The sequence below is a fragment of the Brachybacterium sp. JB7 genome (genome assembly GCF_003335205.1).
Lineage (GTDB): Bacteria > Actinomycetota > Actinomycetes > Actinomycetales > Dermabacteraceae > Brachybacterium > Brachybacterium alimentarium.
In genome coordinates this window covers 342,669-529,929 of sequence record NZ_QPGN01000001.1, presented here as the reverse complement: position 1 = coordinate 529,929, position 187,261 = coordinate 342,669, and the positions used below count along the sequence as shown (strand labels likewise).

The window sequence follows — 187,261 nt, the reverse complement described above, 5'->3', positions numbered from 1 at the left end:
GGGGGGGGGGGGGGGGGGGAGCGCACCAGGGGATCAGGTCCAGCCGGGCAGCCACATCCGGTAGCGCCACTGCTCCAGATCGATGACCTCGCCGGTCCACAGCGGCCAGAAGAAGGCCGAGACCAGCACGATGAGCACGAGCAGCGAGCCGGCGAAGAGCCCGCCCGCCAGACGGCGCTCCGAGTCGGCGCCGCGGGGTCCGATCACCAGCCCGAGCACGTAGGCGAGGCACAGGATCAGCCAGGGCTCGAACACGACGGCATAGAAGGTGAAGATCGTGCGGTCCATGTAGAGCAGCCACGGCAGGTAGCCGCCGATGATGCCGGCCAGCGCGGCCCAGGCCCGGCCGTCGAAGCGCAGGATCGCCAGGAGCAGGGTGACGATCACGGCGATGCTGCCCAGCCACCAGATCAGCGGGTTGCCCACGTCCAGGATGTGCGAGGCGCACTTGGCGACCTCGCAGCCGTTCTCCCCGTACTCGTAGGAGCGGTAGTAGAAGTTGGTGGGCCGCAGCATCAGCGGCCAGCCCAACGGGTTCGCCTGATAGGGGTGCTCGGAGTCCAGTCCGACATGGAAGTCGTACGCCTGGCGGTGGTACAGCCACAGCGAGACCAGCGAGTCGATGACCCCGTTGCCCGTGCCCGCTCCGTCGCGCTCGGCCAGGTGCCGGTTGTAGCCCACCGAAGAGGCGAACCACCCCGACCATGACAGCACGTAGACCACCACCGCGGTGCCCACGGTCGCGAAGAAAGCGGGGATCGCATCCTTGACCAGGCCGCCCAGCAGCCAGCGGCGCTGGGCGATCGTGCGTCGTGCCCACCAGTCCCACAGCACCGTCATGATGCCGAACACCGCGATCATGTACAGCCCGGACCACTTCACCGAGCAGGCCATCCCGAGCAGCACCCCGGCGGCGAGACGCCAGGGGCGCAGGCCCCCGGAGATCCCGAGGGTCGGCGCGAGCGCGGCGCTCGCGTGCAGGCGGGCGGTCTCCCGGGCGAGCCGTTCGCGGAATCGGTCGCGATCGATGAGCAGTGCTCCGAACGCGGCCAGCGCGAAGAACATCAGGAACGGGTCCAGCAGGCTCGTGCGGGAGTGGACGATGTGCATGCCGTCGATCGCGAGCAGCAGCCCGGCGATCAGGCCGACGGTGGTCGAGCGGAACAGCCTGCGGCCGATGAAGGTCAGCATGAGCACTGCGGCCGAGCCCATCAGCGCGCTCGAGATCCGCCAGCCGGCGGGGGAGTCGGGCCCCATCAGCGACATGCCGAGGCCGATCAGCCACTTGCCCAGCGGCGGATGGACCACGTACGAGCCGGTGTCCTCGTAGGTGTCCACGTCGCCGGACTCGAACACGGCGTCGTGCTCGTCGGGCCAGGACATCTCGACGCCCTCCTGGGTGAGGGCGTAGCCGTCCTTGACGTAGTACGTCTCGTCGAAGATCAGCTCGTCCACGGTGCCCAGGCCCCACAGCCGCAGCACGAGCGCGAGCCCGAACAGGGCCATCGCACCGGCCCAGGCCACGCGCGAGACGGGGAGATCGAACGTCTTCAGCCGGCGACGGTAGGAGGCGAGCAGCTCATCGGGCTCTCCCTCGACGTCTGCGCGATGGGTCGCGACCTCCTCCGTGTGCACCCGCACATGCTAGGACATCCGTCTCCTCCGCCCCGAACCCCGGACTGCGCGCGGCGCACCGACGACCGACGAGCGGGATGACCGGCGATGACTGGCGATGACTGGCGATGACTGGCGATGACTCACGACGACTGACGACGACTAGCATGGCCGGATGCTCGAACCCGGAGTCCTCACCCTCGCCGCGACCCCCATCGGCAACCCGCTGGACGCCTCCGTGCGCCTCATGCGCGCGCTCGAGCAGGCCGACCTGATCGCCGCCGAGGACACGCGACGGCTGGCACGGCTCGTCGGCGCCCTCGAGGTGGAGACCACCGGAAGGATCCTTTCGTACCACGAGCACAACGAGGCCGAGCGCACGAGCGTCCTGCTCGACGCCCTCGCGGCCGGGGACCGGGTCCTGATCGTCACCGATGCCGGCATGCCTGTGGTCTCCGATCCCGGTTTCCGCGCCGTGCGCGCCGCGGCCGACGCCGGCGTCCGGGTCACCGTCATCCCTGGCCCCTCCGCGGTGCTCACGGCGCTCGCGGCGTCGGGGATCGCCCCTGACCGCTTCACCTTCGAGGGCTTCCCACCGCGCCGCGAGGGTCGACGCACCAGCGCGCTCGAGCCCCTCGCCGCCGAGCAGCGCACGATGGTGTTCTTCGAGTCGCCTCGCCGCACGGCCGCCACCCTCGCCTCGATGGCCGAGGCGTTCGGGCCGCAGCGGCCGGCTGCGCTCGCGCGCGAGCTGACCAAGACCTATGAGGAGATCGTGCGGGGCACCCTCGGGGAGCTCGCCGAGAGGGCCCGGGAGACCGAGGTGCTCGGCGAGGTCGTGATCGTGGTCTCCGGTGCGGAACCGGTGGCTGCGAGCGCCGAGGACCTGGTCGAGCAGGTCCTGGCCCGCGTCGCGGCGGGGGAGCGCCTCAAGGACGTCACCAAGGACGTGGCCAAGGCGCACGACGGCATCAGTGCGAGCGAGCTCTACGATCTGGCGCTGAGCCGGAAGCGCTGAGTGACTGGCTCGGCAGCGCTGACCTTGGCGGCCTTCGGGCAGCACGAAGCCCCCGGCACCGAGTGCCAGGGGCTTCGTCGACGATCAGCAGCGGGTCGGAGGACCCGAGGAGGATCAGTCCTCGATCTCGAGGAGACCGCGCTGGTAGGCCTTGGCCAGGCGACGCGGGACGGACGCGGTACGGCCACGGACCGTCACCTGCACGAGGTCGGCGTTGTTCGCCTTCCACTGCGAGCGACGGGAGTGCGTACGAGCGCGGGACATCTTGAACTTGGGCACTGCCATGAGGACGCTCCTTGACGGTCCGGAGATGAACTGGCGTTGGCGTCCGTCCCGAGCAGCGACCCGAACCCGGTCCTGCTGAAATCGGGGCGCTCGGGTGCACGATGGGACGCACAACGACGACCCATCTTGTCACACAGGCTCAGTTCGCGTCCTCCTGGAGGCTCGTGACGTATCCCACCGCACATCGATGTGGAGTGGCCAGAGCGTCGGCAGGCCGTCACCACCCGTCGGCCGTGCCGACGGGGATCCTGATCCGTCGTCGGGCCTCGTCCCGCGCAGGCGCCCGGTGGACGGCCGGTGGACGGCCGGCCCGCCTGATCCTTCTACCATGGTCGCATGCCGTCATCGCCTGAGACCGAGTCCCGCCCTGGCGCCGGATCCGCTCCGACCCCGGCCGCGCCGCCCCCGGTGCGCAGCCGCGAGGACATCGACCCGCGAGGCAGGTCTCGAGACCGCTCGTGGCCGCCGCAACCCGAGCCGCTGCCGTTCCCGGTGATCGACAACCACTGCCATCTCGACTTCGCCGACGGCGACCAGGCGCTCAACGTGCACGACCACGTCGCGCGCGCCGCGGCGGTGGGTGTCGATGCACAGATCACGATCGGCTCGGACGTGGAGGCCGTGCGCTGGACCGCCGAGCTGCTCGCCTCGGAGTCCTGCCCGCCGTCCCTTCGCGGCGGCGTCGCCGTCCACCCGAATGAGGCGGCCCTGCATGCGCGCGGCGCCGATCATGAGGGCAGCCCGCTGATCGGCCTCGACGAGGCGATCGCCGAGGTCTCCACCCTCCTGCGCGGCCCCGGCATGGTCGTGGTGGGCGAGACCGGACTGGACTGGTTCCGCACGTCGAGGGACGACGAGACGGCGCGCACAGCCCAGATCGACGCGTTCCGCGCGCACATCGCCCTGGCCAAGGAGCTGGGTCTGCCGATGCAGATCCATGACCGCGATGCCCATCGCGACGTGCTCGACGTGCTCGAGGCCGACGGGGCGCCGGAGCGCACTGTCTTCCACTGCTTCTCGGGCGACGCGGAGTTCGCTCGTGCCTGCGCTGATCGCGGCTACTACCTCTCCTTCGCCGGCAACGTGACCTTCAAGAACGCCGGATACCTCCGCGAGGCCCTGGCCGAGGTGGGCCTCGGTCAGGTCATGGTCGAGACCGACGCGCCGTTCCTGACCCCGGTCCCGCACCGCGGGCGCCCGAACTCGTCGTACCTGATCCCGCTGACCATGGCGACGATCGCCGACGTCACCGGCACCGAGCTGGAGCAGGCATGCCGCACGATCCGCGCCACCACCCAGCAGGTCTACGGGTGGCCGGAAGCGGTGGCGGCATGAGCGGGCAGGTGCCCGGGCCCGCGAGCGGGGCCGGATCCGAGACTGGGTCCGAGAGCGGGCTGCTGCTGACCGGACGCGATATCCGCGAACTGGCCGCGGCGGCGGGCATCCGGCCCTCGAAGCAGCGCGGGCAGAACTTCGTCATGGATCCCAACACGGTCCGCACGATCGTCGGCCGCGCGGGGATCACCCCGGGCCAGGCCGTGCTCGAGGTCGGGCCCGGTCTCGGCTCCCTGACCCTCGGACTGCTCGAGGCCGGAGCCGATGTGGCCGCGATCGAGCTGGACCGCGGACTCGCCGAGCTGCTCCCGATGACGCTGCGCGCACGCGGCGTGGACGACTCCCGCCATCGTCTCGTCCATGCGGACGCGCTGCAGGTCCGGGAGCTGCCCTCGCCGCCGAGCGGGCAGGCGCCGACCGCCCTGGTCGCGAACCTCCCGTACAACGTCGCCACCCCGATCCTGCTGACCGTCCTCGAGCGCTTCGACTCCGTCCGCACCGCCTTGGTGATGGTGCAGTCCGAGGTCGTGGACCGGCTCACCGCCGGACCGGGCAGCCGCATCTACGGGGGCCCCAGCGTCAAGACCGCCTGGTACGGCCGGGCCGTGCACGCCGGCCGCATCTCCCGACAGATCTTCTGGCCGGTGCCCAATGTCGACTCCGCTCTGGTCGAGCTGATCCGCCATGACGAGCCCCTGGGCACGCCCGCTGAACGGGACCAGGTGTTCGCGGTGGTCGACGCCGCCTTCGCCCAGCGCCGCAAGACGCTGCGTGCCGCTCTGGCCGCCTGGGCCGGGAGCGCGGACCGCTCCGAGCGGATCCTGCGCGCCGCCGGTGTCGACCCGACCGCGCGAGGCGAGACCCTGGAGATCGAGCAGTTCCGGGCGATCGCCCGGGCGAGCGGAGAGATCACCTGATGGTGGAGGGCCTCGGCCGCGTCGTGGTGCGCGCCCCCGGCAAGATCAACCTGTCCCTGGTGGTCGGAGCCGTGGACGAACGCGGGTACCACCGCCTCGCCACCGTCTTCCAGGCCGTGGACGTCTACGAGACGGTGACCGCGACCCGGCTCGAGGGCGCAGGCTCGGCGCTGACCCTCCAGGTCGACTCCGACGTGCCGGGCGAGATCCCGCTGGACGGCACGAATCTCGCTCTGCGTGCGGCGGAGATGCTCCGCACCGAGTACGGCGTGACCGAGGGTGCCGCTCTCCATGTCCACAAGCAGGTGCCGGTGGCCGGCGGTATGGGCGGGGGATCGGCCGACGCTGCGGCAGTCCTGGTCGCCCTGGACAGGTTATGGGGGCTCGACCTGGCGCCGGGCGAGCTGCGCACCCTCGGTGCCCGCCTCGGTGCCGACGTCCCCTTCTCGACGCTCGGGCACACCGCCCTCGGCCGCGGGACCGGAGCCGACCTCACCACCGTGCTCACGCATGGCGAGTGGACCTGGCTGCTGGCGTTCCCCGGCGGTCACCTGTCCACCCCTGAGGTGTATCGCCGGCACGACGAGATCGCACGTGCGGTGGGCCGCGCCCTGCCGGAGCAACCCGAGATCGAGGAGCTGCAGTTCCAGGCACTGAGCTCTGGCGGTGCGGCGATGCTGGGGGAGACGCTCCACAACGACCTGCAGGCCGCCGCGTTCGCGCTGGACCCCCGGCTCGAGCCCGTCGTGGAGCTCGCAGAGCGGTCGGGGGCCTTCGGAGCCATAGTCTCCGGGTCCGGGCCGACCGTCGCCGCCCTCGTCGAGGACGACCAGCACGCTCATGAGATCGGTGCGCGGATGCGCCAGGAGCAGCTCGTGGAGTCCTACCTCGTGGCCCGCGGATCCGCCCCCGGCGCGAGCATCCTCGAAGAGTCCTGAGCTCTGAGCTCTGAGCTCTGAGCTCTGAGTCCTGACGCCTGGGTCCTGAGTCCTGACGCCTGGGTCCTGGTGTCATCAGGCTTCCGCTCCTGGGGCCGCAGGTCGAGAATGCCGGTTCGGAAGATCGGATGCGCCTCGTTGCGGGACGATCCACAATTCTCGGTGGATAGTTGACTGGATACGGGGACCGAGGTATTCCGACGTATTTCATGTCGATGGCGTCGGGCGTGCGGTGAGGTAGTGCGGCAATGCGGACGGCGCGGGTAGGTAGTGCTGGCCGTGCACGGCAGCCGACGTGGACAGCGGCGCTGCATGTACCTTGTGTGCGTTTGTGTGTAGATCGACAGAGGCGCGCCATGAGGGGTCGGTCCGCGCCTGTGCGGCATCCTTGCCCGGAACGTTCCTGTGCCAGCCTCACCTGCAGCATCGGCAGTATCTGGTGCGCCTGGCGCGCCTGCCTGGGCTGCCTTTATGCTGCATCGACTGCCCAGGTACTGTGTTTGCGATGCAGCAGCGACTGCTCCTGCGGTGCTCTCAAGGTGGTGTCGTCGAGGGTGCGCTCCGCCGTGCCGTGACGCTCCTGTGTGGGCCGCAATGCGGATCGGCAGACCTCTGACCTTTCCTCCACAGGACCTTTTTGTCCACATTGGTGTCCACGTTTCCGGTCGTACGTGCGGAGATTCCGGAATAACCCTACGGTAACTCGAATGTGCGTGCGATAATGGTGGGTATGGATCAGGGTGCGGCAGGTGAGATGCGGGGAGACGAGGGAGCCGACGGAGGTTCCTTCGAGGGCGCGGGTGCGTCCTCCTCCTCCTCCTCCTCCTCCTCCTCCTCGTCCTCGTCCTCGTCCTCGTCCTCGTCCTCGTCCTCGTCCTCGCCGGACTCGGCGCTGGTGCCCGCCGAGGGCGGTGGCGAGACGGCCGCCCGGCGAGGCATCGCGATCGTGGCGGGGGAGGGCGAGCTCCGGCTCGGCGATGTCGACCTGTCGGCGGCGAGGTCAGTTCTCGCCAGTCTCGGCGCTGACGGGGCGGAATCCCTGGCGCATCTCTCGACCTCGGACACGATCGAACTCCTCGCCGGCCTGAACGGGATCTCCGCAGCGATAGCCGCGGTGCAGGCGCGAGCGCTGCTCCGACTCGAGACTGCCACGAAGGAGGATTGCCTCGCTCGTGGCGCGAAGCCACGAGTCGCTCTGAGGACGGCGCGCGCCGAGGCCGCTTTCGCTCTGCATGCCGCACCGGCAGCAGCAGGTCAGAGCATGTCGAGCTCGCGACGTCTCGTGCAGTCGATGCCCGGGATGCTCTCTGCTCTCGCTGGCGGCAAGGTGTCCCCGGCGGCCGCGCACCGCGTCGGCCGCGTCGTCGGCCCGGCCTCCCCGCGCCTGCGCACCCAGGTCGACGACGTGCTCACCGAGCACCTGCCGTACCTCGAGGGCTGCGGCGTGCAGGAATGGGGGAGTGAGGCGGAGAAGATCATGCAGACTCTCGACCCGGACGGTGCAGCCGCCCGTCATGTGCGCGCCACGCAGAGCCGGGGCGTCACCGTGCGCAGGTCGGAGAACGGGATGAGCCGCGTGACCGCGACGCTCACAGCGCTCGACGGGGCCAGGATCCGCAAGGGTCTCTCGCTCGCCGCCGAGAAGGCTCGTGCGCACGGGGATCGTCGCGGGCACAGCCAGATCATGGCCGATCTGTTCGCGGACACCCTGATCGGGCGCGGCACCGGCGATGCGCCCACCACCATGGAGATCGGAGTGATCATCACGGATCGCTCGCTCTTCGCTCCGGCGCACGCGGACCCTGCCGTCATCGAGGGCCTCGGGCCCGTCCCCTATGAGCACATCCGCGAGGAGATGCGGTGCGCGATGGGCACCGGTGATGACGATCCCGACCTCCGGCTCGCCCTGCGGAATCTGTACATCGATCCCGAGGACGGTCAGCTCGTCGCAGTCGAATCCCGCTCCCGAGCGTTTCCTCCAGCGCTGTCGAGATTCCTCCGATGGAGCCACCTCACCTGTCGAGCGCCCTACTGCGATGCCCCGATCCGTCAGAACGACCACATCACGCCGTATGCAGAGGGTGGCTCCACCTCGGTGGACAACGGGAACGGCCTTTGCGCCCTGGACAATCAGAAGGAAGAGGCCGGTGTCCGGGCTCGAGTCGTGCGCGACGCCGACGGGACACGACGCGCCGTGGAGTGGACGACACGTTATGGCCAGAAGGCCCGGAGGAGAGGCACCAACTTCGACCCCGTCGGCACTGCCTGGCGGACCCTCCGCGGCCGGAACCCTCACGCTGATCAGGGCACCAGTGCGTCGCCATCCCGAAATGACGACGCGGAGCAGCGCGACGTGGAGCAGCGTCCCGTCGCGGAGGTCCCGACGCACGACGGAGACTTCCTGGAGGGGTGGACAGCGCGGACCCTCGATGACGTCGCCCGGAAGTGGGAGCGCGAGGCACCGGAGCCCTCATCGCATGCCAGCACCCATCGCGGACTGCATCGAATCGCGCTGGCCGGTTTCACCGCTCACCACCGCCGTGACTCGCTGAATCGACAGCGGCTCACGCTCCAAGCTCGCTGTGACTACGTGTTCGACGCCGCCGCTGCGCTCGAAGCGGGCCGATGGCGGTCGGTCGACGGCTGAGGCCGCTCAGCCGATGATCTCGGAGAGCTCCAGCCACCGCTCCTCGAGCGTCTCGATCTCCAATTCGATGTCACGCAGCTCATCGGTGATCGACTGCAGCCCCTGGTAGTCCGACTGGTCGTGAGCCGCGAGCTTCTCGTGCAGCTTCTTGGTCTGCCCGGTGAGCTTCTCCATGCGACGCTCGGCCGCGCTCAACTCCTTGCGAGCGGCATGGGCCTGCGCACCGGAGATTCCGGCCGACGCTCCCGACGCCGCCGATCCGTCGGACCCCTCAGAGCCGGCAGCTCCGGCAGCTCCGGCAGCTCCGCCGGAGGACTCCTGACTCGATGAGGAGCCCTTGGCCGGCGCGAAGCCGGACGCCCGGCTGGCCTGACCGGCTGTCGTCGCCTCGGACTCGGACCGCAGCTTCAGGTACTGCTCCACGCCACCGGGCACGTGCCGAACGGTCCCGTCGAGCACCGCGTACTGGATATCCGTGATGCGCTCGAGCAGGTACCGGTCGTGGGAGACCACGATCAGCGGGCCGGGCCAGGTGTCCAGCAGATCCTCCATGGCCGCGAGCATGTCGGTGTCCATGTCGTTCGTCGGCTCGTCCAGGACCAGCACGTTCGGCTCCTCGAGGAGCGTGAGCAGCAGGTCCAGCCGCCGCTGCTGACCACCGGAGAGTGCCTTGACGAGGACCTTCTGGTGTGCAGCGGTGAAGCCGAGGCGCTCCAGCAGCTGCCCGGGGGAGACTTCGTCCTTCCCTGCCTTGAACGTGGTGCGGTACCTGCCCACCACATCGCTGACCCGGGAGTCCAGATGGTCCTGCAGGCCCTCGAGCCGCTGCGTGACCTGACGGACCGTGACCGTCTTGCCCCGCTTGACGCGACCGGCCTGCGGTTCGAGGTCGCCGGTGAACAGGGCGAGCAGTGTCGACTTGCCGGCGCCGTTGGGGCCGAGGACGCCGATCCGGTCTGCGGGGCCGATGTGGAGCGTCACGTCGTTCAGCACGCGGACGTCGCCGTAGCCCGCGTCCACGTCCAGCACGTCGAGCACGTCCCTGCCCAGTCGCGAGGTCGCGAGCTGCGTCAGCTCCACCGTGTCGCGCACGGGCGGTTCGCCGGAGATCAGCTCATTGGCCGCGTCGATCCGGAACTTGGGCTTCGACGTGCGGGCGGGAGCGCCCCGGCGCAGCCAGGCGAGCTCCTTGCGCATGAGGTTCTGTCGCTTGGACTCGATCGTCGCGGCCTGGCGGTCGCGCTCCACGCGCTGCAGCACATAGGCGGCGTAGCCGCCCTCGAACGGCTCGACCATCCCGTCATGCACCTCCCACATGCGAGTGCACACGGCATCGAGGAACCAGCGGTCGTGGGTGACGACCACGAGGCCGCCGTCCCGTCCGCTCCAGCGGCGACGCAGGTGCTCGGCCAGCCAGGCGATGCCCTCGACGTCGAGATGGTTGGTGGGTTCGTCCAGCAGCAGCACGTCCCAGTCACCCACCAGGAGCTCGGCGAGGTGCACGCGGCGCAGCTGCCCGCCGGAGAGATCGGCGAGGTTCGACTCGAGGTCGACCTCGTCCAGGAGGCCGGCCAGGACGTCTCGGATGCGGGGATCGGAGGCCCACTCGTATTCGGGGCGGTCGCCGACCACGCGCTCGCGCACGGTCGTGTTCGCCGTGGCGTCGTCCTGCTGGTCCAGCACGCCGACGCGCACGTCGCCGCGCACCGTGACGCGCCCGGAATCGGGACCCTGCCTCCGGGAGAGCATCCGCAGCAGCGTCGACTTGCCGTCGCCGTTGCGTCCGACGACGCCGATGCGGTCCCCCTCGTCGATCCCGATCGTGACGTCGTCGAGCAGCACGCGATCAGGGAGGGAGACGTGGAGGGACTGGGTGCCGAGCATATGAGCCATGGGGTGGTGCGTCCTTCACAGATGGAGCGGAGCCGACGTGGTGGAGAGCCGGTGGGCTGGCGGTCCGGAGAGGCGGCGGGCCTGGGAGCCGACGAGCCGGAAAGCTGGCGGGCCGGAAAGCTGGTGGGCCGGAGAGCCGGCGGGCCGAACGGCTGGCGCCGCGGGAGCACGGTCCCGAGAGCAGCGCGAGAAGCCCGACCTGCCCGACCAGCTCGACCTGCCTGACCAGCTCGACCAGCTAGAGCACGGGCGGCGGGAGATCAGGAGGGATAGAGCGCGGGCGGCGACAGGCCGACGGCCTCGAGGTCGCACGCGTGGCGCCCACGGATACTGCACGGTCCGGCGCGAGAGCGGACGCCGAAGCGATCAGCGGGCTCACGACTCGTCCGCCTCGAAGGTCAGCAGCAGCGAGCGCAGCGTGCTGGCGAGGGCGGACTGGCCCTGCGCGCTGAGCGGCTGCAGCAGCCGGCGCTCCGCGGAGAGCAGGCTCTCCATCGCCGTGTCGACCCGGGAGACCCCGTCGGGCTGCAGGCGCACCTCGACGGCGCGGCCGTCGCGCGGGCTGCGGTTCTTGCTGACCAGGCCCCGGGCGACGAGCTTGTCGATGCGCGTGGTCATGGTGCCGCTGGTCACGAGGGTCTGATGCATGAGCGCACCGGGGGAGAGGGCGTCGTCGCCGCTGCGCCGAAGGGCGGAGAGCATGTCGAACTCCCAGCCTTCGAGACCGGCGGCGGCGAAGGACTCGCGGCGTGCGGTCTCGAGGTAGCGGGCCAGTCGCGAGATGCGGGAGAACACGGCTAGCGGTTCGATGTCGAGGTCCGAGCGCGCCCGTTCCCAGCCCTGGATGATCCGGTCGACCTCGTCGAGGCACGGCGCGGCGGCGTCATCAGCAGTCGTGGGCATGGGCCGAGTCTAGGGTCGGGACGATCGGACAGACAGGATGCCCCGGCCCCGGGTGGTGCGTGCCACGGTCTGGAGCGGCGGAGAGCGGTGGAGAGCGAAGGGGACCTGCGGGCCCCGGGCGTCGTTCCCGGAAGAGCGCACCGGAAGAGCGCATCGGATCAGACGCTCCGCCAGGACGCCCGCACCGGATCAGCCGCGGGCGTCCTGGCGGAGCGTCGGCTCCTTCTGGAGAGCGACCAGTCCGTACCAGGAGAGGTTCACCATCCGCGCGGCGACGACCTCCTTGGTCGGAGTGCGGGTCTCGACCCACCACTGACCGGTGTACGCCACCATGCCGACGAGCATCTGCGCGTACAGCGTGGCGTCACGCGTGGGGTAGCTGTGCATCTTCAGCTGCGCGGCGAGGATGTCCTCGACCCGTCGGGCGACGTCGGTCAGCAGCGAGGAGAACGTGCCGCCGGCCTGGCTCACGGGGGAGTCGCGCACGAGGATCCGGAAGCCGGCCTCGTTCTCGTCGATGTAGGACAGGAAGGCCAGCGCGGCCCGCTCCATGAGCAGACGGGGATGGGCGCGCTGATCGCTGAGGGAGCGCTCGAGATCCGCCAGGAGAGTGCTCACCTCGCGGTCCACGACCACCGCGTACAGGCCCTCCTTGCCCCCGAAGTGCTCGTAGACGATCGGCTTGGAGACCGTCGCGCGGGCGGCGATCTCCTCGACGCTGGACATGTCGAAGCCCTTCTCGGCGAAGACCTGTCGGCCCACCGCCACGAGCTGCTCGCGCCGCTCGCGCCCTGTCATCCGGGTCGACCGACCTCGGGAAGCACCCTTCTCCGCCATGGCGAGAGTGTCGCACAGGCGTGGCCAGGAGCACCCCGGGGCGTCGCTGGCAGCGGCCCGGACAGGACGTTCCGGAGGATAGGATCGGTCCCGCGCTCACGGCGCCGGTCCCTCACGTCCGCATGCTCCGCGGCGGGCGCTGCGCCGAGGGCCCCGGCTCCCTGCAGCACGGTCCGCCATGGTGTAATCGGCAACACCTCAGATTTTGGTTCTGAAGTTTCAGGTTCGAGTCCTGATGGCGGAACGACCATCGTCCTGGCGACGATGCCGCCGCACACCACCCGTCGATTCCGAGGAGCTGCCGACGTGGATTCCCCCGCACCCGTCGCTGTCATCGTTCTGGCCGCCGGTGCCGGGACTCGCATGAAGTCCCGCACACCGAAGGTCCTGCATGAGATCGGGGGCAGGTCGCTCCTCGTCCACGCGGTCACCGCCGCGGAGGGGACCAGTCCCTCCGAGCTCGTGGTCGTCCTGCGCCATGAGCGCGACCTGGTCGCCGAGCATCTCGCCGAGCACGCCTCCGAGGTCTCCGTCGCCGACCAGGACGAGGTCCCCGGCACCGGCCGCGCCGTGCAGTGCGGCCTCGAGCAGGTCTCCGCCTCCGAGGGAACGGTCCTGGTGACCTACGGCGATGTGCCGCTGCTGGACCCTGCCACCCTGCGCGAGCTGGTCGGGGCGCATGAGAGCGCCGGGGCGGCCGCGACCGTGCTCACCGCGCGCGTGGCCGACCCCACGGGCTACGGCCGCATCCTGCGCAGCCCGGACGGCTCCGAGGTGCTCGGCATCGTCGAGCACAAGGACGCCACCGAGGCGCAGCGCGGGATCGACGAGATCAACTCTGGCATCTACGCCTTCGACCTCGCCGTGCTGCGCGATGCGCTGGCCCGCATCGGGACCGACAACGCCCAGGGCGAGATGTACCTCACCGACGTGCTCTCCATCGCGCGCACCGACGGCCGCTCCGTGCACGCCCTCGTCACCGACGACGTGATGATGGTCGAGGGCGTCAACGACCGTGTCCAGCTCGCCCAGCTCGGCGCCGAGATGAACCGTCGCACCCTCGAGCGCCACATGCGCGCCGGGGTCACGATCGTCGATCCCTCGACCACCTGGATCGATGCGGAGGTGTCGATCGGCCAGGACGCGACCATCCTCCCGGGCGTGCAGCTCCTCGGCGCGACCGACATCGGCGAGCAGGCCCTCGTCGGCCCTGACTCCACGCTGCGCGACACCGAGGTCGCCGAGGGCGCCGAGGTGGTGCGCTCGCACACGGTCCTCGCCGTGATCGGCGCGCATGCCTCCGTCGGCCCCTTCTCCTACCTGCGGCCCGGCACGGACCTCGGCGCGAAGGGCAAGATCGGCGGTTTCGTCGAGACCAAGAACGCCACGATCGGCGAGGACGCCAAGGTCCCTCACCTCAGCTATGTGGGCGATGCCGAGATCGGCGAGGGCACGAACATCGGCGCGGCCACGATCTTCGCCAACTACGACGGCGTCGAGAAGCACCGCACCACGGTCGGCAGGCATGTGCGCGTCGGCTCGGACAACGTGCTCGTCGCCCCCGTCACCATCGGCGACGGCGCGGCGACCGGTGCCGGGACCACGGTGCGCAAGGACGTGCCCGCGGGCGCGCTGGCCGTCAGCGCGGTCTCGCAGCGGAACATGGAAGGATGGACCCTGCGACGCCGTGCGGGGACCGCGGCCGAGGCGGCAGCACGTGCCGCACTCGGCTCATCAGACAGGTCCGCTGCCGATGCGCCTGCCACACCAGTCGCCGATGAGCACAAGGAGCACGAGCAGCGATGAGCGGAATCGTCACCACGGGGGAGAAGCGCCTGGTTCTCGCCTCCGGCAGGGCCCACCCGGTCCTCGCCCAGGAGGTCGCCGACGAGCTCGGCGTCGAGATCCTCCCGATGGACGCCTGGGACTTCGCCAACGGGGAGATCTACGTGCGCTACGGCGAGTCCGTGCGCGGCACCGATGTCTTCGTCCTGCAGTCCCACCCCGCGCCGATCAACACGTGGGTCATGGAGCACCTGATCATGATCGATGCGCTCAAGCGCGCATCGGCCAAGCGGATCACCGCCGTGGCCCCGAGCTTCCCCTATGCCCGCCAGGACAAGAAGCATCGCGGCCGCGAGCCGATCTCCGCCCGTCTGATGGCGGATCTCTACGAGACCTCCGGCGTGGACCGCATGATCTCCGTCGACCTCCATGCTCCGCAGGTGCAGGGCTACTTCAACCGCCCGCTCGACCACCTGATGGCGCTGCCGATCCTCGCGGAGTACATCCAGGACAAGTACGGCGATGAGGACATCGCCGTGGTCTCGCCCGACGCCGGCCGCATCCGCGTCGCTGAGCAGTGGGCGAAGAAGCTCGGCGGCGTGAACCTCGCGTTCATCCACAAGTCGCGTGATCCCGAGCGCCCGAACCAGGCCGTCGCCAAGCGCGTGATCGGCGAGGTCACCGGGAAGACCTGCATCCTCGTCGACGACATGATCGACACCGCCGGCACCATCGTGCAGGCGTCGGACGCCCTGATCGCCAACGGTGCGGCCAGCGTCGTGATCGCCACCACGCATCCGATCCTGTCCGATCCCGCGACCGAGCGCCTGAAGGCCAGCTCGGTGCGCGAGGTCGTGTGCACGAACACGCTGCCGGTGCCGCCGGAGAAGCAGTTCGACCGCCTCACGCAGCTGTCGATCGCGCCGCTGCTGGCCCGCGCCATCCGCGCCGTCTTCGACGACGGGTCCGTCACCAGCCTGTTCGACGGTGAGGTCTGAGAGCTCCGAGGAGCCTCCAGCGCGCTCGTGCCTTCTGAAGGGCCCGCCTCCTCCGGGAGGCGGGTCCTTCGCGTTCCCGCCGCAGCGGCGACGGGCGTCACGTCCGTGCGGCCACGGTGCCTGCTGCGTGCTAATCTCACCGGGTCACTTCGGCGAGGGAGCGGGCACTGGCCCCTCCGTGATCGACGCGGTGCGGTGAACGGGAGGACTCCTCCTGTGCCCCGTGGCGTCGCTCATCGTCGAGCAACCGCATCACGAGGAGCACCACCATGGCTGAGAAGCTGAACGTCGAACAGCGCGAGGACTTCGGCAAGGGCGCTGCCCGCCGCCTGCGCGTCGAGGGCCGTGTCCCGGCCGTCCTGTACGGCCACGGCGAGGCCCCGATCCACCTCTCCCTCCCGGGCCACGAGACCGCGCTGATCGCGCGCAACCCCAACGCCCTGCTCGAGCTCGCGCTGCCCGAGGGCAAGAAGCAGCTGGCGCTGATCAAGGAGATCCAGCGTCACCCGCTCAAGCGCAACCTGAACCACCTCGACCTGATCACCGTCCGCAAGGGCGAGAAGGTCGAGGTCGAGATCCCCGTCGTCCTGCACGGCGAGCCCGTCGCCCCGGCCGACGCCTACGTCGACCTGCAGCACCTGACCCTCCTGGTCGACGCCCTGAACGTTCCCGAGCAGGTCGATGTCGACGTCGACGGCTCCGAGGACGGCTTCCAGGTCTTCGCCGGCGATGTCACGCTGCCCGAGGGCACCGAGCTCGTCACCGACGTGGAGATCCTCGTCGCCAGCGTCGCCCTGCCCCGCGTGGAGGAGGAGACCGACGAGACCGAGGAGGCCGAGGAGGGCGCCGAGCCCACCGAGGAGTCCGCCGAGGAGGAGTGACCCGCACGAGCGGAGACCTGCGTCGCCCCGCGACGTGGACCGCCCGCTCGATTGCTCACACCTTCAGCACCGGGGCGTCGCGCACTGCGCGGCGCCCCGGTACTGTGTTCGAGGCCCTGTCGGGCGCGCGAGGTGCTGCGCCGCGGGCCATCAGGCCGTACCGGGCAGGAGCGAGTCCCGGATCCGGCGTCGACGCTGCAGCGAGGAGCAGGCCATGACCGTGAGCGATCGCCGCGCCGGACCGTACCTGGTGGTGGGGCTGGGCAATCCCGGGGCGAAGTACGCCGCGACCCGGCACAACATCGGTCAGATGGTGCTGGACCACATCGCCGGTGCCGCGGGCGGCCGCTTCGCCGCAGCGCGCCGCGCGCAGGCTGTGGTGCTGGAGGGACGCCTGGGCACTCCCGGCTCCGATGCGCGTGTCATCCTCGCCAAGACGACCACCTACATGAATATCTCCGGCGGCCCGGTGAAGGCGCTCGCGGCCTACTACGACGTCCCTCCGGAGCGGGTGGTCGCGGTCCATGACGAGGTCGACATCCCGTTCGACGCCGTACGGCTCAAGCTCGGCGGCGGCGAGGGCGGCCACAACGGCCTGCGCGACATCACCAGGGCCCTGGGCACCAAGGACTACCTGCGGGTGCGGGTCGGCGTCGGCCGTCCGGTCGGAGGCCGGGACACGGCCGACCATGTGCTCGCCCCGTTCAGCACCACCGAGCGCAGGTCGTTGGACCTGCTGATCTCGGACGCAGCAGATGCTGTCGAGTCCGTGGTCCTCGAGGGACTCACCGCGGCCCAGCAGCGATTCCACTCCCGAGAGGCACGATGACCACCACCTCCGCCACCGCCCCGACGCAGACCCCGCTGCACCCGCTCCTCCCGCTGCTGGACCAGCTGGCCGCTGGTCGGGATCTGACCGCCCTGCGCACTCTCGTCCAGGACGGCGAGAGCTCCGGCGAGGACGGCAGCATCGTCGCGCCCACCGGTCTGTTCCCCTTCGCCGTCGCCGACCTCGCGCGAGAGGCGAGCGCCGAGCGCCCGCTGATCGTGGTCACCCCCACCACCAGGGCGCTCGAGGACCTGCGGGCGGCGCTGTCCGCCCTGATCGGCACCGACCACGTCGCCGAGCTTCCCGCCTGGGAGACGCTGCCGCACGAGCGGCTGTCCCCGCGCGCTGACACGGTGGCCAAGCGCCTGGCCACCCTGCGTCGCATCGCGCACCCGGAGACGGAGACGCCCGTCCACGTGCTGCTGATGCCCGTGCGCTCGCTGCTCCAGCCGATCGCGAAGGGTCTGGGCGATCTGCGCCCGCTGCGCGCGGACGTGGGGGACACCTACCCCCTCGACGAGATCGTGCGCGACCTCGTCGACGCCGCCTACGTGCGGGTGGACATGGTCGAGAAGCGCGGGGAGTTCGCCGTGCGCGGAGGCATCCTCGACGTCTTCCCGCCCACCGAGCCGCATCCGCTGCGCGTGGATCTCTTCGGGGACGAGATCGACGAGGTGCGGTACTTCTCGATCGCCGATCAGCGCTCGCTGGACCCGGCGCCGGGAGGGCTCGACGCCCCGCCCTGCCGCGAGATCCTGCTGACCCCCCAGGTGCGCGATCGCGCCCGGGCGATGGCCGAGGAGCTCCCCGGCGCCCGTGACCTGCTGCTGCGCATCGCGAACGGGATCGCGGCCGACGGCATGGAGTCCCTCAGCCCCGTGCTGGTCGACGGCATGGAGCAGGTCGCCGACGTCCTGCCCGAGAACGCCCGCTTCCTCGTCCTGGATCCCGAGAAGACCCGCTCGCGCGCGGAGGAGCTGGTCGCGACCACCGAGGAGTTCCTCGCCGCGGCCTGGTCCAGCGCCGCCGCCGGGGGAGGCCTGCCGATCGACGTGGGCGATGCGAGCTTCGTCCCGCTCTCGGAGGCCAAGGGCCACGCCCGCGAGGGCGGCCGCGCCTGGTTCACCCTGGCCCCCTTCGGCCTCGACCCCGATCTCGATCTCACCTCCACCTCCCACACCCACCCCGGGTACTCCGGCAAGCCCGGCGACGCGGCGAAGGATCTCGAGCGCCGACGGCAGGACGGGTGGAGCGTCGTCGCCACGATGGTGGGCCCCGGAGGTGCCCGGCACGTGACGGAGAACCTCCGCGCGGAGGGCATGCCGGCGGTGTTCTCCCACGATCTCGAGGGCCATGTCGCGCCCGGCGAGGCCGTCGTGACCGTCGGCCCGTTCCCCGACGGGCTCATCGTCGATGACCTGCGCCTGATCCTCGCCTCGGAGCGGGACCTCACCGGCAAGTCCGGAGCGCGTCGCGCCGAGGATCGCAAGATGCCCTCGCGGCGGCGCAACGTCGTCGATCCGCTGCAGCTGCGTCCCGGCGACCACGTCGTCCATGCCCATCACGGGGTGGGCCGATTCGTGGAGATGACCAGCCGCACCGTGGGCACCGGGGCGAAGCGCACCACGCGCGAGTACCTGGTCATCGAGTACGCGGCCTCGAAGAAGGGGCAGCCCGGCGACCGGCTGTACGTCCCCAGCGATCAGCTGGACCAGGTCACGAAGTACGTGGGCGGCGAGGAGCCCAGCGTCAACCGCATGGGCGGCTCGGACTGGGCCAAGACCAAGTCCCGCGCCCGCAAGGCGATCCGGGAGATCGCCGACGAGCTGGTGCGCCTGTACTCGGCCCGGCAGTCCGCCCCCGGCCATGCCTTCGGGCCGGACACGCCGTGGCAGCGTGAGCTCGAGGACGCCTTCGAGTTCGTCGAGACCCCCGATCAGCTGGTCACCATCGAGGACGTCAAGTCCGACATGCAGAAGACCGTCCCGATGGACCGTCTGATCCTCGGTGACGTCGGCTACGGCAAGACGGAGATCGCGGTGCGAGCGGCGTTCAAGGCCGTCCAGGACGGCAAGCAGGTCGCCCTGCTGGCTCCGACCACGCTGCTCGCTCAGCAGCATCTGGACACCTTCGCCGAGCGGTACACGGGCTTCCCCGTCACCGTGCGCGGCCTCTCGCGCTTCCAGAGCGCAGCGGATTCGCAGCAGACCATCGAGGGCGTCGCCGACGGCAGCGTCGACATCGTCATCGGGACCCACCGTCTGCTCACCGGGCAGGTGCGGTTCAAGGACCTGGGCCTGCTGATCATCGACGAGGAGCAGCGCTTCGGCGTCGAGCACAAGGAGACCCTCAAGGCGCTGCGCACCGACGTGGACGTGCTGGCGATGTCCGCCACCCCGATCCCGCGCACGCTCGAGATGGCCGTCACCGGGATCCGCGAGATGTCGATCCTGGCCACCCCGCCCGAGGAGCGCCATCCCGTCCTGACCTACGTCGGCGCCCAGGAGGACAAGCAGGTCGCCGCCGCGATCCGTCGCGAACTCCTGCGCGAGGGCCAGGTCTTCTATATCCACAACCGCGTCGAGGACATCGACCGGGTCGCCGCGCACCTGCGCGAGCTGGTGCCCGATGCCCGAGTGCAGGTCGCCCACGGCAAGATGAACGAGACCCAGCTCGAGCGGGTCATCATCGACTTCTGGGAGCGCGACTTCGACGTGCTGGTGTGCACCACGATCGTCGAGACCGGTCTGGACATCGCCAACGCGAACACCCTGATCGTGGAGAACGCCGACAAGTTCGGCCTCTCCCAGCTGCACCAGCTGCGCGGACGCGTGGGCCGCTCGAGCGAGCGCGCCTACTCGTACTTCCTCTACAACGGGTCCAAGCCGCTCACGGAGACCGCGCACGATCGCCTCACCACGCTCGCGACCAACACGGATCTCGGTGCCGGCATGCAGGTGGCGATGAAGGATCTCGAGATCCGCGGCGCCGGCAACCTGCTGGGCGGCGAGCAGTCCGGGCACATCGCCGGGGTCGGCTTCGACCTGTACGTGAGGATGGTGGGGGAGGCCGTGGCGGCGTTCCGCGGTGAATCCTCCGCTCCCGAGAAGGAGATCCGGGTCGAGCTCCCGCTGGATGCGCACGTCCCGCACGACTACATCGGCTCCGAGCGGCTCCGCCTGGAGGCCTACTCGAAGCTGTCCGCGGTGCGGGAGATGTCCGAGATCGAGCAGATCCGCGCCGAGCTCACCGACCGCTACGGCACGCCGCCGGCGCCCGTGGAGGTGCTCCTGGACGTCGCGCGCTTCCGGATCGATGCCCGCAGCGCCGGGATCGACGAGGTGCAGGCACAGGGCAAGATGATCCGCTTCGCCCACCTCGAGGTCCCGGATTCCGCCGCGATGCGCATGAAGCGCCTCTACCCGGGCACGATGCTGAAGCCCGCCACCCGCCAGGTGCTCGTGCCCCGGCCCATGACCTCACGGTTCGGGGGCACGGAGCTGCGTGACCACGAGCTGCTGGAATGGGCGCGCGAGGTGATGCGCACGCTGATCCCCTCGGCGGCCGACTCGATCTCCCGGCCGACGGTGCAGGGCGAGGCGAAGTAGCCTCGCTCCCGTGACCGATCCGCAGCAGCCTCCCGCGACCGCTCCCGACGATGCAGCGCGTGCAGTCCATGGCACGCGTCGCGCTCACGCCGCCGACGCAGCAGGTGCCGCAGGCGCCGGGGAGGCCCCCGCGCCGCGCGGGAGCGCCCTGCTGCGTGCGGTCGAGGTGATGGAGGCGCTCCGGGCCGCCGACGGGGACGCGTGGACCCATCAGCAGAGCCACGCCTCGTTGGCCCGGTACCTGCTCGAGGAGACCTACGAGGTCCTCGAGGTGATCGACGATCCCGGGGCCCATGGACCGCAGGCGCTGCGCGACGAGCTCGGCGACCTCCTGTTCCAGATCCTCTTCCATGCTCGCGTGGGGGAGGAGGCCGATCCGGCGTGGGACATCGACGATGTGGCGCGCGCGTTCACGGCGAAGATGGAGCGGCGCAATCCCCATATCTTCGGCGAGCGGCGGGACCGCGCCCTCGAGGACCGCGGGGACGTCGGGCAGATCGTCGCTCAGTGGCACGCCGTGAAGGCCGCCGAGCGCGAGGCGGCCGGAGCGATCGCTGCCCAGGGCCCGGTCTGGTTCGAGGGCATCCCCGTGGACCTGCCCTCGCTGCAGACCGCGGCGAAGGTCGTGCACCGTGCCCGCTCCGAGGGCCGGCTCGACGAGCTCCTCGCCGCCGCTGACGAGGCCGCAGCCGCGGCCGACGGCGCCGACTGGGGCGCCGACCTGGGCCGTGACCTGCTCGATCTCGCGGTGCGTGCCGAGGCGCGGGACGACGATCCCGAGACCGCTCTGCGTGCCCTGCTCGCCCGCACCCGCAGCATGATCGAGGCCGGTCCCGACTCGCACTGACGTCCCTGGCACCCGTCGGACGCCCCCGGGCACCGCACCCGCGAGGAACCAGGGAGAGTGCCAGGAAGAGCGGCGGGGAGAGCAGCAGGTCGGGCGTCGGCGGCGTTCCGGCCCAGAACCGCCTAGGATGGTCGGCGGACGGTCAGCGCCGACCGGACGTGACCGAACTTCTCCTGAAGGAAGGAACAGCCCATGGCAGCTCTGATCGATGCCGTTCACGCCCGCGAGATCCTCGATTCCCGCGGCAACCCCACCGTCGAGGTGGAGGTCCTCCTCTCCGACGACACCGTGGCTCGCGCCGCAGTGCCCTCCGGCGCCTCCACCGGCGCCTTTGAGGCCGTCGAGCGTCGCGATGGCGACTCGTCCCGTTACCTCGGCAAGGGTGTCGAAGAGGCCGTCTCCGCGGTCATCACCGACATCCAGCCCAAGATCCTGGGCATGGACGTCCAGGAGCAGCGCGCGATCGACCAGGTCATGCTCGAGGCCGATGGCACCACGAACAAGGGCGCGATCGGCGCGAACGCCATCCTCGGCGTCTCCCTCGCCGTGGCCCGTGCCGCCGCGGATTCGGCCGGCGTGCCGCTGTACCAGTACGTGGGCGGCCCGAACGCCCACATCCTGCCCGTCCCGATGATGAACATCCTCAACGGCGGGTCCCACGCGGACTCCAACGTCGACATCCAGGAGTTCATGATCGCGCCGATCGGTGCGGAGACCTTCAGCGAGGCGCTGCGCGTCGGCGCCGAGGTCTACCACGCGCTGAAGTCCGTGCTCAAGGAGCGCGGACTGGCCACCGGACTCGGCGACGAGGGCGGCTTCGCCCCGAACCTCGAGTCCAACCGCGCCGCGCTCGACCTGATCGTGGAGGCCATCGGCAAGGCGGGCTACGAGGCCGGAAAGGACGTGGCCCTCGCGCTCGACGTCGCCGCCTCCGAGTTCTTCGAGGACGGCTCGTACCTCTTCGAGGGCGAGAAGAAGACCTCGACCGAGCTGATCGACTACTACGCCGAGCTCGTGGACGCCTACCCGCTGGTCTCCATCGAGGACCCGCTGGACGAGGACGACTGGGAGGGCTGGAACGCCATGACCGAGCGCGTCGGCGCCCGGGTCCAGCTCGTCGGCGACGACCTGTTCGTGACCAACCCGGAGCGTCTGGGCCGCGGCATCGCCGAGGGCTCCGCGAACGCGCTGCTGGTGAAGGTCAACCAGATCGGCACGCTCTCCGAGACCCTCGACGCCGTGGACCTCGCGCACCGCGCGGGCTTCAAGGCGATGATGTCCCACCGCTCCGGTGAGACCGAGGACACCACCATCGCCGACCTCGCCGTGGCCACGAACTGCGGTCAGATCAAGTCGGGCGCTCCCGCCCGCGGCGAGCGAGTGGCGAAGTACAACCAGCTGCTGCGCATCGAGGAGGAGCTGGACGACGCCGCGCGCTACGCCGGCGCCTCCGCGTTCCCGCGCTTCTCCGCCTGAGAGCTCACAAGAGTTCGGGAGAGTCCAGCAGGACGTTGTAGCCTCTCAGCATGAGCAGCAGACGACCGGGTGCCCCGCGATCAGCGAGGCGCCCGGTCGCTGCGTCCGGGGCCCGTCGCCCCGGAGCACGACCGGCCGCAGGACCGGGAGCCCGGTCCGCCTCCGCCTCCTCGCGCCACGGCACCAAGAACGCCGCGGGCTCGCGTGGTCGAGGCCCGGCGTCGGCCTCCCGGCCCCGCAGCACGGCGCCGCGCGGCCCCGAGCAGGACGGCCCCGGCGTGACCATCACCCGGCGCACCCTGGCCCTGGTGGCACTGGTGGTGATCGCCCTCGCCGCGCTCGTTCCCACCGTGAACTCCTATGTGGCCCAGCGCCAGCAGCTCTCCGAGCTCCAGACCCAGGTCGGGAACCAGGAGAAGGACGTGGAGACCCTGCGCGAGCAGGTCGCCCGCTGGGAGGATCCCGCGTTCGTCGCCACCCGCGCCCGCGAGCGGCTGCTGTTCGCGATGCCGGGGGAGACCCAGTACCGGCTCACCGACACCTCCGGGCACGACGTCCCGCAGACCGAGGCCGAGCAGGCCGCGGAGCAGGCCCAGGAGGGCGAGTGGTTCTCGACGCTCTGGAAGAGCGTCGAGGGTTCCAGCAGATTGACCCCCGAGGACATCCCCGACGAGACCGGCTCGACCGACGACGACGTCTCCGACGAGGATCCCGCCGACGATTCGACCGATCAGGACGCCGACCAGTGACTGCACTCCCGCCCCTTCCCTACGAGACTCCCGCGACAGAGCACGATCTCGAGGTGATGAGGGGTCAGCTGGGCCGGGACATGCGCGGGGTGGTCTCGATCGCCCGACGCTGCGGCTGCGGCCGCCCGGCCGTGGTGCGCACGTCCCCGCGGCTCGAGGACGGCACTCCGTTCCCCACCTCGCTCTACCTCACGCTGCCCTGGCTCACGCTGGACATCTCCCGCATCGAGGCCACCGGCACGATGGCCGACCTGACCGAGCGGCTCGCCGCCGACGAGGAGCTGGCCGCCGGATACCAGCGGGCGCACGAGCGCTATCTCGCCCGGCGGGCCGAGATCGGTGACGCCGAGGAGGTCCGCCACGTGAGCGCCGGCGGGATGCCCACCCGCGTGAAGTGCCTGCACGCCGTGGCCGGGCAGGCCCTCGCCGAGGGGCCTGGCATCAACCCGGTGGCCGACGAGGTCCTCGCGACGATCGACGGAGTGCTTCCGGAGCTGGTGTGCCGGTGCGATGCGGACGTCGACGGGACCGCAGAGCTGCACGCAACGACGCAGGAGACGGCAGGAACGGGGGAGGGCCGATGAGCGCGCCCGTCGCAGCGATCGACTGCGGGACGAATTCGATCCGACTGCTGATCGTCCGTCAGGACGAGAGCACCGGCGAGGTCGTCGAGCTCGAGCGACGCCTGGAGATGGTGCGCCTGGGACTCGGGGTGGACCGCACCGGACGCTTCGACCCGGTCGCGATCGAGCGCACCCTGGAGGCCGCACGCGGCTACCGGCGCCTGATCGATCAGCACGGCGTGGCACCCGGCGCGGTGCGCTTCGTGGCGACGTCCGCGACGCGCGACGCCTCGAACCGCGACGAGTTCATCGAGGGGATCCGCGAGATCCTCGGCGTCACGCCGGAGGTGATCAGCGGCGCGGAGGAAGCTGCGCTCTCCTTCCTGGGAGCGGTCAGCACCCTCCCGGACCTGCCCGACGAGGGAGCGCGGCTGGTGGTGGACATCGGCGGCGGCTCGACCGAGCTGGTGCTCGGCACCACCACTCCGACCCACCGCATCAGCCTCGACATGGGCTCGGTCCGGCTGACCGAGCGCCACCTGGTCAGCGATCCGCCGTCGGCCGAGCAGATCGCGTCCGCGACTGCGGACATCGACGAGCTCCTGGATCTCGCCGCCGCCGAGGTCCCCCTGGACCGGGCGACCGTGCTCATCGGTGTCGCCGGGACCGTGACGACCGTCACTGCCGTCGCCCAGGGCCACGAGGAATACCGACCCGACCTCACACACGGGGCGGCCCTCGCCGTCGAGGACGTCACCCGCCTCTGTCACGAGCTGCTGGGCATGACCCGCGAGCAGCGTTCCGCGCACCGCATCATCCACCCCGGGCGCATCGACGTGATCGGCGCGGGCGCTCTGATCTGGGCGCGGATCGTCCAGCGGGTCTCTGCGGCGGCCGGCATCACCCGGACCCGCACCAGCGAGCACGACATCCTCGACGGGATCGCGCGGGACCTGCTGGACCGCCAGCCCTGATACCGGGCCGCCGCCTCCCCGGAGCAGAGCCCGCCGGGACCGTCGCAGAAGTGTCCACGGAGCGCGTCCACGGAGCGCGTCGTTTTTGTCAGCAGGGCTCCTCGGTTCTAGGCTGTGGTCCATGAACACCACTTTCGGCGGTAAGCCCCATGTCCTGATCCTCGGCGGCGGTTCCGTCGGCCTGACGACTGCGTCCGATCTGCGCAAGACGCTCGGCACGGAGGTCGCGATCACGGTCGTCGACCCGCGCCCGTACATGACCTACGCGCCCTTCCTCCCCGAGGTCGGCGCGGGCAGCATCGATCCTCGCAACGTCCTCGCGCCCCTGCGCAAGGTGCTCGCGGGCGCCAAGGTCGTCACCGGTGCTGTCTCGCAGATCCGCAGTGCGGAGAACACCGTCGTGGTGACCATCGAGGAGGACGTGCAGCTCGAGATCTCCTACGACTACCTCGTCGTCGGTCTCGGCTCCGTCCCGCGCCTGCTGCCCATCCCGGGCCTCGCGGAGAACGCGATCGGCTTCAAGCAGGTCGAGGAGGCGATCACCGTTCGCGATCGCATCCTCGCGAACCTCGCCGAGGCCGCCTCCACCAAGGATCCGAAGATCCGCAAGCGTCTGCTCACCTTCACGTTCATCGGCGGCGGCTTCGCCGGTGGCGAGGCGATCGCAGAGACCGAGGACATGGTGCGCGATGCACTGCGCTACTACCCCGATCTGCACGCGTCGGACATCCGCTTCGTGCTCATCGACGCGGCGCCCTTCGTGTTCCCCGAGCTCACCGAGGACCAGCGCGCGTACGTGCTGAACCAGCTGCGCGAGCGCGGCATCGAGGTCAAGCTCGAGACCTTCCTCAACTCGGCCGAGGACGGTCTCATCAAGACCAGCGACGGCGACGAGTTCGAGACCGGTCTGCTGGTCTGGAACGCCGGCGTGAAGCCCAACCCGGTGCTCTCCGACGACGAGTCCTCCGATCTGCCGGTCATCACCGAGCGCGGCCCCATGATGGGCAAGCTCGAGGCGCTGGCCGATCTGCGGGTCAACGGCGCCGACGGCCCGCTCGAGAACGTCTTCGTCGGTGGCGACTGCGCCGCCGTCCCGGACCTGGCGTCCGGCGAGGGCAAGTTCTGCCCGCCCAATGCCCAGCACGCCGTGCGGCAGGGCAAGCGCGTCGCCGACAACATCGCCCGTTCTGTGCAGGGCCGGCCGCTGGTGGACTACTACCACAAGAACCTCGGTGTCATGGCGACCCTGGGCATGTACAAGGGCGTCGGCCGCCTCAACGTGGCCGACAAGGAGCTCGACATCCGCGGGCTCCCGGCCTGGGCGATGGCGCGCGCCTACCACGTCTACGCGATGCCGACGCTGGGCCGGAAGGCCGCCGTCATCGCCGGGTGGGCGAGCAACCTGATCTCGCGTCGGGACATCGTGGGCATCCCGCAGTCCTCGACCCCTCGCGCAGCGTTCGAGTACGCCGCGAACTCCGGCAAGAAGAAGTGATCCGGCCGGGAGGCGCGGACTGATCGCCTCCTCCCGCCCGCAGGCACCACGAAGCACCGTCACGCGAGGCGTGGCGGTGCTTCGTCGTGGCAGTGCTTCGTCATGCGGTGCTCGTGGCTGACGCGGGCGCGCTCATCGCGAATGACCGAGTATGATCGTTCCTGGCATTGAACGAGCAGGGTCGACCATCCGCAGGCGGAAACATCCCGCGCGGAGGGATACGGCCGGAAGGGCAGGACCGCATGGAGATCCATATCGTCGCCGACGCCTCCGAGGGCGCGAAGGCGGTCGCTGACGCCATCGAGAGCACCCTGCGCGGGGCCGCGGGGTCCGGCGCCGTGCTCGGCCTGGCCACAGGCTCCTCGCCGGTCCCGGCGTACACGGAGCTGATCCGTCGCCATCGTGAGGAGGGGCTCTCCTTCGCCGGCAGCCGGGCCTTCCTGCTCGATGAGTACGTGGGCCTGGCCGCCGGGCACGAGCAGAGCTACCACCGTTTCATCCGCGAGAACTTCACGTCGCACATCGACATCGACGACGCCGCCGTTGTCTCGCCGGACGGCAGCGCCGAGGACCCCGCGGCCGAGGCCGCGGCCTACGACGAGAAGATCCGCGAGGCCGGCGGCGTGGATCTGCAGATCCTCGGCATCGGCTCCAACGGCCACATCGCCTTCAACGAGCCCGGCAGCTCGCTCGCCTCCCGCACGCATGTCGTGGGCCTGACCCAGGGGACCATCCAGGACAACGCCCGTTTCTTCGGTGACGTCTCCGAGGTGCCCGTGCGCGCGCTGAGCCAGGGCCTGGGCACGATCAGGGATGCCCGGCGCATCGTGCTCACGGCGTCCGGGGAGGGCAAGGCCGCGGCGGTCGCGCAGCTCGTCGAGGGAGCGATCAGCGCCCGCTGGCCGGCCACCAGCCTCCAGCTGCATCCGGAGGTCCTCGTCGTGATCGACGAGGCGGCCGCCTCGCAGCTCGAGCTCAGCGACTACTACCGGTTCCAGCACTCGCTCGCGGCACAGAACCCGGTCGTACCTCACAGCTGACGGGAGGAGCAGGGAGGGGCCGCGCCGCGACCGGGCGGATACGATCATTCCCATGCAGAAGGCAGACTCCTCCTCGTCTCCGTCCCCCGTCGCGACAGCGGCGCCCCGCAACGGTCTCGACCGCTTCTTCAAGATCTCCGAACGCGGCTCGAGCGTGGCCCGCGAGATCCGTGGTGGCCTGGTCACGTTCTTCTCGATGTGCTACATCGTGGTGCTGAACCCGCTGATCATCGGCACCGTGCCGGACTCGACGGGCAGGTTCCTCGGAGGAGGGGAGGAGCCCAACCTCGCCGCGGTCGCTGCGGGCACCGCCCTGATCGCCGGGCTGCTGAGCATCTTCATGGGCACATGGGCGAAGTTCCCACTCGCCCTGGCGACCGGACTGGGGCTGAACGCCTACGTGGCCTACTCGGTGGTGCCGCTGCCCGGCATGACCTGGGGCGGGGCCATGGGTCTGGTGCTCCTCGAGGGCGTCGTCATCCTCGGGCTCGTGCTCACCGGTTTCCGCAAAGCCGTCTTCAGCGCCGTGCCCCCGTTCCTCAAGACCGCGATCGCCGTCGGCATCGGCCTGTTCATCGCGTTCCTGGGCCTGTTCAACGCGAAGTTCGTGACCACCGCGTCGGGCACCCCGGTGCAGCTGGGCAACGACGGCTCGCTCACCGGCTGGCCGACGCTGGTGTTCGTGGTGGGCCTGCTGCTGATGTTCGTGCTGTGGGTGCGCAAGGTGCCCGGCTCGATCCTCCTGGCCATCGTCGTGGCGACCGTGCTCGCGATCGTCCTCGAGCGGGTCCTGCACCTGGGCGGATTCTCCCCGGCCGATGAGTCCGGTGCCGGTGGCAATCCGGGCGGCTGGGCGATGAACGTCCCCGCTCTCACCGAGTTCCCGATCAAGGCCCCCGACTTCGCCACGCTGTTCACCGTCGACCCGATCGGCGGCGTGACCGCAGCCGGTGGCATCGGCGCGATCGTCATCGTCTTCTCCCTGCTGCTGGCGGACTTCTTCGACACCATGGGCACGATGGTCGCCGTGGCGTCCGGTGCCGACCTCGTCGACGAGGACGGTGAGATCGAGGGCTCCCAGAAGATCCTCGTGGTCGACTCGATCGCGGCGATCGCCGGCGGTGTCGGCGGCGTCTCCTCGAACACCAGCTTCGTCGAATCGACCTCGGGAGTCGCCGAGGGAGCGCGCACCGGTCTCGCCTCCGTGGTCGTGGGCATCGCCTTCCTCGCGACCACCTTCCTGTCCCCGCTCGTGGCGCTCGTGCCCTACGAGGCCGCCACGCCCGCACTGGTGATGGTCGGCTTCCTCATGATGACCCAGGTGACGGACATCGACTTCACCGATGTCGAGGTCGCGATCCCGGCGTTCCTCACGATCATCCTGATGCCCTTCGCGTACTCCATCACCGTGGGCATGGGAGCAGGGTTCCTCATGTACGTGCTCATCCGGGTGGTGCGCGGCAAGGCCCGCCAGGTGCACTGGCTGATGTACGTGATCGCTGCCCTCTTCATCGCCTACTTCCTGCGGGGCGCGATCGAGGGACTCCTGCTGTGAGCCCCGGGAGGCGGCAGGACCCGGTCGACGCAGCGCCGCCTCCGAGCGCTGCCGAGGAGACGGCGCAGGAGGAGGTCGCCGAGCTCGCGGCCGATCTGCGCCGGGTCCTGCTGGTCTCCTCACGGGTCCTGCGTGCGCGCACGGCATCCGACGACGTCTCCGCCTCCCAGTACTCCGTGCTCGCCTATCTGCAGCGCACGGGTCCGTCGACGCCCGGCACCCTGGCGGACTTCGAACACGTCAGTCCACCGGTGATGACACGACTCCTGGGGCGGCTCCAAGCAGCCGGCTTCGTGGACCGCGTGGCGCATCCGGGCGACGGCCGGCAGGTGCAGGTGACCCTCACGACGATCGGCGAGGAGGTCGTGGTGCGCGGCCGTGCCGAGCGCGATGCCTGGCTCCGCTCCCGGATCGAAGCGGCCGGACCTGCCCAGCAGGAATCGTTGCGGGCAGCGACCGAACTGCTGCGCGACACCCTCTTCTCGTCACCGGACTGAGCACACCCTCAGGCCCGCCGGTGCTGTCCCGGTCGAGCGGACCACCGGTGCACCGACCGACCGCCGGCTGCCTGCACGAGGGCCGGACCACCGCGGAGGTGGTCCGGCCCTCGTGCTCGTGCCCTTCGCCCGCAGGCCGCACTGCATGTACTGCATGCACTGCGGTCAGGAGGAGGTCAGGCGCTCTGGTCCAGCAGGTGATCCAGGACGGCGATCAGCGCGGCCACGTCCTCCTCGCCCACGGCGGGGAAGGTCGCGATGCGCAGCTGGTTGCGGCCCAGCTTGCGGTACGGCTCCACGTCCACGACGCCGTGCTGTCGCAGCACTGTCGTGAGGGCCGTCGCGTCGATCTCGTCGTCGACGTCCAGGGTGGTCACGACCTGCGAGCGCGCACCGGGGTCGGTGACGAACGGCGTGACCTCGTCGCGGCGGGCGGCCCAGTCCTGCAGCATGCCGCTGGTGGTGCGGGTGCGGGAGTCCGCCCACGTCAGGCCGCCCTGCTCCAGCATCCACTCGATCTGCTCAGCCATCAGCACGAGGGTCGCGACGGCCGGGGTGTTGAGAGTCTGGTCCTTGCGCGAGTTGTCGATCGCGCTGGTGAGGGAGAGGAACGAGGGGATCCACCGCGAAGTGTCGGCGGCGAGGCGCTCGGCACGCTCGATCGCGGCGGGGGAGAGGATGCTCAGCCACAGCCCGCCGTCGGAGGCGAATGCCTTCTGCGGGGCGAAATAGTACGCGTCGGTCTGGGTGATGTCGACCATCGCGCCGCCGGCGGCCGAGGTGGCGTCGACCAGCACGAGCTGATCGGGCCGGGCGCCCTCGGGGCGCTGCACGGGGACCATCACACCCGTCGAGGTCTCGTTGTGCGGCCACGCGTAGGCATCGACGTCGTCCCGGGCGACAGGCACCGGGAGCGCGCCGGGCGTCGCGGCGACGACTTCCGGCTCCCGGAGGTGCGGAGCGGCGGTGAGCTCGGTGGCGAACTTCTGCGAGAACTCCCCGAGCACCAGGTTCTGAGCGCGCTGCTCGACCAGGCCGCAGGCGGCGACGCCCCAGAAGGCCGTGGAACCGCCGTTGCCGAGAACGACCTCGTAGCCCTCGGGCAGCGAGAAGAGTTCGCGCAGCCCGGCACGGATGCGGCCGACGTACTGCTTGACGGGCGCCTGCCGGTGCGACGTCCCCATGACCGTGCGGGAGACCGAGCTCAGGGCTTCCATCTGAGCGTCGCGGATGCGGGACGGACCGGAACCGAAGCGACCGTCCCCGGGAAGCATCTCCTGGGGTATCGACAGGCCGCGGATCGTATCGGCTCGAGCGGTGCGGGCATCGGACATCGGTAACTCCTCGTGATGCGTGGACCGGTGCCGACGGCGAATCCGCCGGCCCCGCCTCATATCCTGCCAGGGGAGCGGCCGTCCCTCGAGAACGGTCCGTCGTGGGACGGTGCACATGGCAGGATCGGAGCATGACCCGAGCAGATCTCGACAAGCAGCCGTACGACGTCGCCGGGATGTTCGACAGCATCGCGACGCGCTACGACCTCGTCAACGACGTCGCCGCACTGGGCCAGGTACGACTGTGGCGGAGCGCCATGGTCGACGCGCTCGACATCCAGCCGGGGGACGAGGTCCTCGATCTCGCCGCCGGCACCGGGACCTCGTCGACGGCGATCGCGCGGGCGGGTGCTCGGGTGGTCGCCGCGGACTTCTCCCTGGGGATGATGACCGAGGGCAGACGCCGCGGGGCGCCGGTGCCGTTCATCGGAGCGGACGCCCAGAGCCTGCCCTTCGCTGACGGCTCCTTCGACGCAGCCGTCATCTCCTTCGGACTGCGCAACGTGCAGACCCCGGAGCGAGCGCTGGCCGAGATGGTCCGTGCGGTCCGGCCCGGAGGGCGGGTCGTGGTCTGCGAGTTCTCCACTCCCACATCGCGCGTCGGGCGCAAGGCGTACGAGAAGTACCTGCTGCGCGCGCTCCCGGCCATGGCACGACGGGTGGTCCCGAGCGCAGAGGCCTACGACTACCTTGCGGAGTCGATCCTCGAATGGCCGGACCAGGAGACCCTGCGCCGCCGTATGGAGGCCATCGGACTGGCGCGGACCCAGTTCCAAAACCTCACCGGGGGGATCGTCGCCCTCCACCGAGGAGTCGTGCCCCCGCGCTGAGCGGGCGCGGTGGGACGCCGCCGAGCAGCAAGCGCGCCGGCACGGACGCCCTGGACGGCGACGGTGGCCCGAGATGAGCTCCTGACCAGGGTGTTCGTCCAGGTGGCCCGGTGTGTGGCGCAGGACACCGCCGGAAGGGCCGTTCCAGCTTGACGCCGCCACTGGATCTGCGTAATGTTCTTCCTTGTGCCCGGGAGAACGGGAACGAGGAGCGGCCGAGAGGCTGTCCCGAGATTCCACTCCTGACCAGGCACGGAGGATCTCTCCGGAGATCGGCGAGGCGCGGATCACTTCCCTCCGAGTTGACATGGAGAACCGGAACCCCTAAGTTATAAGGGTTGCCCCGGAGCAAAGAGCCTGATGGCTCGGAGTTCTGAGTGCGCGTGTTGTTTGATATCTCAATAGCGTGTCTGTTTGTTGATGCCATTATTTTGATGGCAAATTTTAACGGATGATACAGCAGTTATATGCTGGTTGTTTGTTGTTTGTCAGGATTTTTTCTATGTTTTCATGGAGAGTTTGATCCTGGCTCAGGACGAACGCTGGCGGCGTGCTTAACACATGCAAGTCGAACGATGACGACCGAGCTTGCTCGGTCTGATTAGTGGCGAACGGGTGAGTAACACGTGAGTAACCTGCCCCCCACTTCGGGATAACTTCGAGAAATCGTGGCTAATACCGGATATGAACTTCCGCCGCATGGTGGTTGTTGGAAAGTTTTTCGGTGGGGGATGGACTCGCGGCCTATCAGTTTGTTGGTGAGGTAATGGCTCACCAAGACGATGACGGGTAGCCGGCCTGAGAGGGCGACCGGCCACACTGGGACTGAGACACGGCCCAGACTCCTACGGGAGGCAGCAGTGGGGAATATTGCACAATGGGCGAAAGCCTGATGCAGCGACGCCGCGTGAGGGATGACGGCCTTCGGGTTGTAAACCTCTTTCAGTAGGGAAGAAGCGAGAGTGACGGTACCTGCAGAAGAAGCGCCGGCTAACTACGTGCCAGCAGCCGCGGTAATACGTAGGGCGCAAGCGTTGTCCGGAATTATTGGGCGTAAAGAGCTTGTAGGTGGCTTGTCGCGTCTGCCGTGAAAACCCGAGGCTCAACCTCGGGCGTGCGGTGGGTACGGGCAGGCTAGAGTGTGGTAGGGGAGACTGGAACTCCTGGTGTAGCGGTGAAATGCGCAGATATCAGGAAGAACACCGATGGCGAAGGCAGGTCTCTGGGCCATTACTGACACTGAGAAGCGAAAGCATGGGTAGCGAACAGGATTAGATACCCTGGTAGTCCATGCCGTAAACGTTGGGCACTAGGTGTGGGGGACATTCCACGTTTTCCGCGCCGTAGCTAACGCATTAAGTGCCCCGCCTGGGGAGTACGGCCGCAAGGCTAAAACTCAAAGGAATTGACGGGGGCCCGCACAAGCGGCGGAGCATGCTGATTAATTCGATGCAACGCGAAGAACCTTACCAAGGCTTGACATGGACCGGACGGCTGCAGAAATGTGGCTTTCTTCGGACTGGTTCACAGGTGGTGCATGGTTGTCGTCAGCTCGTGTCGTGAGATGTTGGGTTAAGTCCCGCAACGAGCGCAACCCTCGTTCCATGTTGCCAGCGCGTAATGGCGGGGACTCATGGGAGACTGCCGGGGTCAACTCGGAGGAAGGTGGGGACGACGTCAAATCATCATGCCCCTTATGTCTTGGGCTTCAAGCATGCTACAATGGTCGGTACAATGGGTTGCGAAACTGTGAGGTGGAGCGAATCCCAAAAAGCCGGCCTCAGTTCGGATTGGGGTCTGCAACTCGACCCCATGAAGTCGGAGTCGCTAGTAATCGCAGATCAGCAACGCTGCGGTGAATACGTTCCCGGGCCTTGTACACACCGCCCGTCAAGTCACGAAAGTCGGTAACACCCGAAGCCAGTGGCCCATCCTCGTGAGGGAGCTGTCGAAGGTGGGATCGGTGATTGGGACTAAGTCGTAACAAGGTAGCCGTACCGGAAGGTGCGGCTGGATCACCTCCTTTCTAAGGAGCATCACCAATTATGGTGGCCATTTTCCTGCCCGAGTGTGGTGGGGGTGGTTGCTCAAGGGTGGAACATCAACGGATAGGCGCTTCACCAGTCGGTGTGGCTTCTCTAGTACGACCTCTTCGGGGGTGTGGAACGAGGGGTTGCCGGGTGGTTCGAGGTGGAGACACGCTATTGGGTTATGAGGCTGCACGCAGTTCTCGGTTTGCTTGGTCACTGTGGTGGCTGGGGGAGTCGGGGATGTGTGGCTGGTCCTCCCTGATGCTGGTGCCGTGTATGCGGGCTGGTGTTGGTGTGGGGTTGTTTCTTGAGAACTACATAGTGGACGCGAGCATCATTGTAAGCAATTTTGAAGATTTTGTGTCTTTGTGTGTTGCCTAAGTTTTAAAGGGCGCACGGTGAATGCCTTGGCAAGAAGAGCCGACGAAGGACGTGGGAGTCTGCGAAAAGCCTCGGGGAGTTGACAACCGAACTGTGATCCGAGGATGTCCGAATGGGGAAACCCACCGCGAGTCATGTCGCGGTACCCGCCACTGAATGTATAGGTGGTGTGGAGGGAACGAGGGGAAGTGAAACATCTCAGTACCCTCAGGAAGAGAAAACAAATAGTGATTCCGTGAGTAGTGGCGAGCGAAATCGGAGGAGGCTAAACCTGGTCTGTGTGATACCCGGCAGGGGTTGCAGGTCAGGGGTTGTGGGACGTGTCTGGGTCGTCTGCCGGCGGTCCGACGTGTACGTGTTCTGGTAGTCGAAGTCGTGTTGAGTGCGACGGCGTAGAGGGTGTGACCCCCGTAGACGAAACTGGTTCATGGCGTGACGCTGTTCCCGAGTAGTACCGGACCCGTGAAATCCGGTGCGAATCTGCCAGGACCACCTGGTAAGCCTGAATACTACTTCTTGACCGATAGCGGACAAGTACCGTGAGGGAAAGGTGAAAAGCACCCCGGGAGGGGAGTGAAATAGTACCTGAAACCGTGCGCTTACAATCCGTCGGAGCCTTGAGGGGTGACGGCGTGCCTTTTGAAGAATGAGCCTGCGAGTTAGTGGTCGGTGGCGAGGTTAACCCGTGTGGGGTAGCCGTAGCGAAAGCGAGTCTGAACGGGGCGTTCAGTCGCCGGCTCTAGACCCGAAGCGAAGTGATCTATCCATGGGCAGTGTGAAGCGCGGGTAAGACCGCGTGGAGGCGCGAACCCACTTCAGTTGAAAATGGAGGGGATGACCTGTGGATAGGGGTGAAAGGCCAATCAAACTTCGTGATAGCTGGTTCTCCCCGAAATGCATTTAGGTGCAGCGTTACGTGTTTCGTGCCGGAGGTAGAGCACTGGATAGGCGATGGGCCCCACCGGGTTACTGACCTTAGCCAAACTCCGAATGCCGGTACGTGAGAGCGTAGCAGTGAGACTGTGGGGGATAAGCTTCATAGTCGAGAGGGAAACAGCCCAGAACATCAGCTAAGGCCCCTAAGCGTGTGCTAAGTGGAAAAGGATGTGGAGTTGCTGAGACAACCAGGAGGTTGGCTTAGAAGCAGCCACCCTTGAAAGAGTGCGTAATAGCTCACTGGTCAAGTGATTCTGCGCCGACAATTTAGCGGGGCTCAAGCACACCGCCGAAGCTGTGTCATTCAGACTTTGTGTCTGGATGGGTAGGGGAGCGTCGTGCAGCCAGCGAAGCCGCGGGGGAACCCAGTGGTGGAGGCTGCACGAGTGAGAATGCAGGCATGAGTAGCGAAAGACGGGTGAGAAACCCGTCCGCCGATTGATCAAGGGTTCCAGGGCCAGGTTTATCCGCCCTGGGTTAGTCGGGACCTAAGGCGAGGCCGACAGGCGTAGTCGATGGACATCGGGTTGATATTCCCGAACCGATCGTAGGAGGACCCATACCGAGGCAGCTGATGCTAACCACCCGAGCTTTCCCCATACCCTTCGGGGTGTGGAGGTTGGTGAGGCTGGGAACCAAGGTTGTAGTAGGTCAGCGCGAGGAATGACGCAGAGAGGTAGCTTCCGCGGACTTAATGGAATAGTCCGTCTAAGCGTGCAGCCCGAGCACCGGTAATGCGGTGCCGTATTGGGTGAGACGTGATGGGGATCCCGTATGGGCGTAGGTGAGTGATCCTGTACTGCCAAGAAAAGTTCCAGCGTGACGAATACGGTCGCCCGTACCCTAAACCGACTCAGGTGATCAGGTAGAGAATACCAAGGCGTTCGAGAGAATCGTGGTTAAGGAACTCGGCAAAATGCCCCCGTAACTTCGGGAGAAGGGGGGCCCGAGGAGTGAGAGCTCCGAGGGCCGCAGAGACCAGGGAGAAGCGACTGTTTACTAAAAACACAGGTCCGTGCGAAGTCGTAAGACGCTGTATACGGACTGACGCCTGCCCGGTGCTGGAAGGTTAAGAGGACCGGTTAGATCTTCGGATCGAAGCTGAGAATTTAAGCCCCAGTAAACGGCGGTGGTAACTATAACCATCCTAAGGTAGCGAAATTCCTTGTCGGGTAAGTTCCGACCTGCACGAATGGCGTAACGACTTCTCCACTGTCTCAACCGCGAACTCGGCGAAATTGCATTACGAGTAAAGATGCTCGTTACGCGCAGCAGGACGGAAAGACCCCGGGACCTTTACTATAGTTTGATATTGGTGTTCGGAACGGCTTGTGTAGGATAGGTGGGAGACTGGGAAGCATTCACGCCAGTGAGTGTGGAGTCATTGTTGAAATACCACTCTGGTCGTTTTGGATTCCTAACCTCGGTCCGTGATCCGGATCAGGGACAGTGTCTGATGGGTAGTTTAACTGGGGCGGTTGCCTCCTAAAGAGTAACGGAGGCGCTCAAAGGTTCCCTCAGCCTGGTTGGCAATCAGGTGTTGAGTGTAAGTGCACAAGGGAGCTTGACTGCGAGACAGACATGTCGGGCAGGTGCGAAAGCAGGAACTAGTGATCCGGCACTCCATTGTGGAATGGGTGTCGCTCAACGGATAAAAGGTACCCCGGGGATAACAGGCTGATCTTGCCCAAGAGCTCATATCGACGGCATGGTTTGGCACCTCGATGTCGGCTCGTCGCATCCTGGGGCTGGAGTTGGTCCCAAGGGTTAGGCTGTTCGCCTATTAAAGCGGTACGCGAGCTGGGTTTAGAACGTCGTGAGACAGTTCGGTCCCTATCCGCTGCGCGCGTTGGATATTTGAGAAGTCCTGTCCCTAGTACGAGAGGACCGGGATGGACTGACCTCTGGTGTGCCAGTTGTTCTGCCAAGAGCATGGCTGGTTGGCTACGTTGGGAAGGGATAACCGCTGAAAGCATCTAAGCGGGAAGCCTGCTTCAAGATGAGATATCCATACACCTTCGGGTGTGAGAGGCCCCCAGTAGATGACTGGGTTGATAGGCCAGATGTGGAAGCACGGCAACGTGTGGAGCTGACTGGTACTAATGGCCGATGACTTAACAACACATTTTTTGTTTGCTGCTGTTCGCGTCCACTGTGTGGTTCTGGAGAAACAACTCCTGAACACTGATCGTCCCGTAGGGGGTGGTGGGTGTTGAGGTCTGGTTGAGTCTCGTCGTGTTACGGCGGTCATAGCGTCGAGGAAACGCCCGGTTCCATTCCGAACCCGGAAGCTAAGCTCGATTGCGCCGATGGTACTGCACTCGGAAGGGTGTGGGAGAGTAGGTCGCCGCCGGACATCTTTGTGGGAGTGGGAGTGAGCTGGAGACCTTCACGGGTTTCGCTCCTCCCACTCCCTTTTTTCACGCCCGAAAACGGAACGTCGACGTGCCTGTCCGTGGCGCCTTCCCTTCCGTGTCTCTCCCGAGCGTGGTCCGAGCGCTGACGAAGTCCGGAGTGCGTGGGTTTCCCGGTGCGCGCAAGGGAAGCTCGGCGTTCGGCGAGTCCATGGCGCTGCTCCTGGATGGTGCATGGTCCTGTCCTCTGCGCGTGGTCTGCGGGAAGGCACGAGCGCGTGCGTGCGATTGCGCGGTGTGCTGGCGTCTGCGAAGTGATCCCCGGCCGTGGAACCTGCGATTCGCCCCGGCTCTGCCGCCTTACGGATGGGTGCCGCGGGATGGGGACGTCCTGCGTCTCTGGTGGAGCGGTGGGCATCTGGCCCTGTGCTCGGTCGCACCTGCTCGTGACGAGTCCGTGTCCTGTCCGGTGAAAGCAGTCACGGATCATCATCTACTCGTCGGTCTCATCCCAGGGACCGCTTAAGGTGGGCAATTGATAACGGCATAGGGCGAACAGATTGAGACGGACGATTCACGTGGCTGAGCACAGCAAGAGCGAGAGCGAACGCGGGCACGGCGACCGGAGCCGGGGCAGCCGGCGATATGACGACCGCTCGTCCGGTCCCCGGTCGAGCTACCCCCCTCGAGGACGTGGCGAAGACTCGCCCGCCTCGCGTCGACCCTACGAGACGAGTGCAGGCCGCAGCGGCCGCGATGAGCGTTCGCGCTCCGGCACCGAGCAGTCGGGTTCTGCCAAGAAGCGCTCGTACCGCCCCGCCGGCGACGAGCCCCGCAGCCGGGGAGAGTACCGCGGTCGCCCGTCTCGTGATGACGCACAGCGCTACAGCGGGAATCGTGCGGACCGGCCTCGGAACGGCGTCAACCGCGAGGACGGCGCTCGACGTGGGGCTTCATCAGGCGCCTCCCGGCCCGATCAGCGGGACTCCCGCTCCGCGCGCCCTTCGTCCTCGCGCGATGACCGTCGCGGCCAGAGCTCAGGGACGGGCGCTCGTGGCGGCGATCGCGGCGCGTTCCGTGGCGACTCCCGGGGCGACGGATACCGGTCCGAGAACCGCTCGGGCGGGTACAGGTCGGGGGCCGGGCAGAGCCCGACGCGTGGTCGGGACGACCGCTCGAGCCGTGACGACCGCCCGCGCCGCGACGACCGCCCGAGCCGTGACGACCGCCCGCGCCGTGACGATCGGCCGCACCGCGAAGACCGCACGCGCTCGGCCGGCGTGCGCGATGACCGCCGGAGCAACCGCCCGGGCCAGGAAGCACGCGCGGACCGCCCCTTCGAGCCGCGCATCCCCGAAGGCGTCACCGGGAGGGAACTGGACAAGGAGATCCGCGGAGAGCTGCGCGGACTGAGCAAGGAGACCGCGGAGCGTGTCGCCCAGCATCTGGTCGCGGCCTATCTGCTCGAGGAGACCGATCCCGAGACCTCCCAGGCCCATGCCCGCTTCGCCGCGCGCATCGGCGGTCGCGTCGGCGGGGTGCGCGAGACCTACGGGATCCTCGCCTACCGCGCAGGTGACTTCCGCACTGCGGCACGGGAGCTGCGCACGTCGCTGAGGATCACCGGCCGCACCGATGTGCTTCCCCTGATCGCCGACTCCGAGCGCGGCCTCGGCCGTCCGGAGAGGGCCCTGGATCTGGCGGCGTCGGACGAGGCATCGACGCTCAGCGTCTCCGCTGCCATCGAGCTGATGATCGTGGTGGCCGGCGCCTACGCGGATACCGGTGACATCCAGACCGCTCTGCGGACGCTCGAGATCCCGGCGCTGCGCCACAAGGTGGACGGCCACTGGCAGGTGCGCCTCTGGGTCGCCTATGCGGACCTGCTCGAGCGCGCCGAACGACCTGAGGAGTCCACCCGCTGGCTGACCCTTGCCGCGGATGCCGACACCGAGCACCTCACCGACGCCGCTGAGCGGCTCGGGCGACCGGGCCCCGCGCTCGCGCCGGAGCCGACCTGGGAGGATGACGAGTCGGTCTCCGTGCTCGACGCCTACGACCCGACGGCGGACGACGTGCAGGAGACCGATGATGCCGCGGCGGACCACGTCTCGGCCGACGGTTCGGACGACGGCTCGACCGACGGCTCGACCGACGGCTCGGCCCAGGACTCCGAGGCGGTGGCAGCCGACGCAGCAGCTGACGCGAGCGATCATGAGACCGAGAGCGCTCCTCCCGCCGCCCGGAGTGACATCGAGTCCGAGCCGAGTGAGGAGCAGGCGTGATGCGTCGTCCCGCACCCTCACTGCTCGACCTCTATGACGCGCTGCTGTTCGACCTGGACGGCACGCTCATGCACGGGGCCGTGCCGATCCCGCATGCCGCCGAGGCCGTCCAGAAGACGCGGGACGCCGGCCGTACCGTCGTCTTCGCGACGAACAACGCCTCGCGGACGCCGCAGCAGGCCTCGGACCATCTCGCGACGGTCGGCGTCCCGTCCGAGCCGGACGAGTTCGTGACCTCCCCGCAGGTGGCCTCGCGTCTGCTGGCAGACGATCTCGAGCCCGGTGCGAAGGTGCTCGTGGTGGGAGGTCCGAGCCTCGCGGCCCAGATCCAGGAGGTCGGCCTCGCACCGGTCACCACGGACAGTGAGGACGTCGTCGCCGTCGTGCAGGGCTGGACCCCGGACCTGAACTGGTCGATGCTCGCCGAGGGCGCTTACGCGATCCGGCACGGAGCCCGCTGGATGGCCACCAACATCGACGCCACCCTGCCCACCGAGCGCGGTCTCGCACCCGGCAACGGCTCCATGGTCGCGGTCCTCCGTCACGCCACCGGCGCGGTGCCCGACGTCGCCGGCAAGCCCGAACCCGGGATGTTCACCGTCGCCGCGCGGGACCACGACGCGAGTCGTCCGCTCATCGTCGGAGACCGTCTGGACACCGACATCGAGGGTGCGGTGCGGGCCGGCATGGATTCCGTGCTGGTCCTGACCGGAGTCGACGGCATCGACGCAGCCCTGCGCGCGGACCCCGTGCGTCGGCCCCGCTTCATCCTGCCGGACCTCGCGGAGATCGCCGCACCCTTCGTGCTGCCCGTCGTCGAGGACGACCGCTCCCGCTGCGGGGCGGTCCACGCCTCCTGGCAGGACGGGGACATCGTCCTCGGCGGGGAGCTCGAGGACCCGCGCACGCTGCGCGCGATCCTCGCGCTGCTCGCCGTGCGCTGCCCGGACGCTGCGTGGAGCGGGCGCCTCCTGGGGCGCGACGGCGCCGAGCAGCACCCCACCGACCGGTGAACGGGCGGCGACTGGACCTCGCGCTCCTCGAGGCGGGGCTCGCACGCTCCCGCAGCCACGCCCGGCGCATCATCGAGGAAGGTCGGGCACGGATCGACGGTCGGCCGGCGGCGAAGGCCTCGATCCCGGTCCCGCTGGAGGCCGAGCTGCTCGTGGTCGATGTCCCCGACGGGATCGAGTACGCCTCGCGCGCCGCGCACAAGCTCATCGGCGCGCTCGAGGAACTCGGTCTGGACCCGTCGGGGGCACGCTGCCTGGACGCGGGCGCCTCGACCGGAGGATTCACCGACGTGCTCCTGCGGCGCGACGCGCTGTCGGTGCTCGCCGTCGACATCGGGCACGATCAGCTCGCCGCGCATGTGCGCGGCGATACGCGGGTGACTGTCCTGGACGGCACCAGCGTGCGCGACCTCACGCCGGAGCTCGTCGGCCCTGCCGTCGACCTGCTGGTCGCTGATCTGTCGTTCATCTCCCTGCGGACCGTCATCGCACCCCTCGGGAGCGTCGTGCGGCGCGGCGGGGACCTGCTGGTGATGGTGAAACCCCAGTTCGAGGTGGGACGCACGGCCCTCCCGCGCACGGGCGTGGTCACTGACCCCGCCGCGCGCATCGACGCGGTGCGCGGAGTCGCCGCGGCAGCCTCGCAGGTCGGGCTCGGCCTGTGCGGGGTGGGTTCCAGCGCGCTGCCGGGCCAGGACGGCAACCGCGAGTACTTCCTGCATCTGCGCCCCACCGGCGTGACCTGCGCGCTCGACGCCGAGGCCTGTGACATGATCGAGAACGCCGTGCGCGGGAACGAGTCCCGCCACCGTGCGATCCACGACGCCGACCAGGAGGTATGACGCATGCGACGGTTCCTCCTGTACGTGCACACCGGCCGTCGGGCCGCCCTGGGCGCCATGCTCCGGGTGCTCGAGGAGCTCGCCCGCCGCGGAGTGCGCGGTGTGGTGGTCGACGAGCAGGTCGACGAGATCCTCTCCCTGCCCGAGGACTTCGCTCCGCCCAAGCTGCTGACCTTCCTCACCAACGGCGGGGTCGACGTGCTGGACGCGGTCTCCGCCGCGGATCTCGTCGAGCTCGGCATCGTCCTGGGCGGCGACGGCACGATCCTGCGCGCGCTCGAAGCCGTGCGCGAGGCCGACGTCCCCGTTCACGGCGTGAACCTCGGCCACGTCGGCTTCCTCGCCGAGAGCGAGGTCGAGGACCTCTCGATCACGGTGGCCCGCCTGCTGGACGGCGACTACGAGATCGAGAAGCGCTCCACTCTCGACGTGCAGGTGCTGGACGACGAGGACCACGCGATCGAGCACCACTGGGCGCTCAACGAAGCGTCGTTGGAGAAGGCGGATCGTCTGAAGATGATCAACGTCGCCATCGAGATCGACGGCCGCCCCGTCTCCTCGTTCGGCTGCGACGGCGTGGTCATGTCCACCTCCACCGGCTCGACCGCCTACGCCTTCAGCGCCGGGGGCCCCGTGATCTGGCCCGAGGTCGACGCGATGCTGCTGATCCCGCTGGCCGCGCATGCGCTCTTCGCGCGCCCTCTGCTGCTGGGCCGCTCCTCGGAGGCCGCGATCGAGATGACCCTCGACAACCGCGAGGACGGCATCCTGACCCTCGATGGCCGCCGCACCGCCGAGATCACCGCCGGAATGCGTGTCGAGGCCCGTCTGTCCGACCAGTCCGTCCGCCTCGTCCGTCTGAGCGCGACGCCCTTCGCCGACCGACTCGTCGAGAAGTTCCAGCTCCCGGTCGTCGGCTGGCGGGGTCGCAGCCCTCGTCGTCGCTGAGGAGCTGAGAGGTACTCATGCTGTCCACCCTGCGCATCCGCCATATCGGCGTGATCGATGACGCCATGCTCGAGTTCGGTCCCGGCTTCACGGCACTGACAGGAGAGACCGGCGCGGGCAAGACGATGATCGTCACCGGGCTGACCATGCTCCTGGGCGGCCGCCTGGACCGCGGCCGCACCAGTGGCTCGAGCACGGTGGACGGCACTTTGGCGATGTCCGGGCACGACGAGCTCGCCGCTGCGCTGGACGAGCTGGGAGCCGAGGAGGACGACGGCGAGGTCCTCGTGGTGCGGCGGATGACCCGCGACGGGCGCTCCCGCGCCCAGATCGGCGGGGTCCCCGTGCCCATCGGCACGCTCTCCCGACTCGTGGGGACGGCCGTGACCGTCCACGGACAGTCCGACCAGCAGCGGCTGCGCGACCCCGATGCCCAGCGCATCGCGCTGGATCGCTTCGCGACCGCCGAGGTGGGGCCCCTGGTGGAGCGCCACCGGGAGATCTGGAGCGAGCGCACCGAGCTCACCGAGCAGCTCACCGAGCTCGACGAGCTGCTGGCCGAGCGCGAACGCCGGGGCACCGCCCTGCGTGAGGCCCTCGAACGCATCGAGCAGGCCGATCCGCAGCCGGGGGAGGACGACGCCCTGCGCGCCGAGCTCGAGCGGCTGGGCAACGCCGAGGAGCTGCGCGGCGCCGCGACCCAGGCCGTCCTCGCCCTGGTGGGCGACGACGACGGTCCCGCCGCCGGTCCGCTGCTGGACATCGCCGGGGAGGCCCTGGGCCGGGCCGCGCGCACCGACACCACCCTGGACCCGCTCGTGGAGCGGCTCGACGCCGCTCGCCTCGAGCTGTCCGACCTGGCTGCGGAGATGACTCGCTACGCCGAGGAGATCGACGCCTCACCCGGACGGATCGAGGAGGCCAACGAACGGCTGCACGAGCTGACGGTGCTGGTCCGCGACCTCGGCGCCATGCTGCCCGGTGCCGACGGCCCGGCGGAGGACATCAGCACCCTGCTGGAGACCTCCCGCGGTGCGGCCATCGATCTGGACCGCTTCGAGGGTGCGGAGCAGGAACGGGCGACGGTCGCGGCCCGGCTCGAGACGCTGCAGGGCGAGCTCGATACGGCCGCGGACGCTCTCACCGAGGCCAGGACCGCCGCCGCGGAGGCCCTGTCCACCGCGGTCCAGGAGGAGCTGCGTCATCTCGAGATGCCGGACGCCACGATCCGTGTCGACGTCTCCGCCCAGGCCCACCGCTCGCACGGACGGGACGCGGTCGCCATCCTGCTGGCACCCCACCCGGGCGCCGAGCACCTGCCCGTCGCCCAGGCCGCCTCGGGCGGTGAGCTCTCCCGCGTGATGCTCGCCCTGGAGGTCGCCCTGTCCTCCTCGCGCAGCGACCGTACCGCGGCCCCCGTGTTCGTCTTCGACGAGATCGACGCGGGGATCGGCGGCCGTGCCGCTCTCGCCGTCGGCCAGCGCCTGGCCCGGCTCGCTCGCCACGCCCAGGTCATCGTCGTCACGCATCTGCCGCAGGTTGCCGCGCATGCCAGCACGCACCTTCAGATCGTGAAGACCTCGACCGAAGGCGTCACCAGCTCGACCGTCGAGACCCTCGACCGTCCCGGACGCATCCGCGAGCTCGCCCGGATGCTCGCCGGCGACGCCGCCTCGGACGTCGCTCTCGCGCACGCCGAGGAGCTGCTGGAGGACGCCCGTGAGAAGACCGCCGGCACGAAGACCGCCGGCACGACGACCGCCAGCACGACGGCCAGGACGGGGCGCCGGCGATGAGCACGAAGCAGTCGGCGGTGATCGGCACCGCCCGGCTCGGCAAGCGCACGAAGGACCTCACCAAGCGTCTCGCCCTCGGTGACATCGCGATCATCGATCACGAGGACATCGACCGGGTGGCGGCCGAAGCGCTGGTCGAGCGTCGCCCCGCGGCAGTGCTCAACGTGTCCGCCTCGACCTCCGGGCGCTATCCGAACGCCGGGCCCCGGATCCTCGTCGACGCCGGCATCGTGCTGGTCGACACCCTGGGCGACGAGGTCTTCGAGGGGGTGCGCGACGGGCAGACGATCACCGTGTCCGGCGGCCAGGTGCTGTGCGAGGACGCCGTCATCGCCGAGGGCACTGCGCAGGACGACGCCACGATCATGGTCTCCCAGCAGATCGCCCGCGAGGGGCTGTCCGAGCAGCTGGAGCTGTTCGCGCAGAACACCATGGAGTACATGCTGCGGGAGCGGGACCTGCTGCTGGACGGCATCGGTGCGCCGGAGGTGCGCACGACCATCGACGGGCGCCCGGTCCTGATCGTGGTGCGCGGCTATCACTACAAGGAGGACCTCGCCACGCTGAGGCCCTTCCTGCGGGAGAACCGCCCGGTAATCATCGGCGTCGACGGCGGCGCGGACGCGGTGATCGACGCGGGGTTCCGGCCCGACATGATCATCGGGGACATGGACTCGGTCTCCGACCGCGCTCTGCGCAGCGGCGCAGAGCTCGTCGTCCACGCCTATCGCGACGGCCGTGCCCCGGGCGCCGAACGCCTCGAGGACCTCGGCCTCGGCGACCAGGTCGTGCTCTTCCCCGCCTCCGGCACCAGCGAAGACATCGCCATGCTGCTGGCCGACGAGAAGGGCGCCTCCGTGATCGTCGCGGTCGGCACCCACGGCACCCTCGAGGAGTTCCTCGACAAGGGCCGCGCCGGCATGAGCTCGACATTCCTCACCCGCCTGCGCATCGGGTCCAAGCTGGTGGACGCCAAGGGCGTCTCCCGCCTGTACCGTCAGAGGATCTCCACCTTCCAGCTGGTGCTGCTCGCACTGGCCGGTCTCGCGGCCCTCGCGGTCGCGCTCTGGGCCACTCCCGGCGGGCAGGCGTTCGTCCAGATCATCGGCGCCCGCCTCGATGGTCTGCTGTCCTGGTTCACCTTGCTGTTCTCACCCCGGGCCACCGGGTCGTAGGAGGGTCCCGACCCCGTGATCGATTTCCGCTATCATCTCGTCTCCCTGATCTCCGTGTTCCTGGCTCTGGCCGTGGGCATCGTGCTCGGGGCCGGACCTCTGCGCGAGAACCTCGGCGACCAGCTCGCCGGGCAGGTCGAGCAGCTCCGCACCGAGAAGGACCAGCTGCGCACGCAGTCCGACGAGCTCGCCACGCGCAACGACCAGCTGGGCTCGTTCGTCTCCGAGGTCGGCCCGGAGCTGGTCTCCGGCACCCTCGCCGGGAAGCAGGTCGCCGTCCTCACGGACGACGCCTCGACGCGACCCGACACCGATCGACTCCTCGCCCTGCTCGAGGACGCCGGCGCCTCCTCCAGCGTGAAGATCGCTCTGCAGAAGAACCTCTGGGAGCCCGGCCAGGAGCAGCAGCGCACCGATGCGATCGAGCAGATCCGCTCCGTCGCGCCCTCCGTGCTCGACGACGACCTGAGCGATTCGGAGCAGCTGGCCCAGGTGGTCGTCGTGCTGCTGACACCGTCCGCGAGCGAGGAGCTCTCGCCCGAGCTGCGCACCCAGGTCTGGCAGGCGCTGACCGAGCAGCAGCTGGTCACCATCGACGGCGAGCTGCCCGCCGAGGTCGACGCGGTGCTGTTCGCCGCCGCGGCCCCGGAGTCGTTCACCGACGAGGGCGAGGACGAGACGGTCGCCGCCGAGCGCGCCCAGAGCCTCCAGGCGACGCAGACCTCCCTGCTCGCGACCCTGAGCGACACGGGAGTCCCTGCGGTGGTCTCGGCCGCGACGCCGGACAACGATGCCTCCACCGGCATCCTGCGGACGGTGCGGGGCGATGCCGACTTCCAGGGGCTCTCCACCACGGACCGGCTGCAGGAGGCCGACGGGCCGGTCCTGTCGGTGCTGGCGCTGATCGAGCAGTCCCGCGGAGGCAGCGGCGCCTATGGCACCACGGCCGACGCCGAGGACCGCCTACCGGCCCTGCCCGAGACCCAGGGCGTCGAGGACGCCTCCACCGAGGACCAGTCGGGTGACGGCGGCGGAGCGTCCGACGGCGGGGGAGAGGGATGAGCCCACAGCCTCTGCCGCAGCCCTCCGCGCCCGACGGGCTGCTCACCGCCCTGCGCACCGAACTGCGCCGCACCAACTTCTCCGGCCGCAGCGTGAGCCTCGGGGAAGGCGCTGCGGTCGTCGCCGGTGTCAGCCTGCTCGCCCTGCGCAGCCCCGGCCGCGCGGACGGCGCGGTCCTCGCCGGGATCGGGGCCCTCGGCCTCGTCGATGACGTGCTCGAACCGCATCAGCGCCGCGCCGGGCGCGCGGTCTCCAAGGGTCTTCGCGGTCACTTCGGCGCACTGCGCCGAGGCCGGCTCACGACCGGCGCGGCCAAGGCGCTCGGGATCCCGGTGCTGGCTCTGGTCGGCGCGGCCGCCGCTCCCGCACCACGCTCCGGGGCCATGGTGCTCGCCGACGGTGCCCTCGCTGCCGGGTGCGCCAATCTCGCGAATCTGCTGGACCTCCGCCCCGGCCGGGCCCTGAAGGTCGCGCTGCCGGCCGCCGCTGCTCTCACCGTCGGCGCTGATGGGACGGGCCCCCGTTCCCGCAGCGCCCGTGATCTCGCCCTCGCGGCTCTGATCCCCGGGCTGCTCGCAGTTCCCGCCGATCTGCGCGAGCACGGGATGCTCGGGGACTCCGGGGCGAACATCCTCGGTGCTGCCGTGGGCGTCTCCGCAGCCCGCGCGCTGTCCGTGCCCGCTCGGCTCGCGCTGCTGAGCGTCGTCGTGGCGCTCACCCTGGCGAGCGAGAGAGTCTCCTTCAGCGCCGTCATCGACTCCACGCCGGCCCTGCGCACCGTCGACGCCTGGGGACGGCGCAGTGCGCCGGCCGAGACCGGGGAGGACCGATGAACGCGGGGCCGTCCAGGGACGGATCGGTGGCGGCGGACGCCGCCGAGAGCGGACGCCGCCCGGGGCCCGCCGGCTCGGGCATCGGTCGCGCCGTGCTGCGGGGCGCAGGGCTGATCCTCGTGATCACGGTGGTCGCCCGCATCGCCGGATTCGTGCGTTACCTCGTCTTCGGGGCGAGCGTGGGCGCCGGCGACGTCGGCACCGCCTATTCCACGGCGAACCTCCTGCCCAACGTCCTCTTCGAGATCGTCGCCGGTGGCGCACTCGCGGCGGTCGTGGTCCCGCTCATCGCGGGCCTCGTGCCCGAGCGGGACTCCACCCGGCACGCGCCGGACGTGGACGACCCCTCCGACCTCGACACCGCAGTCCTGGACGAGACGGGCCTCGATCCTGCCGACGCCGGTTCTGCCGACGCCGGTCCTGTCGACCCCGCAGCCGACGGCGCCGAGGCCCGTGCTCACGATGCCGGCGCTGCCGTGCCCGCGTCGCGCGCCCCGCGGGCGGGTTCGTCCGGCATGGAGGAACTGCCCCGACGGAGAGACCGGAGGGACGGCGCCGCACGGGCCGATCAGATCGTCTCCGCACTGCTCACCTGGACGCTGCTGGGCACCGCCCTGCTCGCCGCGATCGTCATCGCCTTCGCGGAACCTCTCGCCCGACTCCTGCTGTCCACGGAGGAGTCCGTCGCCGGGACCGTCCACCTCGGAGCCGTCCTGCTGCGCATCTTCGCGCTGCAGCTGCCGCTCTACGGGATCACAGTCGTCCTGGCCGCGTACCTCCAGGCCCGGAAGCGCTTCCTGTGGCCCGCGATGATGCCGCTGATCTCCTCCCTCGTGGTGATGATCTCCTACCGCGTCTACTCGTGGCTGGTGCCGCCCGTGGCGACCAGCACCACCATCAGCGAAGCGGCGATCGGCTGGCTCGGCTGGGGCACGACCGCCGGTGTCGCGGTCATGGCGTTCCCCGTGGTGATCGCCGCCCTGCGCTCCGGCCTGCGCCCGCGCCCCACGATGGTCATGCCGCCGCAGTACGGGCGTCGCGCCCTCGCACTCGGCGGAGCAGGACTCGGCGCCGTCGGTGCGCAGCAGCTGGTGCTCGGCCTGGTGCTGCTGCTTGCGATGCGAGCGGGCGGCACCGGCACACTGCCCGTGTTCCAGTACGCCCAGGCGCTGTACCTGCTGCCCTATGCGGTCCTCGTGGTCCCTCTGGTCACCGCGGTGTTCCCTCACCTGTCCGAGCTCCGGCTCGTCGGGGACATGACCGGTTTCGCCCGGGTCGCCTCGGACTCGGTGCGCACGGTGATGGTCGTCGCCGTGATCGGCGGCGCGATGCTGTTCGCCGGGTCCCCCGCCCTGGAGCAGTTCTTCCGGCTGATCGACCGGGCCGGTGCGACCGGCGTCGGCTCCACGTCGGCCGCGCTCGCGCTCGGATTGGCCGGCTACGCCGTCGCCATCCAGTGCACGCGGATCCTGTCGGCCGCGCTGCGAGCGCGCGACGCCCTTCTGGTGGGCTCGGTCGGCTGGGGAATCTCCGCCGTGCTGATCCTGCTGCTGGTGATCCCCAGCCCCACGCGATCCGCAGCCGAGGCCTCCACCGCCTTCGGCATCACGATCGCCATCGGCATGGCGCTCTCCGCACTGGTGGGACTCGCGCGGCTCTCCGACATCCTCGAACCCAGCGGCGACCTGCCGCGCGTCCGTCGGGCCGCGATCCTCACCCCGATCGCACTCCTGGTGGGCGGCATCCCCGGCATGCTGCTGGGGAAATGGCTCGTCACCACCGACACCAGCGAGATCGGCGCCGTGGCCTCCGGCATCGCCTCCGGTGCCGTGGCAGCCCTGCTCGCCGGTGCCGTCATGGCGGCCGCGGATCCGCAGTTCAGCCTGTCGATCCTGAATCGGTTCCGGCGGGGCCGACGTTCCGGGCGCCGCAGTGAGGACGACATCGGGCGCCGGGCCGAAGTCCAGGCCGCAGACCGGCCCGAAGAACGGTCCGTGGGCCGGCCCGCGGGCGGCGTCGCCCTCCCGCGACGTGAGGAGGGGGACAGATGAGCGTGATCCTGGTGCGCCCCCGCGCGAGCGGCGGCCTCGCGGCCCACGTCGATCAGGAGCTGAAGGAGCTGACCGCGGCCGGCGTCGACATCCGCGAAGCGCCGGTGCAGATCCAGGAACGTCCCCACCTGCTCGCCGACCTTCGCACGGTCCGCACCCTGCGACGGGCGATGCGCACGGCCCCTGACCCCGTGGCCGTCCATGCTCACGGCCTGCGCGCCGGGGCTCTCGCCGCCCTCGCGATGCCCCGTCACGGGGCGGCGCTGCTCGCCGTGACCCTGCACAACCGCACCATCGGCTCGCGGGCGACGCGCAGGATCGGCGCTGCGCTGCTGCGCGTCATCGCTCGACGTGCAGACACCGTGCTCGCCGTCTCCCCGGACCTCGCCGAGGCCGCACGACGTGCCGGCGCCGACGATGTGCGCCATGCGGTGATCCCGGCACCGCAGCGCGACGAGCCCATCGACCGCGCCGAGCCTGCCGAGCCTGCCGACCCTGCCGACCGCGCCGACCGCGCCGAGGAACGTGCGGCGGGGGAGCGCCGACGATCCCGCTCCGCGGGCGCGCGTCGGCGTCCCGGTGCCGCCGACGCACCCCTCGACGTCCTCGACATACTGGTCGTCGCACGACTCGCCCCGCAGAAGGGACTGCACGACCTCCTGGACGCTGCAGCCGGCCTGAAGGCGCACGCCCCGATCCCGGTCCGTCTCCGCATCGCCGGTGACGGCCCCCTGCACGACGAGCTGTCCGCACGGATCCGTGCCGAGCATCTGCCCGTCCAGCTGCTCGGGCGCCGCCAGGACGTCCCCGCACTGCTCGAAGCGGCCGACCTCGTCGTCTCCGCGGCGCGCTGGGAGGGTCAGCCGGTCTGGCTGCAGGAGGCGCTGCGCGCCGGTCGGGCGATCATCGCGACCGACGCCGGCGGGACCCGCTGGGTCACCGGCGAGGCCGCGCACCTCGTGCCCGTGGGGGATCCGGGGGCGCTCGCCGCGGCGATCAGGGCCTACCGCGATCCTCAGCTCCGCTCGCACGCCGAGAGCGCCTCCCGGCGCCGTGCACGCGAGCTGCCGGGCGCGAGCGATCTCGTCGCCCAGCTGACCGAGATCCTTCTGCCCGACGGATCGTCCTGGTAATCTGGTGGTCCGTGGCAGATACCAGCGCAAGCAGCTCCCGGAACAGCACCAGCCCTCTCCCTCGGATCGGGCAGGCCGGCTCGGCGAAGCCCTTCCGGAATCCCGGGGTGACCAAGCACATCTTCGTCACCGGGGGTGTGGTCTCCAGCCTGGGCAAGGGTTTGACCGCCTCCTCGCTCGGCATGCTCCTGAAGTCCCGGGGCCTGCGGGTGACGATGCAGAAGCTCGACCCGTACCTCAATGTGGATCCGGGCACCATGAACCCGTTCCAGCACGGCGAGGTCTTCGTCACCGATGACGGTGCCGAGACGGACCTCGACATCGGCCACTACGAGCGCTTCCTGGACGAGAGCCTGGGAGCGGACGCGAACATCACCACCGGCCAGGTCTACTCCGGCGTGATCGCCAAGGAGCGTCGCGGTGAGTACCTGGGGGATACCGTGCAGGTCATCCCGCACATCACGAACGCGATCAAGGAGTCGATGCGCTCGCGGGCCGGTGACGACGTCGACGTGATCATCACGGAGATCGGCGGCACCGTCGGCGATATCGAGTCCCAGCCCTTCCTGGAGGCCGCACGTCAGGTGCGCCAGGACATCGGCCGCGACAGCGTGTTCTTCGTGCACGTCTCCCTGGTGCCGTTCATCGGCCCCTCCCAGGAGCTCAAGACCAAGCCGACCCAGCACTCCGTGGCTGCTCTGCGCTCGATCGGCATCCAGCCGGATGCGATCGTGCTGCGCTCGGACCGGGAGCTGCCCAGCTCCGTCAAGGCGAAGATCTCCTCCACCTGTGACGTCGACCTGGACGCCGTGGTGTCCTGCGCCGATGCGTCGTCGATCTACGAGATCCCGCTGGTGCTGCACGGCGAGGGCCTGGATGCCTACGCGATCCGCCGGCTCGACCTGCTCAGCCACGATGTGGACTGGGGCCCCTGGGAGGCACTCCTGGAACGGGTGCGCCATCCGCTCGACGAGGTCACCGTCGCCGTGGTGGGCAAGTACATCGATCTGCCCGACGCCTATCTGTCGGTCACCGAGGCACTCCGAGCCGGCGGCTTCCACCACAGTGCACGGGTGCACCTCCGCTGGGTCGAGTCGGACCTGTGCTCCACCGAGGACGGGGCACGCGCGCAGCTGGGCGACGTCGAGGCGGTCGTGGTCCCCGGCGGATTCGGGATCCGTGGGGTCGACGGCAAGGTCGGTGCCCTGAGCTATGCGCGCCGCCACGGGATCCCCACTCTCGGCCTGTGCCTGGGCATGCAGTCCATGGTGATCGAATACGCCCGCCACGAGCTCGGTCTGGCCGACGCGCACTCCACCGAATTCGAGCCCGGGACCGCGCACCCGGTCGTCGCGACGATGGCCGAGCAGGAGGATGCTGTCGCTGGAGTCGCCGACCTCGGCGGGACGATGCGTCTGGGCTCCTACCAGCACGCTCTGCGCGCGGGCTCCCTCGCCGCTCGCACCTACGGCAGCACGCAGGTCGCCGAGCGGCACCGGCATCGCTTCGAGGTGAACAACGCCTACCGCGCTCGCTTGGAGGCGGCGGGGCTGATGGTCTCAGGAGTCTCGGAGCTCGGGGACGAGCGTTCCCTGATCGAGTTCGTCGAGCTCGATGCGGACGTGCACCCTTACTACATCGGCACGCAGGCCCACCCCGAGCTCAGGTCCCGGCCCACCCGAGCGCATCCGCTGTTCGCCGGGCTGATCGGCGCGGCCCTCGCCGTGCAGCGGTCCACCCGGTTGCTCGAGGTGGACCAGCTGACGCCTGCGCTCGGCGACGACAGCAGCCTCGCCACCGGGAGCATCCGCCCGGACGAAAGCTCCGAGGCGAGTGAGCCCGCCCCGCAGGCCGAGAGCACCCGGAGCCCACGCAGCACCGAGCAGGAGTGAGAAAGCAGGAGTGAGAACATGACCAGCCCCGAATCCCTCGCCGACCTCCCGGGAGCACGCCCCGTCAGCGCACGGGAGACCGTGCATCACGGGATGGTGTTCGACATCGTGCGTGACACGGTCGAGTTCGCCCCCGGCGTGCGGTTCGACCGCGAGTACATGCGTCACCCGGGAGCCGTCGCCGTGCTGGCGGTCGACGATCACGACCGCATCCTGCTGATCCGCCAGTACCGTCATCCCGTCGGGCACACGATGTGGGAGATCCCCGCTGGGCTGCTCGACGTCGACGGCGAGCCGCCCCAGCGGGGCGCCCTGCGGGAGCTCGCCGAGGAGACCGGTCACCGTGCCGAGGCGCTGAGCACGCTGGTGGACCTGCGTCCCAGTCCGGGCGGCAGCGACGAGGTCATCCGCATCTATCTCGCCACCGGCGCCGTCCCCCTCCGTGCGGAGGAGGTCGATTTCGAGCGCACCGACGAGGAGGCCGAGATCGAGACCCGCTGGGTCCCGCTGGCCGACGCCGTCGCCGGAGTGCTCGAGGGGCGGCTGACCAACGCCACGACCGTCGTTGGCGTGCTCGCACTGCAGGCCCAGCGGTCCGCACGTGACGCGGAGGCACTGCGGCCGGCCGATGCCCCGTTCGTGGCACGTCCGGGCCGGGACCTCTCCTGAGCGCCTGATCCGGCCGGGGCCGGTCCCGCGTCAGCTCTGCTCGGTCAGCGCCCGGTGGATCACCGGGGCGGCCTGCTCCACCTGCCAGGGACGGGCGCCGAGCGCGAGGAGACCGGATTCCACGACAGACTCCTCGGGCACCTGCTCGTGCTCCCACACCCAATGGCGCAGCAGCGCAGGCTGCAGGAGGTTCTCCGGCGGCATCTCGAGGTCCTCGGCACGTTCGCCGACAGCGGCTCGCGCCACCTGATAGCGCTCCCACGTCTCGGGATACTTCTTGGACCAGAGCTTGTGCGGCGGGGGATAGGAGGGCTCGTTGCGCTCGGGCAGGTGCGCCTGGGGCAGCTCGATCCCGGAGCGCGCGGCCTGCCACCAGATGTCCTTCTTGCGGAGCTTCGCAGGCAGTGCCCGGTCGAAGGCCTCGCGGCCCCGCGGGGCCTCCTTCGCGGCGGCCACCAGATCGCGGTCCTTGATTACCCGATGCGGGGAGAGATCGTCCCCGGAGGCGATCTCGTCGCGTCGGATCCACATCTCCCTGGCCGCCGCGAGCTGCTTCTGCGTGCGCAGACCGCCGAGACCGTGCAGGCCGCGCCAGCTCGAGGAGCGGGTCGGTCCGTGATCGCGCAGGCGCTCGTGCTCGAACTCCTGCAACGCCCACTCGAGCTTGCCGGCCTCCCGCAGACGTTCGGCGAGGACGTCGCGCACATCGACCAGCACCTCGACGTCGAGGGCGGCGTAGGTGAGCCACCCGGCAGGGAGCGGGCGCTTGGACCAGTCGGCGGCGGAGTGCTCCTTCGCGAGGTGCAGCGCGAGGGTGTCCTCCACGACGGCGCCGAGGCCCACGCGGTCCATCCCCAGCAGCCGCGCGGCCAGCTCGGTGTCGAACAGGCTCGCCGGCTGCATGCCCAGTTCCCCGAGGCTCGGCAGGTCCTGGCCGGCGGCGTGGAGCACCCACTGACGCTCGCCGAGCAGGGTCAGCAGGGTCTGCGGCATCGAGAAGGCGAGCGGATCGATCAGCGCGGTGCCCGCCGCTTCGGTCCGCAGCTGCACCAGATAGGCGCGTGAGCTGTAGCGGAAGCTCGAGGCGCGCTCGGCGTCCACGGCCACGGGCTCATCGGGTGCGGACTCGGCGTCGTCGCACCAGGCCAGGAGCGGCTGGATCCGGTCGATGACGGGGACGGAGCCGTCCCGGGGGGCCGTGAGATCGGAGACGGAGGGGGCATCACTCACCGAGCGTCACCGACTTCCTCGGGGCGTGGTGCCCGCGCGTGGTGGGTGGGAGCGATCGGTGCGATGCGGGGCGGAGCAGGGGGAAGCCCGCCGGCCGCTGCGAGCATCGCCGTCCATGCGGCGAAATGCGGTGCCAGGTCCGGGGCCTTCGCGGCGTCGTCCTCGGCCTCGGGGGTCCAGGAGATCCGCATCTCGACGTCCACGGTCGAGGGCCGTGAGGCGAGGGCGCCGTAGGACTGGGAGACGACGCGGGTCGCGGTGCATCCGAGCTCCCGGGCATCCGCGTCATGAAGTTCGAGGGATTCGGTCACCCAGGACCAGGCGACGTCTCCGAGCAAGGCCTCGACCGCGAACTCGGGCTCGAGCTGCGCCTGGACGAGGGCCACCATCCGGTACGTGCCGTCCCAGGACTCCTGGCCCGCAGGGTCGTGCAGGATGACCAGACGCCCGGAGGCCAGCTCATCATCCTTCACGAGGATCTCGCCGGTGCAGGCCCAGGTGGAGGGGGCCATCTTCGACGGTGCAGGAATGGTGCGCCACGTGAACTCCGGACGGAGCGGCGCACTGGTCATGGCCTCGATGGCGGCACGGAAGGCGTCGTCGCCGGAGCGGAGTCGATGGACAGGCACGCTGGGAGACTAACGGCGCGCCGGCCCCGACGTGGACAGGCGCGCCGGGATCGTCCGGCCGGACGATGAGACCGACGCCACGAGGTGCGCGGGCACTCAGGCGTCGTCGCTGTGGACCAGGCTGACGGAGTTGATGCAGAAGCGCTCGTCGGTCGGGGTGGCGAAGCCCTCGCCCTCGAAGACGTGGCCGAGATGGGATCCGCACGACGCACAGCGCACTTCGATGCGGCGCATGCCCATCGACGTGTCCTCGAGCAGCTCGACCGCGTCGGAGTCGGACGGGGCGTAGAAGGATGGCCACCCGCAATGCGCGTCGAACTGGGTCTTCGCAGTGAACAGCTCGGCGCCGCAGCCGCGGCAGGCGTAGGTGCCGGCGGGCCGCACCTCCTCGTACTCACCGCTGCCCGGGCGCTCCGTGGCGCCCTGTCGGAGGATCTGGTACTCCTCCGGCGAGAGGCGCTCGCGCCACTGCTCGTCGCTGATGGTGAGGGGATAGGGACGTGCGCCGATGGGATCGGTGGACATCGTGGATTCCTCCGCTCTGCGGCACCCGTGAGGGGCCGCGATCGTTCGCGGGGCGCGGGCGGACCGCGCCGGTCGGTGAACGCCTGTTCACAGTCTCGATCCTACGGCGTGCATAGGATGAGCGGTATGACGTGCGACCTGCTCCGGACCCGCTCGACACCCTCTCTCCCACGCCGGGCCCGCTATGCCGGACCCCGCACTGAGCAGGGCAGATGGGCAGGCGCGGCGGTCGTCGGCGCCGTGGGGGCGGTGTCGATGTTCACGCTCAGCGCAGGCCTGCTCACGGTCGGCGCCCGGGTCATGGCCCGGCTGCCGCTGGTGCCCCTGCACGGGATGCGCCACCGGCCGGATCTCCCGGTGCGGGCGGTCTTCGAGGACCGGGTCCACCTGGACCGCTCCACGGAGTCGGTGCGCGACGGGTATCTGGCGGTGCGCCAGGCGGGCGGGACCGCCCATGTGCGACTGGGCCCGGTGCAGGGGACTCCCACCTCGAGGACCGTCTCGCGCCCTCTGCTCGCGGTGGACACCGCCGAGCCGCTCAGGGTCGACAAGGCCGCGGTCAACGGCTTCTACTGGGCCGGCAGCCCGGCCACCGCGCACGGCCTGGCGACCGAGGAGATCGAGATCGAGTCGCCCGTGGGGCAGATGCCCGCCTGGGTGGTCCGGCCCGACGTCGATGCCGGATCCGTGCCGGGCCAGGAGAGCACCTGGGCGATCCTGATCCACGGTCACGGCGGGACCCGCGGCGAAGCGCTGCGCGTGATCCCGCTGCTGCACCGGCTCGGGCTGACCAGCCTGGCCATCACGTACCGCAACGACACCGGCGCGCCGGCGTCGGCGGACCGCATGTACCACCTGGGTGCGGACGAGTGGGAGGACACCGAGGCGGCGATCGAGTTCGCGCTCGACCACGGTGCCCGTCGCATCGTGCTGATGGGCTGGTCGATGGGAGGCGGGATCACGCTGCGCACGTCGGTGCGCTCGGCGCACCGGGAACGGATCGCGGGCCTGGTGCTGGATTCCCCTGCGGTGGACTGGCAGGACATCCTGATCTACCACGCGACGGCCCTGAAGGCCCCGAAGCCGATGCGGAGCCTGGCGATGTGGATGATGACGTCACCGGTGGGCCGGCGTCTGGTGCGTCTGCACGAGCCCCTGGCACTGCATGAGATGACGCCGGACTACTACGCCGAGCATCTGATCCATCCCACGCAGCTCTTCCACGCTCTGGACGATGCGACCGTCCCGCCCGGGCCGAGCCGGCTGCTCGCCGCGATGCGTCCCGACCTGGTCGAGTTCGAACCCTTCGAGGGGGCCTCCCACACCCGGGAGTGGAACCGGGACCCGGTGCGCTACGAGCGTCTGCTCGCCGGCTATCTCGGGCGTCTGCTCGGGCTCGAGGACGAGGCTGCGGCCCTCGAGATCCCTGTGCGGGACCCCGCTGCCCCGGCCCGCGAGAACTCGATCGGACTGCGCCTCTGATCGCCTGCTGTTCGTAGTTCGTAGCCCGGAACTCGTAGCTCGTAGCCCGGCTGTGGGGCGACTCCGATCAGACGGTCCGGTGGTCGTCGTCGACCCGGCGGTAGCGCGTGATGGTGGCGTGCTCGCCCAGCAGCAGGGACGAGAGCGCCCAGCGCTGATCGTGCGCGTCTGCGTGGATGGCCCGGGAGGAGTCTCCGCCGACGGTGCGATGCGTTGTCGAGAAGCACAGCTCATCGAGCAGCCCCTCGGCGGCGAGGCGTCCGAGCACGGTCGGGCCTCCCTCGGCCTGTACCGCCCTCATCCCGAGCGCGGCCAGCCCCTCGAGCGCTTCCGCGGGGGTGTCGGCGGTGATGACCTGCGAGGCGGGAAGACCCGCCCGTCGGCCTGCCGCCGCAGCCGAATCGCGCGGGGAGATCAGATAGGTGGGCTGGTCGGCCGACAGCGGCGGGAGATCGCCGCTGATGCTCCAGATGGCCAGCGCCGGTCGCGATGCCCCTCCGGGTCGACGGGACGGACTCAGCAGATCCTCACGGCCACCCAGCTCGCCGTAGTCCTCGGCGCGCACGGTCGCCGCGCCGACGAGCACCACGTCGGTCAGTGCGCGCAGCACGTCGAAGACGAAGGAGTCGTCGGGATTGCGCAGGGGTCCGCTGGAGCCGTCGGCGCCGCGGACGGCTCCGTCGATGGTGGTGTTCATCATGGCGCGCACGTGCACGGTGCCAGAGGGCGGTGCAGGGACCGCGTAGAGGTCGGCGAGCGCGAGGGCACCCGCGTCGCCGAAGGTCACCGCTTCGGGCTGGGGGAGCGGCGAGCCGTCGCGGCAGAGCAGGTGCATGGAGGACCTCCGGGTCGAGAGCGGAGCGCAGAGCAGGGCGCAGGAACCTGATGACCCCGATCATTCCTCACCTGCGCACCGGGCGGAGCAGAGTCGAGGCGCCCACGGACATACACTGGCGGCCGTGATCGATGCTCTCTGCGACCGCCGGCCCGAACCCACCCTCGAGCGACTGCTCGCGGATCTGGTGCCGCCGCCGCGATTCGCCCGGGCGCGCCTGGAGAACTACGTGCCCGATCCGACCTACCCCTCCCAAGACGAGGCCAAGCAGCGCGTGAGCGAGTTCGCCGCGCGACTGGGGCGGCCCAAGGGCGGGTTCCTCGCGAAGCTGCGCCGACGGCCCGAGGCGTCCCAGGGCATCTATCTCGACGGCGGCTTCGGCGTGGGCAAGACCCACCTGCTCACCTCCCTCTTCCACGCGGTCGACGGCAAGCGCGTGTACGGCACGTTCGTGGAGTACACGGATCTCGTCGGCGCGCTCGGCTTCCAGCGCGCGGTGGAGCTGCTGGGCGAGTCGGTGCTGGTGTGCATCGATGAGTTCGAGCTCGACGATCCCGGGGACACACTGCTGATGACCCGCCTGATCCGCGAGCTCTCCGATCGGGGGGTCGCGGTTGCCGCCACCTCCAACACGCTTCCCGATGCGCTCGGCGAGGGCCGCTTCGCCGCGCAGGACTTCCTGCGCGAGATCCAGGCCATGGCCGATCGGTTCCAGGTGCTGCGCATCGACGGAGAGGACTACCGCCGTCGCGACGGCGTCACCGAGATCCTCTCGCTGCCCGAGGACATGGTGCGTGAGCACGCCCGCGCCCAGGACGGGGCGACGCTGGATGCGTTCGATGATCTCCTGGCCCATCTGACCACCGTGCACCCCTCCCGCTACGGGAGCATGATCGATGAGGTCTCCACCGCGCATGTGACCGCGCTGCACGGCCTGTCCCGGCATCACGATGCCCTGCGGTTCGTCGTGCTCGTGGACCGTCTCTATGACCGCGAGGTCCCGGTGCTGGTCTCCGCCGCGCCCGGCGAGGGGAGCGCCCGCGCGCGCAGCGACGCCTCCGGTGACGACGCTGCGGCAGCGCAGGCGGGAGAGAGCACGTCCGAGCAGGACGCCTCCGCCGCGCACGAGGCGGCCACGGGCGGAGCACCGGAGGGAGCAGAGATCTTCTCGGACCTGTTCACCGCCGAGCTCCTGCGCAGCGGCTACCGCAAGAAGTACTACCGAGCGCTGTCCCGGCTCGCCTCGCTCGCCCATGACGGCACGAAGCTCCTGAGGACTCCGCAGGAGGCCGAGGGGTGAGCGCCCCGGCGGACCGGGACGATGCGGTGCGCAGCACCAGGTCCGAGCAGGCGCGGCGCGTGCTCGCCGCCCGCATCATGGACGGCGCGCTCGCCCCGGGGACGCCGTTGAGGATCGGGGCGCTCTCGCGGGATCTCGCGATGAGCGCGACGCCCGTGCGGGAGGCGCTGAACCTCCTGACGGGCGAGAAGCTCGTGGAGTACCTGCCGATGCGAGGCTTCGTGGTGACCCGCCCGCCGGACGACGACCAGGTGCGGACGATGGGGGAAGCCCGACTGCTCCTGGAGCCGGAGCTCGCCGCGCTCGCTGCTCAACGGGCGACCGGACCTGAGCGCGCGGCGCTCGCCGCAACCCTCGAGAGCACCGCCGCTGCGGGCGTCGGCGCGCGGTTCCACGAGTACGAGGGCTATCTCGAGCACTCCAGCAGCTTCCACGCCGAGATCGCTCGCGCCGCCCGGAACCCCTACCTGGCCGCGGCGCTCGAGGGGATCCCGGTCCACACCCTCCGGTTCCGCCGTTTCGGTGACGCCGGCGTGGACGACTCGGAGATCTCCGTGCAGGAGCACCGCGGCGTCCTCGAGGCGATCTGCCGTGCCGATGCGGAGGCCGCACGCACGGCCATGAGGGCTCACGTCCGGGCGGTGACCGACCGTGCGCTGCGCCCGGGCGCGAGCGATGGGCCTGCCGCGTAGCGGCGTGCGGCGACCCTCCGCCGCGGCCGGCACGCTGCGCTGACCTCGCTCACGGGCGCACGCGGGACCGATCAGTCCCGATCGGCCAGGTACAGCTCCTGGACGACCGTGTGATCCTGCTGGCCGTTCCCCTGATCCACGGTCTCCGTGTAGAGGGAGAGCAGTGCGGGCAGGAGGCGCGTGGGAAGCCCGGCGCGTGCGGAGGCGTCGGTCGCGTAGCGGAGGTCCTTGACCTGATTGTCGGCGGACCCGCCGAGCGAGTACTCCCGCTCGAGGAGCTTGTCCTTCTTCTGCGTGAGCACCTCGCTGCGGGCCAGGCCGCCCTCCAGGAGGGTGATGAGCTGCTGCACGTCGAGGCCGGAGCGTCGGGCCAGTCCGAAGGCCTCGGCGAGCGCGGCGAGGGTGCCTCCCACGACGATCTGATTGCAGAGCTTGGCGATCGAGCCGCTGCCCAGCTCCCCGAGATGCAGGATGGTGCTCCCGATCAGCTCGAGGACGGGCAGCACGGTCGCGACGTCCTGCTCGGCGCCGCCGACCATGATCGACAGGGTCCCGGCCTGCGCCCCGGCGACCCCGCCGGAGACCGGGGCGTCGACGACGCCGATGCCGTGCGGGGCGAGGTCCTGCGCGAGCTCCCGCACCGGATCGGGCCCGCTGGTCGACATGATCACCAGGCGGGCCCCGGCAGCCCCCCACGCAGCGATCGTGCCCTCGTCCAGCAGCTCTCGCAGCTGGGTCACATCGGGCAGGACGGACAGGATCACCGGGGCCGCGGCCTCAGCAGGAGTGCGTGCGCGATGGGCCCCGGCCTCCACGAGATCGTCAGCCCGGTGCGCGGTGCGGTTCCACACGGTCGGGGCGGCTCCGGCGGCCAGGAGGGTGGCGGCGATCGGGTGCCCCATCGGGCCCAGACCGATCACGGACGTCTGCGGGGGCACCATGAGGGCTCCTTCACAATCAGGGGGACAGGACCGTAGACTCAGGATCATATTTTATTTTCGGCGGGGCGTCGTCCTGCCCCGCCGACGGCGGCCGTCCGCCGTCCCGGAATCTGATCAGGAGCATCCCATGGCCGTGACCCCGTACCCCGCCTCCGACTTCCCCCGGCAGCCTGCCGCGCTCGTCACCGGAGCCGCCTCCGAGCGGGGGATCGGCCGCGCCACCGCCCACCGCCTGGCACGGGAGGGCTGGGCCGTGGCGGTCATGGACCTCGACGAGGCGGCCTGCGAAGCGCTCGCCCACGAGCTCTCGCAGACCCACGGCGTTCCGGCGCTGGGCCTCGGAGTCGATATCTCGAACGAGCAGCAGGTGATCGATGCCCTCGCCCGGGTCGATGCGGAGCTGCCGCAGCTCGTCGGCGTCGTCAACAATGCCGGCATCTCCTCGCCCACCCCATTCACCGAGGTCAGCACCGAGGAGTGGAAGCGGGTGTTCGACGTCAACGTCCACGGCACGTTCTTCGTGACCCGGGAAGCGGTGAAGATCTTCCGGCGCCACAGCCTGGGGCGGATCGTGAACATCTCCAGTGCGTCCGCCGAGCGCGGAGGCGGCGTCTACGGGCGCGCCGCGTACTCCGGATCGAAGGCCGCGCTGCTGGGCTTCGCGAAGACCTGGGCCCGCGAGCTGGGCGAGTACGGCATCACGGCGAACTCGGTCGCTCCCGGATCCATCGACACGGACATCATGGGTGGCCGTCTCACCGACGAGCGCAAGGAGGTCCTGCTGCAAGAACTCCCGGTGGGCCGGGTCGGCACCGTCGATGACGTCGCCGGAGCCATCCACTTCCTGCTGGGCCGCGACGGCGGATACCTCACCGGGGTCACCCTCGACGTGAACGGCGGGTCCCACATCCACTGAGCCCGTTCGCCCGTTCGGCCGTTCGCCCATTCGCCGTCCCCTTCCCCTTCCCCACCAGGAGAGACCGATGCCCTATCCCGGAACCCTCGACGTCGACCTCACCGGCGCGACCGCCGTGGTCACCGGTTCGACCCGCGGCATCGGCCGCGCCCTGACCGAGCTCCTCCTGGCCTCCGGGGCGAGGGTGATCGGCCTGCAGCGCGGCACCGACTCGCTCGGCCCCGGCCACACGTGCCTCAGCGTGGACCTCGCCGATCCGGCGGCCCGCGCCGACGCGGTGGACGCGGTGCTCGCCGATCACGAGATCGACATCCTCGTCAACAACGCCGGCATCAATCTGCGCCACACCGTCGAGGACTTCCCCCGCGACGAGTTCTCCCAGGTCATGTCGATCAACCTCGATGCCGTGGTGCATCTGACCCAGGCGTTCGGGCGCCCCATGCTCGAGCGTGGGCACGGGAGGATCGTCAACATCGCTTCGATGCTCTCGTTCTTCGGCGGGGTGAAGGCTTCCGCCTATGCGGCGTCCAAGGGGGCGGTCGCACAGTTCACGAAGTCCGTCGCCAACGAGTGGGCCGGCAGGGGAGTCGCCGTCAACGCGGTCGCCCCGGGCTACATCGCCACGGAGCTCAATGTCGCCCTGCGGGAGGACCCGGAGCGCAATGGCGAGATCATCGGACGGATCCCCGCCGGTCGGTGGGGGAGCGCCGAGGACATCGCCGGGACCGTCCTGTTCCTGTGCAGCGGAGGCGCCGACTACGTGCACGGGACCGTGCTGCCCGTCGACGGAGGCTATCTCGCCCGCTGAGTGCCCGGCCGTTCATAGGGCCCGGCGCGGGCCCGGCGCGTGTCCGAACCGGCCGCGGTCCGCTCGCTCCCGTCCCTCATGGAAGGATCACCCCATGACCTCTCACCAGCCGCTCCTGATCGCGATCCTCCGTGGACTGACCCCGCAGGAGGCGCCCGCCATCGGTGACGCCCTGCTCGGGGCGGGCATCGCCCATCTGGAAGTCCCCCTGAACTCCCCGCAGCCCTTCGAGTCGATCCGGATCCTCTCCGAGCGGCTCGGGAGCGACGCTCGCATCGGCGCCGGGACCGTCGTGGACCTCGCCGATGTGCAGCGCGTCGCCGACGCCGGCGGCGAACTGGTGGTCGCCCCGAACACGGACCCCGAGATCATCGCGCGCTCCCTCGAGCTCGGAATGACGCCCTACCCCGGGGTGGCGACGGCGACCGACGTGTTCTCCGCGCTGCGCGCCGGAGCTCGGCACCTGAAGATCTTCCCGGCCGACGCCCTGGGCGAGAGCCTGCTGAAGGCCTGGAGCGCCGTCGTGCCCGAGGGCACCTCGTTCCTGCCCGTCGGAGGCATCACCACCGAGACGATCCCGAGCTGGATCCGCGCGGGCGCCGGCGGCGCCGGGATCGGATCGTTCCTCTATGCCCCGGGCCGGTCGGCCGACGAGGTGGGGTCGATCGGTGCGGACCTCGTCCGCGCCGCCCAGGGCGCCCATCAGCGCGAGGGCACCGCGCTCTGACACCGGGTCGCGTTCGGCGCGACCGCGGATGCCGCTCCTCGGGGCCGCGTCTCGGGGACGAGAGATCCGCCCGACGGGCGGCAGGGTACGACGCGCGCTCAGGCGCCCGAGCTGTTCAGCACCTCGGGATTGAGGATGTTGCGCGGGGTGCGCCCGGCGAGGACCTCCACCACGTTCTCGATCACGCGGCGCTTGAGCTCCGTCTCGGATTCCTCGCTGTACCAGGAGGCGTGCGGGGTGAGCACGGCGGTGGGGCAGTCCCGCAGCGGGCTGTCCTGCGGCAGCGGCTCGGTCTCGAACACGTCCAGTCCCGCCCCGCGCAGGTGGCCGGACCGGAGCGCCTCGACCACGGCGGCCGTGTCCACGACACCGCCCCGGCTGGTGTTCACCAGCATCGCTCCCGGCCTCATCCGGGCGAGGGTCCCGGTGGTGATCAGATGATGCGTCTGCTCGGTCAGGGGCACGTGGAGGCTGATCACGTCGGATCCTGCCAGGACCTCGTCCTGCGTGCGCACGGCGATGCCGTCCTCCGTGGTGGTGCCGGGTTCGCGCATCGGGTCGTATCCGTGCACGGCGAACCCGAGCGCGCGGGCCTTGCGGGCCGTGGCCGCCCCGATGCGGCCCAGCCCGATCACCCCCAAGGTGCGGGTGCGGATCCGGTGCAGCGGCTTGACCGGGGTGAGGGACGTGGTCCCCGCACGGAGGTTCCGGTCCAGTTCGACGACGCCGCGGGACAGGGACACAGCCAGTGCGATGGCGTGATCGGAGACATCCTCGGTCCCGTAGTCGGGCACATTGCTCACCGCGACGCCCAGCTCGGTGGCCGCCTCGACATCGAGGGTGTCGACGCCGACGCCGTACCTGCCGACCGCCCGCACCGCCGGCAGGGCCTCCAGCACCCGACGAGTGATCGGCGCGTACTGCACCAGCAGCGCCTCCGCGCCCCGGGCGGCCTCGATCACCTCGTCCTCGGTGCGGGCCTGTGCGAGGACCAGCTCGATGCCGGCGGCGTCGGCGACGGCCTGCTCCTCCGTGATGCGGTCCTGGTCCAGGTCGGTGATGACGATCTTCATGTGCTCCCTCTCCTCGATTCTCGTCCCTGCGCTGCTCGGCGGCCCCGGTCGGAGGAGCCGGTGACAGCCGGCTCGTCTCATTCTGCGCGGAGACGGAGGACCGCCGCTCCGGCGTCACTCATCTGGACCCGACCCTCAGGGGAGAGGGACGCGTCGCCGAAGGCCGCGAGGATCCCGTCGGCAGGAGGGCCCGCGGCGAGCGGGCCGGGGCCGCGATGGGCGAGCACACCCAGCCCGCCGCGCCGCAGCAGCACGGACTGCTCCGCGAGCACCTCGACACTCGTGCGGCGCAGATCCGGGTCGGTGAACTCGTCGTGGGTACGGCGCAGTCCGATCAGCTGCCGATACCAGGCCAGGGTGCGGGCGTGATCGCCGATCTCCCGCTCCTCGTGGTGCAGGATCGAGGACTCGAAGGTGGCGACGGACTGCGGGTCCGGCACGGCGTCGCCCCACCCCATCGCGGCGAACTCCTCGATGCGTCCGGCACTGACCAGGGGGCCGAGCTCGTCGTCGTGATCGGAGAAGTACGCGAACGGGGCCGAGGCGGCCCATTCCTCGCCCTGGAACAGCATCGGCGTGCCCGGGCCCAGCAGGATCAGGGCGATCGCGGCCGCGTGCTGCTGGACGGTCAGCGACTGGTGGATCCGGTCGCCGGTGGCACGGTTGCCCACCTGGTCGTGGTCCTGCAGGAAGGTCACGAACGAGTGCGCGTCGTACCGGAGCGAGTCCCGATCGACGGGGGCGCCCCAGACCCGGCCTCGGAACGAGGAGTACGTGCCGGCGTGGAGGAACACGGTCGTGAGGACCGTGGCCAGCGCGTCGGCCGAGCCGAAGTCCTCGTAATAGCCGCCCCGCTCGCCGGTGATCCAGGCGTGCACGCCGTGGTGGACGTCGTCGGCCCACTGCATGTCCATGCCCAGTCCGCCCGCGCTCGTGGGAGTGACGGTGAGCGGGTCGTTGCGGTCGGACTCCGCGATCAGCGTCAGGGGGCGACCGGTCTCGGCCTCCCACGAGGCGACGGCGTCGGAGAACTCGGCGAGCAGATGCGGGGACGACTCGTCGTGCAGCTCATGGACGGCGTCGAGCCGCAGACCGTCCAGGCCGACATCGACCAACCACAGCCGTGCGCTGCCGAGCAGGAAGTCGCGCACCTCGCGGGAGCCGGGCTGGTCGAGGTTCACCGCCTCGCCCCACGGGGTGTGGTGCTGATCGGTGAAGTACGGGCCGAACTTCCCGAGGTAGTTGCCGGAAGGGCCGAGGTGGTTGTGGACCACGTCGAGCAGGACGGCGAGGTCGCGCGCGTGCGCCGCCGCGACGAAGCGAGCCAGGCCCGCCGGGCCGCCGTAGTCGGCGTGGGTGGCGTACAGCCCGACCCCGTCGTACCCCCAGCCGCGGTGCCCGGGGAAGGTCGCGATCGGCATCAGCTCGAGCGCGTCCACGCCGAGCTCCACGAGCTCGTCGAGGCGGTCGATCGCCGAGTCGAAAGTGCCTCCGCGTCCGTGCGGCCCCGGGGTGAAGGTGCCAATATGCAGCTCATAGATCACGCCGCCGCGCAGGCTGCGCCCCTGCCAGGTGGACGGCTCGCGCAGCCCCCGCGGGTCGACGACTTCGCTCTCACCGTGCACTCCGTCGGGCTGGGACAGCGCCCGCGGATCGGGCAGCCAGGGCTCGCCCCCATCGAGCCGGAACGCATATCGGGCGCCGGGCACCGCCGGGACACCCGGCAGTTCGAACCAGCCGCCGGGAGCCGGCCGCATCGGTTGCTCGACCCCGTCGATCCGGACCGTCACGGAGCCGGCCAGGGGAGCCCACACCTCGTAGCGGTCGTACGCGCGGACGAATCGGGAATCATGGTTCGGGTTCGGGTTCGGGTTCGGGTTCGGGTTCGGGTTCGGGAACCGGTCCGGCTCCTGACGTCGCGCTGGGTCGATCATCGGTGGTCCTCCTCGGCTCCGGAGCGCTCGAGAGCCTCCGGCCGGACGAGCAGGGCGACGGGCCACGTGGTGAGCAGCTCGTCGAGCGACACCATCCCTCCCTCGACCTCGATCCCGCTGAGCAGGTCACACCAGCGACCCTCCGGCAGGGCAGCACGAGCATCAGCCCATCCGCCGCGCTGGGCGAGACCGTGGGCCAGCCGGGTGACGACGGTGACCGCCTCGACCTCGCCCTCACCCACGGCACGTCCGAACGCCACGGCATGCCCCGTGGTCGTGGGCAGAGGACGATAGTCGGCCTCGCGCCCCTGGAACAGGTCGGGACGATCCCGGCGCAGCACCAGCGCGCAGCGAGTCAGCCAGAGCTTCTCGTCCCCGAGGCCGTCGGGACCGGCGCCCTCGAGCATCCGGGACAGACGCTCCGCGTGGCGGGCATGATCGACAGGGCGACGGTTGTCCGGGTCCACCAGCGACAGGTCGATGGTCTCGTTGCCCTGGTAGACGTCCGGCACCCCGGGCATCGTCAGCTGGATCAGCTTCTGTCCGAGGATGGCCGTGCGCTGGGCCGGTAGCGTGCGACGGGTCCACTCGCCGAGCAGCTGCGCCACCTCCTCCGACCGCAGAGCGGCCCGACCCAGCTCGAGCACCTGCTCCTCGTACTCGGTGTCCTGATCCGTCCAGGTGGTGTGGGTCTTCGCCTCGCGCATGGCCTTGAGCAGATACCCCTCCAGTCGCTGCACCGAGATCCGCGGGCAGTCGGCGCCGGGCAGCTCCCAGCACGACGCCAGGATCTGCCACAGCAGCAGTTCCATCGCGCCGTCGACCCGGTCTCCGCGCGAGACCGCCGTGACGCGCTGGAGGTCCTGCACCAGCACGGCCCACTCCAGCGGCTGCTCGGTGAGGACGGCGAGGCGCGCACGCACGTCCTCGCTGCGCTTGGTGTCATGGGTGGACAGGGTGGTCATGGCATCGGGGTGGGTGCGCCGAATCTCCAGCGCATGGTCGTGGAGGTCGTCGGGCTCGACCCCGATCCGCTCCGGGTCGGAGCCCACCTCGTTGACCGCGACGAACCGCGTGTACCGGTAGAAGGCCGTGTCCTCGAGCCCTTTCGCGTGCACCGGGCCGCAGGTCTGGGCGAAGCGCACGATGACCTCCGCGCGCTGTGCGCTCGCCGTACGGCCCGCGCTGCCCACTTCGTCCCCGCACACCAGAGCCACCACGGTCTCCATGGTCGAGACGACGTCCTCGTCGTCCCCGAGCGCCTCACGGGCCCGGGCAGCGGCCTGCTCGATGACGGCCCGCTCCGATCCCGGGGCCGGTTCGCCGGGCACGATGTATGCGCGGTAGCGGTCCATCGCTCCCAGCAGTGCGCGCAGCACCTTCTGGATGTTGCGCCGGGTGGTGTCGCGCAGGCGGATGTCCTCCTGGCAGATGTGGTGGATCAGGGTGGTCAGGCGCTCGAGCTCCGCCCAGAGGCTGGTCGAGACGATCTGCTCGGTGGACTCGGCGGCGACCTCCGAGAACGGCCGCAGATCACCGGTGCGCCGCTGCCACAGATGGGTCAGGCCGAGGGCCCCGTGCGGATCATGGAACAGGCCGCCCACGCGCCGCAGGGCGTCGTAGCCGGTGGTCCCCGCGCAGGCGAAGTCCCCGGGCAGGTGCTCGTCGCCCTCGAGGATCTTCTCCACCACGGTCCAGGCCCCCGCGGTGGCGTGCTCGAGATCGCGCAGGTAACCGCGCGGATCGGTGAGGCCGTCGGGGTGGTCGATCCGATAGCCGTCGATCACGCCCTCCCCCTGCAGCCGCAGCAGGGTGGCATGGGTCGCCTCGAAGACGTGGGGGAGCTCGACGCGGATCGCAGCGAGCGTGTCCACGTCGAAGAACCTGCGGTAATTCAGCTCGTCGTCGGAGACCTTCCAATAGGCCAGGCGGTACCACTGGTGATTCAGCAGGTCCGCAAGTCCCAGATGCTGGGTGCCGGCAGCGACGGGGAGGACGTGATCGAAGTACCGCACCACGGTCTCCTCGACGGTGGTGCCGTCGGCCTGAGGGATCTTCTCGACCCCCATCTCGATCTCCTCGTCGGCCAGGACGGCGCCGATCGGCCGGCCGAGCACCGGCACGAGGATCGATCGTGCGGAGGACGGATCGATGTCGAACCAGTCGGCGAAGGGGGAGTCCGGACCATCGCGCAGAACGGACCACAGGGGACGGTTGTGCCAGATGGGCGTGGGAATCGCCATGTGGTTGGGCACCACGTCGACGATCAGACCCATGCCGTGGTCGTGGGCGGCCGCGGCGAGCCGGCGCAGTGCGTCCTCCCCGCCGATCTCCCTGCTGATGCGCGTGTGGTCGACGACGTCGTACCCGTGGGTCGAGCCCGGTGCGGCCTGCAGGACGGGGGAGCAGAACACGTGGCCCACCCCGAGCCGGGCCAGGTAGGGGACCAGGGCGGCAGCGTCGTCCGCGGTGAAGTCGGCGTGCAGCTGCAGACGGTACGTCGACGTCGGGACACTGCGGGCCATCGAGCCGGCGCCGTTGCGGCCAGAGGCCGTGGGACGGGCCGACGGGGCAGCAGTGGGATCAGGCATGGCCATGGGGTGCTCTCCTTCGCGCCGGTCGTGCCTCCCGCCGGAGGCGCGGCGTCAGGCGCGGGTGGTCGGTTCGTGGTCCTCGCCGGCGGGTTCGTCGTCGGACATCGGCGGGCGCAGGAGGACCAGCAGCGAGTGCGAGGGGCGGGTGACCGACTGTCCGGCTGTGAGGGTCTCCCCGAGCTCCATGGTGGTCCCGGTGCCGAGGGTCACGGTCCAGCTCTCGCCGTGGTCGGCGGGAGGGAGCGTGAACTCGACGTCGTTGCCGGAGGCGTTGAACAGCAGCAGTGCGGAGTCATCGACGATGCGTTCCCCGCGCAGCGTGGGCTCGGGGATCGCGGAGCCGTTGAGGAACATGATCAGGCACTTGTTCTCGGCCGATTCCCAGTCCTCCGCGGTCATCAGAGTGCCGTCGGTGCCGATCCACTCCACGTCGGCGAGCGGGGAACCGGCGTCCTCACGGACCACGCCCTGCAGGAAGCGGCGTCGGCGGAAGATCGGGTGCTTCTGGCGCAGGGCGATCATCTGCTGGGTGAACCAGAGCATGTCCATCTGGTCGGTGTCCAGCTCCCAGTGCATCCACGCGGTCTCGTTGTCCTGGCAGTAGGTGTTGTTGTTGCCTCCCTGGGTGCGGCCCATCTCGTCGCCGTGCAGGATCATGGGCACGCCCTGGCTCACCAGCAGGGTCGCCATGAGGTTCTTGGCCCGGCGCAGGCGCAGGGCGCGCACCTCGGGATCCTCGCTCGGGCCCTCGACACCGGAGTTCCAGGAACGGTTGTGGCTCTCGCCGTCGCGGCCGTCCTCCCCGTTGTCCTCGTTGTGGCGTTCGTTGTAGGAGACGAGGTCACGCATCGTGAAGCCGTCGTGCGCGGTGACGAAGTTGATCGAGGCGATCGGGGTGCGGCCGGTGTGCTGGTAGAGGTCCGAGCTGCCGGCAAGACGGGAGGTGAAGTCGCCGAGCACGCCGGGCTCGGAGCGGTGGAAGTCGCGGACGGTGTCGCGGTAGTGCCCGTTCCACTCCGACCACAGGGGCGGGAAGCCTCCCACCTGGTAGCCGCCCTCGCCGAGATCCCAGGGCTCGGCGATCAGCTTGACCTGCGAGATGATCGGATCCTGCTGGATGATGTCGAAGAACGCGGAGAGCCGGTCCACCTCGTGCAGCTCGCGTGCGAGGGTCGAGGCGAGATCGAAGCGGAACCCGTCCACGTGCATCTCGGTGATCCAGTAGCGCAGCGAGTCCATGATCAGCTGCAGCACGTGCGGGGTGCGCATGAGCAGCGAGTTCCCGGTGCCGGTGGTGTCGTAGTAGTGCGCCCTGTCCTCCTCGACGAGCCGGTAGTACGAGGAGTTGTCGATCCCGCGGAAGCAGAGCGTGGGGCCCATGTGGTTGCCCTCGGCGGTGTGGTTGTAGACGACATCGAGGATGACCTCGATATCGGCCTCATGGAGGTTCTTCACCATCTGCTTGAACTCCTGGACCTGCTGCCCGGTGTCCCCGCCATAGGCGTATTCGTTGTGCGGCGCGAAGAAGCCGATCGTGTTGTAGCCCCAGTAGTTGCGCATCCCCTTCTCGACGAGGTGCCCGTCCTGCACGAACTGGTGGACCGGCATCAGCTCGACCGCCGTGACCCCGAGCTCCTTGAGATGGTCGATGATCGCGGGATGTCCCATGGCCACGTAGGTCCCGCGGATGCCGTCGTCGATGTCCGGATGCAGCATCGTCAGACCCTTGACGTGCGCCTCGTAGATCACGGTGTCGTGGTACTCGTGCGCCGGCGGATGGTCGTTGCCCCAGTCGAAGAACGGGGAGACCACCACCGAGTGCATGGTGTGCGCGGCCGAGTCCTCCTCGTGGCGCTGCTCCGGGTCCTCGAAGCTGTAGCTGTACAGCGACCGGTGGTTGCTCGCCATCCCCGCGATCGCCTTCGCGTAGGGGTCCAGGAGCAGCTTCGAGGGGTCGCAGCGATGCCCCGCAGCGGGGTCGAAGGGACCATGGATCCGGTACCCGTAGCGCTGTCCGGGCTGCACGGAGGGCACGTAGACGTGCCAGACGTACGCGTCGACCTCGGTGATCTCCACGGCCCGTTCGGTGCCGTCCTCGGCGAGGAGGCACAGCTCCACGCGTTCTGCGACCTCCGAGAACAGGGCGAAGTTGGTCCCGGAGCCGTCGAACGTGGCACCGAGGGGGTAGGACTGACCGGTCCAGATCTGCATGGGCCCACAGTAGCCGTGGCCCGCGCCCGGACAGCACAGAACCCCCGGTCATGGACCGGGGGTTCTCGTGGTGGGCGATACTGGGATCGAACCAGTGACCTCTTCCGTGTCAGGGAAGCGCGCTACCGCTGCGCCAATCGCCCGTGCATCCGAAGACGCGGGGGAGGGAGTGGAGCGGACGACCGGATTCGAACCGGCGACCCTCACCTTGGCAAGGTGATGCTCTACCAACTGAGCTACGTCCGCAGGTCAGCGGGGCTGACGGATCAGTACTTTATGCGTCCCTCGGGCACGGCGCAAATGCTGATGGCCTGCAGTGTCAGAGGTCACGCAGGGTGGGGCGCGGCGTGCAGGGTGCGGCGGTCGGGCGGCGTCGGGCAGGTAGCGAACAGAGGTGCGCAGACTGCGAAACCTGGTGGGCTCGCCTCGCTCGCTCGCTCGCTCGCTCGCTCGCGGGTCAGGGGCGAGGCATGGAGAGGGTGGGAGGGGACGGAAGTGGCCGGACAGCGGTTGAGGTGGTCAGGAAGGAACAGGAGGGGTCGGGAGGGGTCGGGAGGGGCTGGCGAGAGGCTTGGGGGCGGGTGGCGCTCGGCACGCCGCGGTGCGGCGCGATGTAGGTCACGTCGGAAGTGGTCATCGAGCCCGATGGACCTCATGTAAGCTTCTTCGAGTCCGCTCGGGAGAGTGGATGTCGAGGGTGGAAGCACCTTCGGGCGATTGGCGCAGGGGTAGCGCGCTTCCTTCACACGGAAGAGGTCACTGGTTCGATCCCAGTATCGCCCACGGCGGAGTCCTCGGACTGTCGCCATGCGGACGTAGCTCAGTTGGTAGAGCATCACCTTGCCAAGGTGAGGGTCGCCGGTTCGAATCCGGTCGTCCGCTCCGGGAGCGGCGCACTCGACGTCACGTCGGGAGCGCCGTTTCACGTAGATGCGAGAGCATCTGCGGTGGGTTGGCCGAGAGGCGAGGCAACGGCCTGCAAAGCCGTGTACACGGGTTCGAATCCCGTACCCACCTCGACGGTGTCGAGTGCTTGCACAGATGCCGCCCGGGCGATTGGCGCAGCGGTAGCGCGCTTCCCTGACACGGAAGAGGTCACTGGTTCGATCCCAGTATCGCCCACCAGCACGCAGGGCCCCGGTCTCGGACCGGGGCCCTGCGCCATGTCCGGGCCGCTCTCCGAGCGCGACGCCCGTGAGCACTGAGCGCTCTGCCCGTGACCATTCGGGCACTCGGCTCGTGGGCAGAGCTCCTCGACCGATACCATCGCCCGTGGAGCCGGCATCGTCGGCCGGCTCGACCCGACATCAAGGAGCATCCCTGTGGCCCAGATCGCCATCACCCTCGACGGTTCCCCCCACCAGCTCGAGGAAGGGACCACGGGCGCCGAGCTGTTCGCGGACGACACCTCGATCATCGCCCTGCGCCTCGACGGCGAGCTGCGTGACCTCCACACCCCGCTCATCGCGGGCCAGCAGGTCGAAGGGGTGACGATCTCCAGTGAGGACGGTCTGTCGATCCTCCGCCACAGCGCCGCGCACGTCCTGGCCCAGGCGGTGCAGAAGACGAATCCGGAGGCGAAGCTCGGGATCGGACCGCCCATCACCGACGGCTTCTACTACGACTTCGACGTCGCCGAGCCCTTCACCCCCGAGGCCCTGAAGGCGCTCGAGAAGGAGATGGGCCGCATCGTGAAGGCCGGCCAGCGTTTCGTGCGCCGCGACATCAGCGACGACGCCGCCCGCGCGGAGGAGGCCGAGGAGCCGTACAAGCTCGAGCTGATCGGCCTGAAGTCCACGGCCGGGGATGCCGCCGAGGGCGCGAGCGTCGAGGTCGGCGAGGGCGGCCTGACCATGTACGACAACGTCGACAAGAAGGGCGAGGTCGTCTGGACCGACCTGTGCCGCGGCCCGCACCTGCCCAGCACGAGGCTGATCGGCAACGGCTTCGCTCTGACCCGCTCGGCCGCCGCCTACTGGCGCGGCAGCGAGAAGAACCCGATGCTGCAGCGCGTGTACGGCACGGCCTGGCCCACCAAGGAGGAGCTGCGCGCCCACCAGGAGCGCATCGCCGAGGCAGAGCGCCGCGACCATCGCCGCCTCGGCAGCGAGCTGGACCTGTTCTCCTTCCCCGACGAGATCGGGTCCGGGCTGCCGGTGTTCCACCCCAAGGGCGCCATGATCAAGATGGAGATGGAGGACTACTCGCGCCGTCGCCACGTCGAGGCCGGCTACTCCTTCGTCTCCACCCCGCACATCACGAAGAAGAACCTCTTCGAGACCTCGAAGCACCTGGAGTGGTACGCGGAGGGCATGTACCCTCCGATGCACGTGGACGAGGAGCGCGACGAGGACGGCAACGTCACCCGTCAGGGCCAGGACTACTACCTCAAGCCCATGAACTGCCCGATGCACAACCTCGTCTACAGCTCGCGCGGCCGCTCGTACCGTGAGCTGCCGCTGCGGCTGTTCGAGTTCGGCAGCGTGTACCGCTACGAGAAGTCCGGTGTCGTGCACGGCCTGACCCGCGCCCGCGGATTCACCCAGGACGACGCGCACATCTACACGACCCGCGAGCAGATGCGCGAGGAGATCGCGGGCACCCTGGACTTCGTCCTGGGCCTGCTCAAGGACTACGGGCTGGACGACTTCTACCTCGAGCTGTCCACCCGTGACCCCGAGAAGTCCGTCGGCGACGAGGCGACCTGGGACGAGGCGACGGCCACCCTCGAGGAGGTCGCCACGGCTTCCGGCCTCGACCTGGTGCCGGACCCGGGCGGCGCCGCCTTCTACGGCCCCAAGATCTCCGTGCAGGCGAAGGACGCCATCGGCCGCACCTGGCAGCTCTCGACGATCCAGCTGGACTTCTTCGAACCGGAGCTGTTCGAGCTCGAGTACACGGCGTCCGACGGATCGCGCCAGCGCCCGGTGATGATCCATCGTGCGCTCTTCGGCTCCATCGAGCGCTTCTTCGGCGTGCTGCTCGAGCACTACGCCGGAGCATTCCCGGTGTGGCTCGCCCCGGTGCAGGTGGTCGGCATCCCGGTCGCCGCCGACTACGTCCCGTATCTCGAGGAGATCGCCGCGAAGCTCCGCGCCCACGGCATCCGCGTCGAGGTGGACTCCTCGGACGACCGCATGCAGAAGAAGATCCGCACGCACACCAAGGAGAAGGTGCCCTTCCTGCTCATCGCCGGCGGCGAGGACCAGGCCAACGGCGCGGTCTCCTTCCGTCTGCGTGACGGCAGCCAGGACAACGGCATCGACGTGGACACCGCTGTGCAGCGCATCGTGGACGCCGTGAAGGACAAGGTGCAGGTGTGAGCGATCGGCTCTCCGGCGAGGAGCGGTCCACGATGGACGGCTCCTCGCCCCCGACGGTCGAGGACGCCCGCAGCTTCGCGGGCGTCCCCGACGGCACCGAGCGCCTGTGGACTCCGCACCGCATGGCCTACATCGGCGGGGAGAACAAGCCGTCGGACCCGGATGACGGTGAGCAGTGCCCGTTCTGCTCGGCGCAGCACCGCACCGACGAGGACGCTCTGATCGTCCATCGCGGCCGGGTGGCGTACGTGATCCTGAACCTATACCCGTACAACGCGGGACATCTGCTGGTCTGCCCCTACCGCCACGTCGCGGACTACACGGAGCTCACTGACGACGAGGTGCGCGAGGTCGCCGAGCTGACGCGCACCGCCATGCGGGTGATCCGTCAGGTCTCCGCACCGGCCGGCTTCAACCTGGGCATGAACCAGGGGCCGGTCGCGGGCGCGGGGATCGCAGCGCATCTGCACCAGCACGTGGTGCCGCGCTGGATGGGGGACGCGAACTTCCTGCCCATCGTCGGGCGCACCAAGGCCGTGCCGATCCTCCTGGCGGACACCCGTCGGCTGTACGCCGAGGCCTGGCCCGAGGCCTGGCCCGAGGACGACGGAAGCGGCGGGAGCTGATCTCGATGAGCACCCTCGGAGCGTCGTCACCTCCGGACGTGAGCGTGCCCGCAGCCGCGCCCGATGGGTACGGCTACGACGTCGGCCGCCCCGACCCTCGAGGCCCTGGCAGCATGGGCCAGGCGCTGCCGCCACGCCCGCGCCGTCGGCGCCCGTGGGTCCGCTGGGCCCTGTTCGCGCTGTCCTTCCTGGCGCTGGCCGGGGGAGCGGTGCTGATCTACCTCTTCGTGATCCTTCCGCTCGGCTTCGGCACCTCGCTGGTCGCGTTCACCGCGGCGCTCGTGCCCGTCGCGATCGTCTTCAGCGCGGTCTGGTGGATCGACCGCTACACGCCCCAGCCGCGCATCTCCCTGATCTACGCCTTCATCTGGGGCGCGGTGGGCTCGGTCGCTCTGGCCTTCGTGATCGGAGGCCCGTTCACGAGCTGGATCTCCCCGAGCGAGCCCAGCGAGATCACCGCGTCGTTCCTCGGTGCGGTGGTCCAGGCACCGATCATCGAGGAGAGCATGAAGTCCGCGGGCCTGATCGGCCTGCTGATCTGGGGCCGTCGCTACATCGCCGGCCCGATCGACGGCGTCGTCTACGCAGCGCTCATCGGCGGCGGGTTCGCCTTCACCGAGAACATCCTCTACTTCGGCAACTCCTTCCACCAGGCGCAGGCGGCCGGCGAGGTCGACACGTTCTGGCAGACCTTCATGCTGCGCGGGCTGCTCTCGCCCTTCGCCCACGTCTCGTTCACCTCCCTGTGCGGACTGGGCCTCGGCATCGCCGCCGAGCGCCGTTCCCTGATGCTGTACTTCGGCCTCGGCATCGGCGGACTGTCCCTGGGCATGATCCTGCACGCGGTGTGGAACGGCTCGGCCTTCTTCCTGCCGGTGGATCCGGAGAATCCGATCGGCGGGTTCCTGCGCTACTACCTGACCATCCAGGTGCCGATCTTCGTGCTCCTCGCCGCGATCGTGCTCTTCCTGCGTCTGCGCGAGCGTCGTATCCTGCGCCGTCGTCTCTCGGAGTACGGCCGGGCCGGCTGGTTCGCCCCGTCAGAGGTGGACATGCTGGTCGCAATGGGCCGGCGCCGTCGGGCGGAGCACTGGGCCGGCCGCCATGGGGCCATCGCCCGGATGGCGATGCGCTCCCTGATCCGCGCCGCGATCGAGCTGGGGATGCAACGGCACAGCGCGATGCACGGAAAGGTCACCGCGCGCACACGTCAGCGCGAACGCGAGCTGCTGGAGCGGATCACAGCGGATCGCCGCCTGATCGGCTCCCTCACCGCGCCGGTGGTGCGTCGCTGAGACGGCTCCGACCGCGGCTGTGCGCAGGTGCCACTAGGATGGGTCAGCAGTGCGCCGGCGTCCGGCGCGTATGTCGGGAGGAGAAAGATGGCAGGGCATTCCAAGTGGGCGACCACGAAGCACAAGAAGGCCGTCATCGATGCCAAGCGTGCTAAGGCGTTCGCCAAGCTCGTCAAGAACATCGAGGTCGCGGCCCGCATGGGTGGGCCCGACCCCGCTGGCAACCCGACGCTCTACGACGCCATCCAGAAGGCGAAGAAGACGTCCGTGCCCAACGACAACATCGACCGCGCCGTCAAGCGCGGCGGAGGGCTGGACGGTGGAGGCGTCGACTACGAGACGCTGATGTACGAGGGCTATGCCCCCGGCGGCGTCGCCGTGCTGGTCGAATGCCTCACCGACAACAAGAACCGCGCCGTCTCGGAGGTCCGTCTCGCCTTCAACCGTGGCGGCGGCAACATGGCCGACTCCGGATCGGTGGCCTACCTGTTCGAGCGCAAGGGCGTGGTGACCGTCCCTCAGGAGGACCTCACCGAGGACGCCCTGCTCGAGGTGGTCCTCGACGCAGGCGCCGAGGAGATCAACGACGAGGGCGAGACCTTCGAGATCATCTCCGAGGCGACCGACGTCGTGGCCGTGCGCACCGCATTGCAGGAGGCGGACATCGAGTACGACAGCGCCGAGGCGCAGTTCGTGCCCACCATGCGCACCCCGGTCGACCTGGACGGTGCCCGCAAGGCGCTCCGTCTGATCGATGCCCTCGAGGACAACGACGACGTGCAGAACGTCTACTCGAACCTCGACATCCCCGACGACGTCGCAGCCCAGCTCGACGAAGACGACGACGAATGACCTGTGCGCCCGTCGACCCCGCATCGGGGACGACGGGCGCCGCCTGCCGACCATGATCGTTCCGCGCACCTCGGGGAGGGCAGGATGAGCCTGAGGATCCTCGGCATCGACCCCGGCCTGACCCGCTGCGGGATCGGCGTGATCGATGCCGCCGGAGGGCGACGGGCCACGCTCGTGCACGCCGGCGTGGTCCGCTCGCCGAGCGACGCACCGATCGACCGGAGGCTGCTCGCGATCGCCCGGGGGATCCGGGCGGCGATCGAGGAGTACGGACCCGATGCGGTCGCCGTGGAGAGAGTGTTCAGCCAGAACAACATCTCCACGGTCATGGGGACCGCACAGGTCTCCGGGATCGCGCTGCTCGAGGCCGCCGAGCGCGGGATCCCCACGGCGATGCACACACCCTCCGAGGTGAAGGCCGCGGTGACCGGCAGCGGCCGGGCCGACAAGAAGCAGATCCAGACGATGCTGGTGAAGCTCCTGGGACTGGAGGCGCCGCCACAGCCCGCGGATGCCGCCGATGCCGTCGCGATCGCCCTGACCCAGCTGTGGCGGGGGCCGGGCCCGGTCGCTCTGGATTCCACGGGCGGAGCGCGCACGAGCGCACAGGCGGTGTGGGCCCGGGCGGAGCGGGAGTCCCGACGCGCCCGAGAGCGTTCCACCTCCCGCCACTGATCGAACACTCGTTCTAGAGTGGGGCCGTGATCGCAACCCTGACCGGGCGAGTGGCCCGCATCGACCTCGACGCCCTCGTGCTCGAGGTGGCCGGCATCGGCTACCTCGTACGCACCACGCCCCAGGCTCTCGCCTCGACGCGCCACGGCGCGGAGCTGACCCTGCACACGGAGCTCGTGGTGCGGGAGGACTCCCTGACCCTGTTCGGGTTCCCCCACCCCGACGAGGCCGAGACCTTCCGCATCGTGCAGTCCGTCTCCGGGATCGGCCCCCGCACCGCCCTCGCCGTCCTCGCCGTGCTCGAGCCCGAGGAGCTGCGCCGCGCCGTGGCCGAGCAGGACGCCAAGACCATCACCCGGACCCCGGGCATCGGCCCCAAGGTCGCCAACCGGATGCTGCTCGAGCTCGGCGGGAAGCTGCCGGCTCCGGTGTCCGCCGCACCGGTCACCGGCGAGGAGCCCGCAGCGGCGCCCGCCGGTGTCGACGCGGACGTGGTGATCGCGCTGGTGGGCCTGGGCTGGGGCGAGAAGGCGGCCGTCGCCGCCGTGGAGGACGCTCGCGGGAGCGACGACGGGACTCCGGATGCCGCCGAGCTCCTGCGTCGCGCCCTGCGCCACCTCGGGGGCAGTCGATGAGGCCCGACGGGATCGAGGACCTCGACGGCTCGGCCGCCGAGCACGACGAGGACGGTTCGCCATCGCTCACGAGCGCCGAGCAGGCGCCGCCCGAGCGTCCCGCGGAAGCGGCCCTGCGCCCGCGCGGGCTCGCGGAGTTCGTCGGCCAGCAGGTGGTGCGCGACCAGCTCTCACTGGTGCTCGATGCCGCCACGGCGCGCGGGCGGAGCCCGGAGCACGTGCTGCTGTCGGGCCCACCAGGCCTGGGCAAGACCACGCTCGCGATGATCATCGCCGCTGAGCTGGGAGCACCGCTGCGCATCACCTCCGGGCCGGCCATCCAGCACGCCGGCGACCTCGCCGCGATCCTCTCCTCGCTCGACGAGGGGGAGGTGCTCTTCATCGACGAAATCCATCGTCTCGCGCGCCCGGCGGAGGAGATGCTCTATATCGCGATGGAGGACTTCCGCGTCGATGTCGTGGTGGGCAAGGGGGTGGGGGCCACCTCGATCCCGCTGGACCTGCCGCCGTTCACCGCCGTCGGCGCGACCACTCGAGCCGGTCTGCTCCCGGCGCCGCTGCGCGACCGATTCGGTTTCATCGGCCACCTCGATTTCTATGCGCCCGAGGAGCTGCGCGAGGTCGTCCGCCGCTCTGCGGCCAGGCTCGAGATCGAGGTGGACGAGGAGGCAGCGGTCGAGATCTCCACCCGATCCCGCGGCACCCCCCGTATCGCGAACCGGCTCCTGCGACGCGTGCGGGACTGGGCTCTGGTGCGAGGCAGCGGCAAGCTGGATCTCGCGGCGGCCCGGGAGGCGCTGCGCGTCTACGAGGTCGACGCCCGCGGACTGGACCGGCTCGACCGTGCCGTGCTGGCCGCCCTGTGCGGCCGTTTCGCCGGTGGGCCGGTGGGCCTGTCCACCCTGGCGGTCGCGGTGGGGGAGGAGATCGAGACGGTCGAGACCATGATCGAGCCCTATCTCGTGCGCGAGGGGTTCCTCCTGCGCACTCCGCGCGGTCGAGCGGCAGCGCCAGCCGCGTGGACCCATCTCGGCCTCGAGGCTCCCGAGGGGCCGGAGGGCACCGCCCCGATGCTGGGACGTTTCTGAGATGTCTCGCCCGTCCCGCGCCGCTGCTGTGTCCGGACCGGCATGTTCTGCAGGCCATGAAGCGGTCGCTCGGCTGTGAGGCGTGCGCGCCCATGGCAGGTACAGTAAGGCGGTCAGTCGTCCGCGGCAGCGCGACCGGATGCCTCTGCATCCGAGCATCCGCTGTTCGCCGAAAGGAACCCCGTGAATTCACTCCTGCCGCTCCTGCTCATATTCGCGGTCATGATGTTGCCCCTGCTGTTCATGTCGAGCCGTCAGAAAAAGGCGCAGCAGAAGCAGCGTGAGCTCGTCAACCAGCTCGGCGTCGGTGACGAGGTCCGCACGCATTCCGGCTTCTACGGTCTGATCGTCGAGACCTACGAGGACGTCGTGATCCTCGAGTCCGAGGACGGCAGCCAGACCAAGTGGGCCCGTCAGGCGATCGCCATGGGCGTGGATCCGGTCAGCGCCGAGGAGGCCTCCGCCCCGCAGGACGAGAACGACTCCGTCTCTGACGAGGGCTCGATCCCCGGTGTCACCGTGGCCGAGGAGTCCACCCGGCCCGAGGATTCGCGCGACCGCTGAGACAGGGGCGGGATCGACCCCGCCCCGCTGAGCCGCCGCTCATCCTGAACTGTCCGCCGTCCTGAGGAATACTCGCCCATGCCCGCACGTCGCATCGCCCTCCTGGCCCTCGCGGTGCTGATCCTGCTGCTGGGCGGCGGGATCGGTGCCGGAGTCTGGAAGGGCGGCTGGCAGCCAGCACCCAAGCTCGCCCTCGATCTCGAGGGCGGCACCCAGATCATCCTGCAGACCACCACCCGGGACGGGTCGGCGATCGACGCCGCGGCGATGGAGCAGGCGCGCGAGATCATCGGGCAGCGAGTGAACGCCATGGGCGTCTCGGAGACCGAGATCAGCGTCCAGGGCGGCACCAACATCGTGATCGATGTCCCCGGACAGCTCGATCAGAAGACCTCCGAGGCGCTGCGGCAGACGGCCTCGATGTCGTTCCGTCCGGTGCTGGGCATCGTCGCCCCGGAAGGCTCCGGCGGAGCGTCCGATGAGGGCGGTGCCTCCGACGGAGGAGCAGAGGAGGGGGAGGAGACCTCCTCGTCCGAGCCGGATCCCTCGCAGCTCCAGTTCGAGGGTCTGCTGAGCGAGGACTCTTCGCTCGCTCCAGCCGACGCTCCGGCCGACGGCGAGCTCCAGTTCCCCGCGTGGTCGATGGAATGGATGACCCCGGAGATCCAGACAGAGCTCATGGAGGCCGACTGCACGGATCCGAGCGCTCAGCAGGAGAAGACCTCCGAGGCTCCCGCGGACGAGCCGGTCGTGGCCTGCGACCCGGAGGGCACGCAGAAGTTCCTGCTCGGCCCCGAAGTCGTCGCCGGCTCCTCGATCGCCGGCTCGAGCGTCGCGGCCGACGTGAACCCCGGCGGCCAGTCCACCGGCTACTACGTCGTGAACATGCAGTTCAAGAAGGACGCCACGAAGTCGTTCGGCGACATGACCTCTGCGCTGTACGGCGGCGAGGGCGCGACCGGCGCGTTCGGCATCGTGCTGGACGGGCAGGTCATCTCCGCTCCCGAGGTGCAGGATCCCTCCCTCGGCGGCGAAGCCAGCATCTCGGGCAACTTCTCCCAGGAGGACGCCAGCCAGCTCTCCGATCAGCTGCGCTTCGGTGCGCTGCCCCTCGAGTTCGAGGTCGCCTCCGAATCGCAGATCTCGGCGACTCTGGGCACGGACCAGCTCGAGATGGGACTGATCGCCGGCCTCATCGGCCTCGCCCTGGTCGTCGCCTATGCGTTCGCCCAGTACCGGGCACTGGCGAGCGTGACCACCGCGAGCCTCGCGATCATGGGTCTGCTCACCTATCTCACGCTCACCGTCCTGTCGAACATCCCCGACATCGGCTACCGCCTGTCGCTGGCCGGTGTGGTGGGCATGATCGTGGCCATCGCGTTCACCGCGGACTCCTTCATCGTCTACTTCGAGCGCGTGCGTGACGAGATACGCGACGGACGCGGGATCGTGGCCGCCGTCGACCACGGCTGGGATCGCGCCAAGCGCACCATCCTCGCGTCGGACTCGGTCAACCTCCTGGCGGCGGTCGTGCTCTACGCACTGTCCACCGGCAGCGTGCGCGGCTTCGCGTTCGTCCTCGGCGTGACCACGGTGCTCGATCTCGTCGTGGTCTTCCTGTTCACCCACCCCGTGCTGCAGGTGCTCGTCCGCACCCGGTTCTTCGGCAAGGGGCACCCCTGGAGCGGGCTCGACCCGGCGATGCTGGGCCGTTCGGTCCCGTCCTACGCCGGCCGTGGCCGTTTCCGTTCGCTCGCCGAGCGCGGGGACGAGGACGAGGAGACTGCTCGCGAGCCGCTGGCCGCTCGCAAGGCCCGGCTCGCGCGGGAAGCCGCCGAGCGCGAGCGGACGGGATCGCCCTCGACGCCTGCACCGGAGGCGAGGCGCACCTCGTCGGGCGCGGACGCCACCGACACCACGGATGACGACTCCGAAGGGACGAGCCGATGACCGCGACCTTCTCCCGCTTCGGCAATGACCTGCACGCAGGCCGCCGCACCGTCCCGATCGTGCGACGCCGCCGCACCTGGTACCTGTTCAGCCTCATCGCGGTCGTGCTGCTGCTCGGCATCGCGGGCGTGCGCGGCCCGAACCTCGGCATCGAGTTCACCGGAGGGTCGGAGTTCCAGGTCGCCGGTGTCGCGGACACCGAGCAGTCCACAGCTCGCGACATCGTGCGCGAGCAGCTCCCGGACAACGAGCCGAAGGTGACCGTGCTCGGACGCGACACCATGCGGGTCCAGACCGAGCAGCTCGACTCCGGGGAGACCGCTGCCCTCGCCGAGGAGCTCGCCTCCGGCTACGGGGTGGACACCGACGCCGTCTCGACCTCGTACATCGGCCCGGTGTGGAGCGGCGACATCACCCAGAAGATGCTGCGTGGCGTGCTGGTCTTCCTGCTGCTGGTCGCCGCCACCATGGCGCTGTACTTCCGCAACCTCAAGGCCTCGCTCGCGGCCATGGGCGCCCTGATCCACGACATGCTGATCACCGCCGGGGTCTACGGCGTGGTGGGTCTGGAGATCACCCCGGGCACCGTGATCGGCTTCCTCACGGTGATGGGGTACTCGCTCTACGACACGATCGTCGTGTTCGACAAGGTCCGCGAGAATACCGCAGATCTCACCAGCCAGACGCGTGCCACCTTCGCGGACCAGGTCGAGCTCGCGGCGAACCAGACCCTCGTGCGATCGATCAACACCTCCGTGGTGGCGCTGCTGCCGGTCGGCTCGATCCTCGCGATCGGCTCCTTCTTGCTCGGTGCCGGCACACTGAAGGACATCTCGCTCGCGCTGTTCATCGGCATCATCGCCGGCACCTACTCCTCGATCTTCCTGGCGCCGGGAATCCTCGTGGATCTGCGTCGCCGTGAGCCGGAGATCGCACAGCACGGGGAGCAGGTGCTGCAGGCCCGCCGCAGCGGCGGCGAGAGCGGTGTGGCCGGAGACCGTGCGGTGAACAGGTCCGACGGCGAGCTCGAGGGCACCGCTGCTCGCGGCGCCGCAGAATCGAACGGGGAACGCCGATGAGCACGTCCGAGTCCCCGCAGACCTCGACGGACTCGTCGACGTCGACGTCCACCTCCATGGCTACGGCAGCGTCTACGCCTACGCCTACGCCTGCGGCAGCGTCCATGCCCGAGGACATGCCCTCCGTCGAGGAGATCAGGGCGCTGCGGACGTCCCACATCGCCGAGTACCCAGATTTCCCGGTGCCCGGAGTGCTCTTCCGAGACATCACCCCGCTGCTGCGCGATCATGCTGCGCTGCGCGCCGTCATCCGCCACTGGATCTCCCTGCTGCCCGGCGATATCGAGTACGTGGTGGGGACGGAGGCCCGCGGTTTCGTGCTCGGCGCTCCGCTCGCCTACGAGCTCGGGGCCGGGTTCATCCCGGTGAGGAAGGCAGGGAAGCTGCCGGGCACTCCGGCGTCCGTCAGCTACGACCTCGAGTACGGCAGCGCCGTCGTCGAGATCGCGGAGGGATCCCTTCCGGCCGGCGCACGCACCCTCGTCATCGATGATCTGCTGGCCACCGGAGGGACCGCGGCGGCCACGGTCGAGCTCGTCCGGCAGTTCGACGTGGACCTGGTGGGCGCCTCCTTCCTCATCGAGCTGGAGGGCCTCGGCGGGCGCGACAAGCTGCCGGATATCCCGCTCAGCGTGGTCTGGTCCTTCCCGAACTGATCCCCGTCCGTCGAGGCGCGCTGCGTCGGCCCGGTGACGCCCAGCAGCACCCGCTGGATGCTCGTCCTCCAGGTGGTGACCCCCGCGTAGACTGGGATGACCCGACGCAGGAGGTGTGCAGTGCAGGATCAGCCAGCATCCGAATCCGCTGGGGACGGCACCCCCGCGCCGCGCTCCGCCCCGAGCGTCCCCGCGCCGAAGCCAACGCCGAAGCCCGGATCCACGGCCGCTCGGTCGACGACCCCGGGTCCGCGCAAGCCGCGCTCGCGTCTGTCCTTCTTCTCGTCGCGCTCCGGCACAGCCACCGATCCGCTGCTCGCACCGCTGCTGGAGACCATGTCTGCGGTCAGCCCCAAGGAGAGCCTCTCCCTGGTCCAGAGGGCCTACTCGGTCGCCGAGCGGGCCCATCGTGGACAGTCCCGCAGAAGCGGTGACCCCTACATCACGCACCCGGTCTCGGTGGCGACCATCCTCGCGGAGCTCGGCTCTCCGGCCGATGTCGTCGCCGCAGCGCTGCTGCATGACACCGTCGAGGACACCGACTACTCGCTGGAGCGACTGCGCTCCGAGTTCGGGGACGTCATCGCCGTGATGGTGGACGGCGTCACCAAGCTCGACAAGGTCACCTACGGCGAGGCGGCCCAGGCCGAGACCGTCCGCAAGATGATCGTGGCGATGAGTCGCGACGTGCGGGTGCTCCTGATCAAGCTCGCGGACCGCCTCCACAACGCTCGGACCTGGAAATACGTCCCCGCCGCCTCCGCCGAGCGCAAGGCGAAGGAGACCCTGGAGATCTATGCGCCGCTCGCGCACAGACTGGGTCTGAACACGATGAAGTGGGAGCTCGAGGACCGGTCCTTCCAGGTGCTGTATCCCAAGGTCTACGAGGAGATCGTGGCGCTCGTGGCGCAGCATGCCCCGGCGCGCGACCAGTACCTCAAGCTGGTCTCCTCGAAGATCCAGGAGGATCTGAAGAAGGCGCGGATCAAGGCCGAGGTCACCGGGCGCCCGAAGCATTACTACTCGATCTACCAGAAGATGATCGTGCGCGGCCGCGACTTCGCCGACATCTATGACCTCGTCGGGGTGCGCGTCCTGGTGGATTCCGTGCGCGACTGCTACGGCGTGCTGGGAACCCTGCACGCTCGGTGGTCGCCGGTGCAGGGACGCTTCAAGGACTACATCGCTCTGCCGAAGTTCAACCTCTATCAGTCGCTGCACACCACTGTCATCGGCCCTACCGGCAAACCGGTGGAGGTGCAGATCCGTACCAAGGAGATGCACCGACGGGCCGAGTACGGCGTCGCGGCGCACTGGAAGTACAAGGCGATGGGATCGGGAGCCGGCGAGGGCGAGTCCAAGGCCGTCAGCAGCGAGGCCACCTGGCTGCGCCAGCTCATGGACTGGCAGAAGGAGACCACCGACTCCGGTGAGTTCCTGGACTCCCTGCGGTTCGAGATCAACACGCAGGAGGTCTACGTCTTCACCCCCAAGGGCGACGTGCTGGCACTTCCGCAGGGCTCGACCCCGGTCGATTTCGCCTATTCGGTCCACACCGAGGTGGGCCACCGCACGATCGGCGCTCGGGTGAACGGCCGGCTGGTCTCGCTCGAGTCCGCGCTGTCCACCGGCGACGTGGTGGAGGTGTTCACCTCGAAGTCGCCCGACGCCGGCCCCAGCCGCGATTGGCTCGGCTTCGTGAAGTCGCCGCGGGCGCGCAGCAAGATCCGGCACTGGTTCTCCAAGGAGCGGCGGGAGGAGGCCCTCGAGCGCGGCAAGGACGATCTGGCCAAGGCGTTGCGTCGCCAGGACCTGCCGATGCGTCGCCTGCTCACCCACGACACCCTCGCCACCGTGGCCACTGACCTCAACCTCTCCTCGGTCGATGCGCTGTACACCTCGATCGGAGAGGGCCATACCGGTGCCCAGCATGTCGTCGAGAAGCTGCGAGCCGTGTTCGGGGGCTCGGACGGTGCTGCAGAGGACCTCGCGGAGATCACCCTGCCCTCGCGGGCACGGTCGCGCCCGAACCGCTCCACGCGACACACCTCGGAGACCGATCAGGGCGTCATCGTCGACGGGCACAGCGATCTCTGGGTCAAGCTCGCCAAGTGCTGTGCTCCCGTGCCGGGGGACCCGATCGTCGGCTTCATCACCCGCGGCTCCGGCATCTCCGTGCACCACACCAGCTGCTCGAACGCGATACAGCTGCAGGAGCAGCAGCCCGATCGCATCGTCGACGTGGCCTGGTCCGGGAGGCACAGCGCCGCCTACCTCGTGCACATCAAGGTCGAGGCTCTCGATCGGCCGCGACTGCTCACCGATCTGGCGCTGGTCATCTCCGAGCAGCAGGTGAACCTGCACTCGGCCTCGGCGCAGTCGAACACCGATCGTCTGGCCACGACCTTCTTCTCCTTCGAGCTCGCCGACCCCTCGCATCTGCAGTCCGTCCTCGGCCAGGTGCGCCGGGTCGAAGGTGTCTACGACGTCTACCGCGTGACAGCGGACGGCAAGGCCGTCGATTCCGCAGCGCCGCTCACCACCGTCCCCTGAGCTCTCCGGCCGCGAAGGAGACGCGCACACGTCACCGCGAACAGGACCGCGCGTCACGCCGCCCTCGGCGCCTCGTGCAGCAGCTCGTCGATCCTTGCCCGGGCGGCGCCGACCCCGGGATATCGATCCAGGCCTGCGAGATGCCATCGGATGGAGCTCACGCTCACGTAGCCGCCCTCCACGAGGCGTCGCAATGACGGCCTCGCCACAGGGTCCGGCGCGAAGCGCAGCAGATCCGCGGCAGTGCGCAGCGGGCTCGTCACCGGAGCGCCGCCGATCGTCTCGACCTCCCGCGGATGCAGGCGCGCGGTGCGGACCGTGGCTCCCGGGATCGAGCCCCGATGGGCGGGGGAGAGCAGCTCCGCGCGCTCCGGCGGGTCCCCACCGAGGAACACCCATGCTGCGGACGGCCCGGCGACCACGTGGTGGGACTGCAGACGTTCGCCCACGGCACACCCCAGGGCCAGAGCACGCTGCACTGCTGACCCGAGCAGATCCGGTGGCACGAAGATGCCCGGCAGCAGACGCACCATGAGCCGATCCTGGACCATGCCCCAGGTCGTCGGGTTCTCCTCCCAGCGTTCGAGCCCGTCGGCCAGGGGTACGGCGAGCTCGGCCGCATGGTGCGACCACGGTGCGCAGGGGGCGGCGTACGGCCCCGCGGGCGTGCTCACCGGAGCCGCGGAGGTGGCGGCCGACCGCAGCGCGTGCGCCCTCTGCGACCACCTCGGCTCCGTCATGGGTCGACTCTGGCTGGTCGGGGACCGAGCGGCAAACGCCCCGCCTGTCGCTGTGGACAGACGGGGCGGTGGAGGAAGGGTCACGCCCTCAGGCGCTCCTCCTGCGGAGGGCGACCTCGGACGGGCCGGAGTCAGCCGAGGTCGCGTGCGGAGCGCTCGATGACCGCCAGCCACTCCTTGCGGGCCTCGAGAGCGGTCTCCGCCTCGGCGATCTTCTTCGGGTCGCCACCGGCGCGAGCCGACTCCAGCGCGTCCTCGTACGACGCGATCGCGGAGTGGAGCTGCGAGGAGGCGCCTTCGACGCGGGCCTTGGTGCGAGGGTCCGTGCGCCGCCATTCGTCCTGCTCGGCGTTCTTCACCGAGCGTTCGACGCTGCGCAGACGGTCATCGATCCGGCGCATGTCCGCGCGCGGAACCTTGCCCGCCTCCTCCCAGCGATCCTGGACGGAGCGCAGGGTCGCCTTCGCGGCGTCGAGGTCCTTCGACGGGTCGATCGCCTCGGCCTCGACCAGAAGGGCCTCCTTGGCCTCGAGGTTCGCGCGCTGTTCGGCCTCGGTCTCGTGGAGATCGGCGTTGCGGGCGGTGAAGAACGTGTCCTGGGCGGCCTTGAACCGCTTCCACTGCGCGTCGTCCTTCTTCCGGCTGCCGCGCGGTGCGGCGCGCCACTGGGCCATCAGGTCCTTGTAGGCACGCACCGTGGGCCCCCAGTCGGTGGAGTGCTGCATCTCCTCGGCGCGGGCGATCAGCTCCTCCTTGATCGCGGCGGCCTCGGTGTGCTTCTCGTCGAGCTGCGAGAAGAACTGCTTGCGCATGCGATCGAACTTCGCCCGGGCTGCGGAGAGCCGCTTCCACAGGGCCTCCTCGGTGGGGCGATCCAACGAGATGTCCTCGGACTGCATCGTCTTCCAGGTCGGGACCATCTGACGCATGGTCTCTCCGGCGCTCTTCCACGAGAGCTGTTCGGGATCGGTCGCCACCAGCGCCTCGATGGACTCGACGAACTCGGTGCGCCGCTGCACGGCGCCGGCGCGCTCCTCGGTGCGCTTCGCCTCCAGCGCCCGGATCTTCTCCTTGGCGTTCTCCCGAAGCTCGTTCGCACGTGCTCGCAGAGCCGGGATGTCGCCGACGACCTTCGGCTCCTTCATGTTCTTGCGCAGGTTCTCCAGCAGACGGTTGAGCTCGTTCTGCGTGTGCTCGGGCGCGTTGAGCGTGGTCTGCGTGAGATCGAGGAAGGCGACGAGATCGAGGTAGCCGCGGGCGAAGGGCTCGAGGGCCTTGTCGTGGTCCGATTCCGCGGTCGTGCCGATGGTGCGCACCTGGGTGCCGTCCTGGACGGTCACCGTGCCGTCCTCGGCGACGGTGCCGAACGCCTTGGCGGCGGCGACCTTCTCCGGGTCGTACTCGGTGGCCGGCGGGGCCACCGGCAGCAGCGCGGCGGACGGCTTCTTCGCCGCGAGCGCCGCGGGGGAGGGGACAGGAGGCCGCGCGCTGCCGGGGGTCGGTCCTGGCCGCGGTGCGGCCGACGGCTTCGCGACAGGCTCGGACGCGCTCTCTGAGGCGGCGGCTTCTGCCTGGCCGTCCACGGTGGCGGGGGCCTGTGCGGCGGCCTCAGCGGCGGAGATCTCCGCCGACGCGGGGGCCGCCTCGACCGCAGGAGCCTCGTCGGCGTCGGGCGCGTCCGCAGGTGCGTCCTGAGGAGTCGTGGCCTCCGCAGCTGCCGGGGCGTCATCGGCACCCGGGGCATCGCCGGAAACCGGGGCGTCCGGAGTCTCCGAGACCTCCTCGGATGCGGTGGCGGGTGCGGCGGCGGGAGCAGTGGCGGGTGCCGCCTCGGACGCGGTGGACTGGTCGACCTGCTGATCAGTGGTCTGATCATCGGTGGACGACGCGGGGACGGGAGTCTCGGACTCGCTCACGATTGAGCTCCTTCGAAAGGATCCGCTGCAGGGCGGGATACTGCCGCACGTACGGCGGCCGGGCGGGCACATGATGACGCCCCGGGCATCGGAGCGCATCACCTCCGGGAACTCTACCGTGATGCGTGCGTGCGGAACGCCTCGTCCGGGGTCCGTCTCCCGCGCACGGCTGCGGTGGTGGGGATGCGCGATACTGGAGCCGCGCCGCCCAGGCCGACGACCCCGAGAAGGATGTGCACTCCATGGCCAAGACCGCGAAGACCTCACGACTGTCCGGATTCCCCGAGTGGCTGCCGGCCGAGCGTCTCGTCGAGCAGCATGTGATCGACGTGTTCCGCGAGGTCGCCGAGCTCCACGGGTTCTCCGGCATCGAGACGCGCGCGGTCGAGCCCCTCGAACAGCTCCTGCGCAAGGGCGAGATCGACAAGGAGGTGTACGTCCTGCGCCGCCTGCACGCCGAGGAGGGAGCGGACGACTCCGGCGCCGATGCGTCCCGCACCCTCGGCCTCCACTTCGACCTCACGGTCCCGCTGGCCCGGTACGTGCTCGAGCACCAGAACGACCTGGTCTTCCCGCTGCGCCGCTTCCAGATCCAGAAGGTGTGGCGCGGCGAGCGCCCCCAGGTCGGGCGCTTCCGCGAGTTCTACCAGGCCGATCTCGACGTCATCGGGCAGGACTCCCTGCCCGGCCACGTCGAGGCCGAGGTCGCGATCGTGATGGCCGAGATCCTCGACCGCCTGCCGCTGCCGGCGTTCACCATCCACGCCAACACCCGACGCCTCTCGGAGGGCTTCTTCCGGTCCATCGGACTCGAGGACCACGCAGCGGTGCTGCGGAACCTGGACAAGCTGCCCAAGATCGGTCCGGACAAGGTCCGAGAGCTGCTGCTCTCCGACGCCGGGGCGAGTGAGGAGCAGGCGCAGGCATGCCTGGACTTCGCGTCGATCCGCACTCGCGACGCCTCCTTCGCCGAGCGGGTGCGAGAGCTCGGAGGGTCCGGGGAGATGGTCGAGCAGGGCATCGCCGAGCTCACCGCCGTCCTGGAGCGCGTCGAGGCAGCCGTGCCCGGCGTGATCCTCGCCGATCTCTCGATCGCCCGCGGACTGGACTACTACACGGGCACCGTCTTCGAGACCTTCGTCGCCGGCCACGAGGCCCTCGGCTCGGTGTGCTCCGGCGGACGATACGACTCGCTGGCCGCCGACAACCGCCACACCTACCCGGGCGTCGGGCTCTCCATCGGCTTGTCGCGCCTGGTCTCTCGCATGCTCTCCGCCGACCTCGCGCGGCCCGCGCGCGCGGTGCCGACGTGCGTGCTGGTCTCCGTCACGGACGAGGAGCACCGTCCCGCGAGCGATGCCGTCGCTCGCGCCCTGCGCGGCCGAGGGATCTCCTGCGAGGTGGCACCGACGGCGGCGAAGTTCGGCAAGCAGATCCGCTATGCGGATCGTCGCGGGATCCCCTTCGTCTGGTTCCCGGGAGCAGACGGGAGCGACGACGAGGTCAAGGACATCCGCACCGGTGAGCAGGTCGTCGCCGACTCCGCCGGGTGGGAGCCGCCTGCCGAGGATCGCTGCGTGCAGATCCTCGCGGGACAGGCCGGGGGAGAAGGCGGACGAGCCTGACGTGGGCTCGACGGCTGAGCCCTTGCCCGTCATCGCCACCTCTGCGTGGCGAGGTCGGCCGCTGCGCTGAGCTCGGCGACTGCGGATGAGCTGAGTCACATCGCAGCGCCATGGGAATGATCAGCGGCGTTCCGGCGTTCCAGCAGTCATGGCTACCGTCACCCTGACCTCAGAGAACCACGACACGACCGTCGAGGACGGCATCGTTCTGATCGACTTCTGGGCGGGCTGGTGCGTGCCGTGCCAGCGCTTCGCCCCCATCTTCGAGGAGTCCTCGGAGACCCACGAGGACGTCACCTTCGCCAAGGTCGACACCGAGGACCAGCAGCAGCTGGCGATGCGCTACGGCGTCACCTCGATTCCGACCCTGGTCGCCTACCGCGAGGGCATCCCGGTGTTCTCGCAGGCCGGCGCCCTCCCGCAGTCCGCTCTCGAGGATCTCATCGGCCAGGTGAAGAACCTGGACATGGACGAGGTCCGCAAGGCGTACGCGGAGAGCAAGGACGCCGAGCAGCAGGCCTGATCACGTCCGGCGGGAACCCGAGAGGCTCCCGCTCGCCCCACAGACGACGAGGCCCCTCCTCCGAGTGATCGGAGGAGGGGCCTTCTCCATGCCCGGGAGAGGTCGCTCCCGGGCCGAGGGATCAGCTGGCCGAGGACCGACGGAAGGGCTTGCGCTTGCCGTCGAAGTGTCCGCCGTCGGGACGAGCGCCCCGACTGCCGCCGCGCGGGCCGTGGTCCGGGCCGATGCGGAGCGGACGGCCGCCGACGCGGGCCTTGCCGATGCGCGCCATCTGCTCCTCGTCGAGGGAGCCGCGGATCTGCACCAGGGCGAAGGTGGGGAAGATCTGGATCTTGCCCACGTCCTTGCCGTTCAGACCGCCCTCGCCGGTGATCGCTCCGACGATGGCCGGCGGGCGTGCCCCATGGGTGTTGCCCACGCCGATCTTGTAGGAGGTGTAGCCCTTCTCGGTCTGCGAGCCCTCGTGCCGAGGCCCGCGGTCGCCGCGACGGTCGTCGCTGCCGCTGTGCTTCGAGGGAGTGTACTCCTCCTCCTCGGTGGCGGTGCCCGGGCCGTCATCGCCGACGCTCATGGCGCCGAGGGCTGCGGCGAGCTCGAGGGGATCGATCTCGTTCTCGGTGACGAACTCGCTGACGAGCTCGCGGTACAGCTCCAGACGTCCGCGCTGGATGCGATCGGGAACCTTGGTGAGCAGCGCGGCCAGGCGGTGCTTGGACACATCGCGGGGCGAGGGGATGACGGCCTCTTCGAGGGTCTGCTTGGTGGCGCGCTCGATGTTCTTCAGCGTGCGCCGCTCGTGCGGGCCGATGAAGGTCAGCGCCTCACCGGTGCGGCCGGCGCGGCCGGTGCGACCGATGCGGTGCACGTAGGCCTCGGGCTCGCGCGGCACGTCGAAGTTCACGACCAGGCCGATGCGCTCCACGTCCAGGCCGCGGGCCGCGACGTCGGTCGCGACGAGAACCTGGAGGGAGCCATCGCGCAGACGCTCGACGATCTTCTCGCGCTCCTTCTGGGGCACGTCACCGCTGATGGAGGAGGCGATCAGGCCGCGCGCCACCAGCGCGGAGCCGACCTCCTCAGCAGCGGCGCGGGTGCGCACGAACACGATCGCGGCCTCGGCCGGAGAGGTGGCGAGCACGCGGGCGAGCGCACCGGTGCGGTGCTTGAAGGGCACCACGGCATAGGACTGGCGCACGCTCTTGACGGTCGAGGACTGCGGCGAGACGCTCACGCGCACCGGGTCCTTCATGTGGGTCTGCGCGACGCGCTGGATCGCCGAGGGCATGGTCGCCGAGAACAGGGCGAGCTGACGGCTCTCGGGGGAGTGGGAGAGGATCTCCTCGACGTCCTCCGCGAAGCCCATGCGGAGCATCTCGTCGGCCTCGTCCAGCACGGCGAAGCGGATGGTGTCCAGGCGCAGGTTGGTGCGACGCATGTGGTCCATCACGCGGCCGGGCGTGCCGACGACGACCTGGGCGCCGCGAGCGAGCGCACGTTCCTGGGGGCCGTAGGGCGAGCCGCCGTACAGAGCGATGACGTCCAGGCCGCCGATGGCGGTCGCGAAGGACGAGATGGCGTCGGCGACCTGCATGGCGAGCTCACGGGTCGGGGCGAGCACCAGGGCCTGCACCTCGCGCAGCGAGGGATCGATCGCCGCGAGCAGGGGGAGGCCGAAGGCGGCCGTCTTGCCGGTGCCGGTCTGGGCGACGCCGATGACGTCGCGGCCCTCGAGCAGCGGCGGGATGGCCTGCGTCTGGATGGCCGAGGGAGTCGTGAAGCCGAGCTCGTCGACCGCGCGGCGCAGAGGCGCCGGAAGGGCGATGTCGTCGAAGCTGGGACCGGCAGGGGCGTCGGGGGCGGTCTCGGCGGCGGCGTCGGCAGTGGTGCTGGTCTCAGCGGCCGCGGCCGTCGAGGGGGTGCCCTGATCCGTGGGGGCCGCGTCGGAGGTATCCGCAGCGGGTGAGGGATCGAGGGCAGGGGAGGCGTCAGTCATGGCGTCCTTTGAGGGGTGGAGTGAAATCTGAAGGCCCTCGCAGGTGGCAGGGCTGATGCCCTGACAGGTCGCGATGTGAGACGCGCACGATGAGAACAGCGCAGCACGAGCGACAACGGGCTCGAAGGACCTGCAATTCCGCAGGTCGGACAAGGTGCAAGTCTACGGCCGGGAGGGTTGTCGCAACAGAGCGCGGTGGGCGAGATCGCTCACCCTGCGCGGTACGCTGAGGGTTCTATACCCTCGGGTGCCAAGGTCGCAGGCACGTTACGGCGCGTCGTCGGCCCCACCCCATCGCCCCACTGTGAAGGACACCTCGTGCTGCGCACCCATTCCGCCGGCGCGCTCCGCTCGGAGCACATCGGACAGACCGTCACCCTCACCGGCTGGATCGGCCGTCGCCGTGACCACGGCGGCGTGACGTTCCTCGATCTGCGCGACGCGAGCGGCGTCGCCCAGGTGGTGGTCCGGGAGGACGAAGCCCTCCACCTCCGCAACGAGTACGTGCTGAAGATCGTCGGCACGGTCGGCAAGCGCCCGGAGGGCAACGAGAACCCTCAGCTGCCCTCCGGCGACGTCGAGGTCACGGCCGACAGCGTCGAGGTCCTCAGCGCCTCCGCGCCGCTGCCCTTCCAGCTCGACGAGCACTCCGAGGTCGGCGAGGAGGCGCGTCTGCGCTACCGCTACCTCGACCTGCGGCGTCAGGGCCCGGCCGCCGCGCTGCGTCTGCGCTCGGAGGTCAACCGCGCTGCGCGCGACACCCTCCTGGACCAGGACTTCCTCGAGGTCGAGACCCCGACCCTGACCCGTTCCACCCCTGAGGGTGCCCGGGACTTCCTGGTGCCCGCGCGCCTGGCGCCCGGCTCCTGGTATGCGCTGCCGCAGTCCCCGCAGCTGTTCAAGCAGCTCCTCATGGTCGGCGGCGTGGAGAAGTACTTCCAGCTCGCGCGCTGCTACCGCGACGAAGACTTCCGTGCGGATCGTCAGCCGGAGTTCACCCAGCTCGACGTGGAGATGAGCTTCGTGGACCAGGAGGACGTCATCGCCCTGGCCGAGGAGATCCTCACCGCCGTGTGGGCCAAGGGCGGCCACGAGATCACCACGCCGTTCCCGCGCATCACCTACGCCGAGTCGATGCGCCGTTACGGCTCCGACAAGCCCGATCTGCGGTTCGAGCTCGAGCTCGTGGAGATGACGGAGTACTTCCAGGACACGCCGTTCCGGGTGTTCCAGTCCCCGTACGTCGGCGCGATCGTCATGGCAGGGGGCGCCTCGCAGCCCCGCCGTCAGCTCGACGCCTGGCAGGAGTGGGCCAAGCAGCGCGGCGCCAAGGGGCTCGCGTACGTCCTGGTCCAGGAGGACGGCACCCTCACGGGACCGGTCTCCAAGAACATCTCCGAGGCCGAGAAGGCCGGCCTCCTCGAGGCGACCGGCGCCAGCACCGGCGACTGCATCTTCTTCGCCGCCGGCGAGGCCAAGTCCTCGCGCGCCCTGCTCGGAGCGGCCCGCAACGAGATCGCCGAGCGCCTGGGTCTGATCGACCATGACGCCTTCGCGTTCGCCTGGGTCGTCGACGCCCCGATGTTCGAGCCGGCCGCCGACGCTCGCGCAGCAGGCGACGTCGCCGTGGGCGAGGGGTCCTGGACGGCGGTGCACCACGCGTTCACCTCGCCGAAGCCCGAATTCATGGACACCTTCGACACCGATCCCGGCAGTGCTCTGGCCTACGCCTACGACATCGTGTGCAACGGCAACGAGATCGGCGGCGGATCGATCCGAATCCACGACCAGTCCGTGCAGCAGCGGGTGTTCAAGGTCATGGGCATCTCCGAGGAGGACGCGCAGGAGAAGTTCGGCTTCCTGCTCGACGCCTTCCAGTTCGGCGCCCCGCCCCACGGGGGCATCGCCTTCGGCTGGGACCGCATCGTGGCGCTGCTGGCCGGGGAGGACTCGATCCGTGAGGTCATCGCCTTCCCCAAGACCGGCAACGGGTTCGACCCGCTGACAGCTGCCCCCGCGCCCATCACCCCGCAGCAGCGCAAGGAGGCGGGCGTCGACACGAAGCCCGTTGCGCGGGACGAGAAGTCCGCGGGCGCGATGGAGAAGTCCGCGGACGGGGCACAGGACGCCACGAACGGCTCGACGACGTCGGCAGGCGCCGCACCGACCGCCTGACCGCCTGACCGCCCGGCGTCGCCGTGAAGCCCCCGGTACGTCCATGAAGAACGGCCCCCGCGAGAAATCGCGGGGGCCGTTCTTCTGCTCGTCTGCCCGGGGTCAGCCAGGTGCTCGGTGCAGCCTCAGCGAGGCTGCTCTCCGTGCTTGATCTGAGCGCGGGGGAGTCGGAAGCGACGGATCTGGATGGCGCGCATGATCCCGTAGCCGACCAGGCCGCGCTCCACGGAGCCGAACTGCTCGGTGAGGCGCTTGCGCAGATGGCGGCGCAATACGAGCGAGTCGATCACGCACAGCAGGATCCCGCCCCACAGCACCACGATCATGCCGGTGCTCATCGTCACGTAGAGGTCCGGCTTGATCAGCGGCATGACCAGCGCGACGAGCATGAAGATCAGGGCGATCGGGAAGAAGTACTCGGCGACGTTGCGCCGGGAGTCGACCAGGTCCCGCACCATGCGGCGCTCGGGGCCGCGATGCTGCAGAGGCATCTTCTTCTCGTCCCCGGTCATGAGCGCCTGCTGCGCCTCGGCCCGCTCCTTCGAGGCGCGCGCACGATCGCGCTTGCGCGCCTCCTTCCGATCGTCGACCACGAGGGGCCGACGACGGGCCGCCTCGGCCTCCTTGCGGGTACGGGTGGGCCGACCCTTGGAGCCGGGGCGCACTGGCTGCGTCGGCTCGGGGGTCTCAGGGGTATCACGCTTGCGGAAGATCACCGGGGCATCCTAGTCAAGTTCTCCTGGGATTCCCCGGTGCACGCGCCGGGCCATGGCCTCAGGCCCCGGACGGGGCGCGTGTCGGCGGTACGGTACGTGCTATGACCACGTCGAACGGACCGATGACACCTCCCCCCGCCAGCAGCGATCCGACGGAGATCGACGCCTTGCGCGCACGTCTGGAGCAGCTGCTGCCCGGCGCCGTCGACGATCTGAAGGATCTCGTGCGCATCCCCTCCATCGCGTTCGAGGGCTATGACCGCGAGCCCGTACGACGCAGCGCCCAGGCGGTCGCCGCGCTGCTGCGGGGTGCCGGTATGGCCGAGGTGACCATCGAATCCGTCGCCGACGGCGCCCCGGCGGTGATCGGACGCACGCCCGCCGCCGTTGGACGGCCGACCGTCCTGCTGTACGCCCACCACGACGTCCAGCCCACCGGGGACGAGACGGCCTGGACCAGCGCTCCCTTCGAGCCCGCTCAGCGCGGTCGACGCCTGTACGGACGGGGCGCGGCCGACGACAAGGCGGGCGTGATGGCCCATGTCACGGCGCTGCGCCTGGTCGGTGAGGAGCTGGCCGCGGAGGGACTCGGTGTCACCGTCTTCGTCGAGGGGGAGGAGGAGGCCGGATCGCCGACCTTCCGTCCCTTCATCGAAGCCCATCGCGAAGCGCTCGAAGCGGACCTCATCATCGTCGCCGACTCGGCGAACTGGGCGGTGGGGACTCCCGCGCTCACCACCAGCCTGCGCGGGCTGGTCGACGTCGTCGTCGAGGTGCGAGCCCTGCAGCACGCCGTGCATTCCGGACTGTTCGGCGGCCCGGTGATGGACTCCCTCACCCAGCTGTCCCGTCTCATCGCGACCCTGCACGACGAGAACGGAGAGGTCGCGGTCGAGGGGCTTGCGCGCTCAGCGGATCCCAGCGTCGAGATGGACGAGGCGGACTTCCGTCGCGACGCGGGCGTGCCCGACGGGCTCGAGCTGTCCGGCGGAGGGCCGCTGACGGCGCAGCTGTGGACCCGCCCGGCGCTGTCCGTGATCGGGATCGATGCGCCCGCCGTCCGTGACGCCTCGAACACCTTGGTCCCCGTCAGTCGCGCGAAGCTCTCGCTGCGCATCCCGCCGGGGGAGAGCCCGGACTCGGCGATGGCTGCCCTGGTGACCCATCTGGAGAAGCACGCCCCGGCGACCGCGGAGGTCACTGTGCACGAGGGGGAGAAGGGCAAGCCCTACAGCGCCCGCCAGCACTCGCCCGCCATGGATCTCGCCCGCAGCGCGCTCGGCGACGCCTGGGGGACCGCCGCCGTGGACACCGGACTCGGCGGATCGATCCCGTTCATCGCCGACCTGCTCGAGGTGTTCCCGGAGGCCGATGTGCTGGTGACCGGTGTCGAGGATCCGGAGTCGCGCGCGCACGGGGTCGATGAGTCGCTGCACCTCGACGAGTTCGCGCGGGTGTGTCTGGCCGAGGCTCTCCTGCTCCGTCGTGCGGGTTCCCTTGCTCAGGACGATTCATGAACGCCCCCGCACCGCGCCGGGACCCGGGGAGCGCGTCCCCGCAGCGGGGCTCCGCCGTCTCCGCAGCCACCATCCCGCTCCTGTTCCTGGGCCTGATGGTCGGCTTCTTCTCCGGTTACTTCCTGCTGTGGTGGGGCCTGGCCGTCGTGGTCGCCGTGTGCGTCCTGGCCTTCACGATGGTGATGTCCGGGAAGAGCAGGGATGCGGCTACCGGAGCGGTGGTCGGAGTGGTCGCCGGCTTCGGGCTGCTGCTCCTGGTCGCGCTGTTCCGCGGCGTCCTGTGATCGCCCTGTGAGCGTGGCGTCCGCTGCTGAGCACATCGCCCTGCGGGGGATCCCCGTTTCCCAGCCCGGAGGCGTATCCTGGATCGCACACGAGCTTCGAGGAGGATCGCATGACCACGCCCACCACTGAGCGCCCCGCCAAGGCGCATGGCGTCACCCTCACGTCCGGCGCGGCCGCGAAGGTCACCACGCTGCTGGAGCAGGAGGGTCGCGACGACCTGCGCCTGCGGATCGCCGTGCAGCCCGGCGGCTGCTCGGGCCTGATCTATCAGCTCTACTTCGACGAGCGACAGATGGAGGACGATCTGGTCGCGGACTTCGACGGCGTCGAGGTCGTCGTCGACAAGATGAGCAGCCCCTATCTCCTGGGTGCGGTGATCGACTTCGCCGACACGATCGAGAAGCAGGGCTTCACGATCGACAACCCCAACGCCGGGAGCTCCTGCGCGTGCGGGGACTCCTTCGGCTGAGCCGCTTGTGCGGTGATCCGTTCGAGGATTCGGGCTCGACCCGGTGACGATCTCGTCACCTGGTCGGGCCCGTTTTCCGTGGTGCAGTGGCTGAGAACGGATCACGGACCGGCAACGGCGCGAGCCGGGCGCGTGCCGATGCAGTACGCGCTCCGCGGAACACGTATGATGACAGTGTGCCGTCAACGGGCGGGCTCTCCGCCTGCCCGGGCCCGTTCCTCCGAACGGGCGCGGCACCCTGGGCATGTCAGCGCCCAGGTAAGTACCAACTCCGCAGTCCGGAGCCGCTCGCGACGCACAGCGCGAACGGAGCCCGGGAGCCGGAGACGACGAGCGGAAGGTCATCCCCTGTGATCCCCCAGGTCCCCCAGCGCGCGCGGCGAGGCCGCCGCGTGGCGACAGCAGGCCTAGCCCTGGCCACCCTGTTCCTGTCGGGCTGTACCGACGAGCAGCTGCGCGGCTTCATGCCCGGCTACTCCGACGGTCAGGTCACGGATCAGACGGGCCGGATCACCGACCTGTGGGTCGGGGCCTGGTCCGTGCTGGTCATCGTCGGCCTCCTCGTGTGGGGCCTCACCATCTGGTGCGCGGTCGCCTACCGCCGTCGCAAGAACGACACCGGCTTCCCGGTCCAGCTGCGCTACCACGTGCCGCTCGAGCTGATGTTCACGCTCGTGCCCGTGGTCATGGTCCTCACCTTCTTCTACTTCACGCAGCGCGACGCCCGCGAGGTCGAGATGCACGTGGCCGAGCCCGATGTCACCGTGAACATCGTGGCCAAGCAGTGGAGCTGGGACTTCAACTACGTCGATGAGAACGTGCACGAGCCCGCCGGCGTGCAGTCCTTCGAGACCGGCCAGGAGGGCGCGGCGGACTCGCTGCCCGTGCTGTACCTCCCGGTCGATCAGAAGGTCGAGTTCCGGCTCGACTCGCGCGACGTCATCCATTCCTTCTGGGTCGTGGACTTCCTCTACAAGAAGGACATGATGCCGGGCCACACCACCAGCTTCCAGGTCACCCCGACCCGTGAAGGCACGTATTCCGGCAAGTGCGCCGAGCTGTGCGGCGAGTACCACTCGGACATGCTCTTCAACCTGAAGGTCGTCTCCCAGGAGGAGTACGACGCGCACATGCAGGACCTGAAGGACCAGGGCCTCGAGGGTCAGCTGGGGGTTGACCTCAACCGCAACCAGGAGGAGTGGAGCATGCGCGAGAAGCATGACGACGCTGGTCCTCGCTACACCACTCCGGCGACAGAGGGAGAGAACGAGTGAGCGCCGAGACGACCTCCGCGCCGGTGACACCGGCGCCGGAGAGGTACCAGAAGACCGAGAGCACCAGCCTCGGCAAGCAATTCTTCAACCTGCTGACCACGACCGATCACAAGCTGATCGGCATGATGTACATGGGCATGGCCTTCGCGTTCTTCGCGTTCGGTGGACTGCTTGCCCTCGGCATCCGCAGCGAGCTCTGGGAGCCCGGCCTGCAGGTCGTGGCCTCCAAGGACCAGTACAACCAGCTGTTCACCATGCATGGCACGATCATGCTGCTGATGTTCGGCACGCCGCTGTTCAACGGCTTCGCCAACTACCTGGTGCCGCTGCAGATCGGCGCCGTGGACATGGCGTTCCCCCGGCTGAACATGTTCGCGTTCTGGATCACGCTGTTCGGTTCGCTGATCGTCGTGGCCGGCTTCCTCACCCCGCAGGGCGCGGCGTCCTTCGGCTGGTTCGCGTATGCGCCGCTGTCGGACACGACGTTCTCGCCCGGCCTGGGTGGTGATCTGTGGGTCTTCGGCTTGGCCTTGCAGGGCTTCGGCACGATCCTGGGCTCGGTCAACTTCATCACGACGATCCTCTGCATGCGCATGCCGGGCATGACCATGTTCCGCATGCCGATCTTCACCTGGAACGCGCTGATCACTGCCGTTCTGGTGCTGATGGCCTTCCCGCCGCTCGCCTCCGCGCTGCTGGCATTGGGAGCGGATCGACGCTTCGACGCTCAGATCTTCAACCCGGAGAACGGCGGTCCTGTCCTGTGGCAGCACCTGTTCTGGTTCTTCGGCCACCCCGAGGTCTACGTGCTGGCCCTGCCGTTCTTCGGCATCGCGTCGGAGATCATCCCGGTGTTCTCCCGCAAGCCGATCTTCGGATACAAGACCCTGGTGGGTGCGACGATCTCCATCGCCGCCCTCTCGGTGACCGTGTGGGCGCACCACATGTACACCACGGGTGCCGTCATGCTGGACTTCTTCGCCTTCATGACAATGCTGATCGCCGTGCCGACGGGCGTGAAGTTCTTCAACTGGCTGGGCACGATGTGGCGAGGCTCGCTGACCTTCGAGACGCCGATGCTGTTCACGCTCGGCTTCCTGACCACCTTCATCTTCGGCGGTCTGACCGGCGTCATCCTGTCTTCCCCGGTGCTGGACTTCCACATCTCCGACACCTACTTCGTGGTGGCTCACTTCCACTACGTGATGGCCGGAACCGTGGTGTTCGAGATGTTCGCCGGGTTCTACTTCTGGTGGCCGAAGATGTTCGGCTACAAGCTCAGCGAGGGCATGGGCAAGGTGCACTTCTGGCTCCTGACCATCGGCTTCCATATGACGTTCCTGGTGCAGCACTGGCTGGGCGTCATGGGTGCTCCCCGCCGTTACGTCAACTACCTCGCCGAGGACAACTTCGGCTGGCTGAACCAGGTCTCCACGATCGGTGCGGTCATCATGGGTGCGTCGACGCTTCCGTTCCTCCTCAACGTCGTGCTCACGCACGTGAAGGGGAAGAAGGTCGAGGTCGACGATCCGTGGGGCTACGGTGCATCGCTCGAGTGGGCGACTTCCAGCCCGCCCCCGCGCCATAACTTCCATTCCCTGCCTCGCGTCCGGTCCGAGCGCCCCGCCTTCGATCTCCATTACCCGGAGGTGGCTCTTCAGGACCATATGCTCGAGCAGGAGCCCGCTGTGAACCCGAGGACGAACTGACATGAGAGCATCTGCAAAGATCTTCTGGATCCTGGGAGTCTTCTTCCTGATCGTCGCCGTGGCGTACGGCTTCGTGACGGGGAGGTACGAGCCCATGGGCATCGAGCCCGTCGGTTTCCCGGCCTTGCTGGCCCTGGCAGGCCTGGGGTTCATGATCGCGATGGTCCTCACGCTGACCATCCGTCACAACGAGCTGAACTCCTCCGACGATTCCGACGCGGAGATCGCTCCGAATGCGGGCGTCCAGGGCAGCTTCTCCCCGTACAGCTGGGCCCCGCTGTGGGCTGCGATCGGCGCCGCACTGTGCTTCCTCGGAGTCGCGGCCGGCTGGTGGATCTTCGCCTTCGGCATCATGTTCGCGATCTTCGGCATCCTCAGCTGGGTTCTCGAATTCTCGGTGGGTCAGCACCAGCACTGAGTCCCGCTGATCCCGCTCGGGGATCTGCCGCAGCGGCCCCGCATCGATTCGTCGATGCGGGGCCGCTCGCTTGTGTGCAGAGGCGGGCTCGAGTCCGTCGCATCGGAGGACGGAGTGCGGAGACCGCTCGTCAGTGCCTGAGCTTCCCCGTGTCCGGGACGGCACGCGGGTTCCCGGTCGCACCGCGCGGAGTGCGGAGCGGATGCCCTCGCGCAGCAGGACAGCACGGTGCTCAACATGCTGATGCGCGCATTCAGACATGGGGGTCGCGGACCCTGGGGCAGGACGCTGCAGTCCCAGGAATACGACACGATGGTGTGCCGGCATGGGCATGGGCATGGGCAGGGGCATGGGCATGGGCCTGGGAACGGGACTCGGCATTGGCGCCGGTGCAGACTTTGCGGTGATCGCACTCTCGGTGGATTCCGCGCCGGCTGTGCGCAGGGAGTCCTCTGACCCGCGTCCGAAGCTCTCTTCCTGAGCACAGCACCACGTCGAGCGAGCTGGCCCACGGTCCCCGGTGAGCACGGATCGAGCGCGCCGCCCTGCAGCCCAGCTGCGGTCACCGGCCCGTGGGGCGGGAGATGCTGGAAGGCTCCGCCACGATAGCGACAGCAGGAATAGCACGTCGGCATCGCAACAGCGTAACTAGTCTGTAAACGGTTGTGCCCGTGCGTGTATGCCTCCGCGAGTGCGTACACGTGCGAATGCATAGGGGGCGCAGACGAGACGGGCTGCGCGGAGGGCGGTCAGGTGTCCTGAACCGTGCCGGTGTTAGCGTTGCCGCACGACCACCGCAGGGAACACGACTCCTCGTGATGCGGCGGCAACCGGGAAGGGTGAGCACGATGATCGGTGGCGTCCGCAGGCCGAGCGACCATGCAGTCATCGAGCTCGAAACGCTGTTCGCCGAGAATGGTGGCGTAGGTGGCGGCATCGAGTGGGCGCGCACCACGCTGGCTGCCGAAGGCATGGACGCGAAGCGCGGGCCCTTGCGAGCAGTGCGTCGTCTGCGGCGCACTGAGCGGCGCCTGAGCATCATCGCGGCGCGCTATCTCGTGGATGCCGTCGCCGGGCGGCATCCGGGGGAGCAGGGGCCCCGCAGCCCCGTGCTGCGCTGAGCGAGACGCTCCACGCGGCAGCACGCGGCAGCACGCGGCGGTACGCGGCGGTACGCGTCGGCACGCGACAGTGCACAGCAGCACACCGTGTCACGGGGCGGTCCTGACGGGGCACGGCTGGACGGGCCACACAGGGGCGGGCTGGGCGTTCTCCGGTCCAACGCTGAAGGGCCCTGGGAAAGATCCCAGGGCCCTTCAGCGTTCGTTCCGCGCAGCGGCGGGAGTGGTCAGCCTTCCGGGTGAGCCTTCTCCGCCGGGGTGCGGTAGTCGCCACCAGTGACGGCGTCGATCTTGTGCTTCTCATGACCGGCGTGCTCCAGAGCAGCGCGCAGCTCGGCCGGGGTGACCGGCTCGATCCGATCCTTGAAGAAGAAGCTCGTGGCCTTCGCTCGGAGCGAGGACACGCCCTTGCCTGCGCGGAGCGGGCGGTAGTCGTCGTGCTGCACGAGGACCCAGCGATCGAACTCGTTGAGCGGCTCGTGGATCTCGAGCATCTGCCCGGCATCCGTGCGGACGACACGCGAGGTCTCGGTGCCGTGCAGCGCCTTCTCGCGAGCATGACGCTGGAACGAAAGGCACAGCCGCTTCGTGATGAAGAACAGCAGCACCGGTGCCACGAAGATCCCGATACGGAATGCCCACGTGAGGTCATTGATCGACATGTGCAGGGCGATGGCGATGATGTCGTTCGTCGCAGCGAGGGCCAGGATCAGATAGATGCTGATCCAGGCGATGCCGAGACCCATCCGGACCGGCGCGTTGTACGGCAGGTCGTTGAGGTGGTGCTCACGGTCGTCGCCGGTGACCCAGGCCTCGAGGAACGGGTAGACCGCCATGAAGCCCAGCAGAGCGCCGTAGACGACGAACGGGATCAGCATGTTCAGCGAGACCACGTATCCGAAGATCGTGAACTCCCAGCCGGGCATCAGGCGGAGTCCGCCGTCCGTCCAGAGCATGTACCAGTCCGGCTGGGAGCCGGCAGACACGGGGGAGGGGTCGTACGGACCGTAGACCCAGACGCCGTTGATCGCGGTGGTCGCGGAGATCAGGGTGATGATTCCGAAGACCAGGAAGAAGAATCCTCCGGCCTTGGCAGCGTAGACCGGGAAGACCGGGAAGCCGACGACGTTGCGCTCGGTGCGGCCCGGACCCGGGTACTGCGTGTGCTTGTGCAGGACCAGCAGGACCAGGTGGATCGCGATCAGGCCGAGGATCATGGCCGGCACCAGCAGGATATGGATCGTGAACAGGCGCGGGATGATGTCGGTTCCGGGGAACTCGCCGTTGAACAGCAGCATCGACAGGTAGGTGCCGATGATCGGAATCGCCTTCATCAGGCCGTCGATCACGCGCAGGCCGTTGCCCGAGAGCACGTCGTCCGGGAGGGAGTATCCGGAGAAGCCGGCCACCATGCCCAGGACCATCAGCGTGAAGCCGACGAGCCAGTTGAGCTCACGCGGCTTGCGGAACGCACCGGTGAAGAAGACGCGGAACATGTGCACGAAGATCGCGACCATGAAGACCAGCGCCGACCAATGGTGCATCTGGCGGAACAGCAGACCGCCCTTCGCCTCGAACGAGATGTGCAGGGTCGACTCGAAGGCGCGTGACATCTGCTCGCCCTGGAGCGCCGTGTAGGGGCCGCTGTACACGACCTCCTCCATGGAGGGGTCGAAGAACATCGTGAGGAAGGTTCCCGAGATCAGCAGGATGACGAAGCTGTACAGCGCCACCTCGCCGAACATGAACGACCAGTGATCGGGGAAGATCTTGCGGGCCATGAACTTGACGAAGCCGCCGCCGGAGAGGCGCTGATCGAGCCAGTCGCCGCCCACCGCGCCGAGCTTGTACACGCGAGAGCTGCTCGCGTCGTCGGAAGTCTGCTTCCGGGTATCGGGAGTCGTGGTCGTCACGTGATCACTTGTCCTTGTGGAGGTTCCAGAAGCTGGGACCGATCGGCTCGGGGAAGTCGCCGGAGGCGACGAGATAGCCCTCGTCGTCGACGTCGATCGGGAGCTGGGGGAGGGGACGGTGTGCCGGCCCGAAGATCACCTTCGCGCCATCGGTGACGTCGAAGGTCGACTGGTGGCAGGGGCACAGCATGTGGTGGGTCTGCTGCTCGTAGAGCGCCACCGGGCAGCCGACGTGCGTGCAGATCTTGGAGAAGGCGAGCACGCCCTCGACGCCGTTCGCCAGGCTCTCGTCGTTCTTCGCCAGCTTCGGGTCGATGCGGACGATCACGGTGGCGGCCTTCGCACGCTCCTCCATGAAGTGCGGAGTCTCGTCGGTCAGGCCTTCGGGCATGACGTGGAAGATCGAGTTCATCGCGACGTCGGAGAGCTTGATGGGCGTGCCGTCGTGGTCGCGAGCCAGGCGCTGACCGGGGTTCTGGCCCCAGAACGTGTGGTGCAGCTTGTTGCCCGGCAGGGGGCCGAGCGTCGACAGCGGTGCGAGAACCGCGATCGGCAGCGCTGCGAGCGAGGCGACCATGGCCGTGACGATGAGGGGGCGCCGGGCGATGCCGGACTCCTCGAGGCCGTCGGTGATGATGCCGGCGGCGACCTCGCGCACCTCGTCGGAGCTGCGGATGTCGTGACGCTCTTCGACCATCTCCTCATCGGGCATCAGGGTCTTGGCCCAGTGGACCGCGGCCGCACCGATGAAGAAGACGGCGATCGCGAGACCGAGGCCCGCGACGAGGTTCGACCACCACAGGGCCTTGGGGGAGCCCTCTGCGGCGAAGATGTTCGTGCCCGTCGGGGTGACGAGGAAGTAGGCGGCGATGAAGATCGCGGTGCCCACCACGGAGAGGAGGAACATGCCGGCGACGAGTCGTTCGGCGCGCTTCTCAGCGGACCTCGAGACGTCGGCCTGGCGATGGACGTGCGGGGGGAGCCCCGGGTTCGGGAAGCCGCCACCCTCCTTGGGGGCGACGGCGGTGACCGTGCCCTCGGAGGTGGTGCCGTCGGGATTCGTGTTCATGCTCGCATTCACTTGGCCTTCGCCCCCAGCCACACGGCGCAGCCGAGGAGCAGGGACAGGATGATCGTCCAGGCGTACAGTCCCTCGGTCACGGGGCCGAGGGAGCCCAGGGAGATGCCGCCGGGGGAGCCGTTCTCCTCCAGGGCCTCCAGGTAGGTGATGACATCAAGCTTGTCCTGCGGGGACAGGTTGGTCTCGCTGAAGACAGGCATGTTCTGAGGGCCGGTGTCCATGGCCTCGTAGACGTGCTTGCCCTCGACGCCGGTGACGGCCGGTGCGAACTTGCCGCGCGTCAGGGCGCCGCCCTGACCGGCCGCGTTGTGGCACATGGCGCAGTTGATCCGGAAGATCTCTCCGCCCTTGGTGGCGTCACCCTTCGAAGTGTCGAGGTACTCCTCGTCCGGAACGGCGGGGCCGGATCCGAGGGAGGCGACGTATGCGGCGAGCTGCCGGGTCTGCTCCTCGTTCATCTGCGGGGGCTTGCGCCAGGCCTGAGCGCCCGAGGACTGCATGGGCATGCGGCCGGTGCCGACCTGGAAGTCGACGGCGGCAGCGCCCACACCGATCAGCGAGGGGCCGATCGTCGAGCCGTCTGCGTCGAGCTCGCCCTCGGCATTGCGGCCGTGGCACGTCGCGCAGTTGGCGAGGAAGAGCGCCTCGCCCTCATCGATGTCGTCCTGCGTGTACGCCTCGGCCTGGGCCGTCTGAGGCTGGAACGCGACGTACAGACCGCCGGTCGCCACCAGGGCGAGCAGAAGGATCACGAGTAGCGCCATCGGGTGATGACGACGTGCGGCGAGTGCCTTCACGGTTCGAACCTCGATTCGTGGAGGGGGCGGGCTGGGGAGGGGCGGAGACGTGGGGACGCACCAGGCGGCGGAGCCTGTGCGGGCGCGGGGCTCAGAAGATGCTCCAGTCGAAGTCGACCGGGATGAAGTGGCCGGAGGTGAACAGCGACGACAGCGGATCGAGCATGTACACGATGAAGAACAGGACGATCCAGACGACGTCGACGAAGTGCCAGTAGTACGAGATGCAGATCGCCGAGACCTGCTCGTGCTGGGTGAACTTGTCCGCGACCAGTGCCCGCATGATCACCATGAGGAAGGCGATCAGACCGCCGATCACGTGGATGCCGTGGAAGCCGGTGGCGAGGTAGAAGATCGACCCGAACGGCGTGGACGAGAGCGTGATCCCGTTGTGCACGAGCTCGGTGTACTCGTACGCCTGGCCGGACACGAAGACCGCGCCCATGATGAACGTGAGCGTGTACCACTCGATCATGCCCCAGCCCGCGACGTTGAAGATCGAGCCCTCGCGGCGCTTGCGCGGGGTGAAGGTCTTCCCGTTGGGGAAGCGGCCCTCGGCGAGGTACACGCCGATCTGGCAGGTCACGGAGCTCAGTACGAGGATCGTGGTGTTCACGAGCGCGTATCCGTGGGCGAAGTGACCTTGTCCGGTCACGAAGGTATCCGGCGCCATGGATCGCAACGTGAAGTACATCGCGAACAGACCGCCGAAGAACATCAGCTCACTGGAGAGCCAGACGATCGTGCCGATCTGCGTCGGGTTGGGGCGGCCGACCGCTGGGGCAGCGGCGGCGGGGCGCTCAGGCAGGGTCGCAGTAGTCACGTCACCATTATGTCGTGTCGTCAGAATCGGTGCGCCAGTTCACGACGTGCAGGCTCACCGCAGGGCATAGCCCCGGAAGGACGGAGCCAGCATATCCCTCCTGACGCCCTGTCACGAACCAGGACACGCTTCCTCTCTGCGCAGGTGGCCGGTGCCAGGTGAGCGTGTGATGCATCTGTGATCCGCACCGTGACCGGAACGACGTTCCCGCACCGTGAAGTGCGATCATTCAGGCATGAGCGAGAACATCCCGACCTGGTCCACGATCACGTCGCGCCTCGTGCGCGGCGAGGATCTCGACGTCCACGAAGCCTCCTGGGCGATGGACGAGGTCATGCTCGGAAACACCACCGCCGTCCAGCTGGCCGGGTTCCTCGTCGCCCTGCAGGCGAAGGGCGTCAGCAGCGACGAGCTCGCCGCCCTGGCCGATTCGATGGTGGCCCATGCCCGACCGGTGCGCTCTCCGCAGCGCTGCATCGATATCGTCGGCACCGGGGGAGACCTCGCCAGGACGGTGAACATCTCCACGATGGCGTCGATGGTGATCGCCTCGACGGGTCGACCGGTGGTCAAGCACGGCAACCGCGCCTCGTCGTCGAAGTCGGGGTCGGCCGACGTGCTGGAGGAGCTCGGCGTGCGTCTGGACCTTCCGCTCTCCGCCGTCGAGGACCTGGTCGAGGAGATCGGCATGACCTTCCTCTTCGCCCAGGTGTTCCACCCCTCGATGCGGTTCGCCGCGGAGGCCCGCAAGGGGCTGGGCATCCCGACCGTCATGAACATCCTCGGTCCGATCACCAATCCGGCGATGCCTCGGGCGAGCGCCGTCGGGGTCGCGGACGTCACCATCGCCCCGACGGTCGCGGGCGTCTTCGCCGCGCGCGGCACGAGCGCGCTGGTCTTCCGCGGGCTGGACGGGCTGGACGAGCTGACGGTCACCGGCGAGTCCCAGGTCTGGGAGGTCCGGGGCGCAGAGGTGCGAGAGCACCTGTTGGATCCTCACCGGCTGCTCGGCCTGTCGCGTGCCGGCCACGACGCCCTCCGCGGCGGGACGGCGGCCGAGAACGCGCAGGTCGCCCGGGATCTCTTCGACGGGTCCCGCGAAGGACGCATGGAGGCGGTGCGGGATGCGGTGCTCCTGAACGCGGCGTCCGGTGTCCAGGCGTTCGACGGGATCGGGCTCGAGGCGTCCGATGGCTTCGAGGACCGCTTCGTCGCCGCCTACGGGGAGGTCGAGGCCGCGCTGGACTCCGGGCGGCCCAAGGAGCTGCTGGAGAACTGGGCGGCGGCGTCGCAGCGGGTGATGTCCTCACAGGGCTGACCGGCGCAGCGCCCGCAGTGCGGGGCGCGCCCGATCTGCTCTGGTTCAGCCGTCGATGCCCAGATCGAAGGCCGCGTCGAGATCGCTCTTGGAGTAGGTCTTGAAGGCGATGTTCGTCGTGGTGTCCCGCACGCCCTCGACCTTGCCGAGCTGGTCGGCGATGACGCCGGCGAGGTCCTCGTGGGCGCGCACCCGCACGACGGCGATCAGGTCCACGTCACCGGTGACGGAATAGACCTGCTCGATGCCGTCGATGTCGACGATCGCCTCCGCGACCTCGGGGATGCGTGCGGACTCGACGACGATCGAGACGATGGCAGTGATCATGGGAACTCCTAGGAGACGAGGCGCCGAGCGCGCCAGGACGTGTGCTCCGAGCCTATGCCCCGACGCCCGGCTGGGTCCGGGCGAAGCGTTCGGCGAGGTGATCCGCGTCGAAGCGTGCGCGCGCGGGCTGTCGCCATTCGCCCTCGGTGAGGACCGTGCGCACGCCGTCCCCCTCCAGCCAGTTCAGCAGGATCTCCGCCTCCTGGGGATAGCCCTGGCACATCGGTGCGGCGAGCTCCGCCTCACCGGTGCCGGTGAGGGCCAGGGAGCGTGCGACGGCGACGGGATCGGCCTGGGCGGGCACCAGTGCGGTGCCCGAGAAGCGACCGTGGCGCACGGCGAGGATCTCCCATCCGCGACCGCCGATGACGGGTTCTGAGCTCGGCCGTGCGGCGACCAGCAGGGGCACGTCGCCGATCGCGCGCAGTCGTGCCCCACGACGTGCTGCGGTGAGGAAGCTCAGCGCGAGGCGTCGTAGCTTCTCGGCGTCCTCGTAGCGGCCGGCGTCGACGTGACGGCGCATGCGCGAGGCCACGTGGTCGAGGACGTCCCGCGGATCCTCGCGCATGGCCCGCCGCAGCTGATCGTGGTGAGCTGCCCGGGGGAGCGGCTCCCGCCCGCCGGCACTCTCGAAGGATGCCCCGCGGCCCAGCACGGCGTCGGTGAGCAGGCCTCGCAGCGGGTCCACGTCGTGACGCGAGGAGAGAGGGCCGATCTGCACCGAGCCGTCGGCCTCCGTCCGGGCGAGGCGCGCCGCGCGCAGCCCGTCCCCGCCGCTGCCGAGCCGCAGCCAGAGCGCCTTCTCGGGGGTCAGGCCGTGCCGGTTCGACGGGGGCTTCTCGGCGCCGATGATGCGCAGCTCGCGGATCGCGGCCTCGGTGGGAGTGGTGCACTCGATGATCCGGATCGACTCCGCCCGCGGGAGCATGTCCAGGACCTTGCGCCGGGTCTCCGAGGCCGTGAAATAGGTGCGCACCCGCGAACGCAGATTGCGGGAGGTGCCCACGTAGAGCACCGCGTCCTGAGCGTCTCGGAACTGGTAGACCCCGGGGACGGAGGGGATGCTCTCCGCGAGGTGCTTCTTGCGCAGCTGGACAGGCGTGGCCCGTCGATGCGCGGAGGACAGGTCCTCGAGGGTGGACGTGCCGGTGGGGCCCAGACGTTCGATGATCGCGTGGAGCACGTCGACCGTCGCCCGGGCATCGGAGAGAGCGCGGTGGTCCGGGGTGATGCTCGCCCCGACATGGGCGGCGAGGGTCGAGAGCTTGTGGTCGCGCACCTCGTCACGTCGGAACACGGTGCGGGCGAGCGCCAGGGTGTCCAGCACTGCGGGCCTCGGCCAGCCGATCTCGCAGCGGGCGGCCTGTGCCGTGAGGAAGGAGATGTCGAAGCGCGCGTTGTGGGCGACGAGGGCGGCATCGCCGACGAAGTCGAGGAACATCGGCAGCACCGTGGTGATCGGCGGCGCCCCGGCGACCGAGGCGTCCGTGATGCCGGTGAGCGAGGCGATGTAGGCCGGGATCGGTCGTTCAGGATCCACGAACGTGCGGAACTCCCCGAGCACCTCGCCGGCCCGCACCTTGACGGCGCCGATCTCGGTGATCGCGTCGGCCGAGGGATCCGTCCCGGTGGTCTCGAGGTCGACCACGACGAGGGTCGCGTCCATCAAGGGGGTGCCGAGATCATCGAAGCTCAGCTGGCGGCGCGCGGACATGCCCGCAGACTATGACGCGGCCCCGACACCTGAGCTCCTGACGCGTGGTGCGCGTGGTCACCCAGGTGCCGGGGCCGGCACGGCGGAGCGGATCAGCTCGTGGGCTTGGGCCGCGAATAGATCTTCTCGATGACCGGGGCGAGATCCTTGACGACCACGTTGCGCTTGAGCTTCAGCGACGGGGTCAGGTAGCCGTTCTCCTCGGTGAAGTCCGAGTCGATGACCTCGAAGGCGCGGATCGACTCCGCCTTGGAGACGGACCGGTTGGCCTTGTCGACGACGGTCTGCACCTCGGCGAGCACCCGCTCGTCCTGGGCGGCCTCGGAGATGCTCATCTCGGGCAGCGAGTTGTTCTTCAACCAGGTGGGGAGCATCTCGGCATCGAGAGTGAGGATCGCGGCGACGAACGGCTTCTGGTCACCGATGACCACGCACTGGCTGACCAGCGGATGAGATCGCAGCTGGTCCTCGAGCTGCGCCGGGGAGATGTTCTTCCCGCCGGCGGTCACGATGACCTCCTTGGTGCGTCCCGTGATCGTCAGCGCGCCCTGCTCGTCCAGGGACCCGAGGTCGCCGGTGCGGAACCAGCCGTCCTGCAGAGCCTCGGCGGTGGCCTCGGGGTTGTGGTGGTAACCGGCGAAGACCATGACGCCCTTGACGAGGATCTCGCCGTTGTCGTCGATCGCGACGGTGGACCCCGGCAGCGGTGGGCCCACGGTTCCGGGCTCGACCGCCCAGGGCAGGTTCACGCAGACCGGCGCGGTGGTCTCCGTGAGCCCGTACCCCTCGAGCACCGTCACCCCGATACCGCGGAAGAAGTGGGCCAGACGCGCACCCAGCGGTGCGCCGCCGGAGACCGCCCAGCGGACGTCGCCGCCCATGGCCTCTCGCAGCTTCCCGTAGACCAGCTTCTCGAACAGCGCATGCTTCGCCTTCAGGCCGAACGGCACCTTCCCGGCGCTCTGCGCGAGGGAATAGGCGATCGCCGCGTCGGACGCGGCGGTGAAGATCTTGCCGCGGCCCCCGGCGATGGCCTTCGCCTCGGCCCCGTTGTAGACCTTTTCGAACACGCGCGGCACGGCGAGCAGGAAGGTCGGCTTGAATGCGGCCAGATCCGGCAGCAGGTTCTTGGTGTCCGGGGTGAAGGCCGTGGTGACGGGCCACGAGGCGGCCAGCACGGTGATCAGCCGAGCGAAGACGTGCGCGAGGGGCAGGAACATCAGCAGGCGCGATCCCGGGGGCAGCACCTGCTCACCCAGGAGGTTCAGGGCGCTGCGGGAGGTGTCCACGAAGTTCCCGTGGGTCAGCTCGGCGCCCTTGGGGCGTCCGGTCGTGCCGGAGGTGTAGATGATCGTGGCGACGTCGTCGAGGGTGCGCGAGGTGCGGCGCGCTTCGAGGTCGTCGTCGCTGACGTCCGCTCCGCGCGCGGTGAGCTCCTGGATGATGCCGTCGTCGATGACACCGATGTGCTCGAGCGCAGGCAGCTCGCTGCGCACGGACTCCATGTCCTCCCGGTGGCGGGTGGCCTCCACGATCGCGAAGCGCGCGTTGGTGTCCGAGGCGATCCACTGGATCTGGCTGGGAGAGGACGTCTCGTAGATCGGGACGCTGACCCCGCCCGCCCACCAGACGGCCCAGTCGGCCAGCGCCCACTCGTAGCGGGTGCGGGAGAGGATCGCGACGACGTCCCCGGACTCCACGCCGGAGGCGATCAGCCCCTTCGCGACCTGCTTGACCTCGGCGATGAAGTCAGCAGTGGACAGGGGCACGTAGCGGCCGTCGGACTGTGCGAGCTCATAGATCGGGACTGACTTGTCCGCACGCAGACGCCCCAGCAGGAGGTCCGTCGTATTCTCGTCTGCGCGGCTCTCGTGCTGCGGAGCCGTGGTGAACTGCTTCATCGAATCTCCTTCGATCCGGGAAGGGGCGCGATCCCGGAATACCGGAGGCCTGCCCGGAAGCGCTGGTCGGGTGGGGACGATCCTACGCCAGCGCCAATTACGATGGGTACGACGAGCTGGGAACCAGACACTGGAAACGACCTGATCACCTGTGATCGAGAAGGAGCGGCATGCTCTCCATCGGAGTGGACATCGGCGGCACGAAGATCGCAGCGGGAGTGGTCGACGAGGGCGGCGAGATCATCGCTGCGACGACCCGCAGCACGCCGGCGACGGATCCTGAGCTGATCGAGGCGGGAGTCGCCGACGCGGTCGCGGAGCTGCGCGCGCACCACGACGTGGTCGGCATCGGTGTGGGGGCGGCCGGCTTCGTCGGCGCGGACCGGCGCACGGTGAAGTTCGCCGCGAACCTCGCATGGCGTCAGCGGCCGCTGGCCGATCAGCTCGAGCGTCTGGCCGACCTCCCGGTCGTGATCGAGAACGACGCGAATGCCGCCGGCTGGGCCGAGTACCGCTTCGGTGCCGCGACCGAGGCGAAGCACATGCTCATGATGACCGTCGGCACCGGGCTCGGCGGCGCGATCGTCCTGGACGGTCAGCTGATCCGCGGCGGGGACGGCTTCGCCGGCGAGGTCGCCCACATGACGGCGGTCCCGGACGGCCAATGGTGCGGCTGCGGGCGCAAGGGCTGCCTCGAGCAGTACACGTCGGGCACGGCGCTGGTGCGCACCGCCAAGCATCGGGCGAGTGCCGGGGACTCGCTGATGGGGCCGCTGGTGCAGGCCGCCGGTGGAGATCGGGAGGAGATCGACGGCCCCCTCATCACCCGCCTCGCGCAGGAGGGCGATCCCGGCTCCCGCGAGCTGATCGCGGAGCTCGGCTCCTGGCTGGGTCTGGGAGTCTCCTCCATCTCCGCCCTGCTGGATCCCGACATGATCGTCGTCGGCGGAGGCGTCGTCGCCGCCGGGGACCTGCTGCTGGATCCCGCGCGCAGGTCCTACGGGGCGAACCTCACCGCTCGCGCGCACCGCAGCCTGGCGCCTTTCGTCGCGGCGAGCATGGGCAACCGCGCCGGGATCGTCGGCGCAGCGGATCTCGCACGCTGAGGCGCTCCGCGCCGCACGCCGAGGCAGTCCTGGTCGCCTGGTCCGCCGGCCCGGACCGGTCCTGCGACCCGGACCGGCGTCGCCGGCCAGGGCTCTCGGACCGGCAAGGTCGCTCGGACCGGCCGCTCAGAGCTGCGCGCCGTTGTCGTCCTCATCGCGAGTGCGCGGAGCCTGCAGCAGCAGCGAGATGACGCCGCCGAGAGAGGCGAGGGCGCCCAGCCATCCCAGGACCGACGGCAGCGCGACCGTCACGGACACCGCGATCAGCAGCAGCACCCCACCGATCAGAGCGGTCCAGGACCACAGGGTGCGGGAGGACATCTGCGGGAAGTCCGGGTCGGGCTGCTCGAAGTCGCCGTAGAGCACCTCGTCGTCGTCGAGCTCCCGGGGTCCCGCCGAGCCCCGGATGCCGGCTGTCGGGTCGGACAGTCCAGCAGCCGGATGCGCAGCACGGGAACGGGCCCGGGATTCCTCGCTCGGAGGCTCGGGCGGGGAATCCGCGCTGAACGGCCACTCGTCGTCGTCGGCCGAGGGCGACCCGGGGGAGAGACTCTGTGGGGAGGAGGCCGGTGCCGCCGGTTCACGAGGCGCGTCCCCGGGCCGCAGGACGACGCCCTCGCCTTCGAGCATGCGGGCGAACTCGGCATCGACGTCACGACGTCCGCCGGCATCGCGCGGCTCGTGGGGCTCGGTGTTCATCGCGGGCCTCCTTCGGCTCCCGGGGGAGAGGACATCTGCTGCTCGAGGAACCGGGCGGAGGTGTCGAACAGAAGCTGTGCGTCATGGTCCAGCGTGGCCAGATGATAGCTGCGCGTCAGCGCAAGACGCTCGACGGGACCGGAGACACCGGCCGCGACGATGTCGCTGTCCGTCGGGGGCACCGTGTGGTCCTGGCTCGAGGTGGCCAGCAGGAGCGGTGCGGTGACAGCTCCGAGACCGGCGCGGGTCGTGCGGAAGAGCCGGCGCAGCTGACCGACGGAGCGCAGCGGCATCCGGTCGTAGGCCTCCTCGGAGACTCCCTGCTTCGCGATGTCGGAGCCGATCCCGGGCAGCGTGCGCACGACCGGAGCGATCAGATCGGCGGCGACGGCCAGGGGAGGCAGCGTCATCCCGGGGTTCACCGCGACCAACGCCCCGATACGTCCGTGCAGATCCGGATCCTGGGCGAGGGCCAATGTGAGCGCGCCCCCCATCGAGAGCCCGCCCACCGCGATCCTGCCGTGCTCCTCGGACAGGGCCAGTGCCGCCTCCCGGAGACGGTCGTACCAGTCCTCTCGCCGCGAGGTGCTCATGTGCTGCCAGGTGGAGCCATGGCCGGGCAGCAGGGGCAGATCGACGACCCATCCTCGGTCCGCATGATCCTGCGCCCAGGGACGCATCGACTGCGGCGAGCCGGTGAAGCCATGGCACAGGAGCAGAGCCCCTCGGGGGTTAGAGTGACCCCGCGCGCTCCACGGGCGGGACAGTTCGCTGAACGCCATGGGTACATCGTCGCACCCGCGCGCACATGCTTCGTCCCCGTTCCGGTCCTGTCCGTGTCCCCCTGTCGTCCCCGCTCCGTCCCGCTCCCTTGCTCACCGCCCTGCGACCGCGCCGCTGCCGCGCCGAGCGCACACCCCCAGGAGACCGCCGTGCTGTACGAGATCGCCAAACCTTTCGTGATGGGCGTGGTGAGGGTGGTCTGGGATCCGACCATCGAGGGACGCGAGCACATTCCGGAGACCGGGGCCGTCATCCTCGCCTCCAACCATCATTCCTACGCCGACACGGTCTTCCTTCCCGGACAGGTGCGTCGCACCGTGCACTTCCTGGGGAAGTCCGACATCTTCACCGGCGCCTCCCCGTGGAACCGGGTGGCCGCCTCGATCATGCGCGGGCTGCATGTGATGCCGGTGGATCGCACCGGGGGCAGCGCCGCGAGCTCGGCGATCGCGGGGGCCCTGGCCGTGCTCGAGGCCGGCGAGATCCTCGGCATCTACCCGGAGGGCACCCGCAGTCCGGACGGTCGGCTCTACCGGGGGAAGACCGGCGTCGCCCGGGTCGCGCTCGCCACCGGGGCGCCGATCGTCCCGGTCGCGATGCTCGGTGTCCATGAGGCCCATCAGGGCCGGAAGTACCTGCCACGGCGTCGGCCCCGGATCCGGGTCGTGGTGGGGAAGCAGGTGGACGCCCGGTCGGTGGCGCTGTCCCTCGGCGCGGCCGACGAGGGCACCGTCCTGCGTGCGGTCACGGACCACGTCATGGACCGCATCCAGGAGCTGTCGGGCCAGGAGCGCACCGAGGAGTACGCGGCGGACGTCAAGCGCCGGCTGCGCGAGGCATCGGCACGGCGCGAGGTGTGATCCCGTCCACTGGATCCTGTCCTCCCCATCGCGAACCACTGCGTACCCTGTGGGGGTGACCCAGTACAGCCCCGATGCCCCCGCCCGCGCTCACGATTTCTCCCTGTCCTCGGCCGACGACGGCCTGGCAGCACTCGGCGCATGGCGCGAGTATCCGAGGGTGCAGCAGCCGGTATGGCCCGATGAGACCGTGCGCTCGGAGGTCTTCGATGATCTGCGGGCGGCTCCGCCGCTGGTGTTCGCCGGCGAGGTCGACGTGCTCCGCGAGCGTGTTGCCTCGGCGGCGCGGGGCGAGGCCTTCCTGCTCGCCGGCGGCGACTGCGCCGAGACCTTCGCCGACTCCACGGCCGATCGCATCCGCAACAAGATCCGCACGATCCTGCAGATGTCGGCCGTGCTCACCTACGGTGCCTCCGTCCCGGTGGTGAAGATGGGACGGATGGCCGGCCAGTTCGCCAAGCCCCGCTCCGGCGACGAGGAGACCCGTGACGGCATCACCCTGCCGACCTACCGCGGCGATGCCGTCAACGCCCATGCCTTCACGCCCGAGGCCCGCAATCCCGACCCGCATCGCCTGTGGAAGACCTACACCACCAGCGCGAGCACCCTGAACCTGCTGCGCGCCTTCACCGGCGGCGGTTTCGCCGATCTGCGCCAGGTCCACTCCTGGAACCGCGGCTTCACCTCGGGCGCGGGCTACGACCGCTATGAGGAGCTCGCCGGTCAGATCGACAAGGCGATCCGCTTCATGGAGGCGATCGGTGCGGACTTCGACGCCCTCAAGGTGGTCGAGTTCTACGCCTCCCACGAGGCTCTGCTGCTGGACTACGAAGAAGCGCTGTCACGGATCGACTCCCGCACCGGAGAGATCTACGGCTGCTCCGGGCACTTCCTGTGGGTCGGCGAGCGCACCCGCCAGCTCGACGGCGCGCACGTGGACTTCATGGCCCGCCTGCGCAACCCGATCGGGGTCAAGCTCGGCCCGACCGCCACGGTCGACGACGCGCTGAGGCTCGTCGACAAGCTCGATCCCGAGCGCGAGCCAGGTCGCCTGACCTTCATCACGCGTATGGGCGCCGGCAAGATCCGCGACCGCCTGCCTGCCCTGGTGGAGGGAGTGCGCGACTCCGGCGCCCAGGTCGCCTGGGTCACCGACCCGATGCACGGCAACACGATCACCTCGTCCAACGGGTACAAGACCCGGCGCTTCGAGGACATCCTCGACGAGGTCGTCGGATTCTTCGAGGTCCATCAGGCACTGGGCACGATCCCGGCCGGCCTGCACATGGAGCTCACCGGCGACGACGTCACCGAGGTGCTCGGCGGTGCCGGGGAGATCGACGAGGAGGGTCTGACGCGTCGCTACGAGACGCTCGTGGATCCCCGGCTCAACCATCAGCAGTCGCTCGAACTCGCCTTCCTGGTCGCGGAGATGCTCTCCCGCCGCTGAGCAGCTCGCTCACGAGATCACCCCGGCACCGCACGCAGTGCCGGGGTGATCTCGTGCAGCAAGTGCGTGGTACCGCAAATGCGTCCGTCGTGCGTCGTGCGAGGTGCGAGGTGCGAGGTGGTGCCTGGGCGCCGGCTCAGAAGACCGTGATCGTGATGGCCGAACCCTTCGCGAGCTCCGCACCGGCCTCGGCGGACTGCTCGTAGACGAGGCCGAACACCGGCTCGCCCCGATCATGCTTCACGGTGACGTCGAATCCTGCGGCCTCCAGCGTCTTCTTCGCATCGGCCTCTGGCTTCTGGAAGACGTCGGGGACCTTGACCATCTCAGGCCCCAGCGAGGTCACCAGGGCGACGGTGTCGCCCCGATGGCCGGTGCCGGAGGCGGGGGACTGCGAGATGACGTTCCCGGAGGGCACATCAGCGGAATGCGCGCTGGAACTCGTCACGGTGAAGCCGGCCGATTCGAGGGCGGTGCGTGCTGTCTTGCCGTTCGCGCCGGTCTGATCGGGGATCGTGATCGGCTGACGGCCCTGGGAGACGACCACATGCACCTCCCCGCCCTCGGGCAGTGCATCGGCGTCCTGGGACTGGCTGATGACCTGCCCGGCGGGGACCTCCTCCGAGTACTCCGGGTCGTCCTCGACCAGCTCGAGCCCCTGGTCCTCCACCGCAGCGCGCGCCTCCTCGACGTCCGTGCCCTCGACCTCGGGAACGGGGAAGGTCTGCACGCCCTTGGAGACGACGAGCTCGACATGGTCGCCCTTCTTCACCGCGGCTCCGGCCGACGGGGAAGCGGAGATGACGTGGCCCGCGGGCACCGTGTCATCGAACCGCTCCTCGGTGCGGACGCTAAGGTCGGCGGCGTCGAGGATGGACTCGGCATCGGTCAGCTGGGTGCCGGCGAGGACGGGGATCGTCCGATCGGCTCCCGGGCCGGTGTTGAAATACCAGTCGCCGCCGGTCCAGGCGCCCGCACCGAGCGCTGCGACCAGGCTCAGCGTGGCGAGCAGCGCCATCGGAGCGGAGCGGCGTCGGGACGACGCCGGCAGATGCCGGCCGCGGCGTGCGCGCGGAGCGCGGACCACGACCGTGCGTGACGCGGAGTCCTGGTCGTTGTCGTCCCGGTGCTTCTCGCGCTCGGTCTCCTCGACCTCGGTGCTCTCCGCCTCTGCGAGGTCCTCGCCTTCCGTCTCGTCGCCGACGGGGAGCCTCTGGGCGGAGCCGGGACCGGTGGGGTCAGCGGCGTCGCTGTCGGACGCCGCCTGTTCCGGGCGCGCGGCGTCCTCCTGCGCGGAGTCCTCCGGGGTGTGCCCGGCCAGGAGACCAGGCGGGAACGCGCGAGGGTCCGAGGAGAGTTCGGCGACGACCTCATCGAGATGGGAGGTCGGGCGCACCACGTCGGAGGTGTCGGTGTCCTCGCGGGTCGTGGGGCGGGAGTCCAGCACGGCGGCCGGGAGCGTCTTGTGGAGTTCGCGCACGGCCCGCAGCAGGTCCGTCGCAGTCGCTGGGCGCTGCTCGACCTTCCTCGCCGCTGCCCAGGTGACCAAGGAATCGAGCTCCCGAGGGATCCCCGTGACGACGGTCGACGGGGCGGGGATGTCTTCGTGGACATGCTGGAAGGCGACGTGCACGGGCTGTTCGCCGCGGAAGGGCTGGCGGCCGGTCAGCATCTCGAAGAGCACGACGCCGAGGGAATAGAGGTCGCTGCGCTCGTCGCTGTGACCGCGCGTGACCACCTCCGGACTGATGTAGGCGACCGTTCCCAGCAGAGTCGAGCTGGCGGAGGAGTTGCTCGCTCCGATCGCGCGGGCCAGTCCGAAATCCGCGACCTTCGCGGTGCCGTGCTCGTCGATCAGGATGTTCTCGGGCTTGATGTCGCGGTGCACGATGCCAGCGGCGTGGGCGGCGACCAGCGCTTCGAGCACCTGGGCGGTGATGTCCAGGGTGTCCGCGAGGGTGAGGGTGTGCTGCTCGACGATCCGGGCACGCAGGGTCTCGCCCTCGACCAGCTCCATGGCAAGGTAGATGCGGTCATCGTCCGCACCCTGATCGAAGACGCCGACGACATTGCGGTGCGCCAGGCGTGCTGCGGCGCGTGCCTCCCTGCCGAAGCGACGACGGAAATCCTCGTCCATCGCGAGGTGAGGATGCATGATCTTCAGCGCGACCACGCGGTCCAGCCGTTCGTCGTGGCCGCGGTGGACGGTCGCCATTCCGCCGCGCGCAATGGGCTCCTCGACCCGGTAGCGGTCATCGAGGAGCAGGCTGATGCCGGGGGAAGTCGACGTCGCCGCGCTCACCCTGTCAATCTAAGCCGCGGTGGCGGGCAGACCCGGCACCGACACACTGAGAGCGCGCGCGTCGACCGTGATCGGGTGTGACGTGAGGCGGACGAAGGCGATGGGGGACGCCCAGAGGTGCGCGGCGGGACCGGTGCATGGCACTCTGGAGGCGTGAATGCCCTCGACGAACTCATCACCGACTGGTTGAACCTCCCCGATGTCGCCCTGCAGCTGGACCTCGAGGTCTCGCGTGTGCGCCGTCTCATCGAAGACGGGGAACTCGTCTCCGTGCGCCGAGGCGATCCCGAGGTGCGCATGGTTCCCGCGGAGATGCTCACGGAGAACGGCATCGCGCCGCACCTCCGGGGGACGATCACGCTCCTGCGCGACGGTGGTTTCGACGATGTCGAGCTGCTGACGTGGCTCTTCACCGAGGACGAGACCCTCCCGGGACGCCCGATCGATCAGCTGCGCCAGGGTCAGCGGGGAGAAGTGCGCCGTCGGGCGCAGGCGCTCGCCCTGTGAGCCCGTCGCCCGCTCCTGTCGCCGCCTGCACGCCGTATCGCGCGGAGAGATGATCAGGACCGGAGCGAGCTGAGCTCGGTCGCGAGCTCAGCCAGCTGCGACAGGCCCGTACGGCCCAGCAGACCGAGTCGCGCCTCTGCGAGCAGCGTCTGCCCCAGTTCTGCCCGCGTGCGGATCTCGTCGGCCACCGCACGCACCGCACCGGTGGAGGCCATCAGCTCGTGCACCTCGGCGATCTGGGCCGCGGTGGCTCCGGGGTTGCCGACGACCTGCGCCAGCAGACCGCGGCCGGCATCGTCCGACGCGGACTCCGTGCGCGCCAGCAGCACCGTGCGCTTGCCCTCGACGATGTCCCCGCCGATCGGCTTACCCGTCTCGTCCTGATCCCCGACGACGCTCAGCAGGTCATCGCGCAGCTGGAACGCGGTCCCCACCTCGATCGCCCAGTCCGAGAGCTGCCCGAGGACGGCGTCGCTCGCGCCCATCAGCGCAGCGCCGATGCGCACCGGCCGCAGCACCGTGTACGGGACCGTCTTCCAACGGATCACCGACAGGGCGGCCTGCTCGGCATCCGGTGAGGACTCGTAGCCCCCTGCCTGGTGAAGGATGTCCAGGAACTGGCCCGACATGACCTCGGTGCGCAGGGCGTCGAACTCATCGCGAGCGCGAGCCGTGCCGGAGAGGTCGCCGCGGACTCCGGAGGCGACCTGTTCGGCCCAGCTCAGCGCGAGATCGCCCTGCACGATCGCGGTGGCGATCCCGAAGTCCTCCGCGGAGCCGACGAGTCCGGCCTCACGGTGACGGGTCGCGGCCTCGACATGGAGGGACGGACGGCCGCGGCGCACGGGGGAGTGGTCGATGACGTCGTCGTGCATGAGCGCGGCGGCCTGGACCAGCTCGATCGCTGCACCGCAGCGGGCGAGGGAATCGATCTCCTCGTCCGTGGGCTCGCGACCGAGGGCCGCGACACCGCCCCAGAAGCAGAAGCGCGGACGCAGGAGCTTCCCGCCCTCGAGGTAACCGGCGACGGAGTCCACCAGTTCTGCGGTCTCCGGTGAGATGGTCGCCAGGTGCTGGCGCCGCGTCGAGAGTGCCTCGTCCGTGATCGCCCTGACCCCCCGGACCAGGGCGTCGTCGAGCACGCGGAGGCTCTCGGGGCTCGGCAGCGCGTCGTCGGCAGGCATCAGGACTCCTTTTCCTCGGTACCCAGGGATCCTCCCACGACCACCTGATCGGCCGGGGCCCGCTCCGGCACCTTTCCTCCACAGGCCGTGCCGGTCCCCACTCCGGGTCCGGCACTGTTCGGCACGTGCACGGGGCACGAAGGTCGGTGCATGTCGACCAACACCTCATCCAGCATCCCTTCGGCAGGGTCCGGACGCCGGGTCCTGCACACCGACGACCCCTCGGAGTTCCTCGCCGAGACGCGCATCAGCCTGAAGCAGGCGCCCACCGACTGCCTGATCCTCCTGGGCCACGGGGGCCACGGGGGCCACGGGGGCTACGGGGGCCACGGCGGTCACGAGGTCGTTCCCGTCGTGACGACCTCGAGCCTGTCGGATCTCTTCGCCGACGACCGCATGACCCACCTGCAAACGCTCCTGGGCATGCTGCTGGACAAGGGCATGACACGCGGTGCGGCCATGCTCGTGCTCGGGGACGGGTACGAGGAGATCGCCCCGGACCTGGTGGAGGACATCACGATCCTGTCCGCCTCCCGACTCCTGCTGACCGCATCGAGCCTCCTGCCCGACCCGTTCCCCCTCGACGCCGTCTGGGTGGTGGGCAACAGCGAGGGCCGCCGTGTGCTGCTGGGATCACCGGACGGGGACGGGGAGAGGATCCTCGTCTCACCGCCACGACCCCTTCGCGACTTCGCCGAGACCCGCGCAGCGGCGGGGGAGGTGTACACCGGGCGCCTCGTACCGCTGCAGGGCGACCGTCGCGCTGCCGTCGGTCGACTCGAAGCGGTGCCCCGCTCCCTGCGCCTGGAGCGCACCGGGCTCGCTGCGCGCTGCGATCCCGGCACCCTCTTCGCCGAGGCCCGTGGCGCACTGGGACGCTTGCAGGCGTCCTCCCGAGGTCCGGAGGCGCCCGGCTTCGTGACGGACTGTGAACGGGTCGCCTCGCTGCTGTCCGCGGTCGCGGTGGACCGCCTCCATTGGGAACTGCTGGCGCAGTGCGTGGATCTCGGGAACGCCGCCACGATCGACCGCGAGGAGCTCCTGCAGCTGCTCGTGCGCGACGGTTCTTGGCGCCCACATGAGGACGTCTGTGCAGGTGGGAGCTGGTATGAAGCGCTCAGCACGCTCCGCGAGATCGCGCGTGGTGCCATGACGGAGCTGCCGATCGCGCAGCGCGGCATCGCCCGTGAGGCGTGGCGCGGTCTCACCGCGATGCTGGTGATCCTCTCCTGGTGGAATCACCGCTTCTCCACCGGTGGCTGCTTCGTCGATGAGCTCTGGGAGCGTGAACCGGAGTCGTCTCTGGCACCCTTGCTGGCACGTATGACCGACACGCCGATCTTTCCGGCCTGGTGGCCCAGCACCTGACCCCAGGACCGCTGTCGCCTGCCGGGCGGGAATGCAGGGAGGAGGAGCCGCCGATGACCGTTCTCGGAGCTCTGGGACGGAGAGTGTCGGCTGCTGCGTCGACCACAGCCACGACGGACTTCGCATCGACGCAGGCTGCCATGAGCGAGGACGGCGCGGCTGCGACACCGCGGAGCGGGATCGTCGAGGGAGGTGCGGGCGCCACGACGGCGACCACCACGACCGCGACCACCGGGGCCTGGCTCCCCGAGCACGGCGTGGGAGACCGCCGGTTCCTCGACATCGGCGACGTGGAGCTCGAGAGCGGGGCCGTGCTCCAGGACGTGACCATGGCCTACGAGACCTGGGGGACCCTTGACCCCGATGGTGGCAACGCGATCCTGGTGCTCCATGCCCTGACGGGCGACTCGCACCTCCGCGGGCCGGCGAGCAGGGCCCACGCCAGCCCCGGATGGTGGGAGCAGATGGTCGGCCCGGGGTGCCCGATCGACACCGATCGCTACTACGTGATCGCCCCGAACATCCTCGGAGGGTGTCAGGGCAGCACGGGGCCGAGCTCCATCGCCCCGGACGGACGGCACTGGGGCTCGCGGTTCCCCCTGCTGACCGTGCGTGATCAGGTCGAGGCGGAACGTCGGCTGCGCGACGCCCTGTCGATCCAGCGCTGGGCGCTCGTGGTCGGCGGCTCGATGGGCGGCATGCGCGCGGTCGAGTGGGCCGCGTCCTATCCCTCGGAGGTCGAGAGGCTCGCGGTCATCGCGAGCTCGGCGCGGGCGACCGCCGACCAGATCGCCTGGAACACCGCCCAGAGCGCGGCGATCCGTATGGACCCCGAGTTCCGGGGCGGCGACTACTACGACGTCCCCGGCGGTCGTGGCCCTCAGCACGGTCTGGGCATCGCCCGGCGCATCGCCCACACGACCTATCGCACCGCCGATGAGCTCGAGGACAGGTTCGGCAACCGGCCCCAGGCCGACGAGGACCCGTTCGACGGCGCGGGCCGCCACCAGATCACGAGCTATCTCGAACACCATGCCGGGAAGCTCTCACGGCGATTCGACGCGAACTCCTATCTGCTCCTGGCGCACTCGATGAACACGCACGACGTGGGTCGCGGACGCGGGGGAACGGCGGCGGCCCTGGAACGGGTCCGAGCCCGGACCCTCGTCGTCGCGATCGACACAGATCGACTGTTCCCGCCAGTCCTGGTCGAGGAGATGGCCACGCACATACCGCACTCGGACTGGCGCGTCGCGCACTCCGTGATCGGTCACGACGCGTTCCTGCTCGCCCATCCCGATCTCGACGAGTGGATCCGCGGCCTGCTCGGTCGCTAAGCTGGCCGGATGAGCCGACGTCCCGGGAGGGATGTTGCGAGAATCGTCCCGAGAAGGAGCAGGCGCATGACCATCGTCGTGGCATACACGCCGTCTGAACAGGGCAGGGCAGCACTGCAGGCCGCTGTGAGGTCCGCGCGTCGTTCCCGGGAGGGGCTGGCCGTCGCCTACTACGAGTTCGGGGAGGCCGACGACGGTCTCGCCGCACCCTCGGAGGAGGACGTCCGCTCCGCGCTCGCCGAGGCGGACGTCGAGGGGCTCGACGTGACGCTCCACCGCCGTTCGATGACGGACATCGGCGAGTTCCTGCTGGCCGTCATCGACGAGGTCTCCGCGTCGCTGCTCGTGATCGGGCTGCGCAGGAAGTCACCCATCGGCAAGCTCAACCTCGGCAATGCCGCACGCCGGGTCGTCCTCGGTGCTCCCTGTCCGGTGCTCGCCGTGAAGGACGGACTGCGCGCCGCGGCCTGAGGACGCGCGCCGCGGCCTGAGGACGCGCGCCGCGGCCCCGGCCGGGGGCCGATCCAGCACGCCGGATCCGGCACATGCAGGGGGCCGAGAGGGTCCGCAGCCACGCGCCGGAGCCGCCGACTCCCCGGGGAAACCGGGCCTGGGAATAACTGCACGCGCAGGACGTTATACTCATGAGGCTTGACGGCACCGTGCCTTCGTGCGCCATGAAACCGAGACCCACCGGTTCGCCGGCCGCGCGCAGGATCCGCTGGCCCCGCCGAGATGACTGATCGCCCGAGTGTGGCGGCTCGCCCCCAGGGGCGCCGCCGGAAGAAGGAACTCTGTGACCTCCTCCAAGACCGCCGAGACCGCCGACGACACGACCGCTGAGGCGGCCGAGTCCACGGCGGACGCGACCTCGAAGCGTTCCGCGTCGACCGCGAAGAGCACGTCCGCGAAGACCGCCGGAACCACGACCAAGAAGACCCCCCCCGCGAAGAAGACCGCCGCGCGCAAGGCGCCGGCGAAGAAGACCTCCACGGCGAAGGCCTCCAAGGCCACCGCCGCGTCCAAGGACACGGCGGAGGACATCGAGGAGGAGACCGAGGAGACGGAGACCAAGAAGGAGACCTCGGAGACCGACGCCAAGGTCGAGGCCTCCGGCGGCTTCGTCTTCAACGCCGCCGAGGACGACGCCCCTGCCCAGCAGGTCGTCACTGCCGGCGCGACCGCTGATCCGGTCAAGGACTACCTCAAGCAGATCGGCAAGGTCGCGCTGCTGAACGCGGCCCAGGAGGTCGAGCTCGCCGAGCGCATCGAGGCGGGCCTGTACGCCGAGCAGAAGCTCAAGCGCGACGAGTCGATCGTCAAGACCAAGGCCGGGCGCGAGCTCGGCATGGTCGCCGAGGACGGCCGTGCAGCGAAGGATCACCTGCTCGAGGCCAACCTCCGTCTGGTCGTCTCCCTCGCCAAGCGCTACACCGGGCGTGGCATGCTCTTCCTGGATCTCATCCAGGAGGGGAACCTCGGCCTGATCCGCGCTGTGGAGAAGTTCGACTACGCCAAGGGCTACAAGTTCTCGACGTACGCGACCTGGTGGATCCGTCAGGCGATCACGCGCGCCATGGCCGACCAGGCCCGCACCATCCGCATCCCCGTGCACATGGTCGAGGTCATCAACAAGCTCGCGCGCGTGCAGCGCCAGATGCTTCAGGACCTGGGCCGCGAGCCCACCCCGGAGGAGCTCGCCAAGGAGCTCGACATGACCCCGGAGAAGGTCGTCGAGGTCCAGAAGTACGGCCGCGAGCCCATCTCCCTGCACACCCCGCTGGGTGAGGACGGCGACAGCGAGTTCGGCGACCTCATCGAGGACTCCGAGGCCGTCGTCCCGGCCGATGCCGTGAGCTTCACGCTGCTCCAGGAACAGCTGCACTCGGTGCTGGACACGCTCTCCGAGCGTGAGGCAGGCGTGGTCTCCATGCGCTTCGGCCTCGAGGACGGACAGCCCAAGACGCTCGACGAGATCGGCAAGGTCTACGGAGTCACGCGTGAGCGGATCCGTCAGATCGAGTCGAAGACGATGTCGAAGCTGCGCCATCCCTCGCGCTCGCAGGTGCTCCGGGACTACCTCGACTGAGGAACGACCCCGCAGGACTTCTCCGACGGCGCCGGTGACCCCAGGGTCCCGGCGCCGTCGCCGTCGCGGTTGCCGAGCGCACGACAAAGAGAGGGCACCCACCAGCTGGTGGGTGCCCTCTCATCGTCTACGTGTCCACGGCCCCGATCGCGGTCCTCACGGACGGCAGGGGTCAACGGGGCAGAGGCATCGGCCCGTCGCGGGGCCGTCCCTCCGTGTCAGTCGTCGACGGGCTCAGGCTTCGCGTGGAGGCGCTCGGTCTCGTCGATGACCTCGGAGGCGATGTCCTTGAGGGCGTCCTCGTGAGCGCGAGCATGGTGTGCGCAGAACATCAGTTCGCCGCCTGCCGACAGGAGTACCTTCACGTACGCCTGGGCACCACAGCGGTCGCAGCGGTCGTGCGCGGTGAGCCGGGGGGCTTCCAAAGTCATGTTCATAGGTCTTTTCTAGCATCGGATCGGCCAGGAGGGCAGTGCTGCGGCCGCTGGTTCGCTGGGGGCGCAACGACTCTGTGAGCGGAGCCGCAATGCGGCGATCCGGGGCGTACGACCCGTAGGATCCACGGTGTGACCCCCTCTTCCTCCGCTTCGAAGACAGCCGCCTACGACGCGCGCAACCTCCAGGTCCTCGAGGGCCTGGAGGCAGTGCGCAAGCGTCCTGGCATGTACATCGGCTCGACGGACTCCCGCGGTCTCATGCATTGCCTGTGGGAGATCCTCGACAACTCGGTCGACGAGGCCCTGGGCGGCCACGGCGACTCCATCGCCGTGATCCTGCATCCCGACGCCTCCGTCGAGGTCCGCGACACCGGCCGTGGCGTCCCGGTGGACGTCGAGCCCCGCACCGGTCTGACCGGCGTCGAGGTCGTCTACACGAAGCTCCACGCGGGCGGGAAGTTCGGCGGCGGCTCCTATGCGGCCTCGGGCGGTCTCCACGGCGTGGGTGCGAGCGTGGTGAACGCGCTGTCCGGTCGCCTCGATGTCGAGGTGGACCGTGCGGGCAAGACCTATGCGATGAGCTTCCGGCGCGGCCAACCGGGCGTCTTCGAGGACACCGAGGGACCGGACCCGACGTCGCCGTTCTCCCCCGCAGCGGGCCCGGATGCTCTGCGGACGATCGGCAAGGTCAAGCGCGGCGTCTCGGGAACCCGGGTGCGTTACTGGGCCGACCCGCAGATCTTCATCAAGGGCTCCCACTTCTCGCTGGACGACCTGAACCGGCGCGCCCGGCAGACGGCGTTCCTCGTGCCCGGCCTGCAGATCTCCGTCACGGATCATCGCCCCGAGGCGAACCCTGACCTGCCGGCCACGAGCACCTACAAGTACGACGGCGGGATCAGCGAGTTCGTCGAGTACCTCGCCCAGGACCAGCGGATCACCGACGTCATCCGCCTGCAGGGAACCGGTGCGTACACCGAGACGATCCCGGTGCTCGACAAGAACGGTCACATGGTCTCGACGGACGTGGACCGCACCTGCGAGGTCGACATCGCCCTGCGCTGGGGCTCCGACTACGACTCGACGATGCGATCCTTCGTGAACATCGTCGCGACCCCCAAGGGCGGGACCCACGTCACCGGTTTCGAGCAGGCCCTGGTCAAGACCTTGCGCAAGCAGGTCGAGAACCAGGCGCGCCGAGTGAAGTTCAACGCCAAGAACGAGAAGATCGAGAAGGACGACACGCTCGCGGGTCTGACCGCCGTGGTGAGCGTGCGCATCGACGAGCCGCAGTTCGAAGGCCAGACCAAGGAGGTCCTCGGCACCCCGGCGATCCGTGCGATCGTCGGCAAGGTCGTCGAGCAGCGTCTGACCGAATTCCTGGTCTCCGCGAAGAAGGGCGAGAAGGAGCAGGCCGCCCTGGTCATCGACAAGGTAGTCTCCGAGATGCGCGCCCGCATCGCGGCGCGCATGCACAAGGAGGTCTCCCGCCGCAAGAACGCGCTGGAGTCCTCGACCATGCCCACGAAGCTCGCGGACTGCCGCACGCACGATGTGGACCGCTCCGAACTGTTCATCGTCGAGGGCGATAGCGCGCTGGGCACTGCGAAGAACGCCCGCTCCTCGGAGTTCCAGGCGCTGCTGCCCATCCGCGGGAAGATCCTCAACGTGCAGAAGGCGTCCATCACGGACATGCTGAAGAACACGGAGTGCGCCACGATCATCCAGGTGATCGGCGCCGGCTCGGGTCGTACCTTCGATCTCGACGCGGCCCGCTACGGCAAGATCATCATGATGACCGACGCGGATGTCGACGGGGCCCACATCCGCACGCTGCTGCTGACGCTGTTCCATCGCTACATGCGCCCGCTGGTCGAGGCTGGCCGGGTGTATGCCGCTGTGCCGCCTCTGCACCGCGTGGAGATCATCCACGGGGGCAAGAAGAAGAACGAACTCGTGTACACCTACTCCGAGGCAGAGCTGAACAAGCTCCTGAAGAACCTCGAGCGCCGCGGCAAGAAGTACAAGGAGCCGATCCAGCGCTACAAGGGCCTGGGGGAGATGGACGCCGATCAGCTGGCCGACACCACGATGGACCCCGGCCACCGGACACTGCGACGGGTGCGCATCGAGGATGCCGAAGCGGCCACTGCCGTGTTCGAGCTCCTCATGGGCTCCGAGGTGGCACCCCGCAAGCAGTTCCTCATCGAAGGAGCCGAAGAACTCGACCTGGAGAGGATCGACGCATGAGTGTCGCCGTCCGTGTGATCCCCTGCCTGGACGTCGATGCCGGCCGCGTCGTCAAGGGCGTCAACTTCCAGAACCTCCGTGATGCGGGTGACCCGGTGGAGCTCGCCGCCCGGTACGGCGCAGAGGGTGCTGATGAGCTCACCTTCCTCGACGTCACCGCGTCCTCGGGTGGACGCGACACGATGATCGATGTGGTGCGGGCCGCTGCCGAGCAGCTGTTCATCCCGCTCACCGTCGGCGGCGGTGTGCGCTCGGCGGACGACGTCGACCAGCTCCTGCGGGCCGGCGCCGACAAGTGCGGTGTCAACACCGCCGCGATCGCCCGGCCCGAGGTCATCAGCGAGATCTCCCGCCGTTTCGGCAATCAGGTGCTGGTGCTGTCGATCGATGCGCGGCGGGTCACGGACGAGACCCCGGAGGGCACAGCACGCAGCGGTTCGGGCTTCGAGGTGACCACGCACGGCGGCCGTCGTGGCACCGGCATCGATGCGATCGAGTGGATCCGCGAGGTGACCGAGCGGGGCGCCGGCGAGATCCTGCTGAACTCGATGGATGCCGACGGCACCGAGCAGGGCTTCGATCTCGAACTGATCCGTCTGGCCCGGGCGGCGACGACCCTGCCGCTGATCGCCTCCGGAGGCGCCGGGCAGCCTGAGCACTTCGCCCCCGCGGTGCACGCCGGGGCGGACGCCCTGCTCGCCGCGAGCGTGTTCCACTTCCAGAAGATGACCATCGCCGAGGTGAAGCGGTCGATGGCGGCTGACGGCATCACGGTGCGGTGAGCGCACCGCTCTCGGTCGCCCCGCCGTCCGTCGTCTCCCGGCGGCCCCGAGCGCGATGGGCTGCGACCGGGGCGCTCGCAGGGCTGCTGGTCGCCCTCCTCGGCGGGGGATGGCTGCTCTGGGACAACCGCCGGCTGGACATCACCGGCTACGACGTCCCGATCGACCAGCTGCCACCTGAAGCGGAGGGGCTGAGCATCGCCCAGGTCTCGGACCTGCACGCGGCCTCCTTCGCGAGCTCGAGGCGCTCGGTGTCGTGATCCTGCGCGACGAAGCGGTGACCGTGGAGGTCGCCGGCATACCGCTCACGCTCGTCGGCCTCGACGATCCTCGCGTTGCTGCCTCCACCGACCGAAAGGCGTCTTCCCCGCGCGAACTCCTTCGCGCCATGGAACTGCCGGAGGCGGCGACCACGGTGCTGCTCGCGCATCGTCCGGAGCTGCTGGGGGACTACACCGGCGTCGGCGTGGATCTGGTGCTCTCTGGCCATGCGCACGGTGGGCAGGTGCGCGTGCCCGGCATCGGCGGCGTGTACGCCCCGCACCAGGGACTGCTCCCCGTGCTCACCGAAGGCGTGCACCCGCGGGACGGCACCACCATGGTGATCAGCCGCGGACTCGGCAACAGCATCGCGGGGGTGCGGGTCAACAATCCGCGTGAGCTCGTCCTCGTGGAGCTGACCGCACGCTGACCTCATTCCTCACGCCTCATGATGTCGTATCGCCTCGCCGGACCGTCCGGCCGACGATCGGCCCTCACCATGCGTCGATGCCCCGGCCCGCAGGGGCCGGGGCATCGGGCATGGGCGATGGGCGATGGGCGATGGACGTAGCGCAGCACTCGGGCGGAGCAGTGCGGACCGGCTCACCGCAGGGGGAGCCGGGAGGTCACGAGCGCTCTGAGGAAGAGACGCTCCTGATCGCGCACCGCCTGCGCGGCGGCCTCCTGCCGGCGGGCCTGCCGGATCGCGCGCCGACGGACGGCGTCGCGCCGGCCGGAAGCCTCCGGCGTCGCCGTGTCCATCGCAGCGGCTGCAGCGGGACGCTGCGGGGGAGGGGTCGGCGGCCGTGGGGGCTGCGTGTCTCGTCGGGCCCGGGCAGCGGTCGTCGCGACGGAGTCGGTCGAGGTGGAAGAGGTGTTGAGGGGTGTCCGAACGGACATGGTGGGGCTCCTGAGAAGGGTGAAGTCGAGAGTTCGCCATGACGTCCTGGCGCGGCCGTGCGAGGCGTGCCGGGACAACGAGGCCTGGTGGGAGAAATGGGCGTCACGATGCGCTCGATGAGCATCGAGAAGACGTCATGAGGGGAGCGTCAGCAGCGTGCCGCGACGCGTCAGGACGCGGGAACGGTGGCCCGGCGTCGGGGCGGGGCCATGAGGCCCTGGTCTATGAGGCCCTGTCGGCGGTGCTGCGGCCTCCACCGGCCGCTCGCACTGGCACGGAGGATCCGTGTCGCCGGAGAAGGGATGCAGCAGCGTCGAACGGGCCCAGGGTCATCTGGGCCGGATTCGGGGTGGTGTGCATCTCCATACGGACAGTCGACCACTCCTCCGGCTGTGGAGACAAGTGAATTACTCGCGGGCGACGGGCGACGGGCGACGAGGACCAGGAGGGTGGACGACGAAGGACCCGACCCTGCCCCGTGCGGGGGCATGGCCGGGTCCGTGTCGGAGGACCGCGAGCTCAGCAGCTCACGCGCGGCTCAGTGCTCGATGCGGTAGGTGACGCCGAGGGTGTGGGAGGCCCCGGGCGCCAGGGACACGAAGCGGTCCTTCGCGACGGCGGGCTCGACGCACACGAACTCGGGCCACGAGGAGTCCGGGAGGTCCGCCATGCCGGTGACGAGCTCGTCCCACGGGTTCCAGACGACCGTCTTCGCGGTGCCCCGCGGAGTGGACACCAGCCGTCGGGAGGCGGTCTCGTCGACGATGGTCACCTCGCCGTGCGCATCGACGATCCGGTCGGTGGAGCCGGTCAGACGCAGCGGCTCGTCGCCGAGGACATCCGGTGCGAGCCCCCGGGTGTTGTCGAGGTACTCCGCGTTCTCCAGACCCTCGATCGCGATCCGGCGCACGTCACCCACGGCGAGGTAGGTGTGCAGAGCGGCCTCGAGCTCGAGCGCCTCCTCGCCGGCGGTGAGGGTCAGATCCACGGAGAGCTCGGCGCCGATGCGGAACACGGCGGTCGCGGTGAGCGTGGCGGTGTCCTTCGTACTCGTCAGCTCGAGCACGATGTCGTCCCCGTCCGGGTGCGCGGAGATCAGGTCCCAGCGCGATGTGCGCAGCCAGCCGTGCTTGACGCTCCGGGTGCCGTCACGGCCCGGCCCGAACCACGGGCCGATCAGCGGGATGCCGCCGCGGATCGCCGCGCCATGGCCGAACTCCGACTCGGGGCTCAGCCACAGCAGATCGGACTCCCCGGAGGGGACCCAGCTGGTGAGATGCGCTCCGTCGAGGTGGAGCACCGCCCGCGCGGCGGAGGTCTCGACGAACACGGCGTCGGCCCCGTGATCCTGATCGAGACGGACCCCGCGGGGGAGAGCGGCGGACGTGGCAGTGCTCGCGATGTTCATGATGCTCATCGTCCCACGGGGCGGGCAGGCGAGTGCGAAGGGTGGCACCCAGTTGCCGTCGGCCCGGGTCACCGCGCCAGGTCGGGGCCCTGGTCGTGCAGCGTCGCCTCGGCAAGCGCCCGGGTGCTGTCCCCAGCGGCGGAGACGGTGCGGATCAGCAGCAGGAGCCACACGTACACGGTCACCGCCGCGCCCATCTCGAAGGCCGTCATGTTCAGGTACCCGACCACATCGAACATCACGATGAGCATCACGAGGATCCCGAACGCGATCCCGGTGAAGAGCAGCAGGCCGCCGGGCAGTCTGCGCAGCAGTTCCGGGAAGAGGAGGAGAGCGAGTCCGAAGACCACGACGAGCGTCTCGGCGACGACGTTGTGCCAGTACTTGCTGACGTTCAGGGAGATCAGCGCCACCAGTGCGAGGTGGGCTCCGAGCACCACCAGGGTCGCGTGGACGACCCGCACCTTCCAGAACGGTTCACCGGTCTCGCGCGCCCAGAGCCCGAGATCGTGCGCCAGGAAGTCTCCGACCGCGATGAAGGCCAGCCCGGTCACGAGCAGGGTGAGGTTGAAGGTGAGCCCTGCCTGGTCGGAGCCCGCTCCGAGCTCGGAGAAGAACCGCTCCCACCAATAGGGGTCAGGACTCAGCATCGCGGCGGACAGCACCCCGACCGTCAGGAAGACCATCAGGAGCGTCGCGAGCGACCGACCGTCGAGAGCGGCCGCACCGGCGCCGACTACATACGCCCAGGCGCCCGTGCTCGCGCTCACCCAGAACGTGCTCGCGAAGCGATCCAGCGCCACCCCGAGGAAGGCCTGCTGCAGCACGGCGAACATGGCACCGGTCAGCAGGAAAGCGAGGACCGCGTAGACCAGGGCCGGGCCGAGGACCGCCAGGGCGCGTCGCCACCATGGCAGCGCACGCATCCACGGATGGCGTCGCGGGGCCAGGACTGCCAGCGAACACGCTGCGACCAGGCCGGACACGGCCAAGGTGGAGAGTGCCGCGATCTGCCCGATGGAGCCGGGCCCGGACAAGGGCGCGGTCCCGCGCAGGAGGACCAGACCGACCACGAGGCCGACGACGGCACCGGCGGCACCCAGCGCGAGACTCGTGCTCTCGGCACGGATCGGCTCGGTCGTCCGGAGCCGCCGGCGAGACTGCGCCCTGCCGGAGACGGGAGCCCGCTCGCTGGGGATCATGGGGTCGTCGGCCGGGCCCGATCAGCTGATCGCGGCGATCGGCACGGCGACCGGCGTGCCGGAGCCGTCGCGTCGTCCGGTGGGTTCGGGAAGATCGATCGGCTGGCCCGCCTCGGAGGAGGCCCGGGCGGGATGGGGGACCACCCAGGCACCGATGAGGGCGTCCTCGCCGCGCAGGAAGCGATGGCAGCGCATACCGGCCGTCGCGCGACCCTTCGCGGGGAACTCGGTCAGCGGCGATACCTTGAGCGATCCCGTCTGCAGCAGCGGCAGGGTCCCCGAGGTGCCCGAGACCGTCACGACGTCCGCGGCGGCGGTCACGTCGATGGCTCCGAAGAAGACCACGTGCGAGTCCTCGGGGAGCTTGATCCCGGCGACGCCGCCGGCACCGCGGCCCTGGGGGCGCACACCGGAGGCGGGGAAGTGCAGCAGCTGCGCCTCGGACGTGACGAAGACCAGGTCCAGGTCGGTGTCCTCTTCCAGGTCGACCACGCCCACGACGGTGTCGCCGTCCTTCAGCGCGATGATCTCGAAGCCGTCGGAGCGGGGGAAGTCCAGCTGGACGCGCTTGACGACGCCGTGACGCGTGCCGAGGGCGATCGCGCCGCCGCGCGCCAGATCGTCCTCCCCGAGGCGGATCAGCCCGAGGGGACGCTCATCGCGCTCCAGGTCGAGCAGATCGCGCAGGCGCGTGCCGCCGGCGAGCGAGGGCGCGCCGGCGGTCGGGGCGAGCGAGGGCAGCTCCACGACCGACAGATGCAGCACACGACCCTGGTCGGTGACGACGCCGACCGTCGAGCGGGTGCTGGTCAGCACGTCGGAGACGATCACGTCGTGCGAGGCGCGGGGCCCTTCGCGCAGCAGCTCCGCCTCCCCGGCCACCCGTGCCACCAGCGAGGTGCCGGTCAGGAGCACGTGGCAGGGCTCATCGGGGACCTCGAGAGATCCACCGGCCTTCGCGACCGGCTGGTCCGCGGCTTCGAGCAGGACGGTGCGCCGGGAGTCGCCGTGCTCTGCGGCGACCGTGGCGAGCTCCTCGGAGACCAGTGCGCGCAGCACGGCGTCGGAGCCGAGGATCTCCTCGAGCTCCTCGATCTCGCGACGCAGCTCGTCTCGCTCGGCCTCGAGATCGATCTGGGAGAACTTCGTGAGGCGGCGCAGACGCAGCTCGAGGATGTACTCGGCCTGCAGCTGGGAGAGGTCGAAGACCCCCATCAGGCGAGTACGGGCCGACTCCGCGTCATCGCTGGTGCGGATGATCTGGATGACCTCGTCGATGTCGACGATGGCCAGCAGCATGCCCTCGACCAGGTGCAGGCGGGCCTTGCGCTTGCCCAGCCGGTGCTCGGTGCGGCGCCGCACCACCTTCAGCCGGTGGTCGACGAACACCTCGAGCATCTGCTTCAGGCCCAGCGTGCGCGGCTGCCCCTCGACCAGGGCGACGTTGTTGATGCCGAACGATTCTTCCAACGGCGTGTACCGGTACAGCTGGTTCAGCACCGCCTCGGGGTCGTAGCCCGATTTGACCGCCAGCACCAGGCGGAGGCCGTGGTGGCGGTCCGTGAGGTCCTGATAGTCCGTGATGCCCTGGACCTTCTTGGACTGCACCGCGTCGCGCAGCTTCTCGGCGACCTTCTCGGGACCCACCTGGTAGGGGAGCTCGGTGACGACGATGCCCTTGCGTCGCGAGGTGATGTTCTCGACGCGCGTGGTGGCGCGGATCTTGAAGGAGCCGCGGCCGGTGCGATACGCGTCGCGGATACCGTCCAGGCCGACGATCCGCCCACCGGTGGGCAGATCGGGCCCGGGCACGAAGCGCATGAGGGCCTCGAGATCGGCGTCCGGATGCTCGATCAGGTGGCGCGCCGCGGCGATGGTCTCCACGAGGTTGTGCGGGGCCATGTTCGTGGCCATGCCGACAGCGATGCCGGAGGCGCCGTTGACCAGAAGGTTCGGGTACTGCGCCGGGAGCACCTCGGGCTGGAGGAGCTGATTGTCGTAGTTGGGCACCATGTCCACGACGTCCTCGTCCAGCGAGTCCGTCATCAGCGGTGCGGCCTTGGCGGGCCGCGCCTCGGTGTAGCGCGGTGCGGCCGGCCCGTTGTCGAGGGAGCCGAAATTGCCGTGGCCGTCCACGAGCGGCATGCGCATGTTGAAGCTCTGCGCCATGCGCACGAGGGCGTCGTAGATCGCGGAGTCGCCGTGGGGGTGGAGCTTGCCCATCACCTCGCCGACCACGCGCTGGCTCTTCACGTGCCCACGGTCGGGGCGCAGGCCCATCTCGGCCATCATGTACAGGATGCGGCGCTGGACCGGCTTCAGTCCGTCACGGGCGTCCGGCAGCGCTCGCGAATAGATCACGGAGTACGCGTATTCGAGGAACGACGACTCCATCTCGCTGGTGACGTCGATGTCGACGATCGTCTCGTCGATCTCCTCGTCCCCCGCGGGCGGCTGGGTGCTTCGTGATCGGGCCATGAGGGACATCATGGCGCATGACCGGCCACGATTCCGGGAACCAGGCCTGGTCCGGGACGTGAATCCCGTCTATCCCACACCGGACGACGATAGGATCCGAGCATGTCCGACAGTCGCGAAGCCCGGCGTGAGCCCGTCAACCCGCTGCGACGCCGGGCCTCCGCCGATGCCGGCTCGTCGAGCACTCCCGCGTACCCGGACCACTGGGAGGCCGACATCGGCCTGCGTGACGGGTCCGCAGCCCACCTGCGCCCGATCCTCCCCAGCGATGCCGACGCCCTCCAGGACTTCCACCAGCGTCAGTCCGAGCATTCGAGGTATCTGCGCTTCTTCGCGGCGATGCCTCGACTCTCCCGACGGGACCTGGAACGGTTCACCCACGTCGATCATCACGACCGGGTCGCGTTCGTCGTGCTCGTCGGCGAGAAGATCATCGCGGTGGGGCGGTACGACCGGACCGATGCGCACGCCGCCGAGGTCGCCTTCAACGTGTCCGACGCCCGCCAGGGGACCGGGCTCGCCTCCGTGCTGCTCGAACACCTTGCGGCCGCCGCGCGGGAGCGAGGGATCAGCGTCTTCACCGCCGAGGTCCTCCCGCAGAACGCGAAGATGATCAACGTCTTCACCGATGCCGGCTTCGACGTCGACCGCATGATGGATGACGGCGTCGTCATGGTCTCCTTCCGCATCGATCCCACCAAGCGCTCGCTCGCCGTCATGGCCGAGCGGGAGCACCGCGCCGAGTCGCGCGCCATGGAGCGCCTCCTGCATCCCGAGTCGGTGCTCCTGATCGGTGTCTCCTCGAGGGCTGATTCGGCGGGCGGGCGCTTCCTCACCGCTCTCGAGCGCTCGGGATACTCAGGGGCGATCCACGTCGTCTCCCGCGATGCCTTCGAGCTGCGCGGACATCCCACCCATGCACGGATCCAGGACGTCCCCGGCACAGTCGACCTCGCCGTGATCGCCCTGCGTCCGCACGCGTGCCTCGAGGCGATCGAGGAGTGCGCTGCGATCGGGGTGCGCGGTGTCGTGATCCCGACGGAGGGGTTCACGGAGACCGAGCACGGTCGCCGGCTGCAGCGTGATCTCGTGGCCCGCACCCGACGCCACGGGATGCGCCTGCTGGGCCCCGGATCGCTGGGCTTCCTGCGCACGGGCCCGGAGGCGATCAGCCTGTCGATGGCCCCGAAGATGCCCCGACCCGGACCGGTCGCCCTCGCCGGTCAGTCCAGCGCGCTCTCGGCGATGCTGCTGGCCGGCACCGACTCCCGGGGGATCGGACTGCACGAGTTCGTCGGTGTGGGCAACCGTGCGGACGTCTCCCTCAACGACACCCTCCAGCACTGGGAGGACGACGAAGCGGTGGGCGTGATCGCGCTCGCCCTCGAATCGATGGGCAACCCGCGCAAGTTCACGCGCTTGGCCCGGCGGCTCACCCGGAGGACTCCCCTGATCGTGCTGCGGCCGCCCGGCGTCGGCACCGACGCGCCTCCCGGGCACGACGTGCGCCGGTCGACGCTGCCGCGACGCGCTCTGGACCAGGTGCTCGGCTCGGCCGGCGTGGTCCAGGCCACCGGGGTCGATCATCTCCTGGACATCACCGACGCCATCGGCCGGCAGGGGCTGCCGCCCGGTGCCCGCGTGGGGCTGCTCTCGAACACCCCTGCGCTCGGCGCCTCGCTGCGCGGCGCGACCGACTACGCGGGACTCGACGTCACGGCCGACAACCGCAGCGTCCCCCTCGCGGCGGATCCGCGGCTGATGCAGCGCGCCTTCACCTCCATGGCGGCGCTCGGCGAGGTCGACCTCGTGATCGCGGGGATGCTCGATCCGCTCACCGGCGATCCCGTCGAGGTGATCCGCCAGATGGCGACCGTGGCCCGCCATTCCGAGGTCGTGCTGCTGATCTGCCTGATCACCGACACCGAGCGATTCGCGCAGGTGCAGAAGGCCGTGCGCGAGGACCCTGAGCTGCCACCGGTCCACGCGACCCCCTACGGTGCGGTGCGCGCCGGGGCCGGGATGCTCGCGGCCACCCTGCGCCCGGCGGCCGACGACGACGATCCGGCCGTGCGAGAGGACGTGGACCATGAGGCCGCGCGAGGTCTCGTGGACGGGATCGTGGGCGGCACCGAGGACGGCACGCGCCAGCTGACCGATCAGGAGGTCGCCGACCTGCTGGGTGCCTACGGCATCACGATGCTCCCGGCCTGGACGATCCATGACGCCGACGAAGCGGTCCTGCGGGCCGAGGAGCTCGGCTACCCGGTCGCTCTGAAGAGCACCGACAGCATCCTGCGCCACCGGCCCGACCTCGGCGGTGTGCGGTTGGAGATCTCCGACGGGGCGCAGCTGCGCCAGGCGGTCGCCGGGATGCGTCGGGATCTCTCCTTCTCCACCGCGCCGCTCGAGGTCCAGGCGATGGCCCCGCCGGGCGTCCCCATGGTGGTGCGCAGCGTCGAGGATCCTTCGCTGGGGCCCGTCGTCTCGCTCTCCGTCGCCGGGGACGCGACCGAGCTGCTCGACGACATCGCCTACGCCATCCCGCCGTTCAGCGAGGACGGTGCCGGCCGACTCGTGGCCAGTCCCGCCAGCGCGGTCAAGCTGCGCGGCGGCGGGGGGCTCCCGCCGGCTGATCAGGCAGCCCTGGCGGACCTCGTGGTGCGGGTGGGGCTGCTCGCCGAGGACGTTCCCGAGCTCGCGCGGCTCGAGCTCTACCCGGTGACCGTGGCACAGGACGGAGTCTGCGTGGTCAGCGCATCGGCACGGCTGTGCCCGGCACCGAACCGCACCGACGGCTCCCGTCGAGCGCTGTCCGTGCCCCCGGAGTCGTGACCGCCTTCCGGGGGACCCGTGGGACAATGGGGCGATGACCACAGCTCTACCCGCTGATCTGCTCGCGGAACTCGAGACCGCGGGGTACTTCCCGCAGACGGCTGCCCAGAGCGTGCAGCTCTCGTTGCACGGGGCGCGTCCCCTGGCGCACCTGATCCGCCCGGAGACCACCTTCGACGGCCCCGAGGTGCGCCGACACCTGACGGTCGTCGTGCTGACCGCGACGCACCTCCTGGTCACGCACCTCGATGACGACCCGGCGGATGCCCTGAACCCGAGCCAGGTCGTCTCCACCACCGAGCGGGTCGCGCTGCGTCGGATCATCTCCACGGGGCTCTCCCAGGTCTTCGACACCGATGGACAGATCGTGCCGGGTCGCGAAGCGGAGATCACACTGGGCATCACCTGGAACGGGAGCCGACGCGTGGACCTCGAGCGTGCCGTCTGCGAGGACCCGAACTGCCAGATCGACCACGGCTACACCGGCACGCTCGCGCCCTCGGATCTCGCTCTGCGAGTGAGTGCCCTGGCAGACGGCGACGAGGCCGTCACCACCGCCCTGCGCTTCCACGCCGAGCTCGTCGACGCGATCGACGCGATCGAGTCCTGATCGGCCCGCCCATGGATCCGAACCCGCCGACCGGTCTGACGCCTCCGACCCCGCCGACACGTCTGGCCCGTCCGGCTCAGCCCGTGTCGGTCGCCTGGCCGGAGGACCTGTTGCCGCCGCCCTTCGCCGACGGCGCCCGCCCCGGCCTGCTCGACATCATCGGACCCCTCGCCACCGACCCCCGCCCCGGCCGGGACGTCGTGGTGCTGCTGGACGGCGTCGGGGCAGGACTGCTCGCCCGGCACCGCGCACTCACCCCGACCCTGCGCGGGCTGGAGGACCGCACCACCCGCGTGCGCACGGTCTCCCCGTCGACCACCGCCGCGGCGATGGTCTCCCTCCACACCGGCCTCCCGCCGCTGGTGCACGGCGTGCTCGGCTATCTCACCCATGATCCGAGCAGCGGTCGCCCGCTGAACCAGATCACCGGTGACAGCACCGTGGACCCCGAGGCGTGGATGCCCGAGGAGACCCCGGTCGAGCGGGGGACGCGACGTGCCGTGCAGGTCGCCCCAGCCAAGCACGCCCGCTCCCACCTCAGCAGGGTCGCCTACCGAGGATGGGACTTCCTCGGTCACGGGCGGGGCGATCGCGTCGAGGCGGTGCGCACCGCGCTGCATCGGGCCGGGCCCGACGGTCTCGTCCATCTCCACGTCGACGACGTCGACCACGCCGGGCACCGCTACGGGATCGACAGCGACCAGTGGCGTGCCGCTCTCGCCGACGTCGATGCCCTCGTCGGCACCCTGCTGCGTCGCCTGCCGCGGGGGACCCGGATCCACCTCACGGCGGATCACGGCATGGTCGACACCTCGCCCGGCATGACGGTGGATCTCGCCGATCATCCGCACCTGCAGCGGCTGGCGTCCTCGATCGCGGGGGAGGCCCGGGCGCTCGCGCTGCGCGCCGTCGAGGGCCAGGGGGCGGCCGAGGAACTCGCGAGCGGGCTGCGCGATCTCATGGGGCCGCGGGCTATGGTCCTGAGGCGCGACGAGATGCTCGAGGTGGGGCTGCTGGCGCCGGCCGGCACTGCCCTCAGCGAACGGGTCGAGGCGCGCCTGCCCGACGTGCTCGTGCTCGGTCGCGATCGATGGACCGTGGACGACTTCTCGCAGCGTCCGCCGTCCGCCCGCTCGATGGTGGGGGTGCACGGTTCGCTCACCAAGGCCGAGAGCATCGTCCCCCTGGTGCGCGTCACCCTCTGACCACCGTCTGACCGGGCGCCTGCCGCGCCGTGCGGGGCCGTGCCGGGTTGGTGCCAGGTCGCGTCGTCGGGCCCCGCCCTGCCGGGTTACGTGGTGCCGGGTCGCGCTGTCGGACCCTGCCCTGCCGGGTGGCGCCGTCGTCCCGGTCGGCCGTGACCGAACGAGTCAGCGCCGGCCCGACGCGGGCAGCGCGAGATCGGCCGCCGGCCGGAGCCGGCTGACCGGCGACGCTGAGAGCGACGTCACTCGTGCTTCGAGCCGAAGACGATCTCGTCCCAGCTGGGCATGGACGCCCGCTTGCTGCGCGACTTCGTCGGCTTCTCCGATCCGCCGGAGCTCGAGGAGGCCGAGCCGTCGGCCGGAGACGCCCCGGGCTCCGCAGCGGAGTCGGGGGAGCTGCCCGAGAAACCGGGCAGCGGAGTGAGGTCGACGGTGTCCTGATACTGCAGGTCCGTCGCCGGTGCAGAGGGGGCCTCGGCAACGGAGGAGCTCTCGGACTCCTCGGACAGGGCCGCGAAGGGGGCCGATCCGTCGGCGTCCGACGTCGCCGGCTCCGCCTCGGCGTCCTCCGCGGCGCTGGAATGCTCCAGGTGCGCCTCGCGGTCACGAGCGTCCGAGGCGCCGGCGCCTGCGGGCTGCCCGCCGTCTCCGGCGGAGTTGTCCTTGATGTCCCTGATGCCCTTGATGTCGCCGTCCGAGTCCACGAGCGGGGACGACAGTGAGGACAGCGACGACTCCAGGGGCTCGGGATCCGACGGATCAGAAGCGTCTAAGTGCCCTGCCGACGGGGACTCGGGGGAGAGGGCGCTCGTGGGCGCCGGATCTTCGGCGTCGAGCGTGGTCCAGACGGTCGCGGAGTCGTCGACCGGCTGCGGCACCGAGCGCATCCCGCGGCGGGCGTTGAGCGCATCGAGCTCGCTGTCGTCGAGGGCCGAGGGGCGATTCCCGGAGACGGGCCTCTCGCCCGGCCGGGGGGCCCGGCCGCGGCGCGGACCGGCCTGCTCGTCGAACGAGCCATCGGCCTCGAGGTCGTACACCGAGCTCTTGACGGCCTGCAGACGGGCACGGCCGCGGGTCGGCTCCGGCGGTGCGTCCTCGTCGCTGATCCAGCGGGCCTCGTCGTCGATCGGTGCGACCGAGCGATTGTCGAGATCCGCCACCCAGTGCGCCTGACGGGTGCGGCTCGCGGCGGAGAAGGTGAGTTCGAGCGTCCAGGTGCTGTCCGGGCGGCGCCAGGCGTCCCAGGCGGTCTCCTCGGTGGCCTCGCGGGCGGCGAGGCGCTCGGCGACGACCTCGTCGAGGCTAGGGCCACCGCGACCGACCGGGAACGTGCGGGCGCGCTGGGCGGTCCACTCGCGCTCGGCGAGGACGGGCCCCTCGTACCGGCGCACATGCTCGAGCGGGATGTCCGCCGCCTCGGCGATGTCCTCGGCGCTGCGGCCGGAACGCAGCATGGCCTGGATCTCTCGCGGCCGCACCGGAGCGGCATCCGCGGCCTGGATCATGCCCAGCGCCGGGCGGTCGGTGCGCACCGCGGCCCGCAGGGCCTTGTCGATGCGCAGCGTGTACCGCTCGCTGTCGGAGTCGACCAGGATCACATGCTCCCCGTCGTCATGGATCCCGTCGAGTTCGAGCTCTCGCATCGTCGTCCTCTCCGTCGCAGCCCGTTCGGTGGCGTGCAGAAGTCTAGGCCGCGACCATATCCCCTAGCACTGCCCCGTGCCGGTCATCGACGCCCCGCGCGCCGCGTGTTGCCGGGACCCGACCGACACTGGTTGCTCAGCACAGCCCCCTCTGCAATAATGCCGCCGCATTCAGCGTTGGGAACCGGACCGGCCCGCAGGGGGCGAGGCGATCTTCACACGCTGGATCTGCAGAAGCCTCCAGGTCGGATGACCGCCCGGATACACGAGAACGGACCGTAGATGGCCACTGATTACGACGCCCCGCGCAAGAACGACGACGAGTCGAACGATGACTCGATCGAGGAGCTGAAGGGTCGCCGGAACGAGGCGGCGACTCCGACGGTCGATGAGGATGAGGCGGAAGCTGCGGACTCGTACGAGCTGCCCGGCGCCGACCTCTCGGGTGAGGAGCTCTCCGTGCGGGTGCTTCCCCGCCAGGCCGATGAGTTCACCTGCGCCAGCTGCTTCCTGGTCAAGCACCGCAGCCAGATCGACCACGTCGAGGGGACCCTCATCATCTGCAAGGAGTGCGCGGCCGCCTGAGCGTCCCGCCTGCTTCACGCCGAACGGCGTCGCATCCTCCCGGATGCGGCGCCGTTCTGCTGTCGGGGCGGACGGGGCCCGGTGCTCAGGCCTGCTGCTGCGCTCAGCCCTGCTGCTGCGCTGCGACCTGCTGCTGCGCACTGCGCACTGCGAGAGCGAGGTCATGGGGGCGACGGGTGGAGGTGACCCACGCGGTGGTCGGGTCCTCCTCGTCGAGCACCTCGATGCGGAGGCCGGCATGGACCCAGCCCCGTATGCAGTGGTGGGCGAGCGGCTCGAAGTCCTGGCCGATGGTGAGGGACCACTCCTCGCCGGTCAGCGGGGCCGGATCGCCGAGCAGCGAGACGTCGATACGGGCGCGGCCCAGGGAGAAGCGCCCATCGCGGACCTCCACGACGGGCGAGTACAGCACAGCCAGCACGATCGCGACCACGATGCAGACGGCGCCGACGACCAGCGCGAGCGTGAAGTTCAACGGCACGAGCACCAGGCCGAAGATCGAGCCGAGGACCGCGGTCACGATCCAGCCCGCGACGCCGGGGAGCAGGCGCTCCCGGTACAGCGGCTGCTGTGCCGCGGCAGGTCGCGCGGAGGGTGAGGGCTCGCCCTCGACGGAGGAGGATGCGGAAGGGTCGGGCGCTGCGGTCATGCTCCGATGATCTCACGCACGTCCTGGGTACTCACGGGCGGGACCACATACCCTGTGCCCATGCCTGTAGAGCCTGACACCCTGAGCGCGGCCGCCGCCGGCGCCCCCGACCCGACCGCTGCCGCTCCGCTGAGGATCCGACTGGCCCCGGGCGGGACGATGCCCGAACGCGCCCACGCGGACGATGCCGGCCTGGATCTGACCAGCGCCGAGGACGTCGAGATCCCCGCCGGAGGCCGTGCCCTGGTGGACACCGGCATGGCCGTCGCACTGCCCGCGCGCACCGTGGGTCTGGTGTGCCCCCGCTCCGGCCTCGCCGCGAAGCACGGTGTGACCGTGCTGAACGGTCCCGGGGTGGTCGACGCCGGCTATCGCGGGCACATCAAGGTCTCGCTGCACAACACCGATCTCGACGCACCGTTCGCGCTGCGGACCGGCGACCGCATCGCTCAGCTGGTCGTGGTGCCGTTCCTGGCGCCCGTGCTCCAGCAGGTCGACGACCTCGACACCACCGACCGCGCCGCCTCGGGCTTCGGCTCCAGCGGTGGCTTCGGACACGCCCCGGCCACGGCCGGCACCGACGAGAACCCGGAGGGTTGATCCATGGGACTGTTCTCCCGCTCGAAGAAACGACGCACCGAATCCGCGCGCGACTCCACGACGACCGAGCCCGCTGACACTGAGCAGGCCGAGCAGGCTGAGCAGGCTGAGCAGGCCGAGCTGACTGAACTGGCTGAGCCGGCTGACGACGGCGCTGAGGCGGAGAACGCCGAGGGCGCCGATGCAGCGGACACGTCAGACGCGACGAGGGCTGGAGACTCTGCGAATGCCGCGAACACTGCTGAGCCCGACGAGGCGGACCCCGCGCCCCGCGGCGAGCATCTCGAGGACGGCCCGTACGACGTCGCCGACGCGCCTGAGGAGGATCGGATCGATCTGGGGGGCCTGCAGGTCCCGACGATCGACGGGATGGAGCTGCGCATGGAGGTCGATCAGCGCACCAGTGCGGTCACGGGCGCGAACCTGGTGATCGGAGGGTCCTCCCTCCAGGTGCAGGCCTTCGCCGCTCCGAAGTCCCGCGGACTGTGGGAAGAGGTGCGCACCTCGCTGCGCGACTCGGTCGTCAAGCAGGGAGGGACCGCGGAGAGCCGCCCCGGCGCTTTCGGGACCGAGCTGATCACGCGGCTGCCGGTCAAGCGGACGGACGGCCGCACCGGATATCGACCGGCTCGATTCATCGGGATCGACGGTCGACGCTGGTTCCTGCGCGCCATCCTCACCGGCAAGGCCCTGAGCGACAAGGAGCAGGCGAAGACCTTCGAGACCCTGATCTCGCGCCTGGTCGTCGTGCGCGGAGGCGAGGCGATGGCGCCCCAGGAGCTGATCCCGCTGGGCCTGCCCGGCCAGCGCCCCGGACTGAGCCAGGTCAAGGCGGGCCCGCTGGATCCGCTGGCTCGCGGCCCCGAGATCACCGAGATCGGATGAGCGCCGCGACCCCGCCCCCGGAGGGCCCGCGCCACCGCGCCGGCGACGGAGAGAGGCCCGCTGCGGGCGAGGCCACGGCCGGCCCCGCGGAGGCAGCCGACCGTCGGAGCGGCCTCGGCGGCGTGCTGCAGCGGGACGAGTTCTCCGTGCGCGACGCGATCGGCGGACCACGGGGCATCGTCGAATCCGTCCTTCCCACCCTGCTGTTCATCATGCTGTTCGTGCTCACGCGCTCGGTGCCCGTGGCATCGGTCGCCGCGGTCGTCGTGGTCGCCGTGCTCTTCATCGCGCGACTGATCCAGCGTCAGAGCCCGGCGACCGTGCTCGGCGGGTTGATCGGCGTGGGTCTCGGCGCGGTGCTCGCGATCCGCTCCGGTGACGGCACGGACTTCTACGCTCCCGGTATCGCGATCAACGTGATCTCGCTCGTGGTGCTGCTCGTGTCGCTGATCGCACGCAGACCGCTGATCGGACTGCTCGTCGGAGCACTGGACCCGAGGGTCGAGGACTGGGCGAGCGATCCTCTGGCCCGCAGGGTGTACACCCGCGCCACCCTGCTGTTCGCGGGCCTCTATCTCGCGAAGCTGGTGGTGCAGGTCCCGCTCCTGCTGACCGGTCACGTCGCCGCGCTCGGTGTGGCGAAGCTCGCGATGGGGCTGCCTGCCTTCGCGGTCATCGCCTACCTCGTGTGGCTCATGCACCGGTCTCTGCTGGCCCGTCGAGAGGGCCGTTGACACCCCTCGCCGGTGCTCGATTCTCGAATCGGTCCGCCTGGTGAGACACTGGTCCTCGACGAGATCCTGAGCAGGCCCGGCCATGGCCGGAGAGCACGACCGGATCGAGCACAGAGCGAACAGCGGTGGTCCGCGACGACGTGACCACCCGTGGACGAAGAGGGAGCGGAGCGATGAGCCCGGAGGCCGAACGAGTGTCGAGCACACCCACAGCCGGGGGACGTCACCTGACCCTCACCGTCGGACCACCCGCCGCCGGAGGCACCTTCGTCGCGCGCCACGAGGGCCGAGTGGTCTTCGTGCGTGGCAGTGCGCCGGGAGAGACGGTCACCGCGCGACTGGTCGATGATCCTGAGCAGCACGCCAACGCGCGCTTCTGGCGCGCCGAGGCTGTCGACGTGCTCGAGGCGGGCGTGGACCGGGTCCCCACCGTCTGGCAGGAAGCCTCGGTCGACGGGGTGGGCGGCGCCGAATGGGCTCACATCGCCCTGCCCGCCCAGCGCCGCATCGCCAGCGAGGTGATGCAGGAGCTGCTGCGCCGCGCCGGAGTCACCAGCTATCCGATCGAGCAGGTCCAGGTCGAGCCCGCTCCCCATGACGTGGACGGGCTCGGCTCCCGTACCCGTGTGCGCTTCGCGGTGGACGAGGAGGGCCGTGTGGGCATGCGCGGTTGGCGCTCCCACGAGGTCCGGGACGTCGGCGAGAACCCGCTGGCCGCCCAGGGCATCCGCGATCTCCGGCTGGGGGAGTGGACCGCGCCCGAGGGCACCGAGGCGGTCGACGCCGTGGCGCCCTCGGCCGGCCCCGTCTCGGTCGTGCTCGTCGGTCGCGATCTGGACCCCGCCTCGCTCGAGATCCCCGAGTCCTGGGGCGACGCGGACGTGGCCGTGCGCACCGGGCGCGGCCTGGTCCCGCTGCGCGGCGACGGTCTCGTGCACGAGCGCGTCGGCGAGCGGCTCTTCTCTGTCAGCGCGACCGGTTTCTGGCAGGGCCACCGACGGGCGGCTGAGCTGCTCAGCGACGTCGTCCAGAGCGTCCTGAAGGCTCCGCACGGCGGCAGCGCCTGGGACCTCTACGGGGGTGTCGGTCTGTTCGCGGCGATCGCCGCGGAGCAGGTGGGCTCCGAGGGAGCCGTCGTCACGGTCGAGGGGAACCGTCGGGCCTCCCAGCTCGCGCAGGAGAACCTCGAGGACCTCCCTCAGGTCTCCACCGCGACGGCGGATGTGGCGGACTGGGTACGGGCCCGACGCGGCGGCGTGGACGTCGTCGTGCTGGATCCGCCGCGCAACGGGGCGGGTGCGGAGCTCATCGAGCTGTTGGCCCGAACGGTGCGCCAGCGCATCGTCTACGTCTCCTGCGAGCCGTCCACGCTCGCGCGCGACCTGGCCGTCGCCGAGAAGGCCGGATGGAAGGTCGTCGATCTGCGGGCGTTCGACCTGTTCCCGCACACCCATCACGTGGAGTCCGTGACGGTCCTCGAGCGCGCCTGACGTGCATCGGCCGCCGGACGCTCCAGAACGTGTCCGGCGGCACACCCTCCCAAGCTGACGACCTGTCAGAAGGATGCGGTCCGCCGTGGTAGTATTTATCTTGACTTCAAGATAACTTCCGGAGATCACTCCGGAGACCCTGGCGGTCGCACGGGGAGGGCTTCCTCGCGCCGATCGCTGCGTTCGCCTGTCCGCGGGAGCGGCCGAGCCTACGATGGTGGGGTCGCCTCAACACCCAAGGAGTTCGCTCATGAGCACTGCCAACTCATTCGCCGCGAAACAGGATCTCACCGTCGGCGGGACCGACTACGAGATCTTCGCGCTCGACGCCGTCGACGGCGCCGACAAGCTGCCGTTCAGCCTCAAGATCCTGCTCGAGAACCTGCTGCGCACCGAGGACGGGGCGAACATCACCGCCGACCACGTGCGTGCGCTGGCCGGCTGGGAGCCGTCCGCGGATCCGTCGGTCGAGATCCAGTTCACCCCGGCCCGCGTGATCATGCAGGACTTCACGGGCGTGCCCTGCGTCGTCGACCTCGCCACGATGCGCGAGGCCATGAAGGACCTCGGCGGCGATCCTGAGAAGATCAATCCGCTCGCCCCGGCCGAGATGGTCATCGACCACTCCGTCATGATCGACGTGGCCGGCCGTCTCGACGCGCTCGAGCAGAACATGGAGCGCGAGTACGAGCGCAACCGTGAGCGCTACCAGTTCCTGCGCTGGGGCCAGACAGCCTTCGACGACTTCAAGGTGGTCCCCCCGGGCACCGGCATCGTGCACCAGGTCAACATCGAGTACCTGGCTCGCACCGTCATGACCCGCGAGGTCCCGAACAGTGCGGGGGACGGTTCGGTCCTCCGTGCCTACCCCGATTCGTGCGTCGGCACGGATTCGCACACCACCATGGTCAACGGCCTGGGCGTGCTGGGCTGGGGCGTCGGCGGTATCGAGGCCGAGGCCGCGATGCTCGGTCAGCCGGTGTCGATGCTCATCCCGCGCGTGGTCGGCTTCAAGCTGACCGGTGAGATCCCGCCCGCCGCGACCGCGACCGACGTGGTGCTCACCATCACCGAGAAGCTCCGCGACCACGGCGTCGTCGGCAAGTTCGTCGAGTTCTACGGCGAGGGCGTCACCCAGGTGCCGCTGGCCAACCGTGCGACCATCGGCAACATGAGCCCCGAGTTCGGCTCCACCTGTGCGATCTTCCCGGTCGACGAGGTCACGGTCGACTACATGCGACTCACCGGCCGCACCGAGGAGCAGCTCGCGCTGGTCGAGGCCTACGCCAAGCGCCAGGGCCTGTGGCACGACCCCTCCAAGGAGGTCGAGTACTCGGAGTACCTCGAGCTGGACCTGTCCACCGTGGTGCCCTCCATCGCCGGCCCGAAGCGTCCCCAGGACCGCATTGTCCTCACCGAGGCGAAGGAGTCCTTCCGCGAGGTGCTGCCCTCCTATGCGACCGGTCACCCGGCCGTCACCAACGGCGACGGCTCCTTCCCGGCGTCGGACCCGGCCGCTCCCGACTCGGACAACGAGTCCGGCGGCAAGGCTCCTGATCACCAGCACGTGGCCGGACGCGCCTCGGATCCCATCCAGGTCGCCGGCGAGGACTTCTCGATCGATCACGGCATCGTCTCGATCGCCTCGATCACCTCGTGCACCAACACCTCGAACCCGTCGGTGATGATGGCGGCCGGCCTGCTGGCCCGCAATGCGGCCGATCGCGGCCTGGTCTCCAAGCCCTGGGTCAAGACCTCGATGGCTCCCGGTTCGCAGGTCGTCACCAACTACTACACGAAGGCTGGCCTGTGGCCCGCCCTCGAGGCGCTCGGGTTCCACCTGGTCGGCTACGGCTGCACCACCTGCATCGGCAACTCCGGGCCGCTGGCTCCCGAGATCTCCGACGCGATCGCCGAGAAGGACCTCGCCGTGACGGCCGTCCTTTCGGGCAACCGCAACTTCGAGGGCCGCATCAACCCCGATGTGAAGATGAACTACCTGGCCTCGCCGCCGCTGGTCATCGCGTACGCCTTGGCGGGCACGATGGACTTCGACTTCGAGAACGATCCGCTGGGCACCGACAAGGAGGGGAACGAGGTCTACCTCCGCGACATCTGGCCGAGCCCCACCGAGGTCGAGAAGGTCATCGGCGAGTCCATCTCCCAGGAGATGTTCACCGAGGACTACAAGGACGTCTTCACCGGCGATGAGCGCTGGCGGAACCTCGACACCCCCGAGGGCGCGACCTTCGCGTGGGACGACGAGTCCACCTACGTGCGCAAGCCCCCGTACTTCGAGGGCATGGGCCAGGATCCGGAGCCGCTCGGCGACATCGAGGGCGCCCGCGTCCTGGTGAAGGTGGGCGACTCGACGACCACCGACCACATCTCGCCCGCCGGAGCGATCAAGCTGGATTCCCCGGCCGGTCGCTACCTGCAGGATCACGGGGTGTCCCGCAAGGACTTCAACTCCTACGGATCCCGTCGGGGCAACCACGAGGTCATGATCCGCGGAACCTTCGCGAACATCCGCATCAAGAACGAGCTCCTCGACGGTGTCGAGGGCGGGTACACGAAGAACTTCCTGACCGGTGAGCAGGAGTTCATCTACGACGCGGCCCAGGCCTATGCGGAGAAGGACATTCCGCTGGTGGTGCTGGCCGGCAAGGAGTATGGCACCGGCTCGTCCCGCGACTGGGCGGCCAAGGGCACCAAGCTCCTCGGCATCGAGGTCGTCATCGCGGAGAGCTTCGAGCGGATCCACCGTTCGAACCTCATCGGCATGGGCGTGCTCCCCCTGCAGTACCCCGAGGGCGAGTCCGCGGAGTCGCTCGGCCTGGACGGCACCGAGACGTTCTCCGTCACCGGTGTGACCGCCCTGAACGAGGGCACCGTCCCCAGGACGGTCGCGGTCCGTGCACAGAAGGAGGACGGCACGTCCGTCGACTTCGACGCGGTCGTGCGCATCGACACCCCCGGCGAGGCGGAGTACTTCCGCAACGGCGGCATCCTGCAGTACGTGCTGCGGTCGCTCGTCGCGGCCTGACAGCCACCGCCTGCGCGCAGAGCGCCCCGGTCCTTCGCGGACCGGGGCGCTCTTCCGCGTGTCCGTGTGCGAGGTGCGTCGCCTGCTCGCGCGCGGGACGAGCCGGCTCACCGGATGCCTCGGCGCACTCCCTCACGTGCACGAATGCGCGTCCGCTGCGCACGGTGATGCAGACCGGGCGGTGTCCCGTGAACCACCGGTGAAGATCTGCACGAAGGTGAGCATGTCGTGCGTCGGCACAGGTCAGCTCGCCCTAGGCTGGCAAGATCCTGTCCCCGACACCGAGGGAGGATCGCCCGTGTCGACGATCCATGAGCACCCCGAGCGCGCTGTCCGGGGCACCATCCCGCTCGATCCTGCGGGCTCCGCGCTGCCGCGGTCCCTGCAGGAGACGCGCTCCCTGCAGGAGCCGCTCGACCCGTCCACCGGAGGCGAGACAGCCGCCATCCCTGAGGATCCCGGGCAGCTGCGCGCGCTGCCGGTCGCTGCGCTGCCGGCCCTCGCTCGCAGCCTGCGCCGACGGCTCGTGGAGATCACCTCCCGCGCCGGCGGCCACTTGGGGCCGAACCTCGGCGTCGTCGAGCTCACCATCGCGCTGCACCGCGAGCTGCGCTCCCCGCACGAGGCGATCGTCTTCGACACCGGTCATCAGGCCTATGTGCACAAGATGCTGACCGGACGCGCCGACCTCGTCGGTCTGCGCCGGGCCGGGGGAGTGGCCGGATACCCCGATCGCCGGGAGTCCGCGCACGACGTGGTCGAGAACTCCCACGCCTCCGGATCCATCGCCTGGGCGCACGGCATCGATCGTGCGCACCGGATGGCCGGCGAGGACGGCGTCTGCGCAGCAGTGATCGGCGACGGCGCGCTCACCGGCGGCATCGGCCTCGAGGCGCTCAACGAGCTCGGGTCCGACACCGGCTCGCGCACGATCGTCGTCCTCAACGACAACACCCGCTCCTATGCGCCGACGATCGGGGGCATGGCGCGGCACCTGCAAGCGCTGCGGGACGGCGCCGTGCCGACCGGCACCGACCTGTTCAGCGCGCTGGGGCTGACCTATATCGGCCCGATCGACGGACACGACCATGCCGCTCTCGCCGAGGCCCTGCGATACGCTCGGAGAGCCGCCGAGGATCCTGCTCTGGCCGGAGTGATGCTGCACGTCGTGACCCGCAAGGGCGCCGGGTTCGCCCGCGCCGAGTCCGACGCGCTGGATCGTTGGCATTCGACCGGCCCGTTCGCCCTCGATCCGGCCCCCTCGATAGAGGCTGAGCAGGCTGAGCAGGCTGGCCAGGCTGAGCAGCATGAGGAGCCCGTGAGGACTCCTGCCGCTGCGACGCCGGCGGCGACCTGGACCTCCCGGGCCGGGGCGGCGCTCCTGGATGCGGCCCGGGCCGATACCCGGATCGTTGCGCTGAGCGCCGCGATGGTCGACCCCGTCGGGCTCAGTCCGCTGCAGCGCGAGCTGCCGTCGCGGGTGATCGACGTCGGGATCGCCGAGCAGCTCGCGCTGGCCACGGCCGCGGGGCTCTCGCGAGGTGGTGCGAAGCCGGTCGTGGCGCTGTACGCAACATTCCTCAACCGAGCATTCGACCAGCTGCTCCTGGACGTCGCGCTGCATCGGGAGGACGTCACGATCACCCTGGATCGCGCGGGGGTGACAGGCGACGACGGGCCGAGCCACCACGGGATCTGGGACCTGGCGATGGCCGCGCAGGTCCCCGGGCTGTCGCTGTGGGCGCCGCGGGACGGTCTCCGGCTGAGCGCAGCGATCCCGGCCGCGATCGGGCACGCCGGGCCCTCCGTCGTGCGGTTCGCCAAGGGGGCCTGTCCCGCGCCGCTGGACGCCGTCGCCTCGCTCGAGGCCGGTGACGTGCTGTGGGGCGACCCGCATGCCCCGGTGGACGTCCTCCTGGTGTCGATCGGCGCGCTCGCGCATCGCGCCGTCGACGCGGCACGCACGGTGACTCAGTCCCGCCCGGAGGTGAACGTGGTGGTCCTGGACCCGGTCCGGGCACTGCCCTTGACCGAGCCGCTGCTGGCCCTCGCGGAGAGGTCCCCCGCCGTCGTGACCGTGGAGGACGGAGTCGCCGAGCGCGGCATCGGCGCGGCGCTCGCGGTGCGGCTGTCCCAGCGGGCCGCACGGCGATCGCCGTCTCCGCTGCTGCGCACGCTGGGCGTCGCCCAGGAGTTCATCCCGCACGCCTCACGGGATCAGATCCTCGCAGCCGAGGGCCTGGACGGCGAAGGGATCGCCCGTGCGCTCGAGGACGTCCTGGATCTCTGAGCTCACGGAGATCGCTGAGTCCGCGGCGATGTCGCGGGCTCAGGGCAGGGAGCTGCGCGGGGAGGGGTTGTCGGCGCGGGCGGTGAGCACGATCGGCTCGCCGTCGGTGACGTAGAGGGTGTGCTCGGCGTGAGCACCGCGCGAGCCGTCGGCCGAGAGCTGGGTCCAGCCGTCGTCCTCGTCGACCATGAGCTCGCTGGTGGTGGGGACGAGGAACGGCTCGACGGTGACGAGCTGTCCGGCGACGAGCTCTGCGCCCTGCCCGGGGGAGCCGTGGTTGGGCACGAACGGGGCCTCGTGCATCGTGCGTCCCACCCCGTGGCCGCCGAAACGATCATTGATCGAGTAGCCGAGCGCACGGGCCTCTCGTTCCACGGCGTGTCCGATGTCGCCCACCGTGCTCCCCGCGCGGACCTGGTCGATGCCGGCCCACATCACCTGCTCGGTGTCGCGGATCAGCTGTTGGTCCTCCGAGCGGGGCGAGCCCACCGAGATCGTGAGGCAGGAATCCGCGACCCAGCCCTCGACGGCGACGGCGAAGTCGAGCGACAGCAGGTCGCCGTCGGCGAGCACGCGGTCGCGCGGGCGGCCGTGCAGCACGCCGTCGTTGACGGAGGTGCAGATGACGTAGCCGAAGGGGGAGGCGCCGAAGACGGGGTGATAGTCGAGATAGCAGCTGGTCGCGCCGGCCTCGCGGATCAACCGGTGGGCTTCGGCGTCGACCTCCAGCAGGTTCCATCCGACGTCCACGACCTCACGCAGATGGGAGAGCACGGAGGCGACGAAGTCCCCGGCGGGGCGGGCCTGCTCGAGGGTGGGCAGCTCCTGGGTGGAGCTGCGACGGCGTCGGCCGAGGATCATCGTGCGACCTTCTTCGGGGAGGTGGGATCTGTGTGTCCTGCGGTGGTGCGGGAAGCGGGACCGTCCTCGCCGACGGGACCCTCCAGCCAGTCGTACTGGGAGACGGCCACCCAGGCGATGCCGGCGGCGAACAGACCCGCCCCGAGCATGTGGAAGCCGACCAGGAGCTCGGGCAGTCCCGTGAAGTACTGGGAGTAGCCGATGACGGCCTGCAGCGCGGTGACGACGATCAGGCCCCATCCGGCACGGCGGGCATGGCGCGGGGCACCGGTCAGGTGGAGGGCGATCAGCAGGCCGATCAGCAGGCCGCAGAAGAGCATCACGGCGTCGGCGTGGAGCCACGAGATCGTGCGCGGGTCGAACGGGAGGCGCTCGGGGTGGACGTCGTCGCCCGAGTGGGGGCCGGTGCCGGTGACGAGGGTCCCCAGCACGAGGATCGCGAAGCCGATGACCCCCAGTGCCCAGCTCATCCAGTGCATGGCATCGGGGACGACCGATCGCCGCCGCGCCGAATCCCCGTCGTAGATCCGGTACACGAGCACGGTCGAGATCGCGACGAGCACGGGCGAGATGAGGAAGTGGGGACTGACGACTCCAGGGTGGAGATCCGCCTTCACGACCACCATGCCGACGATCGCCTGCACGGCCGTGCCCACCAGCGGCATCGCGGAGAGCCACATCATGCTGCGCCCCTTGTGACGCAGCCACAGCAGGGCGATCAGCAGCATCGCGATGGCGAAGACCCCGAGGACCCCGGTCAGGGCGCGGTTGCCGAACTCGATGAAGGGATGGATCCCGGCTTCAAGTGTCAGCTGCGGGGTGAACTGGCCGGGCTCGCAGTTCGGCCAGGTCGAGCAGCCCAGCCCGCTGCTGGTCAGGCGCACCACGCCTCCGGAGACGATGATGCCGATCTGGCAGACCAGGTTGCCCCAGAACACGATGGCGGCGATCCGTGCCCGCGCCGGCGCCGAGAGACCGAGGGTGCGTTCCCCGGAGAAGGACATCCGTCCGACGTGCGAGATGGCGGGGGCAGGAACCGGATGCTCGTCGGCGGCGGACGGAGAAGCGTTCATGGGGTCGATTGTAGGAACTCCGCCTGAGGTTCACATGGTCGCGGCGACGCCTTTCACATCTGCACCGGCGGCTGCGGCCGTGGGGACCGGATCAGGCGGGGGAGCGGGTCAGTCCGAGGTCCAGCGGAACCAGCGCGAGACGGCATAGGCGCCGCCGATCGCCCACACCAGGAGCACCACCACGGGGGCGGGAGAGAAGACGCCGCCGGCGAGGCAGGCTCGGAGCAGCTCGCCGAGAGCGCCCGAGGGCAGCAGGTCCACGAGTCCGTGCAGCGGCCAGGGGTACATGGAGGTCGGCACGGCGATGCCTCCGGCCGCCACGAACAGGACGAAGACGAGGTTCGAGACCGCGAGCACCGCCTCTGTGCGCAGCAGCCCGGCCACGAGCAGCCCGAGCGCACCGAAGGCCACCGTGCCCAGCAGCCAGACGGGCACTGCGGCGAGCAGCTCGAGCACGCCGGGCCGCCACCCGAGGAGCACGGCGAGCAGGCCCAGCACCAGGACCTGGACGACGTGCACCAGCAGGGTTGCGAGGATCTTGCCGGCGAGATAGCCGTCGCGTCCCAGCGGGGTGGTCGCCACCCAGCGCAGCACGCCGTTGCGGCGGTCGAACCCGGTCTGGATCGCCTGAGACGTGAACGAGGTCGAGATCAGGGCGGTGCCGAGGGTCGCGGCGAGGGCCGTCTCGATGGGCTGAGCGCCCTCGAGCCGCCCGATGGGCAGCAGCCGCAGTCCGATCAGCACCATCGCGGGCAGGGCGATCGCGACCATCAGCTGCTCACCGTTGGACAGGAGGATGCGAGCCTCCAGCGCGGTGTGGGCCAGGACGCGGCGCAGACGGGGTGCCGGCTGTGGCCCGGGCCGCGGGGAGGACGGCGTCCGAGCGGGGGCGGCGTCGTGCGAGGTGGCGCTCATCGGGCCCTGCCTTCTGCTGCGGTCGTGGCCGTCGTGGTGTCTGCTGTGGGCGCTGAGGAGTTCGCCGAAGTGTTCGCGCCGTCCATGAGCTCGAGCAGCACGGCCTCGAGATCCGCGGCGCCGGCACCCGTGATCTCGAGGCGGCCGCCGTGCTTCTCCACGACGGCCTCCAGGTCGGCCTGCAGGGCGGGCACCGCTGCAGGGTCGACCCCATGGGCGACGGCTCGCACGTCCACGGCGCCCTTCTGTCGACGATGCGCGGTGATCACGTCCTCGACGGAGCCTGCGGCGACGGTGCGGCCACCGGCGATCACGCATACGGCGTCGGCGAGGCCCACCACGTCGTCCATCATGTGCGTGGTCAGGACGACGGCGCTCCCGGTGTCCGCCAGGGAGCGGACCAGATGCCGCACCCGCTGACGGATGGAGGGGTCCATCCCGGCTGTCGGCTCGTCGAGGAAGACCAGTTCCGGGCGGCCGATGATCGCCAGCGCCAGGGCGAGACGCTGACGCTGACCTCCGGACAGGCGCCGCACGAGGGTGCCGGCGAACTCATCGATCCCGAGGTGCTCGGCGACCTCGTCGACGTCGAGCGGATGGGCATGGAGGCTTGCACCGTATCGGAGCAGCTGCATCGACCGGGATCCGGAGGCGAGGCCTCCGTCCTGGATCATCACGCCCACCCGGGCACGGTGCTCCGGCCCTGCGTTCCACGGGTCGCGGCCGAGCACCTCCAGGCTCCCGCCGCTGGGTCGCAGCAGGCCCGTGGCGCACGAGACGGCGGTGGTCTTGCCGGCGCCGTTGGGGCCCAGCAGCGCGGTCACCTCCCCGCGCCGGGCGGTGAGCGTGAGCCCGTCGAGGGCACGGACGGGGCCGTAGGAGTGCGTCAGGCCGTCGGCGCGCAGCGCGGGGGACGCGAGGATGTCGTCAGTCATGGCGGCCCCATCGTAGGCGTGCCGGCCGAGAGACCCGTGCACGTGCTCGGCAGGAGCGGACCGGGAGCGGACCGGAAGCGGACGCAGGACGCCCCGGGGATGCGACCGTGGCCGGATCCTCGGGGCTCCTCGGGGCGATGTCGTCCTGCTGGGCCGCGTCAGCGGCCGCGGACGTGCAGCGGGGTATGCGCCGGATCGACGACCTCCGCCGCGTACGGGGCCTCAGGTGCGGTGCCGCCCTCACCCCAGGTGTTCGTCGCGAAGCGATCGCGGTCATGGGGGTCCAGGAGCGTGCTCATGTCCGGACCGAGCGGCACCACCTGCGTGGGATTGATGTCCTCGTGCACGTAGTAGTAGTGCCGCTTGATCTGCTGGAGATCGACGGTGTCGCCGAAACCAGGGGTCTGGAACAGATCCTTGGTGTAGTTCCACAGGTGGGGCATCGTCGAGAGCATCTGACGGTTGGCCTTGAAGTGACCGAAGTAGACGGGGTCGAAGCGGATCAGGGTGGGGAAGAGGCGCACATCGGCCTCGGTGATCGACTCGCCCATCAGGTAGCGGCGATCCGAGAGCCTCTCCTCGAGCTCGTCCAGCGCCGCCCACAGCTCGCGGTACTCCTGCTCGTAGCTCTCCTGGTCGCCGGCGAAGCCCACCTTGTACACGGCGTTGTTGATGCGGTGCAGCATCCACTTGTTCAGCGCGTCGATCTCCTCGCGCAGCGGTTCGGGGTAGAGATCCGGCGCACCCTCGCGGTGGAAGGCGGTCCACTCGGTGGCGAAATCCAGGGTGATCTGCTGGAAGTCGTTGGTGACGACCGCCTTCGAGGGCACGTCCACCAGGGCGGGGACCGTGATGCCTCGCGGGTAGTCGGGGAAGCGGGCGAAATAGGCCTGCTGGAGGCGCTCGTAGCCCAGCACCGGATCCACGGCGCCCTCGTCGAGGTCGAAGGTCCAGGAGCGCTTGTCGTGGGTCGGCCCGGGCATGCCCACCGAGATCGCGTCCTCCAGGCCGAGCAGCCGGCGCGAGATCAGCGTGCGGTTCGCCCAGGGACAGGCCCGCGCGGCGATGAGCCGGTATCGGCCCGCTTCGACCGGCCAGCCGTCACGGCCGTCGAGCGTGATGCGGTCGGAGATGTAGTTCATGTCCCGGTCGAAGGGCTTGCCGCGTCGGACGTAGGCGCCCTCGGTGGAGTGCGCTGCGGTGCTGTCGGCGGTGCTCGATGCCTGCTCGGTGCTCATCCGGATCCTTCCGTGAGGTGGTTCGTGACGTGAGGAGGCCACAGTAGTTGAATCTGGTAGTAAATGGAAGGGCGCCTCCTCGGAGGGGCTCCGCCTCGAGCGTCGAACGCCCGCCAGCAGTCGGTCGCGGGAGGCTGAATCTCGACGATTCCGCAGGTAAGGCGACCCTTGGTGCCGCGCGGCACATGACGCCGACCGGTATTAAGCAAGCTTTCTGTTGTAAAATGAATGTGGTCGACGGGAGAGGTGATGTACGGATGACTGCACAGGATCTGGATCCGGCAGTCCCGCAGACGACGCGGGACCGTCTCGTCGAGGCGATCTCCGCGCACGGACCGATCACGGCACGCCAGCTCGCGGAGCGATTCGGGCTCACCAGTGCTGCCGTACGGCGGCACCTGGCGGCGCTCGAGGCCGACGAGATCATCACGGAGCACGAGGTCCCGGTCGCTCATCGCGGTCGGGGACGCCCCAGCAAGGCGTTCGTGCTCTCGAAGTTCGCCCACGAGGACTATCAGGGCGGGTACGACGAGCTCGCGACGATGGCCCTCGAGGAGCTCACGCGGATCGGTGGTGACGGGGCGATCGACCGTCTCGCCGACCGTCGCGTCGCCGATTGGGAGGCGAGGCTGGATCAGCTCGTCTCCGACCGGGAGGCCCAGGGGGAGCGGGTGACGCTGTCGCGCAAGGTGGAGCTGCTTGCTGAGCTCCTGACCTCGCGCGGTTACGCGACCACCGTGCGCCCTCTGCACGTCCCGCTTCCCACCTCGAGTGCGCGAGCGGGATCCGCCCCGCGCACGCTCGTCACGGCGCAGCTGTGCCACGGCCGCTGCCCCGTGCTCGACATCGCCGAGGACCACCCGGAGCTGTGCGAGGCAGAGACCCGCGTCATCTCCCGCATCATCGGAGCCCCCGTCCAGCGCCTGGCCACCTTGGCGCAGGGAGCTCACGCCTGCACGACCCACATTCCGCTCACCGAGGGAAGGACACCATGACGAGCGCACCAGAAAAGCTCACACAGGACGAGATCATCGACTCCATGGGCCAGTACGCCTATGGCTGGCACGACGAGGACTCCGCCGGTGCCAGCGCGCGCCGCGGTCTGTCCGAGGACGTCGTCCGCGACATCTCCGCCCGCAAGGACGAGCCGGAGTGGATGCTCCAGCGTCGCCTCAAGGCTCTGAAGCTGTTCGACAAGAAGCCGATGCCCTCCTGGGGACCGGATCTGTCGGGCATCGACTTCGACCACATCAAGTACTTCGTCCGCTCCACCGAGAAGCAGGCGACCTCGTGGGAGGACCTCCCCGAGGACATCCGCGAGACCTATGACCGGCTCGGCATCCCGGAGGCGGAGAAGCAGCGTCTGGTCGCAGGCGTCGCGGCACAGTACGAGTCCGAGGTCGTCTACCACCAGATCCGTGAGGATCTGGAGGAGCAGGGCGTGCTCTTCCTGGACACGGACACGGCGCTCAAGGAGCACCCGGAGCTGTTCGAGGAGTACTTCGGGACCGTCATCCCCTCGGGTGACAACAAGTTCTCCGCGCTCAACACCGCGGTGTGGTCCGGCGGCTCCTTCGTGTACGTCCCCAAGGGCGTCCACGTGGAGATCCCGCTCCAGGCCTACTTCCGGATCAACACCGAGAACATGGGTCAGTTCGAGCGCACGCTGATCATCGCCGACGAGGGCTCCTACGTGCACTACGTCGAAGGCTGCACCGCCCCGATCTACCAGTCGGACTCGCTGCACTCGGCCGTCGTCGAGATCATCGTGAAGAAGGACGCCCGCGTCCGCTACACGACGATCCAGAACTGGTCGAACAACGTGTACAACCTGGTCACCAAGCGCACGACCGTCGAGCAGGGCGGCGTGATGGAGTGGGTCGACGGCAACATCGGCTCCAAGGTCACCATGAAGTACCCGGCCGTCTGGCTCATGGGCGAGCACGCCCGTGGCGAGACCCTCTCGGTCGCCTTCGCGGGCGAGGGCCAGAACCAGGACACCGGCTCCAAGATGATCCACATGGCGCCGCACACCTCGAGCTCGATCGTCTCCAAGTCGGTCTCCCGCAGCGGCGGTCGCAGCTCGTATCGCGGCCTGGTGCAGGTGATGCCCGGCGCGGAGCACTCCGCCTCGACGGTGCTGTGCGATGCGCTGCTGGTGGACACCATCTCGCGCACCGACACCTATCCCTACGTCGACGTCCGCGTCGACGACGTCCAGATGGGCCACGAGGCCACCGTCTCCAAGGTCTCCGAGGAGCAGCTCTTCTACCTGATGAGCCGCGGCATGGAGGAGACCGAGGCGATGGCCATGATCGTGCGCGGGTTCATCGAGCCCATCGCGCGCGAGCTCCCCATGGAGTACGCCCTCGAACTGAACCGCCTGATCGAGCTGCAGATGGAAGGAGCAGTCGGTTGATGTCGACCACTGACATGAAGGGTCCCGAGAGCACCGGGGACGCCGCCGTGAACGAGGCCGTGGGCCACGCCGCCGGTGCCGCACCGGTCGCCGCGCAGACCACTGTCGACGAGGCGGACGTCCCCGCCGCGCCGGAGCTGGAGGAGGAGAACCTCAGCCTTCCGGGGCAGGAGACCTCCGCCGCGCACGCCGCGCTGAACCGCGGCGCGCGCAAGCGCTCCTTCGAGGTGTCGGACCACGAGGTCCCCAAGAGCCATGTCGAGGAGTGGCGCTTCACCCCGCTGCGCCGCTTCGCGCCCCTGTTCCAGGACGTGGCCACGGACGACTCCGCCGTCGAGTACCAGGTCGAGGTCCCCGAGGGCGCCTCCGAGCCCGGAACGCTCGCGATCGGGCAGGCCCCCCGCGGCACCGTCCTGGTGCCCGAGGACATCGCCAGCGCGATCGCCTCCGCCCGCTCCGAGCAGGCGCTGCACCTCACCGCCGCCAAGAACGGCGCCTACGACGCGCCGTTCCGTATCGACATCGCCGGCCGCGGTGCCGATCGCCGCGGGAACGGGCACATCGTGCTGGAGACCGAGGAGTCCTCCTCGGCGATCTTCGTGCTGAACCACACGGGCTCCGCGCAGTACGCGCAGAACGTGGAGATGATCATCGGCGACAACTCGACGATGACCGTCATCAGCCTGCACGACTGGGACGACGACGCGATCCACATCGCGACCCACCACGCCCGGGTGGGCCGCGACGCCAAGCTCAAGCACGTCGCGGTCACCCTCGGCGGCAGCGCCGTGCGCTTCAACGCGATCGGTGAGTACGGCGGCCCCGGCGGCGAGATCGAGAAGCTCGGCCTGTATTTCTCCGACGAGGACCAGTTCTTCGAGAACCGGCTGTTCGTGGACCACAGCGCCCCCCACTGCACCTCCAACGTCGCCTACAAGGGCGCGCTGCAGGGCAAGAAGGCGCGGTCCGTGTGGGTGGGCGACGTCCTCATCCGCAAGGAGGCCGAGGGCACCAACACCTACGAGCTGAACCGGAACCTGGTGCTCACCGAGGGCGCGCGCGCCGACTCGGTGCCGAACCTGGAGATCGAGACCGGTGAGATCGAGGGCGCAGGACACGCAGCCGCGACGGGTCGATTCGACGACGAGCAGCTGTTCTACCTGCGTGCGCGCGGCATCTCCGAGCTCGAGGCCCGCCGCCTCGTCGTGCGCGGCTTCTTCGCCGAGATCATCCAGCAGATCGATGTCCCCGAGATCCGCGAGCGGCTCTCGGCGTCCATCGAGGACGAGCTCGCACGGAGCATGAACTGATGTCGGACGCCTTCGTCCCCGTCGCCGCCCTGGACGCTCTCGCGCCCGGCGAGGCGATCGACGTCGTCGCCGGCGGCATCGAGATGGCCCTGGTGCGCGACGAGGATGGCGGCGTCCACGCCCTCGAGGACGTCTGCTCGCACGACGAGATCGCGCTGAGCGACGGCGACGTCGAGGGATGCACCATCGAATGCTGGAAGCACGGCAGCCAGTTCGACCTGGTCACGGGTCGTCCCCTGCAGCTGCCGGCCGTCCTCCCCGTACGGGTGTTCCCCGTGCGCATCGACGAGGCCAGCGGGGAGATCCTCGTGGATCCGACCGCGACCCTCGCCACCTGATCACCGCGGCGCCGTCCTTCGGCGCCCGGGCCCGACCTCATATCTATCCGAATCCACCAGTAGCACTGGCCAAGGAGAACACCACATGTCGATCCTGGAGATCAAGAACCTCCACGCCACCGTCGAGACCCCTGAGGGCACCAAGGAGATCCTCAAGGGCGTCGACCTGACGATCAAGTCGGGCGAGACCCACGCGATCATGGGCCCCAACGGCTCGGGCAAGTCCACCCTCGCCTACGCGGTCGCCGGTCACCCGAAGTACCAGATCACCCAGGGCGAGGTCTCGCTCGACGGGGAGGACGTGCTCGAGATGAGCGTCGACGAGCGCGCTCGCGCGGGCCTCTTCCTCGCGATGCAGTACCCCGTCGAGGTCCCCGGCGTCACCGTGTCCAACTTCCTGCGCACCGCGAAGACCGCGATCGACGGCGAGGCGCCGGCACTGCGCACCTGGGTCAAGGACATGAAGGGCGCCATGGGCGACCTGCGCATGGACCCGGCCTTCGCCGAGCGCAACGTCAATGAGGGCTTCTCCGGCGGCGAGAAGAAGCGCCACGAGATCCTCCAGATGCAGCTGCTCAAGCCCGGTATCGCGATCCTCGACGAGACCGACTCCGGCCTCGACGTCGATGCGCTGCGCATCGTCTCCGAGGGTGTCAACCGCGCCAAGGAGTCCACGGAGATCGGCATCATGCTGATCACCCACTACACGCGCATCCTGCAGTACGTGAAGCCGGACTTCGTCCATGTCTTCGTCAACGGTCAGATCGCCGAGCAGGGCGGCCCCGAGCTCGCCGAGCGCCTCGAGAACGAGGGCTACGACCGTTACCTCGTCGGCTCCGGCAGCTGACCACCTCGGTCGCTGCGCCCGGGAGCGCAGCGACCGGCCCCACTGTCGCGGGCCTGCACAGGACCCGCACCTCACCGGGAGGACCCATGACCGACCAGAAGACCCCGTCGGGCACCGTGAGCTCCGAGGACGTCCTCGAGGCGATGAAGGACGTGATCGATCCCGAGCTCGGGATCAACGTCGTCGACCTCGGTCTCATCTACGGCGTCAGCGTGGAGGACGGCAATGCCGTCGTCGACATGACGCTCACCTCGGCCGCCTGCCCGCTGACCGACGTGCTCGAGGACCAGACGTTCGCCGTGCTGGACCCGATCACCGAGTCGCACCGCATCAACTGGGTTTGGATGCCGCCTTGGGGGATGGAGAAGATCACCGAGGACGGCCGCGAGCAGCTGCGCGCGATCGGCTTCAATCTGTGACTGACATCTAGACCACCCCTGGCCTGCAATTGTGCAGGTCAGGGGTGTTTTTTGGCCCCTGAAACGTGCTCTTTGTGGGGTGCCTTTCGTCGTCACTCTTGGGGCAGGTTGGGTGCTGGGACCGGGACTTACGGGGCTCTTCGCAGTTGAGGGGGTAGCTGCGGGGCGTGGGGTGGGCGCGTCGGTGCCGGGATAAACGTCGAGGTCTCCCGATGATGGAAGTTCTCACGCTCGCCATCAGGAAGACCTCGACATGCCCAACGCTACCTTCGGCGACCCCGACCTGACGACCTTCACCCGCCTTGAGGAGCTTGGTCTGGTCGTGGTCGGCCAGAACCTCACGGCCGATCGAGCGGTGCTGGAGTGTCGGGTCGCCGAGGAGGAATCGTGGTGCCGTGCCTGCGGAGGACGGGCGACGTCGCGGGGTTCCATCTCGCGGTCCCTGGCGCATGAGCCGTTCGGCCACCGCCCCACGACGCTTCTGGTGCGAATCCGGCGCTACCGATGTGACCACTGCGGAACCCACTGGCGCGAAGACACCACGGCTGCAGCGGCCGGGCGGGCGAAGCTCTCCCGGGGCGGGACCCGGTGGGCGCTGGAGGCGCTGGTCATCGATCACCTCTCGGTCGCGCGGGTCGCTGCCGGGCTGGGCGTGGCCTGGCACACCGCGAACGACGCCGTCCTGGCCGAGGGGAAGCGCCTGCTGATCGATGACCCGGCCCGCTTCGACGGAGTCCGCGTGATCGGCGTTGATGAGCACGTCTGGCGCCACACCCGCCGCGGCGACAAGTACGTCACCGTGATCATCGATCTCACCTCCGCCAGGGACAAGACCGGGCCGGCGAGGCTGCTGGACATGGTCGAAGGACGCTCCAAGGCGGCATTCAAGGCCTGGCTCGAAGCGCGACCCAAGGCGTGGAAGGACCGCGTCGAGGTCGTCGCGATGGACGGATTCACAGGGTTCAAGACCGCGACGAGCGAGGCCCTGCCCGGCGCGGTCGCGGTCATGGATCCCTTCCACGTCGTCCGCCTCGCCGGGGACGCTCTGGATGACTGCCGGCGGCGGATCCAGCAGAAGCTCCACAAGCGTCGAGGCCGCAAGGACGACCCTCTCTACACGTCCCGCCGCACCCTCCACACCGGGACCAAGCTGCTGACCCAGCGGCAGCGCGAACGCCTCAACGCCCTGTTCGCCCACCACCCTCACGCTGCGGTCGAGGCTACTTGGGAGATCTACCAGGCCATGATCGCCGCCTATCGAGAACCCGACCGGGCCAGAGCCAGATCGAAGATGGAGAAGGTCATCGCGGCCCTCAGGGCGAAGGTCCCAGACACCCTCGTCGAGCTGGGAAAGCTGGGCCGGACGCTGACCAAGCGCGCCGACGACGTCCTGGCGTTCTTCGATCGCCCCGGCACCAGCAACGGGCCGACAGAGGCGATCAACGGACGGCTTGAACACCTCCGCGGCTCCGCCCTCGGCTTCCGAAACCTCACCAACTACGTCGCCCGCAGCCTGCTCGAATCAGGAGGATTCAGAAACCAGCTACACCCTCAGATGCGATGAGCCAGATTGCAGGCTCGTTTCCCGCGATAACAGAAGTCATCTCCCCGGTCGCGCGATCAACGGTGATGGTCTTAGCTTCGTCCGACTCGATGTACGCGTCGAGCTCGGCCCGGGTGTCAATAGAGCTGTCGTCGATCGAGACTTTAATGTCGCCGATCTGTACCGGACCATCTGTCTCGCCCGGCTCGGCCCAGGCAGGGACGGCTGCAAAGCCAGCCACTGTCAAAGTTGCGAGCCAGATCGCCGCATTCCTAATTGTTCGAGACATTTTTCAACCTTTCGTGAAGTACCTCACAATTCGAGGTGTGTTGAATGATGTTACCACGGCCACGCAGCCGTATGGATCTCAAACGCCAGGATTTAGTTTCGTAGTCAGATGGTCGCGGGTGCGGCCAGCTGATCCTTGACGTGAGCACCTGCCTTGGTGGCTCATTGCATGTGACCGTGCAGCAGGGGCCTGAATCCGCCGGTGTCGAGCAGCGATCGGAAGATGTAGTGGGCAAGGTTGCGGAAGCCCAGGGCTGTGCCGCGGAGGTGTTCGAGGCGGCCATTGATCGCTTCGGTGGGACCGTTGCTGGTGCCGGGCCGGTCGATGTAGTCGAGCACGTCCTCGACCCGGCGATTCAGAGTGCGGCCGAGGGTGATGACCTCGATCGGCGAAGCTGGAACATGAATCGCCCCGGGTCTGGTGGAGGCTCTGATTCCACGGGAGGATGAGGAGCATGGCAGCACCGAGGAAGTACCCGGACGAGCTTCGGGAGAGAGCCACGAGGATGGCTGTTCAGGCGCGACTGGATCCATCGACGAGGTCGGGCACGTTCCGTCGTGTGGGCGAGCAGCTCGGGATCAATCCCGAGACTCTGAGGAATTGGGTCGTGCAGGCCGAGGTTGACGAGGGGCACCGTCCCGGGACCACGACTAGCGAGTCCCAACGCCTGGTCGAGCTGGAGAAGGAAGTACGTGAGCTGCGCCGGGCGAACTCGATCCTGAGGTCGGCGTCGGCTTTTTTCGCGGCGGAGCTCGACCGCCCACAGCGTTGATCGTGGAGTACATAGACCAGCACAAGCATGAGTTCGGCGTCGAGCCGATCTGTCGGACGCTAACCGCAGCGGGCACGCAGATCGCGCCGAGCACGTACTACGCGTTCAAGACCCGCCCACCCTCGAGACGGGCAGTGCGCGACGAGGAACTGCTGGTCCAGATCCACCGCGTCCATGCGGCGAACTTCGGCGTCTACGGGGCGAAGAAGGTCCATGCGCAGTTGCGGCGGGAGGGCATCTCGGTGGCGCGCTGCACGGTCGAGCGACTCATGCGCGTCGCGGGGTTGCGAGGGATCAGCCGGGCCAAGGGCCCGCGCACCACGATCTCCGGTCGCGGTCCGGATTCTCGTCCTGACCTTGTCGAACGTGACTTCACGGCGACTGCTCCGAACCAGTTGTGGGTCGCGGACATCACCTACTGCCGAACCTTCGCCGGCTGGGTGTATGCCGCGTTCATCATCGACGTGTTCTCCCGCCGCGTGGTCGGCTGGCAGCTGTCGAAGTCGCTACGAACCGACCTTGCGCTGGACGCGTTGGAGATGGGCATCTGGGCCCGCGATCACGCAGGCCAGTCCGTCACCGGGCTCACGCATCACAGCGATAAGGGCGTTCAATACGTCGCCATCCGCTACACCGAGCGACTTGCCGAGGCCGGCGCGGTCGCCTCGGTCGGCTCCACCGGCGACTCGTATGACAATGCCCTGGCCGAGGCCTTCAACTCGCTGTTCAAGGCCGAACTGGTCCGCAACCGCGGGCCCTGGAAGAACATCGACGACCTCGAGATCGCGACCGCGGAATACATCGACTGGTTCAACCACCGGCGTCTGCACGGCGAGATCGGAATGATCCCGCCCGTCGAGCTCGAGGACACCTACCATCACAACAACCCCGCACCGGCACCCGCCGACGCGGCACTTGCGAGCCTCTAACAAACCCGGGGCGATTCAACATCGCCGGCGAGGTCCTGAATCACTGCGGCAAGTTGCTGCTTCGCGGCAGCGCGATCGGGGTTGAGGTATGCCTCCACGATCAGCTAATAGATGCCCCAGGTAACGTTGACCGCGGCATGCTCGTCGACAGCGAACACGCTGTTCAGACGGTCGCATTGGCGATCGGCGAGAGGGTCCGCACCGGTTCGGAGGACTCGGCGGATCCCGTAAAGGGGATACCCAGATCGACCGCGATGCCCGCAGGTGACCTGCTGGATCCGTTGCCGGCAGCGGTCCAGTGCGTCACCGGCCACGGCCCAAATCCCGTCACCAGCCGCTACACCCTCATCTGCGAAGAGCCTGCAATCTCTGCGCTCACTTCGGTAACGAACAAGTGCACTTCGTCGTCACATGTGTGCACGATTTCGGGTCAGGTTCCGCGCCCGAACTACGGGTTCACTGGAGTTGGAACCAAGACTGGGGCATGGCTGGGACAGGAAGCCTTCCTTACCAAGAGTCACGCAGGCAAAGGATATTATTCCTGGAATGGTTCAACCGTGGCCCTCCCCAAGATTGGCACCAACTCAAGAATCAACCTCGACGGACCTGCTACCTTCGTCAAGGTGACCGTCTATTAGAATCACTCTTTCCATTGCGTTGACGTGAAGCGCCCTGGGTTGCGTTCCGAGTACCACAGAGAAAAAGGAACGAAGCCTAGGGCGCTTCACGTCGTATGCGTAGGACAGCGTGGCCTGGGTGAGTTGCTGCTCGGGCATCCGTGACCGGGATGCCATGTAAATCGGTCGTCATCTGCGCGCGGAGCGAGAAGGTGACGGTCGTCGGTCATGGCTTCGAGGATCCAGGCCGCAGAAGGCATCGAGATCAGGGGTTGAGAAGGTAGCGTTAGACATGTCGAGGTCTTCCAGATGGCGAGCGTCAGAACTTCCATCATCGGGAGGCCTCGACGTCTATTCCCGCACCGACGCGCCCACCCCGTCACCAGCCACTACACCCCCATCTGCGAAGAGCCGGAAAACTCTTAACGGGCGACCTCACGCTGTGTGTGAATAGATCCTACGGGCGGACAGACTTCGCGCCGCGGAGATCTTCGCCGCCATCACTCCAGCTCGATAGGCGCGATCAGAGCTGAATCGCTGCGGTCGAGCGTCCGGACGTTGTTGACGGCGCGATCGACGGGGTGCGTCACCAGCGACGCGGCGACCGTCTCGGAGACATCGCCGAGCACGCCGTGCAGGTGCTCGCGCTCATCCTTCTCGAGCTTCCCGGGCGCGAGCCAGTCGACCATCAGTTCGTCGTCCAAGAACGCCGGCATGCGGTCGTGGACGTCGCCGGCGGCGTCCTTCGCCTCGCGGGTGATGATCGTGAAGGACACGTCCCACTCCCCATCGCTGTTCTGCTCGGCCGTGGTCAGCCCAGCGGCATGCAGCAGCTCGCCACCAGTGGCGTGGACGTAGTAGGGCTGCTTGCCGTCGTCCATCTCGACCCACTCGTAGTAGCCGGTCATCGCCACTACGGCTCGGGAGCTCGCGAAGCCGGCGCGGAACATTCCGTTCGTGTGCGCTGTCTCGAAGCGGGCATTGATGGGCCGCGGACCCTTGTCCTTGGCCCACGCAGGCTTGAAGCCCCAGCGCGCGAACTCGACAGTCCGCTGCAGCTCGCCCTCGTCGTCGACGTGTTCGCGGACCACAGGGGCCTTCGTGCGCGGGGCGACGCTGAACACCGGCTCCCAGTCGAACGCCTTCGCCGGCTGTGCGGCGTAGGCCCGCATCAGCCCCTGAGCATCGACCTCGAGAACATACCGTCCGCACATGATCTGCCTCCCTTGGCATCGTGGGCACGATCGTACTCATCGCCCGCAGCAGTACTCTTCAGCGATCCGCGCGTGAATCCTCTAGTGGGGCCGTGTCGACCGGCATCAATATCCAACGGAACCCGTACTTGACAGGCGATGTCCACTCAGCGGCTTCGGGTGAAAAGAACTCTGCGATGAGGCCGTTGAGGCGCTCGCGAAACTCCAACACTCGGGCAGCCGAGAGTCGCGCACCGCTCTCACCGTCGAACGCAACGGCGTCGGGTCCGAACCTGCCGGCCAACCGGTCGTGGTCCGCGCCTTCGTAGTCATGGACAGATTCGATGGGCAATACCGTGGAGGAGGAAATTGGGTGAGACATTTCCACAACCTACCAACTCGACTCTGTCGTGCACGGGCAGATGTGGGTGCGGAAGGAGCCAGCCTGCTCCGCGCTGGGCTCAACTACTCTGACATCAGCGCATCGCCGTAAGTCCAGACACCTGAGTGAGCATCTGGGGGCCAGCCTCTGAGGCCCGCTCCGCAGGTCACAGTTTTGCGAATCTAGCCGATCGCGCGACTACCTGCGTGATCGCCATATCACCGCGGGAGGTTATCAAGCATGAGCGACGAAGCCCAGACGGAGACGGCCCGAGCCAAGCAGTCCGGGACCGAGCATGACGAGCTGCGAACTCTCCTTGAATCAGGCGAGGCCTCGGACGGCGTTCACACCCACAACGAGCTCTATGACTACCGGATGCTATACAACGCACACGCCGCGAACGGCTGGCACGCCGCCGGTATCCCCGTGGTGAAGTCCTGGCGGCACTCCGACGGCGAGCTCTGCTTCGGAGGCGGCTGGTTCGTTGTCGTGGCCACCCTTTCAACGGGACAGATCAGCAACCATTACGGTCGCGACGCCTGGGGTCTCTTCCAGATTCCCGAAGCCGAAGTCCCACCGAAGTACGACGGCCACACCCCGGCCGAGGTAGTGGACAGACTCCGCCGCGCTCTGGACGTACGTGAAGGGCACTGAGCATCATGACGAACAGTGTCTTCGCCGCGCAGATTTCTCATAGACGGCCTCTTGCCGAGCCCTTCCGCGGACGAGCGCCTTTAGGGGCTCTTCAGAGTTGAGTGTGGGGTGAGGCGTCGAGCCCTCCGGTGATGAGGAGCATTCGAAGGCGGTAGTGCTCGAAGTTGCGGAACCCGCGGGCGATGCGGCGGCCGAGTTCGATGACCCCGTTGACGGCCTCCGTGCCGCCGTTGCTCGCCCCGTCGGTGTCGAAGTAGGCCAAGAACGCTGTCTTCCAGCGGCGTAGCGTCTTGCCGAGCCTGGCGATCTCGGGGATCGGGCAGGACGGCAGCTTCTGGATCAGCTGCTCGGCGAGGCGTCGGCCTTGGGCGGGGGTGGGCTGGTGGAACACGTCGCGGAGGTCTTGGGCGCACTGGTAGGCGACTTCGACCGCGACATGATCGGGGTGGGCAGCGAATGCGCTGGCCAGCCGGTTCTGCTGGCGAGACGTGAGGCGTTCGCGCCCCGCGCGGAGAACATGACGGATGCCGTAGAGAGGGTCGCCCTTGCGGCCTCGGTGGCCGAGCGTCTCCTGCTGGATTCGGCGGCGAACGTCATCGACCGCAGCGCCGGCGAGCTTGACGATGTGGAAGGCGTCCAGCACGCAGGTCGCGTCCTCGAGCTGGTCATCGATCGCGTTCTTGTAACCCTGGAACGGGTCCAGCGTCGCGATCTCGACCCGCTTGCGGAACGCCTCGCCCCGTTCGTCGAGCCAGTCTCGGTAGGCGCTGCCGGACCGGCCGGGGACGAGATCCAACAGCCTGGCGGTGGGGTGCGGACCACGGGTCAGATCGACCATCCCGGTGAGCTCCTTCGGGCCGCGCCGGCGCGGGTCACGGTGGTGCCAGATGTGCTCGTCCACGCCTAGGACCTGCACGCCCTCGAACCTGGACGGATCGCCTGCGGCCTGGGCCAGGACGGGCTGGACCTGGGTCCAGAGCGTGTTCCAGGTGGTCCCGAGCTGCCGGGCCAGACCCTGGATCGTCGCACCCTCGCGCCGGAGCTGACCGACCGCCCACCGGATCGCGCGCGTGCTCAGCAGCCCCCTCGGCGCGCAGACCCGGGGGTCCTGCTCGGCGAACGAGACCACCGCGCAAACGTCCTCGAGGCAGATCCAGCGGCGCTTGCGCCACCGGATCCGCACCGGCCTGCCAGCCCAGGGCGCATCGATCATCTCGACCATCACACGGCCGTGACCAGTCGCGACGACCCCGCAGCCAGGACAGCCCGCGACCGGATCGCAGGACTCCACCTCGAGCAACAGGCCCGATGGAGCCTGCGTCACCGCGACCAGGTGAAGCCCGGGGAAGTCGACCAGGACATCACATCGGTCGCAGCGATCAAGCGCGTCAGGGCATACACAACTATGGTTGAGCATCGTCGAGGTCCTTGAGATCAGCGGGGGTAGAAGTCCGCTCATCATCGAGGACCTCGACGTCTATCCCCAGCTATCCCGCGCCACCGGCGCGCCCACACTCAGCTCTGAAGAGCCCCTTTAGGTGGACGAAGAAGATCTGCTTGGGAATCAAGGGGCCTTCAATCCTCTCTTGTAGGCATCTTCATGAAAAAGTATAGAAGCTCGCGTCGCCGGGATCAGTAGTAGGGCTCCGCTGGCGAGAAGGGGGATTCCCGTCATAATGAGGAATGCCCACCGAACGTCAAGAAGGCTTGCCAGCACACCAACCAAGACAGGGGTGACTACGTACGCGGGCAGTTCGCCCATCTCGAGCATGGTGCGCGCTTCGCCATCGGTTACCCCTGGCTGGGCTGATGCGAGAGTGTTCACCATCGGGCCAAAGAATGCTGTCCCGGCACCCAGTGCGAGGAGTGCTAGCAGGCCTGGGACGAGCTGTCCCGAGCCAACACCTAGGAATAGCGCCAGAGATGTGGCGGCGACAGATGTAAGGACTAGTGCGCGCCATCCAATTCGGTGGCTGATCGTTCCGATGAAGAGAAGGCAGATGGTCTTGGTCGCCATTACTAGTACATAGCCGAGCGACCCCAACTCGGCGTCCCCTCCTGAAGTTCGGGAGAGGTAGATCCCTGCCCACTGGGCTGCTGCACTGTCGATAAAACTGGCGAGAAGGGATAACCCCCCTAGCAGGAGAAGGGGAGTCGTGAAGCGACTGCGTAGTCGCTGGCGTATGGGCCGAGCGCGCGTCGTTGACGTCTCTTCGTCAGGTAGAGCGCGTAGAGAGACCAGGAGAGCAATCGCCAGCATGCTGTTCGTGATTGCGAACTGGTGTGATGGTGCAATGTTATGGCGAATCGCCGCCCAAGAGAGCGCTCCGCCTATCAGCATTCCAATGCTGTATAGCGCGTCGAAGCGGCCGAAGATGATTCGGCCCAGATCTCGCTGATACACGAGGATGAGAGCGCCCGATGTCGTCCCAAGAATTTTTGAAGCGACCATCCACAAGGTGAGTGAGATGACGAGTGCCGGCAGAGTCGGCGACAGCGCTACCAGTGGGCCCATAGCCAGAACGATGCAGGCGGTCACGAGTGTCGTCGTCCGTGTGCTCGTCCGGCCGATCAGCACCACGATTATTCCGAGCCCCACGACTTCACCGGTGGTGGCGATCGTGTTTGCGATACCCCAGCTTGCGTCAGAGGCGTTGAGGGATTCCTTGATCTGGGGTATGCGCCCTACCCAGCTTCCAAGAGGAAAACTCAGAGTGAGGTAAACGATCCCCAGTGAGAATCCGCGGAGGAGCGGAATTTTGCGTGTAGAAGAGCATGCGGGCATAGTGCCTCCTGGTAAACCACGAGGCCGCCCAATGCAGGCGCTCTTGCTTGCGCTGGTATTAGGTTACTCACACGCCTGTGTGTACTGTCAAGCGCTCGACGTGACTCCCGGAACATGCGTGCGAAACGCTCGCTATGTCGGGCCTATGCATCCGTCGACGAGGCGACCACCATCAATGACGCCAGTTTTCAACGCTGCGCCAGCACGATGACTCTCCAGTGGGTTCCACAGGTAGCGAGACGGTCTCACCGTGTAGGGAGGCCCCCAGCGACCCCCGTCCCGCGCGATCGGTAGCGCCCCGCGGCTTACAAACCGAACCCCTTCGGCGTTGAGCGCTCTCAGGCATCCGCACGAGCTGGATCAACGCCTCGCGCTGCGACGGACTGTGGCATCTGCTCAATAGCGCCCAGTCTACCGGGGACCGGAATCGTTCGGTCGAGCAATATTCTCTGGAGCCGACCGGATCACGATCGTGGGATCGTGAAGTATGGCAACCACCCAGATTCCGGAGCGCCCCGAGGAGATCTCCGACGGTGCCGTGGTCTTGAGGCCGTGGCGCGAGGAAGATGTCGCCACTCAGCTAGGGCGTGTCTCCTATATGTGAGGCTGTGTTCGGGGGATGCTCGATAGATGAGCACTTCCGCGCCGCCTCGTCAGCACGTCCTGTCCGATGAGCAGTGGGAACGCATCGAGCCGTTGCTGCCGTCGAACGCGGGCCGAAAGGGCCACCCGTTTCGCCACAACCGGATGATCGTCGAGGGCATCGTCTACCGGTATCGAACGGGCATTCCGTGGCGGGACCTGCCCCGGGAGTGGTTCGGCCCGTGGCAGACAGTGTGGAAGCGCCACTATCTCTACGCCCGACTCGGAGTGTGGGACCGAATCCATGACGAGCTGATGGCCGAGGCCGACGCGCGAGGGGACATCGACTGGACGGTTTCGGTGGACGCGACGGTCACCCGTGCCCATCAGCACGGCACCAATACCACCCGCCCCGACCAGCCCACAGGGGGGCCAGAGCGAATCACAGGAAGCCGGTCGCGGGCGAGCCTGAGGGGCATGCAGTTGGCAGGTCACGCGGCGGGCTGAGCAGCAAGGTCCATGCCGCTGTCGATGGCCGTGGGATGCCGCTGGCGATAGTGCTCACCGGCGGTCAGCGCAACGACGGGGCCATGCTCGCCAGCGTCCTCGACGAGATCAGAGTCCCCCGCTGCGGCCCTGGACGGCCGCGGGTCCGGCCAAACGCGGTGGTCGGCGATAAGGCCTACTCCTCGGGCAAGACCCGACGAATGCTCACCGCCCGGGGTGTGAAGGCGGTGATCCCGCAGAAATCCGATGAGATCGCCGCCCGCCAGCGCAAAGGCTCCCGCGGAGGACGCCCGCCAAGCCTGGACAAGACCGCCTACGCCGGCCGCAACGTCGTCGAACGCCGGTTCGGCCTAGCCAAGCAGTGGCGCGGGATCGCCACCCGCTACGACAAACACGCCATCACCTACCGAGCCGGCGTCGTCCTCTGCGCCGTCATCGCCTGGCTACGAAAATAAGAGACACGACCTAGCTGTTGCGGGTCATGACGTTGTAGTCACGGATCGGGGATGAAGGAACGGGTCCCTGACCGGCACGATGGGTGGTGCTGAAGCCATTCATCTGCTGGAAGAGACCCGTTCCATGACCCACCGTAATTCGCCGCTGACCCCTGCCGGAAGACTCCGCCTGGTCCAACGTGTCGAAGATGATGGTCGCCCCGTCGCCCACGTCGCTGCCGAGGCAGGGGTCGCCCGCTCGACTCTGACGAAGTGGGTGCACCGCTATCGCGATGACGGCATCGAAGCTCTTCAGGACCGCCCCAGCGCTCCTGCTCGCCGGCCCTCGCGGCTACCGATCGAGGTCCTCGCGCTCATCGACGCCTGGAGACGAGACCGCAAATGGTCTGCCCGCCGCATCGCTCTCGAGCTCGCCGACCGCGGCCACCACTACTGCGTCCGCACCATCGGACGCTGGCTGCAGCGCCTCGGGATCTCCCGCCGCCGGGACCTCGACCCGACCGGGGAGAACAACCGCGAGACCGGGAAGATCATCGCCCGTTTCCCGGGGCACATGCTCCACCTGGACGTGAAGAAGGTCGGCCAGATCCCCGACGGCGGCGGCTGGCGACTCCACGGCCGAGGCAGCACCCGAGCACGCCATCAGCGCGTGGGCTACACCTACCTGCACTCCGCGATCGACGGCTACTCCCGCCTCGCCTACACCGAAGCCCTCGAGAACGAGACCGCAGCAACCACCATCGCCTTCTTCGCCCGGGCCAGGGCATTCTTCGCCGCTCACGGGATCAATCACCTGGTCCGGGTGATCACCGACAACGGCTCCAACTACCGCGCGAAGACCTTCGTTCGCACGGTGACCGCGCACGCGTCGCGGCATCAAAGGACTCGGCCCTACACGCCCCGACACAACGGAAAAGTCGAGCGCTACCAGCGGATCCTCGCCGAAGAATGCCTCTACGCCCACCCCTTCTACTCCGAAGACGAACGGCGCGTAGCGATCAGCGTCTGGGTCCACCATTACAACTATCATCGGCCGCACACCGCCTGCGCCGATCAGCCCCCGGCCACCCGAGTCCACGAACGTGTCGACAACGTCATGACCTCATACAACTAGGGCACGCCTCCCCGGCGGCGTTCACCGCCGCCGGGGAGGCGTGCCCTACGAACTCGCGGCGCTCAGATACCTGGACCAGTGGCTCGTGCCTCGAGCGCATGGACTGGCCTGATGACCGGTGTTTTCTACGTCTGGAGCCACTTGGAGAACAGCCTCATCATTAGCGGCGTGACGATGAACGTCAGGAGGGACACCAAAACCAACGAGAGCACCAACGTGGTGATGTAGACCGGAACCAACTGGATCAGCGGCTCTCCTGCCCAGAGTAGGAGTGTTATCAAGGGGTAAGCCGAGATCCAGTTGAGAATCGCGATCTTGTGTCGGGGCGGCGGCCCGGCCAGTGGGGCCGCCGCCACATCCGGTTCGATGGCTTCGGTCACTCGTGGGCCTCATAGTTGACCCAGCCAACCTGATACGGGTGTGTTGCCTTCCACTTGTGGATCACGTCCGTCGCGCCAGGCGCGGCGAAGAAGGTTGCCAGGTCTTCCTGGGCCTCGACGGTGAACTTGAGCATAGCGGCTCTTCAGAGATGAGTGTGGGGTGAGGCGTCGAGTCCGCCAGCGATGAGGAGCATTCGGAGGCGGTAGTGCTCGAAGTTCCGGAACCCACGGGCAATACGGCGGCCGAGCTCGATGATCCCGTTTATGGCTTCCGTGCCGCCGTTGCTCGCGCCGTCGGTGTCGAAGTAGGCCAGGAACGCCGTCTTCCAGCGACGCAGCGTCTTCCCGAGCCTTGCGATCTCGGGAATCGGGCAGGACGGCAGAGTGTCGATGAGTTGCTCGGCGAGCCGACGTCCCTGGGCGGGTGTGGCCTGGTGGAACACGTCTCGGAGGTCCTGCGCGCACTGGTAGGCGACCTCGACTGCGACGTGATCGGGGTGAGCGGAGAATGCCCTGGCCAGGCGGTTCTGCTGGCGCGTGGTGAGGCGTTCACGCCCGGCGCGGAGGATGTGCCGGATCCCGAACAGAGGGTCGCCCTTGCGGCCGCGGTGGCCGAGGGTCTCTTGTTGAATTCGGCGGCGGACGTCATCGACCGCTGCGCCGGCGAGCTTGACGATGTGGAAGGCGTCCAGCACGCAGGTGGCGTCCTCGAGCTGGTCATCGATCGCGTTCTTGTATCCCTGGAACGGGTCCAGCGTCGCGATCTCGATCTCCTCCCGGAACCTCTCACCGCGTTGGCCCAACCAGTCGCGATAGACCGTCCCGGACCGACCTGGGACGAGGTCGAGCAGCCTCGCAGTGGGGTGGGTTCCTCGGGTCAGGTCCACCATCCCGGTGAGCGCTTTCGGCCCGCGCCGGCGCGGGTCACGGTGGTGCCAGATGTGCTCGTCCACGCCCAGGACCTGCACGCCCTCGAACCGCGACGGGTCTTCCGCGGCCCGGGCCAGGACGGGCTGGACCTGGGACCAGAGCGTGTTCCAGGTCGTGCTGAGCTGGCGGGCGAGGCCCTGGATCGTCGCTCCCTCACGGCGGAGCTGACCGATCGCCCAGCGGATCGCGCGCGTGCTCAGCAGGCCCCGCGGGGCGCAAACCTCCGGGTCCTGCTCGAGAAACGTGGCCACCTTGCAAACGTCCTCGAGGCAGACCCAGCGGCGCTTGCGCCAGCGGATCCGCACCGGCCGGCCCGCCCAAGGCGCATCGATCACCTCAACCGCGATCCGTCCGTGACCAGTGGCGATGACTCCGCAACCAGGACATCCCGTCACCGGGTCACAGGACTCGACCTCGAGGACCAGCCCGGCCCGGGCCTTCGAGACGGCCACCAGATGGAGGCCGGGGAAGTCCAGCAGAAGGTCGCATCGGTCGCAGCGATCGAGCGTGTCAGGGCATACGCAACTATGGTTGTGCATTGTCGAGGTCCTTGGTGCGAGCAGAGGTAAGAGTCCGCTCATCATCGAGGACCTCGACGTCTATCCCCAGCTACCCCGCACCACCGGCGCGCCCACACTCAACTCTGAAGAGCCAGCATAGCCGTGGCGATGAACGCCGGGATCGCTTCGGAACCTGTCAACCTTTTTGGGTCACTTGCTGAGCTTCGTCGTTGAGTTTGCTGGCGGGGTCTTCTCGTCCTGGTCGGGCGGGTTGATCCAGGCTGTGGTGGGCAATGCCGGCGGGACTGGGTGGTGGCGGACGAACCGCTCGGGGTGGGCCATATAGGCCTTCTCGAGGACGCTGGCGCGGTGGTCCCGGATCTCGGCGGCGTAGCCGTGGTGGACGTCGATCGGGGTGTGCATGCCGATCCCGGAGTGGCGGTGGACGGTGTTGTACCAGCGGTAGAACTCGCTGCAGAACGCTCTGGCGTCCTCGATCGAGCCGAACTTCTCGGGGAACTCGGGCCGATACTTCAACGTCTTGAACTGCGACTCTGAGTACGGGTTGTCGTTGGAGCAGTGGGGGGCGGGAATGCGTCTTGGTCACGCCCAGGTCGGCCAGCAGGAACGCGACCGGTTTCGAGGCCATCGAGGAGCCGTTGTCCGCGTGGATGGTCAGCTGATCACGGTCCACGTCCTGCTTGGCGATGGTCTCGCCCAGCAGCTTTTCAGCCAGCGCCGCCGACTCGGCGGGGGCGACCATCCATCCCACCGTGTAGCGGGAGAAGATATCGATGATCGAGTACAGGTAGTAGTACGTCCACTTCACCGGACCGTGGAGCTTCGTGATATCCCACGACCACACCTGATTCGGGCCCTCAGCTGCGAGTTCGGGCTTGACCCGGGGCGGGTGCGTGGCCTGGCGGCGTCGCTCACGGACCTCGCCGCGGCGGCGTAGCAGGCGATACATCGTCGAGACCGAGCACAGGTAGACACCCTCATCGAGCAGGACCGCGTGAATCTCGGCCGGGGCCATGTCCACGAACCGCTGCGAGTACAAGACCGCGAAGACCTCGGCCTCCTCGGCTTCGGTCAGGGCCCGCGGCTGCCGGGCCGGCTCGCGGCGCTGACGCGGCGGTGCCGGGGACTGGCGATGGCGGCGGTAGTGGGTGGCCCGAGACCGTCCCACCGCCCGGCAGGCTGCTTTGGTGCCCACCAGCTCGGTGAGCTCGGTGATCGTCTCGTCGATCATCGCTTCTCGGGCTTGTCGTTGCTGCTGGTCGAGAACTGGTCCAGCAGCGCTGAGAGTTTTCCCTGGACCTCGATCACCGCCTCGGCCTTGTCCAGATCCGACCGCAACCGCTCATTTTCCTTCCGCAACCGCGCGGCTTCATTCTGGGCTGCTGTGGCCGGTGCCGCGCCCCCGGAGCGACCCAGTGCCTCTTTGGCTCCGCGGTCGCGCTGGTCTCGCCAGGCGCTGATCAGCGAGGTATACAAGCCCTCCCGGCGCAGCAACGCGCCTCTGCCTTCGCGGTCCGCATTCTCGTACTCTGCCAGGATCTCGGCCTTGTACTTCGCGCTGTAGCGACGCCGGCGGGCCTTGGGCGGGACCTGCGGGTCAGGGACTTCATCCATACCCCCAGAATGCCTCGACTCGATCGGAGTTGTCATCGTTGTGTTCATCGCGGGGATACCTCCTCCCGCCCTCTACGACACCAAACCGGACCATCCGGGTGTCTCATCTAAGGCTGACACAGAGGGCTTCCTCTCCCTGAACAGGCACATGGTGGTAGGCCGAGAAGTCCCGGACTACTCCAGTGTCCTTCATCACTGTTTCAATATCTGACAGGAACTGATCTAGGAGGGCGTCGGCAATCGGATTGGTGAAGGATACGAGCATTGTGTGAATGAACATGCTTATAGCGAACCACCACAGGGTGCCAGTGTCCAATATCAACTAGTTCGATACTGATAACCTAGAGGCATGGATGACGTAGAGATGCGGGACCTCAGGTACTTCGTCGCCGTCGCCGAAGAGCTGCACTTCGGGCGAGCGGCCGAGGTCCTGCGTATCGCCCAGCCTGCTCTGTCCAAAGCGATCCAGCGCTTGGAGAGGCGCCTCGGCGTTGAACTTTTCACTCGGACTAGCAGAAGTGTGGCGCTCACCAGCGCGGGCGCGGCCCTTCTTGAGCACGGCCGACACGCGCTCAACGCCATCGCTGTCGCTGTGCAGGCTGCGCGGCGAGCAGGCGAGGCTACTTCTATACAGTTGGCGATGAAGCCAGGTGGGGATGCAGGGCTGCTCTCAACGCTCTTGCAGGAGTACGCCAATCATCCCGGGGCGCGGCAGGTCGACATCATGTTCCATCCCGGCGTCGAACGAGCTGCCCTCGTCCGCGATGGACGAGCCGACGCCGCTCTGCTCTATTCTCCCTTTGAGAGTACCGATGGGCTCATGACCGCGACGCTCCATGTGGAAGACAGGGTGGCGGTGCTACCAGTTGGTCACCGGCTTGCGGACAGCATGAACATTTCGCTCGATGAGCTGGATAACGACACGTTTCCACGCTGGTTCGGTCGTGACGATGACGGCACTGGGGGGCCCGCGATCAGCGACGTCGCAGAACTTTTCCCCCTCGTCCGCCTCGGTCGCGTGGTCGCCGTGTTGCCTCGTTCCCTCGCCGGGCTCGCCGGGGAGGGAACCGTAAGCGTGCCTGTGTCAGACGCGTCACCCAGCGCGATCGTCATCGGATGTCGAGCGGACGATGACCGCGGACCGATGCGGGCTCTCATGACAGCCGCTCGTTCCGTTTCGTCAGACTAGACACAAAGAACCGTCGGTTCTCGTGAGGTGGATCATGGTGCGTCCCTTATTGCTTGACGTGGCTCGTGGGACGCGCGTCGTGGCGTGAGCATTGCTGCGAGAATTTGAAGTAGGGGGCTGCCGCACGAACAGGTGACAGTTTGACCTGACCTATGGCTCGGTTTCCAGTTGACGTCGCTAGTCGATGGTCTTCATGGAAGGCTCTTCGCATGCCACGCCCGTACCCTCCCGAGTTCCGTGCCCGTGCCATCGCTCTGGTCCGCGAGGGCCGCCAGGTCAAGCAGACCGCACTGGACCTGGGCATCCACGAGGTCACCCTCCACAACTGGCTGCGACAGGACGATATCGACCACGGCCGCCGGCCGGGACTAAGCAGTCAGGAATCTGCCGAGCTCCGCGCGGCGCGGGGCCGTGTCCGCCAGCTCGAGCAGGAGATCGCGATCCTCCGCCGGGCCGCGACGTGGCTCGACGAGGAGGGAGGAGTTGCCCCAAAAGGGCGCACCCGGTGATCGACCGACTCGTCGACGCCGGGGCACCCACAAGCACCTGCTGCCGCCTACTGGGCGTCTCCCGTCAGGGCTACTACCGGTACCGAAAGCGCCCGACCAGTGCCACTGAGCTGCGCCGCCGCTGGCTGACCGGCCTGATCCGGGAGATCCACGTCGCCTCCCGCGGCACCTACGGCTACCGCCGCATCCACGCCGAGCTCACCATCGGAATGAACATTCCGTGTTCCAGCCGGCTCATCTCCGTCCTCATGACTCGCGCCGGAATCGGTGGCCTTCCAGGCCCAGCCAGAATCAAGCGACTCAAGGGGGTCGCCACAGCGGACGACCTGGTCAACCGCAAGTTCCACCGTCTCGCGCTGAACGAGCTGTGGGTCACCGACATCACCGAGCATCCCACCCGGGAGGGCAAGATCTACTGCGCCGCCGTGCTGGATGCTTGCAGCCGCAAGATCATCGGCTGGGCTATCGACTCCAAACAAAATTCCACCCTGGTCGTGAACGCTCTGGACATGGCAATCCGCGCACGTCAGCCAGGGACCGGAGGGATCGTTCATGCGGATCACGGAGTCCAGTTCACCTCCTGGGTCTTCACTCAGAAGATCCGTTCAGCGGGACTGCTGCCGTCGTTCGGGACCGTCGGCGATGGCCTCGACAATGCGATGATGGAGTCGTTCTGGTCGACGATGCAGATCGAGCTGCTGAACCGGAAGAAGTGGAAGACGCGCATCGAGCTCGCGAACGCGATCTTCGAGTACATCGAGGTGTTCTACAACCGTCGTCGCCGGCACTCCTCCCTCGAGTACGCGACACCCCACGACTACGACCTCGCCCGCATCCCGCGGGCACTCACCACCATCGGAAGCTAGCGACCAAGAGTGGAAACCTAACCGTAGGGCAGGTCAGACTGTCACCTGTTCGCGCGGCAGTCCCTTTCTCATGCTTTGAAACAACGTGCTCAGTCTGCTTTACGCCCAGGCCCTGCACTCCGACTAACTTACCCAAGCGGTCGAGCAGACGATTCTGCTTACCCTCGTCCCGACAGTGGATGCGAAGACGCTTGTCTTCTTCAGGCCGCGTCGACCGGCCTGTCAGAACTGAACGGGTGAACGGGTAGGGGTTTCTGACGCCGATCAGTTGGAATCTTCGACGAGGCGGCCGAGCCACTTGATGAGGAGCTCGGTCTCCGTCTTGCCCAGGACGTTGGGGTGGGCTGCGGCGAGTTCCATGGCTGCGGTGAGTTGACTACTGGTTCGTGCGCCCCTGTCCGTGATCGCGGCGATCGCGCCTTCTCGAACTGCGCTGGAGAGCGCGGGATCCGGAGTTGCCAGGATGATCTGACGGAGTGTGACGCCGATGTTTGTCACCAGAATGTGCGCCGCTGCCTGGTCTGACGGGACGGCGAGACGGTCCTGTTCCGCTGCTCGGGCCGTGATCCCACGGAGGATCCTGCTCGGGCGTGACTGTGCGTCGGGGGAGTGGCCCGGGCGGACCTTTCCGTACATGAGCGTATAGAACCCTGGGTTGGCCAGCCCGAAAGCGACGTGGGCGTCCCATCCGGCGCGGATGTCCTGTATCGGGTCGCCGGATGACTCCATGGACGCCTTCTCGCCGAGGTATAGATCGAATCCGTGGTCGATGACCGCGTCGATCAGACCTTGCTTAGAGCCGAAGAAGTGATAGAGCGTCGGCATCTTCACCCCGACGGTGTCGCACACAGCACGTAGCGAGAACTCTTCCCCTGGAGACGCAGCGATGAGGTCGGCAGCTGCCGCGATCAGACGCTGGCGTGTATCGCTTGTCGGCGCTCCTGTCATGCTGCTACGTTACCGCATGTAGCAGTCAGACACTGGTACATATCAATGATACGGGAGGCCTGTCATGGTTGAGTACGCACTCAACGGTAAGAACGTCCTGATCGCGGGAGGCGCGAAGAACCTCGGTGGACTCATCGCACGCCAGGCGGCCGAGGCCGGCGCGAACGTCGCGATCCACTACAACTCCGACTCCAGCCGTGCCGATGCGGAGCAGACGCTGGCCGCCGTCGAAGCGACCGGAGGTAAGGGTGCAGTATTTCAGGGTGATCTCACGGTCCCCGCGAACGTGGCCCGTCTGTTCGCAGACGCGAAGGCCGCTCTCGGGGAGATCGACATCGCGGTCAACACGGCCGGGAAGGTGCTCCGCAAGCCGATCATCGAGACGACCGAGGACGAGTACGACTCGATGTTCGACATCAACTCCAAGGCCGCGTACTTCTTCATCAAGGAAGCCGGGGCCCATCTCGCGGACGGCGGCAAGATCATCACCATCGTCACCGCACTGCTGGCGGCGTTTACCGACGGCTACTCCACCTACGCCGGCGGCAAGTCACCGGTCGAGCACTTCACACGTGCCGCGGCCAAGGAGTTCGCCGACCGCGGCATCTCCGTCACCGCGGTCGCGCCCGGCCCTATGGACACGCCGTTCTTCTACGGGCAGGAGACCCCCGAGCGCGTCGAGTTCCACAAGTCCCAGGCACTGGGAAACCAGCTCACCAAGATCGAAGACATCGCCCCGATCGTGCGCTTCCTCGCCACCGACGGCTGGTGGGTCACAGGCCAGACGATCTTCGCCAATGGCGGCTACACCACCCGCTGACCCGACACGCACGAGAACCCGACACGCACGAGAAGAGGAGTATTCATGTCAGTACCGAGCATTCCCGAACCGGTGGCGTCGTTCATCGTCGCCGTCAACAACCATGATGAGCAGGCGTTCCTCGACGCCTTCACGAAGACCGGCGCAGTGGACGACTGGGGCCGCACCTTCACCGGCCGACAACAGATCAACGCCTGGAGCGACAGGGAGTTCATCGGCTCGCAGGGCAAGCTGACCGTCGAGGAAGTCGACGACAAGGGTGCCAGGGTCGCCGTCATTGGCGACTGGCGCTCCAACCACGCCAATGGCCGCTCGAAGTTCGTCTTCGACATCGAGGGCGACAAGCTCGCAAAGATGACCATCCGCGAAGGCTAGAGCCGACACTCGCACCTCGAGCGGGCGTCCAGCCAGATGGACGCCCGCTCGTTGCTGTCGCCTCTGCGCCCGAAAGACCCCACGCCACACTCCTTCGGGCAGAGCTCGCGAGAGGCCGCATCGACGTTCTGTCCGCAATATCGAGGCATCCCAGTTTCAGTTGAAGCGTGATGGCGGCGCGCCGAAGGCGCGCGTGAACGCGGCGGTGAACGCTGCTGGGGAGGCGTACCCAAGACGAGCAGAGACCTCCGTGACGCTCGAGATGGGGAGCAGGCGAAGGCTGGTCAACAGGCGGGCGTGCGACCGCCAAGCCGCTGAGCTCGTGCCAGTTTGCGCGCGAAACTGGCGATCGAACGTACGCGAGCTCCTGTTCGCTGCCTGTGCCCAGGTCTCATTCGTCACCGCGAGGTCTGGTTCTGCAAGATACGTGCGGCACAGAGATCGGAACGGTTCGTCGTGCGGCAGTGAGACAGACAGGGCCATGGGGGTGAGATGGCGCAGTTCGTGGAGTGTCAGGTTGACGACCGCGCCGTCGTGTCCGGTGACGTCGTAGTCCGGCGCGAACGTGTTCGCGGTTCGAAGGAGCTCGCGCAAGAGGGGGTTGACTTCGGCGACCATGCAGCTGGCCGGCCACCACGGCACGGCGTCCGGTTCGATGTACAGGCTCCAGGTCGTGACATCGTCCATCAACACCTCGTGTGCGACTCCCGGCGGGATGAGGACGGCACGGTCGGTGGGAACGGTCCATGACCCGACATCGGTCTCGACCTGCATCACTCCGCTCGCGCCGTAGAGCAACTGTGCCCGCCGATGCGCGTGACGGGGCAGCACGTGACCGGGCGGGTAGTCCGTCCCGATCGGGAGTACGTCTACCGGAATGTGGTCGACGGCATCAAGGCGAAAGTTGTGCACGGCGCTACCGTAGTGGCTAAAACGCGAAAGTGTGTGAGTAAAGATCGATTGCCCGACACTGCGGGCGCGCAGTGTGATGGAACCATGTCACTGTTGGTTCTGTTCTTCGTAGGTTTAGCGGTCGGCGCGACGACGGTCCTGTTCGGCTTCGGCGGGGGCTTCGTCACGGTCCCCATCATCATGCTCGTCGACGCGGCGAGAGGGCCCGATGCGCTGCGCATCGCGATCGCGACGTCAGCACTCGTCATGGTCGTGAACGCGGTCATCGCGACCTCGGCGACGCGCCAGACCGTCCTTGCCCACCTTCGTGGACGGCGGACACTATTCGTCCTGCTTGCCCTCGGGGGCACGGCAGGTGCTTTCGGCGCGCTATTCGTTCCCGACGTCGTCCCGCGGTGGGGCTTCGTCATCTACATCGGCGTCACCGTTGTCGATCTGCTGCTCCGTCCGGGGTTCTTCCCCGGGCACGGACCAGCGCGACGGCCAAAGGAAAGCAGCGATCGCGCACTCCCCGATGGGTGGGGCATCCCGATCGGTGGACTCGCGTCCTTCCTGGGCGTCGGCGGGAGTGTGATGACCGTGCCGATGATGCGGCGCTCCGGCATGGACATGAGTGTGGCGACGTCGTTGGCGAACCCGCTGACCATCGCGATCGCGGCACCGGCGATGATCGTGGCACTCGTATTCGGCGGTGGCAGCGTCGCCTCGGTCCCAGGCTTGGTCGGGACCGTCGACGTCGCCTCGGCGCTCGCACTGCTGGCGGGTGCGATTCCTGTCATCGTCCTGCTTCGGCGACGGCCTCCGAGGATCAATAACGCCGTGCACAGTTGGGCCTATCTCGCGCTGCTTGTCGTGGCCGCGATCGCTGTGGCTGTCACAGGGTGAATTCCAGCGTGTTCGCAGACCACGACGACTTGGAGTGAATCGCCCCGGGTTTGTTAGAGGCTCGCAAGTGCCGCGTCGGCGGGTGCCGGTGCGGGGTTGTTGTGATGGTAGGTGTCCTCGAGCTCGACGGGCGGGATCATTCCGATCTCGCCGTGCAGACGCCGGTGGTTGAACCAGTCGATGTATTCCGCGGTCGCGATCTCGAGGTCGTCGATGTTCTTCCAGGGCCCGCGGTTGCGGACCAGTTCGGCCTTGAACAGCGAGTTGAAGGCCTCGGCCAGGGCATTGTCATACGAGTCGCCGGTGGAGCCGACCGAGGCGACCGCGCCGGCCTCGGCAAGTCGCTCGGTGTAGCGGATGGCGACGTATTGAACGCCCTTATCGCTGTGATGCGTGAGCCCGGTGACGGACTGGCCTGCGTGATCGCGGGCCCAGATGCCCATCTCCAACGCGTCCAGCGCAAGGTCGGTTCGTAGCGACTTCGACAGCTGCCAGCCGACCACGCGGCGGGAGAACACGTCGATGATGAACGCGGCATACACCCAGCCGGCGAAGGTTCGGCAGTAGGTGATGTCCGCGACCCACAACTGGTTCGGAGCAGTCGCCGTGAAGTCACGTTCGACAAGGTCAGGACGAGAATCCGGACCGCGACCGGAGATCGTGGTGCGCGGGCCCTTGGCCCGGCTGATCCCTCGCAACCCCGCGACGCGCATGAGTCGCTCGACCGTGCAGCGCGCCACCGAGATGCCCTCCCGCCGCAACTGCGCATGGACCTTCTTTGCCCCGTAGACGCTGAAGTTCGCGGAGTGGACCCGGCCGATATCGACCAGTAACTCCTCGTCACGCAGTGCTCGCTTCGAGGGCGGGCGGGCCGTGCTCGCGTAGTACGTGCTCGGCGCGATCTGCGTGCCCGCTGCGGTGAGCGTCCGACAGATCGGCTCGACGCCGAACTCATGCTTGTGCTGGTCTATGTACTCCACGATCAACGCTGTGGGCGGTCGAGCTCCGCCGCGAAAAAAGCCGACGCCGACCTCAGGATCGAGTTCGCCCGGCGCAGCTCACGTACTTCCTTCTCCAGCTCGACCAGGCGTTGGGACTCGCTAGTCGTGGTCCCGGGACGGTGCCCCTCGTCAACCTCGGCCTGCACGACCCAATTCCTCAGAGTCTCGGGATTGATCCCGAGCTGCTCGCCCACACGACGGAACGTGCCCGACCTCGTCGATGGATCCAGTCGCGCCTGAACAGCCATCCTCGTGGCTCTCTCCCGAAGCTCGTCCGGGTACTTCCTCGGTGCTGCCATGCTCCTCATCCTCCCGTGGATTCAGAGCCTCCACCAGACCCGGGGCGATTCAGGCGTTGGCGAGTCCCGGGCAGCCTGACCCGCGAAAAGTCTCTTTTGGACCTCGTCGTGATCGAAGTCAAAGCTGACGAAGGCGCGAGGCTGAGTCATTGATACTCCCTGGAGTTTAACGGGGGGGGGTCAGGATACGGGTGTGGCACAACAGCGTGAGGGGTAACCGCTTTTGACAGCGCCGTTGGTGTGGTTCATGGACCTTGTGCCACAAACGGTGGCGGTCTCAACCGGTCAACGCACCACCCAGTGGTGGAAGCATGCGGATAGATCGGCGAGGAGGCCCGGGCATGGTGTTGAGTCTCGAACAGCAGGACGCGGTATGGGAACGATGGCGCGCGGGCGAGCCGGTCCGGGTTATCGCCCGGGCTGTGTGCTGCAACCGTGAGGCGGTGCGTCGGCTCCTGGCAGTGACCGGCGGGATCCGCCCGGCAGCGCGTTCACGGGCACCGCTGAGACTGTCGCTCACTGAACGAGAGGAAATCTCCCGCGGACTCGCGGCCGGTGATTCCGCGCGCGCTATCGCGACTCGCCTGCGCCGGTCTGCTTCCTCGGTCTCGCGGGAGATCGCCCGTAACGGTGGACCTACGCAGTACCGGGCTGCGGCAGCCGATCGACGAGCGTGGGAGAACGCGAGGCGTCCGAAGCCGTGCAAGCTGGAAACGCACGATGACCTGCGGAGCATCGTGCAGGAGAAGCTGATGGCGGATTGGTCGCCGCAGCAGATCGCGGCATGGCTCCGACTGACTCCGGCTTCAGCACAGGGAGTACGGATCTCGCACGAGGCTATCTACCGGACCCTCTACATCAGCTCGCGCCTGTCGCTCCCCTCGACGCTGAAGACGCATCTGCGGTCGGGGCGCGGCATGCGCACCTCGAGGAAAGCGCGTCGTACCGGGCACGGGCGGGGCCGGCTGCGGAACATGGTCTCTATCCATGATCGACCAGAGCAGATCGAGACCCGGACCGAGGTAGGGCATTGGGAAGGGGACCTCGTCATGGGGCGACGCCC

At 68.9% G+C, this 187,261-nt stretch carries 152 protein-coding genes, 7 tRNA genes, 3 rRNA genes, 4 pseudogenes and 2 other annotated features (1 of these 168 running past the window's edge); of the genes and pseudogenes, 108 read left to right on the top strand and 58 right to left on the bottom strand.

Going from position 1 to position 187,261, the window contains the following annotated elements; translation table 11 throughout:
* Positions 1-33: 33 nt before the first annotated feature.
* Entirely contained in the window at positions 34-1,635 is a 1,602-nt protein-coding gene (locus tag CIK81_RS02335; RefSeq protein ID WP_241963886.1) for a dolichyl-phosphate-mannose--protein mannosyltransferase, read from the bottom strand.
* Between the two features lie 154 nt (positions 1,636-1,789).
* On the opposite strand from CIK81_RS02335, the gene rsmI reads away from it, so the two are divergent.
* On the top strand, positions 1,790-2,632 hold the full coding sequence (rsmI, locus tag CIK81_RS02330; RefSeq protein ID WP_096166386.1) for a 16S rRNA (cytidine(1402)-2'-O)-methyltransferase: 843 nt from the start codon (positions 1,790-1,792) through the stop codon (positions 2,630-2,632).
* Positions 2,633-2,746: 114 nt separating this feature from the next.
* Here the strand turns inward: rsmI and rpmF are convergent, their stop codons facing one another.
* Positions 2,747-2,917 carry a 50S ribosomal protein L32 gene (gene rpmF, locus CIK81_RS02325; RefSeq protein ID WP_096166387.1) on the bottom strand — a complete coding sequence of 57 codons (171 nt, stop codon included), beginning with the start codon at positions 2,915-2,917 and terminating at the stop codon, positions 2,747-2,749.
* Between the two features lie 336 nt (positions 2,918-3,253).
* Here rpmF and CIK81_RS02320 point away from each other — a divergent pair, with 336 nt between their 5' ends.
* From CIK81_RS02320 to CIK81_RS02310, 3 genes are read left to right on the top strand one after another with little or no spacing between them, the layout of a single operon-like run.
* Entirely contained in the window at positions 3,254-4,252 is a 999-nt protein-coding gene (locus tag CIK81_RS02320; protein WP_114355317.1) for a TatD family hydrolase, read from the top strand.
* Complete coding sequence (rsmA, locus tag CIK81_RS02315) at positions 4,249-5,169, top strand: 16S rRNA (adenine(1518)-N(6)/adenine(1519)-N(6))-dimethyltransferase RsmA (protein ID WP_114355316.1); 921 nt, start codon at positions 4,249-4,251, stop codon at positions 5,167-5,169. The genes CIK81_RS02320 and rsmA overlap by 4 nt, the downstream gene beginning before the upstream one ends.
* Positions 5,169-6,107 carry a 4-(cytidine 5'-diphospho)-2-C-methyl-D-erythritol kinase gene (locus tag CIK81_RS02310; RefSeq protein ID WP_114355315.1) on the top strand — a complete coding sequence of 313 codons (939 nt, stop codon included), beginning with the start codon at positions 5,169-5,171 and terminating at the stop codon, positions 6,105-6,107. The genes rsmA and CIK81_RS02310 overlap by 1 nt, the downstream gene beginning before the upstream one ends.
* Positions 6,108-6,842: 735 nt before the next feature.
* On the opposite strand, the gene CIK81_RS02305 is transcribed toward CIK81_RS02310, so the two are convergent.
* Positions 6,843-7,046 carry a hypothetical protein gene (locus CIK81_RS02305; protein ID WP_114355314.1) on the bottom strand — a complete coding sequence of 68 codons (204 nt, stop codon included), beginning with the start codon at positions 7,044-7,046 and terminating at the stop codon, positions 6,843-6,845.
* Positions 7,047-7,368: 322 nt separating this feature from the next.
* On the opposite strand from CIK81_RS02305, the gene CIK81_RS02300 reads away from it, so the two are divergent.
* Positions 7,369-8,754 carry an HNH endonuclease signature motif containing protein gene (locus CIK81_RS02300; protein WP_147272335.1) on the top strand — a complete coding sequence of 462 codons (1,386 nt, stop codon included), beginning with the start codon at positions 7,369-7,371 and terminating at the stop codon, positions 8,752-8,754.
* Between the two features lie 6 nt (positions 8,755-8,760).
* Here CIK81_RS02300 and CIK81_RS02295 read toward each other — a convergent pair whose 3' ends face one another.
* The 3 genes from CIK81_RS02295 to CIK81_RS02285 form a co-directional block, all read right to left on the bottom strand.
* The gene (locus tag CIK81_RS02295; RefSeq protein WP_114355312.1) at positions 8,761-10,647 is read right to left on the bottom strand and encodes an ABC-F family ATP-binding cassette domain-containing protein; all 1,887 of its coding nucleotides are present in this window, start codon (positions 10,645-10,647) and stop codon (positions 8,761-8,763) included.
* A gap of 375 nt (positions 10,648-11,022) precedes the next feature.
* Positions 11,023-11,550: a MarR family winged helix-turn-helix transcriptional regulator gene (locus CIK81_RS02290; protein ID WP_096166394.1), complete on the bottom strand. Its 528-nt coding sequence runs from the start codon at positions 11,548-11,550 to the stop codon at positions 11,023-11,025.
* 189 nt (positions 11,551-11,739) lie between these two features.
* Positions 11,740-12,387, bottom strand: coding sequence for a TetR/AcrR family transcriptional regulator (locus tag CIK81_RS02285; RefSeq protein WP_114305856.1), 648 nt, complete (start codon positions 12,385-12,387; stop codon positions 11,740-11,742).
* Between the two features lie 172 nt (positions 12,388-12,559).
* On the opposite strand from CIK81_RS02285, the gene CIK81_RS02280 reads away from it, so the two are divergent.
* The 15 genes from CIK81_RS02280 to CIK81_RS02210 all read left to right on the top strand — a co-directional run bounded on the left by CIK81_RS02280 (position 12,560) and on the right by CIK81_RS02210 (position 29,684).
* A tRNA-Gln gene (locus CIK81_RS02280) sits at positions 12,560-12,631 on the top strand.
* A gap of 20 nt (positions 12,632-12,651) precedes the next feature.
* On the top strand, positions 12,652-14,193 hold the full coding sequence (gene glmU, locus CIK81_RS02275; RefSeq protein WP_096196976.1) for a bifunctional UDP-N-acetylglucosamine diphosphorylase/glucosamine-1-phosphate N-acetyltransferase GlmU: 1,542 nt from the start codon (positions 12,652-12,654) through the stop codon (positions 14,191-14,193).
* Complete coding sequence (locus CIK81_RS02270; RefSeq protein WP_096166397.1) at positions 14,190-15,170, top strand: ribose-phosphate diphosphokinase; 981 nt, start codon at positions 14,190-14,192, stop codon at positions 15,168-15,170. The genes glmU and CIK81_RS02270 overlap by 4 nt, the downstream gene beginning before the upstream one ends.
* Positions 15,171-15,439: 269 nt before the next feature.
* On the top strand, positions 15,440-16,051 hold the full coding sequence (locus tag CIK81_RS02265; RefSeq protein ID WP_096166398.1) for a 50S ribosomal protein L25/general stress protein Ctc: 612 nt from the start codon (positions 15,440-15,442) through the stop codon (positions 16,049-16,051).
* A gap of 214 nt (positions 16,052-16,265) precedes the next feature.
* Complete coding sequence (gene pth / locus CIK81_RS02260) at positions 16,266-16,880, top strand: aminoacyl-tRNA hydrolase (protein ID WP_114355311.1); 615 nt, start codon at positions 16,266-16,268, stop codon at positions 16,878-16,880.
* Complete coding sequence (gene mfd, locus CIK81_RS02255) at positions 16,877-20,488, top strand: transcription-repair coupling factor (RefSeq protein WP_114355310.1); 3,612 nt, start codon at positions 16,877-16,879, stop codon at positions 20,486-20,488. Before pth ends, mfd begins: the two co-directional genes overlap by 4 nt.
* Before the next feature lie 10 nt (positions 20,489-20,498).
* On the top strand, positions 20,499-21,335 hold the full coding sequence (locus CIK81_RS02250) for a MazG nucleotide pyrophosphohydrolase domain-containing protein (RefSeq protein WP_241963885.1): 837 nt from the start codon (positions 20,499-20,501) through the stop codon (positions 21,333-21,335).
* Positions 21,336-21,527: 192 nt separating this feature from the next.
* On the top strand, positions 21,528-22,811 hold the full coding sequence (gene eno / locus CIK81_RS02245; protein WP_096166401.1) for a phosphopyruvate hydratase: 1,284 nt from the start codon (positions 21,528-21,530) through the stop codon (positions 22,809-22,811).
* Between the two features lie 50 nt (positions 22,812-22,861).
* Complete coding sequence (locus CIK81_RS18310; protein WP_176485661.1) at positions 22,862-23,560, top strand: septum formation initiator family protein; 699 nt, start codon at positions 22,862-22,864, stop codon at positions 23,558-23,560.
* On the top strand, positions 23,557-24,144 hold the full coding sequence (locus CIK81_RS02235) for a DUF501 domain-containing protein (protein WP_096166402.1): 588 nt from the start codon (positions 23,557-23,559) through the stop codon (positions 24,142-24,144). The genes CIK81_RS18310 and CIK81_RS02235 overlap by 4 nt, the downstream gene beginning before the upstream one ends.
* A complete protein-coding gene (locus CIK81_RS02230; RefSeq protein WP_096196980.1) occupies positions 24,141-25,097 on the top strand; it encodes a Ppx/GppA phosphatase family protein in 957 nt (318 codons plus the stop codon). The genes CIK81_RS02235 and CIK81_RS02230 overlap by 4 nt, the downstream gene beginning before the upstream one ends.
* A 121-nt stretch (positions 25,098-25,218) precedes the next feature.
* Entirely contained in the window at positions 25,219-26,592 is a 1,374-nt protein-coding gene (locus CIK81_RS02225) for an NAD(P)/FAD-dependent oxidoreductase (protein WP_096166404.1), read from the top strand.
* Positions 26,593-26,834: 242 nt separating this feature from the next.
* Positions 26,835-27,632, top strand: coding sequence for a glucosamine-6-phosphate deaminase (gene nagB / locus CIK81_RS02220; protein ID WP_096196981.1), 798 nt, complete (start codon positions 26,835-26,837; stop codon positions 27,630-27,632).
* Positions 27,633-27,684: 52 nt separating this feature from the next.
* Positions 27,685-29,187 carry an NCS2 family permease gene (locus CIK81_RS02215; RefSeq protein ID WP_096196982.1) on the top strand — a complete coding sequence of 501 codons (1,503 nt, stop codon included), beginning with the start codon at positions 27,685-27,687 and terminating at the stop codon, positions 29,185-29,187.
* Positions 29,184-29,684, top strand: coding sequence for a MarR family winged helix-turn-helix transcriptional regulator (locus CIK81_RS02210; RefSeq protein WP_096196983.1), 501 nt, complete (start codon positions 29,184-29,186; stop codon positions 29,682-29,684). The genes CIK81_RS02215 and CIK81_RS02210 overlap by 4 nt, the downstream gene beginning before the upstream one ends.
* Before the next feature lie 176 nt (positions 29,685-29,860).
* On the opposite strand, the gene serC is transcribed toward CIK81_RS02210, so the two are convergent.
* Positions 29,861-31,018: a phosphoserine transaminase gene (gene serC / locus CIK81_RS02205; RefSeq protein ID WP_096166408.1), complete on the bottom strand. Its 1,158-nt coding sequence runs from the start codon at positions 31,016-31,018 to the stop codon at positions 29,861-29,863.
* 131 nt (positions 31,019-31,149) lie between these two features.
* Here serC and CIK81_RS02200 point away from each other — a divergent pair, with 131 nt between their 5' ends.
* The 16 genes from CIK81_RS02200 to CIK81_RS02125 all read left to right on the top strand — a co-directional run bounded on the left by CIK81_RS02200 (position 31,150) and on the right by CIK81_RS02125 (position 53,248).
* The gene (locus tag CIK81_RS02200) at positions 31,150-31,848 is read left to right on the top strand and encodes a demethylmenaquinone methyltransferase (protein WP_096166409.1); all 699 of its coding nucleotides are present in this window, start codon (positions 31,150-31,152) and stop codon (positions 31,846-31,848) included.
* 507 nt (positions 31,849-32,355) lie between these two features.
* Positions 32,356-33,874 (top strand): 16S ribosomal RNA (locus CIK81_RS02195).
* A gap of 379 nt (positions 33,875-34,253) precedes the next feature.
* Positions 34,254-37,316: ribosomal RNA gene (locus CIK81_RS02190) — 23S ribosomal RNA — on the top strand.
* Positions 37,317-37,434: 118 nt separating this feature from the next.
* A 5S ribosomal RNA gene (rrf, locus tag CIK81_RS02185) occupies positions 37,435-37,551 on the top strand.
* Together the 16S, 23S and 5S rRNA genes form the textbook arrangement of a ribosomal RNA operon.
* Before the next feature lie 1,278 nt (positions 37,552-38,829).
* Complete coding sequence (locus CIK81_RS02180) at positions 38,830-39,834, top strand: hypothetical protein (RefSeq protein WP_241963884.1); 1,005 nt, start codon at positions 38,830-38,832, stop codon at positions 39,832-39,834.
* Positions 39,834-40,847 (top strand): HAD-IIA family hydrolase, encoded by a 1,014-nt coding sequence (locus CIK81_RS02175; protein WP_241963883.1) that lies wholly within the window; start codon positions 39,834-39,836, stop codon positions 40,845-40,847. Before CIK81_RS02180 ends, CIK81_RS02175 begins: the two co-directional genes overlap by 1 nt.
* Positions 40,844-41,689: a TlyA family RNA methyltransferase gene (locus tag CIK81_RS02170; protein ID WP_114355309.1), complete on the top strand. Its 846-nt coding sequence runs from the start codon at positions 40,844-40,846 to the stop codon at positions 41,687-41,689. Before CIK81_RS02175 ends, CIK81_RS02170 begins: the two co-directional genes overlap by 4 nt.
* A 3-nt stretch (positions 41,690-41,692) precedes the next feature.
* Positions 41,693-42,637, top strand: coding sequence for an NAD kinase (locus CIK81_RS02165; protein WP_096164340.1), 945 nt, complete (start codon positions 41,693-41,695; stop codon positions 42,635-42,637).
* 17 nt (positions 42,638-42,654) lie between these two features.
* Positions 42,655-44,433, top strand: a complete 1,779-nt coding sequence (gene recN, locus CIK81_RS02160; RefSeq protein ID WP_096164341.1) for a DNA repair protein RecN — start codon at positions 42,655-42,657, stop codon at positions 44,431-44,433.
* Entirely contained in the window at positions 44,430-45,608 is a 1,179-nt protein-coding gene (gene steA / locus CIK81_RS02155) for a putative cytokinetic ring protein SteA (RefSeq protein WP_096164342.1), read from the top strand. Before recN ends, steA begins: the two co-directional genes overlap by 4 nt.
* Positions 45,609-45,623: 15 nt before the next feature.
* Positions 45,624-46,670, top strand: a complete 1,047-nt coding sequence (locus tag CIK81_RS02150; RefSeq protein ID WP_096164343.1) for a copper transporter — start codon at positions 45,624-45,626, stop codon at positions 46,668-46,670.
* Positions 46,667-47,503, top strand: coding sequence for a hypothetical protein (locus tag CIK81_RS02145; RefSeq protein ID WP_241963882.1), 837 nt, complete (start codon positions 46,667-46,669; stop codon positions 47,501-47,503). The genes CIK81_RS02150 and CIK81_RS02145 overlap by 4 nt, the downstream gene beginning before the upstream one ends.
* Positions 47,500-49,554 (top strand): murein biosynthesis integral membrane protein MurJ, encoded by a 2,055-nt coding sequence (murJ, locus tag CIK81_RS02140; protein WP_096164344.1) that lies wholly within the window; start codon positions 47,500-47,502, stop codon positions 49,552-49,554. The genes CIK81_RS02145 and murJ overlap by 4 nt, the downstream gene beginning before the upstream one ends.
* A complete protein-coding gene (locus CIK81_RS02135) occupies positions 49,551-50,687 on the top strand; it encodes a glycosyltransferase (protein WP_114355308.1) in 1,137 nt (378 codons plus the stop codon). The genes murJ and CIK81_RS02135 overlap by 4 nt, the downstream gene beginning before the upstream one ends.
* Before the next feature lie 65 nt (positions 50,688-50,752).
* On the top strand, positions 50,753-52,579 hold the full coding sequence (locus tag CIK81_RS02130) for a CTP synthase (protein ID WP_275542205.1): 1,827 nt from the start codon (positions 50,753-50,755) through the stop codon (positions 52,577-52,579).
* 18 nt (positions 52,580-52,597) lie between these two features.
* On the top strand, positions 52,598-53,248 hold the full coding sequence (locus tag CIK81_RS02125) for an NUDIX hydrolase (RefSeq protein ID WP_096164347.1): 651 nt from the start codon (positions 52,598-52,600) through the stop codon (positions 53,246-53,248).
* Positions 53,249-53,278: 30 nt separating this feature from the next.
* Here the strand turns inward: CIK81_RS02125 and CIK81_RS02120 are convergent, their stop codons facing one another.
* From CIK81_RS02120 to msrB, 3 genes are all read right to left on the bottom strand, one after another.
* Positions 53,279-54,478: an HRDC domain-containing protein gene (locus tag CIK81_RS02120; protein ID WP_096164348.1), complete on the bottom strand. Its 1,200-nt coding sequence runs from the start codon at positions 54,476-54,478 to the stop codon at positions 53,279-53,281.
* On the bottom strand, positions 54,475-55,107 hold the full coding sequence (locus tag CIK81_RS02115) for a DUF3000 domain-containing protein (RefSeq protein WP_114355307.1): 633 nt from the start codon (positions 55,105-55,107) through the stop codon (positions 54,475-54,477). The genes CIK81_RS02120 and CIK81_RS02115 overlap by 4 nt, the downstream gene beginning before the upstream one ends.
* 96 nt (positions 55,108-55,203) lie before the next feature.
* On the bottom strand, positions 55,204-55,632 hold the full coding sequence (msrB, locus tag CIK81_RS02110; protein ID WP_096164350.1) for a peptide-methionine (R)-S-oxide reductase MsrB: 429 nt from the start codon (positions 55,630-55,632) through the stop codon (positions 55,204-55,206).
* 255 nt (positions 55,633-55,887) lie between these two features.
* On the opposite strand from msrB, the gene CIK81_RS02105 reads away from it, so the two are divergent.
* Entirely contained in the window at positions 55,888-57,114 is a 1,227-nt protein-coding gene (locus tag CIK81_RS02105; protein WP_241963881.1) for a S9 family peptidase, read from the top strand.
* Between the two features lie 67 nt (positions 57,115-57,181).
* Here the strand turns inward: CIK81_RS02105 and CIK81_RS02100 are convergent, their stop codons facing one another.
* Positions 57,182-57,949, bottom strand: coding sequence for a dihydrofolate reductase family protein (locus tag CIK81_RS02100; RefSeq protein ID WP_096164352.1), 768 nt, complete (start codon positions 57,947-57,949; stop codon positions 57,182-57,184).
* A 124-nt stretch (positions 57,950-58,073) separates the two neighbouring features.
* Between CIK81_RS02100 and zapE the strand changes: the two genes are divergently transcribed.
* Both zapE and CIK81_RS02090 read left to right on the top strand, forming a co-directional pair.
* Positions 58,074-59,249, top strand: coding sequence for a cell division protein ZapE (gene zapE, locus CIK81_RS02095; protein WP_096164353.1), 1,176 nt, complete (start codon positions 58,074-58,076; stop codon positions 59,247-59,249).
* Positions 59,246-59,941 (top strand): GntR family transcriptional regulator, encoded by a 696-nt coding sequence (locus CIK81_RS02090; protein ID WP_096164354.1) that lies wholly within the window; start codon positions 59,246-59,248, stop codon positions 59,939-59,941. The genes zapE and CIK81_RS02090 overlap by 4 nt, the downstream gene beginning before the upstream one ends.
* Positions 59,942-60,012: 71 nt before the next feature.
* On the opposite strand, the gene CIK81_RS02085 is transcribed toward CIK81_RS02090, so the two are convergent.
* Positions 60,013-60,882 (bottom strand): NAD(P)-dependent oxidoreductase, encoded by an 870-nt coding sequence (locus CIK81_RS02085; protein ID WP_158541878.1) that lies wholly within the window; start codon positions 60,880-60,882, stop codon positions 60,013-60,015.
* A gap of 127 nt (positions 60,883-61,009) precedes the next feature.
* On the opposite strand from CIK81_RS02085, the gene CIK81_RS02080 reads away from it, so the two are divergent.
* The 3 genes from CIK81_RS02080 (at position 61,010) to CIK81_RS02070 (ending at position 63,333) form a co-directional block, all read left to right on the top strand.
* A complete protein-coding gene (locus CIK81_RS02080) occupies positions 61,010-61,798 on the top strand; it encodes an SDR family NAD(P)-dependent oxidoreductase (RefSeq protein WP_114355306.1) in 789 nt (262 codons plus the stop codon).
* Between the two features lie 67 nt (positions 61,799-61,865).
* Complete coding sequence (locus CIK81_RS02075; RefSeq protein WP_096164357.1) at positions 61,866-62,606, top strand: SDR family oxidoreductase; 741 nt, start codon at positions 61,866-61,868, stop codon at positions 62,604-62,606.
* Positions 62,607-62,700: 94 nt separating this feature from the next.
* Positions 62,701-63,333: a 2-dehydro-3-deoxy-6-phosphogalactonate aldolase gene (locus tag CIK81_RS02070; RefSeq protein WP_096164358.1), complete on the top strand. Its 633-nt coding sequence runs from the start codon at positions 62,701-62,703 to the stop codon at positions 63,331-63,333.
* 98 nt (positions 63,334-63,431) lie between these two features.
* Here CIK81_RS02070 and CIK81_RS02065 read toward each other — a convergent pair whose 3' ends face one another.
* The 6 genes from CIK81_RS02065 to CIK81_RS02040 all read right to left on the bottom strand — a co-directional run bounded on the left by CIK81_RS02065 (position 63,432) and on the right by CIK81_RS02040 (position 71,391).
* Complete coding sequence (locus CIK81_RS02065) at positions 63,432-64,406, bottom strand: C-terminal binding protein (protein WP_114305924.1); 975 nt, start codon at positions 64,404-64,406, stop codon at positions 63,432-63,434.
* A gap of 77 nt (positions 64,407-64,483) precedes the next feature.
* On the bottom strand, positions 64,484-66,340 hold the full coding sequence (gene treZ, locus CIK81_RS02060) for a malto-oligosyltrehalose trehalohydrolase (RefSeq protein ID WP_114355305.1): 1,857 nt from the start codon (positions 66,338-66,340) through the stop codon (positions 64,484-64,486).
* Positions 66,337-68,865: a malto-oligosyltrehalose synthase gene (treY, locus tag CIK81_RS02055; protein WP_158541888.1), complete on the bottom strand. Its 2,529-nt coding sequence runs from the start codon at positions 68,863-68,865 to the stop codon at positions 66,337-66,339. The genes treZ and treY overlap by 4 nt, the downstream gene beginning before the upstream one ends.
* A gap of 120 nt (positions 68,866-68,985) precedes the next feature.
* Positions 68,986-71,145 (bottom strand): glycogen debranching protein GlgX, encoded by a 2,160-nt coding sequence (glgX, locus tag CIK81_RS02050; protein ID WP_114307255.1) that lies wholly within the window; start codon positions 71,143-71,145, stop codon positions 68,986-68,988.
* A gap of 68 nt (positions 71,146-71,213) precedes the next feature.
* Positions 71,214-71,288 (bottom strand) — tRNA-Val (locus tag CIK81_RS02045).
* Between the two features lie 27 nt (positions 71,289-71,315).
* Positions 71,316-71,391 (bottom strand) — tRNA-Gly (locus CIK81_RS02040).
* Between the two features lie 465 nt (positions 71,392-71,856).
* Here CIK81_RS02040 and CIK81_RS02035 point away from each other — a divergent pair.
* The 16 genes from CIK81_RS02035 to CIK81_RS01960 all read left to right on the top strand — a co-directional run bounded on the left by CIK81_RS02035 (position 71,857) and on the right by CIK81_RS01960 (position 86,441).
* Positions 71,857-71,928: transfer RNA gene (locus CIK81_RS02035), tRNA-Val, on the top strand.
* A gap of 26 nt (positions 71,929-71,954) precedes the next feature.
* Positions 71,955-72,027, top strand: a tRNA-Gly gene (locus CIK81_RS02030).
* 64 nt (positions 72,028-72,091) lie between these two features.
* Positions 72,092-72,162, top strand: a tRNA-Cys gene (locus CIK81_RS02025).
* A 33-nt stretch (positions 72,163-72,195) separates the two neighbouring features.
* Positions 72,196-72,270, top strand: a tRNA-Val gene (locus tag CIK81_RS02020).
* Between the two features lie 197 nt (positions 72,271-72,467).
* Complete coding sequence (gene thrS / locus CIK81_RS02015) at positions 72,468-74,468, top strand: threonine--tRNA ligase (RefSeq protein WP_114305928.1); 2,001 nt, start codon at positions 72,468-72,470, stop codon at positions 74,466-74,468.
* Positions 74,469-74,500: 32 nt separating this feature from the next.
* Positions 74,501-75,094, top strand: a complete 594-nt coding sequence (locus CIK81_RS02010; protein ID WP_096164432.1) for an HIT domain-containing protein — start codon at positions 74,501-74,503, stop codon at positions 75,092-75,094.
* Between the two features lie 5 nt (positions 75,095-75,099).
* Positions 75,100-76,389 (top strand): PrsW family intramembrane metalloprotease, encoded by a 1,290-nt coding sequence (locus CIK81_RS02005; RefSeq protein WP_096164364.1) that lies wholly within the window; start codon positions 75,100-75,102, stop codon positions 76,387-76,389.
* A gap of 87 nt (positions 76,390-76,476) precedes the next feature.
* Positions 76,477-77,241: a YebC/PmpR family DNA-binding transcriptional regulator gene (locus tag CIK81_RS02000; protein WP_096164365.1), complete on the top strand. Its 765-nt coding sequence runs from the start codon at positions 76,477-76,479 to the stop codon at positions 77,239-77,241.
* An 84-nt stretch (positions 77,242-77,325) separates the two neighbouring features.
* Complete coding sequence (gene ruvC / locus CIK81_RS01995; protein WP_096164366.1) at positions 77,326-77,916, top strand: crossover junction endodeoxyribonuclease RuvC; 591 nt, start codon at positions 77,326-77,328, stop codon at positions 77,914-77,916.
* A 26-nt stretch (positions 77,917-77,942) separates the two neighbouring features.
* The gene (ruvA, locus tag CIK81_RS01990; protein ID WP_096164367.1) at positions 77,943-78,551 is read left to right on the top strand and encodes a Holliday junction branch migration protein RuvA; all 609 of its coding nucleotides are present in this window, start codon (positions 77,943-77,945) and stop codon (positions 78,549-78,551) included.
* Positions 78,548-79,639, top strand: a complete 1,092-nt coding sequence (gene ruvB / locus CIK81_RS01985; RefSeq protein WP_096164368.1) for a Holliday junction branch migration DNA helicase RuvB — start codon at positions 78,548-78,550, stop codon at positions 79,637-79,639. Before ruvA ends, ruvB begins: the two co-directional genes overlap by 4 nt.
* Positions 79,640-79,822: 183 nt before the next feature.
* A complete protein-coding gene (gene yajC, locus CIK81_RS01980; RefSeq protein ID WP_241963880.1) occupies positions 79,823-80,203 on the top strand; it encodes a preprotein translocase subunit YajC in 381 nt (126 codons plus the stop codon).
* Positions 80,204-80,281: 78 nt separating this feature from the next.
* Entirely contained in the window at positions 80,282-82,153 is a 1,872-nt protein-coding gene (gene secD / locus CIK81_RS01975) for a protein translocase subunit SecD (protein ID WP_114329247.1), read from the top strand.
* Positions 82,150-83,232, top strand: coding sequence for a protein translocase subunit SecF (secF, locus tag CIK81_RS01970; RefSeq protein ID WP_096164370.1), 1,083 nt, complete (start codon positions 82,150-82,152; stop codon positions 83,230-83,232). Before secD ends, secF begins: the two co-directional genes overlap by 4 nt.
* A 116-nt stretch (positions 83,233-83,348) precedes the next feature.
* Positions 83,349-83,888 carry an adenine phosphoribosyltransferase gene (locus tag CIK81_RS01965; protein ID WP_241963879.1) on the top strand — a complete coding sequence of 180 codons (540 nt, stop codon included), beginning with the start codon at positions 83,349-83,351 and terminating at the stop codon, positions 83,886-83,888.
* 120 nt (positions 83,889-84,008) lie between these two features.
* On the top strand, positions 84,009-86,441 hold the full coding sequence (locus CIK81_RS01960) for a bifunctional (p)ppGpp synthetase/guanosine-3',5'-bis(diphosphate) 3'-pyrophosphohydrolase (protein ID WP_241963878.1): 2,433 nt from the start codon (positions 84,009-84,011) through the stop codon (positions 86,439-86,441).
* Between the two features lie 53 nt (positions 86,442-86,494).
* On the opposite strand, the gene CIK81_RS01955 is transcribed toward CIK81_RS01960, so the two are convergent.
* Both CIK81_RS01955 and CIK81_RS01950 read right to left on the bottom strand, forming a co-directional pair.
* Positions 86,495-87,181, bottom strand: a complete 687-nt coding sequence (locus CIK81_RS01955) for a hypothetical protein (RefSeq protein ID WP_096164373.1) — start codon at positions 87,179-87,181, stop codon at positions 86,495-86,497.
* 131 nt (positions 87,182-87,312) lie between these two features.
* On the bottom strand, positions 87,313-89,097 hold the full coding sequence (locus CIK81_RS01950) for a DUF349 domain-containing protein (RefSeq protein ID WP_241963877.1): 1,785 nt from the start codon (positions 89,095-89,097) through the stop codon (positions 87,313-87,315).
* 242 nt (positions 89,098-89,339) lie between these two features.
* Here CIK81_RS01950 and hisS point away from each other — a divergent pair, with 242 nt between their 5' ends.
* Together hisS and trxA are read left to right on the top strand one after the other, a co-directional pair.
* Positions 89,340-90,722: a histidine--tRNA ligase gene (gene hisS / locus CIK81_RS01945; RefSeq protein WP_096164374.1), complete on the top strand. Its 1,383-nt coding sequence runs from the start codon at positions 89,340-89,342 to the stop codon at positions 90,720-90,722.
* Positions 90,723-90,852: 130 nt separating this feature from the next.
* Positions 90,853-91,245: pseudogene (gene trxA, locus CIK81_RS01940) on the top strand (thioredoxin); the annotation flags it as partial.
* A 121-nt stretch (positions 91,246-91,366) separates the two neighbouring features.
* On the opposite strand, the gene CIK81_RS01935 reads toward trxA, so the two are convergent.
* On the bottom strand, positions 91,367-93,238 hold the full coding sequence (locus tag CIK81_RS01935) for a DEAD/DEAH box helicase (RefSeq protein WP_096164376.1): 1,872 nt from the start codon (positions 93,236-93,238) through the stop codon (positions 91,367-91,369).
* A gap of 318 nt (positions 93,239-93,556) precedes the next feature.
* Here CIK81_RS01935 and aspS point away from each other — a divergent pair, with 318 nt between their 5' ends.
* Positions 93,557-95,413 carry an aspartate--tRNA ligase gene (aspS, locus tag CIK81_RS01930; protein WP_096164377.1) on the top strand — a complete coding sequence of 619 codons (1,857 nt, stop codon included), beginning with the start codon at positions 93,557-93,559 and terminating at the stop codon, positions 95,411-95,413.
* A gap of 125 nt (positions 95,414-95,538) precedes the next feature.
* On the opposite strand, the gene CIK81_RS01925 is transcribed toward aspS, so the two are convergent.
* Positions 95,539-96,129, bottom strand: a complete 591-nt coding sequence (locus CIK81_RS01925) for a DUF3043 domain-containing protein (RefSeq protein ID WP_096164378.1) — start codon at positions 96,127-96,129, stop codon at positions 95,539-95,541.
* Positions 96,130-96,230: 101 nt separating this feature from the next.
* Here CIK81_RS01925 and CIK81_RS01920 point away from each other — a divergent pair, with 101 nt between their 5' ends.
* The 7 genes from CIK81_RS01920 (at position 96,231) to CIK81_RS01890 (ending at position 102,922) form a co-directional block, all read left to right on the top strand.
* On the top strand, positions 96,231-97,646 hold the full coding sequence (locus CIK81_RS01920; protein ID WP_096196816.1) for a dipeptidase: 1,416 nt from the start codon (positions 96,231-96,233) through the stop codon (positions 97,644-97,646).
* A complete protein-coding gene (locus CIK81_RS01915; protein WP_096164380.1) occupies positions 97,643-97,930 on the top strand; it encodes a hypothetical protein in 288 nt (95 codons plus the stop codon). Before CIK81_RS01920 ends, CIK81_RS01915 begins: the two co-directional genes overlap by 4 nt.
* Positions 97,931-98,040: 110 nt before the next feature.
* A complete protein-coding gene (locus CIK81_RS01910) occupies positions 98,041-98,400 on the top strand; it encodes an iron-sulfur cluster assembly accessory protein (protein ID WP_096164381.1) in 360 nt (119 codons plus the stop codon).
* Between the two features lie 350 nt (positions 98,401-98,750).
* Positions 98,751-99,674, top strand: coding sequence for a cytochrome c oxidase subunit II (coxB, locus tag CIK81_RS01905; RefSeq protein ID WP_096164382.1), 924 nt, complete (start codon positions 98,751-98,753; stop codon positions 99,672-99,674).
* The gene (gene ctaD / locus CIK81_RS01900) at positions 99,671-101,383 is read left to right on the top strand and encodes a cytochrome c oxidase subunit I (RefSeq protein WP_096164383.1); all 1,713 of its coding nucleotides are present in this window, start codon (positions 99,671-99,673) and stop codon (positions 101,381-101,383) included. The genes coxB and ctaD overlap by 4 nt, the downstream gene beginning before the upstream one ends.
* A 1-nt stretch (position 101,384) precedes the next feature.
* On the top strand, positions 101,385-101,801 hold the full coding sequence (locus tag CIK81_RS01895; protein WP_096164384.1) for a cytochrome c oxidase subunit 4: 417 nt from the start codon (positions 101,385-101,387) through the stop codon (positions 101,799-101,801).
* Positions 101,802-102,640: 839 nt separating this feature from the next.
* Positions 102,641-102,922 (top strand): hypothetical protein, encoded by a 282-nt coding sequence (locus tag CIK81_RS01890; RefSeq protein ID WP_096164385.1) that lies wholly within the window; start codon positions 102,641-102,643, stop codon positions 102,920-102,922.
* A gap of 227 nt (positions 102,923-103,149) precedes the next feature.
* Here the strand turns inward: CIK81_RS01890 and CIK81_RS01885 are convergent, their stop codons facing one another.
* The 4 genes from CIK81_RS01885 to CIK81_RS01870 all read right to left on the bottom strand — a co-directional run bounded on the left by CIK81_RS01885 (position 103,150) and on the right by CIK81_RS01870 (position 107,536).
* Positions 103,150-104,835, bottom strand: a complete 1,686-nt coding sequence (locus CIK81_RS01885) for a cytochrome bc complex cytochrome b subunit (protein WP_114355303.1) — start codon at positions 104,833-104,835, stop codon at positions 103,150-103,152.
* 4 nt (positions 104,836-104,839) lie between these two features.
* Positions 104,840-105,904 carry a ubiquinol-cytochrome c reductase iron-sulfur subunit gene (locus CIK81_RS01880; RefSeq protein WP_096164387.1) on the bottom strand — a complete coding sequence of 355 codons (1,065 nt, stop codon included), beginning with the start codon at positions 105,902-105,904 and terminating at the stop codon, positions 104,840-104,842.
* Between the two features lie 8 nt (positions 105,905-105,912).
* Positions 105,913-106,713, bottom strand: coding sequence for a c-type cytochrome (locus CIK81_RS01875; protein WP_096164388.1), 801 nt, complete (start codon positions 106,711-106,713; stop codon positions 105,913-105,915).
* Positions 106,714-106,804: 91 nt separating this feature from the next.
* The gene (locus CIK81_RS01870) at positions 106,805-107,536 is read right to left on the bottom strand and encodes a heme-copper oxidase subunit III (protein ID WP_096164389.1); all 732 of its coding nucleotides are present in this window, start codon (positions 107,534-107,536) and stop codon (positions 106,805-106,807) included.
* A 235-nt stretch (positions 107,537-107,771) separates the two neighbouring features.
* On the opposite strand from CIK81_RS01870, the gene trpD reads away from it, so the two are divergent.
* Positions 107,772-108,854 carry an anthranilate phosphoribosyltransferase gene (trpD, locus tag CIK81_RS01865; protein ID WP_114312208.1) on the top strand — a complete coding sequence of 361 codons (1,083 nt, stop codon included), beginning with the start codon at positions 107,772-107,774 and terminating at the stop codon, positions 108,852-108,854.
* Between the two features lie 45 nt (positions 108,855-108,899).
* Here the strand turns inward: trpD and CIK81_RS01860 are convergent, their stop codons facing one another.
* The 3 genes from CIK81_RS01860 to CIK81_RS01850 all read right to left on the bottom strand — a co-directional run bounded on the left by CIK81_RS01860 (position 108,900) and on the right by CIK81_RS01850 (position 112,796).
* The gene (locus tag CIK81_RS01860; RefSeq protein WP_114312210.1) at positions 108,900-109,181 is read right to left on the bottom strand and encodes an Lrp/AsnC family transcriptional regulator; all 282 of its coding nucleotides are present in this window, start codon (positions 109,179-109,181) and stop codon (positions 108,900-108,902) included.
* A 52-nt stretch (positions 109,182-109,233) separates the two neighbouring features.
* Entirely contained in the window at positions 109,234-110,895 is a 1,662-nt protein-coding gene (locus CIK81_RS01855) for a DEDD exonuclease domain-containing protein (protein ID WP_114312212.1), read from the bottom strand.
* A gap of 92 nt (positions 110,896-110,987) precedes the next feature.
* Positions 110,988-112,796, bottom strand: a complete 1,809-nt coding sequence (locus CIK81_RS01850; protein WP_114305938.1) for a long-chain fatty acid--CoA ligase — start codon at positions 112,794-112,796, stop codon at positions 110,988-110,990.
* 170 nt (positions 112,797-112,966) lie between these two features.
* Between CIK81_RS01850 and CIK81_RS01845 the strand changes: the two genes are divergently transcribed.
* A complete protein-coding gene (locus CIK81_RS01845) occupies positions 112,967-113,902 on the top strand; it encodes an ROK family glucokinase (protein WP_096164394.1) in 936 nt (311 codons plus the stop codon).
* 126 nt (positions 113,903-114,028) lie between these two features.
* Here CIK81_RS01845 and CIK81_RS01840 read toward each other — a convergent pair whose 3' ends face one another.
* Together CIK81_RS01840 and CIK81_RS01835 are read right to left on the bottom strand one after the other, a co-directional pair.
* A complete protein-coding gene (locus tag CIK81_RS01840) occupies positions 114,029-114,601 on the bottom strand; it encodes a hypothetical protein (protein WP_096164395.1) in 573 nt (190 codons plus the stop codon).
* Complete coding sequence (locus CIK81_RS01835) at positions 114,598-115,383, bottom strand: carboxylesterase (protein WP_096164396.1); 786 nt, start codon at positions 115,381-115,383, stop codon at positions 114,598-114,600. Before CIK81_RS01835 ends, CIK81_RS01840 begins: the two co-directional genes overlap by 4 nt.
* A gap of 150 nt (positions 115,384-115,533) precedes the next feature.
* On the opposite strand from CIK81_RS01835, the gene CIK81_RS01830 reads away from it, so the two are divergent.
* Both CIK81_RS01830 and CIK81_RS01825 read left to right on the top strand, forming a co-directional pair.
* On the top strand, positions 115,534-116,244 hold the full coding sequence (locus CIK81_RS01830) for a 1-acyl-sn-glycerol-3-phosphate acyltransferase (RefSeq protein WP_096164397.1): 711 nt from the start codon (positions 115,534-115,536) through the stop codon (positions 116,242-116,244).
* A 103-nt stretch (positions 116,245-116,347) separates the two neighbouring features.
* Complete coding sequence (locus CIK81_RS01825; RefSeq protein WP_158541887.1) at positions 116,348-117,694, top strand: class II 3-deoxy-7-phosphoheptulonate synthase; 1,347 nt, start codon at positions 116,348-116,350, stop codon at positions 117,692-117,694.
* Between the two features lie 136 nt (positions 117,695-117,830).
* On the opposite strand, the gene CIK81_RS01820 is transcribed toward CIK81_RS01825, so the two are convergent.
* Complete coding sequence (locus CIK81_RS01820; protein ID WP_096164399.1) at positions 117,831-119,996, bottom strand: Stk1 family PASTA domain-containing Ser/Thr kinase; 2,166 nt, start codon at positions 119,994-119,996, stop codon at positions 117,831-117,833.
* A 153-nt stretch (positions 119,997-120,149) separates the two neighbouring features.
* Here CIK81_RS01820 and CIK81_RS01815 point away from each other — a divergent pair, with 153 nt between their 5' ends.
* Positions 120,150-120,503 carry an Rv2175c family DNA-binding protein gene (locus tag CIK81_RS01815; RefSeq protein WP_096164400.1) on the top strand — a complete coding sequence of 118 codons (354 nt, stop codon included), beginning with the start codon at positions 120,150-120,152 and terminating at the stop codon, positions 120,501-120,503.
* Positions 120,504-120,556: 53 nt separating this feature from the next.
* On the opposite strand, the gene CIK81_RS01810 is transcribed toward CIK81_RS01815, so the two are convergent.
* Positions 120,557-121,687 carry a polyprenyl synthetase family protein gene (locus CIK81_RS01810; RefSeq protein ID WP_114312216.1) on the bottom strand — a complete coding sequence of 377 codons (1,131 nt, stop codon included), beginning with the start codon at positions 121,685-121,687 and terminating at the stop codon, positions 120,557-120,559.
* 150 nt (positions 121,688-121,837) lie between these two features.
* On the opposite strand from CIK81_RS01810, the gene CIK81_RS01805 reads away from it, so the two are divergent.
* The 4 genes from CIK81_RS01805 to CIK81_RS01790 all read left to right on the top strand — a co-directional run bounded on the left by CIK81_RS01805 (position 121,838) and on the right by CIK81_RS01790 (position 126,481).
* Entirely contained in the window at positions 121,838-123,055 is a 1,218-nt protein-coding gene (locus CIK81_RS01805; protein ID WP_096164402.1) for a hypothetical protein, read from the top strand.
* 140 nt (positions 123,056-123,195) lie between these two features.
* Positions 123,196-124,392 carry a homoserine O-acetyltransferase gene (locus CIK81_RS01800; protein WP_096164435.1) on the top strand — a complete coding sequence of 399 codons (1,197 nt, stop codon included), beginning with the start codon at positions 123,196-123,198 and terminating at the stop codon, positions 124,390-124,392.
* A 66-nt stretch (positions 124,393-124,458) separates the two neighbouring features.
* Entirely contained in the window at positions 124,459-124,863 is a 405-nt protein-coding gene (locus CIK81_RS01795) for a universal stress protein (RefSeq protein WP_096164403.1), read from the top strand.
* A 325-nt stretch (positions 124,864-125,188) separates the two neighbouring features.
* Entirely contained in the window at positions 125,189-126,481 is a 1,293-nt protein-coding gene (locus CIK81_RS01790) for an RNA polymerase sigma factor (protein WP_096164404.1), read from the top strand.
* A 218-nt stretch (positions 126,482-126,699) separates the two neighbouring features.
* Here the strand turns inward: CIK81_RS01790 and CIK81_RS01785 are convergent, their stop codons facing one another.
* Positions 126,700-126,918, bottom strand: a complete 219-nt coding sequence (locus CIK81_RS01785; RefSeq protein WP_096164405.1) for a hypothetical protein — start codon at positions 126,916-126,918, stop codon at positions 126,700-126,702.
* A 129-nt stretch (positions 126,919-127,047) separates the two neighbouring features.
* Here CIK81_RS01785 and CIK81_RS01780 point away from each other — a divergent pair, with 129 nt between their 5' ends.
* From CIK81_RS01780 to CIK81_RS18300, 4 genes are read left to right on the top strand one after another with little or no spacing between them, the layout of a single operon-like run.
* A complete protein-coding gene (locus CIK81_RS01780) occupies positions 127,048-129,168 on the top strand; it encodes a type IIA DNA topoisomerase subunit B (protein WP_114355302.1) in 2,121 nt (706 codons plus the stop codon).
* Positions 129,165-129,950, top strand: a complete 786-nt coding sequence (gene hisF / locus CIK81_RS01775) for an imidazole glycerol phosphate synthase subunit HisF (RefSeq protein WP_096164407.1) — start codon at positions 129,165-129,167, stop codon at positions 129,948-129,950. Before CIK81_RS01780 ends, hisF begins: the two co-directional genes overlap by 4 nt.
* On the top strand, positions 129,947-130,210 hold the full coding sequence (locus CIK81_RS18305; RefSeq protein WP_199586232.1) for a hypothetical protein: 264 nt from the start codon (positions 129,947-129,949) through the stop codon (positions 130,208-130,210). Before hisF ends, CIK81_RS18305 begins: the two co-directional genes overlap by 4 nt.
* Positions 130,207-130,641: a metallophosphoesterase gene (locus CIK81_RS18300; RefSeq protein ID WP_199586230.1), complete on the top strand. Its 435-nt coding sequence runs from the start codon at positions 130,207-130,209 to the stop codon at positions 130,639-130,641. Before CIK81_RS18305 ends, CIK81_RS18300 begins: the two co-directional genes overlap by 4 nt.
* Before the next feature lie 1,009 nt (positions 130,642-131,650).
* Here CIK81_RS18300 and CIK81_RS01760 read toward each other — a convergent pair.
* The 3 genes from CIK81_RS01760 to CIK81_RS01750 are packed head-to-tail and all read right to left on the bottom strand — an operon-like array spanning position 131,651 to position 136,200.
* A complete protein-coding gene (locus CIK81_RS01760; protein WP_114355326.1) occupies positions 131,651-132,529 on the bottom strand; it encodes a D-hexose-6-phosphate mutarotase in 879 nt (292 codons plus the stop codon).
* A 59-nt stretch (positions 132,530-132,588) separates the two neighbouring features.
* Positions 132,589-133,722 (bottom strand): DUF998 domain-containing protein, encoded by a 1,134-nt coding sequence (locus tag CIK81_RS01755; protein ID WP_114355300.1) that lies wholly within the window; start codon positions 133,720-133,722, stop codon positions 132,589-132,591.
* Positions 133,723-133,743: 21 nt separating this feature from the next.
* On the bottom strand, positions 133,744-136,200 hold the full coding sequence (locus CIK81_RS01750) for a DNA topoisomerase (ATP-hydrolyzing) subunit A (RefSeq protein ID WP_158541877.1): 2,457 nt from the start codon (positions 136,198-136,200) through the stop codon (positions 133,744-133,746).
* 102 nt (positions 136,201-136,302) lie between these two features.
* Between CIK81_RS01750 and CIK81_RS01745 the strand changes: the two genes are divergently transcribed.
* From CIK81_RS01745 to CIK81_RS01735, 3 genes are all read left to right on the top strand, one after another.
* Positions 136,303-139,035 carry a GNAT family N-acetyltransferase gene (locus CIK81_RS01745; RefSeq protein ID WP_114305944.1) on the top strand — a complete coding sequence of 911 codons (2,733 nt, stop codon included), beginning with the start codon at positions 136,303-136,305 and terminating at the stop codon, positions 139,033-139,035.
* Positions 139,036-139,069: 34 nt separating this feature from the next.
* Positions 139,070-139,645, top strand: coding sequence for a DUF5998 family protein (locus CIK81_RS01740; RefSeq protein WP_096164413.1), 576 nt, complete (start codon positions 139,070-139,072; stop codon positions 139,643-139,645).
* Positions 139,646-139,728: 83 nt separating this feature from the next.
* Positions 139,729-140,850, top strand: coding sequence for an alkaline phosphatase family protein (locus tag CIK81_RS01735; RefSeq protein ID WP_241963876.1), 1,122 nt, complete (start codon positions 139,729-139,731; stop codon positions 140,848-140,850).
* Between the two features lie 242 nt (positions 140,851-141,092).
* On the opposite strand, the gene sepH is transcribed toward CIK81_RS01735, so the two are convergent.
* Positions 141,093-142,493 (bottom strand): septation protein SepH, encoded by a 1,401-nt coding sequence (gene sepH, locus CIK81_RS01730; RefSeq protein ID WP_096196804.1) that lies wholly within the window; start codon positions 142,491-142,493, stop codon positions 141,093-141,095.
* Positions 142,494-142,775: 282 nt separating this feature from the next.
* On the opposite strand from sepH, the gene CIK81_RS01725 reads away from it, so the two are divergent.
* On the top strand, positions 142,776-143,078 hold the full coding sequence (locus CIK81_RS01725; RefSeq protein ID WP_010550618.1) for a DUF4193 domain-containing protein: 303 nt from the start codon (positions 142,776-142,778) through the stop codon (positions 143,076-143,078).
* A gap of 103 nt (positions 143,079-143,181) precedes the next feature.
* On the opposite strand, the gene CIK81_RS01720 is transcribed toward CIK81_RS01725, so the two are convergent.
* The gene (locus CIK81_RS01720; protein WP_096164416.1) at positions 143,182-143,727 is read right to left on the bottom strand and encodes a DUF3093 domain-containing protein; all 546 of its coding nucleotides are present in this window, start codon (positions 143,725-143,727) and stop codon (positions 143,182-143,184) included.
* 60 nt (positions 143,728-143,787) lie between these two features.
* On the opposite strand from CIK81_RS01720, the gene dut reads away from it, so the two are divergent.
* The 6 genes from dut to CIK81_RS01690 all read left to right on the top strand — a co-directional run bounded on the left by dut (position 143,788) and on the right by CIK81_RS01690 (position 152,772).
* Positions 143,788-144,327 carry a dUTP diphosphatase gene (gene dut, locus CIK81_RS01715; protein ID WP_114307266.1) on the top strand — a complete coding sequence of 180 codons (540 nt, stop codon included), beginning with the start codon at positions 143,788-143,790 and terminating at the stop codon, positions 144,325-144,327.
* A gap of 3 nt (positions 144,328-144,330) precedes the next feature.
* A complete protein-coding gene (locus CIK81_RS01710) occupies positions 144,331-145,212 on the top strand; it encodes a DUF3710 domain-containing protein (protein WP_241963875.1) in 882 nt (293 codons plus the stop codon).
* Entirely contained in the window at positions 145,209-145,946 is a 738-nt protein-coding gene (locus CIK81_RS01705) for a DUF3159 domain-containing protein (RefSeq protein WP_096196803.1), read from the top strand. The genes CIK81_RS01710 and CIK81_RS01705 overlap by 4 nt, the downstream gene beginning before the upstream one ends.
* A gap of 173 nt (positions 145,947-146,119) precedes the next feature.
* A complete protein-coding gene (locus CIK81_RS01700) occupies positions 146,120-147,436 on the top strand; it encodes a class I SAM-dependent RNA methyltransferase (protein ID WP_096164418.1) in 1,317 nt (438 codons plus the stop codon).
* Positions 147,437-147,686: 250 nt separating this feature from the next.
* Positions 147,687-150,482 carry an aconitate hydratase AcnA gene (acnA, locus tag CIK81_RS01695; protein WP_096164419.1) on the top strand — a complete coding sequence of 932 codons (2,796 nt, stop codon included), beginning with the start codon at positions 147,687-147,689 and terminating at the stop codon, positions 150,480-150,482.
* Between the two features lie 298 nt (positions 150,483-150,780).
* Positions 150,781-152,772, top strand: coding sequence for a 1-deoxy-D-xylulose-5-phosphate synthase (locus CIK81_RS01690; protein ID WP_241963874.1), 1,992 nt, complete (start codon positions 150,781-150,783; stop codon positions 152,770-152,772).
* Between the two features lie 39 nt (positions 152,773-152,811).
* Here CIK81_RS01690 and map read toward each other — a convergent pair whose 3' ends face one another.
* The 5 genes from map to CIK81_RS01665 all read right to left on the bottom strand — a co-directional run bounded on the left by map (position 152,812) and on the right by CIK81_RS01665 (position 157,794).
* On the bottom strand, positions 152,812-153,633 hold the full coding sequence (gene map, locus CIK81_RS01685) for a type I methionyl aminopeptidase (RefSeq protein ID WP_096196802.1): 822 nt from the start codon (positions 153,631-153,633) through the stop codon (positions 152,812-152,814).
* Positions 153,630-154,706 carry a heme A synthase gene (locus CIK81_RS01680; RefSeq protein WP_241963873.1) on the bottom strand — a complete coding sequence of 359 codons (1,077 nt, stop codon included), beginning with the start codon at positions 154,704-154,706 and terminating at the stop codon, positions 153,630-153,632. The genes map and CIK81_RS01680 overlap by 4 nt, the downstream gene beginning before the upstream one ends.
* 108 nt (positions 154,707-154,814) lie before the next feature.
* Positions 154,815-155,621: an ABC transporter permease gene (locus CIK81_RS01675; RefSeq protein WP_096164421.1), complete on the bottom strand. Its 807-nt coding sequence runs from the start codon at positions 155,619-155,621 to the stop codon at positions 154,815-154,817.
* A complete protein-coding gene (locus tag CIK81_RS01670; RefSeq protein ID WP_096196801.1) occupies positions 155,618-156,556 on the bottom strand; it encodes an ABC transporter ATP-binding protein in 939 nt (312 codons plus the stop codon). Before CIK81_RS01670 ends, CIK81_RS01675 begins: the two co-directional genes overlap by 4 nt.
* Before the next feature lie 158 nt (positions 156,557-156,714).
* Positions 156,715-157,794, bottom strand: a complete 1,080-nt coding sequence (locus CIK81_RS01665) for a glutathione S-transferase family protein (RefSeq protein WP_096164423.1) — start codon at positions 157,792-157,794, stop codon at positions 156,715-156,717.
* 257 nt (positions 157,795-158,051) lie between these two features.
* Here CIK81_RS01665 and CIK81_RS01660 point away from each other — a divergent pair, with 257 nt between their 5' ends.
* From CIK81_RS01660 to CIK81_RS01630, 7 genes are all read left to right on the top strand, one after another.
* On the top strand, positions 158,052-158,789 hold the full coding sequence (locus CIK81_RS01660) for a metalloregulator ArsR/SmtB family transcription factor (RefSeq protein ID WP_096164424.1): 738 nt from the start codon (positions 158,052-158,054) through the stop codon (positions 158,787-158,789).
* The gene (gene sufB, locus CIK81_RS01655; RefSeq protein WP_096164425.1) at positions 158,786-160,213 is read left to right on the top strand and encodes a Fe-S cluster assembly protein SufB; all 1,428 of its coding nucleotides are present in this window, start codon (positions 158,786-158,788) and stop codon (positions 160,211-160,213) included. The genes CIK81_RS01660 and sufB overlap by 4 nt, the downstream gene beginning before the upstream one ends.
* Positions 160,213-161,523 carry a Fe-S cluster assembly protein SufD gene (sufD, locus tag CIK81_RS01650; RefSeq protein WP_096164426.1) on the top strand — a complete coding sequence of 437 codons (1,311 nt, stop codon included), beginning with the start codon at positions 160,213-160,215 and terminating at the stop codon, positions 161,521-161,523. The genes sufB and sufD overlap by 1 nt, the downstream gene beginning before the upstream one ends.
* Positions 161,523-161,861 carry a non-heme iron oxygenase ferredoxin subunit gene (locus CIK81_RS01645; RefSeq protein ID WP_096164427.1) on the top strand — a complete coding sequence of 113 codons (339 nt, stop codon included), beginning with the start codon at positions 161,523-161,525 and terminating at the stop codon, positions 161,859-161,861. Before sufD ends, CIK81_RS01645 begins: the two co-directional genes overlap by 1 nt.
* A gap of 85 nt (positions 161,862-161,946) precedes the next feature.
* Positions 161,947-162,708, top strand: a complete 762-nt coding sequence (sufC, locus tag CIK81_RS01640; RefSeq protein WP_096164428.1) for a Fe-S cluster assembly ATPase SufC — start codon at positions 161,947-161,949, stop codon at positions 162,706-162,708.
* Positions 162,709-162,794: 86 nt separating this feature from the next.
* Positions 162,795-163,127, top strand: coding sequence for a metal-sulfur cluster assembly factor (locus CIK81_RS01635; protein ID WP_096164429.1), 333 nt, complete (start codon positions 162,795-162,797; stop codon positions 163,125-163,127).
* Between the two features lie 253 nt (positions 163,128-163,380).
* Positions 163,381-164,691 (top strand): ISL3 family transposase, encoded by a 1,311-nt coding sequence (locus CIK81_RS01630; RefSeq protein ID WP_096166914.1) that lies wholly within the window; start codon positions 163,381-163,383, stop codon positions 164,689-164,691.
* Here the strand turns inward: CIK81_RS01630 and CIK81_RS17985 are convergent.
* On the bottom strand, positions 164,660-164,959 hold the full coding sequence (locus CIK81_RS17985; RefSeq protein ID WP_147272334.1) for a hypothetical protein: 300 nt from the start codon (positions 164,957-164,959) through the stop codon (positions 164,660-164,662). The genes CIK81_RS01630 and CIK81_RS17985 overlap by 32 nt on opposite strands.
* 161 nt (positions 164,960-165,120) lie before the next feature.
* Positions 165,121-165,360 (bottom strand): annotated as a pseudogene (locus tag CIK81_RS01625) (transposase); the annotation flags it as partial.
* Between the two features lie 53 nt (positions 165,361-165,413).
* Between CIK81_RS01625 and CIK81_RS01620 the strand changes: the two are divergent.
* A protein-coding gene (locus CIK81_RS01620; RefSeq protein ID WP_241963872.1) for an IS3 family transposase occupies positions 165,414-166,660 on the top strand; the annotation gives its coding sequence in 2 pieces (ribosomal slippage) (positions 165,414-165,699 and positions 165,699-166,660; 1,248 coding nt in all).
* Positions 165,692-165,820, top strand: a sequence feature (AL1L pseudoknot). Its footprint overlaps the gene before it by 129 nt.
* A 17-nt stretch (positions 166,661-166,677) precedes the next feature.
* Here CIK81_RS01620 and CIK81_RS01615 read toward each other — a convergent pair.
* Both CIK81_RS01615 and CIK81_RS01610 read right to left on the bottom strand, forming a co-directional pair.
* Positions 166,678-166,977 (bottom strand): annotated as a pseudogene (locus tag CIK81_RS01615) (transposase); the annotation flags it as partial.
* 800 nt (positions 166,978-167,777) lie between these two features.
* Positions 167,778-168,491, bottom strand: coding sequence for an SOS response-associated peptidase (locus CIK81_RS01610; protein ID WP_096166875.1), 714 nt, complete (start codon positions 168,489-168,491; stop codon positions 167,778-167,780).
* Positions 168,492-169,092: 601 nt separating this feature from the next.
* Between CIK81_RS01610 and CIK81_RS01605 the strand changes: the two genes are divergently transcribed.
* Positions 169,093-169,506, top strand: coding sequence for a hypothetical protein (locus CIK81_RS01605; protein WP_096196798.1), 414 nt, complete (start codon positions 169,093-169,095; stop codon positions 169,504-169,506).
* A gap of 91 nt (positions 169,507-169,597) precedes the next feature.
* On the opposite strand, the gene CIK81_RS01600 is transcribed toward CIK81_RS01605, so the two are convergent.
* Together CIK81_RS01600 and CIK81_RS01595 are read right to left on the bottom strand one after the other, a co-directional pair.
* Positions 169,598-170,923 (bottom strand): ISL3 family transposase, encoded by a 1,326-nt coding sequence (locus CIK81_RS01600; protein WP_114328941.1) that lies wholly within the window; start codon positions 170,921-170,923, stop codon positions 169,598-169,600.
* A 147-nt stretch (positions 170,924-171,070) separates the two neighbouring features.
* Positions 171,071-172,291, bottom strand: coding sequence for an MFS transporter (locus tag CIK81_RS01595; RefSeq protein ID WP_114355299.1), 1,221 nt, complete (start codon positions 172,289-172,291; stop codon positions 171,071-171,073).
* 630 nt (positions 172,292-172,921) lie between these two features.
* Here CIK81_RS01595 and CIK81_RS01590 point away from each other — a divergent pair.
* A protein-coding gene (locus CIK81_RS01590; RefSeq protein WP_096196799.1) for an IS5 family transposase occupies positions 172,922-173,835 on the top strand; the annotation gives its coding sequence in 2 pieces (ribosomal slippage) (positions 172,922-173,299 and positions 173,302-173,835; 912 coding nt in all).
* Positions 173,836-173,959: 124 nt separating this feature from the next.
* Positions 173,960-174,949, top strand: a complete 990-nt coding sequence (locus tag CIK81_RS01585; protein ID WP_114306577.1) for an IS481 family transposase — start codon at positions 173,960-173,962, stop codon at positions 174,947-174,949.
* A 125-nt stretch (positions 174,950-175,074) separates the two neighbouring features.
* Here the strand turns inward: CIK81_RS01585 and CIK81_RS01580 are convergent, their stop codons facing one another.
* The 5 genes and pseudogenes from CIK81_RS01580 to CIK81_RS18085 form a co-directional block, all read right to left on the bottom strand.
* A complete protein-coding gene (locus CIK81_RS01580) occupies positions 175,075-175,329 on the bottom strand; it encodes a hypothetical protein (protein ID WP_096198041.1) in 255 nt (84 codons plus the stop codon).
* Complete coding sequence (locus tag CIK81_RS18090) at positions 175,326-175,463, bottom strand: hypothetical protein (RefSeq protein ID WP_158541875.1); 138 nt, start codon at positions 175,461-175,463, stop codon at positions 175,326-175,328. The genes CIK81_RS01580 and CIK81_RS18090 overlap by 4 nt, the downstream gene beginning before the upstream one ends.
* A 9-nt stretch (positions 175,464-175,472) precedes the next feature.
* A complete protein-coding gene (locus CIK81_RS01575; RefSeq protein WP_096166782.1) occupies positions 175,473-176,798 on the bottom strand; it encodes an ISL3 family transposase in 1,326 nt (441 codons plus the stop codon).
* A 171-nt stretch (positions 176,799-176,969) separates the two neighbouring features.
* A pseudogene (locus CIK81_RS01570) lies at positions 176,970-178,430 on the bottom strand (IS3 family transposase).
* Between the two features lie 67 nt (positions 178,431-178,497).
* The gene (locus CIK81_RS18085; RefSeq protein WP_158541874.1) at positions 178,498-178,674 is read right to left on the bottom strand and encodes a hypothetical protein; all 177 of its coding nucleotides are present in this window, start codon (positions 178,672-178,674) and stop codon (positions 178,498-178,500) included.
* A 69-nt stretch (positions 178,675-178,743) separates the two neighbouring features.
* Between CIK81_RS18085 and CIK81_RS01560 the strand changes: the two genes are divergently transcribed.
* Both CIK81_RS01560 and CIK81_RS01555 read left to right on the top strand, forming a co-directional pair.
* Positions 178,744-179,583, top strand: a complete 840-nt coding sequence (locus CIK81_RS01560) for a LysR family transcriptional regulator (protein ID WP_096198040.1) — start codon at positions 178,744-178,746, stop codon at positions 179,581-179,583.
* Positions 179,584-179,792: 209 nt separating this feature from the next.
* Positions 179,793-180,958 (top strand): IS3-like element ISAar24 family transposase gene (locus CIK81_RS01555; RefSeq protein WP_114307746.1). Its coding sequence is split into 2 segments (ribosomal slippage): positions 179,793-180,069 and positions 180,069-180,958, totalling 1,167 coding nucleotides; the frame shifts between segments, so codons are not numbered across the junction.
* Positions 180,959-181,222: 264 nt separating this feature from the next.
* Here the strand turns inward: CIK81_RS01555 and CIK81_RS01550 are convergent.
* Complete coding sequence (locus CIK81_RS01550; RefSeq protein WP_096166874.1) at positions 181,223-181,906, bottom strand: TetR/AcrR family transcriptional regulator; 684 nt, start codon at positions 181,904-181,906, stop codon at positions 181,223-181,225.
* Positions 181,907-181,970: 64 nt separating this feature from the next.
* On the opposite strand from CIK81_RS01550, the gene CIK81_RS01545 reads away from it, so the two are divergent.
* Both CIK81_RS01545 and CIK81_RS01540 read left to right on the top strand, forming a co-directional pair.
* Positions 181,971-182,726, top strand: a complete 756-nt coding sequence (locus CIK81_RS01545; RefSeq protein WP_096166873.1) for an SDR family oxidoreductase — start codon at positions 181,971-181,973, stop codon at positions 182,724-182,726.
* A 45-nt stretch (positions 182,727-182,771) separates the two neighbouring features.
* The gene (locus CIK81_RS01540) at positions 182,772-183,101 is read left to right on the top strand and encodes a nuclear transport factor 2 family protein (protein ID WP_096166872.1); all 330 of its coding nucleotides are present in this window, start codon (positions 182,772-182,774) and stop codon (positions 183,099-183,101) included.
* A 156-nt stretch (positions 183,102-183,257) separates the two neighbouring features.
* On the opposite strand, the gene CIK81_RS01535 is transcribed toward CIK81_RS01540, so the two are convergent.
* Positions 183,258-184,013 (bottom strand): helix-turn-helix domain-containing protein, encoded by a 756-nt coding sequence (locus CIK81_RS01535; protein ID WP_096166871.1) that lies wholly within the window; start codon positions 184,011-184,013, stop codon positions 183,258-183,260.
* Between the two features lie 84 nt (positions 184,014-184,097).
* On the opposite strand from CIK81_RS01535, the gene CIK81_RS01530 reads away from it, so the two are divergent.
* Positions 184,098-184,898 carry a sulfite exporter TauE/SafE family protein gene (locus CIK81_RS01530; RefSeq protein WP_096166870.1) on the top strand — a complete coding sequence of 267 codons (801 nt, stop codon included), beginning with the start codon at positions 184,098-184,100 and terminating at the stop codon, positions 184,896-184,898.
* 53 nt (positions 184,899-184,951) lie between these two features.
* Here CIK81_RS01530 and CIK81_RS01525 read toward each other — a convergent pair.
* Positions 184,952-186,198 (bottom strand): IS3 family transposase gene (locus tag CIK81_RS01525; RefSeq protein WP_241963871.1). Its coding sequence is split into 2 segments (ribosomal slippage): positions 184,952-185,913 and positions 185,913-186,198, totalling 1,248 coding nucleotides; the frame shifts between segments, so codons are not numbered across the junction.
* Positions 185,792-185,920, bottom strand: a sequence feature (AL1L pseudoknot). (Overlaps the previous gene by 129 nt.)
* 341 nt (positions 186,199-186,539) lie before the next feature.
* Here CIK81_RS01525 and CIK81_RS01520 point away from each other — a divergent pair.
* Positions 186,540-187,261, top strand: partial view of an IS30 family transposase gene (locus CIK81_RS01520; protein ID WP_087054967.1) — the 5' portion only. Its footprint extends 415 nt past the window's final position; only the first 722 of its 1,137 coding nucleotides appear in the window; its start codon is at positions 186,540-186,542; its stop codon lies off the right edge, out of view.

Coding starts and splice junctions, on each gene's coding strand:
- CIK81_RS01855 (WP_114312212.1), bottom strand. CDS start 110,895: ATGTCCGCGCGCCGCCAGCTGAGCTTCGATGATCTCGGCACCCCCTTG.
- eno (WP_096166401.1), top strand. CDS start 21,528: ATGGCAGCTCTGATCGATGCCGTTCACGCCCGCGAGATCCTCGATTCC.
- CIK81_RS01810 (WP_114312216.1), bottom strand. CDS start 121,687: ATGCCTGCCGACGACGCGCTGCCGAGCCCCGAGAGCCTCCGCGTGCTC.
- CIK81_RS01635 (WP_096164429.1), top strand. CDS start 162,795: ATGACCGACCAGAAGACCCCGTCGGGCACCGTGAGCTCCGAGGACGTC.
- CIK81_RS01670 (WP_096196801.1), bottom strand. CDS start 156,556: ATGACTGACGACATCCTCGCGTCCCCCGCGCTGCGCGCCGACGGCCTG.
- CIK81_RS02230 (WP_096196980.1), top strand. CDS start 24,141: ATGAGCGCGCCCGTCGCAGCGATCGACTGCGGGACGAATTCGATCCGA.
- CIK81_RS02270 (WP_096166397.1), top strand. CDS start 14,190: ATGAGCGGAATCGTCACCACGGGGGAGAAGCGCCTGGTTCTCGCCTCC.
- CIK81_RS02145 (WP_241963882.1), top strand. CDS start 46,667: ATGAGCCCACAGCCTCTGCCGCAGCCCTCCGCGCCCGACGGGCTGCTC.
- CIK81_RS01545 (WP_096166873.1), top strand. CDS start 181,971: ATGGTTGAGTACGCACTCAACGGTAAGAACGTCCTGATCGCGGGAGGC.
- acnA (WP_096164419.1), top strand. CDS start 147,687: ATGAGCACTGCCAACTCATTCGCCGCGAAACAGGATCTCACCGTCGGC.
- msrB (WP_096164350.1), bottom strand. CDS start 55,632: ATGTCCACCGATCCCATCGGCGCACGTCCCTATCCCCTCACCATCAGC.
- CIK81_RS02165 (WP_096164340.1), top strand. CDS start 41,693: ATGCGACGGTTCCTCCTGTACGTGCACACCGGCCGTCGGGCCGCCCTG.
- CIK81_RS02225 (WP_096166404.1), top strand. CDS start 25,219: ATGAACACCACTTTCGGCGGTAAGCCCCATGTCCTGATCCTCGGCGGC.
- CIK81_RS01600 (WP_114328941.1), bottom strand. CDS start 170,923: ATGCTCAACCATAGTTGTGTATGCCCTGACGCGCTTGATCGCTGCGAC.
- CIK81_RS01665 (WP_096164423.1), bottom strand. CDS start 157,794: ATGAGCACCGAGCAGGCATCGAGCACCGCCGACAGCACCGCAGCGCAC.
- sufD (WP_096164426.1), top strand. CDS start 160,213: ATGTCGACCACTGACATGAAGGGTCCCGAGAGCACCGGGGACGCCGCC.
- CIK81_RS02070 (WP_096164358.1), top strand. CDS start 62,701: ATGACCTCTCACCAGCCGCTCCTGATCGCGATCCTCCGTGGACTGACC.
- CIK81_RS18090 (WP_158541875.1), bottom strand. CDS start 175,463: ATGCTCAAGTTCACCGTCGAGGCCCAGGAAGACCTGGCAACCTTCTTC.
- CIK81_RS01760 (WP_114355326.1), bottom strand. CDS start 132,529: ATGAGCATCATGAACATCGCGAGCACTGCCACGTCCGCCGCTCTCCCC.
- CIK81_RS01785 (WP_096164405.1), bottom strand. CDS start 126,918: ATGAACATGACTTTGGAAGCCCCCCGGCTCACCGCGCACGACCGCTGC.
- CIK81_RS01845 (WP_096164394.1), top strand. CDS start 112,967: ATGCTCTCCATCGGAGTGGACATCGGCGGCACGAAGATCGCAGCGGGA.
- CIK81_RS01935 (WP_096164376.1), bottom strand. CDS start 93,238: ATGACTGACGCCTCCCCTGCCCTCGATCCCTCACCCGCTGCGGATACC.
- CIK81_RS01645 (WP_096164427.1), top strand. CDS start 161,523: ATGTCGGACGCCTTCGTCCCCGTCGCCGCCCTGGACGCTCTCGCGCCC.
- CIK81_RS01835 (WP_096164396.1), bottom strand. CDS start 115,383: ATGGCGTTCAGCGAACTGTCCCGCCCGTGGAGCGCGCGGGGTCACTCT.
- CIK81_RS02080 (WP_114355306.1), top strand. CDS start 61,010: ATGGCCGTGACCCCGTACCCCGCCTCCGACTTCCCCCGGCAGCCTGCC.
- CIK81_RS02135 (WP_114355308.1), top strand. CDS start 49,551: ATGAGCGTGATCCTGGTGCGCCCCCGCGCGAGCGGCGGCCTCGCGGCC.
- ruvB (WP_096164368.1), top strand. CDS start 78,548: ATGAGGCCCGACGGGATCGAGGACCTCGACGGCTCGGCCGCCGAGCAC.
- CIK81_RS01700 (WP_096164418.1), top strand. CDS start 146,120: ATGAGCCCGGAGGCCGAACGAGTGTCGAGCACACCCACAGCCGGGGGA.
- CIK81_RS01755 (WP_114355300.1), bottom strand. CDS start 133,722: ATGATCCCCAGCGAGCGGGCTCCCGTCTCCGGCAGGGCGCAGTCTCGC.
- serC (WP_096166408.1), bottom strand. CDS start 31,018: ATGTCCGATGCCCGCACCGCTCGAGCCGATACGATCCGCGGCCTGTCG.
- CIK81_RS01605 (WP_096196798.1), top strand. CDS start 169,093: ATGAGCGACGAAGCCCAGACGGAGACGGCCCGAGCCAAGCAGTCCGGG.
- CIK81_RS01795 (WP_096164403.1), top strand. CDS start 124,459: ATGACCATCGTCGTGGCATACACGCCGTCTGAACAGGGCAGGGCAGCA.
- CIK81_RS01965 (WP_241963879.1), top strand. CDS start 83,349: ATGCCCTCCGTCGAGGAGATCAGGGCGCTGCGGACGTCCCACATCGCC.
- CIK81_RS02265 (WP_096166398.1), top strand. CDS start 15,440: ATGGCTGAGAAGCTGAACGTCGAACAGCGCGAGGACTTCGGCAAGGGC.
- CIK81_RS02305 (WP_114355314.1), bottom strand. CDS start 7,046: ATGCCTCGCCGGGCGGCCGTCTCGCCACCGCCCTCGGCGGGCACCAGC.
- CIK81_RS01745 (WP_114305944.1), top strand. CDS start 136,303: ATGTCCGACAGTCGCGAAGCCCGGCGTGAGCCCGTCAACCCGCTGCGA.
- CIK81_RS01630 (WP_096166914.1), top strand. CDS start 163,381: ATGCCCAACGCTACCTTCGGCGACCCCGACCTGACGACCTTCACCCGC.
- CIK81_RS01920 (WP_096196816.1), top strand. CDS start 96,231: ATGACCACGTCGAACGGACCGATGACACCTCCCCCCGCCAGCAGCGAT.
- glmU (WP_096196976.1), top strand. CDS start 12,652: ATGCCGCCGCACACCACCCGTCGATTCCGAGGAGCTGCCGACGTGGAT.
- CIK81_RS01680 (WP_241963873.1), bottom strand. CDS start 154,706: ATGAACGCTTCTCCGTCCGCCGCCGACGAGCATCCGGTTCCTGCCCCC.
- CIK81_RS01750 (WP_158541877.1), bottom strand. CDS start 136,200: ATGGCCCGATCACGAAGCACCCAGCCGCCCGCGGGGGACGAGGAGATC.
- CIK81_RS01800 (WP_096164435.1), top strand. CDS start 123,196: ATGAGCGAGGACGGCGCGGCTGCGACACCGCGGAGCGGGATCGTCGAG.
- CIK81_RS02065 (WP_114305924.1), bottom strand. CDS start 64,406: ATGAAGATCGTCATCACCGACCTGGACCAGGACCGCATCACGGAGGAG.
- CIK81_RS01720 (WP_096164416.1), bottom strand. CDS start 143,727: ATGACCGCAGCGCCCGACCCTTCCGCATCCTCCTCCGTCGAGGGCGAG.
- CIK81_RS02000 (WP_096164365.1), top strand. CDS start 76,477: ATGGCAGGGCATTCCAAGTGGGCGACCACGAAGCACAAGAAGGCCGTC.
- CIK81_RS02285 (WP_114305856.1), bottom strand. CDS start 12,387: ATGGCGGAGAAGGGTGCTTCCCGAGGTCGGTCGACCCGGATGACAGGG.
- trpD (WP_114312208.1), top strand. CDS start 107,772: ATGAGCGAGAACATCCCGACCTGGTCCACGATCACGTCGCGCCTCGTG.
- hisF (WP_096164407.1), top strand. CDS start 129,165: ATGAGTGTCGCCGTCCGTGTGATCCCCTGCCTGGACGTCGATGCCGGC.
- CIK81_RS01540 (WP_096166872.1), top strand. CDS start 182,772: ATGTCAGTACCGAGCATTCCCGAACCGGTGGCGTCGTTCATCGTCGCC.
- treY (WP_158541888.1), bottom strand. CDS start 68,865: ATGGCCCGCAGTGTCCCGACGTCGACGTACCGTCTGCAGCTGCACGCC.
- CIK81_RS02290 (WP_096166394.1), bottom strand. CDS start 11,550: ATGCCCACGACTGCTGATGACGCCGCCGCGCCGTGCCTCGACGAGGTC.
- CIK81_RS01725 (WP_010550618.1), top strand. CDS start 142,776: ATGGCCACTGATTACGACGCCCCGCGCAAGAACGACGACGAGTCGAAC.
- CIK81_RS02310 (WP_114355315.1), top strand. CDS start 5,169: ATGGTGGAGGGCCTCGGCCGCGTCGTGGTGCGCGCCCCCGGCAAGATC.
- CIK81_RS01660 (WP_096164424.1), top strand. CDS start 158,052: ATGACTGCACAGGATCTGGATCCGGCAGTCCCGCAGACGACGCGGGAC.
- CIK81_RS02200 (WP_096166409.1), top strand. CDS start 31,150: ATGACCCGAGCAGATCTCGACAAGCAGCCGTACGACGTCGCCGGGATG.
- sufC (WP_096164428.1), top strand. CDS start 161,947: ATGTCGATCCTGGAGATCAAGAACCTCCACGCCACCGTCGAGACCCCT.
- CIK81_RS01915 (WP_096164380.1), top strand. CDS start 97,643: ATGAACGCCCCCGCACCGCGCCGGGACCCGGGGAGCGCGTCCCCGCAG.
- ruvC (WP_096164366.1), top strand. CDS start 77,326: ATGAGCCTGAGGATCCTCGGCATCGACCCCGGCCTGACCCGCTGCGGG.
- CIK81_RS18085 (WP_158541874.1), bottom strand. CDS start 178,674: ATGTTCATTCACACAATGCTCGTATCCTTCACCAATCCGATTGCCGAC.
- CIK81_RS02320 (WP_114355317.1), top strand. CDS start 3,254: ATGCCGTCATCGCCTGAGACCGAGTCCCGCCCTGGCGCCGGATCCGCT.
- CIK81_RS01710 (WP_241963875.1), top strand. CDS start 144,331: ATGGGACTGTTCTCCCGCTCGAAGAAACGACGCACCGAATCCGCGCGC.
- murJ (WP_096164344.1), top strand. CDS start 47,500: ATGAACGCGGGGCCGTCCAGGGACGGATCGGTGGCGGCGGACGCCGCC.
- CIK81_RS01880 (WP_096164387.1), bottom strand. CDS start 105,904: ATGAACACGAATCCCGACGGCACCACCTCCGAGGGCACGGTCACCGCC.
- CIK81_RS02075 (WP_096164357.1), top strand. CDS start 61,866: ATGCCCTATCCCGGAACCCTCGACGTCGACCTCACCGGCGCGACCGCC.
- CIK81_RS01895 (WP_096164384.1), top strand. CDS start 101,385: ATGAGAGCATCTGCAAAGATCTTCTGGATCCTGGGAGTCTTCTTCCTG.
- glgX (WP_114307255.1), bottom strand. CDS start 71,145: ATGCAGATCTGGACCGGTCAGTCCTACCCCCTCGGTGCCACGTTCGAC.
- CIK81_RS01585 (WP_114306577.1), top strand. CDS start 173,960: ATGACCCACCGTAATTCGCCGCTGACCCCTGCCGGAAGACTCCGCCTG.
- nagB (WP_096196981.1), top strand. CDS start 26,835: ATGGAGATCCATATCGTCGCCGACGCCTCCGAGGGCGCGAAGGCGGTC.
- CIK81_RS17985 (WP_147272334.1), bottom strand. CDS start 164,959: ATGTCTCGAACAATTAGGAATGCGGCGATCTGGCTCGCAACTTTGACA.
- CIK81_RS02125 (WP_096164347.1), top strand. CDS start 52,598: ATGACCAGCCCCGAATCCCTCGCCGACCTCCCGGGAGCACGCCCCGTC.
- pth (WP_114355311.1), top strand. CDS start 16,266: ATGACCGTGAGCGATCGCCGCGCCGGACCGTACCTGGTGGTGGGGCTG.
- steA (WP_096164342.1), top strand. CDS start 44,430: ATGAGCACGAAGCAGTCGGCGGTGATCGGCACCGCCCGGCTCGGCAAG.
- mfd (WP_114355310.1), top strand. CDS start 16,877: ATGACCACCACCTCCGCCACCGCCCCGACGCAGACCCCGCTGCACCCG.
- CIK81_RS01575 (WP_096166782.1), bottom strand. CDS start 176,798: ATGCACAACCATAGTTGCGTATGCCCTGACACGCTCGATCGCTGCGAC.
- CIK81_RS01560 (WP_096198040.1), top strand. CDS start 178,744: ATGGATGACGTAGAGATGCGGGACCTCAGGTACTTCGTCGCCGTCGCC.
- map (WP_096196802.1), bottom strand. CDS start 153,633: ATGATCCTCGGCCGACGCCGTCGCAGCTCCACCCAGGAGCTGCCCACC.
- rsmI (WP_096166386.1), top strand. CDS start 1,790: ATGCTCGAACCCGGAGTCCTCACCCTCGCCGCGACCCCCATCGGCAAC.
- CIK81_RS01740 (WP_096164413.1), top strand. CDS start 139,070: ATGACCACAGCTCTACCCGCTGATCTGCTCGCGGAACTCGAGACCGCG.
- CIK81_RS01675 (WP_096164421.1), bottom strand. CDS start 155,621: ATGAGCGCCACCTCGCACGACGCCGCCCCCGCTCGGACGCCGTCCTCC.
- CIK81_RS02010 (WP_096164432.1), top strand. CDS start 74,501: ATGGACGGCTCCTCGCCCCCGACGGTCGAGGACGCCCGCAGCTTCGCG.
- secF (WP_096164370.1), top strand. CDS start 82,150: ATGACCGCGACCTTCTCCCGCTTCGGCAATGACCTGCACGCAGGCCGC.
- secD (WP_114329247.1), top strand. CDS start 80,282: ATGCCCGCACGTCGCATCGCCCTCCTGGCCCTCGCGGTGCTGATCCTG.
- hisS (WP_096164374.1), top strand. CDS start 89,340: ATGGCCAAGACCGCGAAGACCTCACGACTGTCCGGATTCCCCGAGTGG.
- CIK81_RS02215 (WP_096196982.1), top strand. CDS start 27,685: ATGCAGAAGGCAGACTCCTCCTCGTCTCCGTCCCCCGTCGCGACAGCG.
- CIK81_RS01610 (WP_096166875.1), bottom strand. CDS start 168,491: ATGTGCGGACGGTATGTTCTCGAGGTCGATGCTCAGGGGCTGATGCGG.
- CIK81_RS01530 (WP_096166870.1), top strand. CDS start 184,098: ATGTCACTGTTGGTTCTGTTCTTCGTAGGTTTAGCGGTCGGCGCGACG.
- rpmF (WP_096166387.1), bottom strand. CDS start 2,917: ATGGCAGTGCCCAAGTTCAAGATGTCCCGCGCTCGTACGCACTCCCGT.
- CIK81_RS01910 (WP_096164381.1), top strand. CDS start 98,041: ATGACCACGCCCACCACTGAGCGCCCCGCCAAGGCGCATGGCGTCACC.
- CIK81_RS01550 (WP_096166874.1), bottom strand. CDS start 181,906: ATGACAGGAGCGCCGACAAGCGATACACGCCAGCGTCTGATCGCGGCA.
- sufB (WP_096164425.1), top strand. CDS start 158,786: ATGACGAGCGCACCAGAAAAGCTCACACAGGACGAGATCATCGACTCC.
- CIK81_RS02175 (WP_241963883.1), top strand. CDS start 39,834: ATGCGTCGTCCCGCACCCTCACTGCTCGACCTCTATGACGCGCTGCTG.
- CIK81_RS01840 (WP_096164395.1), bottom strand. CDS start 114,601: ATGAACACCGAGCCCCACGAGCCGCGCGATGCCGGCGGACGTCGTGAC.
- recN (WP_096164341.1), top strand. CDS start 42,655: ATGCTGTCCACCCTGCGCATCCGCCATATCGGCGTGATCGATGACGCC.
- CIK81_RS01955 (WP_096164373.1), bottom strand. CDS start 87,181: ATGACGGAGCCGAGGTGGTCGCAGAGGGCGCACGCGCTGCGGTCGGCC.
- CIK81_RS02005 (WP_096164364.1), top strand. CDS start 75,100: ATGAGCACCCTCGGAGCGTCGTCACCTCCGGACGTGAGCGTGCCCGCA.
- CIK81_RS18310 (WP_176485661.1), top strand. CDS start 22,862: ATGAGCAGCAGACGACCGGGTGCCCCGCGATCAGCGAGGCGCCCGGTC.
- CIK81_RS01595 (WP_114355299.1), bottom strand. CDS start 172,291: ATGCCCGCATGCTCTTCTACACGCAAAATTCCGCTCCTCCGCGGATTC.
- treZ (WP_114355305.1), bottom strand. CDS start 66,340: ATGATCGACCCAGCGCGACGTCAGGAGCCGGACCGGTTCCCGAACCCG.
- CIK81_RS02295 (WP_114355312.1), bottom strand. CDS start 10,647: ATGGCTCATATGCTCGGCACCCAGTCCCTCCACGTCTCCCTCCCTGAT.
- CIK81_RS02085 (WP_158541878.1), bottom strand. CDS start 60,882: ATGGTGCCCCCGCAGACGTCCGTGATCGGTCTGGGCCCGATGGGGCAC.
- CIK81_RS02300 (WP_147272335.1), top strand. CDS start 7,369: ATGTCGAGCTCGCGACGTCTCGTGCAGTCGATGCCCGGGATGCTCTCT.
- CIK81_RS02105 (WP_241963881.1), top strand. CDS start 55,888: ATGTTCACGCTCAGCGCAGGCCTGCTCACGGTCGGCGCCCGGGTCATG.
- CIK81_RS01705 (WP_096196803.1), top strand. CDS start 145,209: ATGAGCGCCGCGACCCCGCCCCCGGAGGGCCCGCGCCACCGCGCCGGC.
- CIK81_RS01805 (WP_096164402.1), top strand. CDS start 121,838: ATGTCGACCAACACCTCATCCAGCATCCCTTCGGCAGGGTCCGGACGC.
- dut (WP_114307266.1), top strand. CDS start 143,788: ATGCCTGTAGAGCCTGACACCCTGAGCGCGGCCGCCGCCGGCGCCCCC.
- CIK81_RS01850 (WP_114305938.1), bottom strand. CDS start 112,796: ATGAAGCAGTTCACCACGGCTCCGCAGCACGAGAGCCGCGCAGACGAG.
- CIK81_RS01860 (WP_114312210.1), bottom strand. CDS start 109,181: ATGATCACTGCCATCGTCTCGATCGTCGTCGAGTCCGCACGCATCCCC.
- CIK81_RS02100 (WP_096164352.1), bottom strand. CDS start 57,949: ATGCACCTGCTCTGCCGCGACGGCTCGCCGCTCCCCCAGCCCGAAGCG.
- rsmA (WP_114355316.1), top strand. CDS start 4,249: ATGAGCGGGCAGGTGCCCGGGCCCGCGAGCGGGGCCGGATCCGAGACT.
- sepH (WP_096196804.1), bottom strand. CDS start 142,493: ATGCGAGAGCTCGAACTCGACGGGATCCATGACGACGGGGAGCATGTG.